Source organism: Pseudomonas sp. S8, from assembly GCF_050473925.1.
GTDB lineage: Bacteria > Pseudomonadota > Gammaproteobacteria > Pseudomonadales > Pseudomonadaceae > Aquipseudomonas > Aquipseudomonas parakoreensis.
The window spans coordinates 2,531,402-2,762,087 of record NZ_JBFDVZ010000016.1 but is presented as its reverse complement, the minus strand read 5'-3'; the positions used below and the strand labels follow the sequence as shown (position 1 = coordinate 2,762,087).

Sequence of the window (230,686 nt, the reverse complement as noted above, 5' to 3'; positions counted from 1 at the left end):
TGACGCTTTGGCCGAACGCCTGGCCGAGCAACGCCGCAAAGATAATCTCCTGTAGGAGCTGCCGCAGGCTGCGATCTTTTGATCTTGTTTTCAAGGATCAAAAGATCGCAGCCTTCGGCAGCTCCTACATGTTTTTTGCATCCTGCAAAAAATAGCCCGACGCGGATGAAACGAACGGATGATGGGGATCGTCCCGCCCGCGTCAGGCTACAGGTGACGCTTTTTAGAACTTCGCTTCCGCGTCCAGCTGCAGGGTATTGGTGTCTGCGTCACGCTGGGTACGGCTGGAGAAGTCGGCCTTGGTCAGGAAGTAGGTGGCGCCGATGGCGAAGTTCTTGTCGATGTCGTAACCGACCTTGAACTTGTGGCCGCGCGAACCGGTGGTGCCGTTGGCGAAGTCGGAGTCGGTGAACGCGCCGACCACGGCGTCACGCTGTACGTCACGATAGTTGTAGTCCAGGTTCAGGCCGAAGACTTTCGACTTGGCGCCGACCAGCCACGCAGTGTCGGCATCGGTCACCGCATCGTTGTTCTTCACGTACTGGCCGTAGAACGACAGCGGCATTGGCAAACCACCGATATCGATCTGGCTGAAACCCTCGTACAGACGGAATTCGTTGTTGGCCGAGTTGCCGTTGACCGACAGTGCGCACGGTGTGGACGTCCCGGTGCAACGGCTGTCCTCGTCGTTCTGGTAGGCGTAGACGCTGCCGCCCAGGGTCAGTTTCAGGTTGTCGGTGATCGCGAAGCGGCTGCCCAACTGGCCAGCGGTCAGGCGCAGGTCGTGGCGAAATTGCACGCCTTCGCCGTCGACGTTGTCCTTGAGGGTGTAGTTACCCAGGCTGCCGAACAGTTCGGCGCTGCTGCCCAGCGGGTATTTGTAGGTCACGGCCAGACCTTCCGGGTTGATGTCGCTGTCCCAGATCACATCGCCCATGCTGACCCACGGTTGCAGCATCTTGCCGCCGATCACGTGCAGGTTCTTGATGGCATCGGGGTGGTAGTCGATGTAACCCAGATCGAGCCAGATCTGCTTCTTGTCGAAGTAGTTGTCCATGTCCTGGTTGGTCGAACGGGCATCGTCACCGCCGCCGGTGGCAATACGGATACCGGTGTCGACTTGCGGGTTGATCTCGGTGTAGGCGCCGAGGCGGGCACGGATACGCTGGCGATCCTTGTCGCGACCACCGTTGTTGGATTCACCGTCGATCTTGACGGTCTCCTGACGGATACGCACATCACCCTTGAACTGGGTCTTGGCGGCCCAGGCAAGTTTCTGGTCGAAGGAGCTCAGCTCATTGGTTTTCTTCGCGGTTGCCGCGATTTGCTCGTTGGTCTCTTGCTGCGCCTGCTGCGCGATTTGCTGAGCCTTCTGATCCTTGGCCAGTTCAGTTTGCAGTTCAATGTACTGCGCCTGGGAAATGGAACCGTTAGCCTTGAGCATGTCGAGCAGTTTGGCGTCGACTGCAGCACTGGCCGGAACGCTCATGGCCAGCAACAGGCCACCGCACAGGGCCGCCGCAGTTTTCGTGGAAGCAAGACGCATAGCAATCTCCGAAGATGAGAGGGATGGCTGAACCATCCTGGGCACACCGACGCGCACGTCGGAAAACAGTGTCCGGGTAGAACCCGGCGCTCTAAAAACAGGAGCGAGTATCGCGATGGTTTATGACAGAGCAGTGGCTAAGTGATGTCATGTCGATGACGATGCAAAGTCTTCGTGAACTCTTGAGCCAGAGCACTGTCGCCCGAATGAGCGTGTGCAATGGAAGCTGATCAGCGATACTCGCGGGGCTTTGACGCCAAGATGTGGAGAGCCAGTTGATGCCGTTGCAACGTGTGCAAAACCTGTCAGAAATCGCCCCCGCGACCTGGGATGCGCTGGTGCCCGAGAACCAGCCGTTTCTGCGCCATGCGTTCCTCGGCACACTCGAAGACAGTGGCAGCGTCGGCCCGCACACCGGCTGGCAACCCGAGCATCTGCTGCATGTTGAAAGCGATCGGTTGATCGCCGCGCTGCCCAGTTATCGCAAATGGCATTCCTACGGCGAGTACGTCTTTGATCACGGTTGGGCCGATGCCTGCGCCCGTGCCGGGATCGATTACTACCCCAAGCTGCTGACAGCGGTGCCGTTCAGTCCGGTCAGTGGCCCGCGCTTGCTGGCGGCGAATGTCGAGGACGGATTCGAACTGCTCAAGAGCCTGCCGGGTTATCTGGAAATCGAAGAACTTTCCAGCGCACACATCAATTTCACCGACCCGTTCACCGACGCCGCCATAGCCGAGCAACCGGGCTGGCTGCAACGTATCGGCTGTCAGTATCACTGGCAGAATCGCGGTTATCGGGACTTCCAGGATTTTCTCGACGCGCTCAGTTCGCGCAAGCGCAAGCAAATGCGTAAAGAGCGCGAGCAAGTGGCGGGGCAGGGCTTCGAATTCGAATGGCTGGAAGGGCGTGAGCTGGATGAATCGCAATGGGATTTTGTCTACGCCTGCTATGCCAACACCTACGCCGTGCGCCGCCAGGCGCCGTACCTGACGCGCGAGTTTTTCAGTCTGCTGGCTGCGCGGATGCCGGAGGCGATTCGGGTGGTCTTCGCCAGACAGGGTTCACGGCCGGTGGCGATGGCCTTCAGTCTGGTCGGGGGTGACAGCTTCTATGGACGCTATTGGGGATGTCTGGCCGAGTTTGACCGGCTGCATTTCGAGACGTGTTTCTATCAGGGCATGGATTACGCGATCGCCCAGGGGTATCAGCGCTTCGATGCGGGGGCCCAGGGGGAACATAAACTGATTCGCGGTTTTGAACCGGTCATCACCCACTCGTGGCACTACCTGCGCCATCCCGGGTTGAAAGCGGCGGTGAAGGATTTTCTGCAGCAAGAGCGCGCTGGCGTCCTTGCGTACGCCGAGGAAGCCAGATCAGCCTTGCCCTACCGCCAAGCCTAGATCCCTGTAGGAGCTGCCGGAGGCTGCGATCTTTTGCTCTTTAAAAGTCAAAAGATCGCAACCTCCGGCAGCTCCTACAGGGGAGGTGGTGGTTTCAGGATTCCTCTTTACCCAGCCAGCGATAGATTCCGCCGCCCACCACCGCGCCCAGCAGCGGCGCGACCCAGAACATCCACAACTGCGCGATCGCCCAGCCGCCGACCATCAGCGCCGGCCCAGTGCTGCGCGCCGGGTTGACCGAGGTGTTGGTGACCGGGATCGAGATCAGGTGAATCAACGTCAGACCCAGGCCGATGGCGATCGGTGCAAGGCCCGCCGGAGCGCGTTTGTCGGTAGCGCCGAGGATGATGATCACGAACATGGCGGTCATCACCAGTTCGGTGACAAAGCCTGCGGCCATCGAGTATTTGCCCGGTGAGTGCTCGCCATACCCGTTGGAGGCCAGACCTGCGGCAATATCGAAACCCTCCTTGCCGCTGGCAATGTGCGCAATCAGCGCCGCGGCGAGAATCGCGCCGAGCACCTGTGCGATGATATAGGCGGGCAACTCTTTGGCCGGAAACCGGCCGCCAACGAACAGACCGACCGAGACGGCCGGGTTGAGATGACATCCGCTGATGTGGCCAATGGCGAACGCCATGGTCAGCACCGTCAGACCAAACGCCAGGGCCACCCCCAGCACTCCAATGCCCAAGGGCGAAGACGCAGCGAGCACTGCACTGCCGCATCCACCCAGAACCAGCCAGAACGTACCCAACAACTCAGTGACTGAACGTTTGAACAGAGACATGAGAGAGTCCTTGATAGGCGTGCTATCGAGACTGTATCGAGTTGTGCTTCCTTGCAGATTTACGACAGGCTCCCTGCTGGAGCCTTGGCTGAGTACAGCAGGCTTTGGATGGATTGCCAGCAGCCATGAAAAAACCGCCAGAGCCCGTGGTTGGCGGGCTGGGGCGGTTTTTTGGCGGACAAACATTGTGTGGCGAGGGAGCTTGCTCCCGCTGGACAGCGAAGCTGTCCCAAAACTATCTGCACCGGTAGTGTCAGACTCGCACAGTTGGCGGGCTTTGCGCCTGCTGCGCAGTCGAGCGGGAGCAAGCTCCCTCGCCACAAAAGTTCACAAAGTCAGATTTTTTGTGATCAATCGATGCCGACAAATCCTCCGGTCTGGTGCGCCCACAACCGCGCATACAACCCGCGATGCGCCAGCAGTTCGGCGTGGGTGCCGCTCTCGGCGATCTTGCCGTTTTCCAGCACCACCAGCCGATCCATGCGGGCGATGGTCGAGAGGCGGTGAGCGATGGCGATCACGGTTTTGCCTTGCATCAGGGTTTCCAGGCTTTCCTGAATCGCCGCTTCGACCTCCGAGTCGAGTGCCGAGGTCGCTTCGTCCATGATCAGGATCGGCGCGTCCTTGAGCAGCACCCGGGCAATCGCGATGCGCTGGCGCTGGCCGCCGGACAGTTTCACCCCGCGCTCGCCGACGTGCGCATCGAAACCGGTGCGGCCCTCGGCGTCCGACAGCAACGGAATGAACTCGTCGGCGCGAGCCTTGTGCACCGCATCCCAGAGTTCGGCGTCGGTGGCGTCAGGCTTGCCGTACAGCAAGTTGTCGCGGATCGAGCGGTGTAGCAGGGAGGTGTCCTGCGTGATCATGCCGATCCGTGCGCGAAGGCTTTCCTGGCCGACTTCGGCGATGTTCTGCCCATCGATCAGGATCCGTCCGCCCTCGACGTCGTACAGGCGCAGCAGCAGGTTGACCAATGTCGATTTGCCGGCGCCGGACGGCCCGATCAAGCCGATTTTCTCGCCCGGTTTGATGGTCAGGTTGAGGTCGCCAATGATGCCTTTCTTCTTGCCGTAGTGAAAATCCACATGCTCGAAACGCACTTCGCCACGGGCCACCGCCAGTGGTTTGGCCTGTTCGCGATCAGTGACGCTGACCGGTTGCGAAATGGTCTGCAGACCGTCCTGGACCATGCCGATGTTTTCGAAGATGCCGGTGACCACCCACATGATCCAGCCGGACATGTTGACGATGCGAATCACCAGACCCGTAGCCAGCGCGATAGCGCCGACCGTGATCAACGACTGCGTCCACAGCCACAGCGCCAGCGCGGTGGTGCCGACGATCAGCAGGCCGTTCATGGCGGTGATTGCCACGTCCATGCTGGTCACCACGCGGCCGGCCATCTGCGCCTTGACCGTCTGTTCCTCAATGGCTTCCCTGGCGTAATGCTGTTCAAAGTTGGTGTGGGCAAACAGCTTCAGTGTGGCGATGTTGGTGTAGCCGTCGACGATCCGCCCCATCAGTTTCGAGCGCGCATCGGAGGCCTCCACCGAGCGATCCTTGACCCGTGGCACGAAGTAATACAGGGCGCCGATATAGGCGGCGATCCACGTCAGCAGCGGGATCATCAGGCGCCAGTCGGCTTCGGCGAACAGCACCAGCGAACTGATCGCGTAGATCACCACATGCCACAACGCGTCGACCGCTTGCACGGCGGAGTCACGCAGCGAGTTGCCGGTCTGCATGATGCGTTGGGCGATGCGCCCGGCGAAGTCGTTCTGGAAGAAATTCAGGCTCTGTTTGAGCACATAGCTGTGATTCTGCCAGCGGATCATGCTGGTCATCCCCGGGCTCAGGGTCTGGTGCACCAGCAGGTCGTGCAGGCCGAAAAAGATCGGCCGCAGTACCAGCGCAACCACCACCATCCACGTCAGTTCGAGGGCGTGGTCGCTGAAGAAATTCGGGTTGGGCGTGCCTTGGGCCAGGTCGATGATGCGGCTCAGGTAACTGAACAGCGCCACTTCGATCAACGCAGCAAACAGGCCGACCACCAACAGAGCGGCAAAGCTCGGCCAGACTTGTTTCAGGTAATAGGTATAGAAGGGCAGCACGCGATTGGGCGGAGCCGCCGTCGGAGCGTCGCGGAATATGTCGATCAGTTGTTCGAAACGGCGATAGAGCATCAGATAACCGCCCGGAGGCCGGGCTCTCCTTTTATCGGTGTGAGCGGCGTGGTTTCAGGCCAGCGCCGCTCGAAACGCCCTGTACAGCTTAGTCGATGACTTTGGCCGACTTGATGATCACAGGGTCGGAAGGCACGTTTTGCATGCCCTGTTTGGTGGTGGTTGGCGAGTTGACGATGATGTCGACCACGTCCATGCCTTTGACCACTTTGCCGAATACGGCGTAGCCATCACCCTGGTCGAGGAAGTCGTTGTCCTTGACGTTGATGAAGAACTGGCTGGTCGCCGAATCAGGTACGGAGGTGCGCGCCATGGACAAGGTGCCGCGAACGTTGGCCAGACCGTTTTTGTGTTCGTTCTTGATCGGCGCCTTGGTTTCTTTCTGCTGCATCTGTGGCGTGAAACCGCCGCCCTGAGCCATGAAGCCCGGGATCACGCGGTGGAAAATGGTGTTGGTGTAAAAGCCGCTGTTGACGTAATCCAGAAAGTTTTTGGTACTGATCGGCGCCTTGACCGGGTCCAGTTCGATTTCGATCTGGCCGTTGGTGGTGTCCAGCAGCACGTGCGGCGCTTTGGCCGGGGTGGCAGCCATCAGGTTGGCAGCGAACAGCACGGTGCCGGCGGCGAGGGCGAGTTTTTTCAGCATGGGTCAGTGATCCTGAGATTGAATGTCGGCTGCGGCGAGAAACTCCAGCAGCGTTTGATTGAAGCGGTCGGGTTGATCGAGCGGGGTGGCGTGGCGCGAATCGGCGATGACCACCAGCCGCGCATCGGGCAGCAGTTTTACATAGGTTTCTTTCAGCGCCACCGGTGTGTAGTCACGGTCGGCAGTGACGATGAGGGTTGGACAGGTCACCCGGGAAAGTCGTTCCTGAACGCCCCAGCCAACAATCGCATCGAAGCTGGCGAGATAAGCACGTTTGTCGTTTTTTGCCCAGCGTTCGGACATTTTCTGCCGCAAATCAGCCTGTTCCGGTTTCGGAAAAAGTTTGCCGCCCAGCGCCTTGCCGATGGTTCCCAGGCTTAGCACACGCATCAGGCTCCAGCGTTTGAACCACTGCCAGTAATCGTCGCGGCTGCGGAGTTTGACTTCGGGGGCGCTGTTGACGATGGTCAGGCTTTTGAGCCTTTGCGGCTGATCGACGCCGAACTGAAAGCCGATCATCCCGCCCATCGACAGGCCGACGTAATGCACCGGACCGAGGTGCAAGTGGTCGAGCAACGCCAGCAGGTCAGCGCTGAAACCGGCGATGCTGTAGCGCTCGCGGGGTTTGTCCGAGCGACCGTGACCGCGTATGTCCGGGACGATCACCCGGTAATGCGCCGACAGTGCCGGAATCTGCATTTCCCAGTCCAGGGTGCTTGAGCCGAGCCCGTGAACCAGCAGCAACGGCGTACCGTGGCCATATTCCTCGTAGTGCAGGTTGCAACCTTCGTGCTCGAAATACGCCATCGGTGAACTCCGTGTCAGGCTTGTCCGGGGGCGGCGAACGGTGCGTCCAGCGGCAAGGTGTCGAAGGTACGCAGCAGTTCGATGAGGATTTGTGTCGCCGGGCCCAGCGGTTTGTCCTTGTTCGAGTACAGATAGAAACTCGGGTTGCGGCTGCCGCCCTGAACCAACGGTAGCAGCTTGAGCGTGCCTTCCTTCAATTCACGTTCGATCATGTGTCGGGGCAACCAGGCGAAACCCAGGCCGCTGCTGACGAACGTTGCGGCAGTGGCAAGGCTGCCGACCGTCCAGCGCTGTTCGGCACCCAGCCAGCCGACGTCGCGTGGCTGCTGGCGCCCGGAGTCGCGAATCACCACCTGCATCTGGGTTTCCAGATCCTGGAAGCTCAGTTCGCGATTGAGCCGATGCAAGGCGTGGTCCGGGTGGGCGACGGCAACAAACTCGACATCGCTCAATTCCGCACCGAGGTAGCCGGGAATGCTCAGACCGGTGATCGCCAGATCGGCGACGCCTTCCAGCAGCACTTCTTCGACCCCCGACAATACCTCCTCGCGCAGCCGCACGCGGCAGCCACGACTTTGCGGCATGAACGCGGTCAGCGCCCGGACGATACGTGCGCTCGGGTAGGCCGCATCGACCACCAGCCGCACCTCGGCCTCCCAACCTTGCTCCATGTGGTGGGCGAGATCTTCCAGTTGGCTGGCCTGTTTCACCAGTTGCCGCGAGCGGCGCAACAGTACGCCACCGGCTTCGGTGAGCACCGCCTTACGCCCGTCAATGCGCAGCAAGGGCACGCCGAGCTGGTCCTGCATGCGGGCGACGGTGTAACTCACCGATGATTGCGAACGGTGCAGTGCCTCGGCGGCTTGGGCGAAGCCGCCGTGATCGACCACGGCCTGCAATGTTCGCCATTGATCAAGGGTCACGCGGGGCGCTTTCATCAATAGCTCCTCTTGTCCTAAGCTGGCCGTCCCTCATGGAGACTGGCGAATGAAAAAATTCTGTTGTGTGGTGCTCGCGTTGCTGCCGCTGACTGCGTTTGCTTACCCGATCGATGTGCAGAAGAACCTCAATGGCTTGAAGATCGACTACGAAACCTATGACACCGACAAGGACATCGGCTCCATAAAAGTGGTCAACTTCGGTGATGTCGATGCCGTCTGCAAAGCCGTTTTCAACAATGGCCCGGAAGCGCCACGTACGCGCAACATCGAAGTCCCGGCCCGCAAGCATACGAACGCCACGGCCAAGTTCTCTCGCGAGATCATCAGGCTGCGCATTGAACTGAGTTGCAGCCCGAAATAACGGCGTCAATCCCTTGTGGGAGCGAGCTTGCTCGCGAAGTGGCCGTTTCAGTCGACATCATTGTTGAATGACACACCGCTTTCGCGAGCAAGCTCGCTCCCACAGGGGCAAGTGCATCTAAACGAATTATTCGATGCTTTGCAGCAATTATTTGCGCTTTTTCATCGATACAACCCTGTTTAACCTTCACTCCATCGACCTACAACATTCTCGGATGGAGACTACACACCATGTCCCGCGTTCTGATCATCGAAAGCAGCGCCCGCCAGCAAGACTCGGTTTCCCGTCAACTGACCCAGACCTTCATCGGTCAGTGGAAATCCGCGCACCCCAACGATCAGATCACCGTGCGTGACCTCGCCGTGAACCCGGTACCCCACCTGGACGCCAATCTGCTGGGTGGCTGGATGAAGTCTGCCGAACAGCGCAACGCCGACGAACAATCGTCGCTGGATCGCTCCAACGAATTGACCGAAGAGTTGCTGGCCGCCGACGTATTGGTGATGGCAGCGCCGATGTACAACTTCGCGATCCCGAGCACTCTGAAAGCCTGGCTCGACCACGTGCTGCGTGCCGGTGTGACCTTCAAGTACACCGAAACCGGCCCGCAAGGCCTGCTCAGCGGCAAACGTGCCTACGTGCTCACCGCTCGCGGCGGGATCTACGCCGGCGGCCCGGCCGACCACCAGGAACCGTACCTGCGTCAGGTCATGGGTTTCATCGGCATCCACGACGTGACCTTCATTCACGCCGAAGGCATGAACCTGGGCGGCGACTTCCAGGAGAAGGGCTTGAATCAGGCCAACGCCAAACTGTCCCAAGTCGCTTGATAGGTTAATCGCCAGATAATCGCCGCTTGTTTAAGTGACCTGGCGCAACCCCTTCAAGGCTCTACGCGCATCGAACCTCCCTTTGCACTTGTTGCTCCTGAGTGCTGTAGCCCGATTGAACGCTTTAGCGAAATCGGGCTTTTTTTTGCCTGAGATTATCTGAGCAACGTGTAACCCCTGTGGGAGCGGGCTTGCTCGCGAAGGCGGTGTGTCAGTCAAATATTCGTCGACTGACACGATGCCTTCGCGAGCAAGCTCGCTCCCACAGGGTTCAGTGTTGCCTGAGGTTCGCGGTCTGGCGTAAAAACCGCTATCGTCGCCGCCATTCGAAACAGAGGCGACCATGGGCTATCTACTTTTTGTCACGCTGATCCAGGCGTTTTCCTTCAGTCTGATCGGCGAATATCTCGCCGGGCACGTCGACAGCTACTTCGCGGTACTGGTGCGTGTGGTGCTGGCCGGGCTGGTGTTCATCCCGCTGACCCGCTGGCGTTCGGTGGAACCTTCGTTCATGCGCGGCATGCTGCTGATCGGCGCGTTGCAGTTCGGCATCACCTACGTCTGCCTGTACCTGAGCTTTCGCGTATTGACGGTGCCGGAGGTGCTGCTGTTCACCATCCTCACACCGTTGCATGTGACGTTGATCGAAGATGCGTTGAACCGACGCTTCAATCCATGGGCGCTGGTCGCTGCATTGGTAGCGGTGGGCGGTGCGGCAGTGATTCGTTTTGATCGGATCAACCCGGATTTCTTCATGGGTTTCCTGTTGCTGCAACTGGCGAACTTCACCTACGCCGCCGGCCAGGTGCTGTACAAGCATCTGGTGGCGAAACACCCGAGCGACCTGCCGCATTACCGGCGTTTCGGCTTCTTCTACCTCGGCGCACTGGCGGTGGTGTTGCCGGCGTTTCTGCTGTTCGGCAAAGCCAACTTCCTGCCCGAAGCACCGCTGCAGTGGGGTGTGTTGCTGTTTCTCGGCCTGGTCTCCACCGCGCTGGGCATGTACTGGTGGAACAAGGGCGCGTGCATGGTCAACGGTGGCACGCTGGCGGTGATGAACAACCTGCATGTGCCGGTGGGGCTGCTGCTGAATCTGCTGATCTGGAATCAGCATGAGGAACTGGGAAGGCTGTTGCTTGGCGGGAGTGTCATCCTGGCGGCCGTATGGATCAGCCGGTTGGGTATCCGCCGCACCGCATGACCCGGTGTAGGAGCTGCCGAAGGCTGCGATCTTTTAATCTTTAAAATCAAAAGATCGCAGCCTTCGGCAGCTCCTACATGAATTGTGGGTTACATGAGGTGTTTTTGCGGTTCCGCAATGTGCGCCGAACCCAGCACCGCCGGCAACAACCCCGAACGCAAATCTCCGCCACTCGGCTGCTGATACAGGCTCAAGCCAAACTCCGGCAGCACCGCCAGCAGATAATCGAAAATATCCCCCTGAATCCGCTCGTAATCGGCCCACACCGTGGTTGTCGTGAAGCAGTAGATTTCCAGCGGAATGCCCTGCGCCGTGGTCTGCATCTGGCGCACCATGCAGGTCATGTTCGGCTGGATCTCGGGATGGCTTTTCAGGTAGGCCAGTGCATAAGCGCGGAAGGTGCCGATGTTGGTCATGCGCCGACGGTTGGCCGCCATTGCCGCTACATTACCCTGCGCCTCGTTCCACGCTTTGAGTTCGGCTTTCTTGCGGCCCATGTAGGCGGTCAGCAGGTGCACCTGGGAGAGCTTTTCTTCTTCATCGTCGCGGATGAAGCGCACGCCGCTGGCGTCGATGAACAGGCTGCGCTTGATCCGTCGTCCACCGGACTGCTGCATGCCGCGCCAGTTGCGGAACGATTCGGACATCAGGCGCCAGGTCGGGATCGAGACGATGGTCTTGTCGAAATTCTGCACCTTGACCGTGTGCAAGGTGATGTCGACCACGTCGCCATCGGCGCCGACTTGCGGCATTTCGATCCAGTCGCCGACCCGCAGCATGTCGTTGCTGGTCAGCTGTACGCTGGCGACGAACGACAGCAGGGTGTCCTTGTAGACCAACAGAATCACCGCCGACATCGCACCCAGACCGGACAGCAGCAGCAACGGCGAACGGTCGATCAGGGTGGCGACGATGATGATCGCACCAAACACGTACAAGACCATTTTCGCCAGTTGCACATAGCCCTTGATCGAGCGGGTGCGCGCGTGTTCGGTGCGCGCATAGATGTCCAGCAACGCATTGAGCAGGGCGCTGACCGATAGCAGCAGGAACAGGATGGTGAAGGACAGCGCCACGTTGCCGAGGAAGGTCATCGCGGTTTTGCTCAGTTCCGGCACCAGGTGCAGACCGAACTGGATTACCAGCGATGGCGTCATCTGCGCCAGACGCTGAAACACCTTGTTGTGGCGAAAGTCGTTGATCCAGTGCAGCGCCGGCTGGCGCCCGAGCATGCGGCTGGCGTGCAGGATCAGATAGCGCGCCACTCGTCCGAGGATCAGCGCGATCACCAATAGCAGCATCAGCGCCAGGCCGGATTGCAGGAACGGGTGCTTTTCGAGGGCACCCCAGAGGTCTTGGGCGTTGAGCCAGAGCTGTTTGAAATCCATGTGAGCAACGATTCTTCTGTAAGACGCGATGGGCGATTAGAGCATTTAAGACGCTGTGTATTACCGTTGGAGACAAATCGAGCAACAAAAAAGCCACTGATTACGCCCGTTTGTATAAAGAAACTCGGCCTGAGCGCTCGAAACCGGTAACCTATGCAGCTGTTTTTTTGCATATCTTCGAGGTAGCACCCGTGTTTTCCCAATTCGCCCTGCACGAACGCCTGCTCAAAGCCGTGGCCGAGCTGAAATTTGTCGAGCCAACGCCTGTGCAAGCAGCGGCCATTCCGCTGGCGCTCCAGGGGCGTGACCTGCGGGTGACGGCGCAAACCGGTAGTGGCAAGACCGCCGCTTTTGTCCTGCCGATCCTCAACCGCCTGATCGGCCCGGCGAAGATCCGCGTCAGCATCAAGACCCTGATCCTGCTGCCGACCCGCGAGCTGGCCCAGCAGACTTTGAAAGAAGTCGAGCGCTTCTCGCAGTTCACTTTCATCAAGTCCGGCCTGATCACCGGCGGCGAAGACTTCAAGGTCCAGGCCGCCATGCTGCGCAAGGTGCCGGACATCCTGATCGGCACCCCGGGCCGGATGATCGAGCAGCTCAACGCCGGCAACCTCGACCTCAAGGAAGTCGAAGTGCTGGTGCTCGACGAGGCCGACCGCATGCTCGACATGGGTTTCGCCGAGGACGTGCAGCGTCTGGTCGACGAATGCCCGAACCGTCAGCAGACCATGCTGTTCTCCGCCACCACCGGCGGTTCCGGCCTGCGCGAGATGATCGCCAAGGTGCTGAACAATCCTGAGCACCTGCAGCTCAACGCGGTCAGCCAGCTGAACTCGACCACCCGTCAGCAGATCATCACCGCCGACCACAACCAGCACAAAGAGCAGATTGTGAACTGGCTGCTGGCCAACGAGACCTACCAGAAGGCCATCGTCTTCACCAACACCCGCGCCATGGCCGACCGCATCTACGGCCGCCTCGTGGCTCAGGAATACAAGGCGTTCGTGCTGCACGGCGAGAAAGACCAGAAGGATCGTAAACTGGCGATCGATCGTCTGAAGCAGGGCGGCGTGAAGATTCTGGTCGCTACCGACGTCGCGGCCCGTGGTCTGGACGTTGATGGCCTGGATCTGGTGATCAACTTCGACATGCCACGCAGCGGCGACGAATACGTGCACCGCATCGGTCGTACCGGCCGCGCAGGCAACGACGGTCTGGCGATCTCGCTGATCTGCCACGGTGACTGGAACCTGATGTCGAGCATCGAGCGCTACCTGAAGCAGAGCTTCGAGCGCCGCACCATCAAGGAAGTCAAAGGCACCTACGGTGGGCCGAAAAAGGTCAAGGCCTCGGGCAAAGCCGTCGGCGTGAAGAAGAAAAAGACCGACGCCAAGGGCGACAAGAAGAAAACCGCCGCCAAGACCCCGACCAAGCGCAAGAGCGCCAATCGGCCGAAGCCGGATTCGCTGGTGAGCAGCGACGGCATGGCCCCGCTCAAGCGCCGCAAGCCGGCCGAGCCTGCGGCTGAATAAGTCGCCACAAATGGCCAATAAAAAACCCGGACAGTGTCCGGGTTTTTTTATGCGCAGGGTCTGTCAGTTCCCCAACTGTCCGCTGGTGTCCGCGTCAAAGCGCTGTCTGGCGCGATCTGCCGCCGGTTTGAGCAGCGCGAGCAGCGCGGCTTCGCTGTACAGCCGCGAGTCGCCCAGCTCTTTTGGCGTCGGCTCAATCGGGATCAGCACATCCTCACCGTCCGCATGCAGCCAGATCGCCACGACGTGCAGCGCCGAGACAAACAGCACGCGCAGTTCAACGCTTTTGCCTTGCAATTGCGGCGCCTGTTCCGCCAGTTTCAACGCGCCCACGGTGTCGGCGGCCCGGGTGCCGTGGTTCAGCGAAGCGAACTCGACATGGCCACGCACCTCGGCCAGTTGCGCATCGGCAATGCTGACGCCGTCGGCAAACACCAGGTAATGCCAGTCACCGATGCGTGCGTCTTTCAAACCCTTGCCCTGGCTCAGATCGTCGAGTGTCAGCGAGTAGCCGCGATAGGCTTCGCTGAGGCTGACTTTGGCCGGTGTCGCGTTGGCGAACTGGCGGTTGATGCCGAAGCCCTGGTTTTGCAGCGCGGCTTGCAGCACCGGACGCAACGTCTGTACGCCGTTGGAAGGCGCCTTTGGATAAGTCAGTTGCATGATGTCGCCCTCCTAGTTTTTTGCGGTGAAGTAAGTGTGAGTCCAGTTGCCGCCGCCGTTGTACGAACCCGGGAATGAGTTCAGCGCGCGGGTCGAATAACCGTAGATCGAGTCGGCAACCAGCACATAGTTGCCGTTGGTGCCGTAGATTGCCAGGAAGTGCGCACCGCCACCGTACCAGGCACAGCGCAGGCCGACCGGGCGGCCCATGTTGATCTGGTTCTGAATGGCCGACATCTGCAGCGAACCCTGATTCATGCCGTTGTAGCTGCGGGTGGTTTGCAGGGCTGAATCCAGATAGCCGTAGACGTTGCACGGGCCTGGCTGGCTGCAGCAATTGCGATCCAGTTGGGTGCTGGCGACGCCGCACTGGGTCCAGTTTCCAGTGCCGTAATAGTTGCCGACCGAAGCGGAAACCGCGGCCCAGCACCAGTTGGTCTGAGTCTGTTTCTGCATGCTGAAGTTGAGGCTGGCAGCGGCCAGTGCGGCGGTTTGTGCAGTGGCTTGAACCTCGACCAGTTGCGGGTCGAGCAGATGGCCGACAAGGCACCTTGGCAGGCTCTCGCCGGTGAATGATGTGGCTTGAGTGGTTAACATTTTTTCAGTCCTCCATGAATGAAAACAAGCGTCCAGCTTGTGGTGGTGTTGCGGTATTGCCGAGCGATCGGTAGTTAACGGTTTTCATCTGCGATGAACGGTGCCGATCTCCTTGCTCGATGTAACCTTAGTCTGCATATGCGTTTGTGCAAGAAAATAAATGCATAAATGCATTTTCAGGAGCAAAAGATCGCAGCCTGCGGCAGCTCCTACAGGGTTCGATGTAGGAGCCGCCGCAGGCTGCGATCTTTTGATCTTGCTTTTAGCTGTCGGCTTTTTTCTCAGCCGAGTCCAGTTCCTTCAAGCGCTGATCAATCAACTGGCACTTGTCCGGCAAATCTGCACTGGCCGTGCCCAAGTCCATCTTCTGCAACTCGGCATTGATTTCCTTGGCCTTGGCCGGATTCTGTTCGGTGAGCTTGGCCACTTCCTTGGCCAGTTGTTCGCGTTTGGCGGTGGCCTCTTCTGGGGTACAGGCCCAGACCGGCAGGGCGCAGGCTAGGGTGGCGGCGAGGGTGAGCTTGAGCAGGGTTTTCATGGGGGCAGGCCTCCGTTCCGGTTAAGGCGGGTTATTGGGTGGAGGCCTGGATGCGACGAAAAGTTCAGAGTTGTCGCAAACAGCATGTCGGTCGCTCGCTGCGGAAAATGCAGCTGAACGGCTGCGGTGTGTCCGGGTCACAACCTATGACAGTGCCCCAAATCACGCGCACCGGAGGTTGAATCAGGATGACGACTTATAACTGGGATTTGATTGAACGCTTGCTGCATGAAGTGCAGAACAGTGCAGGCGAAAGTTTCGCGCCGCGAAAATATGCCGAGGACTACGCAGCAGAGAAAGCCAGTGCGGGCGAGCCGATCGAGAATCTGGATCACCTGAAAACGGTGGCCTGCGAGTACGAGAAGTTACTGCTGGACCGTGGGTTCATCGAACCGCGTCCGGATCATGAGGGCAGCACAGGTAACAATTTCATACTGACCCCGCGGGGTTCCAGCTTGTTGAGCCTGATCGACAGCAGCATTCCCGGCAATGACCATCCACGGCAAGTGCTGGATGAGCAGGTGGATGCGCTGGATGAGGCGACGTTTGATGAGGTGGCTTCTAAAGCGCAAATTGCCTGAAAACAAAAGATCGCAGCCTTCGGCAGCTCCTACACATAACCCTGTAGGAGCTGCCGAAGGCTGCGATCTTTTGATCTTCTATTCCTGCTTTACTGCCTTCAGACACTTCAAATCATTGAAGTCCTTACGCACACCCTCGATTTTCTTGAGCAACCGCTGACGCTGCTGCGGCGTACTCTCGGCCATCAGATCCACCGCCAGCGAACGCGCCTGCGCTTCGGTGTTGGCGTAGGCTTTTTGGTAATCCGCTGTCCATAAACGCTCGCGGTTGACCAGAAGTGTCTCGATTCGTTGTGGGAATTCCGGACTTTTGCGCTGAGCAACGGCATTGCTGAACTGCTGCTGCCAGTGGGCGCGGTTGGCGATCCATTGGGTATTCTGATCGCCCAGGGCGGTCGACCAAGCCATTACCCGTTGTTCCTGAGTCACGCTCAACGGACCCAGCCAGTCGGTCAGGCGTTTGTCCATGCGCGCGCCGCGTTCGGCAATCTGTTGCGCCAGCGGCGGTTTGACGTATTCCTTTTCACGTTTGCGCAGATCCTTGGCGAACGCGTCGTTCATTTCCGCCACTTGTTTGTCGTCCAGCCCTTGCAATAACTCGATGGCCGACGGTGTGATCTGGCGTGCGGTTTCGGCGATGGCCTGTTTGGCCTCTGCGGTTCGCGCTTGCAGCGCAGCGTCGGTCACCTGATTGGTTTCAACCATGTTCTGCAAACGGTCCAGCCAATCGAGGTAGCCCGGCAATTGCGTGGTGCAGTGCCAGTTCAGGTGCTCCTTGAGACGTTCGTTGAACCAGTCTTTTTGCTCGCCGTTCATGTCCAGGTAGTCGCCGAGCGTCCACGGGATGATCACGTCGAGGTTGCGGTAGGCCAGGCCGACACGGCTGCAGGCGCCGAGGGCAAGGGTGAAGATCAGCAGGGTGGCGAGGTGTTTGAACCAGCGAGACATGAGCGAATCCTTGCGAGAGCCTGACGTCTGATTCTCATGTGAACGCAGGAAGCTCCCGGCAGTTCAGCCCATCAATAGAATGCGCGCTCGGCCTTGAGCGTCACCAGTCCGTCGCACTGACTGTTGTGCCCGGAATACGCCGAGCAATCGCTGCCACTGAGGTTGGAATTGCTGTAGATCAGGTCGAGATCGACGCCCATGAACGGTCGGGAAAATTTCACCGACCAATCGGTAAAACTGCTGACATAACCACCGTCCACTGACACCGGCGTGTTCAATTGATGGGTGGTGTATTTCATGCTGATCCCGATGCCGAACGGCTGATTGCCACCCAGATCGGCGAACAGCGTGTTGTTCTGTTTGTCCGGGTCATTGCTGACGGCTATACCGAAACGGCTGCCGAGCAGGGTCAGGCCGCCGAACAGCTCCTGACTGTCGAGGGTCTCGACCTTGGGATAGCTGTAGTGGATCATCCCGACTTCGTAGCCGAGGGTCTGATCGAAAGGTTGTTTGAAGCCGACGTAGGAGTCGATTTCCAGGTTCTTGCCCGGGGTCAGGCCCATGCTCGGCGCGTATTGGCCGACATACAGGCCGCTGTCGTGGCTCAGATCGAGGCCGCCGTGGAACGAGCCGACGGCTGCCGGCTTGACCAGACCTTGGGCCATGCTGCGGCTGGGCGTGGTGCCGAGTTTGAGGTCGAAGTCGCCGAGCTCGCGCTGGAAAATCTGCGCGTGCACCGATGACCAGGCCAGTAGGCCCACAAGCAATAAACAGGAATTTGATTTGAGCATGCGTCACTCCATGAACAGCGAGTGCAGGGCTGAGCCTGCTGAAACGCTTGATCCAGACGCGTGCAAGGATACCGGCGAATGCTCGGCAATGATGGCCGTTCGTCGATTTTCAAAAGATTGATTAAACAGAAGTGAGGGTGTTGCGCGGGTGCCTGTCCAGACGCTTCGAAGCTCAAAGCGTCTCAGGACGGGTGTTTTACCGGGTGTTACTTCTTGCCCAGGCTGATCTGCTTGGACGGGCCGAACGTCTGGCCGCTGACGCCTTTGGCAATTTGCTGGATTTCGCCGCCGGACTTGAGGAACGCTGCGATTTGATCATTGATCGATTCGCTGGTTTCAACGGCTGGAGCTGGCTTTGCTTTGCTGGTGGATGCTTTTACACGCATGGCGGCCATTAACCTGTAGAAAAGTAACTCGGCCAGGCATCGTACAGGAATAACTTGACAATTGCTTGATAAATATCCCCGGGAATAACTGAGTGTGCGGGTGGATTATTCTCGCTTAATTATTCGAAATATCCGCCTAAGCCACTGTTTTAAATAACAACATTTATTGCTCGTTACTGAAAATGTAAGCCGTGAAACGCTGCGTCAGGTGCCGCACTGGCCTGACGAATGGCGAGTCGCTTGCGCCAAACCCAGGAAAATCAAGGTGCCCAGAGGATTTTCTTCGCCCGGCTGCTCGCTCGGCGAACGAGACCGGCAAAACCGGGTAGAATGCCGCCACGCAATGAGGGTTTTGGAAAATGGCTTTAGTCGGGCGTTACAACAGTTTGCAAGTGGTTAAACACACTAACTTCGGTTTATATCTGGACGGCGGTGCTGACGGCGAAATTCTTTTGCCCAACCGTTATATCCCTAAAGATATTCCCAGCGAAGATGAAGACTGGCTCAACGTATTTATTTATCTGGACAGCGAAGACAAACTTCTCGCTACCACTGAAAAACCAAAAGTTCAGGTCGGTGAATTTGCCAGCCTGAAAGTAGTTGAAGTCAACAGCATCGGTGTCTTCCTCGATTGGGGCCTGCCAAAGGATCTGTTGCTGCCGTATTCCGAAGAAAAGCGGCAGATGACCGCTGGCGAGTACTGCGTGGTGCACGTCTATCTCGATAAACACACGCGCCGCATCACCGCGACCGCACGTCTGGATCGCTACCTCGACAAGACACCGGCCAACTACAGCGCCGGTCAGGAAGTTGATCTGCTGGTGGCTGAAGCCACCGACATGGGCTTCAAGGCGATCATCAACAACAAGCATTGGGGCTTGATCCACAAGAATGAAATCTTCAAGTTCATGCGCTCCGGCATGCGCGAGAAGGGTTTCATCAAGGAAGTGCGCGCCGACGGCAAGATCAGCCTCAGCCTGCAACCGGTAGGTCAGGAAGCGGCGAGCAGCCTCAGCTCGAAAATCCTCGCCAAGTTGCGCGAAAACAATGGCACGCTGGCCGTCAGCGACAAGAGCGATCCGGCATTGATCAGCAGTCTGTTCGGCGTCAGCAAGGGTAACTTCAAGAAGGCCATCGGTTCGTTGTACAAGGAAGGCAAGATCGTCATTCATGCTGATCGCATTGAACTAACCTGAGTGACCGTCGGCCCCATGTAGAAGCTGCCGCAGGCTGCGATCTTTCGATCTTCAAAGGCAAAAGATCGCAGCCTGCGGCAGCTCCTACATGAGGGTTTGCAGATGAAGAAAGCGTTGATTGCCTATGGCGCCACACTGCTGGCGTTTCTGTTGCTCGACGGTATCTGGCTCGGCGTATTGATGGCGCCCACCTACCGCGAGCTGCTCGGTTCGCTGATGCTCGAAAAACCGCTGCTGGTTCCGGCAGCGGTTTTTTATTGCCTGTACGTTTTTGGTTGCGTGCAGTTTGTGGTGTTGCCGGCGCTGAGCTGGCAACGGGCGGCAAAGATGGGCGCGCTGCTGGGGCTGGTGGCGTATGGCACGTATGACCTGACCAATTGGGCGACATTGCACGGGTGGTCGGTGCAGGTGAGTTTGCTGGATTGGGCGTGGGGGACGTTTGCCACGGCTGTTGCCTGCTCGGTCGGTTTCCTGGTTGCGAAGCGATTTGTGAGGTCAGCTGCATAATCCTGGTTGTCTGGGCAGACGCCTTCGCGAGCAAGCTCGCTCCCAAAGGGGAAGTGCGGTCGACTGTGGGAGCGAGCTTGCTCGCGAATGGCGGCGCAGCCGACAACCATTCACCTGTGACGTTACTGACGCATCCAAAGTCTTTTTCAGACGGCTTTTTTTGCCCGACTGATTGATAATCCCCAACACAGATTTTCGACCGGTGGACGGCTGCCATGTTGTGTGTTTTCGAGGTGTTGCGGTGAGTGTCGAGCGGCGCAATGCCGATGGGTTTGCCTTGCAGGTGATGATCGGCCTCTGCCTGATCTGGGGCGTGCAGCAAGTGATGATCAAGTGGGCCGCGCCGGACATCGCGCCAGTGATGCAGGCCGCCGGGCGCTCGGGGATTTCTGCGCTGCTGGTGGGCCTGCTGCTGTGCTGGAAGGGCGGTTGGGATCAGGTGAGCAACACCTGGCGCGGCGGACTGCTGGCCGGTGCGTTGTTCGGTCTGGAGTTCTTCTTCATCGCCGAAGGTCTGCAGCTGACCACCGCCGCGCACATGTCGGTGTTCCTCTACACCGCGCCGATTTTCACTGCGCTCGGCGTGCATTTCCTGTTGGCCAGCGAGCGCTTGCGACCGCTGCAGTGGCTGGGGATTCTGCTCGCGTTCGTTGGTATCGCCATTGCCTTCGCCGGCGGCGTGTCGTGGGACAACCTCGACCGGCGCATGCTGCTGGGCGACGCGTTCGGGGTCATTGCCGGCGCCTGCTGGGGCGCGACCACCGTGGTGGTGCGTGCCTCGCGTCTGTCAGAGGCGCCAGTGACGTTGACCCTGTTCTATCAGTTGATCGTCGGCTTCGCTGGCCTGCTGTTGATTGCGTTGTTCAGCGGCCAGATCAGCCACGTCAGCCTGACCCCCGTGGCGGTGGCCAGCGTGTTGTTTCAGGGTCTGGTGGTGTCGTTTTTCAGTTACCTGACCTGGTTCTGGCTGCTGCGCCGCTATCTGGCGGCCAATCTGGCGGTGTTTTCGTTCATGACGCCGCTGTTTGGCGTCACCTTCGGCGTGCTGCTGCTCGGTGAAGCATTGAGCGTGAACTTCGTCATCGGCGCGGTACTGGTGTTGCTGGGCATCACCTTTGTCAGCGCTGAACAGTGGGTGCGTCGGCGTTTGCGCCAAGCCCTCGGTCAGCGCTGACTGACTGCAAGGCCAGCCCGCCGGCAATCAGCAGACCGCTGCCGGCGATCACCAGCGCCGGTTGCAAGCCGCCGCTGAAATGGCTGCTCAGCGCCGCCAGCAACGGGCCGCTGAGCTGGCCGACGGCAAAGCACGCCGTCAGCAGCCCGGCGTTGCGCTGGGTGCTGTGCGGCGCCAGTTCCCGCGAGCGTTGCATCACCAGTTGCATGCAAGCGAGGAACGGCATGCCGCACAACATCACCCCCAGCGCCAGGCCATAACCGCTGCCCAACAGACAGGCAAAGACCCCGAGCGCTTGCAACCACAGGGTGGCGGTCAGCCAGTGCCGTGTGGTGTTCGGGTCGTGGCGTCGCAGGCTCACCAGCAACACGCCGATGGCCGCGCCAAGGCCGAAGCACGGCCAGAACAGATCGGCCTGCCATTGCCCGTGAAACTGCGCGTTGGCCATTTGCGAAAGGAATGTGGCCGGAATGATGTAACCCACGCCATACAGCGCATACACCATTGCCAGTCGCGGGATGCCGCGATTCGAGTGACTGGCATTGAGGGTGGCGACCGGCGTGTGGGTGCCCGGTTGCGGCAGGATTCGCACGATCCCCAGCAGCATCAGCATCGCCACGCCGGCATAGATCAGCCACAACGTGGCAGATGTCTGGTTCAGCAGATGTGAGAACAGTGCCAGCAACCCGGTCAGAAAAATTCCCAGTCCGGGGCCGGCAAATACCAGCGCACCCAGCCGTGGCCGACCTGCCGCCGCTGCCAAGGGCTGACTCAGCGCCGTAATCATCACCAGTACCCAGGCACTCGCCACTCCGGTGCCGAAGCGCAGCAGCAAATGCGCCCAGAAACCGTTGGCCCAGAACGATGCCAGCGTCAGCACCACGCACAGCCACAAACCGCCATGCAAACGCCGCTGCACTTGCGGCGGACGATGGGCGAACATCGCATCCACCGCGCCCAGCAGATAGCCGAGGTAGTTGGCCGCGGCAATCAGACCGGCGGCCGTCAGATCAATCTGGCCTTCGCTGAGCAGGTGCGGCAGTTGCGGGGTGAGGGCGAAACGCCCGATGCCCATGGCCATCATCAGGGCGATGAAACAGGCGGATAAGCGAATCAGTGGCGACATGGTCAGGATTCCTTTGGAGGAGCAATGACCGTCAGGCTAGAACCGATTGACTTTCTTTAAAATTGAATAATAGTGAGAAACTTGTTCTGTTATGGAGAAGGTTTGTGGAGTTCAGCCAATTGCGGATCTTTCAGGCAGTGGCCGAGGAAGGTTCGATCACCCGCGCCGCCGAGCGTCTGCACCGGGTGCCGTCCAACCTGTCGACCCGGCTCAAACAGCTGGAAGAGCAATTGGGCGTCGAACTTTTCGTCCGTGAGCGTCAGCGTTTGCAGTTGTCCCCTGCGGGAAAAGTCCTGCTGGACTACACCGGCAAGCTGTTTGCCCTGCGCGATCAGGCCAGTGCGGCAGTGATGGGCGGGCAACCGGCCGGGGATTTTGTCCTCGGCACGCTGTACAGCACTGCGGCGATCCATTTGCCGGCGTTGCTGGCGCGTTATCACAAGCAATACCCGGCGGTGAACCTGCAAGTGCAATCCGGGCCCAGCGGCGAGTTACTCGAAGGCCTGGTCTCCGGGCGCCTCGACGCGGCGCTGGTGGATGGCCCGCCGCAACTGGCCGGGATCGACGGTGTGCCGGTGTGTGAGGAGCGTCTGGTGCTGATCAGTGAGGCCGATCATCCGCCGATCCGCAGCGCCAAGGACGTCGAGGGCAGGGCGGTGTTTACCTTCCGCCATGGCTGCGCCTACCGCGCCCGGCTGGAGGCCTGGTTCGTCCACTATCAGGCGGCAATGGGCCGGGCGATGGAGATCGAGTCCTATCAAGGCATGCTGGCCTGCGTGATTGCCGGCAGCGGGGTGGCATTGATGTCGGAGTCGATGCTGGCCAGTCTGCCGGGGCGCGAAAGCGTCGCGGTGCATCCTTTGGCCGAGCCGTTCGCCAGTGCGACAACGTGGCTCATGTGGCGCAAGGGCATGGTCGGAGCCAACCTCAATGCCTGGATTGAACAGCAGCAAGCGCTCTATCCCGTGGCATCGAGTGAACCCCGGCGGACGGGGTGAACCAACCCATCGTAATTCTGTTCAATTCAGTAACAGATCATTGCGGATTTGGCCGAGCATTGCGTAGGACTTCGGACTATTATCAGTGCGAAGCGGCCTCAGAATTCCGGCCGCTCAGCACTACCCTGAAGGGGGCATGACGATGAAAGAGAAAATTCAGAACTGGCTGCACGATTTGGGTGTTGCCCTCGGCTTGATCGAACCGCCTCTGCAACCCGTACCGATCCGCACCGATGACGAACAGCGCCGGCGTCAGCCTCGCCGGCGGTAGTGCTCAAATAAAAGATCAAAAGATCGCAGCCTTCGGCAGCTTCCAGGGGAATGTATTTCCTGTAGGAGCTGCCGAAGGCTGCGATCTTTTGCTTTTGTGGTGGAGCTCAAACATCAGGCCTCAAGCGTGCCCGCGCAGCCATTGGTCAATCATCGAACGTAAATGCCCGCCGGAAAAACTGCCGAAATGCCCGCCATGCACGGTGCGGATCGGCAGCGCCTGCAAGCGCCGCAGGCTGGCGGCGTAATCCTGCAGATCGGAGTGGTAGGCGTCCTCGATCAACGGCCCGTCGTAGATGATGTCGCCGCTGAACAGGGTTTCGGTCGCCGCTTCATACAGGCTGATGCCGCCCGGCGAATGCCCCGGCGTGTGCAGCACCTGCAAGGTTCGATCGCCCAGATCCAGCACGTCGCCATCCTCGACAAACCCGGTGGCAGGCGCAGCCTTGACCCGGTATTCGGCGTAGCACAGCGGACAGTCCGGATGCGCCTCGAACATGTCGTCACCGACGAAGGCCCGGCTCAGGTCGTTGTCGCCGTCCGGTGCTGCAAGAATGTCGGCCTCGGCGCGATGCACCAGGCGTTCGGCGAATTCGTGATGCCCGGCGATATGGTCGAAATGGCAATGACTGGCCACCGCCACCAGCGGCCGTTCGGTGAGCCACGGCAGCTGCTCGCGCAGGCTGACCAGTCCCGAGCCACTGTCGAGCAGCAGATCTTTGTCGCGGCCCTGGATGTGCCAGAGGTTGCAGCGATAGAACGGGCGGATGTACGGCTCATGGATCAGCCGAATCCCGTCGCTCAGGTTCTGCACTTCAAACCACTGATCGCGCGAAACGATCTTCATAAACCATTTCTCCAGACGTAAAAAAACGGGTGTGGCAACCGACGCCACACCCGTCGAAGAAAGCATCAAGTCGTTACGTAAAGCTTAGATCGCGCTCGCCACCGTCGCCGGGCGAGGGGAGACCAGGCTGACCACCACAAAACTCACCAGGCCCACAGCCAGGCTGTAGTAGATCGGCGTGTTCGCATCCAGACCGTCCTTGAACATGAACAGCAGCGCGGTGGCGAAACCCAGGCCCATGCTGGCGATGGCGCCGGCGGTGGTCGCACGTTTCCAGAAGATCGCGCCAATCAGCGGAATCAGCATGCCGCCGACCAACAGGTTATAGGCCAGGGTCAGGGCGCTGATCACGTCATTCACCACCAGCGCGATACCCAGTACCACGACACCGGTCAGCAACGTGAACAGGCGGTTGACGCCCAAGCTCGACTGTTTGCCGCCACGAAGTTTCGGCAGCAGGTCTTCGGTCAGGGTGGTGGCCGCGGCGAGCAGGCCGGCGCTGGCGGTGGACATCATCGCCGCCAGTGCCGCAGCGATCACCAGACCACGGATGCCGTCCGGCAGCGACAGTTTGACGATGGCGGCGAAGGCGTTGTTGACGTTGTCCAGATCCGGGATCAGCACATGCGCAGCCATGCCGATCAGCGCGCAGGCCAGCCCGTAAAGGATGCAGTAGATACCGGCGATGCTGCCGGCGTACTGCGCGACTTTGGCGGTCTTGACGGTGAACACCCGTTGCCAGATGTCCTGACCGATCAGGATGCCGAAGAAGTAGATCATGAAGTAGGTGATGATCGTGTCCCAGCCGATGGTGGTGAAGTTGAACGCCGCTGCCGGCAGCTTCAGCACCAGTTCGTCCCAGCCACCGACGCGGTACAGGCAGATCGGCAACAGGATGAACATCAGGCCCACGGTCTTGATGATGAACTGGACGATGTCGGTCAGGGTCAGCGACCACATGCCGCCGATCGCCGAGTAGATCACCACCACGCCACCGCCGAGCAGCACCGAGATCCAGAAGGGCAGGCCGAACAGCACTTGCAGCACGGTGCCGATCGCCAGGATCGAGGTCACGCCGATCATCAGTGCGTAGGCCAGCATGATCGCCGCGCTCGCCGAGCGGGCCATCGGGTTGTAGCGTTTTTCCAGCACTTGGGTAACGGTGTAGATCTTCAGTTTCAACAGCGGTTTGGCGAGGAACAGGTTCAGCGCGACGATGCCGCAACCCAGTGCCGCGCACAGCCAGAAGCCGGAAATGCCATGCACATAGCCCAGACGCACGGTGCCGACGGTGGACGCGCCACCGAGCACGGTCGCGGCCATGGTGCCCATGTACAGGCTCGGGCCCAGGTTACGCCCGGCAACGAGAAAGTCCTCGTTGGTCTTGGCCTTGCGCATGCCGTAGTAGCCGAGCAACAGCATGCCGGCGGCGTAGATGAGGACGACGAATAAATCCAAAGCCATGATGGCGTGTCTCCGATTGTCTTTTTTATGTGAGGCTGAATTCGAATCTCCTTGTGGGAGCGAGCTTGCTCGCGAAGGCGTCGGCACATTCAAAAGTGATGTGACTGATGGATCGCTTTCGCGAGCAAGCTCGCTCCCACAAGGTTTTGTGTTTAATCAGGCAGCCTGGCGCAGTTCAGGTGTTTCTGCGGCTTTGCGGCGTGCATCCATGGGCCCGAACACCTCCCGCGGTTCCGGGAACAGGCTCAGCAGCGTCAGATACACCACCGACGCCAGGCCCAGGGTCACCGGCAGGCTGATGTCGATACCACCGGCCATTTCACCCAGCGGGCCGACGAACTGCCCCGGCAGGTTGACGAAGCACAGGCCGACCGCCGCGCTCGGGATCCATGCACCCAGGCCACGCCAGTTCCAGCCGTGGTTGAACCAGTAGCGTCCGCCTTGCTCGCCGCGAGTGAACACTTGCAGGTCATCCGGGCAGTAGAAGCCGCGACGCACCAGCAGGCCGATAATCATGATCACCATCCACGGGGTAGTGCAGGTGATGATCAGCACGGCGAAGGTCGACACGCTCTGCACCAGGTTCGCCGCGAAGCGTCCGATGAAGATGAAGGCAATCGACAGCACGCCGATCAGCAACGTCGCCTTGACCCGCGACAGCACCCGCGGGAACACGCTGGACATGTCCAGCCCGGTGCCATACAGCGAGGTGGTACCGGTGGACATGCCGCCGATCACCGCAATCAGGCACACCGGCAGGAAGAACCAGCTCGGCGATACCGCCAGCAGACCACCCACATAATTGTTCGCCGCGATGTAGTCCGGCGCCTTGATCGCGACGATGGTCGCGGTGCTCAGGCCGAACAGGAACGGAATGAACGTGGCGATCTGCGACAGCACCACCGCCGCCATGATCCGCTGCTTGGAGGTGTCACGGGGGATGTAGCGCGACCAGTCGCCGAGGAACGCACCGAAGGAAATCGGGTTGCTCATCGCCACCAGCGCCGCGCCGATGAACGCTGCCCAGAAGCCCGGTTGCCCGAGGTTCACCGTGCCTGCGTAGTTGACGTCGAAAGGACCGGCGAAGGCGAAGATGCCCAGCAGGAACAACAGGCTGGCGCTCCACACCGCGATCTTGTTCACCCACAGCAGAAAGCGGAAGCCGTAGATGCACACGGTCAGCACCAGAATCGCGAACAGACCGTAGGCCAGGCCCAGGGTCAGGTCGGTTTCCGGCAGACCGATCAGGCGTTTCGCACCCCCGATCAACGCATCCCCCGAACTCCACACCGAGAGCGAGAAAAACGCGATGGCGGTCAACAGCGACAGGAACGAACCGACGATCCGCCCGTGCACGCCGAAGTGCGCGCCGGAGGAAACGGCATTGTTGGTGCCGTTGATCGGGCCGAACAGGCCCATCGGTGCGAGGATCAGCGAGCCGAGCAGCACGCCCAGCACAATCGCCCAGACACCGGCCTGAAACGACAGGCCGAACAGTACCGGGAAACTGCCGAGCACGGCGGTGGCAAAGGTATTGGAACCACCGAAGATCATCCGGAACAAGTCCGTCGGGCCTGCGGTGCGTTCGTGGTCCGGGATCTGTTCGACCCCGTGGGTTTCAATTTGCGTAAGGCTTTGGTCGTTGTTGTTGTTATTCATGATCTGCTCCGATCATAAAGGCGCGCCTCATCGTGTGTGAGGCGTCACCTGTTTGGCTAAGGGGATGGCAGCCCTTCCGGCATTGCGGACAAATGTTCGTGGCAGGCCAGCCAATGGCCTTGTTGTTCTAGGCTCGACGCTTGTTTCTTGAAAACAATCGTCTCGCGCTCCTGGCTGAAATGTTGCTCCCCTTGCATGCGCAGCTCGGTGGCCACGTCATGGATAAACACCGCCACGTCACCTTGCAGGCTGACGAAGGCGTTGCTCGAAGTGCACGACAACACTTCGAAGCCATCCTCGGCGCGCCAGCTGTCCCACAACGCCTGATAGGCATCGCGCGACAGCAGCGGCTGTTCGAGGGTGTAAAACACGAAGCTTGCGTCGGCGCTGAACGCGCCGAAGTAAGCTTCGCGATCGTTACGCGCGAAGGCGGACACCAGATCGGCAGCCGCTTTCAACACCTGATCACGTTCGTTCATGGCCGAACCCTCAGCGGTGGACCACGCCAGGCAGTACGCAGAGCATTTCGTACAGCAGGTTGGCGGCCAGCAGCGAGGTGTTGCCGGTGGTGTCGTAAGCGGGCGAGACTTCTACCAGATCGCAGCCGATCAGGTCGAGGCCCTGACAGCCGCGAACGATTTCAATCGCCTGAATGGTCGTCAGACCCCCGATTTCCGGGGTGCCGGTGCCGGGCGCCCAGGCCGGGTCGATGCCGTCGATGTCGAAGCTCAGGTACACCGGGCCGCCGCCGACTTTCTCGCGCACTTCGGCCATCAGCGGCGCCAGCGACTTGTGCCAGCACTCTTCGGCCTGCACCACGCGGAAACCCTGATCGCGGCTCCAGTTGAAGTCGTCAGCGGTGTAACCCTGCGCGCGCAGACCAATCTGCACCACGCGGTCGCAGTCCAGAAGACCTTCTTCGACGGCGCGACGGAAGGTCGTGCCGTGGGCGATCTTCTCGCCGAACATGTGATCGTTGACGTCAGCGTGGGCATCGATGTGCACCAGACCGACCTTGCCGTGCTTTTTATGGATGGCACGCAGGATCGGCAGGGTGATGGTGTGGTCACCACCCAGGGTCATCGGGATCACGTTGTGCTCGAGGATGTTGTCGTAGGCTTCTTCGATGATGCGCACGGCGTCGAGCAGGTTGAAGGTGTTGATCGCCACGTCACCGATGTCGGCAACCGACAGCGAGTCGAACGGCGCGGCGCCGGTGGCCATGTTGTACGGGCGGATCATCACCGATTCGGTGCGGATGTCGCGCGGCCCGAAGCGGGTGCCCGGGCGCAGCGAAGTACCGATGTCCAGTGGCACGCCAACGAAGGCAGCGTCCAGGCCGGCAGCGGTCGGTACATGGGGGAGTCGGAGCATGGTGGCGATGCCGCCGAAGCGCGGCATTTCGTTGCCGCCCAGTGGTTGGTGAAGAATCTTGTCCACGGGTAAGGCCTCATCGTCTTTGTTTTATTTATGTCGGCGCACCGTCGAGCACAGGTTCGGACGCCGCTGTGGGGCCGATTCTGCGAAATGTAGTGCGGCGGAAGAATCGCTACGGGCAAAAACTTAGTTCAGATTTTTCTAAACTAATGGCGATGCCCGGGATAGACTTCCCGAACCCGTACCGATACCCCTGTGGCGAGGGGATTTATCCCCGTTCGGCTGCGCAGCAGTCGTAAATTCGTTGCTCGCGACTTCCCGGATGGATCGGTTTGCAGGCTTGGGGCGGCTTCGCCACCCATCGGGGATAAATCCCCTCACCACAAAGTCATCAGCGTTCGACAGATGTTTGGAGAGCCGCATGGCCAACGCTTTACCCGACCTGAAACTATTGCGCATCTTCGTCAGCGTGGTCCGGCATCAGGGTTTTGCCAATGCGCAGCAGGAACTCAACCTGTCGACCTCGGCGATCAGCACCTACATGAGCCAGCTCGAAGCGGCGCTTGGTCTGGTGTTGTGTCATCGCGGACGGGGCGGGTTCAGCCTGACCAGCAAGGGCGAGCTGTTCCATCAGGAAACCCTGCGCCTGCTGGCCGAACTTGAAGGTTTCGAGCAATACGCTGCTGCACTCAAGGGCGAACTGCGCGGTACGCTCAATCTCGGGGTGATCGACTCCACCGTCAGCGACAAGGCCTTGCCGTTCGCCGAAGCCATCGGCGCTTATAGCCAGGAGCACCCGGCGGTGCATTTGCACTTGTCGGTGATGAGCCCCTACGAACTGCAACTCGGTGTGCAGGACAACCGCCTCGATCTGGCCATCGGCGCGTTTTCCACGCGCATGAGCGGCCTGGTGTGCATGCCGCTGTACCGCGAGCAGCACTGGCTGTATTGCAGCAGCCGCCATCCGTTGTTCCACGAGCGGCGGATTCCCGAGCAGGTCATCACCCAGCAACGCATGGTCGGCCGTGGTTATTGGAGTCAGGCGGAACTGGCGCGCCACGGTTTCAAACACAGCGCGGCGACCGTGGAAAGTATGGAGGCACAGCTGATTCTGGTGCTGTCCGGCGCCTACATCGGCTACCTGCCGGAGCACTACGCTCAGGCCTGGGCCGACAAAGGAGACTTGCGCGTGTTGCTGCCGGCGACCTTCGGTTATCAGGCGCCGTTTTCGATGATCATGCGCCGGGGCCGCAGCCGCGAACCGCTGATCCAGACCTTCCGTGATTTGCTTAAAGCTCAGCTCAATCAGGCATAAGAACCATGTCCAGACCCCAATGTCCGCGCTGCCTGCGTCCACAAAGCCACTGCCTGTGCCCGCTGATCCCGAGCCTCGACAGCCGCACCCGCGTTCTGCTGTTGCAGCATCCGAGCGAGGTTAACCATGCGTTGAATACTGCGCGGTTGGCGGCGCTGGGTTTGGCCAATGCCGAGTTGATTGTCGGTGAGATATTCGAGGATCTGCCGGCGCTGCTCAATCGGCCGGGATATCAGGCGCGGTTGCTGTTTCCCGCTGACGATGCGCAGCCGCTGCAGGCTTACCGCGAATCCGATCAACCGTTGTTGCTGGTGGTGCCGGACGGCACCTGGCGCAAGGCACGCAAGATGCTTCATCTCAACCCGCTGCTGGCGGCGTTGCCGCGGGTGACGCTGGCGCAGGGTGGGGTGTCGCGCTACCGGTTGCGCAAGGCACCGGGGCCGGGGGCGTTGTCAACGATTGAGGCGATTGTGCAGGCGCTGGAAACTCTGGAAGCGCCGATGACGTTTGCGCCGTTACTGAAGCCGTTCGAGGCGTTGATCGAGGGGCAGATTGCGGCGATGGGGGCGGAGGTTTTTCAGCGCAATCATGGCGACAGATAGTTGATGTCTGGGCTGGCCCCATCGCTGGCAAGCCAGCTCCCACAGTGTCCGTGTCGAACACAAAATCTGTGAGCACCTCAGAACCTGTGGGAGCTGGCTTGCCAGCGATGAGGCCAGTCAATTCACCACCAGATCCAGAAACTTCTACCGCTCGCGCATCGCCTCGGTCCGCGCTTTCAGCACCGGTTTCAGCAGGTAATCCAGCACACTTTTCTCCCCGGTAATAATGTCCACCGTCGCCACCATGCCCGGGATGATCAGCAGCGGTTTCACATCGCCGCCCAAATGGTTTTTATCGGTGCGCACCTGAATCAGGTAGAAGCTGTTGCCCTTGTCATCGGTAATCGTGTCGGCACCGATCAGTTCCAGTTTTGCGCTCAGCCCGCCGTAGATCGTGTAGTCATAGGCACTGAACTTGACCATGGCTTTCTGGCCCGGATGGAGGAACGCGACGTCTTGCGGACGCACCTTGGCTTCGATCAGCAGGTTGTCCTCCAGTGGCACGATTTCGACCATGTCGCTGCCCGGCTGCACCACGCCGCCGATGGTGTTGACCTTGAGCTGCTTGATGACCCCGTGCACCGGCGAGGTCACGGTGGTGCGGCTGACGCGGTCGTCGATGGCGATGCTCGAAGCGGTGATTTTCGACAGGTCGGTGCGTTTCTGATTGAGGTCTTTGGCCGCGTCGGAGCGGAAGGTCTGTTCCGATTCGTCAATCTTGCTCTTGATCTCATTGATCGCCGATTCCGCCCGAGGAATCGCCAGGGTCGTCGCATTCAGCGAACCGCGAATCTCCACCGCGCTGCGCTTGAGTCGCAGGATTTCCACTGGCGATACGGCGCCGGTTCCGACCAGGGGCGACGACATGTTCATCTCTTGTTGCAACAGCGCCAGGCTGGAACTGTACTGACCTTGCTTGGAACGAAACTCCGCCAGTTCCTGAGTTTTCTGCCGCAGCTGTTCAGTGAGGGTGCGTTGTTCGCTGGCCAGTCGACGCTGGCGCTGGTCGTACAACGCACGTTCGTCTTCGGCCACTTGTGGCGCCTTGCTGACGACTTCGTCCGAGAGTTTCATCGGCCGCCCTTCGGCTTCAGCCGACAAACGTTCGACCTGCGCCATCAACGCATAACGGTCGGCCTCGCTCTCGCCCTTGTTCGACAGAAAACGCGTGTCATCCAGGCGCAGCAACTTGTCGCCCTTGTTCACCATTTGCCCTTCACGCACGAAAATCTCGGTGACGATCCCGCCCTCGAGGTTCTGGATCACCTGGACCTTGCTCGACGGAATCGCCTTGCCTTCGCCCATGGTCACTTCTTCAAGCACCGCGAACTTGGCCCAGACCAGCGCACTGATCAACAGCGCTGCCGCCAGCCACACGGTGATCCGCGACCAGCGCGGCGAATCCTGCAGTGCAGCGCCGGCGGTTTCCGGCATGAACTCGGCTTCGGCGCTTTTGCCGAAACTGTCGAAGTAGCCGCGTGATTTGCTATCTGAAGATGCAGACATGGGGCGATACCCCTCAGTTAAGAAACATCAAACCGCACAACCCATGCGTCGCCCGGAACACTTACTTGTGGTGAGGGGATTTATCCCCGATAGGGTGCGAAGCGCCCTCAGAGTCTTTGGGGCCGCTGCGCAGCCCATCGGGGATAAATCCCCTCGCCACAGGTGTTGTGAGAGCCATAAATTATGTTCACGCATCTAAACCGCCGCCGAGCCGACGCGGCCCTTGCGCAGTGCATCGATGACCGCTTCTTTCGGGCCGTCGGCGACGACCCGGCCGTTGTCCAGGACCAGCAGCCGGTCCACCAGGCTCAGCATCGAGGTGCGGTGGGTGACCAGCAGCAGCGTCTTGCCTTGCACCCAGCCGTGCAGCTTCTGGCGCAGCAGGTCTTCGCTGCTGTTGTCCATGGCGCTGGTGGGTTCGTCGAGCAGCATGATCGGCGGGTCGAGCAGCAGCGCCCGGGCCAGCAACACCGCTTGGCGCTGGCCACCGGAGAGCAGTTGTCCGCGCTCGCCCACCGGCCGGTCGAAACCTTGCGGATGCTGCCGCGCCAGTTCGGTAACGCCGGTCAGTTCAGCGACTTCGAGCATGCGCGAGTCGCTGATGTAGCGGGCGCCGAGGGTCAGGTTGTCGCGCAGGCTGCCGGCCAGCAGCGGCAGGTCGTGGGCGACGTAACCGATCTGCTGGCGCAGGTCGGCGACATCCAGTTGCCGCAGGTCGAGGCCGTCGAGCAGCAACTGGCCTTCCTCGGGTTCATAGAAACCCATCAATAGCCGCGCCAGGGTGCTTTTGCCCGAGCCGCTGCGACCGATGATGCCGATCCGCTCGCCGGGTTTCATGCTGAAGCTGACGTTGCTCAGCGCCGGTGCATTCTGACCGTTGTAGTGAAAGGTCACGCCACTGACGTCCAGCGCACCTTGTAGCTGTGTGCGTTCCAGTGGCCGCTGCTTGCCGTCACGCTCCTGCGGCAGGCCCATCAGCGCGTCGGTGCTTTTCATGGTCAGTTGCGCTTGCTGGTAGCGGGTGATCAGCCCGGCGATCTGCCCCAGCGGCGCGAGCACACGGCTGCCGAGCATGTAGCTGGCGACCAGCGCACCGACGCTGAGGTTGCCGGCGATGATGCTGTAGACCCCGGCAACGATCGTCGCCATCCCCGAGAACTGTTGGATGAACAGTGTGCCGTTGGTCGCGAGCGCGGAGAGGTTGCGCGCATGGCTGTCGAGGCGGGTGAGGGCGCCGTGGGTGCTTTCCCATTTGTGCTGGCGCTCGCTTTCGGCGCTGCAGGCCTTGAGGGTTTCCAGGCCGCCGAGGGTTTCGATCAGCAGCGCCTGCCGCTCGGCGCCGAGGCTCAGGCTTTTCTGCACGGTGTCGCGCAGGCGCACCTGAATCGCCAGAGCAAAAATGATCGTGATCGGAAATGCCAGCAGTGGGATCACCACCAGCCAGCCGCCGAGCAGGCCGATCACCACCAGCATCAACACCACAAAGGGCAGGTCGATCAGGCTGGTCAGGGTCACGGCGGTGAGGAATTCGCGCAGGCCCTGAAAGTCATGAATGCTCTGGGCGAAACCGCCGATGGTCGCCGGCCGGGCCTTCATCGCCATGCCGGTGATGCGTTCAAATAAAGTCGCGGAAAGGATCACGTCGGTTTTCTTGCCGGCGGTGTCCAGCAGGTGCGCGCGCACCACCCGCAACACCAGCTCGAAACCGGTGCCGATCAGCAGGCCGATCGCCAACACCCACAGGGTCGAGGTGGCCTGATTCGGTACCACGCGGTCGTAGGTCTGCATGACGAACAGCGGCACCATCAGGCCCAGCAGGTTGATCAGAAAACTGGCGAGGATCGCATCGCTGTACAGCCATTTCGACAGCTTCAGCGTGTCGCGAAACCAGGCGTGGACCCGCGGCACCAGCGGTGAACGCAAGTCTTCAAGTTCGTGGCGCGGACGCGCGAACAAGGCTTGACCGCTGTAGTGTTCGGCCAGTTCTTCGCGCTCGACCCATTGCTCGCCGCCATCGGCTTCGCTGGGCAGGATCAGCGCTTTGCCGTCATCGCCAAAACGCCGCAGGACGGCGGTGCGCCCATCCTTGAGCAGCAACAGGATCGGCAGATTCAGTGCAGAAATATCCTTCAGTTCACGCCGCAACAGGCGCGCCTGCAAACCGGCCCGGGCGGCTGCACGGGGCAGCAGGTCCAGGCTCAGGCGTTGCTTGTTCAGGGGCAGCCCGGCACTCAGGCTGGCGCGACTGACCGTCGCGCCGTGGAGCTTGCAGAGGATCAACAGACCGTCGAGTAACGGGTCATCGAAGCTCAGCCGCGGATCGATCCCGGTGTGTCCACCTTCGGCCATGCTGGTCATATTGATCGCCCCTGTTGAACGGACTCGACTATCGACACATCTCCCTGTAGGAGCTGCCGAAGGCTGCGATCTGTTGATCTTGATCTGCAAAAACAACATCAAAAGATCGCAGCCTTCGGCAGCTCCTACAGGGGTTACCTCATTTCAGCTCAGGCAGGCGCGCTTCGTTTTTGACTTCGGTCGCCGCAATGGCATCCGCCGGCAGCACCACCCGTTGCTTGCTCAGCAACTGGCCCATGTTCGCCAGCACGCGGTACATCGAGTATTCCTCGGTGTAGCGGATTTCGGTGTAGCGGCGGTTGGCGTTGTAGAGCTCGTTTTCACTGTCGAGCAAGTCGAGCAGGGTGCGTTGGCCGAGGCCGAACTGATCCTGATACGCCGCGCGCACGCGTTTGGTGGTCTCGGCGTATTCACGGGCGGTCGGGGTCTGTTTGTTCGCGTTGACCATCGCGTTCCAGGCCAGGTGAATGTTCTCGTTCAACTGACGCAAGGCGTTGTTGCGGATGTCCATCGCCTGATTGATCTGGTGCGCATCGGAGGCCAGACGGGCCTTGTCGCTGCCGCCACGGAACAGGTTGTAATTCATGATCACGCCGACGCGCCATTCGTTGTCGTGGCCTTCATCACCTTGCACGTTGTTGTTCGCACCCACCGCCGCCTCGGCGTCGAAACGCGGGTAGAACGGCGACTTGGCGACTTCGTACTGGCTCTCGGCCGACTGCACGTCCGCCTGCGCGGATTTCAGGTACGGGTTGTTCTCGACCATGCTCTGCTGGGCTTCCGGCAGGCTGGCAGGAACCTCGCCGCGAGTCGACGGTGGCGCTTCGAGTTCATCGGGCATGCGCCCGACCACGGCGTAGAAGTTCGATTCGGCGTCGGCCAGATCGACTTCGGCGGTGTCGAGGTTGTTTTGCGCCAGCGCCTTACGGGCGACCGACTGATCGGAGTCGGCGGTACTGCCGATGCCGCGCTGGGTGCGCAGGCCGATCTGATCATTCACGCGGAGGTGCGCTTGCAGGTTGTTCTTGGCCAGGGTCACCAATTCGCGCCGCTTGAGCACTTCGAGGTAGACCTCGATTGTGCGCAGCGCCAGATCCTGGGCGGTGCCTTGCGCGTAGTAGGCGCGCGAGTTGGACACGCCCTTGGTGCGCTCGACTTCATTGGCCGTGTTGAAGCCGTCGAAGATCATTTGTCGCAGTCGCAGTTCCGACTGGGTGTAATTGAGAATTTCGGTGTGGTGATTACCGAAAGCCCGGGTATTGGTGTTGTCGCTGTAGCCGCGCCCGTAGGCGGCATTCAAGTCGACGGACGGATAGAAGCCGCCCTTGGCCACTTTCACTTGCTCATCGGCCGACAGTTTGGCGTCCACACGCGAGGCGAGATCCGGGTGGGTGGCAATGGTGCTCTGGATTGCTTCGGTCAGGTTCATGGCCTGGGCTTGAGAAGTGCAAGCCATGGCCAGCAAAACCGCGCTGCAAAGGGGGGTTAAAACGCGCATGGGGTGCATCTCCCTGGTCCTGATGGTGTGTTACTGTCGCCAAATATTTGACGATAATTTAAGGTGTAAGCGTTTCACTCTTGTAACAACAGAGCTAAGAACATCCTGAAGCGTAGCTAAGAAAAAATTTTCATAAGGCTTATGCCGAAAAAAACTTATGCGCTTGGCCAAAATCGGCACATTGTTCAGGACGAAAGCCTTTGTTTATGCGCTTCAGGGAGCACGGAGAGGCTTGAGGAAAGTTCCATTCACTTTGCGACATACGGCGAAGTAATGCTGAAGGGGAGGGACGCGTAGCGGCAGATGGGTGACGGTTTTTTGTCACTCGGGTGATTCACCACCGTTACGTAGCGCTAGTGGGTTTGCGGCATCAATCAGGATTGCGCAGTGCTTGAAAGCACCGACCTTTCCTTGTTTGCGCTACCTGCGAAACGAACTGTCGAGGTGCGAGCGTCACCCCGGCAACCCGCTTGAGCCATGGGCGTGCTTCGCGAACCAGTGCCGACGGTGTTCGGCAGCGGAGGAGTTTCACATGGCAACGCTCATCGGGATCGTCACTAAAGTCATTGGTCAGGTTTTTGCTCAAGGCACCGACGGCACTCGCCGCGCTTTGGTCGAGGGCGACCGCTTGTTTGCCGGCGATCAAGTGATCACCGGCGCAGAAGGCGCTGTCGCCATTCATTTGCAAAATGGCCACGAACTGACCCTGGGTCGCGACAGCAGCATGACCCTTTCCGGGCAACTGCTGGCCAATCAGGCGGTGCATGTCGACTCCCCTGAAGCGCTGACGCCGAGCGAAGCACAGCTGACTGACGTCGAGCAGATTCAGAAAGCCATCGCTGCCGGCGAAGACCCGACCAAAGCCGCTGAAGCCACCGCTGCGGGCCCGAATGCGCCGACTGGCGTGCCGGGCGAGGCGGGCGGTGGTCACAGCTTTGTGTTGCTGACTGAAGTCGGTGGACGAGTGGATCCGGTCATCGGCTTCCCGACCGCCGGTTTCAATGGCATTCCCGAGTTTCCCGAAGAGCGGCATAACGCGGTGATCGACAATGGCAACAACACGCCGATCGTGCCGCCGCCGGTCAACAATCCGGTGACGCTCAGCGGTCTCGCGGTGCCGGGGGGCGAGCTGACCCTCAACGAAGCCAACCTGCCCGACGGCTCCTCGGCCAACCCCGGCGCGCTGACTCAGAGCGGCAGCTTCACGGTGTCGGCGCCGGACGGCTTGAGCAGTCTGAACATTGGCGGCATCAGCGTGATCAGTGGCGGCGTGGCGGCGGGTTTCCCGCAGTCGATCACCACGCAACTGGGCAACACCCTGACCATCACCGGTTACAACGCTGCGACCGGGGTCGTCAGTTACAGCTACACCCTCAACGGCAATGACGCCCATCCGGCCGGTGACGGCGCCAACAGCCTCAGCGAACATTTCACCGTGACTGCCGGTGACAGCAATGGCGACAGCGCCACCGGCTCGCTCGACGTCAACATCATCGACGACGTGACCAGAGCGGTGAGCGACAGCAACGCCAATACCGCGTCGGAAACCCTGCTGACCCTCACCGGCAACGTGCTGACCAACGACGTGCAAGGTGCCGACCGCGTGCCCACCGGGCCTGTGACTGCGGGCACCTTCACCGGCACTTTCGGTACGCTGGTGTTGAATGCCAATGGCACGTACACCTACACCCTGAACACCAGCGACGCGGATTTCAAAGCGCTGCACGGTGGCGGTAACGGCACAGAGACGTTCACTTACACCATCACCGATTCTGACGGTGACACCAGCACCGCGAATCTGGTGCTGCAGATCCACAACAACGACGATCCGGTGCTGATCAATGGCTTGAACGCCGAGGGCGGCGAGCTGACGGTTTACGAAAAAAATCTCAGCACTGGCAGCGAGCCGGATTCCAACGCACTGACCCAAAGCGGCACCTTCACGATTACCGCTTTGGACGGCGTCACCACGCTGACCGTCGGCGGTATCGCCGTGGTCACCAATGGCGTAGCTGCAGGCTTCCCACAATCGGTGACCACGCCGCTCGGCAGCACGCTGACCATCACTGGTTTCAACGCAGCAACCGGTGTCGTCAGCTACAGCTACACCCTCGACCACAACGACGCCCATCCAACCGCCAACGACGCCAACAACCTGCCCGAGCAGTTCGCCGTCACCGTGGTGGACGACAATGGTACGACTGCCAATGCGACCCTCGACGTCAATGTGATCGACGACCTGCCAAAAGCGGTGAACGATTCCAACGCCAACACCGCTTCGGAAACCAACCTCACGCTGACCGGCAACGTCCTCACCAACGACGTACAAGGCGCCGACCGCGTACCGACCGGCCCGGTCACTGCCGGTACCTTCAGCGGCACCTATGGCACCCTGGAGCTGCACACCGACGGCACTTACACCTACACGCTCAACCCGACCGATGCCGACTTCAAGAATCTGCACGGCGGCGGTAACGGCACAGAGACGTTCACTTACACCATCACCGACTCGGACGGTGACACCAGCACCGCGAATCTGGTGCTGCAGATCCACAACAACGACGATCCGGTGCTGATCAATGGCTTGAACGCCGAGGGCGGCGAGCTGACGGTTTACGAAAAAAATCTCAGCACTGGCAGCGAGCCGGATTCCAACGCACTGACCCAAAGCGGCACCTTCACGATTACCGCTTTGGACGGCGTCACCACGCTGACCGTCGGCGGTATCGCCGTGGTCACCAATGGCGTAGCTGCAGGCTTCCCACAATCGGTGACCACGCCGCTCGGCAGCACGCTGACCATCACTGGTTTCAACGCAGCAACCGGTGTCGTCAGCTACAGCTACACCCTCGACCACAACGACGCCCATCCAACCGCCAACGACGCCAACAACCTGCCCGAGCAGTTCGCCGTCACCGTGGTGGACGACAATGGTACGACTGCCAATGCGACCCTCGACGTCAATGTGATCGACGACCTGCCAAAAGCGGTGAACGATTCCAACGCCAACACCGCTTCGGAAACCAACCTCACGCTGACCGGCAACGTCCTCACCAACGACGTACAAGGCGCCGACCGCGTACCGACCGGCCCGGTCACTGCCGGTACCTTCAGCGGCACCTATGGCACCCTGGAGCTGCACACCGACGGCACTTACACCTACACGCTCAACCCGACCGATGCCGACTTCAAGAATCTGCACGGCGGCGGTAACGGCACAGAGACGTTCACTTACACCATCACCGACTCGGACGGTGACACCAGCACCGCGAATCTGGTGCTGCAGATCCACAACAACGACGATCCGGTGCTGATCAATGGCTTGAACGCCGAGGGCGGCGAGCTGACGGTTTACGAAAAAAATCTCAGCACTGGCAGCGAGCCGGATTCCAACGCACTGACCCAAAGCGGCACCTTCACGATTACCGCTTTGGACGGCGTCACCACGCTGACCGTCGGCGGTATCGCCGTGGTCACCAATGGCGTAGCTGCAGGCTTCCCGCAATCGGTCACTACTCCGTTGGGCTGCACGCTGACCATCACCGGTTTCAACGCAGCGACTGGAGTGGTCAGCTACAGCTACACGCTGGATCACAACGACGCCCACCCAACCGCCAACGGTGCCAACAACCTGCCCGAGCAGTTCGCCGTCACCGTGGTGGACGATAACGGCACGACGGCCAATGCAACCCTTGACGTCAATGTGATCGACGACCTGCCAAAAGCGGTGAACGATTCCAACGCCAACACCGCGTCGGAAACCAATCTGACCCTGACCGGCAACGTCCTCACCAACGACGTACAAGGCGCCGACCGCGTACCGACCGGCCCGGTCACTGCCGGTACCTTCACCGGCACCTACGGCACCCTGGAACTGCACACCGACGGCACTTACACCTACACGCTCAACCCGACCGATGCCGACTTCAAAAACCTGCACGGCGGCGGTAACGGCACAGAGACGTTCACTTACACCATCACCGACTCGGACGGTGACACCAGCACTGCGAATCTGGTGCTGCAGATCCACAACAACGACGATCCGGTGGTCATCAGCGGCCTGGACGTGAACGGCGGCGAGCTGACGGTTTACGAGAAAAACCTCAGCACCGGCAGCGCCCCTGACCCAACCGCGCTGACCCAAAGCGGCACCTTCACGATTACCGCTTTGGACGGCGTCACCACGCTGACCGTCGGCGGCATCGCCGTGGTCACCAATGGCGTAGCTGCAGGCTTCCCACAATCGGTGACCACGCCGCTCGGCAGCACGCTGACCATCACCGGTTTCAACGCAGCTACCGGTGTGGTGAGTTACAGCTACACCCTCGACCACAACGACGCCCATCCAACTGCCAACGGCGCCAACAACCTGCCCGAGCAGTTCGCCGTCACCGTGGTCGATGACAACGGCACCACTGCCAACGCAACCCTCGACGTCAATGTGATCGACGACCTGCCCAAAGCGGTGAACGATTCCAACGCCAACACCGCTTCGGAAACCAACCTCACGCTGACCGGCAACGTCCTCACCAACGACGTACAAGGCGCCGACCGCGTGCCCACCGGCCCGGTCACCGCCGGTACCTTCACCGGCACCTATGGCACCCTGGAGCTGCACACCGACGGCACTTACACCTACACGCTCAACCCGACCGATGCCGACTTCAAAAACCTGCACGGCGGCGGTAACGGCACCGAGAATTTCACCTACACCATCACCGATTCTGACGGCGACACCAGCACCGCGAATCTGGTGCTGCAGATTCACAATAATGACGATCCGGTGGTCCTCAACGGTCTCGACGTCAACGGCGGCGAACTCACGGTTTACGAGAAAAACCTCAGCACCGGCAGCGCTCCTGACCCAACCGCGCTGACCCAAAGCGGCACCTTCACCATCACCGCTTTGGACGGCGTCACCACGCTGACTGTCGGCGGTATCGCTGTCGTCACTAACGGTGTGGCCGCCGGCTTCCCACAATCGGTGACCACGCCGCTCGGCAGCACGTTGACCATCACCGGTTTCAACGCAGCAACCGGTGTCGTCAGCTACAGCTACACCCTCGATCACAACGACGCCCACCCAACCGCCAACGGCGCCAACAATCTGCCCGAGCAATTCGCCGTCACCGTGGTCGACGACAACGGCACCACTGCCAATGCGACCCTCGATGTGAACATCATCGATGACCTGCCAAAAGCGGTGAACGACAGCAACGCCAACACCGCTTCGGAAACCAACCTCACGCTGACCGGCAACGTCCTCACCAACGACGTACAAGGCGCCGACCGCGTGCCCACCGGCCCGGTCACCGCCGGCACGTTCAACGGTACTTACGGCACCCTGGAACTGCACACCGACGGCACTTACACCTACACGCTCAACCCGACCGACGCAGACTTCAAAAATCTGCACGGCGGCGGCAATGGGACAGAGACGTTCACTTACACCATCACCGACTCGGACGGTGACACCAGCACTGCGAATCTGGTGCTGCAGATCCACAACAACGACGATCCGGTGGTCCTCAACGGTCTCGACGTCAACGGCGGCGAACTCACGGTCTACGAGAAAAACCTCAGCGACGGCAGCAGCCCGAATCCATCAGCATTGACCCAGAGCGGCACGTTCACCGTGACTGCGCTCGACGGCCTGCAAACCCTCACCGTCGGTGGTATCGCCGTGGTCAGCAATGGCGTGGCCGCAGGCTTCCCGCAATCGGCGGTCACGCCATTGGGCAGCACGCTGACCATTACCGGTTACAACCCGGCCACGGGCGTGGTGAGTTACAGCTACACCTTGGTGGACAACGAGGCTCACCCGACCGCTAACGGCGCCAACAGCCTCACCGAGAATTTCAACGTGGTCGCCACCGACGGCGACGGCAGCACCGCCAGCGGCCAGATCAACGTCAACATCATCGATGACCTGCCGACCGCCAAGGCCGACACCGGCTCGGTGGTGGAGGGCGGTACGGTGAATGTCAGTGTGTTGGGCAATGATGTCACCGGTGCGGACGGCGCAGCGGCGGGTGGTGCTGTGGTTGGCGTGCGCGCCGGCGGCGATACCTCAAGTTCGGCGATCGGCGGCCTCAACAGCAACATCAACGGCACTTACGGCTACCTGACTCTGGACGCGGCGGGCAACGCCATTTACCACAGCAATCCAAACTCGGTGAACCCACCGGGCGCCACCGACACGTTCACCTACACCATCCGCGACGGCGACGGTGATGAAAGCACCACCACCCTCACCATCAATGTCGCCGACAGTAAACTGATTGCGTCGGTCGATCAGGACGTGACGGTCTACGAAAAAGCCCTCGACCTGACCAAGGACGGCCAGGACCTGGCGCCCGGCACGGTCACCGGCAGCGACCCGAGCAACACCGGCGAAACCGCCACCGGTACGCTGGTCGGTGCGGTCACTGGCGGCAGCGGGGCGCTCACCTACACCCTGGTCGGCAGCGCCACCGGCACTTACGGGCAGATCCAGCTCAACGCCGACGGCACCTACACTTACACCCTGACCTCAGCGCCGAAAACCACGCCGAACGCCAACGACGGCGCCAATACCCTGAGCGAAAGTTTTACCTACAAAGCCACCGATGCGCTGGGCAACAGCACCACCAGCACGATTGTGGTCAACATCGTCGACGACGTGCCCAAAGCCGTGGCGTCGGACCGCTCGGTGGCGGCGGTGGAGATCGATTCCAATCTGCTGATCGTCCTCGATATTTCCGGCAGCATGGTCGACCCGTCCGGCGTGCCGGGCCTGTCGCGGCTGGATCTGGCGAAACAGGCGATCAGTGCCTTGCTCGACAAATATGACGACCTCGGCGACGTCAAGGTGCAACTCGTCACCTTCAGCAGCAGCGCCACCGACAGGACCTCGGTATGGGTTGACGTAGCGACCGCCAAATCGATTCTCGCCGGCCTCACGGCGGGCGGCGGCACTAACTACGATGCGGCGGTGGCGATGATGCAAACCGCCTTCAATACCTCGGGCAAACTCACCGGGGCGCAGAACGTCGGCTACTTCTTCTCCGACGGCAAACCGACCACCGGCCAGGAAATCGGCACCGCCGACGAGACCGCGCTGAAAAACTTCCTCGATGCCAACAACATCAAGAACTACGCCATCGGCCTGGGCAGTGGAGTGAGCAACGCCAACCTCGACCCGCTGGCCTATGACGGCATCAGCCACACCAACACCAACGCAGTGGTGGTCACCGACCTCAATCAGCTCAATTCGGTGCTGTCGGGCACTGTGGAAGGTGCGCCAGTCACCGGTTCGCTACTGGGCGAGGGCGGTACCTTCGGCGCCGATGGCGGCTTCATCAAATCCATCGTGGTCGACGGCACCACCTACACCTATGACCCGCGCGCCAACAGCGGCCAGGGTTCATTGACCGCCAGCGGCGGCACCAACCACGGTACGTTCAATACCGTGAACAACACGATCAGCATCGCCACCAACAACAGCGGCACCCTGGTAATCAACCTCGACACCGGCGACTACAGCTACACCTCGCAGAAAACCACGACCACGGTGATCACCGAGAACATCGGTTTCACCCTCAGCGACAATGACGGCGACCTCGCCAGCTCGACGCTGACCGTGAAAGTGATCCCCAATTCGCCACCGGTGGCGATGGACGACCACGTCATCACCAACGTGCTGTCGAGCAGCGTCACGGTGCCGGGCGAACTGTTGCTGGCCAACGACACCGACCCGGATGGCGACACGCTCAACGCCTCACCAACCAGCTTCAACACCGGGTGGGTGGCCAAGGGCGCGGACTTCACCGGTACCGGCGCGATCTCGTTCAACGGTACCAGCAACACGGCGGCCAACCAGAACCTGGCCGACGTGCGTAACGCGTTCGCGGCGAACACCGCCGCGATGACCGCGGTGCTGGTGGTCAGTGGTTACCTCGGTGCGGTGACCAACGCCAATGCCAACGATGAGGACTTGATCACCGTCAAACTGAAGCAGGGCGAAACCCTCAACCTGGATCACAACCTGGCGGCCGGCCACGTCACCATGGAGTACTCGGTCAACGGCGGCGCGTTCGTCAGCATCGCCGACGGCGGCACCATCACCGCCAGCGCCGACGGTACCTACCAGATCCACGTGACCAACATCAGCAACACCAGCGGCAGCAACCCGACGGCAGCGGAAAATTACCAACTGACCATGACGGTCAACTACGCCGGCGCCCACGACGTGACGCCGGACTTCAACGGCACCTACACCGCCAACGATAACCATGGCGGCAGCGACACCGCCAACGTCAGCATCACCTATCAGGATGGCCACACCCTCACCGGTACTGCCGGGGATGACATTCTGGTAGCAGGCAGCGGCAACAACCTCCTCAATGGTGGCGACGGCAACGACGTACTGACTGCCGGTTCCGGCAACAACGAGATGCACGGCGGTGCGGGCAACGACTTGCTCTACAGCGGTCCGGGCAACGACATTCTCGACGGCGGCACCGGCATCGACACGGTCAGCTATGCCCATGCCACCGCCGGGGTTACGGTCAACCTCGGCCTGCTCGGTGCGCAAAACACCATCGGCGCCGGCACTGACACGATCAGCAACGTCGAAAACCTGGTCGGCTCGAACTTCAACGACACCCTGACCGGCGACAACAATAACAACGTGATCAACGGCGGGCTGGGCAACGACATCCTCAACGGTGGTGGTGGCGATGACCTGCTGATCGGCGGCATGGGCAACAACACCCTGACCGGTGGAGCGGGAGCGGACACCTTCCAGTATCTCAAGGGCAACACTGGCCACGACACCATCACCGACTTCACCCCGGGCACCGACAAGCTCGACTTGTCGCAACTGCTGCAAGGTGAAAACGGCACCCCCGCGTCGCTCGACGATTACCTGCACTTCACCGTCACCGGCAGCGGCGCCTCGGTGCTCACCAGCATCGACGTCAGCGCCCTGGCCGGCGCCACGCCGAACCAGACCATCGACCTGGCCGGCGTCAACCTCGCCAGTCATTACGGTGTAACGCCAGGGGCGGGTGGAGTGGTAGCCGGTGGGCACGACACGGCGACGATCATCAGCGGCATGTTGAATGATCATTCGTTGAAGGTGGACACGGTTTGATCAAGGCCTGAAACGACAAAACCCGCCGCTCCGGTAAATCGGAACGGCGGGTTTTTCTGTCTGGAGAACTGTGTTGCCAGTGAGTCAGACTTCGCGAGCAGGCTCGCACACATTGAATTTATGGTGCTCACCATTTTGTGAGCAACAAAGCTCCCCTGTAATAGTGAATCTGCTCGCGAAAGCGGCCTACCAGACAAAATCAAACCCGCACATAAACATAACCCCGCAACCACGTTTAAAGTACTCCAACCGGGCCATGCTGATGCTGCATCAGGTGATCATGCTCAGTGAACTGATGGTCAACCGGTTACTGGACGACCGCCAGGTGCAGAACTAATCACCCGGTCCCCCTGTAGGAGCTGCCGCAGGCTGCGATCTTTTGATTTTGCCTCTAAAAACAAGATCAAAAAATCGCAGCCTGCGGCAGCTCCTACAGAAAGTCATTTTTTCAAAGCACCTTGATCGGAGTTCCATCTGATGCCCGAAACCCCACCCAATCCGCCGATCACAGATTCGGTCGTGGGGGGGGCAAAGACGATGCCGGAAGGTATTCAAGGGCAGGTGGCGAGCGTTGGCTACAAATGCAGCCTCACGCTGAACTGATTGTTCAGTCATTTCCATCGAGTTCCCGACAAACGGTAAGCAAACCTAGTATTTCTGACAGTAGGCAGCTTTTTCCGGCAGGCATCTAATTGGGTCACAAACGTTCCACGCCATCGTCAGTCAACGGCCCGTTTTATCTTCACGACTGGCCTGCGCGGGAACACTGTCCGCTCAATTACCGGGGAGTTTCGCTATGCCCTCAGATGAGTCGTCGATGGATCCGCAACACACGCGCGGCGATGACGAAGCGAGTCTTGTGGTTATTCCAGAACCGATTGTTCCGGATATCCTGAAAGACGAAGAGGGTAACGAGAGCCCGGACGGGCTATTACCTCGCGATGTATTGAATCGCGATTTGAAAATCACGATTCCGGCGTGGGATTTCTCGACAGAGCCGGAATTCGTAAAAGACGTCGTGCGGGTGGGCTTCAGGCGACGGGGGCTTCCCTTTGATGACGATACGGCGGGTGTGTTCCCGTTCGATATTCCCATTGCTCCGGGTGACAAGATTGTTTCGGTGCCTCAAGGGGACCTGGAACCTGGCGTTTACGACCTGTCGTACAAGCTCGTGATTGGTGGCAACGACGCGGAATCACAAAAAAAGACCATCACCGTCGATAGAGTGCCGCCGGATGACAACCAGGAACCGGCGATGCTGGAGCTGCTGGATCTTGTGGGCAACATCACCGATGACTATTTGGACGAGCACGGTCAGGTTCGTTTCAAAGTACGCCTCTATCTGGACGTGAAGGCCCGGGACCGGGCGATTTATTACTGGACGGACACCAACCCGCCACCGGACGACGAACCCGAAATCCGCGAGCAGGCGTTCAGTCAGTTTGATATCGATAACGATCAACTCATCATCACCGTCTACGCAGACGAAATTCGCCTGCGCGGTCATGGACAGCGATACATCTATTATCGCTTGCGCGACTGGGCCGGAAACCGGGGACCGCGCTCGCGGCCGCTGCCTGTGTTCGTCGATCTGACCCCGGGGGCACCCATTCACAAGCCTGCGCGCATCCCCCTGTCGGACAGAGGCTTGATCGATCGTCAGCACGCCCGGGAGGGGGCGGTCGACCAAGGGGCGGTGACGGTCGAAATCGATGCCTATGACAATCCGTTGAGCGGCGATCAGGTACTGCTGGACTGGGATGGCACTGTTCTGCCGCCGCAGGATGTCGACCCGGCCAACTTTCCTTGCGTGATCCCTGTGCCGTGGAGTGCGCTCACAGCCAAGGGGCTGGGTCCGGCGACTGCTCGTGTCACTTACCGCGTGCGTACAAGGGGCGTGGATAGCAAACCATCAATGGAAACCCTGGTATCGGTGAACCTGACGGTGGCAGGCCAGGATCACGCCAATGCGCCGGCGTTGTTGAACCCCCAGCTTGCCTTGCTGGAGATCTACGGCGCCAACTCCAAGGTGCTGAACACATTGCTTACCGAAGATTTCGGCGAGGACGCCGACGGCTTCCTGACCTTGTTCGACGCACCTGAACGAGGACACACGATCAAAGTTTATTGGGGGAGCATCAGTACGCCCGTGGCGCAATACATCGTCCAGAGCGGTGACGTTGCCGGCAAGCGAGTGCCGTTCAATATTCCATGGGCGGTCATTGACCAGGACCGGCTGAACCCGGCGTTGCCGGTCCATTACACCACCAGCAATGGCATCAACCAGCAGTTGGCTCCATTCACGCCCGTCAAGGTGTCGATCATCATTATCGAAGGTCTCCAAGAGCCTTCGTTCCCTGACGCTGGCATCAGAGGGACGCTTGACTGCTGTGCGAAACCGCGTCTCTGGGAGCGGGTGCGCGTGAGGATTGAAGGCAACCCGGCGTTTGACGAGAAGGACATCGTGACTTTGTTCTGGCAGGGATGCGCGGGACCGAATGGCACCAAGCCGATTCCCGGGGCCGCGGAACCGTTCTTGACCATTTTGAGTGCGGATCAGGCAAGAAACGGTTTTGAAGTGCATGTGACCGATTACGAAAGATTGATAGCGCCGATGGAAAACCAGGGTTCGGCGTTATGTCATTACACCTTGAAAAAGTTTACGGGTGGGCAGGGTGTTTCAAAAAAAGATTTCGTGATTATCAATAGAACCATGCCCAGTGGTGCAGTGTGCTCACCCACTAATGAAACCTGTACGGAACCGTAACGGGTATTTGATTAATTAAAGTGCATTAGCCGTTTTTAGTTGGGACAGTCACGAGTATTTATTCGTGGCTGACAGAGAGTGTTGTGCCCGCGTTTTGGGCGTTAGTTGATTGGCAAAATTCCGGGCATATGAAGCCCGTTTCTGAAGGAGCTGAAAAATGGCAAGTCTGAAACCATTGACGCCCGCTGAACAAAGTCGCGTCGATTATCTTAAAGTTCGCCGTGCTGTTACAAAAGTTGATGCGCCCGTCATCAAAGTGCATTCAGACAACCCATTTCTAGGCGATACGTCGGATGATGAAATCAATCAGATTCCGCTGAGCCTGCAGGGAAAGCCTTTCAAGTGTCTGGTTCCGAGGCCTGAGGAGGCTGGCGATACGGAGACAATACCGGGCTTCATTGAACTGACGTTTGACGGAAGTCGGATACCCTCTACTCGATACAATTATGAGACGCCGCTGGACGATACTATTCTTGAAATCGATATGACGTTTCCTGCCGGATACACCAATAGGCCGGGGGCACATGAGTTGGGATACTTTATCAATCAAGGCGGTAATACCAGCAACTCTGTTCCGTTGGAGTGCAACGTTGATAGAACTCCTCCACACCCGTTTTTTTCGGTTATTCTTCCGAAAGAAGTGGTAGATAACGGTCTTACCAAAAAATACCTGGACGACAATGGTTTTGTAGCTATCACGATTCCTGAGTATGGAGATATGAAGATTGGCGATTTTATAGAGGTGTTATATGGGGACTCGATACCGTTGGCAGAGGTTGTCGATTCGTTCACCCGGACTGATACCACCACTGAGATCGTGCTTAAACTTACTGCTGAACAAGTATTCAAGACAGGTGAAGGGACTCACGCGTTTTTTTTCAAAGTCACCGACCGTAAGGGAAACCCAAGTGCCATTTCTCCACCAGTCTCCGTTACTGTCGTTTTGACAGACCCACCCGAGGGGCTGTTGCCCCTTAGTATTCCGCAGTATGACGGTGTCGGTGACGGTCTGGTCGATCTGGCGGATGCGCAAACGCCTTTGGGCGTGGGAATCCTTGTCGAATACACCCACTACATGCCGGGAGATGAGTTGGTGGTGACCTACGACGGCATTCTGCAGATGGCGAAGACCATCAGCGGGTTCCCGTTTTACGTCGATATTTCGTTTAAAGACGTGTTCAACGACAACCCTGGTGTAAAAACTGTAAAGGCCAGCTACCAAATCAAACGCAGCAGCACCTATTACCCGCCAACTCCGATTTCCAAAGATGTTGACGTTGATTTGCGAAAGCCCGGTCTGCCGATTGATCCGGATAAGCCAGGCCCGATCAATCCAGATCTGGCGTTGGTGACGGTTCAGGGAGGTTCCGGGGGCCCTGTCGATACGTTGCGAGCAGCCGACAAAGATCAGGATGTTACTGTCACGGTCAATACCTATACCGACGCCAAGGAAGATGACACCGTTCAACTTGAATATGCCGGCCAGCTTGTTTCTGAGGCGGATGGTGGCCTCATTACGATTCCAGACCCTGTTCCCACATCTCTGCAGTGGGACGTCGACTGGAGCGTTTTTGCGGCGGCAGGCAACGGTGATCCAACGCACCCGATGGCTTACGTCATTGGTCATCCCCTGAACGACAACGTAGAAATTTCACAACCCAGGGACGTGGATGTGGAGATTCAAGTGGACACTGTCCCTGATCCAGCATTTTTACACCTTTATCCCGACCTTCCTGAGTGGTTGAACTGCACATCCTTGCGCCTGGATCCCATCCAGGGTGTGGTGGTCGAGGTGCAGGTCCCGGGTGGGGAATTGGCACTGGCGAATCAAGAGTTGAAATTCACCTATCAGGGGTATACCGACGCCGCCGGTGCAAACCCCAAAGAAGGGACATTCGAGGAGGTGCGCTACACACCGACAGATCAGGAAGCCGCGGTTGGCTTCATTGTGAAGATCCCATACGCGCCCCTCCTAGCGACTCGGAACGCATGGGGTGGCGTCCGTTATACAGCTGTCATTAACGGGCGCGACACGCCCTCCAAACAGCATCTGGTCAAGGTGTACCTGGTCGATCCGGGTGATGGCGGAAATTGCCCGTTGCCCACCTGATTCAATGCGTTTCAAAGGAAACACGGGAGGTCGCTACGCCTCCTGTGTCCTCGCTGAAACGGTTGATGAAACAGGTGGATCATTTCTCGAACGGGAAAGGACTTTTCCGTCCGGAACTAGGACTTCTCCTACATTTTTCAATGACCCGGGTAGGTATTGTTCGCGCCTCTTACAGTCTTTTGGCGTTTCTTCTGAAAGATGTGAGGTGATGAATATTCAGGAAGCCACGTCATGAACAAAAACCATGTTTCGCTGCAAAAAAATGCTGCGGCAGGACTCTTTAAAATGCTGGTCGTGCTGCCAGCATTTTTTTTTACCGGCGGGCATTCTTTTGCCGCCGTTATTGTCGATAACGGCAATACGTTGAATATCGATGCAAGCACACCGCAGAGCGATTATCTGGTACGCAACGCAAGTGTGCTGAACATCGCGGGGGCCACCACCCAGAGTCTGTCTGTCACGTCCGGATCAACGTTGAATATCAACGGTGCAACGGTCAATGCCGACGGTGGGCTGGAGGGAATCCGCATAACCGGCAGTACGGGTGATCTCACTCGCGCCATCGTGACCAGCGATTTTATGGGGCTGGCGGTCAATCGGTCTACCGGCTCGACCCTGGGCTCCACGGTCACTGCAACCGACAGTCAATTCAAGGGTGGGGAAATCGGTGCTCAGGTCACTGGCTTGAGCACGCTCACGCTCATCAACAGTCAGGTGACGGGCACAGGGGCTGACAGTACCGGCCTGAACATATTGGGGGGGGATGTACGCGCCTCCGCAAACACGGTTATCAGCGGCGACAAGACCGGGGTGACTATGGGCAGGGATCCCTCGGGCCTGGGCAACAATTCACTCCGGCTCGACAACGCCAGTGTGGAAGGCCGAACCGGTGATGCGATTCTTGTGGACAAGGGCATCAATGCCACCCTTGATGTGTTGAACCAGTCCTCCCTGACGGGGGGCAACGGCAACGTGCTGACGGTGCAGGGCGCTTCCACCGCGAGCATGTCTGTCAGCGACAGCACGCTGCAAGGCAACGTCAACGTCACCGGCAACAGTACCGCCAATCTCACCTTCGATCAGGGCAACATGAAGGGCGATGTGCTGGTCGAAAGCGGTTCGACCGCCAACGTCACCCTGCAGAACAGTTCGCAGTTCACCGGCCGTCTCGACAAGGTCAACGGCGTGACCGTCAACAGCGGTTCGATCTGGACCCTGACGGGCAACGACACCGTAGGAACTCTCGCCATGAGTGGTGGGACCGTTCGCTTTGGTGCGCAGGATGTACCGAATACCTTCTACCAATTGAACATCGGTACGCTCGCCGGCTCGCCGGACGGTTCCAGCACCTTCGCGATGAAGGGCAACTTCGCCACGGGCCAGCATGATTTGCTCAATGTCACTGGTGTGGCGACCGGGTCGTTCGGGTTGCTGGTGGCGGCGTCCGGTCTGGATGCAGTGAACCCGCAGCAACTGACTCTGGTACGCACCGCCGCTGGTGATGCGCAATTTGCTTTGACGGGCGGGCGAGTGGATCTCGGTGCCTGGTCCTATGACCTGGCCCAACGACAAGGTGGAACGGGCGGTACGGAATGGTTCCTCGACCCGACCACCCAGGTGATCAGCCCCGGCGCCAGTGCGGTACTGGCCTTGTTCAATTCTCCGATTACCCTGTTGTACGGCGAAGCCAGCTCATTGCGCAGCCGCATGGGCGAGTTGCGGTTCAACGGTGGCCAGTCGGGCGCCTGGGCACGCACCTATGGCAACCAGTACAACGTGTCCGAAAGTTCCGGTGTGGCGTACAAGCAGAACCAGCAAGGGCTTTCCCTCGGGGCCGACGCCCGACTCAATGACAGCGATGTGCTGGTGGGCGTGATGGGGGGCTTCAGTGAATCCGATCTGAGTCTTGAACATGGCACCTCGGGCACGGTCAAGAGTTACTACTTCGGGCCCTATGTGACGTGGATGGATCGCGACACCGGTTACTACGTTGACGGTGTGCTGAAATTCAACCGTTTGCGCAACGAGGCCAAGGTCGGTTTGAGCGACGGCACGCGTGCCAAGGGCGATTACGATAACTGGGGTGTCAGCGCATCGGTTGAAGGCGGTCGTCACATCAAGTTGAGCAACGATTACTTCATTGAACCCTTCGTTCAGTTTTCGGCAGCGCAGATCCAGGGTAAACGCTTCAGCCTGGACAACGACATGCAGGCCGAGGGTGATCGTACCCGCTCTTTCCTGGGCAAGGCAGGCGCCACGGCCGGGCGCAACTTCGACATTGGCAATGGTGCCGTTGCGCAACCTTATGTACGTGCAGCGATAGCTCACGAATTTGCCAAAAACAACGAAGTGCAGGTCAACAACAACGTGTTCAACAATGACCTGTCGGGTTCACGGGCGGAGTTCGGCGCTGGTGTGGCGGTCGCCATGTCGGACAAATGGCAGGTGCATGTCGATCTGGATTACGCCAATGGCGAGCATATCGAACAGCCTTGGGGAGGGAATGTAGGGGTGCGGTATAGCTGGTAAGTCACGGCCTCCGAATACAGGAAAGCCGCTACTCCTTCAGAGAGTAGCGGCTTTTTTGTGCCTGGCCTTTATGCGCGTCGAATGCCTACGCCACCGGCGGTTGCGCCGGCGCCACCGAAATCGGGTCGGGTCTCAGTCTGGCCTGTGGCCGGGTAGATCACCATCCGTTTGGCGAAGCCGCCCGAGTCAGACGCCCAGCACCAGCCCTCGATGGTGCGTTGACCGGCGTAGTTATTGATATAGGCTCGCCATTCGGCCAGAGAAGGAATTCTTCCTCCCATACCGGCCGCCGCGTTTGCACATTGGGTGTAGGTATTGAAGACGCCTGTGCCAAACAAATGGTCCACGTTTGAAGTGGTGACGGTGTAACTGGCGGTTTGATTGGCACCGTCCGTAACCGTGATGGTTGCCGAACCGTTGCCCTTGGAAATGACGCGCCCGCTGCTGATGTTGACTTCCGCAACGTTGGGGTTGCTGGAAGCATATCTGTAGGGAGGCACGCCGCCACTTGCCGATCTGTCGCCAAAGGCGCCGGAAGGAGGGTTGGTTGGTGTGTTGCCATCCCTGAAGTGCCAGGCATTCAGACTCATGGGGGCCGGGTTGATGGTCAGTGGCGGAATCGGTGAGATGACGGTGAAGCTTCGTGCGTTTGACGCCTGTCCGGTCGTTACAGCCCGTGCGGTGATGGTATGTCCACCCAATCCTACTGCGAGTGTGGTGCTCCAGATGCCTGTATTCAGAGCCGTCGCTAAGTGTTTTGGCGTGCTTCCATCGTAGATCTGAACCTGATGCAGAGGCGTTACCCGGCCTTGCAACGAGACTGAAGTGTCTGTGGTCGTAGCGTTGTTCAACAGTTCACCACGGGAGTCGCGTACTGAATCGAGCGACGGAGCGGTGTGAACTGCGACGGTGAAGGTCCGAACTGCCGACTCCGGTTGCGCCCCATACAGTGCCTTGGCCTTGATGTTGTGCGGTGCGACGCTGAGGCCGGTGAAGGTTTTGCTCCAGTCGCCATTGGCATCGACGTTGGTGACGGGCGCGACGGCGGTGGTGCCGTCGTAGAGCTGCACGGTCTGTCCGGGGCTGGCCTTGCCGGTGACGATGACGCTGGTGTCAAAGGTGGTGCCGTTGTGCGGCACGCTGCCCTTGGAATCGGTGACATTGGTGATGGTGGGGGTCACGGTTTGTGCGACGGTGAAGGTCCGAACTGCAGACTCCGGTTGCGACCCATACAGTGCCTTGGCCTTGATGTTGTGCGGTGCGACGCTGAGGCCGGTGAAGGTTTTGCTCCAGTCGCCATTGGCATCGACGTTGGTGACGGGTGCGACGGCGGTGGTGCCGTCGTAGAGTTGCACGGTCTGTCCGGGGCTGGCCTTGCCGGTGACGGTGACACTGGTGTCGAAGGTGGTGCCATTGTGCGGCACGCTACCCTTGGAGTCGGTGACATTGGTGATGGACGGAGCCGAAGAGACCGCGACAGTAAAGCTGCGAACAGCGGACTCCGGTTGCGCTCCATACAATGCCTTGGCCTTGATGTTGTGCGGTGCGACGCTGAGGCCGGTGAAGGTTTTGTTCCAGTCGCCATTGGCATCGACGTTGGTGACGGGTGCGATGGCGGTGGTGCCGTCGTAGAGCTGCACGGTCTGTCCGGGGCTGGCCTTGCCGGTGACGATGACGCTGGTGTCGAAGGTGGTGCCGTTGTGCGGCACGTTGCCCTTGGAATCGGTGACATTGGTGATGGTGGGGGTCACGGTTTGTGCGACGGTGAAGGTCCGAACTGCAGACTCCGGTTGCGACCCATACAGTGCCTTGGCCTTGATGTTGTGCGGTGCGACGCTGAGGCCGGTGAAGGTTTTGCTCCAGTCGCCATTGGCATCGACGTTGGTGACGGGTGCGACGGCGGTGGTGCCGTCGTAGAGTTGCACGGTCTGTCCGGGGCTGGCCTTGCCGGTGACGGTGACACTGGTGTCGAAGGTGGTGCCATTGTGCGGCACGCTACCCTTGGAGTCGGTGACATTGGTGATGGACGGAGCCAAAGAGACCGCGACAGTAAAGCTGCGAACAGCGGACTCCGGTTGCGCTCCATACAATGCCTTGGCCTTGATGTTGTGCGGTGCGACGCTGAGGCCGGTGAAGGTTTTGTTCCAGTCGCCATTGGCATCGACGTTGGTGACGGGTGCGATGGCGGTGGTGCCGTCGTAGAGCTGCACGGTCTGTCCGGGGCTGGCCTTGCCGGTGACGATGACGCTGGTGTCGAAGGTGGTGCCGTTGTGCGGCACGCTGCCCTTGGAATCGGTGACATTGGTGATAGTGGGGGTCACGGTTTGTGCGACGGTGAAGGTCCGAACTGCGGACTCCGGTTGCACCCCATACAGTGCCTTGGCCTTGATGTTGTGCGGTGCGACGCTGAGGCCGGTGAAGGTTTTGCTCCAGTCGCCATTGGCATCGACGTTGGTGACGGGCGCGACGGCGGTGGTGCCGTCGCAGAGCTGCACGGTCTGTCCGGGGCTGGCCTTGCCGGTGACGATGACGCTGGTGTCGAAGGTGGTGCCGTTGTGCGGCACGCTGCCCTTGGAATCGGTGACATTGGTGATGGTGGGGGGCACGGTTTGTGCGACGGTGAAGGTCCGAACTGCGGACTCCGGTTGCACCCCATACAGTGCCTTGGCCTTGATGTTGTGCGGTGCGACGCTGAGGCCGGTGAAGGTTTTGCTCCAGTCGCCATTGGCATCGACGTTGGTGACGGGCGCGACGGCGGTGGTGCCGTCGTAGAGCTGCACGGTTTGTCCGGGGCAGGCCTTGCCAGTGACGGTGACGCTGGTGTCGAAGGTGGTGCCGTTGTGCGGCACGCTGCCCTTGGAGTCTCTGATATCGGTGATATTGGGTGGAACAGCCGCCTTCACCGTAAAGGCACGGATCAAACTGGAAACCGGGTCAGCTGCATATAGAGCGTGGGCTGTAATGTGATAATCCTTGATCTGGAGGTTGAGCAGGCGCTTGCGCCAGACGCCATCGGCACCAACATCAGCATTGCCGTGCGAGGTCGAACCATCGAAAATCTCGACCGTCTCATCTCGGGTCGCAGAGCCTTCGATAGTTACCTGCTCAAAGAAAGTCTCGCCACCCTCTACAACCTCTCCATTGACGTCAGTCACATGGGTGATCTTCGGCGTCACCCAGTCGTATCGGGTTCTGATCGTCAGCGGCAATCTCGGAAACTCAATCGCATCGGCTTCTTGAGCACTGCCATCGAACGAGACTTTGCAAATCACGTTTGCCGGTGAGGAATGCCCCAGTTTCATCAACTCGCTTCTGAGCAGGATTTCATTCAGCCCGCTGCCGACCTGCGCCGGAGTGATCTCGTCGCCCTCGAGCATCCGGATGACGTAGTCGCCGCCCGCCGTTGTCTTGCCTTCCACCTTGAGCCAGAGGCGTTGTTTGAGGGCAATGTAATGCCACTTGGCAACGAGCGTTGTGGCGTTCCCGTTGAACGTCATCAGATCCAGGATCCGGTTGCTGTCTGACTCAGATACGTCGGGGCGAGGCAGATCCTTCTCAGGGTCGTCGAATCCCGTGACTCTCAGGCCCAGCGACTCTGATTCAGTCTCGTGGCCATAGCGGCGCACGAAGTACTTCACGTCCACGGTTTTGTTGATGTTGGGGCCAATGAGCGTTGGGGGAAGATGAACGTCCACGCTGCCACTGCTGTGCCCGGGGAACTCAAGATCTGTCGATGTACCGGCGCCTGGCGTTCCGATCCAGTGCAGGGGGATGATATCGAGGGCGGGATCCATACTGTCGTAGCTGACGTTGACGTCCACCCCGTTCAACCCATCCATTGCTTTGAGTACGGCGTTCGGTGCCTGTTTGACTTGCGGCGGTGGCAATTCACCTACCAGCGACCCGATCAGCAGATTGAGTACGGCGGAGTGACTGTATAAACCTGTGGACGCGTGCTTTAACGAGTAACGCACCTTGACGTACTGCCCGTTACTGATCGTCACGAAGTTCGCGGGCACTCGAAATCGCAGCGTTTTACCGGCGCTCAGCGAGGTGATGGGCAGCCAGTCGCTGGTGTTGCCGAACGGGTGGGTCGCTTGCCAGTACCAGGTCACGATGTCGTCTTTTTGCGTCGGCGGATTTTCAATGAGAATGTGGACGACATCGAAGACTTTGGAAGGGTCGAGCACATCGGGGTTTTTGTCGGCTTCCTCCACCTCGGGCCTGGGCAGTGTCGCGGTGACGGCTTGCACCTTGACCAACAGATGCTCTGAATCACTGACGCCGAAGAGCTCCGACTTGTCATTGGACACGGTGTACCAAAGATCGAGACTGCCGTTGTCGAGCACGCCGATGTGCTCTGCGTCGACGTAAGCAGTGAAAAAGCCTTCCTTCGCCTCGTTGGCACTGACGGTGTGCGTGAGTTCATGGACATAGGGCTGATCGTTGGACTTTTTTCCTATCCAGTGAATGGCGACCAGATCGCCATTGGCAATGCTCAGGTACTTGATCAGTACCGTGGCGTAGGGCCTGTCCGACTCGAGTAGGTCACCCAGCAACTCGAGAATCGTCGGTGCGTCCGGCATCGAAACGTCACCCACCACGTCGGCGAATTCGCGTTTGGAGGATAATGGCGGACTCCCGTCTGCCTTCGTCAGCACGTAGGAGGCATCAGCCCGGCCCATGGCGATGGCGCGGACTTGCGCGTACGGCACCTTGAATTCCATGACACTCGGAATGTTCACCACCAGTCTGGTTTCGGTGTGAATCAACTGATTTCCGGTGAAGGGGGTGCCGATCCAGGTCATTTTCACAGAGTCGTTCAGTGCGAAATCCGAGCCCTGGATGTGGACCTGGACCGTGACGTCCTCCTTGTTCAAGTTGATGATCGTGATGATCTGATTGACCGACTCCTTGATAATCGGGGCAGCCAGACGCCAGGCGCCGGCGTCGACGGCGATCCGCGTGCGTTTGGAGTGCCGGGAAGACCAGTTCCATACTTCATCGTGAGCGTCGTACTTGATTTCCTGTGCCGCGCTGTCGCCACCGGCCAGAATGTCTTCCTGTGTGGCGACGATCACGATGGGATCCTTGCCTTCCGCCTGCGTGAGTGTGACGAGATGCGGCGCCAGGGTATGGCTGCCCCAGCGCATCAGAATCGTGTCTCGCACCCTGATTTCCGGATAAGCAGGAACCGTGAGGGGAACGCCTTTTTTTGCCCACTCTGCGTCGATCAAGCCCTGATCGATGATTTCCTGTGGCAATTGCGCGATGTGCAGTTCGGAGTGCCCGTCGGGCAGATGAGGCTCCCTGTCTCGGCCACCGGGGCTGGTGAGCTTGACGAAAAACAGCGACACCACAGAGGGATCGTCCGGCGCGGTTTCGCCGAACCGGGTCAACTCATAAAAACACTCATGCAGACCGGGAGTGAACAGCACTTTGTCCAGGTAAAAGAACAGGTGTGTGTCTTTTTCCCCCGCCTCAACCTTTCGGGTAAGCACTGGAACGTCGTCCCAGTAAACGACATTTTCATCACCCTCCAGCATGTCGAGGTACGCCACGATTACGCACAGCACACCGTTGGCGCTTTCCTCGACCACTGCAATATTGATCCCGCCATCGGCCTCCTCGACTGGCGTGACTGCGCCGCTGATCTGCATGGGCCGAAGCGCCAGGGTGACGGGCTGGTCGAGATGGGGAAACAGAAGCGGACTGTGGTTGAGCATGACGAAACTCCTGAACGAGCACGCAATGGGATCGCAGACGGTTTTTTATTGAACCTGAGGGGCGGGGAGAGGGGTACTGTCAGATCTGACAGGTGCGCAGGATCTTTCGACCAACGGTTTCAGGATCATCGTCTGCGTGCGTAGCCGTTCTGGATTGCGGGGCCATCACCGCTGATCGTCCCGCATCGCCCTTGGCTGGAACGGGGTTGCTGTCGATAAAGCCTGCGTGCTCGAATCTCCCAGAGCGTGATCCTCGACGTCATAAGTGAACGTCGAACCAGCTGCTGCCGTTAACAGCACACGCACGACCGGAAGGAAGCGCCCCGTGACCTGGAAATAATCGCGTTGAATGTATCGAGCCCCTACCAGCCCGTCTCCAGTTTGTAGAGAGGGGGTGAAAGCGGCGAAGTCCACCGTGGGTTCGACAGATATCGGCCGAGCCGCAGGTGCCGGCGTCAAATGACGGCGCAGGCCCGGCCGCAGCCCATTTCCGGTCTGGTGGCGGGCATCGGAAATTCAAACGGATAGGCGCGCAGGAGATTCAGGGATTTGCCCAGACAGCGCCAATCCGAGGAACAGACATCTGATTTGCAATGTGCTGCGCATGGCGATCTCCACAAGTCTTTGGTCGCAGTCGCTCAAGTCTGGGAGATACCCAAAACCTGCCAGAACGAGGCCATGTCCTGGCTGGTGGCGTTGTCATTGACCGAAGAACCGTTGAGGTCGTAAGTCCAGGCGGTATTGGCGCCAAGGATGTCGGCGGTCCATACCGGGTAGTTCAGCCACTCGAGGAAGTCCGCGACGGGGCCGCTGTCGGGAAAATAAAGCGTCCATAGCCGTTTCGTCTGGGCGAGGGTGATCGGTTGCAGTTTTGCAGCGGTACAAATTCTGGTCATGCCCTCCCAATCCGCGCCGGCACTCAGGAAGTGCACCTCCTGAATACCCTTGACGGTGAGTGGGTACTCGCGGCTCTGGCTCGGGCTCTGGCTGTCGGTCGCGCGGATCCTGCAGGCGCCGTTGCGCAGGGCGGTGATCTCGCCCGATTCTGCATCGGCACTGGCGATCGACGGATCGCTGCTGTCGTAGGTGTAGGGCGCCTGACCCCACGTGGCTACACGGGTCATGCGCGCTGCCGACGGAGGCGCAAGCGGGGGCTTGTCGACGCAGGCGACGTAGTTTTCAGTGCTCAGATCCAGTGTGGCGGCAGCGACGAAACCCGTCTGCAATTTCAGATCCAGGGTGTCCGAAGTTTCGCGAGTGCTCTGATACAGCTGCACTTCGTAGCGAATCGGTACGATGTCATTTTCGTCGGCAACAAATTCCGAAGCGTCGACCTTGAACACGACATCCTTGCCGACAGCGCCGTCGCTGATCGGCATGTCATCGGTGTAGGTATCGCCGACGAACAAGTAAACGTGATCGAGGTACCTCATGGGCGTCCAGTGTTCTATCGTGACGGTCGCCCCGTCGGGTGGAAGCGTCTGCGGGTCCAGAATGCCGAGGGGGGCTTCCTTTACAATCGGCGCCCGCAGGTTGTTGGTCTGGCTCATATCTCCCTCTCCTCAGATCAGATAGGCGGCGCTCGGGTGAGCGCCGCACAGCAAGGCATCGTTGAGAATGTCAGGGGGTGTTGAGCCTGGCCAAACGACTGGCCTTGAGGGCCAGACCGCGGGTGGCCGCATTGGCGTAGTACGACACCTGGCCTTTGAGCCGGTCTTGAGCGGCGCTGCTGTCGCCGCCGGCGAGAGCATTGCCCCAGGTCACTACTTCGCCGTCGGAAGTGAGCGCCGTAAAAGCATGACGGTTGGCGTAGATGGCGGTGACGTTGAGCAGTTTGTCCGCGACGGGCGTGGTATCTCCGCCGAGCAACGGGTCTCCCCAGGCCACGACGGTTCCATCTTTGCACACAGCGGCGAACGCTCCAGCGGTAGCGGCCAATTGAACAAGATCGTCCCTGCCGGCGATCGTGTCAGGTATCAGGCCACCCGAATTGGCCGCGGGCCATCCAACGACGTGACCGCTGTGTCGAAGCGCTGCAAACGCATTCGAACTGGAGACCACTGAGATGACATCCGTCAGGGAGCGGATATCGGCGGGCAGTTCCCCGCCATACGTTGAGGGCCCCCAGCCTGCGATTTGTCCGCTCATGAGCATGACGATAAAGGCTTGAGCATTTGCACAGGCAAGCGCCTTGATGTTGGTCAGGCCGGCGACATCGTCGGATACGGCGCCGCCTTTCACGGGATCACCCCAGGCGACCACACTGCCGTTGTTCCGAAGTGCAGCGAACGCGAAGCCATTGCCGATCACGTGTTTGATATCGGTCAGGCTGGCGATCTCTGGAGGTACAACACCGCCGAACCCCACTCCACCTCCCCAGGCCATCACCTGGCCGGTCGCTCTGAGGACGGCGAAAGCATTTCCGGCTGGCGTCAGTTCGACTGCATCTCTCAAGGCCAGGATTTCGGCGGACGGGGTTCCGCCTTTGTCAGCGGTGCCCCAGGCATGGACTGTTCCATCGGTTTTGATGCCCGCAATTGCAACGCTGTTGCCCGCAAGCAGTTTGAAGTTCGTAGGGTCCACCGTGCCCATTTCTCCACCCTGACCTGCAGTCCCGGGCCATGCCACGGTGAAATTGTTGGTGCGAATCACCGCGTAAGAACTGCCTGAACAAGCCGCTCTGGCAATGTCGGTGAACGTCTGAAAGGTTGGCGGGATTTTCTGGCCATTCAATGGGTTACCCCAGGCTGCCAGATTGTTCCTGTCCCGCAGCGCCACGAATGCCCCGTCATTGGCGGGAGTGCCAGGGCCGCCGGTGCCAAATATATTGACTCTGTTCAGGGTGACCTGGTCGTCGCTGGTGCGAACTTGCAAGGGAGCATACGGGTCGGTATCAGCCCAGATCTGCGCTTTCGTCCAGGTGCTGTCGTCAGCATATTTCCACTCTGCCTCTACGCGTTGCAAGGTGTCTGCGTTGAAGGCAGATATGAGCCAGCTGGAACTGCTCTCCCGATAAATCCCCTTGTTGTTACGCGCCCCGATGACCCGTAACTTGCCGCTGCCGATCACCTTGCGCACATCGTAGACCGTCGGATTGGAAGGACCATCGGTTCCGCCGGCCTTGCGTTTGATTTCGTAGCTCAAGGCGATGCTTCGCCCGTCGTTGGCGTTGATCACGCTATGCGGCACCTTGATCACGGCCAGCTCTTTGTCGGCTTGCGCGGACGTCACGGTATGCGGATACGTGGTAGTGGTTTGACCCTCGACCGTTACCGTGATTTCGTCGTCTGCCTTCAGAAGGGCGGTTGCCGGTATCACCACCGTTGCGCCGTCTGGATAAACATCGGCGGGGTTCAACTGATCATTTTGAAGACCGGTTGCCTCCCTGAACGTGGCGTCTGGCAGCTTGAACTCCGTTGCCTCGACTCTCAGCGGATAATCCGCACCGGGGGCCTGGCCACCCTCCAACAATGCTACGTAATAACTGATCACCACATCTTTGTTCAGGCAGGCGAGCAGGATGGATTGCGCAACCGTGAACTCGACGGGTTTGCCCTGGTTGTTTGAGCTGACGGATCTGTCATCCGTGTGCACGGTCACTCCGTCCGTTGTGGCCCACGTCATGTAAAAATGATCGCCGGCGTTTTCTGGCCGGTTGGCGGGAATTTTGACGGTTGCACCGTCCGGGGCATCGGCGGGGTCGAGGATTCCACCGGGGGCTTGCACCACTTCCGCTGGATCCAGCAGTGGTTGCTCTGCCTTGCCGACGACAAAGGTCAACGGATTAGAGTAGCTGGTGGTATCGGTTTCCTTGCGCCAGATCCGGTAAGTGACAGTTATCTTCTTTCCGCGGTTGGGTTCAATGTGTGCCGCTACGAAGGCGGCATTCAGCGTGAAGGGCACATCCTTGTCGGCCGAGAGGGCGTTGAGAGTGATGGAGTCTTCTTTCTTGCCTGTGACCTCGCCATCCCAATTATAGGTGACTATGTCGCCAGACTTGCTTGGCGTACCGGTGGGTCTTGGCGCAGTGAGTTTACTGGCGCCTGCGGGAAGGTCGCCGGGTTCCAGTCCACCATTCTGCTCTCCCAGAACGATGGGCTGCACCAGCTCGAACTGCGGTTCGCCGATCTTGACGGGGGCCGCGGTTCGAGAGCGGCGCCTGATGATTTCGCCGTCTTCGTCCGCAAGCAGTGTATAGGACCCGTCGACAGTTCCGCCGTTGAGGGTGGAAATGTGTATGCCGTCGATAGGAATGACAAAACCATCTTCGTTGCTCACTTCGTCCTTGTCCGGAAAATACCAGTCGAAGCTTGGGTTATGGATGGTGCCATTGGGGCGCTTGCCGAACCATCCAATTTCGATTGCCATGCCTACTTCAATAATCGGATTGTGTGGAATCCGAAAAGCGGTTTGAGTGAGTTCGGGGTCAATAGCGCCATTTTCCTCATCATCGAAAGTTGGTGCGGCCAGTTGATCCGGTTCGCCCACAATCTGCACGAACTGGCCCTTGGATCGAAGCGGGTCTGCGCTTCCATCGCGTATCAGGCGGTAAGAGAAAGTGGCTTGGGTTTTTGCCAGCTTTCGCGCATCCGAGTTCTGGATTACCAACTCGTAGGTGTGTGGCAAGTTGTCAATGGTCACCAAGGGAGCAACGGCCTCGATCGGATCGCCCTCTACCGTGGTGCCGCGCATCTTCAGTTCGATTTTGTCGTCAAGCTTGAAGTCCGGGGCTCTGGCTACCACTTGAACGACGACGTTGTCGTCACCTAATTTCTCAAGATCAAGCACGTTGTTGATGGCCGGCGCGACAATAGGGGCGAGCAGAAGATTTGTACCCACCGAGACTACGATCCGGGTTTCCGTGCACCAGTCTTCTGCGACGTTTCCCGTGATGTCGAAAGCAATGAAGCTCACAGCAAGGCCTGAATCATCGGTATCGCCGGCCTTCTCGATCATGGCTTTGTCGACCACGATTTCGATCGGATTGTTGACGGGATCACTGATCTGCTCGGCGGTGACCGGTTCGGATTCTTTGAACACTCCACCCCACGTCAACTTCATCCTGTCACCGACCGCCATGTCAGGATAAGGCACGCCGGAACCGGATTGAGCGCGGACGATAATCGGCACGCCTTCTTCAGCGATGTCCTTATCCACGCCGCCATTGACAATTTCCGGATCGATATACATATACAGCCCGGAGTGGCCGGGGCCTGGCAACGTATCTTGCCCGCCCGGAATTTCGAGTTTTTCGTATATTGGGGTCGGCGGATTCTGGGATTCCCACGCTTGATTGATTCGTTTAACTCGGTAATTCAGGGTATGCGAGCCGGTCCGGGCGTGCCGGGGGGCGACGAATAGTGTCACGCGCTGATTCACCTCGGCAGTTTCCCTGATGGTGGTCTGAGCAACGACGTTACCATCCTTCAACAGTTCGACGTCGTCACCGATGCCCATCTCGCTCCATGGCAAAATGTAAGTCTGCAATCCTTTTTCGGGGTGTACCCCCATCGCTGCGGCCCAATTGATCCCCCACTCACCGGAAGACAGTTTTTCGAGCTGCTTGTCGGGGATTTCCAGCTCGGCGAGTGCCAACGCGGGAATTCTTTTCGCAGGTTTTTTCAACATGGCAGACACTCCTGTCGAGGGATGGGCGACGGAGTGATTTAAGGATTGAAGTCGATCGCCTGGCTACTGTCAGATCTGACAGGTGAGCAGGGTTTTTCGACAAACGGTTGCTGAGCGCTCAGCGTTTGTGCAGGGTTTTCTGGCGCAGAAGGTAGACCGTCACCAGCACCGCACTGGTCAACATGAACCCGCGCGCCCACGGCAGCGGCACCAGGTAACATGAGAACAGAATGCTCACCCACATCAGCCCGATCGCGTAGACCTTGCCCTTGAGCGGTATGCCGTTGCCATCGAGGTAGTCGCGGATCCATGGCCCGAGCCGGGGATGCTCGACCAGCCATTGATAGAAACGCGGAGAGCTGCGCGCGAAGCAGGCCGCAGCAAGCAGAAGGAAAGGGGTGGTGGGCAGAACCGGCAGGAAAATCCCGATCACCCCCAATGCCACGCTGAGCCAGCCGATGGCCAGCAGGAAGTAGCGCAACATCAGGGGGCGGTTGCCTATGGGGTTGTCCATAGGCCGGATCTTAGTGGTGACGTGGCTTGAGGATCGCCGGTTTTTCGTCCGGGGCCTGGCACAGCAGATACAGCGCGGTCAGGGCTTCGGGGATCTGCACGATCATGTCGTCCATCAGGTTGGCGTCCTTGGCGATGTCTTCGAACTCTGGCTGTTCGTCGAACAGGCCGGAACCGACCATGATCGGCAGGAGCATTTCGCTGACTTCTTCTTCGGCGGTCTCGAACCAGGCCGCTTCGCGCAGGAACACGCCTTCCATGAAACCGATGCACCAGCCGCGCAGTTCGGAGTCGTCCGGCTCATCACCGAGGTCCAGATCGCACGGCAGTTCGAATTCTTCGTCGGAGGCCAGTTGGCGGGCGATGTGCGCCTTGAGGCCAATCAGCGTGGCTTCGATCTCTTCACGCTGGGCTTCGCTGCTGTAATGCGGCTCTTCGGCGAACAGGGCGTCGATCCACTCACGCTCCGGGACGTCTTCTGCACAGATCGACAGGGCGGTCAGGTAACCGTGAGCGGCCACGTAATCCAGCGCCTCTTCGTGCAGCTCGTCGGCGTCGAGAAAGACTTGCAGGCGGGTCAGTTGCTCAGCGAAGGACATTACGGGGCTACCTTGGGGGAATAAACAATGCGGGAATTCTAGGCCTTCTTGCGCGCTCAAGCCAGCCGTATGGCAGATTTGCCCCGCCACGGCCCGCAGATGCACCGCCCATCCCTGTAGGAGCTGCCGAAGGCTCGGGCCGCGTTCGGACGATCTTTTGATTTTGTTTTTCAAGATCAAGATCAAAAGATCGCAGCCTTCGGCAGCTCCTACAGCAGAGGTGCAGGAATGAGTCTTCTCAGCGGCACCCCCTGCCGGGAAGGCCTCGGGTATACTGCCGCGTTTTGCGCTTCCTGCCCGTATTGCGGCTGACATTGCAATGCGCTCTTACGTTTTGTTTAAGCAGCCCTGGCTGTCCTGAACCAGCCTGTGCAGGGATGTTTCGGTAGATTTTTGGAGTTTTTATGCTCGAACAGGCTCAACGCGTCCTCAAGGACATCTTCGGCTACGACAGTTTCCGTGGCCGTCAGGGTGCAATCATTGAGCGCGTGGCCAGCGGCGGTGATGCGCTGGTACTGATGCCTACCGGTGGCGGCAAGTCCTTGTGCTTCCAGGTCCCGGCGTTGCTGCGCGAAGGCCTGGCGGTGGTGGTGTCGCCGTTGATCGCGCTGATGGACGATCAGGTCGCCACCCTCGAAGAGCTCGGCGTGGCTGCGGCGGCGCTGAACTCCACGCTGAGCGCTGAGCAGCAGCGCGATCTGGCGGCACGGATCAAGCGTGGTGAAGTGAAAATGCTCTATCTGGCGCCCGAGCGTCTGGTGCAGCCGCGCATGCTGTCGTTCCTGCAAGGCTTGAACATCGCCCTGTTCGCCATCGACGAAGCGCACTGCGTGTCGCAATGGGGCCACGACTTCCGCCCGGAATACCTGCAACTGGGCCAGTTGGCGGAAATGTTCCCGGACGTGCCGCGCATCGCCCTGACCGCCACCGCCGACAAGCGTACCCGCGAAGAAATCGTCACCCGCCTGCACTTGCAGAACGCCGAGCGCTTCCTGTCGAGCTTCGACCGCCCGAACATCTTCTATCGCATCGTGCCCAAGGAGCAGCCGCGCAAGCAGTTGCTCGCATTCCTTGCCGAACGGCGCAGCGATGCCGGCATCGTCTATTGCCTGTCGCGCAAGAAGGTTGAAGAAGTTGCCGCGTTCCTCAGCGAGCAGGGCTTCCCGGCGCTGCCGTATCACGCCGGTCTGCCCAATGATTTGCGCGCCTATCACCAGAAGCGCTTCCTCAACGAGGAAGGCCTGATCATGGTCGCCACCGTGGCGTTCGGCATGGGCATCGACAAGCCCAACGTGCGTTTCGTCGCGCACCTCGATCTGCCCAAATCCCTTGAAGCCTACTATCAGGAAACCGGGCGCGGCGGTCGTGATGGCCTGCCGGCGGATGCGTGGATGGCCTACGGTCTGCAAGACGTGGTGATGCTCAAGCAGATGCTGCAGAACTCCGAAGGCGACGAGCGCCACAAACGCCTGGAGCAGCACAAGCTCGACGCCATGCTTTCGCTCTGTGAAGAGACCCGCTGCCGCCGGCAGACGCTGCTGGCCTATTTCGATGAAGACATGCCCGAGCCGTGCGGCCACTGCGACAACTGCGTCGACGGCGTGCAGACTTGGGACGCCACCGAGCCGGCGCGCCAGGCGCTGTCGGCGATCTATCGCACCGGCCAGCGCTATGGCGTCGGCCATCTGGTGGACGTGTTGCTGGGCAAGGACAACGAGAAGGTTCGCAGTTTCGGTCATCAGCATCTGTCGGTGTATGGCGTCGGCAAGGCGTTGAGCGAAAGCGAATGGCGCTCGCTGTTCCGGCAACTGGTGGCGCGTGGTCTGGCCGACGTCGATCACGAGGGCTATGGCGGCCTGCGCCTCAGCGACACCTGCCGGCCTTTGCTCAAGGGCGAGGTGACGCTGGAACTGCGCCGCGACCTCAAGCCGCAGGTCACCGCCAAGACCGCGAGCAAGAGCCCGGCCAGTCAACTGGTGCGTGGCGAAGAGCGCGAGCAGTGGGAAGCCTTGCGCGCGCTGCGACGCAAACTTGCCGAAGAGCATGGCGTACCGCCGTACGTCATCTTCCCCGACTCGACGCTGCTGGAAATGCTCCGCAGCCAGCCAACCTCGCTGGCCGACATGGCGCGGGTCAGCGGCGTTGGTGCGCGCAAGCTGGAACGCTACGGCGAAGCCTTCCTCGAGATCCTCGGCGGCGAGGCCGAGGCGCCGAAAGTGGTGGCCGACGTGCGTCACGAACTGATCACTCTGGCTCGCGCCGGCATGACCCCGATGCAGATCGCCGGGCAGTTGCAGTGCTCGGAAAAGAACGTCTACACCATGCTCGCCGAGGCCATTGGCAAGCAGCAATTGTCGCTGGAGCAGGCGCTCGACCTGCCTGAAGAACTGATGGGCGAAGTGCAGGATGCGTTCCTCGACGGCGAAGGCGAGTTGCCGTCGGTCGCCGAAGTCGCCGAGCTGTTCGCCGGTCGGGTTCCGGAAGGCGTTCTTTATTGCGTCAGGGCTGCGTTGCAATCTGAGTTTGAAATGTAAGAGGGCGTTTGCGCCAACCGTCAGGCAGTTGTAACGATTCAGTACAGGTCGGCTCTTGCCTATAGCCAAATGTCATGCTTAGCTGACTAATAATTAGTTTTTCTCTATTTGTCAGTCTACTCATGAGTGTTTTATGCCGTTAACCGATCAACACCGCTTTGGCATGCAACTGGCCCAGATGTCCCGTGGCTGGCGCGCCGAACTGGATCGCCGACTGGCGGGCCTGGGATTGTCCCAGGCGCGCTGGCTGGTGCTGCTGCATCTGGCGCGATTTGAAGATGCGCCGACCCAACGCGAGCTGGCGCAAAGCGTCGGCGTCGAGGGGCCGACCCTCGCGCGTTTGCTCGACAGTCTGGAAAGCCAGGGCCTGGTACAACGCCAATCGGTGATGGAAGATCGCCGGGCGAAAAAAATCGTGCTCTGCGCACCTGCGCTGCCGCTGATCGAACAAATCGAAACCATTGCCACGCAACTGCGCCACGAATTGTTCGAAGGCGTCGACGAGGCGGATTTGAAGGTGTGCATGCGGGTTCACGGGCACATTCTGGGCAACCTGGAAAAATCTTGAGGCATAACCGCGTGCCGGTTTTTTGAGAGATCGCGCTGAGCAGACTATAAGAACTACTGGGCAATATCGTGTTCGTACCGGATGTGCGAACGCATAGAAACCGGTTTTGCTTATCTAAGGGATGCTCATGCACGCAAGTCGGCACGTGGTACTGCGCAGTGGCGCCAAATGGCTGCTGGTCGCTGGCGTATTCAGCTATTCGACCTGGTCGATGGCACTGGGCCTGGGAGACATCACGGTTCACTCGGGTCTCAATCAGCCATTCAAGGCCGACATTGCGCTGGTGGATGCCGCTGGCCTGAGTGCCAGCGATCTCTCGGCCAGCCTGGCCACGGCAGATGAATTCGGCCGGGCCGGGGTGGAACGGGTGTTCTTCCTCAATGACCTCAAGTTCACCCCGATCCTGCATGGCAATCGGCAGATGATCCGGGTGACCTCGCGCAAGCCGGTCAAGGAACCCTTTCTGAATTTTCTGCTGCAGCTTGATCAGCCCAATGGCCGCCTGCTGCGCGAGTACACGGTGCTGATCGATCCGCCTGGATCGCCCAGTATCGTACCGGCCACGGATGAACCCGATCCCCATCCGCAATCCTCTGAATTTCCCGCCGTCGAGCCTGCCACCGCGGCACCTCAGGCAGCCCAGGGCAAACGCGAGGCGCCGTCCTCAGCGCCAGCATCTCCAGCGGCGGCTTCACCCGCCAGCGATGCCCTCGCGGAGCAATTGGCGGCCAGCGTGCTGCTCAATCAGCAACTGCAAAAGACGGTGGACGAACTCAACGTCAAACTGCAGGCGCAGGATGTGCAGATTGCCGACGGTAAAAAACAGGTCAGTGATCTGCAAACGCGGTTGACCGAAGTGCAAAAGCCTCCGGCACCGGTGGTTACGCCGCCAACCCCAGCGCCAGCACCCGCAGCGCCGCCAGTCGAGGACAATGATCTCAACTGGCCGCTGTTCGGCGGCTTGCTGCTGTTGTTGGGCTTGCTGGTGGGTGGGCTATTCGTGCGCCGTCGCCGTCAACTGGCCGAAAATGCAGCGCCGCTGGCGCTTGCCCCGACCGGTCACGAGCCGGATCTGGACGACAGACCCGCTGCGCCCTCGATCAGCCTCAGTGCAACACCCGAGCATCGTGAAGAGCCGGCGGCGGGGGATGTGCTGGAGGCGGTGGGGATTTATCTGGCCTATGGACGCCTGAACGAGGCCGTCGGACTGTTGCGCGATGCCTTGGACAAAGAGCCGGAGCGAACCGATCTGGGCGTGCAATTGCTTGAAGTGTTGGGGCGCCAGGGCGACAGTGCCGCTTATGATCAGCAGGAAAGCCAATTGCGCGGGGCAGGAGTCGATCCTCTGCAACTGGAGGCGATCCGGGCGCGTCATCCAAAGCTCACCCGTGTTGCCGCGATCACACCGGTGTTGCCTGTCATCGCTGCAGCACCGATTGCGCCAGCAGTACCACCAGCGCCTGAGGATGACTTCGAATTGAACCTGGGCGAGCTGTCGATGGCTTCAAGTTGGGATCTTGAGGACAGTCGTAAGGCCGCAGATCAGCCATCCGCGGGCGCCCCCGCGTCGGACTCAAGCCTTGAAGTGCTGCCTGTGGACTTTGAGTTGCCCGAAGCCACCGTGAATGACGAGGCGGAGCTGGAGTGGATTCCCGAACCCGACGCGCAGCCGCTGGATGATGACTTTCTCAATGAATTTGGTGACCCGCCGCCATCACTGGCGCTGGAGCCACTGACGCTGCAGGAGCCGGAACCTGCTGTCGGTTCGGTGAAGCTTGAACAGGCGCAAACCTGTATTGATGACGGGGATATCGACAGCGCCATTGCCTTGCTCAATGAGTTGCTCAAGGAAGGAGACGAGCCCCTCAAGCAAACGGCGCGGACGTTACTCGCGGGTATTCGCTGATGGTTGAGTCACCGCAATTGCGCGGTGACTGGGCTATCGCCTTCGCGAGCAAGCTCGCTCCCACAGTTGGAATGCGTTCTATTGTGGGAGCGAGCTTGCTCGCGAAGGCGTCAGGGCCGACAACATCAATCCACCTGAATGATCAGAACGTCTGCCCCAGATTCAGATAAACCGCCTGCTCATTCGCATCATTCAAGCCATAGGTGAAATTCAACGGTCCCAACGGCGTATCGAAACCGATGAACACACTGGCGGCATTGATGTAGCCGCTGTCGAATTCGTTGTCGTTGTTCCACGCCCGGCCGCGTTCCAGCGAGGCGCCGGCATACAACGGGAAGTCCAGTGGCAGATACGAGCGCGGGGTCAACCGGCGGTAATACACCGCGCGCATCAGGCTGACGTTTTGCCCGGAGATCGAATCCTCGCGAAAGCCCGACAATTGTCGTGCGCCGCCGAGCAGGAAGCTTGAGGTCACCACGTTGGTGTCATCCAGCGTACGTCCATAGCGGCCACCGAGAATCAGCGTATCCGGACCGCGACTCATGGCTTTGTCCAGCTTGAACTCCCACTGGCGGTAACGGGTGTCCGAACCCAGGCTTGGTTCGAATTGCAGCAAGGTCAGGCTGATGTCTTTGCCGTCGTGGGGGTAGTAAACGTTGTCCAGCGAGTCGAACGAATATTTCAGCGAATAGAAGCCCTCGTTGAAGTGTTCGCTCGGCAGGTCCTGATCTCCAATGCGCACGTCGGCCTTGCCCCAGGCTTCGCCGACGCCGAAACGCACTTCGCCGTTGTTGCCGATCTGCCGTCCGACATTCAGAGCCATACCGTAGCGTTCGACCCGGTATTGGGCGATCGGATCGTTGTCGAGCACCGCGTCGACGTTCTGCGCCTGGAACACCAGAGAGGGCGCGATGAAGTAGCGCGAGCCGACATCCAGCGGTTGATAGAACTCGGTGTACAACTCCTGTTTGTCGCCGATCTGCGCCCGGGTCAGCCATTCCGCGCCGAGACGGTTGATGCCGTTGATGCGATAGCTGGCGCCGAGGTTGAAAGCGCTGTCGCCGCGCATGTCGTCCGACAGGTTCAGGCCGACCCGCAGGTAATCGGTACCGCTGCGTTTGCCTCGGGCGCTGATCACCAGCGTGTGATCCTGGCCCTTGTGCACCACGCGGTACTGCACCTGTTCGAAGTAATCGAGGCCGTACAGCGTGCCCATGTCCGAATGCAGTCGACCGAGATCCAGTGGCTCACCGATGGGCTGGCGGATGTAGTAGCGGATCACGTCGTCACCGACTTTCGAATTGTTCTCGACCTTGATCGCGGTGATGATCGGCGTGCGCTGGCCCGGGGCGCGGGCAGCGTTCAGTTCGGCGTCCTGGGATTGTTGAGGTTTGAGCTGAGCGAGGCGGGTGTCGAGAATCCGCGTGGCGCGGTAACCGGCGTCGATCATTTCCTGGGCTTTGCCGAAATCAGTGACCCCGAATGCTGCCAATGCCGGCTGGATCAGCACGTCGCCGGGTTTGAGGGCGGCCAGTTGCTCTTCGGAGTTGCGCCGGGTCATCAGGGTGATCGACTGGTTCAGCACATCGACCACAGTGGTCAGTTGCTTGCGGTTGCGCAGCGGGGTACCGATGTCGACCACGATCGCCACATCGACCCCCATTTCCCGCGCGACGTCGAGCGGGATGTTATCGGTCATGCCGCCGTCCACCAGCAGCCGGCCGTCCAGTTCGACCGGGGCGAACACCGCCGGGATCGACATGCTGGCGCGGATCACCTGCGGCAAGTGACCTTTGCGGAACACCACTTTTTCGCCGTTGGCGATGTCGGTGGCGACCGCGCGGAACGGGATTGGCAGCTTGTCGAAGTCGCGGGTGTCGCTGGTATGCGCCAGCAGGCTTTCCAGCATCAGCGCCAGGTTCTGGCCCTGAATCACCCCCAGCGGCAGGCCGAGGCTGCCGTCATCGCGGAAACTCAGTTGCTGTTTCACCAGAAAGTCGCGGTCGTCCTGTTTGCGGCGAAACGGCACGTCTTCCCGGGGCGGCGCGTCGGACAGTGCCTGTTGCCAGTCGATGTTCAACGCGAGTTTTTCCAGCTCATCGATCTTGTAGCCCGAGGCATACAGGCCACCGACCACCGCGCCCATGCTGGTGCCGGCAATCGCATCGATCTTGATGCCTTGCTCCTCAAGGGCCTTGAGCACGCCAATGTGCGCCAGACCACGGGCAGCACCGCCGGACAGCACCAGGCCGACTTTCGGGCGGGTGGCTTCGGTGGCATTCACAAATAACGGCAGCAAGCCAAGCAGCAGGCAGAACAGCAAACGGCGCATGGTGAGTCTCGGGGCAAGCGATAAAGCCGGCTATTATAGCGGCGCCCTCTGTCTCAGGAGTTTCAGCGAACATGTCTGCTGCAAAACCGGAAATCGTCATCACGTATTGCACCCAATGCCAGTGGCTGCTGCGCGCCGCGTGGCTGGCGCAGGAACTGCTCAGCACTTTCGGCGATGACCTCGGCAAGGTCTCGCTGGTGCCCGGCACCGGCGGGGTATTTCACATCAGCTGCGACGATGTGCAGATCTGGGAGCGCAAGGCCGACGGCGGCTTTCCCGAGGCCAAGGTGCTCAAGCAGCGAGTCCGCGATCAGATCGACCCTGCGCGCGACCTCGGCCACAACGACCGCACTCAGTGAGACGCAGCTTCGGCCGCGACGGTTTTCTTGTCGGCACTGCCTGACATCCGCGCCGAGACCACGATGGCAACGATGATCAGCGCACCACCGATCAGCATGCGCACGGTCGGGTTTTCATCGAACAGCAACCAGGCGACGGTGATGCCGTAAACCGGCTCCATGGCGAACACCACGGCGGCGGTGCGCGCCTTGATCACCGCGAGGCTGGCGACAAACAGGCTGTGGGCGACGCCGGTGCAGAACACCCCGAGCAGGCTGATCCACAGCCAGTCCATCGCGCGTACTTCGCTCAGTTGCGGGGCCGCGACCGGCAGCAGACACAGCGCCACCACCACGTTTTGACACAGCGCCGCCTGCACCGCCGGGATACGTCCGGAGCTGGCACGGTTGGTTAGCGACAGCAAGGCGAACAGCAGGCCTGAGAGTACCGCCCAGAGCAGGCCGGTCGTGGCGCCGCTGGCCAGATCGAACGCCGGGGTGACCAGCACCAGACCGACGCTGACCAGCACCACCAGCACGATTTCATTGGCGCGGATGCGTTCGCGGAAAATCAGCCCTTCAAGAATCACCGTGAACGCCGGGAAACTCGCGAAGCCCAAGGTCGCAATCGCCACCCCGGCGACTTTCACCGCGATGAAAAAACTCACCCAGTGCCCGGCCAGCAACACGCCGCTGAGTGCCAGACGGCGCCAATCGACCGCCTGCAGTTTCTGCCAGCCGTGCTGGCTGGCGAAGCGGGCGAAAAAGGCCAGGGCGAGCACGGCAAATGCAGCGCGTCCGAAGACGATCACCGCCGGCGAGGCGGCCGCGAGTTTGCCGAACACACCGGTCAGGCCGAACATCAGAGCGCCGATATGCAGGGCGCCGAGGGCAGTACGCGGAGTCATTGCAATCCTTCTTGAGTCGGTCGATACAACGCGATCACTGTAGGAGCTGCCGAAGGCTGCGATCTTTTGATCTTAATCCTTCAAAGCAAGATCAAAAGATCGCAGCCTGCGGCAGCTCCTACACGTGAATGCACATTGAAACGTGTTGCGGCGCAGAAGTCTGTCGGCGAACTAGCGTTTTTTGTCGCTGGAATCGCGGCGCAACTGGCCGGGTGCGGCACCGAACTCTCGCAGCACGGCGGCCGAGAACGCACTTTGCGAACTGTAGCCGACCCGGCAGGCGATTTCGCCGATGGGCAGCGCCGTGTCACGCAGCAGGCAAACCGCCTTGTGCAGCCGCCGGCTGCGAATGTAGTCCATCGGCGTCTGCCCGCATTCCGCCATGAATCGTGCGTGCAGCCGGGCGCTGGACAATCCGGCGATCTGCGCCAGATCGGCCACTTGCAGCGGGTAGGCGGCGTATTGTTCGATGTGCGCATCCAGCGCCGCGTAGGGCAGACGCCGCGCCGAGTGTTCGGCAGGTCTGGCGTGATTCAGGCTGGCGAGCAGCAACACCGCGCCTTGCTGGGCGATCAGCGGATCCGTGACCGGGCTGTGCGCCAGCCAGTTGACCAACTGGCTTTGCCCGGCATCAAGGGACAACCGCGCAGGCTGGTCAAGCAAGCGCTGACTGGCGTCGGCGTGCTCGCCCAGCGAGTCGTTCAGCCATGGCCCGTCCGGTACGTCCAGCACCAGACAACGGCTGCCATCCGGGCTGCCGCAGGCGTGATGCGCGCCGCCGGGGACGACCACGAAACTCTGCTGGCGCACCTGGCTGCCCTGACCCTCGACTTCGAAATCCAGCGCACCGGACAGACCGAACACCAGTTGCGCGTGGTCGTGGCTGTGGACGATCAGGTCGTGGGTGTATTGGCGCAGAGTGAGGATCGGGCGCATGGCAGAGGTCTCCGAAGTGAGCGCCAGTCTACACCGGGGCAACGGGCTTGCGCGCTGTCACACGACTGACGCCTGCCTGTCATGGTCGATTCACCCGGCACGTGCACAGTGGCGAAAACATCGCAGAGGGTTGCCCATGACCAGCGCCGAGCTCGCCAGACCCAGCCGTAAACAACGGGTGCGCACCTTGTGGATTTCCGATGTACACCTGGGCACACGGGACTGCCAGGCCGAGCACTTGTCGCAGTTTCTCAAGGGCTACCACGCCGACAAGATCTACCTGGTCGGTGACATCATCGACGGCTGGAAGCTGCGCGGCGGCATGTACTGGCCACAGGCGCACACCAACGTGATCCGCCGCCTGCTGACCATGAGCAAGCGCGGCACCGAGGTGATCTACGTCACCGGCAACCACGACGAATTCCTGCGCCGTTATTCGAAGCTGATCCTCGGCAACATCCAGTTGGTCGACGAGGCGGTGCATGTCACGGCGGATGGCCGGCACCTGCTGGTGATCCATGGCGACCAGTTCGACGTGATCACCCGTTATCACCGCTGGCTGGCCTTCCTCGGCGACTCGGCCTACGAATTCACCCTGACCCTCAACCGCTGGCTCAATCACTGGCGTGCCCGCTATGGCTACGGCTACTGGTCGTTGTCGGCGTACCTGAAACACAAGGTGAAAACGGCGGTGAGCTTTATCAGCGACTTCGAAGAAGCCATCGCCCACGAATGTGTGAAACGCGAATTGCATGGCGTGGTCTGCGGGCACATTCACCATGCCGAGATCCGCAAGGTCGGCGAGGTGGACTACCTCAATTGCGGCGACTGGGTGGAGTCGTGCACGGCGTTGATCGAGCATTGGGATGGCACGATCGAGTTGTATCGCCTGGCGGATGCGCAGGCGCGGGAGGCTCAGCTCAAGGCGGCCAAGGTTGCCGAGATCGCATAAAGGCAAAAGATCGCAGCCTGCGGCAGCTCCTACACAGGTCTCATGTAGGAGCTGCCGAAGGCTGCGATCTTTTGATCTTACGCCGGGGCGTGTTCTTCCATCGCCGCCTTGTAGATCGAATGCTTGGGCTGCGCAAACAGCCGTTCCATCATCGGCTCGAAGAAACTCAGCGGCAGGCTGTCATACGCCGGGTCGAACGCCGCCGCATCGTATTTGGCGCAGAATTCCGCCGTCGCCTGATACTGCGGATGCTCGGCGAATTGCTCGCGCAGGTGCCGATCCATGCCCAGATGATGGAAGAAGTAGTAACCCTGAAAGATCCCGTGCTTCTCGACCATCCACAGGTTTTCGGCGCTGACGAACGGTTTGAGAATCGCCGCCGCGATGTCCGGGTGGTTGTAAGAGCCCAGGGTGTCGCCGATGTCATGCAGCAGCGCACAGACCACGTATTCTTCGTCACGACCATCGCGATAGGCGCGGGTCGCGGTTTGCAGCGAGTGGGTCAGGCGATCTACCGGGAAGCCGCCGAAATCACCTTCCAGCAACTTCAGATGCGCGACGATCCGCGACGGCAATTGCCGGGCGTAGGCGCTGAAGTCTGCGGCGATGATCGCCCAGTCTTCCTGCGTGCCATCCTGCATGTGGGTGAAGCGGGCATTGGCGTTCATCGGCAAGCCTCCTGGTGTGTCGGGTTTCAGAACGCCACGCGGCCGAGGATCATGTCGCGGTACATGACGAAATCGCCGAGCAGGCTGTACAGCGGATGCTGGAAAGTCGCCGGACGGTTCTTCTCAAAGAAGAAGTGCCCGACCCAGGCAAAGCTGTAACCGGCCAGCGGCAGGGCCAGCAACAGCAGCCAGGCGCCCTTGGCGAGGGTCATGGCCAGAATGAAAATCACCAGCGTGGTGCCGATGAAATGCAATCGGCGGCAGGTACTGTTGGCGTGTTCGCTGAGGTAATACGGATAGAACTCGGCGAAGCTGTTGAATGGCTTGATGTTTTCCACGACTGCGATCTCTGTGGTTATTGTTCTGACGGCAAGTTGTTCGGCGGGTAGCTTATTTGAGTCTAGAGTGAACACTGGTATCAGCCAGTGACAATGGGCGCCACTTTAGTATCCTTCGCTAATCGGGTCGCAACATGTGATCCATCATGTAAAAGAATGACGCCATGAGCGAACGAACGACTTCTGCAAGCTGGGCGATGGGGATTGTCAAAGCATTGGAGATGGACGGCCTGGATTGCCGGGTACTGTTCAAGCAACTGGGGCTTGATTACGCGGCCCTGGATGATCCGGATGCGCGCTTCCCGCAAGATTCCATGACCCGCCTCTGGCAACGGGCGGTCGAGCTGTCCGGCAACCCGGCGATCGGCTTGAACATGGGCAAAGTGGTACGCCCGGCCTCGTTCCACGTTGCCGGCTATGCCTTGATGTCGAGCAACACCTTGGCCGAAGGCTTTCAACGGCTGGTGCGTTATCAGCGGATCATCGCCGAGAGCGCCGACCTGAGTTTTCGCCTGCTCGAAGAAGGCTACGCGCTGATTCTGACCGTGCATGGCGACCACCTGCCGCCGACCCGGCAGAGCGCCGAAGCCTCGCTGGCCTGTGCGTTGGGCCTGTGCAGCTGGTTGACCGGGCGCACCCTGCATCCGGTCAAAGTGCTGTTTCAGGGCGACGAGCCCGCCGACCTGCAACCTTACCGACAAGCCTTCCATGCGCCGCTGATGTTCAACGCACCGTACGATGCGTTGATTTTCGAAAGGGCCGACATGGAGGCGCCACTGCCCACCGCCAACGAAGCCATGGCGCTGTTGCACGACCGGTTTGCCGGGGAGTATCTGGCGCGATTCTCTGAAAGCCGCGTCACCCACAAGGCTCGGCAGGTGCTGTGTCGCTTGTTGCCGCAGGGCGAACCCAAGCGCGATACCGTGGCGCAGACCCTGCATCTGTCGCAGCGTACCTTGCAGCGGCGGTTGCAGGAGGAGGGCACGAGTTTTCAGCAGTTGCTCGACGACACCCGCCGTGAACTGGCCGAGCAGTATCTGGCGCAGCCGAGCATGACCTTGCTGGAGATTGCGTATCTGCTGGGGTTTGCCGATCCGAGCAACTTCTTCCGCGCGTTCCGTCGCTGGTTCGATACCACGCCCGGCGATTACCGGGCGCGGCTGTTGCAGGCGCCGGTCAGTGACGCCAAAAGGCCGGAATACACAGCACAAACACCGTAATGATCTCCAGTCGGCCGAGCAGCATGCCGAACGACAGGATCCACTTCGCTGCATCCGGCAGGGTGGCGAAGTTGCCCGCCGGGCCAATGGTCTCACCCAGGCCCGGGCCGACGCCGGACACGGTGCTGGCAGCGCCGGTCAGCGCAGTCATCCAGTCCACGCCGAGCAGCGACAGCAGCAGGGCGATCACGCAGATGGTGATGGCGAAGAAGAATGAAAAGGTCAGGATCGAACGCACGATCTCTTCGTCGAGACGGTGACCGTTATACTTCTGCTTGATCACCGCGCGCGGGTGAATCAGCTGGTTAAGGTTGGCCTTGAGCAGGATATAGGCGACCTGGAAACGGAAGATCTTGATCCCGCCCGCGGTCGAACCGGAGCAGCCGCCGACAAAGCCCAGATAGAAAAACAGCATCAGCGAGAAATTGCCCCACAGGCTGTAGTCTCCGAGGGCAAAACCGGTGGTGGTGACCACCGACGTTACGTTCAGCGCCACGTGCCGCAGCGCTTCCAGCCAGTGCAGCTTGGTGGTCCACCAATACCAGGTGCCGAGCACCAGCCAGGTCACCAGCAACATGCCGAGCAAACCCTGCACCTGCTGATCCTTGATCAACGCCTTACGGTTGCCGCGCATGGTCGCCACATACAGGGTGAACGGCAGGCTGCCGAGAATCATGATCACCACCGCGACCCAGTGCACCGCTGGTTGTGTCCACTTCGCCAATGACTGGTCGGAGGTCGAGAAACCGCCGGTGGAAATCGCCGACATCGCGTGATTGATCGCATCGAACGGGCTCATCCCGGCCCACCAGAACGCCAGGCTGCCGAGGATGGTGATACCGACGTACGCCGCGACAATCAGGCGCGCCACCATGTGCGAACGCGGCATGACCTTTTCCGAACGGTCGGACGATTCGGTCTGGAACAGGCGCATGCCACCGATGCGCAGCAACGGCAGAATCGCCACCGCCATGCCGATGAAGCCGATGCCGCCGAGCCAGTGCAGCAGCGAGCGCCACATCAGAATCCCCGGTGACATGTTGTCGAGCCCGCTAAGCACGGTCGAGCCGGTGGCGGTGATGCCGGACATGCTTTCAAAGAACGAGTCGGTATAGCTGATGTGCTGAGTGAGCAGGAATGGCAGCGCGGCGAAAATACACACCACCAGCCAGCTGCTGACCGTCAACAGGTACATGTCACGCGGGCGCAGATGGATGTGTTCCGGGCGTCCGGGCATCACCAGCACAAGGCCGGCGAGGAAGGTGATCATGCTCGCCCAGAGGAACGACGGCAGGTCACTGGTGCGCTCGAAAATCACCAGGGTGGCCATGGGCACGACCATGGCGACGGCCAGGGTGATCAGGAAGATGCCGATGATGAAACCAATGATCCGTAAGGTCGGCAACGCCATGAAGTCCGCTCGGGCTGAAGTGGGAAGGGCGCCATTCTACCCGTGAGGCAGGGCATGTAAACCGGCATCCCGTTGGCAGATGAAGCTAGAATAGCCGCACATTTTTCTCAGGAGGTGGCCGATGCAGGCTCTCGACGCGTTGCTCAACCGTGTTTCCGTTCCACGCCTGGTCGAACCAGCCCCCACTGCCGAGCAGCGCGAAGCCCTGTTTGGCGCAGCCCTGCGCGCACCGGATCACGGCCACTTGCAGCCGTATCGTTTCCTTACAGTCGAAGGGGCGGCGCGCGAGCAAATGGGCGAGTTGCTGGCCGAAGCGGCGCAGATGCAGGAAGGTGAAGTCACTGAAGCGATGATCGACAAGGCGCGCAACGGCCCGCTGCGGGCGCCGCTGGTGGTCGTGGTGATCGCGAAACTGCAGGAACACGTCAAGTATCCGAAGGCCGAGCAGTTGCTGGCGGCGGGGTGTGCGGCGCACGGGATTCTGCTGGCGGCGTATGCGCAGGGGATTGGTGCGGTGTGGCGTACCGGTGATCTGGCCTATTCGGCGCACGTGGCCAAGGGGCTGGGCCTGGCTGAAGGCGAGCAGGTGATTGCCTTCCTGTATCTCGGCACGCCGCAGAAAGAGCCGCGCGTTGCCGAGAAAGTCGATCTGGCCGAGTTCGTCAGCGCTTGGCCGGGCAAGGTTTAAAGTCAAAAGATCGCGAATTTAAAGCTGGACAACCGCGCCCGGCACCAGCGGCAATTCCAGGCTGGCAATAAACCCGCCCTCGGGATGATTGGCCAGGGTCAGACTCCCGCCATGCCGCTCCGCCGCCCGCCTGGCAATTGCCAGGCCCAGGCCATGTCCCGCCGCCGTTTGCCCCGGCGCCCGGTAAAACGGTTCGCCCAACTGGCTCAGGTGCTCGGCCTGCACGCCCGGCCCGTGGTCGCGCACGCTCACCACAATCCGCTCGCCCTGACGTGTGGCCTGCATTTCGATTGCCAGGCCCACCGGGTTGAAGCGTTGGGCGTTGCGCAACAGGTTGTCGACGGCGCGCTCGATCATGGTCGGCCATCCGGTCATGCTCAGTTGCGGTTCCGCATCCAGGCGCACTGTCTGCTCCGGAGAGCCAAGTTGCGCGTCTTTCTGCAGGGTGCCGAGCAGCGCATTCAGGTCTACTTCTTCAGCACTGGCGTTGTCGGCATCGACCCGCGCCAGCACCAGAATTTCGCTGATCAACGCTTCCAGCCGATCGCACTCGCGGGTCAGGCGTGGCCAGAGTTTTTCCCGTTCTTCAGGATTGGCCCGTTCCGCCAGCGCCAGCGCGATGCGCAGTCGCGCCAGAGGTGAACGCAGTTCGTGGGACACATCGCGCAGCAACTGGCGCTGACTGCCGATCAAGCTTTGCAGGCGCGCACCCATGCGGTTGAAGTCGTTGGCCAGCACGCCGAATTCGTCGCGACGGTTGGCCAGTTTCGCCAGGCTGTTCTGTTGATAGGTGGTCTGCCCCAGATCATGCACCGCACCGCGCAAACGGCTGAGCGGGCGGGTGATGGAGAAGGTCACCAGCAGGCTGAACAGGGTCAGTACCACCAGCGCGATACCCAGCGCACTCAGCGGCCAGAGCAGGCTTTCACGGTGCCACGCATCGAGCTCCGGGTGCGGAATGCGGAAGATGAACAGGTAGGTGTCGCCGGTTTTTTCGCTGGTGAATTCGTCGGTCAGGCGGCGCCAGGGCAGACGTCGGTCATCGTTGTTCTGTCTGGCTTCGAAGGCGGCGGCGCGACGCGGGAAGGTGCCACGCACCACCGGGTCGCCGCTTTCGTTCAGCACCTGGACGTCAATGTGGTACTGGCGTTTGCGCTGTTGAAGGATGTCCTGCGCGGCGTCTTCGCCCTGGGCTTCGTAGGTTTGCGTCCATTCGGCGGCCAGCGTGTTGAGGCCGGGATGGCGGCTGAGGATCCACGCGTCCTGGTTGAGCATGTGCCCGAGCAGAATCGACAGCCCTGCCACCAGGGCGATGGCCAGCCAGAAGCTCGCGAGAATACGCCAGAACAGTGAACGCACAGAAATTCCTCAATCAAACGCTTAACCCCTGTAGGAGCTGCGGCACGCTGCGATCTTTTGATCTTATTTTTCAGAAGCAAAATCAAAAGATCGCAGCGTGCCGCAGCTCCTACAGAGGGCGGATGTAAACAGGCCCGACCGGGTAAGCCGTCGGGCCTGTGATTAGAACATTATTGCGCCTTTTGCGGCTGTTGCGCTTTCCACGCCTTGAACTCGGCCCATTCGGCGCGGCGTTCAGCCTGTTTCTTCTGGATCTCGTCGAATTTCTTCTGTTGATCCGGTTTGAGCAGGTTGCGTACGTCAGCTTCGGCTTTCTTGTGGTTGGCCGCCATCTCGTCTTTCATGGCTTTCTGGTCAGCCGGCGAGAGTTTTTCCAGGTACTTCTCGACCACCTGGCGACGTTCGTGCATCTGCTCGCCCATGATCTTGCGGATCTGATCGCGCTGTTCGCGGGTCAGGTCGAGTTGGCTGTACGGGCCTTTGCCGTGTTCACCGTGCATCTGACCGCCGTGGCGTGGGCCGTCGAGCGGGCCACCCATCGGGCCACCATCCTGTGGCATGGCCATGGCGACGGTTGGCAGAGCGGCAGCGAACATCAGAGCGATAAGAGTCTTGCGCATGGTGTATCTCCTTGTCTCGTTCCCGGTACGTTCCGGATGAGTTCAGATTACGGAGATCAAGGTCAGCGGCGGTCAGCGCTGCGTAAAGCTTGGGTAAAGACGCTTTGTTTCCAGCCTTACACATATCCCCTGTAGGAGCTGCCGAAGGCTGCGATCTTTGTTTTTGAAGATCAAAAGATCGCAGCGTGCCGCAGCTCCTACAGGGAGTGAGGTGTCTTCAGAGGCTGTAATAGTAACCACGGCTGCGCAGGGCGACGATGCGTGGGCGGCCGTCGGGGTGCGGGCCGATCTTCTTGCGCAGGTTGCTGACGTGCATGTCGAGGCTGCGGTCGTACAGGGTCAGCTTGCGCCCGAGGGCGAGTTGCGCCAGTTCCTGCTTGTCCAGCGGTTCGCCGGGCTGCTTGAGCAGGGCTTCGAGCAAACGACTTTCGGAAACGGTGAGGGTCAGTTCTTTCTCGTCGATGCTGACCACGCCGCGCACCGGGCTGAAGCTCAGGTCGCCGAGTTCGAGTTGGGTCGATACGGCGGCCGGGTGACTACGGCGCAGTACGGCGCGCAGACGCGCGGTGAGTTCACGCGGATCGCAGGGCTTGGCCAGGTAATCGTCGGCACCCAGTTCCAGACCAAGAATGCGATCCAGCGGTTCGCCACGGGCCGAAAGCATCAGCACTGGCAAATCGGCGTGTTCGCTGCGCAATTGCTTGAGCAGTTCCAGACCGCTGCCGTCGGGCAGCATCACGTCCAGCACCACCGCCGCCGGGGCGGATTCGGCCAACGCTTTGCGCGCACTCTGGCCATCGTGGCAGGCGCGTACCTGGAAGCCTTCCTGGCTCAGCCAGCTACTCAGGAGTTCGCACAACTCCTGGTCATCATCAATCAGTAACAGCTCGCTCATGACTCACTCAATTTAGCCATTGCCGACGTTTTCGGCTTGCTCCACTGGCAAAGATACCGCACAGCAGCGCCAATAGCGCTACCCCGGCGCCGGTGACGAACCATTGCTGCTGTTCGGTCAACAGACGCGGCAATGGACTTGCCTGGGCTTCCTTGAGTTGCAGCTTCAGGCGCTGGTTCTCCTGACGCAACCGGGCAAGCTGGGCGCTTTCGCGGGTGTTATCGGCATTTTGCAGTTGTTTGCTCAGTTCTTCCCGCTGCTGCTCGCTGGCCTTCAGGCGCTGCTGCAGTTCGGTAATCTGACTGCCGGCACTTAACGACAATGGCGTGGAGCTGCCGCTTTCGGTGGTTTCCTCACCATGGGCGGGCGCCATGATCGACAACGTGACCCACATCAGACACAACGGACCTTTGCGCATTGCGATTCCTGCTAGCAAATGGATATTGGGCAGGTTGTCGGCAGGCAAACGAGAATAATGAGCGATTGAGAGCGGTGAGAAGCGGGAAGGTTCAGTGCCGGGTAGAGGAGATATTGCGGTTGATGATTTTTGTGGTGAGGGGATTTATCCCCGATGGGCTGCGAAGCAGACCTGAAATGGGAGCATGCGGTGTGTCAGGCACACCGCATTGGATGGCTTTGGGTTGCTGCGCAACCATCGGGGATAAATCCCCTCGCCACAGAGCCCCTCCACATTCCTTGGTTACGGCAGGACTTGCTTGAACGGCTTGACGATCACGTTGGCGTACACGCCGGCGGCGATGTACGGATCGGCGTCGGCCCAGGCCTGGGCGGCGCTCAGGGAGTCGAATTCGGCGACGATCAGGCTGCCGGTGAAACCCGCCGCGCCCGGATCATTGCTGTCGACCGCCGGGTGCGGGCCGGCCAGCACGATGCGGCCTTCGCCCTTGAGCACTTGCAGGCGTTCGAGGTGGGCCGGGCGCGCGGCGAGGCGGGCTTCGAGCGAGTTGGCGACGTCGGTGGCAATGATAGCGTAGAGCATGTCAGTCCTCGGTTTTTGGCGTTGTGGTATCGGCGTCGTGCAGATGGCGGGACAGGTAGATACCCTGACCGACCAGGAACAGCACGGTCATGCCCAGGCTGCCGAACACCTTGAAGTCGACCCAGATGCTCTGGAAGGTGAATGCCACGAACAGGTTGGCAGCGCCGCAGAACAGGAAAAAGGCGATCCAGGCGATGTTCAGGCGGGTCCAGACCGGATCCGGCAAGGTCAGCGCGTGGCCCATGATGCGTTTGATCAGCAGGCGGTCACCGATGAAGTGGCTGCCGATGAAGGCCAGGGCGAACAGCCAGTTGACCACCGGGGCTTTCCATTTGAGGAAAGTCTCGCTGTGGAAGGCCAGGGTCAGGCTGCCGAACACCAGGCAGGCGATCAGGGTCAGCCATTGGCTTTTTTCCAGCTTGCGCTGCTTGATGAACAGCGCGCCGTAGACTACCAGTGAGCTGATGATCAGCATCGCCGTGGCGCTGTAAATACCGCCTACAGTCACCTCATGGCCGGCGATGTCGACGACCCGTGGATCCAGTTTGTAAACGATGAAAAACAGCAGAAGCGGGATGAAATCGATGAATTGTTTCACAGTGAGAGCCAGAAGCTGGATGTGGCGGCATAATAACAAACATATGGGCGCGCGATAGCGCCAGCTGATTTGAGGTTACAACTCCCCGTGAATGTTGATTTGCACTGCCACAGCACGGCCTCCGATGGCGCCCTGGCGCCGGCGGTTCTGGTTGCGCGTGCGTTTGAAAACGGCGTGCGAGTCCTGGCGTTGACCGATCATGACACCCTCGAAGGCCTCGCCGAAGCGCGCAGCGCCGCCGAAGAACTGGGCATGCAACTGGTCAATGGCGTCGAACTGTCCTGCACCTGGGGCGGCGCGACCATCCACGTGCTGGGTTACGGTTTCGACGTCAACGCCGCGCCACTGGTCGAGGCCATCGCCAAATTGCACGATGGTCGCTGGCTGCGGTCGGAAGAGATAAGCCGCAAGCTCGGCCTCAAAGGTATGCCCGGCGCCCTCGACGGTGCCCGGCAGATCCAGCAGGCGCTGGGCGACAGCGGCAACGCGCCGGCCCGCCCGCATTTTGCCGACTGGATGGTGCGTGAAGGTTTTGTCAAGGATCGCGCCGAGGCGTTCCGCAAATGGCTTGGCGCCGGCAAGCTGGGTGACGTCAAGCAGCATTGGCCGACGCTGGAAGACACCGTCGGTACCCTGCGTGCCGCCGGGGCGTGGGTCAGTCTGGCGCATCCGTGGCACTACGATTTCACCCGCAGCAAGCGCCGAAAGCTGATTGCCGACTATATTCAAGCGGGCGGGCATGCAATCGAAGTGGTCAATGGCCATCAGCCCGCAGAACAGGTCGGCAGCCTGGCGATCCTTGCCCGTGAGTTCGGTCTGCTGGTCAGCGCCGGCAGTGATTTCCATGGCCCTGGAGGCTGGTCGGAGATTGGCCAGTACCGGCCGGTTCCCGAGGACCTTCCACCCCTGTGGTGTCGGTTCAAACATGACACAGTTATTGCCGCCGTCTGAACAGGTAGAAAACGTGAGTCAATTTTTCCAGATCCATCCGGAAAACCCGCAAGCGCGCCTGATCAAACAGGCGGTCGAGATCATTCGCAAGGGCGGGGTGGTGATTTATCCCACGGACTCTTCCTACGCCATTGGTTGCCAGATCGGCGACAAGACCGCGATTGAGCGCGTGCGTCGTCTGCGTCAGCTCGACGAGAAACACAACTTTGCGCTGATCTGCAGCGACCTGTCGCAACTGGGCAACTACGCCAAGATCGACACCGGCACCTTCCGCATTCTCAAGGCGCATCTGCCGGGGCCTTACACGTTTATCCTCAACGCCACCCGCGAAGTGCCGCGCCTGTTGCTGCATCCGAAGAAACGCACCATCGGCCTGCGGGTGCCGAGCCATCCGATTGCTTTGGCGTTGCTGGCCGAACTCGGCGAGCCGTTGATGAGCGTGACCCTGATCATGCCCGGCGATGAAGATCCGCTGAGCGATCCGTACGAAATGCGTCAATTGCTTGAACATCAGGTGGACCTGATCATCGACGGCGGTTTCGGCGGGATCAAGGCGTCCACCGTGATTGACCTGACCGGCGACGACCCGGAAGTGATCCGCGTCGGTTGCGGCGACCCCGCGCCGTTCATGGTCGAGGCCTGAATGTCCGCAGTGGAAACCGTTGTCGATCCCCAGGCCGGCGCCCAGCAGGAACTGCCGTTTGCCATGGTCTATGGCCAGGCGGTCACGGAAATGCCGCTGGACCTGTACATCCCGCCGGATGCGCTGGAAGTGTTTCTCGAAGCCTTCGAAGGCCCGCTTGACCTGCTGCTGTACCTGATCCGCAAACAGAACATCAACATTCTCGACATCCCGGTGGCGGAAATCACCCGTCAGTACATGGGCTATGTCGAATTGATGCAGTCGGTGCGTCTGGAGCTGGCCGCCGAGTATCTGGTGATGGCGGCGATGCTGGCCGAGATCAAGTCGCGGATGCTCCTGCCGCGCGCCGAAACCGTCGAAGACGAAGAGGACGACCCGCGCGCCGAACTGATCCGCCGCCTGCAGGAATACGAGCGCTTCAAGGCTGCCGCCGAAGGCATCGACGGCCTGAGCCGGGTCGGTCGCGACGTGGTGGTGCCCAAGCTCGACGCCCCGGAAGCCCGCGCGCGCAAGCTGTTGCCGGATGTCGCGCTGGAAGAAATTCTGATGTCCATGGCCGAAGTGCTGCGCCGGGGCGACATGTTCGAGAGCCATCAGGTCAGCCGCGAGGCACTGTCGACCCGCGAGCGCATGAGCGATGTGCTGGAACGGCTCAAGGGCGGCGGGTTTGTGCCGTTCGTCGAGCTGTTCACCGCCGAAGAAGGTCGCCTCGGTGTGGTGGTGACCTTTATGGCGATCCTTGAACTGGTCAAGGAATCCTTGGTCGAGCTGGTGCAGAATGAGCCGTTCGCCGCGATCCACGTGCGAGCCCGAGCCGAATAACGAGTCGAGACATGAACCTGACTGAACCCCGCGAGCTGGCGCCCCTGCTTGAAGCCTTTCTGTTGGCCTCGGGAAAACCGCAATCGCTTGAACGCCTCTACGAACTGTTCGAAGAAGGTGAGCGCCCGGAACCGCCGGTCTTCAAGAAAGCCCTGAGCCTGCTGGCCAAGTCCTGCGAGGGCCGCGCGTTCGAGCTCAAGGAAGTCGCCTCCGGCTACCGCTTGCAGATCCGCGAGAAGTTTTCGCCGTGGGTCGGGCGTTTGTGGGAAGAGCGGCCACAGCGCTATTCCCGTGCGCTGCTGGAAACCATGGCGCTGATCGCCTATCGCCAGCCGATTACCCGGGGCGAGATCGAAGACGTGCGGGGCGTGGCGGTCAACACCAACATCGTCAAAACGTTGATCGAGCGCGAGTGGATTCGCATCGTCGGGTACCGCGACGTGCCAGGCAAACCGGCGATGTTCGCCACCACCAAGGCGTTTCTCGATCACTTCAATCTGAAGAACCTCGAAGACCTGCCGCCGCTGGCCGAACTGCGCGAGATGGAAACCGAGCCCGTCCTCGATTTCGACGACGCACCGGTGCCGCAGGGCTTGCAGGAACAGGCCGACGCCAGCGCCGAGCCGGAAGAGCCGAAGGAAGAAACCAGCTTCCACAGCTTGCTGCTGGAACTGGACAGCATGGAGGAGGGGATCAAGACCGACTTCGATGATTTGTTGCGCGATGCAGCGGACGGGGAGGCGTCGACGACTGAGCCGGAAGTCGAGACCGTCGAGTCGGCGATTGAAGTTGAACTTGAGGCCGAGCCTGAAGCCGAACCGGAAGAGGATGTGCTGGGCGTTGCCGAAGCCCGGGAAAAGCTTCTGGCCGCCGTCGCCGCCCTCGAACAACCGGTGCCCGAGCCCGAGCTGAGTGAGGAAGAAGCTGAAGCCCGTGCGCTGGCGGAAGCTATCGAAGCCGAACGCCGCGAGTTCGAAGACTGAGGCGCGCCGAAAAGATCGCAGCCTGCGGCAGCTCCTACAGGGACCGCATTCCCATGTAGGAGCTGCCGAAGGCTGCGATCTTTTGATCTTCAAGGGAGACCCCATGAGCTCGACAAAAGACCCCTGCATCAGCCTCTGCAAATTCACCGACGACATCTGCCTCGGCTGTGGCCGCAGCAAGCGCGAAATCCGCGCCTGGAAGAAACTCGACAAGGACGACAAGCGCACAGTGCTGGCGGAAGCCGCGCTGCGCCTGATCAAACTCGGTGGCGCCGGTCGGCGGAAAAAGAAATAACTGTCGATCGATCAGCTAGTCTCTGATGCGCGATGGCGCACATCCGCGTATGATTCGCGACCCTTCGGCGATCCCTTCGCCCGAAAACCAGATTTCAATGCTTCAGGCGCCGCCTGAACAGACCACACCGGGAGGTGCCCAGATGAGTGACATCAATCAGAAAGACGACCAGGAAATCGGCCCAGCAGGCGAAAAACTGCAGAAAGTCCTCGCCCGTATCGGCGTCGGCTCGCGCCGTGACGTTGAAGCCTGGATCAGCCAGGGCCGGATCAAGGTCAATGGCAAAGACGCCACCCTCGGCCTGCGCGTCGACATGCACGATGCCATCACCATTGATGGCAAAGTGATCAAGCGCGAAGAGGCGGCCGAGTCGGTCCGCCGCGTGATCATGTACAACAAGCCCGATGGCGAGATCTGCACCCGTGACGACCCGGAAGGCCGTCCGACCGTGTTCGATAAACTGCCGCGTCCGAAAGAAGGCCGCTGGATCAACATCGGTCGTCTCGACATCAATACCACCGGTCTGCTGATGTTCACCACCGATGGTGAGCTGGCTAACCGTCTGATGCACCCGTCCTACGAGATGGACCGTGAGTACGCCGTGCGTGTCCGCGGTGAAGTTGACGACGAGATGATCGAGCGCCTGAAGGCCGGCGTAGTACTGGAAGACGGGCCGGCGCGTTTCACCGACATTCAGCAGGCGCCGGGCGGCGAAGGCTTCAACCACTGGTATCACTGCGTAGTGATGGAAGGCCGTAACCGTGAGGTTCGTCGTCTGTGGGAATCCCAAGGGCTGGTGGTCAGCCGTCTGAAGCGCGTGCGCTTCGGTCCGGTATTCCTCAACTCCGACCTGCCGATGGGCCGCTGGCGCGAAATGAGCCAGTACGAAGTCGACGTGCTCAGCGCCGAAGTCGGCCTGACGCCGGTGGCGATGCCGCAACTCAACGCCAAGAGCAAGGACAAGCTGGAGCGTATGCAGCGTAAATCGTCGCGGCCGATGGCCAAGACCGAGCGCGTGCGCACCCTGCGTCCCGCCGCTGGCGCGCCGACCGGTCCGCGTCCGAGCCGTGAGCCGCAGATCGAAGGCGAGCGTCCGGGTCGCAAGCCAGTGGCCCGTGACGGCGAGCGCACACCGCGTCCGGCCAACGGTCGCACCGAGCGTGGCGAAGGTCGTGCGCCGGCCGGTCGCGGTACGCCAGTGGCGGATCGTCCTGCGGACACCACCAACAAGCGTCCGGCCAAGCCAGCACCGAAGCGTCCGGGGATCAAACTGGTCGACGGCGACAAGCCATCGGGCAAGCGCCGTGGCGCACCGGCCGGTTCTGGTCAGCGTCCAGGCTTCGGTCGCAAGAAGCCTGAGTGATCAGCTTTAGTGCCTGAATGAAAAACGCCAACCGCAGGGTTGGCGTTTTTTTTTGTCTGGATTATTGGCGCGCTATTCCTGTAGGAGCTGCGGCACGCTGCGATCTTTTGCTCTTCAAAAGCAAGATCAAAAGATCGCAGCCTCGTTTTACTCGACAGCTCCTACAGGGAACAGTGGTTTCAAAACAGAAATTTCTGCTTAAAAGACGAAGCGTCCGTCAAACACCGGCTTGTCATCCAGCGCCAACACCCCGCCGGAGAAAATCAGGTCCAAATGATGACTGCCCTTGGCGCCACCGCCGAGGCCCAGGTGCAGGCCGCAATGGCGTTCTTCGAAACCGGCATTGCGCGCATACAGATCCTTCACCCCTTCATTGGTACCAATCCCCAATTCCTCAATGCGCCGGTTCGACGGATTGGCGTCCAGGTACTTGTTGAAATCATGCTCCAGCCCCGGCACATCGGTGGCGATGCGGCTGATGGTCGAGTTTTCGATCCACAACTCCAGTGGCGACTCCAGCACGCCGTACTTGCGCGCAAACGGGATGGTGCTGAGGAACGTGCCCTTGAATTTCACATGGCCGTTGATGGCTTCGCTGTGGGTGGCGATTTCGCCGGGGGCCAGGTCGAAGTTGCCGACGCCGTTGATGTCGGTCCACTTCTTGATGCTGCTCAGCGGCGTTTCAAACCATGAGCCGTGGTCGTCCTTGAAACTCAGCGTGGTCGCTTGGGACATGCGCTGGATCAAGTGACTGTTGAGCCCGGCGATACGCTGCGGCGTCACGCTGAAGGTGTCGTAGAAATAGTCGCCGTAATCCTTGAACAACAGCGACTTCTTCCAGTTTTCCGCCATCACGCCTTGCAGGGCGCGCACGAACTCCGGGCCGTCGGGGCGCGGGTTGGGCAGCGTGGAAGAGTCGTAGAAGAAAATGTACAGATCGCTGTCGGCAATCGCCGCCGTCAGCGTTGCGGTGCTTTCCAGGTCCAGGCGTCTGGCGCTGAAGGTGAAGCGAGGATGATCGCCGGCCTGTTCGGCGATGGCGCCGGTCAGGGCTTCGTAATCGGCGGTGTGGCCGAGCAGTACCTTCGCCGAGTCGAGACCGGCAAGGGCAGGGTGATGTTCGAGGTAGTAAAGGAAATGCGAGATCGCGCGGGGCTTATCCATGAGTCCTCCCTGACTGACCGTGAGAAAGCGGCAGGCACGACCGGCCGGATCGTGCCTGCCCGGGGATGTCTTACAGAGGCCACATCGCCGTGCCGAACGGAACCACCGCGTCGGCTTGCATCATTTCCACGGCGGCCTCATGGGTTGGCGCTTCAAACCATTCGTCCAGTTGCAGTTCGGTGTCCAGGTCTTTTTCCAGTGCTTGCATGGTCGATCTCCTAGATGACTTTCACGGTTATGACTGGCCGGTCGAGGTGGCCGGCAAGACGTGAAGAACCTAGTTCAGGGTGTTTTGTAATGCAAAAAATTATTTATTTAAAATTTAAATAAACTTTTTATTCTGTTTTTAAGCGGCGGTTTTCTTATTTGAAAACAAAAAACTAAGCGGCCACTTTCATTAGCAAGCTAGCTACCGTCAATTTGCAGACGTCCTACAGAATTTTCCGAAATGGAAAATCTGCGTTACGCGTTGTAAAGAAAAATTTACGAAAACCCCGGTAAATCCCAATGAATTCACTTCCTTGCCGACGCTGTAAGGAAAACCTGCCGAGGCCCGACTGCAAAGGCCCCGCGCAGGGCTCTGGCACGCTTGTTTCAGCCTCGTTTGCAGGGTGAGATGCGCCTCATGCCTGTCGTGCAGGTGCATAACAAGAAGGAGGCGCAATGAACGCCGAGATTGATCTTCACTTCTCTCCGTGGGGCGGTTTTTCGCTCGTCCCCGTCGATGGCCTGCAAAGGCCTGACTCATTTTTTGCAGTCGCCCGAGTGTCTCGAGGCGGACCCACGCAATCCCGGCAGGCGCCACGCTGATCCAGCGGGGTCTGGCAGCAGGGGGTTAGCGGTGTACAATGCGCCGCGTTTTAACTGTGACCCTCTGCGTAATCGCGCAAACCTCAAGGCTATCCGCCTTGTTCACTCCGCCACGTCACAAGCGTGTCGGGTTCGATTTCGTCACAGATAAAAACAAACAGGTGACGCATGACCGTTGTAAAAACGCTGAATTCCTGGTGCTTGCGCTGGGGTTTGATCGGGGTTGTCTGAAATCGCAACCTTGCAGCAACGTCTACTGAACATCATCAAACCTTGCGTGGGACCTTTTTCATGAGTGGACAAAACTCGCAATCAGGCGAGCTGAAACGCGGCCTGAAAAATCGCCATATTCAACTGATCGCCCTCGGTGGTGCGATTGGTACCGGATTGTTCCTCGGCTCGGCCGGGGTCCTGAAATCCGCCGGCCCGTCGATGATCCTCGGCTACGCCATCTGCGGCTTCATCGCCTTCATGATCATGCGCCAGCTCGGCGAGATGATCGTCGAAGAGCCGGTGGCCGGTTCCTTCAGCCATTTCGCACACAAGTACTGGGGCGGTTTTGCCGGTTTCCTGTCGGGCTGGAACTGCTGGATTCTGTACATTCTGGTGGGCATGTCGGAGCTGACCGCGGTCGGCAAGTACATCCACTACTGGGCGCCGGACATCCCGACCTGGGTCACCGCCGCTGCATTCTTCGTGCTGATCAACGCGATCAACCTGGCCAACGTCAAGGTCTTCGGTGAAGCCGAATTCTGGTTCGCGATCATCAAGGTCGTGGCGATCGTCGGCATGATCGCGCTGGGCAGCTACCTGCTGGTCAGCGGCCATGGCGGCCCGCAGGCCTCGGTCAGTAACCTGTGGTCGCACGGCGGGTTCTTCCCCAACGGCGTCAGCGGTCTGGTGATGGCGATGGCGATCATCATGTTCTCCTTCGGCGGTCTGGAAATGCTCGGTTTCACTGCAGCCGAGGCCGACAAGCCGAAAACCGTGATCCCGAAAGCGATCAACCAGGTGATCTACCGGATCCTGATTTTCTACATCGGCGCGCTGGTGATCCTGCTGTCGCTGACCCCGTGGGACAGTCTGCTGGAAACGCTCAATGCGTCCGGCGATTCGTACAGCGGCAGCCCGTTCGTGCAGGTGTTCTCGATGCTCGGCAGCAACACCGCCGCGCACATCCTCAACTTCGTGGTACTGACCGCGGCGCTGTCGGTGTACAACAGCGGTACTTACTGCAACAGCCGCATGCTGCTGGGTATGGCCGAGCAAGGCGATGCGCCTAAGGCCTTGTCGAAGATCGATAAACGCGGCGTGCCGGTGCGTTCGATCCTCGCGTCCGCGGCGGTCACGCTGGTGGCGGTGTTGCTTAACTACCTGATGCCGCAACAGGCGCTGGAACTGCTGATGTCGCTGGTGGTGGCCACCCTGGTGATCAACTGGGCGATGATCAGCTTCTCGCACTTCAAGTTCCGCCAGCACATGAACAAGACGCAGCAGACGCCGCTGTTCAAGGCGCTGTGGTACCCGTACGGTAACTACGTCTGCCTGGCGTTCGTCGCGTTCATCCTCGGCGTGATGTTGCTGATCCCGGGCATCCAGATCTCGGTGTACGCGATTCCGGTGTGGGTCGTGTTCATGTGGGTCTGCTACGTGATCAAGAACAAACGCGGTGCGCAGCAGGCGCTGCACGCGGCAAGTGCTTCGAAGTAGGCGCTGAGGCAACAAACAACAAACCCGGCCAATGTGCCGGGTTTTTTATTGCGCCTGTTGATGGCGTATCCTGCTGCTTCTGAATACGGACGCTTTTCCATGCTGGTGATTTCCAACAATGTGCATCTGCCGGATGCCGAGATCGAACTGACGGCCATTCGCGCGCAGGGCGCCGGTGGGCAGAATGTCAACAAGGTCTCCAGCGCCGTGCACCTGCGCTTCGACATTCCGGCCTCGTCCTTGCCCGAGTTCTACAAGGAGCGGCTGCTGGCGCTGCGCGACAGTCGCATCACCAGCGACGGCGTGCTGATCATCAAGGCCCAGCAATACCGCACGCAGGAAGCCAACCGTGCCGATGCACTGGAGCGTCTGGTCGAGCTGATCCTCAGCGCCACCAAGGTTGAAAAGAAGCGCCGTCCGACCAAACCGACCCTCGGCTCGAAGAAGCGCCGGCTCGAATCCAAGACCAAGCGTGGCAGCATCAAGGCCGGGCGGGGCAAGGTGGATTTCTAATCTTCTCGGTACTTCGCCGTGTGCTTGTAAAGGTAAACGCTCAACGCCAGACCGCTCAGGGAGGCGAGGGCGGCGAACAGGAAGATCGAGGCAAAACCGAAGCCCGACGCAATGGCCCCGGCCAATGGCCCGGTAATCCCCAGCGACAAGTCGATGAACAGCGAATAGGCGCCCACGGCCGCGCCTCGGCTGGAGGCCGGCACCAGGTTCACCGCTTCCACGCCCAGCGCCGGGAACACCAGCGAGAAGCCGAAACCGCTCAGCGCCGCACCGGCCAGTGCCCAATGTGCATCCGGTGCCAGCCACAGCAGCAACAGGCCGAGGGTTTCCACCGACAGGCAGGCGATCGCCACGCGAAAGCCGCCGAGGCGGTTGATCAGGTTGCCGAACAGCAGCCGCGCGCCGATGAAGCTGGCGCCGAACAGGCTCAGGCACAACACCGCGTTATCCCAGTGCCGAGTGGCGTAATACAGGGTGATGAAGGTGGCGATGGTGCCGAAACCGATCGAGCCCAGTGCTAGACCGCAGCCGTGCGGGAACACGCGACCGAGCACATGCATGAACGGCAGACGCTCGCCGGCGACAATTGGCGCGGCGGTTTTCGGCCACGCCAGCAGCAAACCCAGCGCCGCCAGCAGAATGATGCTGACGCCCATGCTCCACAATCCCAACTGGCCGACCAGCCACACCCCGGACGGCGCACCCACCGCCAGCGCGCCGTAACTGGCGATGCCGTTCCACGAAATCACTTTCGCGGTGTTCGCCGCGCCAACGCGGCCGATGCCCCAGCCGATCGAGCCGGAGCCGACCAGGCTTTCCGCGCTGCCCAGCACTAGACGCCCGATCAACAGGCTGATCAGGCTGAGCATCGGCAAGTTGGGTGTCCAAGCCGAAATCAGCATGAACACACCGCTCAAGCCGCAACCGGCCAGCCCGATCATCACTGCGCGCTTGCTGCCCTGGTTGTCGATGATCTTGCCGGCGTACGGACGGCTGAGCAGAGTGGCAAGGTATTGCACGCTGATCACCAGCCCGGCGATCACCGCGCCAAAGCCCAGGTCGCTGTGGACGTAACCTGGCAACACCGCGAGCGGAATGCCGATGTTCAGGTAGCCGATAAAGGTGAAGAGGACGATGGACACGACTTGCAGCGTGACCGCCAGGGGACGCTGGGGTTGTGGCATAGAGGACGACATGGGGAACGATCCACGGCAAAGCAGGATTAGATAGGCTGCTTATGATACCGGCGCGAACGAGTCAGGGGCGGGGAAAAGTAAAACTATTTGCCGGACGGGGATGTCAGGGTTTGGCCGGGGCGACCAGTTGCGTGGTGACGAGGGCGGCGAGGGCGTTTTCTTCGCTGCCAAAACGGGCGAGCAAAGCAGCCTGTTTTTCCGGAGAGAGGCGCTGCCAGATCTCGATCATTTTCTCGGTGGCGCCGATCAGGACGGCGGCTTGGCTTTCGGAGAGTTCGTCGGTCATGGCGGGCTCGGTTTCAGGCAGTGTGGAAAGCGCATCTTAGCGCTTTCCACACGGTCTGTACGGCGGGGTTTTACTCTTCGTGGTCGGCCTGGCGGCTGTCAACGGCTTCTTTCGGCTCGGGCTGTTGGGCACCGGCTTGTTGCGTGGTCGTCTGCTCAGGTACGTGCAGGCTTGGGAAGGGGAGATTAGGAATCTCGTGCATGGTTGCGCTCCTCGCTAAGTCTGTTGATAGATCTGGTAGATCCGCGCTTCTTGAAAGCCTGCGCAGGATACAGCAGGAAAAATGACAATCAGACTTTTAATTCAAAATAATGCGACAGATGGCCGCAGGGGAGGGCGTATTCCAAGTGTGGGTGTGAATAAACCTGTGGCGAGGGGATTTATCCCCGATCGGCTGCGAAGCGGTCGTAAAACAATTGCACGCGCCATGTCAGACATTTCGCGATTGCAGTGTTGGGGCCGCTTCGCTGCCCATCGGGGATAAATCCCCTCACCACAGGACTCACTCCTAAGAGGGGGGATTGCGGGGTTATTTGCAGACGTCAGCGATGGCGTCGGCCAGCAGTGCCAGACGCGTGGCATCGATCCCGGCGACGTTCGCCCGGCCCGAGCTGACCATGTACACGCTGTGCTGCTCACGCAGTTGTTTGACCTGCTCCGGCGACAGGCCGGTGTAGGAGAACATGCCGCGTTGCACGCCAATGTGCGCAAAGCGCTCACGCAAACCGTGCGGCTCCAGTGCTTCGACCAGACCGCTGCGTAACTGCGCGATGCGCAAGCGCATGGCTTCCACTTCGTCGGCCCAGCGCGCTTTCAGCTCCGGATCGGCGAGGATGGTCGCGACCACGGCCGCGCCGTGATCCGGTGGCGTCGACCACAGGTTGCGGGCGATGTGGGCCAGTTGGCTGCGAATGTCGATCAGTTTGTCGGCGGTTTTCGCGCAAACAATCAGCGCCCCGGTGCGGTCGCGGTACAGGCCGAAGTTTTTCGAGCAGGAGCTGGTGACCAGCAACTCGGGCACTTCGGCAGCGAACAGCCGGGTCGACCATGCGTCCTGCTCCAGCCCGTCGCCAAAGCCCTGGTAGGCGAAGTCGATCAGTGGCAGCAGGTCACGCCGGCGCACGACGTCGAGCACACGCTGCCAGTCGTCGTGACTCAGGTCGAAACCGGTCGGGTTGTGGCAGCAGGCATGCAGCAGCACCACGTCGCCTTGCGGCACTTCGTTGAGCACGGCAAGCATCGCGTCGACGTCGAGGCGGTTGTCGCTGCCCACGTAGGGGTAGTGACTGACCTTGACCCCGGCGGCGGCGAAAATCGTTTCGTGGATCGGCCAGGTCGGGTTGCTCAGCCAGACGCCCTTGCCCGGCAGGCACTGGGCGATGAAGTCGGCTGCCAGACGCAGGGCACCGGTGCCGCCCGGAGTCTGGGTGGCGCCGGCGTGCTGTTCGGCGATCAGCTTCGAGTCGGCGCCAAGCACCAGCTCATTGATGACCTTGCCGAACAATGGGTTGCCGTGCCCGCCGATGTAGGTCTTGGTGTCCTGGCGTTCGACCAGTCGCGCTTCGGCGATTTTCACCGCTTCGGGGATCGGCGTCAGGCCCTGGGCATCCTTGTAGACGCCAACGCCGAGGTCGAACTTGCGCGGGTTACTGTCCTGCGCATAGGCCTCCATCAAACCGAGGATCGGGTCGCCGGGTACCCGGCCGATGGCGTCAAAGTGCATTACTTGCGTCCTTCTGCGGTCTTGGCCACTTCATCAGTGCGCGCGGCCATGATGAAGTCGTTGCGGTGCAGGCCCTTGATCGAGTGGCTCCACCAGGTCACGGTGACTTTGCCCCACTCGGTCAGCAGACCCGGGTGGTGACCTTCGGCCTCGGAGATCTCGCCGACGGCGTTGGTGAAGGCCAGTGCGTGCTTGAAGTTCTTGAACAGGAAGACTTTCTCCAACTGCATGATGCTGTCGCGCACTTCGATGTTCCAGTCAGGGATCTGCTTGATCAGGATCGGCAGTTCTTCGTCGCTGACTTGTGGCGCATCGGCACGGCAGGCTTCGCAGTGGGCTTGGTTCAAAGTGGACATGGTGTGATTCCTGAAATCGAGTGTGTTTTTTTTATAGAAACTATCGGTCCGTCAATGCCGTCACGCTAAACCAAAGTGGCGGCGACTGACAGACTCAATTGTCAGCAAAAGTCGCGGATCACGCGGCTTTCGGTTTTGGCGGAAACTTCGGTGCGTGCAACCCCAACTGCATGCCTTGCTTGACCATGCCCATGATGTCTTCGTGGGCCAGGTCGAACAGGCGCTTGAGGTTCGGCAGGACAAAATAAAGTGGCTGCAGGATGTCGATGCGATACGGCGTGCGCATGGCTTCCAGTGGGTCGAAGGCCTGATGCTCGGGCTCGTCCGACAGCGAATAAACGGTTTCCTTCGGCGAGGACAGGATGCCGCCGCCATAGATGCGTTTGCCTTGCGGGGTGTCGACCAGGCCGAACTCGATGGTCATCCAGTACAGGCGCGCCAGGTACACGCGCTCTTCCTTGGTGGCCTGCAGGCCGAGCTTGCCGTAGGTATGGGTGAATTCAGCGAACCATGGGTTGGTCAGCAGCGGGCAGTGACCGAAGATCTCGTGGAAGATGTCCGGCTCTTGCAGGTAGTCCAGTTCTTCGCGGGTACGAATGAATGTAGCCACCGGAAACTGCTTGCTGGCGAGCAATTCGAAGAAGGTCTGGAAGGGGATCAGTGCCGGGACGCGGGCAACCTGCCAACCGGTGGTCTCACCGAGCACCTTGTTGATCTCGCCCAGTTGCGGAATGCGGTCATGGGGCAGACCGAGTTTTTCGATACCGTCCAGGTATTCCTGGCACGCGCGACCCTCGATCACTTTCAACTGGCGGGTGATCAGCGTGTTCCACACCGCATGTTCTTCGGCGGGGTAGTCGATAAAACCTTGCGCATCGGGCTCGCGGGCCACGTATTGCGTCTGCTTCATACTGCTCTCCTGCTAGGGGAATTCGTTCTTGTTATGTCCAGCGATGGGGTCAGGATTACCCGAGAGTGGGGCGGGATGCAGCAGGTTGAACGCGATCGTTGTAGGAACAATCGCCGTATTTTGTAAATAAATCGTTACGCTTTGGCCGGTATCTCGCATTTACGGTGATTTGCAGGTTTGAAAAGGGCCGTGTCTGTCACATAATCTTGACAACTATCTGCGCGCCTCGACAGAAAAATGGGTTCCGGGCGCACCGCAATACCCTGTGGGAGCGAGCTTGCTCGCGAAAGCGGCAGGTCTGACATATCAATGTCGGGTGTGCTGACGCATTCGCGAGCAAGCTCGCTCCCACAGGAATTGTGTTCAATCCCAATTTGTCGGGTCATTCATATGCGTATCAAAGTCCACTGCCAGAACCGCATCGGCATCCTGCGTGACATTCTCAATCTCTTGGTCGAGTACGGGATTAACGTTGCGCGCGGTGAGGTCGGCGGCGAGCATGGCAATGCGATCTACCTGCACTGCCCGAACCTGATCAACATTCAGTTCCAGGCGCTGCGGCCGAAGTTCGAAGCGATTGCCGGGGTGTTTGGGGTCAAGCGCGTCGGGTTGATGCCCAGTGAGCGTCGGCACATGGAGTTGAACGCGTTGCTTGGCGCGCTGGAATTTCCGGTGCTGTCGATCGACATGGGCGGCTCGATCGTTGCCGCCAACCGCGCGGCCGCGCAGTTGCTCGGGGTGCGCGTGGACGAGGTGCCGGGGATTCCGCTGTCGCGCTACGCCGAGGATTTCGACCTGCCGGAACTGGTACGCGCCAACAAATCGCGAATCAACGGCATGCGCGTCAAGGTCAAGGGCGACATCTTTCTCGCCGACATCGCGCCACTGCAATCGGAGCAGGACGACAGCGAAGCCATGGCCGGTGCGGTGCTGACCCTGCACCGCGCCGACCGCGTCGGCGAGCGCATCTATAACGTGCGCAAACAGGAGCTGCGTGGCTTTGACAGTATCTTCCAGAGTTCGAAGGTGATGGCGGCGGTGGTGCGTGAGGCCCGGCGCATGGCGCCACTGGATGCGCCGCTGTTGATCGAAGGCGAAACCGGCACCGGCAAAGAATTGTTGGCGCGGGCCTGTCACCTCGCCAGTCCACGTGGGCAGTCGCCATTGATGGCGCTCAACTGCGCGGGGCTGCCGGAGTCGATGGCCGAGACCGAACTGTTCGGCTACGGCCCTGGCGCGTTCGAAGGCGCGCGCGCCGAAGGCAAACTCGGTCTGCTGGAACTGACGGCGGGCGGTACGCTGTTTCTTGATGGCGTCGGCGAAATGAGCCCGCGCTTGCAGGTGAAGCTGCTGCGCTTTCTGCAGGACGGCTGCTTCCGCCGGGTCGGCAGTGATGAAGAGGTGTATCTGGATGTGCGGGTGATCTGCGCCACTCAGGTCGACTTGTCCGAGCTGTGCGCGCGCGGCGAGTTTCGTCAGGATCTGTATCACCGCTTGAATGTGCTGTCGCTGCACATCCCGCCGCTGCGCGAATGCCTCGACGGTTTGACACCGCTGGTGGAACACTTCCTCGATCAGGCCAGTCGGCAGATCGGTTGCTCGCTGCCGAAGCTGGCGCCGGCGGCGATGGAGCGTCTCAGTCACTACCACTGGCCGGGCAACGTGCGGCAGCTGGAGAACGTGCTGTTCCAGGCGGTTTCACTGTGCGAGGGCGGCACGGTCAAGGTCGAACACATTCGCCTGCCGGATTACGGCGTGCGTCAGCCGCTTGGCGATTTCTCGCTGGAGGGCGGGCTGGACGAGATCGTCGGGCGTTTTGAGAAAGCCGTACTGGAGCGGCTGTACTCCGAACACCCGAGCAGTCGGCAACTGGGTAAGCGGTTGGGGGTTTCGCATACCACCATCGCTAATAAGTTGCGTGAGTATGAGGTCGGTAAAGATCCTGAAGCTTGAGATCAAAAGATCGCAGCGTGCCGCAGCTCCTACAGGGGGAAGCATTTCAATGTAGGAGCTGCCGAAGGCTGCGATCTTTTGATCCTTTGCCGCCCAGCGGCATAACACCGCCGGTTTTTCGACTTCGATACATTTCCAATTTCCCCGCAAAACCCCGCAAGTCCTTTGTTTACCGGGCCGCAAGCCGCCAGAAAAAAGTTGGTCTGCAAATTGCTTATGGCTCAGCAGTACAGCGGTGGGCGGCAAACGTCCGGCATGCAGAGGAAAGAGTGTGGACAAGTACCTTTATGTGGCAATGACCGGCGCCAGTCAGAACGCACTGGCGCAAAAGGCCCATGCCAACAACCTGGCGAACATCTCCACCAATGGTTTTCAGCGCGACCTGGAGCAGGCGCGTTCGATGCCGGTGTTCGGTGACAGCTTTCCGGCGCGTGCGTTTGCCATGAGTGAGCGGCCCGCCACCGACTTCACCGCCGGTTCGCTGGTGCAGACCGGGCGTGATCTCGACGTCGCCGTGACCGGCAACGGTTTTATTGCCGTGCAGAACCCCAACGGCGGCGAAAGCTACGTGCGCACCGGCAGCCTGAACATCGACGCCCTCGGCGTACTGCGCGCCGGCAACGGCATGCCGGTATTGGGCAACGGCGGTCCGATCGCCGTGCCGCCGGAGCAGCAGGTCGAAGTCGGTGAAGACGGCACCATCAGTATTCGTGCGATGGGCGAAGGCCCGCGCGTCATGGCGGAAGTCGACCGGATCAAACTGGTCAACCCGGACATCAAGAACCTCAACAAAGGCCTCGACGGCTCGATCTACACCAAGGACGGCCAGCCGGCGCCGGCCGACGCCAACGTCAAACTGGTGTCGGGTTTCCTCGAGTCGAGCAACGTCAATGCCGTGGAAGAAATGACCTCGGTGCTGGCCCTGGCCAAGCAGTTCGAGTTGCACGTCAAGATGATGAACACCGCCAAAGACGACGACCAGGCCATGGCTCGGGTCTTGCAGATCAGCTAATTATCAGAACGTCGCGCCGTAAAACAGGCGCACGAGGAGAATCGAATGCTTCCGGCTCTATGGGTTGCCAAAACCGGTCTGTCCGCCCAGGACACCAACCTGACCACCATTTCCAACAACCTGGCGAACGTCTCGACCACGGGTTTCAAACGTGACCGTGCCGAGTTCCAGGACCTGCTGTATCAGATCAAGCGTCAGCCAGGCGCCCAGTCGACCCAGGACAGCGAACTGCCGTCGGGTCTGCAACTGGGTACCGGTGTGCGCATCGTCGGTACCCAGAAAAACTTCACCGCCGGCAGCCTGCAAACCACCGAGCAGCCGCTGGACATGGCCATCGACGGTCGCGGTTTCTTCCAGATCCTGCAGCCGGACGGCACCACGTCCTACACCCGTGACGGTACCTTCCACCTCGACTCCAACGGCCAGATCGTCAACGCCAGCGGTTTCGCCCTGGAACCGGCCATCGTCATCCCGAACAACGCGCAGAGCTTCACTGTCGGTACCGACGGCACCGTCTCGATCACCGTGCCAGGCAACCCGGCCGCTCAAGTGATCGGCAACCTGCAAACCGCCGACTTCATCAACCCGGCCGGTCTGCAGGCGGTGGGTAACAACCTGTTCCTGGAAACCGCTGCTTCCGGCGCGCCGCAAATCGGCACCCCGGGCCTGAACGGTTTCGGTACCACGCTGCAGAACACTCTGGAAGGTTCCAACGTCAGCACCGTTGAAGAGATGGTCAACATGATCACCACTCAGCGCGCCTACGAGATGAACTCCAAGGTGATCTCCACCGCCGACCAGATGCTCTCGTTCGTAACGCAGAATCTGTAATCAAGTCTATGGGGCGGCCTGAGGCCGCCAGCAACACCGTGAGGTAGGGTCATGAAACGCTTCGTATCTGTTCTGGCATTGGGTGGGGTCGTCTCGCTCGCGGGCTGCGTCGCACCGACGCCCAAGCCCAATGACCCTTACTACGCTCCGGTGTTGCCACGCACGCCATTGCCGGCGGCGGCCAACAACGGCTCGATCTATCAGGCCGGCTTCGAGCAGAACCTGTACAGCGACCGCAAGGCGTTCCGGGTCGGTGACATCATCACCATCACCCTGAACGAGAAGACTCAGGCGAGCAAGAACGCCAACTCCCAGGTGGCCAAGAACAGCAAGACCGGCATCGGCCTGACCTCGCTGTTCGGCGGCAGTGGCACCACCAACAACCCGTTGGGTGGCAATGACCTGAGCCTCGACGTCGGCTACAGCGGCGACCGTGCAACCAAGGGCGACAGCAAGGCCGCGCAGGGCAACACCCTGACCGGCTCGATCACCGTGACCGTGGCCGACGTGCTGCCCAACGGCATCATCGCCGTGCGCGGCGAGAAGTGGATGACCCTCAACACCGGCGACGAGCTGGTGCGGATCGCAGGTCTGGTGCGTGCCGATGACATCGCCACCGACAACACCGTGTCGTCGACCCGTGTCGCCGATGCGCGCATCACCTACTCGGGCACCGGTTCGTTTGCCGATGCGAGTCAGCCAGGCTGGTTCGACCGTTTCTTCCTCAGCCCGCTGTTCCCTTTCTAGGTGGCGACTTTGAATTTCAAGAGCCTCATGCTGGCGGCGGCCCTGTTGTCCGCTGCCTTTGGTGCCCACGCCGAGCGGCTGAAAGATATCGCCAGCATCTCCGGCGTGCGTTCCAACCAGTTGATCGGTTACGGCCTGGTGGTCGGGCTTAACGGCACCGGTGACCAGACGACGCAGACCCCGTTCACCCTGCAGACCTTCAACAACATGCTGTCGCAGTTCGGCATCAAGGTGCCGCCGGGATCGGGCAACGTGCAGTTGAAAAACGTCGCAGCGGTGTCGGTGAGTGCCGATCTGCCGGCGTTCGCCAAACCGGGGCAGCAGGTCGACATCACCGTGTCTTCGATCGGTAACTCCAAGAGCCTGCGCGGCGGCACCCTGTTGCTGACCCCGCTCAAGGGTATCGACGGCAACGTCTACGCCATCGCTCAGGGCAACCTGGTGGTCGGTGGTTTCGATGCCGAAGGTCGCGACGGTTCGAAGATCACCGTCAACGTTCCGTCGGCCGGTCGTATCCCCGGTGGTGCGTCGGTGGAGCGTTCGGTACCGAGCGGTTTCAACCAGGGCAACAGCCTGACGCTGAACCTCAACCGTTCCGACTTCACCACGGCCAAGCGCATCGTCGACAAGATCAACGACATGCTCGGCCCTGGCGTGGCGCAAGCCATCGACGGCGGTTCGATCCGTGTAACGGCGCCGCTCGATCCGAGCCAGCGCGTCGACTATCTGTCGATTCTGGAAAACCTTGAAGTGGACCCGGGGCAGGCGGTGGCGAAAGTCATCATCAACTCGCGCACCGGCACCATCGTCATCGGCCAGAACGTGAAAGTCTCGCCGGCCGCCGTGACCCACGGCAGTCTGACCGTGACCATCACCGAAGACCCGATCGTCAGCCAGCCGGGCCCGTTGTCCAATGGGCAGACGGCCGTGGTGCCACGCTCGCGGGTCAATGCCCAGCAGGAAGCCAAACCGATGTTCAAGTTCGGCCCGGGCACCACCCTCGACGAGATCGTGCGGGCGGTGAACCAGGTGGGCGCGGCACCGGGTGACCTGATGGCCATTCTCGAAGCTCTGAAGCAGGCCGGCGCGTTGCAAGCCGACCTGATCGTGATCTGAGGACGGCGACCATGGATATGCGCAAAGGCAGTCTGGTGGGCACGGGCGATTCGGGTTCGTACTCCGACCTCAATCGTCTGAACCAGCTCAAGGTCGGCGACAAGAACAGCGATGCGAACATGCGCAAGGTGGCGCAGGAATTCGAATCGCTGTTCCTTGGCGAAATGCTCAAGTCGATGCGTTCGGCCACCGAGGCGTTGGGTAAAGACAACCCGATGAACACCCCGGCGGCCAAGCAATATCAGGAAATGTACGACCAGCAACTGGCGGTCTCGCTGTCCCGTGAGGGCGGGGGGATCGGTCTGGCCGACGTGCTGATGAAGCAGATGTCGAGGAACAAACCGCTGGCGCCAGGCGAGGCGGCGGCCGCGTCCGCCGCCAAGCAAGAGGCGGCGAAAGCGGCTGCGGTGCAGACGCCGATTGCCGCCGGCACGACCGCCACCCACGGGCCGTTATCGCGGCTCAATGGCGAGCGTCCGCTGTGGGCGTCGCGTTCCGGGCGTGTCGCCACGACCGAAGCCTCGCACAGCAATGACATGGCCATGATCAACAAGCGTCGTCTGGCCTTGCCGCCGAAACTGGCCGATCGTTTGCTCGCCGGTCTGGTGCCTTCCGCCACGCCGACAGCCACCAATGCCTTGCCGCAACGTGCCGCAACGACGGCCACCACCGGCGCCGGTCCGCTGTACAACGGCGACTGGCTGACCCGTGCCGAAGACGCCAAGGCGTCCGGCGGGCAGATGCAGATTTACGGCCGGGCGATGGCGCAGATTCCGCTGGCGCCGGCCAAGCGCGCCTTCAGCTCCGCCGATGAATTCGTCAACACCATGCTGCCGATGGCCAAAGAAGCCGCCGCGCGTATTGGCGTCGATCCGCGTTATCTGGTGGCGCAGGCCGCACTGGAAACCGGCTGGGGCAAATCGGTCATGCGTGCCCAGGATGGCAGCAGCAGCCACAACCTGTTCGGCATCAAGGCCAGCAGCAACTGGACCGGCGATTCGGCCCGGGCAATCACCAGCGAGTTCCGCAACGGGCAGATGGTCAAGGAGACGGCGCAGTTCCGTTCCTATGCCTCGTACAAGGACAGTTTCCACGATCTGGTGACTTTGCTGCAGACCAACAATCGCTATCAAGATGTCGTGAAGTCGGCCGATAACCCAGAACAGTTTGTACGCGAGTTGCAAAAGGCCGGTTACGCGACCGACCCGAACTACGCGACGAAGATTTCGCAGATTGCCAAGCAGATGAACAGTTTCGAAAACTACGCTGCGGCCGGCGTTTCAACGACGCCTCTATAAACACACGGTAAGGTTTGAATCATGAGTTTGCTCAATATCGGGATGTCGGGGTTGTCCGCGAGTTCTTCCTCTCTCGCGACCACAGGTAACAACATTGCCAACGTCGACACCGCCGGTTATTCACGCCAGCAAACCGTGCAGAGCACCAAGTCCTCGCAGCAGTTCGGCAACGTCTTCATCGGGACGGGGACGACCCTGGCCGACGTGCGCCGGGTCTACAACTCTTACCTCGAAAACCAGCTGCATACCGCCACCTCGCTCAATAGCGAAGCGGCTGCGTACGGTGCCCAGGCCACTGCACTGGATGCCTCGATGTCCGACACCAACACCGGCCTGACCGGTGTGCTGCAGAAATTCTTCACCTCGATGCAGGGCGTGGCGACCTCTGCCACGGACGACACTTCCCGTCAGTCGGTGCTGACCGGTGCGCAGGCGCTGACCAGCCGTTTCAATGCCCTGGCCAAACAGCTGAACGATCAGAACACCACGATCAACGGCAACCTTGCGGACATGACGTCGCAAGTGAACAAACTGGCCACCTCGATTGCTAATCTCAACCAGAAGATCGGCGAGATTTCCACCAGCGGCGGTCAGCCGAACGATCTGCTCGACAGCCGTAACGAAGCGGTGCGCCAGCTCTCCGAGCTGACCGGTGCGCAGGTCGTCGAGCGTGGCACCAGTTTTGATGTGTACATCGGCACCGGCCAGCCGCTGGTGATCGGCAACACCACCAACACCCTGAGCACCGTGCCGAGCAAGGATGATCCGACGCGCATGGCCATTCAGATGGACCGTGGCTCAAGCGTCATCGACATCACGTCGGCCATGAGCGGTGGCGAAATCGGTGGTCTGCTGACCTACCGCAAAGAAGTGCTCGATCCGTCGCTCAACGAGTTGGGCCGTGTCGCGCTGGTGGTGGCCGACCAAGTTAACAGCCAGCAGGCCCAGGGCATCGACAAGAACGGTGACTTCGGTGCAGCGATTTTCAATAACATCAACAGTGCCGCGCTGATCAGCCAGCGCAGCATCGCGCAGGCGGGCAATAGCGCCGGCTCGGGCAACCTCGATGTCACCATCAAGGACACCGGCAAGCTGACCACCAGCGATTACCAGGTGACCTTCACCAGCGCCACCAATTATTCGGTCAAGCGCTCCGATGGCACTGACATGGGCTCGTTCAGCACCACGACTACGCCGCCACCTGTGATCGACGGTTTCACCCTGGCCCTCAATGGCGGGGCACTGAGCGCGGGCGACACGTTCAAGGTGACGCCGACCCGTAACGCGGCGAGCTCGATTCAGACCGTATTGACCGATCCGAAGAAAGTCGCGGCGGCAGCACCGTTGACCGGCGTGGCCAGTGCCAACAATTCCGGTACCTACACCCAGCCGACGCTGACCGACTCGATTGACATCTACAACCCGGCGTCGCAGACCGAGTTGCAAAATGCGCTCAAATATTCGACGCCGGTCAAGCTGGTGTTCGGTGCGGTCGCCAGTGGCAGCCAGTCGTACAACATGGTCGACGCCAAGGGCAACACCATCGGCTCGGGCACCATCGTGCCGGGGCAGGCCAACACCTTGAACCTCAAGGTCGGCATGGTCGACTCCACCGGCGCGCCGGTGATGGACACCACGGTCACGCCGAACGTGCAGAAGACTTTCACCGTGCAGACCACCGTGGGCGCGACGCCGAAGTCCGGCGAAACCTTCACCATCAACCTGACCGGCGCGGCCTCTTCGGACAACCGCAACGCCCAGGCACTGGTTGGCCTGCAGACCAAACAGACCGTGGACACCGGCAGCGGCAGCAAAGGCATCAGCCTGACCGACGCTTACAACAAACTGGTGACCAACGTCGGTACCAAGGCTGCACAGAGCAAGTCCGACAATGACGCCACCTCGGTGATCCTCGATCAGGCCAAGGGCGCGCGTGATTCGCTGTCCCAGGTCAACCTCGATGAAGAGACCGGCAACCTGGTCAAGTATCAGCAGTACTACACAGCGTCTTCGCAGATCATCAAAGCTGCGCAGGAAACTTTCGCCACGCTGATCAACAGTCTTTAAGGAGTCGTAATTCATGCGCATTTCCACCGCCCAGTATTACGCGACGCAAGCTGCTCAATATCAGCGCAACTACAGCAAGACGGTCGCGACCGCCAACGAAGCGAGCAGCCTGCAGCGCATCAACACCGCTGCCGACGATCCGATCGGCGCCGGTCGTCTGCTCAAGCTGGGTCAGCAAAGTGCGATGCTCGACCAGTATCAGGGCAACATCGACACCACCAAGAGTGCGCTGACCGTGCAGGAGTCCACTCTGAACTCCATTACCACGGCTTTGCAGCGCGCCAAGGAAATCGGCCTGGCGGCCAACAACGGCATCGCCACCGACGACAACCGCAAGGCCTATGCGGCAGAGCTGAGCCAGATCCAGCAACAAGTGCTGGGCCTGATGAACTCCAAGGATGCCAACGGCAACTATCTGTTCTCCGGTTCCAAGACCGATACCGCGCCGTACTCGCAAAACGTCGACGGCACCTACACCTACAACGGCGACCAGACCCAGATCAACCTGGGCATTGGCGACGGCATGTCGGTCGCGACCAACACCACCGGTTGGGATGCGTTCCAGCAGACCATCAACACCAGCCGTACGCAGACCAACATGACCGCTCCGGCGGTGGATGACGGTCGTGTGGTGCTGTCCAACGGTACGGTTGGCACCGCAGCGACCTACAACGCCAAGTTCACGGCGGGCCAGCCATACACCGTGGATTTCATCAGCAGCACGCAGTTGAAAATCACCGATGCCCTGGGCAACGACGTGACGTCCGAGGCCAGTCAGAACGGTCTGATCAGCAACAGCAATGGTGCCAACCAGACGGTCAGCTTCCGTGGCGTCGACATGAAGTTGAACATCAACCTCAAGGCTGGTGACACCAACCCGGACGCGGTCATCGCCGGTCACAGCTTCCAGCTGTCGGCCACGCCTGACTCGTTTACCACCGCGCGCAGCCCGGGCAACCCGTCGACGGCGGTCATCACCGGCTCCAGCGTGACCAACCAGGCGGCGTACAGCGCGGCCTTCCCGTCGGGCGGCGGGGCAGTGCTGAAGTTCACCAGCGCCACCGATTTCGACCTGTACGCGGCACCTGTTACCGCCGACAGCAAGCCGGTGTCGTCGGGCACCATGGTCGGCGGCAACGCCACGGCCGCCGGTGTGACCTTCGCCATTGGCGGTACGCCGGGCGCGGGCGATCAGTTCTCGATCCAGTCCAACAACCACCAGACCCAGAACGTGCTCGACACCTTGGGCCAGATGGTCACGGCGCTGAACCTGCCGGTCGACGGTGATCCGGTGGTCAAGCAGCAGTTCCAGGGGGCCATGGAATCGGCGCTGGGTAACCTCGACAGCGCCTCCAACCAAATCGGCGCAGCGGTGACCTCGATCGGTGCTCGCGGCCAGTCGCTGGAGGATCAGAACACGACCAACCAGAGCCTGATCCAGGCCAACACTACGACTCAGGGTTCGATCCGTGATTCGGATCCGGCCGAGGTGATGACCCGCCTGACGTTGCAGCAGACCATGCTGCAAGCCTCGCAACTGGCGTTCAGCAAGATCAGTCAGTTGGGTCTGTTCAACAAGATCTGACGTTGGACGGGCGCCTCGGTGCCCGTTTGTCTCGTCCCTCAGTTAATGTTTTTTTGCGGTTTCATGGGCTCGCTTTACCGAGCGGGCTCGTACCGCCTGTGAGCCCGCCGTGAATCCACTTCCTCTCGTCAGTCTGGTCATTCCCGCCTTCAATCCGCGCTTCTTCGAGCGGACCTTGAACAGTGCGGTGAGCCAGACTTATGGCCAACTCGAAATCATTGTGTGCGACGACAGTCGCGGCGACGAGATCGAAGCCATCACCGCGTCTGTGACCGAACAGACAGGTGTGGCCGTACGCTACGTGCGCAATCCGCGGACGCTGGGGCTGGTCGATAACCTCAAGGCTTGTCTCGAGCAGGCGGAGGGCGAGTACATCAAGTTTCTGTGCGATGACGATCTGCTCTATTCCGCGTGCATCGAGCAGCAGGCCCATGAAATGCAGCGTGAAGAAGTCAGCCTGGTGGTGGCGCAACGGCTGCTCTGGGACGCAAACGACATCATTCTGCCGGCGCGCATCGAAAACACGCCGTTGTCGCCAGTCAGTGGCTTGCTCAAGGGCGACGACGTACTGGGCATCTTTGAAAAATTCCCGGTCAACGTGCTCGGTGGATTCAGCAATGCGCTGATGCGTCGTGCCGACGTCGTCGAGCTGTTGCCAGCATTGACCGAGGATGGCGCCTGCTTCGTCGCGACGCTGGATTTTGCCCTGTATGTCTGCCTGCTGCGGCGCGGCAATCTGGCGGTGTCCAACAGCGTACTCAGTGCCGAACGCCTTTACCCGGAGCGTCTGAGTGCACAGCAACCGATGAAGGATGCTGCGCAAGTCGAGCGCGAGTGGATTTCGCAAATGCTCAAGGCGCGCAGCGGTGAATCGGCGCCTGCTCCGGGATGGGTGCGTTATGTTCCGCTGTCCCGGGCCGATGAGTTGCCCCGGGTCTGGCAAGAGTTGCCCCTGAGTCGAACGCTGGGTTCCAAGCAGAGCCGTCAGGAGTGGGGAGTCGGCGTCAACAGCTTCAGCTTCGGCGAACTGTACGCACAGTGGCTGGCATGTCGGGTGCTCACCGAGCAGCAACGCCACTGGTTGCCGGAAACGCTCGCCAGTTGGCCCTGCCAGCCGCGCATCGTACCGATCATCATTGACGGGCAGGGCAGTCGCGATGGCCTGGAGCGCACATTGGAGGCGCTCGCCGCGCAGGATTATCCGCCAGAGCTGATCCTGGTGCTGTCCGCTTCGTGTACCGAGGCGCGCCTTGACGGGCGAGTGTTCCACATGCCGTTGCAGGATGATGGGCTGGAGCAGATCAACACACTGCTGTCGCAGCTCGAAGGGGCTGACTGGTTCTATCTGTTGCAGCCAGGCGATCGCCTGGTGGCGCCGGCGTTGCTGGTCATGGCCGACCGAATCGCGCACACCCCAACCCTGACATGTCTGTACAGCGACGAAGGTAGCCTGCGCAACGGCGAGTCGGCAGAACCTGCGTTCAAACCGGATTTCAACCTCGACCTGATGCGCAGTTATCCCTACGTCGGGCGCGCCCTGGCGTTCAAGCGTGAGCGATTTCTGGCGCTCGGCGGCTTTACGCCGACGTTTGCCGAACTGGCGCCGCATGATGCGCTGTGGCGGATGGTCGAGAACGACGGCTTGCACGTCGTGGGACACATCGCCGAAGTGTTGCTGGAGTCCAAATTCGACCTCTCCCAGTGGCTGACCGAGCCCGGTGTCGTGGCGCAAAGCCCGCGGATTCTCGAAGCGCATCTGCAACGCCTGGGGATTGCCCATGACATCCGCCGTGGCGGCAGCGAACTGCTCAACCGCGTGGATTATCAGCATGCTCGACGCCCGCTGGTGTCGGTGGTGATTGTCACTCAAGACCAGACGGCTGCATTGCAGCGCTGTGTTGAAACGCTGCTGGAAAAGACCGCTTACACCGAGTACGAATTACTGTTGGTCGACAACGGCAGCGAAAGCGCCGAGGCGCGGGTGTGGCTGGACGGCATGGCGCAACTGGGCAGCGAGCGAATTCGTGTGCTGAGCTATCCGCAAAAGGGTAATGCGGCGGCCGCGCACAACTTTGCGGTCAGCCATGCGCGTGGCGAGTATGTGGTGCTGCTCAATGCTTTTGCGGTGATCACTCAGGCCGACTGGCTCGACGAATTGCTCAATCATGCGCAACGCCCGGAAGTCGGCGTGGTCGGTGCAAAGCTGTTCAATCCGGACGGTGGTGTGTTGCACGCCGGGCTGATTCTCGGGTTGAACGGCCCGGTCGGTCTGCCGTTCTATGGCCAGCCCGTGCAGTCGGACGGGTACATGTTCCGCCTGCAAGCGGTGCATGACCTGAGCGCGGTTGGCGGCGATTGCCTGATGATTCGCAAGTCGGTCTTCGAGGTTGCCGGTGGGCTCGACGAACAGGATCTGAAGCAGACGTTGAACGTCGTGGATCTGTGTTTGCGGGTCGGCCGCGAAGGCTACCTGGTGGTATTGAATCCCCACGCCATGCTCGCAGTGGGCGCACGCCCGAGCGCCGCGGCGACGACTGAAGACGAAGCGCTGTTCGCCGAGGAAAGGGAAACCTTCTACCAGCGCTGGTTGCCAACCATCGCCCGCGATCCGGCCTACAACATTAACCTGACTCTGCAGGGTGTCGGTGCCACCAACTTCAGTCTTGAGCCTGGCCTGCGAACCGGTTGGAGTGCCTTTTCCCGAGCGCAGTTGCCGAATGTGCTGGTGGTGCCGATCAACGCCTCGGCCATCGGCCATTACCGCATGAGTCAGCCGATGATCGAGCTGCAGGCGGCTAACAGAGTCGAGGGGCGCATTTGCTATGGTTTGCCGTCGATCATTGATATCGAGCGCCAGTCGCCTGATGTGATCGTGCTGCAAGGGCGCTATTCGGAACACGCCATCGATGAAATCCCGCCTCTGAAAAAATACTTCAATGCGCGGCGCATCTTCGAGCTCGATGACTACGTCATCGACGTTCCCCATCGCAATGCGCACATCCGCAATATGCCGAGCAAGCAGGACATGGAGCGTATGGTGCGACGTGCCATCGGTCTGTGTGATCGTGTGGTCGTATCGACCCAGCCCCTGGCTAACGTGCTGTCCGACATGCACCACGACATTCGTGTCGTACCGAACATGCTGTCCAAGGACTTGTGGAGCCACTTGCGCAGTCAACGCCGCACCTCGAAGAAACCACGGGTCGGTTGGGGCGGCGGGACCAGTCACCACGGTGATCTGGCGGTGATCGCCGATGTGGTGCGCGAACTGGCCAACGAAGTCGACTGGGTTTTCTTCGGCATGTGCCCGGACGATCTGCTGCCGTACATGCATGAGTTCCACGGCGTGATCGATCTGGAGGTCTACCCGGCGAAGTTGGCCAGCCTGAACCTGGACCTGGCCCTCGCGCCGCTGGAATTCCACGTCTTCAATGACTGCAAAAGCAACTTGCGGCTGCTGGAGTACGGTGCCTGCGGCTATCCGGTGATCTGCACCGACACCGAGGCCTACCGTGGTTATCTGCCGTGTACCCGGATCAAGACCAACAGCACGGACGAGTGGCTGCAAGCGATCCGCATGCACCTGGCCGATCCGGATGCCAGTTACCGCATGGGTGATGAGTTGCGTGAGGTAGTGCTGCGTGACTACGTGTTGCGTGGCGATAACTTGCGGTATTGGGAGTATGGCTGGCTGGCGGATTGATCAATTCACGCACGGCCCACTGAAAAACAGGCGACTTTCGAGTCGCCTGTTTTTTTTGCATGGCAAAAAGTTTTTGTATCAAGCCGGATACTTTTTTTGGCGGCGGGCTCAAGCATCGGGATTTTTCTGTCGATACCTTTCCATGCGCTCAATTGGCACGGTCAGCGAAGACCTGTCCGGCCAGCGTCTGAGGTGACCGATTTCCGGATTCGACAACAACGCAAGGAAGAAGCAAATGGCAGTAGTAAATGGAACGAGTGAAGCGGATGTCCTGTCGGGCACCGATGGCAATGACGAACTCCATGGACTGGAGTCCGACGATCAACTGCTGGCCAGTGCGGGATCCGACCTGCTCGACGGTGGTGAAGGTTTTGACACGGCGAACTATTACGCAATGGGGTCGGGAGTCAACGTCGAGTTTGGCATCGGTGCGGCAACGGTCGCAGGGCCTGACGGCAAGGTCGATACGCTGGTGTCGGTGGAGAAGGTGGCCGGCAGTTACCACAACGACACGTTCACCGTTTCCGTGGGCGGGGTGACGCTGGAGGGCAGCGGCGGTGATGATCTATACATCGTCGACGCCGGAGGCGTGACCCTCGTTGAAGAAAACTACGGTGGCTACGACGAACTGCGCACCAGCCTCAACACGATCAAGTTGGACCCGTTCATCGAGAAGCTGACCTTTACCGGTACCGGCGATTTCAAGGGTTACGGCAACGCCAGTGACAACGAAATCATCGGCGGTGCGGGCAATGACTGGCTGTGGGGCGGCGCCGGTGCCGACCACTTTGTCGGTGGCGATGGTTACGATACTGTCAGCTACACCGACAGCCTTGAAGGTGTTCGGGTTCTGGACTTTGCCAACTACGATGGCTTGACCATTGCCTACGGCGATACGTTCACCGGCATCGAGGCAATCCAGGGATCGAATTTCGATGACGAGGTGTACCTGCTCGATAACGCCATGACCGTGGATGGCGCCGATGGCTACGACACCGTGAGCTATCGCCAATCCTGGGATGGCGTCAGCGTCGACATCGGCCAGCGCGCCGGTGCCGCGGGTGTCACGTTGCTGAACGTGGAGAAGGTCATCGGCACATCGTCCGCTGACCAATTCACGGCCAACATCGCGGGCGTGACGCTGGAAGGTGGAATGGGCGACGATGCGTACACCATCAACAGCACCGGTGTCAGCATCGTCGAGACAGACCTCTTTGGTGGCATCGACCATGTGTACACCAGCCTGTCGTCGCTGCACATGGACCCCTTCATTGAAAAAATGACGTATACCGGCACCGCAGACTTCACGGGCTACGGCAATGACGGGGACAACGTCATCGTTTCGGGCGCCGGCAACGACGTCCTGTTCGGCGGCGCGGGTGGCGATCGCTTCGAAGGCGGAGCCGGTGTCGATACCGTCAGCTATGAAGACAGCACTGAGGGTTTGAGCGTTTCTCTCGGCTGGGGCCCGCAGAGCGGGATCGCTCTCTACGACACGTACATCGACATCGAAAACCTGCGTGGCAGCCATTTCAATGATGTGCTGCAAGGTGATTGGGGCGACAACATTCTGGAAGGCGGTGCGGGCGACGATTTCATTCAGGGTGGCGCAGGTGCGGACATTCTTTATGGAGGCCTGGCATCCGGTCTGGATGGCGAGGCGCCGCAGAACGATACGCTGATAGGTGGCGATGGCGATGACACCTATGTGGTGAATGCCCCAGGCCTGGTATCCATTCAGGATATGGCGAGCAGCTACAACGACACCCTGATCATGAACACCATTGCCAACCTCAGTCAGTTGAGCGTCACGCGCGTCGGCGACGATGCCTACCTGCACGGCGCCAATGACGGCAGCAGCGGTGTGCCGGCCAATGGCGTGAAACTGGTGGACTGGTATGTGGGTGGGTACAACAACATCGAACATCTGCAGACCGCTGACGGCCAGTCCTACGACCTGCCGGCCACGATCGATGGATTCGCGATGTTTGGCTGATCCGTCCGATTCATTGAAGTCGCTTGATGAAGGGGATGATTCCGGCAACGGACTCATCCCTTTTTCATGCCTTGAACTCCCGCCGACGCAGGGCTCGCGGAGCTGGCGCGTTTCCTGCAAGTCCCCCTCAAATCGCCATAAAACGAGCGCTCGCGGTCATCGCAGCGGCGCCGCAGGCGGCAAAAGGGTTAGCCAGACGGCCCGCATCGCTCAACCAAGCCATGCGCAGCCCGGTGACGAACGAGAGGGGAGACGATGAAGGCAGTTATTTTGGCGGGTGGCCTCGGCACGCGCATCAGTGAAGAGTCGCACCTCAAGCCCAAGCCGATGATCGAGATCGGCGGCAAGCCAATTCTCTGGCACATCATGAAGCAGTATTCCGCTCACGGAATTCACGACTTCGTGATCTGCCTGGGCTACAAGGGCTATGCGATCAAGGACTTCTTCGCCAATTACTTCCTGCACACCTCCGACGTCACGTTCGACATGCGCAACAACCGCATGGACGTGCACCAGAACTACAGCGAGCCGTGGAGCGTCACCCTGATCGACACCGGCGAGGAAACCATGACCGGTGGCCGTCTGCTGCGTGCCGGCCGTTACCTCAAGGATGAAGAGGCGTTCTGCTTCACCTACGGCGACGGCGTTTCCGACATCAACATTGCTCAACTCGTCGATTACCACAAAGCCCACGGCCGTCTCGCTACCGTCACGGCTGTGCAGCCGCCGGGACGTTACGGCGCCCTCGAGCGGCAAGGCGATCAGGTGCTGGGTTTCACCGAGAAACCGCGCGGCGACGGTGGCTGGATCAACGGCGGCTTCTTCGTGCTGTCACCCAAAGTCCTGTCCTATATCGCTGGCGATGAAACCACTTGGGAAGCCGAGCCGCTGGCGCGTCTGGCTCAGGACGAACAGCTCAACGCCTTCGAACATGAAGGCTTCTGGCATCCGATGGACACCCTGCGCGACAAGAATCACCTCGAAGCGCTGTGGCAGAGCGGGGAGGCCCCATGGAAGCAATGGGCCTGAGTGCGGATTTCTGGCGCGGCAAGCGTGTACTGGTTACCGGTCACACCGGCTTCAAGGGCAGCTGGCTGACCCTGTGGCTGCAAAGCCTCGGCGCGCAAGTCAGCGGTTTCTCGCTGGATCCTTCGACTGAACCGAGCCTGTATGAACTGGCGCGGGTTCACGAAGGGATCAACGATCAACGTGGCGATCTGCGCGATCTCGGCGCGCTGCTGGAGATCATCGCCGACACCGAGCCGGAAATCGTCCTGCACCTGGCTGCGCAGCCACTGGTGCGTGAAGGCTATCGCGACCCGCTGGGCACTTACTCCAGCAACGTCATGGGCACGCTGAACCTGCTCGAAGCGATCCGTCAGGTCGGTTGCGTGCGCGCCTGCGTGCTGGTGACCACCGACAAGGTCTACGCCAACAAGGAATGGCTGTGGCCCTACCGCGAAGACGAAGCGCTTGGCGGCCACGATCCCTACAGCAGCAGCAAGGCTTGCTGCGAACTGTTGGCGCAGTCTTACGCCGCGTCGTTTTTCCCGGCTGACAAGTACGCTGAACACGGTCTGGCCCTGGCCACCGCGCGCGCCGGCAACGTCTTGGGTGGAGGCGATTTTGCCCCTGAGCGGCTGATTCCCGACGTGCTCAAGGCCTGGACTGCAGACGAGCCGGTGACCCTGCGTTACCCGCAAGCCGTGCGCCCGTGGCAGCACGCGCTGGAACCGCTGGCCGGTTACCTGCAACTGGCTGCCGGCCTCTACGAGCAAGGCCCGGAATACGCCGGGGCGTGGAATTTCGGCCCGGGTGAGGCCGACATGTGCAGCGTCGGCGAAGTGGTCGAACTGCTTGCCAACCGCTGGCCTCAGGCACGTGGTTTGCGCATCGAAAAAAGCGAACTGCACGAGGCCGGTCTGTTGCGTCTGGACAGCAGTCGCGCCCGTCAGGTGCTGGGCTGGCAACCACGCTGGACCTTGCAGCAATGCCTGACCCAGACCCTCGACTGGCATCTGGCGTGGCAGAACGGCGATGACATGCGTGCCGTGACCCTCGGCCAATTGAACCTGTACCGAGGCGCGCTGTGAGCGAATTCTCCCTGAAGGCGTTGCCGCTGGCCGGGCTGTTCAGCGTCCAGCACAAACGCTTCGAAGATCAGCGCGGGCATTTCGCCCGGCTGTTCTGCGAAGGCAGCCTGAGCGCGTTCGGCCGCGAATTTCATATCCGCCAGATCAACCATTCCTGCACCCGTGAAAAGGGCAGCGTGCGCGGTCTGCATTACCAGAATGCCAATGCGCCGGAAGCCAAGCTGATCACCTGTCTGCGCGGTGAAGTGTGGGACGTGGCGGTGGATCTGCGTCCGGATTCCGAGACCTTTCTGCACTGGCACGCCGAGCATCTCAAGGCTGGCGATGGTCGCAGCCTGTTGATCCCGGCCGGCTTCGCCCACGGTTTCCAGACCCTGACCGACGACGCCGAACTGCTTTACCTGCACAGTGCCGATTACGCGCCGGAGCACGAAGGCGGCTTGTCGGTGAACGATCCACGGCTGGCGATTGCCTGGCCGTTGCCTGTCAATAATTTGTCAGCGCGTGATGCCAGCCATCCCGCGCTTGATCAACACTTTGCCGGAGTGCGTCTATGAACTGCCGTGGGTGCGCCGCACCGCTGAGCCTGCCGCTGATCGACCTCGGCACCTCGCCACCGTCCAACGCCTACGTGCACGCCGAGCGCCTGGAACAGGCCGAGCAATGGGTGCCGCTCAAGGTCGCCGTGTGCCAGCAGTGCTGGCTGGTGCAGACCGAGGATTACACCCGCGCCGACAGCCTGTTCGATGCCGAGTACGCCTACTTCAGCTCGTTCTCCAGCACCTGGCTGGCCCATGCCGAGCGCTATGTCGCCGAGATGGTCGAGCGCTTTGCTCTGAACGCTGACAGCCGTGTGGTCGAAATCGCCGCCAACGACGGCTATCTGCTGCAGTACGTCGCTGCTCGCGGCATTCCGTGTCTGGGTGTCGAGCCGACCCGCAGCACCGCGCAAGCGGCGCGGGAAAAGGGTCTGCAGATTCGTGAAGTGTTCTTCGGTCGCGACAGCGCTGCGCAGCTGCACAGCGAAGGCTGGGGCGCCGACCTGATGGCCGCCAACAACGTGCTCGCGCATGTGCCGGACATCAATGATTTCCTTGGTGGTTTCGCCACGCTGCTCAAGCCGACCGGCGTCGCTACTTTCGAATTTCCGCAACTGCTGACGCTGATGGCTGGCGCGCAGTTCGACACGCTGTACCACGAGCACTATTCCTACCTGTCGCTGACCGCCGTGCAGACTCTGTGCGAGCGCAATGGTCTGGAAGTGTTCGACGTCAGTCAGTTGAGCACTCACGGCGGCTCGCTGCGGGTGTTCGTGCAACGCCAGGACGGTGAGCGTCGTGCGGTGCAGCCGGCGGTGCAGCAACAGTTGCAGGCCGAGCTCGCTGCCGGGGTGAAAACCCCTGAGTACTACGCGACCCTCGCGCCGGCTGCCGAACGCATCAAGCATGAACTGCTGCGCTTCCTGTTGCAGGCCAAGGCCGAGGGCAAGCGTGTGGTCGGTTACGGCGCGGCGGCCAAGGGCAACACCTTGCTCAACTACGCCGGGGTCAAGCCGGATCTGCTGGCGTGGGTGGCCGATGCCAACCCGCACAAGCAGGGTAAGTTTTTGCCGGGCAGTCGGATCCCGATTGTCGCGCCGGCGCAGATCGACATCGAAAAACCGGACTACGTGCTGGTGTTGCCGTGGAACCTGCTGCACGAAGTCAGCGAGCAACTGGCGCAGGTGCGTCAGTGGGACGGGCGCTTCGTGATCGCCGTGCCTGAGATGAAAATCCTGTGAACGTTCTGGTCACCGGGGCCACGGGCTTCGTCGGCCGGCATCTGGTCGCGGCGTTGCTCGCGCGTGGCTGCGCCGTGCGCGCGGTGGCGCGCAATTCAGATACGGCTGCGAGCATGCCATGGATCAACGACGTCGAATTCGTCGCGGCGGATATTCACGCGTCGGATCTCGACATCGCGGCGCTCACCGACGGCATCGACGTCCTCGCGCACCTGGCCTGGCCGGGGTTGCCGAACTATCGGGCGCTGTTCCATTTCGAGCACAACCTGATGGCCGACTACCGCTTTATCAAAGGCGCGGTCGAGGCGGGTGTGAAGCAAGTGCTGGTGACTGGCACCTGCTTCGAGTACGGCATGCAAAGCGGCCCGCTCAGCGAAAATGTCGAGCCGCAGCCGAGCAATCCTTACGGTCTGGCCAAACACACGCTGCACCTGTTTTTGCACAATCTGCAGCAGGAAAAACCGTTCACCTTGCAGTGGGCGCGCCTGTTCTACCTGCATGGCCAAGGGCAGAACCCCAACAGTCTGCTGGCGGCGCTGGACCGGGCGATCGATGCCGGCGAGACGTCGTTCAACATGTCCGGCGGCGAGCAGCTGCGGGACTTTTTGCCGATTGCCAGCGCTGCTGATTACCTCGCCGCGATCCTGCACCAACGTGATTTCAATGGCGTGATCAATTGCGCCAGCGGCCAGCCGGTATCGGTGCGCGCACTGGTCGAACAACGTCTGCGCGAGCGCGGTGCGGCACTGAATCTGAACCTCGGCCATTACCCCTATCCGACCCATGAACCGATGGCGTTCTGGGCCGTGACCGAGCGTTTGCAACAGCTACTGGGAGAGCCGCAATGAGGCACGAGTTGTATCGGGTCACCGACCTGCCGGTGTTGCAGAACCGCACCTTCGCCGACCCTGAATCGGCAAAGGCGTCGGCCAGCGCCGACATGCTGCTGGTGCAGGATGAGCGCAGCGGTCTGATCTTCAACGCCGCGTTCGATGCCGACAAGCTCAGCTATGACGCCGACTATCAGAACGAACAGGCCCATTCGGGCCAGTTCCAGAAGCACCTGAGCGACGTCGAAGGCATCATCGCCAAACACTTCAAGGGCCAGGAGCTGATCGAGGTCGGCTGCGGCAAGGGTTACTTCCTTGAGTTGCTCAAGGGCCTCGGTTATTCGATCACCGGGATTGATCCGGCCTACGAAGGCGAAAACGCCGACGTAATCAAGGCGCCGTTCACCCGAGGTCTCGGCCTGGCGGCGGACGCCATCGTGCTGCGTCATGTGCTGGAACACATCGAAGACCCGGTCAGCTTCCTGTCGGTGATCGCCGAAGCCAACCAGGGCGGGCAGATCTACATCGAAGTGCCGTGCTTCGACTGGATCCTCGAGCACAAAGCGTGGTTCGACCTATTCTACGAGCACGTCAATTATTTCCGCCTCGATGACCTGCGCCGGATGTTCGGCACCGTGCACGAGGCCGGCCACCTGTTTGGCGGCCAGTACCTGTACATCGTCGCCGACCTGTCGACGTTGCGCCTGACCCCGGATCAACCGGTGCCACGCCTGACGCTGCCGGACGGTTTCACGGCGAGCCTTGAGCGTGCAGTGCAGATCATCCAGTCCGCACCTGAACAGGGTTCGGCGATCTGGGGCGCGTCGTCCAAAGGTGTGATCTATTCGCTGTTCCTGCAGCGCGCGGGTGTCGCGGTGGATCGCGTGGTGGATATCAACCCCGCCAAGCAGGGACGTTATCTGCCACTGAGCGGCGCGCGGGTGTCCTCGCCGCAAGAGGCCATGGATGCCTTGCCCGAAGGCGCCAACCTGTTTGTGATGAACTCCAATTACCTCGAAGAAATCAAGCGGATGACCGGTGGACGTTACGTCTATCACGCCGTTGACAGCGCTTCGTTCCAGTGACCCTTGAGATTTTGAAAATGACCGACAACAGCATCAACAAAGCCTTCGAAGCCGAGTGCCGGGAACAGATCGCCCAGCAGGGTGACGACCAGAAACTGACTGGCCTGGCCCGTGATTTCTTCAACGAATCGGCCAAACACAAGTACAGCTATCACTTCTCGTGGATGGGCCGCCCGATCATCCAGCTGCCGCAGGACATGATGGCAATGCAGGAGATCATCTGGCAGGTCAAGCCGGATCTGGTCATCGAGTGCGGCATCGCCCACGGCGGTTCGATCATCTATTACGCCTCTCTGCTGGAACTGCAAGGTCACGGCGAAGTGCTGGGCATCGACCTCGACATCCGCCCGCACAACCGTGAAGCGATCGAAAGCCACCCGATGGCCAAGCGCATCAAGATGATCGAAGGTTCGAGCATCGACCCGGCCATCGCCGCTCAGGTGCAGGCTGCGGCCAAGGGCAAGAAGGTCATTCTGGTCCTCGACTCCAACCACACCCACGACCACGTGCTCGAAGAGCTGCGCCTGTATGCGCCGCTGGTCTCGGTCGACAGCTACTGCGTGGTGATGGACACCGTGGTTGAAGACATGCCGGCCGATTTCTTCCCGGATCGCCCGTGGGGCCCGGGCGACAACCCGAAAACCGCGGTGTGGAAATACCTGGAAGAGAACAAGGATTTCGAGATCGACCAGCAGTTGCAGAACAAGCTGCTGATCACCGTGGCGCCGGACGGCTATCTGCGTCGCGTTCGTTAATTCGCACCATCACCAAAGCGTTATCTCGGCGAGTCGCCGGTTGTGGAGAGAAGTTATGCAAGGCAAGTACAGTTCTGAACTGGCGCTACCGCTCAACGAGCTGTTGACCGTGGTGCTGATTACTCACAATCGGCCGGCGTTCCTGCGCCGGGCGGTGAAGTATTACAGCAGCTTGCCCTGCCGGATCATGGTGCTCGACTCGACGGTCGAGCGGCCTGAAGGGGATTTTTCCGCCGTCGATTATCACCATGTGCCGCAGTTCGCCTACTGGGGCATGCAGGCCAAACTGGCTTATGGTGTGGAGCAGCTGACCACGCCGTATATGGTGCTGGCGGCCGACGATGACTTCATCCTGCACGATTCGCTGGCCGAGTCCGTGAACTTCCTGCAGGCGAATCAGGACTACGGCATGTGCCACGGCTATTGCCTGATGTACCTGTCTCTGGCCCACGGCGTGAACTACTACCGGCGTGACAAGAAAGTCCAGGAAGACTATTCGTCCGAGCGGGCTCAGGATCGGGTCATCGATTACATGAGTCAGTACATCCCGCCGTTCTACGCGGTGACCCGTACTGACCTGATGAAAAACTGGCATTCGGCGTTGCCACCGGGTACCAATTTCCAGTGGCAGGAAATCGGTCACGTCTATTACCTGCTGGCCAGTGCCAAGGCACGCATCCTGCCGATGCCTTATGTGGTACGCGAGATCAACTACGGTGTCTCCGAGCACAATACCGATGTGTATCACTCGCTGACGTACGCCGACGGCAAATCGGTTGCCGAGCGAGAAGCCTTTGCCGAGTTTCTTGCCTCCCTGCCTACCGCCATTCAAGGGCTCGATGCCGAGCAGCGCAAGGCGTTTGCCCTGCAGAGTTTCGAGGCCATGGCCGACAGCTTGAAGACTGGGCGCGCGCTGACTGCAGAACTGATTTTCGAATCCACCTGGAATCAGAACCTCAGGCATCCGGATCGTCGTTTTGGTCCGTTGCAGTACGTCGAGATGCCGTTTTACAACCAGCCGTTCTTCGATCGTCTGGAACAGTTCGAATTCATGCTGCACGCCATGCCCGCCGGCCGTATGCAACTGGAAGGGCTTGAGGGGATATGGACGCGTCAGGCGCACCTGCTGCAGGCGCGTAACAACGATACGCCGGAAAGTGTGGTCGACCGTTTGTGGCAGGCGCACGACCTCAATGCTTTCAACCAGACAGTCGTCAAACGCCTTGCCGCGCATCTGAATGACATGGGTGAAGACGAAGCCGCCGGGTCGGTGAACGAGTGGATTGCTCGGCTTGAAACCCTGGTGATTGAAGACCATCAGGCAGTCTTCGACAACATGAAATCCGGTCGCCTGCTGCAGTGGCTGGCCGCGCGTGAGCCGTCGGCGCAACAGGTCGAGTCGATCACTCGACATCTGTCAGCCCATGACGTTGGTCCGCAGTTCGGCATCTTCCTGCTGGATCTGGATGACCAGATCGACAAGGTGCAGGTCTCGCTCGACAGTCTGCTCGAGGGGCACTGCAAAGCGTTCAGGATTGTGGTGTTCACCACGGGCGAGCCGCCGGTGGCGACCACCGCGCAAAATACCCTGCACTTCGTGCGCGTTACCCAGAGCAACTACGTCGACAAGTTGAATCAGAGTGCTCAGCAGTCAGCGTGCGACTGGTTGTTGCTGGCGCAGGCGGGCGACGAGTTCACCGCCGGCGGCCTGTTGCGGGCGAGTCTGGAACTGATGTCTGCCGCGGGTGTGCGCGCCGTCGCCACCGATGAAATCCAGCGCAAGGAAAACGGTGCACTGGTCGACGTCTTCCGCCCGGGCTTCAATCTGGACCTGCTGCAAAGCGTTCCAGCGCTGATGGCGCGTCATTGGTTGATTCGCCGCGAAGTGTTGCTCGAAGCCGGTGGCTATCAGGCCGACTTCAGCAAGGCACTGGAGCTGGATCTGCTGCTGCGCATCATCGAACAGGGCGGCATTGGCGGCCTGGCGCATCTCGACGAGCCACTGCTGATCACCCAGGCCTCGGTACTGGAAGAGAATGCCCACGAACGTCAGGCGCTGCTGCGTCACCTGGGCAATCGTGGTTACAAGGCCAGGGTCACCTCGGCGACGCCCGGTACCTATCAGATTGATTACCGTCACGCCGAACAGCCGCTGGTGTCGATCATTGTGCCGGCCATCGACGACCTGGCGGCACTGCGTCGCTGCCTGGAAGGCGTGTTGCTCAGAACCCGTTACAGCCGTTATGAAGTGCTGATTGCGGCGAATCCGAATCAGTCGGCCGAGGTCAATGACTGGCTGGGCACGCTGCGTAACCCTAAAGTCAATGTGCTGCGTGCCGATCAGCCGCTCGGCGAGACGGCGTTGTACAACGCCGCCAGCGAGCAGGCGCAGGGTGAGTATCTGGTGCTGTTGGCCGCTGACAGCGAAATCGTCAATCCGAACTGGATCGACTCGTTGCTCAATCACGCGCAGCGTCCGGAAGTGGCTATCGTCGGTGCCAAACTCGTCGATCGTGACGGCAAGATCGCTCATGCTGGCTTGATTGTTGGTCTGAACGATGGCGTGGGCTCGCCTTTCATCGGTGAAAAACATTCCGCTGAAGGCTACATGCAACGCCTGGCGGTCGAGCAGAATTATTCCGCGGTGTCGAAAGTGTGCCTGATGATCCGCAAAGAACTGTTCAACGCACTGGGCGGTCTGGACGAAGTGACGTTCGCCGATGGCTTCAGCGATGTCGATCTGTGCCTCAAGGCCGGTGAGGCGGGTTACCTCATTGTGTGGACGCCGCTGGTGCAGGTTGTGCATCCGGGCCTCTTGCCGCAAGCGCCATCAGCCCTGGCTGCTTTGCGTGAGAAGTGGGGCGGCGCCTTTGCGCAGGACAGTGCCTACAACGCCAACCTGTCCCTCATCGGCAAAGGTTTTACCTTGGGTGAAAGCACGCCGGTCAACTGGTCGCAGTTACTCGCTTGAGTCCGTCGGACAAGGAACAGGAATCAGCACATGTTCAACGGTAAATCGATCTTCATCTCTGGCGGCACCGGCTCGTTCGGGCGCAAATTCATCGCCCGTCTGCTTGAGCAATACCAGCCCAAGCGCGTGGTGGTGTTCTCCCGCGATGAACTCAAACAATACGAAATGCAGCAGACGTTCAACGCGCCGTGCATGCGCTACTTTCTCGGTGACGTGCGCGACGCCGACCGGCTGCGGCAGGCCATGCGCGGCATCGACTACGTGGTGCACGCGGCGGCGCTCAAGCAGGTGCCGGCGGCGGAGTACAACCCGACCGAGTGCATCCGCACCAACGTCAATGGCGCGGAGAACATCATTGCCGCCGCCATCGACAACGGCGTGAAGAAAGTCGTCGCGCTGTCCACCGACAAAGCGGCCAGCCCGATCAATCTGTACGGCGCGACCAAGCTGCTGTCGGACAAGCTGTTCGTCGCCGCCAACAACATTGCCGGTGAGCAACAAACGCGTTTTGCCGTGGTGCGCTACGGCAACGTGGCGGGCTCGCGGGGTTCGGTGGTGCCGTTCTTCAGCAAGCTGATTGCCGACGGTGCGCAGGAGCTGCCGATCACCGACGAGCGCATGACCCGCTTCTGGATCACCCTCGATCACGGCGTGCAGTTTGTCCTCGACAGCTTTGCGCGGATGCACGGCGGCGAAGTGTTCGTGCCGAAGATCCCGTCGATCCGCATCGTCGATCTGGCGCGGGGCATGGCCGAGCATCTGCCGCACAAGAACGTCGGTATTCGTCCCGGGGAAAAACTGCATGAGCTGATGGTGCCGCTGGACGATGCGCGGATGACCCTGGAATTCGAAGACCACTACACCATCCAGCCTTCCATCCGCTTTACCAGCGTCGATGTCGATTTCTCCATCGACAAGCTTGGCGAACATGGGCGGCCGGTGAGTGAGGATTTCGAATACCGCTCCGACACCAATCCGCACTACCTCTCGGTCGGGCAGATCGCCGAGCTGCACGCGAAGTTGTCGGCATGATTCCCTACGGTCGGCAGAGCGTTGATCAGGCGGACATCAATGCCGTGGTCGAGGTTTTGCAATCGGACTGGCTGACTCAAGGCCCGACCATCGAGCGTTTCGAGCAGGCGATGGCTGCACGCTGCCAGGCGGACTTCGCGGTGGCGGTGTGCAACGCCACCGCGGCGCTGCACATCGCCTGTCTCGCTGCCGGCCTGGGCCCGGGCGACCGTTTGTGGACCACGCCGAACACTTTTCTGGCCTCAGCCAACTGCGGGCGCTATTGCGGCGCCGAGGTGGATTTCGTCGACATCGATCCGCTGACCTGGAACCTCGATGCTTATGCTCTCGCCGCGAAGCTCGATCAGGCCGAGCAGGACGGCACACTGCCGAAAGTGTTGGTGGCGGTGGCGTTCTCCGGGCAGAGCTGCGACCTGCGCAAGATTGCCGAACTGGCCGAGCGCTACAACTTCACGGTGATCGAAGACGCCTCGCACGCGGTGGGCGCCAGCTACGCCGGGCGCCCGGTGGGGTGCGGGGAATTTGCGGCGATGACCGTGTTCAGTTTCCACCCGGTGAAAATCATCACCAGCGCTGAAGGTGGCATGGTCCTGACCAATCGCCCGCAACTGGCCGAGCGTCTGCAACGCCTGCGCAGCCACGGCATGACCCGCGATCCGCAGCAGATGAGCGAACCCAGCCACGGCCCGTGGTATTACCAGCAGATCGAGCTGGGCTTCAATTACCGGATCACCGATTTGCAAGCGGCGCTGGGTCTGTCGCAACTGGCCAAACTGGACGGGTTCATCGCCCGTCGCCGCGAACTGGCGGCGCGTTACGACCGGTTGCTGGCCTACCTGCCACTGACCTTGCCCAGCGCGCAGCCGGAGGCGGAATCGGCGTGGCACCTGTACGTGGTGCGCTTGCAGACCGAACGCATCGGCCTGACCCATCGTCAGGTGTTCGAAGGCTTGCGTGCCGCCGGCATCGGCGTGAACCTGCACTATATTCCTGTGCATTTGCAGCCGTACTATCGCGACCTGGGTTTTGCCGAAGGTGACTTCCCCGAAGCCGAGCGTTATTACGCCGAGGCGATCAGCCTGCCGCTGTATCCGTTGCTCACTGACGAGCAGCAGGATCATGTGGTCGAGCAATTGCGCCGGCTGACCGAATAAACCCCGCTGCGGCGGCGAATGAGACTGTGCAATGCGTGATCTGAGTGAGCAGGAAAAATTCTGGCAGGGCGATTTCGGCAACCAGTACGTCGATCGCAATGTCGGTCAGCCACTGGTCGCGGCCAACCTGGCGTTGTTCGCCAAGGCCCTGAGCCGCGCCGGGCGCATCGACAGTGTGGTTGAGCTGGGCACCAATGCCGGCAACAACCTGCAGGCGCTGCGTCAACTGCTGCCGCACAGTGAATTGTTCGGCGTCGAGATCAATGAAAGCGCCTGTGCGCAGGCGCGGGCACTGGGCATCGCGCAGATCTGGCACGGCTCGCTGTTCGACTTTCCCCGCGAGCGCAGTTACGACCTGACCCTGAGCAAAGGCGTGCTGATCCATCTGGCGCCGGAGCTGCTGCCGACCGCCTATGCGCAGTTGTATGCGTTGAGTCAGCGCTACATCCTGATCGCCGAGTACTACAACCCGGCGCCGGTGGAAGTGTCCTATCGCGGCAACAGCGGCAAGTTGTTCAAGCGCGATTTCGCCGGGGAAATGCTTGATCGTTATGCCGATCTGCAATTGCTCGATTACGGCTTTGGTTATCACCGTGACCCGCAGTTCCCGGTGGACGACATCACCTGGTTCCTGCTGGAAAAACGTCCTTGAACAGCGTCGCAATCATCCCGGCCCGTGGTGGCAGCAAGCGCATCCCGCGCAAGAATCTGCTGGCGTTCGACGGCGTGCCGATGATTGTCCGCTCGATCCGTACGGCGCTCGACAGTGGCTTGTTCGAACAGGTCGTGGTCAGTACCGATGACGCGGAAATTGCCGAGCTGGCGCTGGCCCACGGTGCGCAAGTGCCGTTCCTGCGCCCTGCTGAACTGGCGGATGATTTCACCGGCACCGCTGCGGTGATCGTGCATGCCTTGCAGCAACTGCCCGCGTTCGATTACGCCTGCTGCGTGTACGCCACGGCGCCGTTGTTGCAGGCGCGTTTTTTGCGCGAGGGATTCGAGTTGCTGCAGCAGCACCCGGACAAAGCCTTTGCGTTCTCCGTGTGCAGCTTTGGTTTCCCGGTGCAGCGTGCGCTGACGCTGGACGGGCAGGGCGCATTGACCGCGTTGTACCCGGAATTTCGCAACACCCGCTCGCAGGATCTGCCTGAAGCTTTTCAGGACGCCGGCCAGTTTTACTGGGGCCGTCGCGAGGCGTGGCTGCGCGGTGACGTGTTGTATTCACCCGCGAGCCTGCCGGTGCTTCTGCCGCGGCATCTGGTGCAGGACATCGACACGCTGCAAGACTGGAAACGCGCCGAATACCTCTACGCCGCGCTCAAGGCCGGCGGAGAACTGCAATGAGAGTGCTGATCCGCGCTGACGCTTCGCCGACCATCGGCAGTGGCCACATCGCCCGTTGCCTGACGCTGGCGCGGGTGCTGCGCCAGCAAGGCAGTCATGTCGCGTTTGCCTGTCGGCGGTTGCCCGGGCATCGGCTCGATGTCTTGGCTGCCGAAGGTTTCGAGACCTTCGCCTTGCCGGACTTCTACCCCGACGAAGACCCGCAGCAAGCCATCGAATCGATGCTGCCGTGGCAGGCAGACATCGAGGCGCTGGACGCCTTGCTGGCAGGTCACGCCGCATTCGACTGGATCATCGCCGACCACTACGGCCTCGATCATCACTGGCAAGCCGCTGCCCGTCGTTGGGCGCCACGGATTGCGGCGGTGGACGATCTCGCCACCCGCCGTTACAGCGTTGATCTGCTGCTCAATCAGAACCTGTCCGGTCTCAGCGCAAACTATGCGCCGCTGCTGCCCGAAGACTGCCGCACCTTGCTCGGTCCGCGCTACGCCATGCTGCGCGAGGAGTTCGTCTGCCCGGCCATTGCGATCAAGCCCAAGGCGCGCCGGGTGCTGGTGAATTTCGGTGGTTTCGATGCGGCGATGCAGACCCATCACGCGATGTTGGCGCTGAAGGACTTCACCGAACTGGAAGTGGATTTCGTCGCCGGTGCAGACAACCCGGCGTGGGCGCAAATGCAGGCACTGGCCGCAACACGGCCGCATTGGCGCCTGCACAGTTTCGTCAGCGATTTCCAGCAGCGCATGACCGCGGCCGATCTGTTTATCGGCGCGGGTGGCGGCACCAGTTGGGAGCGTGCAGCCCTCGGCCTGCCGACGATCTGCATCGCGGTATCGAACAACCAGAAAGCCAACGGCGAAGTCATGGCAGCGGCGGGGGCGCATGTGTTCATGGGCGCCCGCGAGCAGGTCAGCGTCGAACAACTGCGCGACGCCATCGGTTTTGTCGTCGACAATTTCTATCTGCGCCTGAGTCTGGCCGAGCGTTCACGGCAACTGGTCGATGGGCGCGGTGCGTTGCGCGTGGCGGCGGCGCTGGCCGGTGCAGTGCTCAAGCTGCGCCTGGCGACTCTGGATGACGCGCAATTGCTGTTCGACGGGCGCAATGCCGAGGCTGTGCGGCGGTGGTCATTGGACACGGCTGCAATCGAATGGCCGCAGCACCTGAACTGGCTGACGGCGAGCCTGCGCAACCCGCAGCGTCTGCTGTTGATTGCCGAGGCCGATGACGGCCCGGTCGGCGTCTTGCGTTATGACTTGCGTGGATTCGAGGTTGAAGTGTCGCTGTATCTGCTGCGCGGGCGTTTTGGTCTGGGCTGGGGCAGGGCGCTGCTGGCGCGAGGTGAGGCGTTCGTCCGCGAGCACTGGCCGCAGATGACCGCCATTACCGCTCAGGTGCTGCCGGGCAATCGTCCGTCTTTGAATGTGTTTCGTGACGCCGGATTCACCCAGAGTGCCTGCGCGTTCACCAAGGTTTTGAAGGATCACCGCGATGAGTAGTTTCAAGATTGGCGAGCGTCTGATCGGTGCCGATGCGCCGCCGTTCATCATTGCCGAGATGAGCGGCAACCATAACCAGTCGCTGGAGCTGGCGCTGCAGATTGTCGAAGCCGCCGCCAAGGCTGGGGCGCATGCCTTGAAGCTGCAGACTTACACCGCGCAGACCATGACCCTGGATCTGGCCGAGGGCGAGTTTTTCATCAAGGACCCGAATAGCCTGTGGGCGGGTACTTCGCTGTACGACCTGTATGAGAAGGCCCACACCCCGTGGGAGTGGCATGCGCCGATTTTCGCTCGGGCCAAAGAACTGGGCATGCTCGCGTTCTCGACGCCGTTCGATGACACGGCGGTGGACTTTCTCGAAAGCCTCGACGTGCCGGCGTACAAGATCGCCAGTTTCGAAAACACCGATCTGCCGTTGATCCGCCGTGTGGCCGCGACCGGCAAACCGCTGATCATCTCCACCGGCATGGCCAGCATCGCCGAACTCGACGAAACCGTGCGCGCTGCCCGCGAGGCGGGGTGCAAGGATCTGGTGCTGCTCAAGTGCACCAGCACTTACCCGGCGACCCCGCTCAACAGCAACGTGCGCACGATCCCGCATCTGCGTGAACTGTTCGGTTGCGAGGTGGGTCTGTCCGATCACTCCATGGGCGTGGGTGTGTCCGTGGCCGCCGTGGCACTCGGGGCAACGGTGGTGGAAAAACACTTTACCCTCGACCGTTCGGCAGGTGGCGTCGACGCCAGTTTCTCGCTGGAACCTGCGGAGCTGGCCAGTCTGGTGGTGGAAACCGAACGCGCCTGGCAAGCCATGGGCCAGGTGCATTACGGCGTCACCGAGGCCGAGCGCAAGTCGCTGGTCTATCGCCGCTCGCTGTACGTCACTGCCGACATGGCCGCCGGTGAAGCCTTTTCCGGGGACAATCTGCGCGCCATTCGCCCTGGTCTCGGTCTGCCGCCCAAGCACACCGATGCCGTCCTCGGTCGCCGCGCTCGTCAGGCGATCAAACGCGGCACGCCGCTGGACTGGTCGTTGGTCGAATAACCCGATCTGCCACCGATTCGGCAAAATAGCGTGACCTGCGAGTCATAACGCGCATCTTCACTGTATTGTATTGACCGGGGAGATGGCGCCTGGCCGTGTAATCGGTTCCAGTGATAGCCCTTTGCGCTCCCCGTGGCTGCCCTTTGTGGCGGCCGTTTTCTGTTTGTCGGCGCCCCTCGAATCCTTGCGAGCGGTGGTTTTGGGCTGTTTTTTATTGGGAAGCCGTAATGATTGGCATAAAAAGCATTGCGAGCTACGTTCCTGTAGCCGGCGTGGACAATTACGCACAAGGTGCAAAATTCGAGAAGGATGAAGAATTCATCCTCGGTAAAATCGGTTCGGCCTTCCTGCCGCGCAAAGGCGCTGAACAGGAAACCTCCGATCTGTGCGTGGAAGCGGCCAATGCGCTGTTTGCCAGCAACCCTGAATTGAAACGTGAATCGATCGACGCGCTGATCGTCGTCACCCAGAACGGTGACGAAGAAGGTCTGCCGCACACCGCTGCGATCGTCCAGGACAAGCTCGGTCTGCCGACAAATGTTGCGGCGTTCGACATTTCCCTGGGCTGCTCCGGTTACGTCTACGGCATTTACGCGATCAAGGGCTTCATGGAAGCCGCCGGCCTGAAGAACGGCCTGCTGATCACCGCTGACCCGTATTCGAAAATCGTCGACCCGGAAGACCGCAACACCACCATGCTCTTCGGCGATGCCGCCACGGCGACCTGGATGGGCGAAGACCCGGCCTGGGCGCTGGGCAAGGCCAAGTTCGGTACCGACGGTTCCGGCGCGCCACACCTGAAAGTCACTGATGGCGTGTTCTTCATGAACGGCCGTCAGGTGTTCAACTTCGCACTGCTCAAAGTCCCGGCGCACTTGCACGAATTGCTCGACGACTCCGGCCTCAAGGCTGATGACATCGACGCCTTCTGCATTCACCAGGGCAGTGCGGCGATTGTCGATGCGGTGGCGCGGCGTTTCGAAGGTGAACCGGAGAAGTTCATCAAGGATATGGTCGAGACCGGCAATACCGTGTCGTCGAGCATCCCGCTGCTGCTGGAAAAACACGTACTCGATTCCGACTGGCAGCGCATTGCCCTGAGCGGTTTCGGTGTCGGTCTGTCGTGGGGCTCGGCGATCATCTATCGTCCTTGAGTCGGTCAAAAACGGCGGATACAAAAATAGCGTTCAAGGTTACCCTTGAACGCTATTTTTTTGCCTGAAGGGAGCGCGAGCCGGCATGAGCGAGTTTTTCCAAGCCAACGCCGAGATTATCCAGCAGCGCTGGCCGGCGTTGTTCGAGCGGCTGATGGCTGAAGACGGTTCAGCGGTTCAAGCCGAGCTGGTGCAGGGTTTGGGCTCGACGCTCAGTGTCAATGGCATTCAACTGACCAGTCGCCACGACCGCGTCCACGAAGCCCGCATCCAGGCTGCCAGTCTGGCGGATAAGCCGCAGTTGCATGTTTATGGCACCGGTCTCGGTGATCTGCCATCGGTGCTGCTGGAGCGCGCCGGGCTTGAGCGGTTGTACGTGCATATTCTCAATGGCGCGTTGTTCGCCCTGGTGCTGCAACTGCTCGATCAGCGCCAATGGCTGGAAGATCCGCGCGTGCAGCTGTTCTATGCCGGTGATCTGTCAGACATCTGCACACCGTTTTTCGCCTTGCCGGCGGAGATGCTGCTGGCTGATGACTTCAACGCGAAGATCCGCGATCGGCTGGTCAGCGAAGTGCACTTGAGCTTCAACAATCGTGAATTCGATCCACATTTGCCGTTCATTCAGCAGCGTCTGCAAGACTGTTTGCCGGTGTTGCTGGGCGATGATGATGTGGCGCAGTTGTTCGGGACGGCCAGTGGCCGGGAAATCTATGTGATTGGCACCGGGCCGACGCTCGAAGGACATTTTCAGCGTCTGGCGGCGGTGCGCGCGCAGGCTGAACGTCCGGTGTTGATGTGTGTGGATACCGCTTACCGGCCATTGCGTGAGCACGGGATCGTCCCGGATCTGGTGGTCACCATTGATCAGCGCATCAGCTTCCGGCATCTGCCGTTCGAGGACTCCGCTGGCATCCCGCTGGTGTATCTGCCCATGAGCGATCCTGCGGTGCTGACCGCGTGGAAGGGCAAACGCTACGGCGGTTACTCGGCCAGTCCGGTGTACGCCGCGTTGCGCGAGCAATATCCGCGCGGGCAACTGCATGTCGGTGGCAGCGTGATTCATCCGGCGGTGGATCTGGCGGTGAAGATGGGTGCATCGCGCATTACCCTGTTCGGCGCCGACTTCGCCTTCCCGATGAACAAGACCCATGCCGGCTGGAATGACGGTGATCTGGGGCCGGGGGTCGATCAGGCGCGGCACTGGGTACAGGACGGCCATGGCCAGCGGGTCAGCACCCAGCTGAACTTTCGCGGCTATCTGTGTGTGCTGGAGCGCTATATCGCCGCGCATCCGCAGGTGCAGTTCTTCAACAGCAGTCGGGCAGGCGCGCTGATCGCCGGGACACAGTTCAATCAGGAGTTTGTGCAATGACGACGATTGAGCAGTGCGTCGACGAGTGCCGTCAGTGCGCCGGGTTGTTTCGTCTGGGGCGTGACGTTGAGGCGGCGCTGGATATGGTCGAGGTGTTCGAGGGGGCGCAGCAGTTGCTGATGTCCGCGCCGGCGACGGTACAACAGGACTGGGCCTTGGTACTCACGCAGATGCTCGACCGTCAGGAGCGTCAGGACTGGTTGGGCCTGGCTGACTGGATGGAGTACGAGTTGATCGAAGTGTTGCAAAAAGCACGATCGTCAAACTGACCGACCGCACTGGCCCGCGGCTTTGCGTGCGGGTCGGTTTTATGGCGTCATTTTTTCGCAGGTGGGGGGCGCTAAGCCCTTGTTTTCTCGGGGGTGGCAGGGTGATGGCAAATTTTTTTCAAAAAGCCCTCAAGCAACCTGCCAACCCGACGATAACTATTACGAAGGTTCTCTAGGCCATTCCAGGCGGTTGCCAGGGCCGGAAGCCGCAGTACCCAACCAACGAGGAATTCGTCATGGCTTTAACAGTAAACACCAACACCACGTCGCTGAACGTTCAAAAGAACCTGAACCGCGCTTCCGACGCTCTGTCGACTTCGATGCAGCGCCTGTCTTCCGGCCTGAAAATCAACAGCGCTAAAGACGACGCTGCTGGCCTGCAGATCTCGAACCGTATGTCTTCGCAGATCCGTGGTAACACCCAAGCCATCCAGAACGCCAACGACGGTATCTCCGTTGCTCAGACCGCTGAAGGCGCTCTGCAAGCGACTACCGACATTCTGCAGCGTATGCGTGAACTGGCTGTTAAAGCACGTAACGGCACCAACGGCACTGCTGACCAGACCGCTACCAACGCTGAATTCGCTCAGATGTCTGACGAAATCACCCGTATCTCGGCATCGACCAACCTGAACGGCAAAAACCTGCTGGACGGTTCGGCTGGTACTGTGACCCTGCAAGTTGGCGCAAACACTGGTTCGGCTAACCACATCGACCTGGTACTGAGCTCCAAGTTCGACGCCGTCAGCCTGTCGGTTGGTAGCGGTACTCTGTCCCTGACTGGTGCTACCGTAACTGGCGCTTCGCAGAACATCGACAACGCGATCACCGCAATCGACGCCGCTATCGCTGCAATCGGTGCAACTCGTGCCAGCCTGGGTGCTTCGCAAAACCGTCTGACCAGCACCATCCAGAACTTGCAGAACATCACCGAGAACACCACTGCTGCACAAGGTCGCGTACAAGATACCGACTTCGCCGCAGAGACTGCTAACCTGACCAAGCAGCAAACCCTGCAACAGGCTTCGACCTCTGTTCTGGCTCAAGCCAACCAACTGCCTTCCGCTGTACTGAAGCTGCTTCAGTAATTCGGAATGAGTTTGGGCGGGAGGGTGCGCTGGTCGCGCTCTCTCGCTTTTTTACGTTAGGAGGTGATGAGCATGGACATGAGCGTAAAGCTTAACGTGTCTTATCCGGCTCCCAAGCCAGCGACGCCTGTTGCTGATAAGCCGTCCGAGACGCCAAAAGTTGCACCGGCCGACGCTCCGGTCGCTGACAAGAAAAGTCAGCAAACGGATGACGCCAAGTTGAAACTGGCCGTGCAAGAGATCGAGAAGTTCGTTCAATCGATCAAGCGTAACCTGGAGTTCTCGATCGACGAGCACTCTGGCAAGGTCATCGTCAAGGTGATCGCAAGCGAGACGGGTGAGGTCGTACGCCAGATCCCCTCCGCAGAAGCACTCAAGCTCGCAGACAGCCTCGCCAACGCAAGCCATGTGTTGTTCGACGCCAAAGTCTGATAGCTGGCATGAATAGTGTTTGTCTTTCTTGAATGACGCCTGGATGGGTCAAAAGTCTGGCAACAATCTGAAGGGAGATGCACATGGCAAGTCCAATTCTACCGGGTTCCGGACTGGGTTCCGGCCTGGACATCGGCGCGATCGTGACCGCGCTGGTCAACGCCGACAAGTCGCCGAAGCAGACGCAGATCGATTCCGCGACCAAGACCAATACCCTGAAGATTTCCGGTGTCGGCACGTTGAAGAGTGCGCTGACCGCGTACCAGACGGCGATGACCAACCTGGGCAGCAAGACCAACCCGGCATTTGCCGGCTTCACGGCGACCTCGAGCAACACAGCGATTCTCGGCGCCACCTCCGATAACACCGCGGTGTCGGGGACTTACAACGTTGTTGTCAACCAATTGGCCACTGGCTCGAAAGTTGCCAGCGCTTCTTTCGCCGGCGGTGCTGCCAGTGCCATTCCGAGTGGTACCCTGAAAATCAGTCAGAATGGCACTGATTACAATGTCACGATTCCGGCCAATGCGACCTTGCAGAGCACCCGTGACGCGATTAACACGGCTCAGGGCGCCAATGGCATTTCTGCCAACATCGTGACCGATAGCAGCGGCGCTTCGCGTCTGGTGATCAGCTCGAACAAGACGGGCGCAGGTTCCGACCTGTCTGTCAGCGGGATTGCCGGTCTGGAGATCGACGGTACTCAGCCGATGGGTACCAATCCGGCGGCAGGCGCCTCTGGCAACGTCAACGGTCCTGCACAAGATGCCATGGTGACCATCGACGGCCTGCAGGTTTCCAGCAAGAGCAACACGGTCAGTGGTGCAATCAGCGGCTTGACTCTGAATCTGACCGCAGTCAGCCCAGTCGTTGGTAGCGTTGCCACGCCGACCGTTGTCAGCGTCGATACCAACACCAAAGGGCTGCAGGCTTCGGTTCAGGCGTTTGTTGACGCCTACAACACCCTGAAGACCACCATCGACACCCTGTCCAAGGCAACACCGGACGCCGATGGCAAACTGACGGTGCAGGCCGCTTTCACCGGTGACTCGTTGCCGCGCTCGCTGATCTCCGACATCCGTGGCCAGTTGACTGCTCCTGGTGCTGGTGCAGATGGTGCTTTGTCCTACCTGTCGGAGATCGGTGTGATGACCGATCGTCTCACCGGTAACCTGACGTTCGATACTGCTGCGTTCACCAAAACCATGAGTCAGCCTGGCAAGGCTGGTCAGGTTCAGCAGATGTTCACCGGGACCAATGACACCAACGGTCTGCTGGCGCGCATGAGCAAGGCGGTGGACCCGTATCTGAAAGCTTCTCCGGATGGTAAAACCACCACGGGTTTGCTTGATCAGCGTATGACCATTTTGAACAACAACACGCGCAACCTTACTTCCCAGCAATTGGCGCTGGATCTGCGTGTGGCCAACCTGACCAAGACGTTGACTGCGAAATACAACGCCATGGACCTGCTGGTTGGGCAAATGAAGGCGACGGCCAGTAACATCACGTCGTTCTTCAGCTCGCTGAACGCTCAGCAATCCGCGAAGTAACCCGCAAGAACGACAAAAACCCGGCTACGCTTTATCGGCGTGCGCCGGGTTTTTGTCTTTTGATCTAAAGTTCTGTGATTCGTTGGCGATACACTGGTTATACGAGTCATTGTGGCAATGAGGTAGAACATGAACCCAATGTTAGCCCTTCGGCAATATCAGAAAGTCGGCGCGCACGCCCAGACCTCCGAGGCGAGCCCGCACCGTCTGGTACAAATGTTGATGGAAGGCGGGCTGGCCCGCATCGCTCAGGCCAAGGGTGCCATCGAGCGCAAGGACATTCCTGGCAAGTGCACCTCGATCAGCAAGGCCATTGGCATTGTCAGCGGTCTGCGCGAAGGTCTGGACCTGGAAAAGTGTGCCGATGAACTGGCCGATCTGGACGGGCTGTACATCTACATGATGAAGCGCCTCGCCGAGGCCAACATCAACAGCGATCCGCGCATTCTCGATGAGGTCGCCGGCTTGCTGAGCACGGTCAAAGAAGGCTGGGATGCCATCGCCCCCGAGCCTGCTCCGCAGTTTTGAAGGAGAGCACCATGAGTCTTGTATTGCAGCGAATCGCCGACACCCGTGAAGCGCTGGTCAGTGCGCTGGCCGAACGCAACTGGGAAGCCATTGGCGAGCTGGATCTGGCTTGCCGATCCTGCATGGAAGACGTCATGGTCGAGGCCTCGCTGGATGAGGAGGCCTTGCGCAATAACCTTGAGGAGCTGCTCCACGTCTACAAGGAGCTTCTGGAGGCGGCGATGGGTGAGCGGCAGGCGATAGCCAACGAGATGTCGCAGATCACCCAAGCGCAAAAGGCGGCAAAGGTTTACCATCTGTTTGGTTAATTAACCCCCAGTTAATCCAGACATGTGCGCCATAAATTTGACTGTGCACGGTTTTTTGACTTAACTAGTGGCTGTTTTCAGATTTCAGGCGTCTACAGGCACAAGGTGTCCTGCAAGCGTCTCGCTTGCCCCATTTTTCGGGCATTGAGTTGACTAGGGAAGTTGCTATTGCATGTGGCGTGAAACCAAAATTCTGCTGATCGATGACGATAGCGTCCGCCGCCGCGACCTGGCGGTGATTTTAAATTTTCTCGGCGAAGAAAATTTACCCTGCGGCAGCCATGACTGGCAGCAGGCTGTCGGCTCTTTGTCATCAAGTCGTGAAGTCATCTGTGTGCTGATCGGGACGGTAAATGCTCCGGGTGCGCTGTTGGGCTTGTTAAAGACACTCTCGACATGGGATGAGTTCCTTCCGGTTTTGCTGATGGGCGATAATTCTTCCGTCGACCTGCCGGAAGACCAGCGCCGCCGGGTGCTTTCGACGCTGGAAATGCCACCCAGCTACAGCAAGCTGCTCGACTCCCTGCACCGTGCCCAGGTCTATCGCGAGATGTACGACCAGGCCCGCGAGCGCGGCCGTCATCGCGAACCCAACTTGTTCCGCAGCCTCGTCGGCACCAGCCGCGCGATCCAGCACGTGCGTCAGATGATGCAGCAAGTGGCCGATACCGACGCCAGTGTGCTGATCCTCGGCGAGTCCGGCACCGGCAAGGAAGTGGTTGCGCGCAACCTGCATTACCACTCCAAGCGTCGCGACGCGCCATTCGTGCCAGTCAACTGCGGGGCGATCCCGGCCGAGCTGCTGGAAAGCGAACTGTTCGGCCACGAGAAGGGCGCCTTCACCGGCGCGATCACCAGCCGTGCCGGACGTTTCGAGCTGGCCAACGGCGGTACGCTGTTCCTCGATGAAATCGGCGACATGCCGCTGCCGATGCAGGTCAAACTGTTGCGCGTCCTGCAGGAGCGTACCTTCGAGCGTGTGGGCAGCAACAAGACCCAGAGCGTCGATGTGCGCATCATTGCCGCGACTCACAAGAACCTCGAAAGCATGATCGAGGTCGGCACCTTCCGCGAAGACCTCTACTATCGCCTGAATGTGTTCCCGATCGAGATGGCGCCGTTGCGTGAGCGCGTTGAAGACATCCCGCTGCTGATGAACGAACTGATCTCGCGCATGGAGCACGAAAAGCGCGGTTCGATCCGCTTCAACTCGGCAGCGATCATGTCGCTGTGCCGTCACGGCTGGCCGGGCAACGTCCGCGAGCTGGCCAACCTGGTGGAGCGCATGGCGATCATGCACCCGTACGGGGTCATCGGTGTGGTCGAGTTGCCGAAGAAATTCCGCTACGTCGATGATGAAGACGAGCAGATGGTCGACAGCCTGCGCAGCGATCTCGAAGAGCGCGTGGCGATCAACGGTCATACCCCGGACTTCACCGCCAACGCTTTGTTGCCGCCGGAAGGTCTGGACCTCAAAGACTACCTCGGTGGTCTGGAGCAGGGCCTGATCCAGCAGGCATTGGACGATGCCAATGGCATTGTGGCGCGTGCCGCCGAACGCCTGCGCATTCGTCGTACCACGCTGGTGGAGAAGATGCGCAAGTACGGCATGAGCCGGCGCGAAGGTGATGAACAGGCGGATGATTGACGCCTGTTTTTCAACGCCTTCATTTATAAGCAGTTTTTTTTAGGCACGGGTATTGCTACATCCCTCGCAACGTTCCGTTTAACTGACGGTCAGCCAAGCGAGAGAACACAATGCCCCACGCCCAGATGTCATCTGCCTCCAATGCCGAGGGGCAATCGTCGTCCGTAGAGCAGGCGAGCCGTCAGGGGCTTGAGCAGGCGTTCGCGCTGTTCAATCAGATGTCCAGTCAATTGACCGACTCCTACAGCATGCTTGAGGCCCGGGTCACCGAGCTCAAGGGCGAGTTGGCCGTGGTCAGTGCCCAACGCATGCAGGAGCTGGCCGAAAAAGAACGTTTGGCCAACCGCCTGCAAAACCTCCTGGATCTGTTGCCCGGTGGTGTCATCGTCATTGACGGCCACGGCATGGTTCGCGAAGCCAATCCGGCGGCTATCGAGTTGTTGGGGTTGCCTTTGGACGGCGAGTTGTGGCGCCACGTGATCGCCCGATGCTTCGCCCCGCGCGAGGATGATGGTCATGAAATCTCGCTGAAAAACGGTCGGCGACTGTCGATTGCCACCCGCTCGCTGGATGCCGAGCCGGGGCAGTTGGTGCTGCTCAACGACCTGACAGAAACCCGCCACCTTCAAGATCAACTGGCGCGTCATGAGCGTCTGTCATCGCTGGGGCGCATGGTCGCCTCGCTGGCCCATCAGATCCGCACGCCGTTGTCTGCCGCTTTGCTCTACGCCAGTCATCTGACTGAGCAGGAATTGCCGGTCGCGACCCAGCAGCGCTTTGCCGGACGCCTCAAAGAGCGCCTGCATGAGCTGGAGCATCAGGTGCGTGACATGCTGGTGTTCGCCCGCGGCGAGTTGCCGTTGACTGACCGCATCACCCCCAATGCGTTGATGCAGACATTGCAGGCGGCAGCGTTGACCCATGTGCAGGACTTGCCTATTCGCTGGCAGTGCGACAGTCATGCCGGCGAATTGCTGTGCAACCGCGACACGCTGGTCGGGTCCCTTCTCAATCTGATCGAAAACGCGATTCAGGCCAGTGACGGCAACGTGCGCCTGAAAGTGCATTGCTACACCCGCGACAACAGCCTGCGCCTGTGCGTCAGCGACAGCGGCAGCGGTATAGATCCGGTGGTGCTCGAGCGTCTCGGCGAGCCATTTTTTACCACCAAAGTCACCGGCACCGGGCTCGGCCTGACCGTGGTCAAGGCTGTGGCCCGGGCACATCAGGGAGAATTGCGGCTGCGTTCGCGGGTCGGGCGCGGCACGTGCGCGCAGGTGATCCTGCCGCTGTTTTCCGCTGTACAGGGAGCTGAGTAAACGTCATGGGCATCAAGGTTTTGCTGGTCGAGGATGACCGCTCGTTGCGCGAAGCGCTGGCCGATACGCTGTTGCTGGCGGGCCACGACTACCAAGCCGTCGGCAGCGCCGAAGAGGCGTTGCAAGCGGTCGAGCGCGAAGCGTTCAGTCTGGTGGTCAGTGACGTCAACATGCCTGGCATGGACGGCCATCAACTGCTTGGACTGTTGCGCGCCCGGCGGCCGCAACTACCGGTGCTGCTGATGACCGCACACGGCGCGGTGGAGCGAGCGGTCGATGCGATGCGCCAGGGGGCGGCGGATTATCTGGTCAAGCCGTTCGAGCCCAAGGCTCTGCTGGACTTGGTTTCGCGGCATGCGCTGGGCTGTATCAGCGTGGCTGATAGCGACGGGCCGGTGGCGGTCGAGGCGGCCAGTGCGCAACTGCTCGACCTGGCGGCGCGGGTGGCGCGCAGCGATTCCACGGTATTGATCTCCGGCGAATCCGGCACCGGCAAGGAAGTGCTGGCGCGCTACATCCATCAGCAATCCCATCGTGCCAGTCAGCCGTTCATCGCGATCAACTGCGCGGCGATTCCCGACAACATGCTCGAGGCCACGCTGTTCGGTCACGAGAAGGGCTCATTCACCGGCGCCATCGCGGCGCAGCCTGGCAAGTTTGAACAAGCCGATGGCGGCACCCTTCTGCTCGACGAGATTTCCGAAATGCCCCTGGGCCTGCAAGCCAAGTTGCTGCGGGTACTGCAGGAGCGTGAAGTCGAGCGTGTCGGTGCGCGCAAGCCGATCGCGCTGGATATTCGCGTGGTCGCGACCACCAACCGCGATCTGGCCGGCGAAGTGGCGGCTGGACGCTTCCGTGAAGACCTTTTTTACCGTCTGTCGGTTTTCCCTCTGGCGTGGCGTCCACTTCGCGAGCGCACTGCCGATATCTTGCCGCTGGCCGAGCGGTTGCTGAACAAACACGTCAATAAAATGAAGCACGCGCCGGCGAAACTGTCGCCAGAAGCCCGGGCTTGCCTCACCGGTTATCCGTGGCCGGGCAATGTGCGTGAACTGGATAACGCCATTCAACGGGCGCTGATTCTGCAGCAGGGCGGTTTGATCCAGCCGCAGGATTTCTGCCTGACGGGCGCGGTGACGTTTGGTGCTGCGCCGTCCGTTGCGCCGGTGCAGCCGTTGGTGCGCGAGATCGAAGTCGAGACTGAATCCGCCGGTGCGCTGGGCGATGACCTGCGGCGCCGGGAGTTTCAGATGATCATCGATACCCTGCGCACCGAACGCGGCCGGCGCAAGGAAGCGGCGGAAAAGCTCGGTATCAGCCCGCGAACCCTGCGCTACAAGTTGGCGCAAATGCGCGATGCCGGGATGGACGTCGAAGGCTATCTGTTCGCCACGTGAGCGGTGGCGCAAAAGATTGAAAGTGCTTTTCTGAAAGGCTGCCCGATAGCTGGCACCCTTGTTGCTAATACCTGTGTACCCGCCGAGTGAGTGTCAAAAAATTGCGGGCCGCCCAAGAGAGTAGACCATGAGCCAAGGTATTGAATTTAATCGGTTGATGATGGACATGAAGGCCATGAAAATGGACGCCATGGCCACGCCGAAATCGACTGCCGCCGTCCCTGAACTGGCAGGCAGCAGCTTTTCCGACATGCTCGGTCAGGCCATCAACAAAGTCAGCGATACCCAGCAGGCTTCGACTCAGTTGGCCAACGCATTTGAAATCGGCAAGAGCGGCGTTGACCTGACCGACGTGATGATCGCCTCGCAGAAAGCCAGCGTGTCGTTCCAGGCTCTGACCCAGGTGCGCAACAAACTGGTTCAGGCTTATCAAGACATCATGCAGATGCCGGTTTAAGGACGAGATTGAGTCATGGCAGAAGCAGTCGCCGATAACGTTCCGGCCAAGGCCACCCCGATAGACGGCAAACCGCCGCTGTTCGGCCTGTCCTTCCTGGAAAACCTCTCCGAGATGACCATGCTGCGTCAGGTGGGCCTGTTGGTCGGCCTGGCTGCGAGCGTGGCGATTGGCTTTGCCGTGGTGCTGTGGTCGCAGCAGCCGGATTACCGTCCGTTGTACGGCAGCCTTGCCGGCATGGACGCCAAGCAGGTCATGGACACCCTGGCCTCCGCCGACATCCCTTACACCGTCGAGCCGAACTCCGGCGCCTTGCTGGTCAAGGCTGACGACCTGTCCCGTGCGCGGATGAAACTCGCGGCCGCTGGTGTCACTCCCAGCGACGGCAACATCGGTTTCGAAATCCTCGACAAGGAACAGGGTCTGGGCACCAGCCAGTTCATGGAAGCGACCCGTTACCGTCGCGGCCTCGAAGGCGAACTGGCGCGCACCATCTCCAGCCTGAACAACGTCAAGGGCGCCCGCGTGCACCTGGCGATTCCGAAGAGCTCGGTGTTCGTGCGTGATGAGCGCAAGCCAAGCGCTTCGGTTCTGGTCGAGTTGTACTCCGGACGTTCGCTGGAGCCGGGTCAGGTGGTGGCGATCATCAACCTGGTGGCGACTTCCGTGCCTGAACTGAGCAAATCGCAGATCACCGTCGTCGATCAGAAGGGCAATCTGCTCTCCGATCAGGCGGAGAACTCCGAAATGACCATGGCCGGCAAGCAGTTCGATTACAGCCGCCGCATGGAAAGCATGCTCACTCAGCGCGTGCACAACATTCTGCAGCCGGTACTGGGTAACGATCGCTACAAGGCTGAAGTCTCGGCCGACATCGATTTCAGTGCCGTCGAATCGACCGCCGAGCAGTTCAACCCGGACCAACCGGCGTTGCGCAGCGAGCAGTCGGTCAATGAACAGCGTACCGCCAGCAATGGCCCGCAAGGTGTCCCGGGGGCCCTGAGCAACCAGCCGCCGGCGCCGGCCTCGGCACCGCAAACCACCGGTGGCGCGCAGGGCTCTACCGGCATGATTCAGCCCGGTCAGCCACTGGTGGATGCCAACGGTCAGCAGATCATGGACCCGGCCACCGGCCAGCCAATGCTCGCACCATACCCGGCGGACAAGCGTCAACAATCCACCAAGAACTTCGAACTTGACCGTTCCATCAGCCACACCAAGCAGCAGCAGGGTCGCCTGAATCGTCTGTCGGTGTCGGTAGTGGTCGACGATCAGGTCAAGGTCAATGCGGCCAACGGGGAAACCACCCGCGCGCCATGGAGCGCCGATGAACTGGCGCGCTTCACCCGTCTGGTGCAGGACGCCGTTGGCTTCGATGCCAGCCGTGGCGACAGCGTCAGCGTGATCAACATGCCGTTTTCCGCCGAACGCGGTGAAGTGGTTGCCGATATTCCGTTCTACTCCCAGCCATGGTTCTGGGACATCGTCAAACAAGTGCTGGGTGTGTTGTTCATCCTGGTGCTGGTGTTTGGTGTGCTGCGTCCGGTGTTGAACAACATCACCGGTGGCGGCAAAGGCAAGGAGCTGGCCGGTCTGGGCAGCGACGTGGAACTCGGTGGCATGGGCGGCCTGGACGGCGACCTGGCCAACGACCGCGTGAGCCTCGGTGGTCCGCAGAGCATTCTGTTGCCGAGCCCGAGTGAGGGTTACGACGCACAACTGAATGCAATCAAGAGCTTGGTGGCCGAGGATCCGGGTCGCGTGGCTCAGGTCGTGAAAGAGTGGATTAACGCAGATGAGTGATAACCGAGCCGCAACTGTCAAACTGAACAAGGTCGACAAAGCTGCAATTCTGCTGCTGTCCCTGGGTTCGACCGATGCCGCGCAAGTGCTGCGCCACATGGGCCCGAAAGAGGTTCAGCGGGTGGGTGTGGCCATGGCTCAGATGGGCAACGTCCATCGCGAGCAGGTCGAGCAGGTCATGAGTGAGTTCGTCGACATCGTCGGCGACCAGACCAGCCTCGGCGTCGGTTCCGACGACTACGTGCGCAAAATGCTTACCCAGGCCTTGGGCGAAGACAAGGCCAACGGCCTGATCGACCGCATTCTGCTCGGTGGCAACACCAGCGGCCTCGACAGCCTGAAATGGATGGAGCCGCGCGCGGTTGCCGACGTGATCCGTTACGAACACCCGCAGATCCAGGCCATCGTCGTCGCGTACCTCGACCCGGATCAGGCCGGTGAAGTGCTCGGCAACTTTGACCACAAGGTGCGCCTGGACATCATCCTGCGCGTTTCGTCGCTGAACACCGTGCAACCGGCTGCGCTGAAAGAGCTGAACCAGATTCTCGAGAAGCAGTTCTCCGGCAACTCGAACGCCTCGCGCACCACCCTGGGTGGCATCAAGCGTGCGGCGGACATCATGAACTTCCTCGACAGCTCGATCGAAGGTCAGCTCATGGACTCGATCCGCGAAGTCGACGAAGACCTGTCCGGTCAGATCGAAGACCTCATGTTCGTGTTCAACAACCTCGCCGACGTCGACGACCGCGGCATCCAGGCGCTGTTGCGCGAAGTCTCCTCCGACGTGCTGGTGCTGGCCCTCAAGGGTTCGGACGAAGGCGTCAAGGAGAAGATCTTCAAGAACATGTCCAAACGTGCGGCCGAACTGTTGCGCGACGACCTCGAAGCCAAAGGCCCGGTGCGCGTCAGCGACGTGGAAACCGCGCAGAAAGAAATCCTCACCATTGCCCGTCGCATGGCCGAAGCCGGCGAAATCGTGCTCGGTGGCAAGGGCGGCGAGGAAATGATCTAAGCCCATGGACAAGCATGACGAGTCAGTGACGGATCTGATCCGCGCCCGCGATGTCCGTGGTTTCGAATCCTGGGCGCTGCCCAGCTTCGATCCGCCGAAACCGGAACCCGAGCCGGAGCCGGAGCCCGAACCGCCGGAAATGGAAGAAGTGCCGCTGGAGGAAGTCCAGCCACTGACCCTGGAAGAACTCGAAAGCATCCGTCAGGAGGCCTACAACGAGGGCTTTGGCATCGGTGAGAAGGAAGGTTTTCACAGCGCCACGCTCAAGGTGCGTCAGGAAGCCGAAGTGGCGTTGGCGGCAAAACTGGCCAGCCTCGAACAACTGATGACCCACCTGTTCGAGCCGATTGCCGAGCAAGACACGCAGATCGAAAAGTCGCTGGTCGACCTTGTGCAACACATCACCAGACAGGTGATCAAGCGCGAACTGGCGATCGATTCCAGCCAGATCGAACACGTCATGCGCGACGCGCTCAAGCTGCTGCCGTTGGGCGTGGACAACGTGCGTCTGTACGTCAATCCGCAGGACTTCGAACAGGCCAAGGCCTTGCGCGAACGCCATGAAGAAACCTGGCGTATCGTCGAGGACGAGTCGCTGATGCCCGGTGGTTGCCGGGTTGAAACCGCGCACAGCCGCATCGACGCGAGCATTGAAACCCGCATCACCCAGGTCATGGGCAAGCTGTTTGACCAGTTGCACGAACAGTCTCTGCACCCGGCTGCGCCGGATCTGACTCTGGACATTCCTGAAGAAAGCCCATCGGCGAATGCGCCGCAAGAGCCGCTCGCGGACATCCCCGATGCGCCTTGAACGCACCAGTTTCGCCAAGCGCCTCAGCACCTATGCCGACGCCACTGACATCGCTGGCGCGCCGATTCTTGAAGGCCGCCTGCTGCGCATGGTCGGCCTCACCCTCGAAGCCGAAGGCCTGCGCGCCGCCATGGGCACACGCTGCCTGGTGATCAATGACGACAGCTATCACCCGTCCCAGGTGGAAGCGGAAGTCATGGGGTTTTCCGGCAGCAAAGTCTTCCTGATGCCGGTCGGCAGCGTCGCCGGCATCGCCCCGGGCGCCCGTGTGGTGCCGCTGGCCGAAACCGGTCGCCTGCCGATGGGCATGAGCATGCTCGGTCGCGTACTCGACGGTGCCGGACGGGCGCTGGACGGCAAGGGCGGGATGAAGGCTGAAGACTGGGTGCCGATGGACGGCCCGACAATCAACCCGCTCAACCGCGACCCGATCCACGAACCTCTGGACGTCGGCATCCGTTGCATCAACGGTTTGCTGACGGTCGGGCGTGGTCAGCGTCTGGGTCTGTTCGCCGGTACCGGTGTCGGTAAATCGGTGCTGCTGGGCATGATGACCCGCTTCACCGAAGCCGACATTATCGTCGTCGGCCTGATCGGTGAGCGGGGCCGCGAAGTTAAAGAGTTCATCGAGCACATCCTCGGTGAAGAAGGCCTCAAGCGTTCGGTGGTCGTCGCCTCACCGGCGGACGATGCGCCGCTGATGCGTTTGCGCGCGGCCATGTACTGCACACGGATCGCCGAGTATTTCCGCGATAAGGGCAAGAACGTTTTGTTGCTGATGGATTCGCTGACCCGTTTCGCTCAGGCTCAGCGGGAAATCGCTCTGGCCATCGGCGAGCCGCCAGCGACCAAGGGTTATCCGCCCTCGGTGTTCGCCAAACTGCCGAAACTGGTGGAGCGCGCCGGTAATGCGGAGAAGGGCGGGGGTTCGATTACTGCGTTCTACACCGTGTTGTCCGAAGGCGATGACCAGCAGGACCCGATAGCCGACTCGGCGCGGGGCGTGCTCGACGGCCACATCGTGTTATCCCGGCGGCTGGCCGAGGAAGGGCACTATCCGGCCATCGACATCGAAGCGTCGATCAGCCGGGTGATGCCGGCGGTGGTTTCGGCGGAACACATGCAGCGTGCGCAGTACTTCAAACAGCTGTGGTCGCGCTATCAGCAGAGCCGCGATCTGATCAGCGTCGGCGCTTACGTCGCCGGTGGTGACCGCGAGACCGATCTGGCGATCAATCTGCAGCCGCAACTGACCCGCTACCAGCGGCAGGGGCTGAACGACAAGATCAACATGGGCGAGAGCCAGGCCTATCTGGAAACCCTGTTCGCACCTGCGGCGGGCGGGTAACCGGTCATGGCCGTGAGTCGCGCCGCACGTCTGGCACCGGTGGTGGAAATGGCCGAACAGGCCGAAAAAACGGCCGTCCAGCGTCTGGGATACTTTCAGGGCCAGGTCAAGGTGGCTGAAAGCAAACTCGCCGACCTCGATGCCTTTCGTCTGGATTATCAAGAACAGTGGATCGTACGCGGCAGCGACGGGGTTTCCGGGCAATGGTTGCTGGGTTATCACGGCTTTCTGGCGCAACTGGACACCGCGATCGACCAGCAGCGGCAAAGCCTGGTCTGGCACCAGAACAACCTGATCAAGGCGCGAGACGCCTGGCAGCAGGCGTTCGCCAAGGTCGAGGGCCTGCGCAAACTGGTGCAGCGCTACCGCGAAGAGGCGCAACGCCTCGAAGACAAGCGCGAGCAGAGGTTGCTGGACGAGTTGTCGCAGCGTTTGCCGCGGCACGATCCTCTTGAATAATGTCAAAAGATCGCAGCCTTCGGCAGCTCCTACAGGTGATTGATGTAGGCGCTGCCGAAGGCTGCGATCTTTTGATCTGGCTTCCAGCCTTGCCCCAACCCTGTCCAAGTGCTAAACCTTGTACACGTTCGTCAATGACAAGGAAGCCAGTCAATGTCTGTCGTTACAGAAGTCTCTCCGGATGGTCAAAAACTGACGATTTCGGTCAGGGGGCGGTTCGATTTCGGGCGCCATCAGGAATTTCGCGAGGCCTATGAGCGGCTTAACCGCAAGCCTGACTCCATCGTGGTCGATCTGAAGGACGCCACCTACCTCGACAGCTCCGCGCTGGGCATGCTGCTCCTGCTGCGCGATCACGCCGGCGGCGACGACTCGGACGTGCGGGTGGTCAACAGCAACTCCGACGTGCGCAAGATTCTCGCCATCTCCAACTTCGACAAACTGTTCGACATCAGTTGACGGCCATGCAGGCGCAAGAGCCGCTGACGATCCTGATCGCCGAAGACAGCGCCGCCGACCGGTTACTGTTGTCGACCATCGTCCGGCGTCAGGGGCATGAAGTACTGACCGCCGCCAATGGCGCCGAAGCGCTGGAAGTGTTTCGGCGCCAGCCGCTGCATCTGGTGCTGATGGACGCGATGATGCCGGTGATGGACGGCTTCGAAGCGGCGCGACAGATCAAGGCGCTGGCGGGCGAAACCCTGGTGCCGATCATCTTTCTGACCTCGTTGACCGAAAGCGAAGCGCTGGCGCGATGTCTGGAGGCGGGCGGCGACGACTTTCTGGCGAAGCCGTACAACCAGGTGATCCTTGCCGCCAAAATCAAGGCAATGGATCGCTTGCGTCGTTTGCAGGCCACGGTGCTGCAGCAGCGCGACCTGATTGCCAAGCATCACGATTACCTGCTCAACGAACAGCGCGTGGCCAAAGCGGTGTTCGACAAGGTCGCGCATTCGGGTTGCCTGAGCGCGCCGAATATTCGCTACCTGCAATCGCCCTATGCATTGTTCAACGGCGACCTGCTGCTGGCGGCCTACACACCGGCCGGCGACATGCATGTGCTGCTCGGTGATTTCACCGGCCACGGTCTGCCGGCGGCGGTGGGGGCGATGCCGTTGGCCGAAGTGTTTTACGGCATGACGGCCAAAGGTTACGGCCTGGCCGAAACCCTGCGCGAGATGAACGCCAAGCTCAAGCGCATCCTGCCGGTGGACATGTTCTGCTGCGCGACCATGCTTTGCCTGAGCTTTCAGCGCCGTACTGTGGAGGTGTGGAACGGCGGCATGCCCGATGGCTATCTGCACCGGATCGCCACGGGCGAGCGGCTGCCGCTGCCGGCGCGGCATTTACCGCTGGGGGTGCTCAGCCCGCAGGCATTCGACGATCGCACCGAAGTGCAGGCCATGGCGGTGGGGGACCGAGTGTTCCTGCTGTCAGACGGCGTGATCGATACCACTGACGCCGATGACCGCTTGTTTGGTGTCAAGCGTTTGCAGCAACTGTTTGCCGCCAATCGTGAACCGGACAACCTGTTCGCCGAGATCGAGCAGGCCTTGCACGCCTTTCGTGGCGAGCCCCGCGACGATGTGAGCATGGTCGAGATCAGTCTGCTGGAAGCGGCGCAGGTGGTGCCGTCGGCGCCGGTGTACTCCGACAGCGGCCAATCCTGTCCGCTGGACTGGTCGGTTAGCTTCGAGTTTCGCGGTGCGACGCTCAAACGCTTCAATCCGTTGCCATATTTGCTGCAATTGTTACTGGAAGTACATGGCTTGCGCACCCAGGGTGGCGCAATCTACAGCGTGCTTGCCGAGCTCTATTCCAATGCACTGGAGCATGGCGTGCTGGGACTCGATTCCAGCCTCAAGCGCGATGCCGCTGGATTCGCTCGCTACTACGAGCAGCGCAATGCACGACTCGAAGCGTTGCAGGACGGTTACGTGCGCGTGCATCTGCAAGTGAAACCGCAAGGTGCCGGTGGTTGCCTGGTCATCCGCGTCGAGGACAGCGGCAAGGGGTTTGACGTGGCGCGCGTGATGGAGCGACCGCTGGACGGCGTCCGTCTGTCGGGGCGCGGCGTCAGCTTGATTCGGCAATTGGGGCATAACGCCAGTTGGTCGGACGAAGGTCGCAGTGCTTGCGTAGAGTTTTTCTGGGAGGTTAGGGCATAATTCGCCGATTCTTGATCAAGGAGTGAACAAGTGACTGACCAACATGTGGATCGCGAAGTACTCGATGCGTTGCGCGAAGTGATGGAAGACAGCTATCCGGATTTGCTGGATACCTTCCTGACCGATTCTGAAAGTCGCTTGCATCAATTGCAAAAGACCGCCGACGCCAAGGTGTTGGCCGAGGTCGCCCATAGTTTCAAGGGCAGCGCCAGCAACATGGGTGCCGTGCGACTGGCGACGCTCTGTCAGGCGCTCGAGGCGGACGCCAGAAACAAAAGTCCCGCGGAAATCGTCGATCTGGTGGCGGACATCAGCAGTGAATTTGCCGATGTGCGACCTGTCTACGAAGACGAACGCCAGCACGCCCTCACGCATTGAATCCTGCCGTCCGGCGCTTTTCGCCAGCGCCGGACGAAACTGGCCCGACACTTGCAATAATCCCCGTCAACTGTACCTACGATCCCAGTGCAGCGGAGACCGTGTCATGCCTGCGACCCCCAATGTTCTTCTTCAATCTGCCGCCCAGGCCAAGGCGCAAGCCGCTGCTGCCAAAGCACCGGTCGTGGCTGCAGACACCGGGGACAAGGCCTCAAGCTTCGCTCAGGTGTTCGCCGATCAAGGCCCGAAAAAAAATCTGCCAGGCACTGACAGTTCGTTGAAACCGGCACGTGACAAGGTTGCCGACAACAGCGACAAGAAAGATCTCGGCAAGGATAAGTCTGCCGCCTCGCAACAGACCGTTGCCGATAGCGGCAATGCCTTGCCTGCCGACAAGACGGCTTCGACTGCATCCAATGATCAGGCCGCCGCTGACAAGGCCGCCACCGATGCGGCCGCTGACAGCACGCAGACGCCAGTGGCGGACACCCCCCCGGTAGATCCGGCGCTGGATCCGGCGCTGGTGCAAACCGTGCAACCGCTGGTGACTGCACCGGCGGTGCCCGCGCCAGTCGCTGCAACACCGGAGCCGGTCAAGGCCGAGACACCGGTCGTGGCTGCAACCGTTGCGCCAGCCGTGGTCAAAGACCCGACGGCATCGACCGATAGCGCTTTCGACCCGGCGGCCGATCCACTCGATTCGCTGCCGGCGGTGCGCATGGCGATGGAGCAGGGCGGACACATTTCTGCCAGCAGTCAGGCGCAACCCAAAGCTACGCCGGCCCAGACTCAGGCCGACGGTGAATTGACTGCGGCGCAGAACTTCGCTGCCGGCATGGCCAGCATGCTCGACGTACAGGCCGACAAGGACAGCACCAGTCAAAGCGGCGAGAAAGCCTTCAGCGGTCTGATCGACGATGGCCTGAAAGATCTCAAGTCTGCCACCAGCGACACTCGAGTCGATGATTTCGCCAACCGTCTGGCGGCGCTGACTCAGGCGGCTACGCCGAAAACCGCGAACGCGGTGCCGGTGAATCAACCGATCGCCATGCACCAGAGCGGCTGGACCGAAGAAATCGTCAACCGCGTCATGTACCTGTCCAGCGCCAACCTGAAGGCGGCGGATATTCAATTGCAGCCGGCAGAGCTGGGGCGTCTGGATATTCGGGTGAACATGGTTCCGGACCAGCAGACCCAAGTGACCTTCATGAGCGCGCATCCAAGCGTGCGTGAAGCGCTCGATGGTCAGATGCATCGCCTGCGTGACATGTTCACCCAGCAGGGCATGGGCCAGGTTGACGTCAATGTCTCCGACCAGAGCCGTGGCTGGCAGGGTCAGCAGGGTCAGGAACAGGCGCAGCAGGGTCAGAGCGGCCGTACCAGCGCTGCTGGCGGACGTCTGGATTCGGCGGACGAAGAACTGGCGCCTGTGAGCGTGGCCGAAGCCGCTGCGCAAACCACCAGCGTGATCGGCTCCAGCGCCGTCGACTATTACGCCTGATTCAAGGTGTTCACAAAAACCTGTGGGAGCTGGCTTGCCAGCGATGGCGGCGGCACATTCAGAACCAATGTGTCAGACCAATCGCTATCGCTGGCAAGCCAGCTCCCACAGGGCTTGTATCGATTCATGCATCCCGCTCCTCCAACGCTCCGACACTTCTGGCATAACACTTGCTCTTGCCTTGCCGTGCGACTGTGAAAACCCGATTAGTGACGGATTATTGGCATGGCGAAGAGCGAAGCAGCAGCTGTAAAAGACCCCGCGACCAAAGGCAAACTCAAGATGATCATCCTGATCGTAGTGGCTCTGCTGCTGGCGATCGGTGTGTCCGTGGGCGCGACCTGGTACTTCATGCACAGCGCTCAGAGCAAGCCTGCCGCCGCGGCCGAGACCGCGCCGGTCGGCAAGCAGCCGGCGATTTTCGAGCCGATGGCGCCGGCGTTTGTCGCCAACTACAACCAGAACGGCCGTCAGCGCTACATGCAGGTGAGCATCACCATGCTGGCGCGTAACCAGGCCGATCTGGACGCGCTCAAAGTGCACATGCCGGTGATCCGCAACAACCTGGTGATGCTCTTCTCCGGTCAGGATTTCGCCACACTGGCGACCCCGGTCGGCCAGGAGATGCTGCGCCAGAAGGCCACAGCCAGCGTCCAGGAAGTGGCGCAGAAAGAGCTGGGCAAAGTGGTGATCGAACAGTTGCTTTTCACTAATTTCGTACTGCAGTAGGAACACGACATGGCCGTGCAGGATCTGCTGTCCCAGGATGAAATCGACGCGCTGTTGCATGGCGTCGACGATGGTCTGGTACAGACCGATAACGCTGCCGAACCCGGCAGTGTCAAAAGCTACGACCTGACCAGCCAGGATCGCATCGTCCGTGGACGCATGCCGACCCTGGAAATGATCAACGAGCGTTTTGCCCGTTACACCCGCATCAGCATGTTCAACATGCTGCGCCGCTCGGCCGACGTTGCCGTCGGTGGCGTACAGGTGATGAAGTTCGGCGAATACGTGCACTCGCTGTACGTGCCGACCAGCCTCAACCTGGTCAAGATCAAACCGTTGCGTGGTACCGCACTGTTCATCCTCGACGCCAAACTGGTGTTCAAGCTGGTGGACAATTTCTTTGGCGGCGACGGCCGTCACGCCAAGATCGAAGGGCGGGAATTCACCCCGACCGAACTGCGCGTGGTGCGCATGGTGCTGGAGCAAGCGTTCGTCGATCTGAAGGAAGCCTGGCAGGCGATCATGGAAGTCAATTTCGAGTACATCAACTCGGAAGTGAACCCGGCCATGGCCAACATCGTCGGCCCGAGCGAAGCGATTGTGGTCTCCACCTTCCACATCGAACTCGACGGCGGTGGCGGTGACCTGCACGTGACCATGCCGTACTCGATGATCGAACCGGTGCGCGAAATGCTCGACGCCGGTTTCCAGTCGGACCTCGACGATCAGGACGAGCGCTGGGTCAACGCCCTGCGTCAGGACGTGCTCGATGTCGACGTGCCGATCGGCGCCACCGTGGCCCGCCGTCAGTTGAAGCTGCGCGACATCCTGCACATGCAGCCGGGGGATGTGATCCCGGTCGAAATGCCGGAAGACATGATCATGCGCGCCAACGGCGTACCGGCCTTCAAGGTCAAGATGGGCTCGCACAAAGGCAACCTCGCGTTGCAGGTGATCGAGCCGATCGAGCGGCGCTGAAGCGCCGCTCTCACCCCCACGCATTTAACTGAATTGTTGCCCGCCGAGGACAAATGATGAACGACGAAATGAACGCCCAGGACGATCAGGCACTGGCCGATGAATGGGCTGCGGCCCTGGAAGAGACCGGTGATGGCAGCCAGGCTGACATCGATGCGCTGCTGGCGGCCGACGCTGGCGCGGCAAGCTCCAACCGTCTGCCGATGGAAGAGTTCGGCAGCGTGCCGAAGAACAACGATCCAGTGACGCTGGATGGCCCGAACCTCGACGTGATCCTCGACATCCCGGTGTCGATCTCGATGGAGGTGGGCAGCACCGATATCAACATCCGCAACCTGCTGCAACTGAACCAGGGTTCGGTGATCGAGCTCGATCGTCTGGCCGGCGAGCCGCTGGACGTGCTGGTCAACGGTACCCTGATCGCGCACGGCGAAGTGGTGGTGGTCAACGAGAAGTTCGGCATCCGCCTGACCGACGTGATCAGCCCAAGCGAACGCATCAAGAAGCTGCGCTGAGTGAAACGGTTTCTCTGGGCTTTGCTGGCACTGCCATTGAGCGTGCTGGCCGCCGAGCCGTCGACGGCGACCACCGTGCCCGCTGCCACCGCGCCGATGGTCAACAGCGGCGTGGCCGGGCAACTGACGCAACTGGTGTTCGGTCTGTTGCTGGTGCTGGGGTTGATCTTCTTCCTCGCCTGGCTACTGCGCCGGGTGCAGCAGGCCGGGCCGGCGGGCAAGGGCCAGGTGATCGAACTGATCGGCGCGCGCGCGCTCGGTCCGCGTGACCGGTTGATGCTGGTGCAGGTTGGCAACGAGCAAATTCTGTTGGGCCTCAGCCCTGGCACCATCACCGCGCTGCACGTGCTCAAAGAGCCGGTGCAAGTGCCGAGCAGTAGCGAAAAAGCGACCCCGGAATTTGCCCAGCATCTGCTGAAGATTCTCGGCAAGGATCAGAAGGAAAAGAAGTAATGGCTGCGCTCCGCATCGTCTTGACGCTGGCCCTGATGCTGGCCGCGCCACTGGCATTCGCCGCCGATCCGTTGTCGATCCCGGCGATCACGCTGGGCACCAACGCCGACGGCGCGCAGGAATACTCGGTCAGCCTGCAGATCCTGCTGATCATGACGGCGCTGAGCTTCATTCCGGCGGCCGTGATTCTGATGACCAGTTTTACCCGGATCATTATCGTCTTCTCGATCTTGCGTCAGGCCCTCGGTCTGCAGCAGACGCCGTCGAACCAGATCCTCACCGGCATGGCGCTGTTCCTGACCCTGTTTATCATGGCCCCGGTGTTCGACCGGGTGAACAACGATGCGCTGCAGCCGTACCTGGCGGAAAAGCTCACCGCGCAGCAAGCGGTGGAAAAGGCCCAGGTACCGATCAAGGACTTCATGCTCGCCCAGACCCGCACCAGCGATCTGGAGCTGTTCATGCGTCTGTCCAAGCGCACCGACATCGCCATCCCGGATCAGGCGCCGCTGACCATTCTGGTGCCGGCGTTCGTCACCTCCGAGCTGAAAACCGCGTTCCAGATTGGCTTCATGATCTTCATCCCGTTCCTGATCATCGACCTGGTGGTCGCGAGCGTGCTGATGGCGATGGGTATGATGATGCTCTCGCCGCTGATCATTTCGCTGCCGTTCAAGATCATGCTGTTCGTGCTGGTGGATGGCTGGGCGCTGATCATCGGCACTCTGGCCAGTAGCTTCGGAGGTGTCTCGCCATGACGCCGGAAGTTGCGGTCGATATCTTTCGTGAAGCGCTGTGGCTGACCACTTTGATGGTCGCGATTCTGGTGGTGCCGAGTCTGTTGGTCGGCCTCTTGGTGGCGATGTTCCAGGCCGCGACGCAGATCAACGAACAGACCCTGAGCTTCCTGCCGCGTCTGTTGGTGATGCTGGTGACGCTGATTGTGGGCGGTCCATGGATCGTGCAGACGTTCATGGAATACATCATCCAGCTCTACAAAAACATCCCGATGGTCATCGGCTGAGCCATGCAATCGTTGCTTCAGCTGACCGACACCCAGATCAGTACCTGGGTGGCGTCGTTCATGTTGCCACTGTTTCGTGTCGCCTCGATGCTGATGGTCATGCCGGTGTTCGGCACCACCCTGGTGTCACGCCGCGTGCGGTTGTATTTCGCCGTGGCCATTACCGTGTGCATTGCCCCGGGGCTGCCGCCGATGCCGGAGGTCAGTCCGCTGGCGCTCAGTGGCTGGTTGCTGATTGGCGAGCAGATTCTGGTCGGCGCGGTGCTGGGGTTTTCCCTGCAACTGTTTTTCCAGGCGTTTGCCGTGGCCGGGCAGATTGTCGCGATCCAGATGGGCATGGGCTTCGCCTCGATGGTCGACCCGGCCAACGGCGTCTCGGTGGCGGTCATCGGCCAGTTCTTCACCATGCTGGTGACGTTGTTGTTCCTGTCGATGAACGGCCATCTGGTGGTCTTCGAAGTGCTCACCGAGAGCTTCACCACGCTGCCGGTCGGCGGCGGCTTGATGACGGCGCAGTACTGGGAGTTGGCCGGCAAACTCGGCTGGGTGCTCGGGGCGGCGTTGTTGCTGGTGTTGCCGGCGGTCACGGCGCTGCTGGTGGTCAACATCGCGTTCGGCGTGATGACCCGCGCCGCGCCGCAACTGAACATTTTCTCCATCGGCTTTCCGCTGACCCTGGTGCTGGGTCTGTTCATTGTCTGGGTCGGTCTGGCGGACATCCTCAATCAGTATCAACCGCTGGCCTCAGAAGCCCTGCAGTTGCTACGCGAACTGGCACGGGCGCGCTGAGACATGGCTGAGAGCGAAAGCGGTCAGGACAAAACAGAAGACCCCACGGAGAAACGCAAAAAGGACTCCCGTGAGAAGGGTGAGATTGCCCGCTCCAAAGAGCTCAACACCCTGGCGGTGATGCTCGCCGGCGCTGGTGGCCTGCTGATCTTTGGCGGCATGCTGGCGCAGGAATTGATGGACCTGATGCGCCTCAATTTCAACCTTTCGCGGGAAGTGATCATGGACGAGAAATCCATGGGCACCTTCCTGCTGGTCTCGGGCAAGATCGCCCTGATAGCGATCCAGCCGGTCATGATCACGCTGTTGCTGGCCGCATTGATCGGGCCGATCTCCCTCGGCGGCTGGCTGTTCGCCGCTGGCTCCATGGCGCCGAAATTCAGCCGGATGAATCCGGGTGCGGGCCTCAAGCGCATGTTCTCGATGAAGGCCGTGATCGAACTGGTCAAGGCGCTGGCCAAGTTCATCATCACGCTGTTTGTGGCACTGATGGTGTTGTCGGCCGACATCGATGACTTCCTGCGGATCGCCCATGAACCGCTTGAGCAGGCAATCATTCACAGCGTGACGCTGGTGGGCTGGAGTTCGCTGTGGCTGGCCTGCGGGCTGATCATCATCGCGGCGGTCGACGTGCCGGTGCAGCTCTGGGAAAGTCACAAGAAACTGCTGATGACCAAGCAGGAAGTGCGCGACGAGCACAAGGATCAGGAAGGCCGGCCAGAGGTCAAACAGCGCATCCGCCAGACCCAGCGCGAAATGTCGCAGCGGCGCATGATGGCGGCGATTCCCGACGCCGACGTGGTCATCACCAACCCGACCCACTACGCCGTGGCGCTCAAGTACGATTCGGAGAAGGGCGGCGCGCCGGTCCTGCTGGCCAAGGGCAGCGATTTCCTCGCGCTGAAGATCCGCGAAATCGCCGTCGCCAACAACGTCATGCTCCTCGAATCGCCGGGGCTGGCGCGCTCGATCTACTACTCCACCGAGCTGGAACAGGAAATCCCCGGCGGCCTGTACCTGGCCGTCGCCCAGGTGCTGGCCTACGTCTACCAGATCCGCCAGTACCGCGCCGGCAAGGGCAAGCGCCCGGATCCACTCAAGGACGATTTGCCGATCCCGCCGGATTTGCGCCGCGATTCCTGACGTTTGCCGTGATCAAAAAAACCGCTGCCCCGGTTTGACGAGGCGGCGGTTTTTTTATGTCTGACCCAATGGTATTTCGGCGCCTGTCGCGGTCATTGTGGTGAGGGGATTCATCCCCGATGGGCTGCGCAGCGGCCCTAAAACCTGAGATTTTGATCTTTCAGGAATACCGCGTGCTCTGGTTTCGCGACTGCTGCGCAGCCGATCGGGGATGAATCCCCTCGCCACAGGTTCTTGCCTGTCTTCTTAGCCTGCCAATTCCAGATTATCCAGCGCCCGATTCACCGCCAGTTCCCCAAGCATGATCAGTTGCGCAATGCCCAATAGCGTCCTGCGCTGCGACGCCGGTATCAGGTGGGCGAAGTCATTGGCGATGGTTCTGGCTGAGGCGAGTGTTTCGCAGGCATCGGCCAGCAGTTCTTCGTTTTTGAAGTCGGCGGTCACGGCGTACATCCTGCGGGTTCTGCGTGGCGGTGGGGTGGCTCCGGGCGCACAAAGGTAGTGGTCGAGCGCGCGGTCGGCGGCATCGTGGAGCTTTTTCGAATCGAGGGATTCGTAGGGGGAGGTGGGGTCGGTTTCGGGCGGGTTGGGTGTTGGTTTGATCATGGTGAAGCTCCTTGAGAAATGGAGCCGTCAGCCATCGCTGCTAAACGAAGAGGTGGCGGCTTTACGCGGGTTAGCAGACCAGGCTCAAGGATCCCGGCGCACCGAAGTGCCCCACGCAAAGCCACCATAACGTCATGGCGGAACCTGCGTGCCTTGAAAATTGGCGAGCTGCTAAACCCGGTCACTGAACATTCAGCGACCGATCCACAATAGAACCCGACCCCAAGGCGCACAAGCCGGCGGATTCTGGCGTAGCTGTAGGCAATGGCGCAAGGATGTGTAGCCGCAAGGCGTGTCTGAAGGTGTCTTTTAAACACCGAAGTTTAAAAGGCGGCTGAGCGAGCAAATGTCACTGAGTGCCTGGTTTGTCGCTGAAAGGACCTCGCGGACGATTTGCTGACTGCGCCGGGTTAACGGTGTAATTCCAATATTTACCTTTCGTCTGGAAACATGTCGTGCCTGTCAGGTTTTACAGGTGTGGAACAAGTGCATTTGCGGTTTGCTTGCTGGGTGGCGCTGCACAGTCGGTGCGCGCACTTCTGTGACAACAGGGAGAAAGACAATGAAAGGCAAATTCGACAGCTATGACCAAACTACGGGTAAGATCACCATTGTGGCGGACGAAGAAACCAATGCGGCGGGCAGTCCAGTTGACTCTCTTCTCGAAAGTTCCACTCTTTACCAGCGGGAAACCGCGCGCGTGTTTGTGGATAAGTATGCCGAACTACATAGTCCGGTCTATGAAGCTATAAATAAAACTAAAAATGAGAAAAAGAAATACGAGCTCATCGTTCCTGAGGCGCAAAGGGGCATTATTAACATCGCACCGGGTGCGAGCGTTGAGTTTGAACTTGTGAGCGAGGGGTCAATGGAAGTGAAAAGTATCAGTTACTAAGTAGTCTGGTATTTTAAAAATCTTTCCGATTTCATCGGATCTGCGCCGCGATTCCTGAACCTACCGATAAAAAACGCCGCCCCGGTTTGACGAGGCGGCGGTTTTTTTATGTCTGACCCAATGATATTTCGGCGCCTGTCGCCGTCATTGTGGTGAGGGGATTCATCCCCGATGGGCTGCGCAGCGGCACTAAAACCTGAGACTTCGATCTTTCAGGAATACCGCGTGCTCTGGTTTCGCGACTGCTGCGCAGCCGATCGGGGATGAATCCCCTCGCCACAGTTCTTGCCTGCCTTCTTAGGTTGGCAACTCCAGATTATCCAGCGCCCGATTCACCGCCAGTTCGCCGAGCATGATCAATTGCGCGATGCCCAGCAGCGTCCTGCGCTGCGACGCCGGTATCAGGTGGGCGAAGTCATTGGCGATGGTTCTGGCTGAGGCGAGTGTCTCGCAGGCATCGGCCAGCAGTTCTTCGTTTTTGAAGTCGGCGGTTACCGCGTACATCCTGCGGGTTCTGCGCGGCGGTGGGGTGGAACCGGGTGCACAGAGGTAGTGGTCGAGCGCGCGGTCGGCCGCGTCGTGGAGCTTTTTCGAGTCGAGGGATTCGTAGGGGGAGGTGGGGTCGGTTGCGGGCGGGTTGGGTGTAGGTTTGATCATGGTGAAGCCTCTAGAGTCGAAGGGGCTGCCACGTTTCGCTGCGATACGAAGGGAGGTGGCAGCTGTACGCGGGTCGCAGACCGGGACTCTAGAACCGGCAGACCCAAAGGTCTCCCACGTACAGCCGCCATAAAAAAGCGGGTGTTGTGCGTCCAGAGATCGACGGGCTGCGAGACCCGATCGCTGATTCGTCAGCGACCGATCCACAATAGAACCCGCCCCCAAGGCGCACAAGCCGGCGGATTCTGGCGTAGCTGTAGGCCATGGCGCAAGGAGGTGTAGCCCACAAGGCGTGTCCGGTGGTGACTTTTAAACGCCAGCGTTTAAAAGTGCTGTTCATGATTCTGTGGTGTCGCAGATGGCCTCTTCGCGAGCAGGCCCGCACAGGGGATCTGTGTGATACCCCCAATCTGTGTTCATTGCGACGCGATTCCTGATAAATCAAAAGACCGCGACTTTCCGCCTGTCTGAAAAAGACCTCTACCTGTTAGTTCTGACAGTGGACACAAAGGGCATTCAGCTATCCCATGTTCCTTGTAAGGTTTCCCGGGCAAGTCGCCTTCTGACCTGTCTTAACATTCGCCAAGGAGAAGGTCATGCCAGAGAATTACAGAAAGCTTGAAGGAATGAGGTTCGAGTTCGTTTCCGGGGCGGTGGCGAAAGAGTCTGATCATATCGCTTGCACGTTCACTTTTAAGGCGATGTTGGACTTCACGCATTTCGTGCACATGAGCAATGCGTATGTGCCGGGCTATCTCGATTCGTATATCAATGCGATCAAGCCAAGGTTGGACGGGGTAGCCCACCATAGTCTCTACAACCGATTCAATAGTGCCGCTGGCAACATTGGCACCGTTGAAGAGTTGGTCAGGGTTTTCTCTTCGCCCAATAACTACTCCGATACATGGGGGAGCAATGGCACTGCCCTGCAGATGCGTTATCACAAACCACAATTTCATATGGTTGGTGATCAGTTACAGGTCACGGGTGGGCAGGACTTTCGATGGGAGGTCGAGGGGGAGATCGAGCCGCAGGATGTGCCGGACATTTACTTTGTCTGGGCACTGATTGTGTTGAAGGCGTACCCCGAAGATCCTTTTCATCAGCCTGAGGAAATCGTGACATTAGGCTATTCTGAGGAGGCGTTTGTCGACGTGGGAGGGAGTCCGATCCGTAAGGGTACGCGCTACCTGGTGGGCCGCGATTTGCGTCTTGGTGCGATTAATCCAGAGCAAATTTTGACTGCCGGATATCCGTGAGTGCGCGGGTTTTTCTGATTTTTGTTCACCTGCGCTAAGGGTGATAGCCGTCCTGCGTCTGTTTTGCGGTCGGCTCCATGGCGCCCGGCTTCTGGCAAGACACTTCCCCTGAAGCAAACCTCAATTTCAATCCCCGGCAAAAGTTGGAAGGCTTCTTGCAGTAGCCGCCGTGCGCCTGCTTCGGGCGTCAAAAGTTTGCTTTAAAGGAACGGGGAAAACCGGTGGATCGCTCTCAGTTATTCAACACTGCTCGCTCGAATGTTGCCGACCTCAGTCGAGGCAATCTGGGCGTGCCGTTGTTGCTGCTGGTCATGCTGGCCATGATGATGCTGCCGGTGCCGCCGTTCCTGCTGGACGTGTTCTTCACCTTCAACATCGCCTTGTCGATTGTCGTCCTGCTGGTCTGCGTGTACGCGTTGCGGCCGCTGGATTTTGCGGTGTTCCCGACGATTCTGCTGGTGGCGACGCTGCTGCGGCTGGCGTTGAACGTGGCCTCGACGCGGGTGGTGATGCTCCACGGTCAGGACGGCCACGCCGCCGCCGGCAAGGTGATCCAGGCCTTCGGTGAAGTGGTGATCGGCGGTAACTACGTGGTCGGTATCGTGGTGTTCGCGATCCTGATGATCATCAACTTCGTCGTGGTGACCAAGGGTGCCGGGCGGATTTCCGAGGTGAGCGCGCGCTTCACCCTCGACGCAATGCCCGGCAAGCAAATGGCGATCGACGCCGACCTCAACGCCGGTCTGATCGACCAGAACCAGGCCAAGGCGCGCCGTCAGGAAGTCGCGCAAGAGGCTGAGTTCTACGGTTCGATGGACGGTGCCAGCAAGTTCGTGCGGGGTGACGCCATTGCCGGCTTGCTGATCCTGTTCATCAACCTCATAGGCGGCATGGCGGTCGGTATCTTCCAGCACAACATGAACTTCGCCGACGCCGGCAAGGTGTACGCCTTGCTGACCATTGGTGACGGTTTGGTGGCGCAATTGCCATCACTGTTGTTATCGACAGCGGCAGCGATCATGGTGACCCGTGCTTCCGGTTCGGAAGACATGGGCAAGCAGATCAACCGGCAGATGTTCGCTTCGCCCAAAGCACTGGCAGTGGCGGCAGGTCTGATGGCGGTCATGGGACTTGTTCCGGGCATGCCGCATTTCTCGTTTCTGAGCATGGCCGCGCTGGCCGCCGGTGGCGCCTACTTGTTCTGGAAAAAACAGAACGTCGCCAAGGTGCAGGCGCTGCAGGAAGTTCAGCGTCAGCAGGAACTGCTGCCGTCGCCGGCCCGCGCCATGGAGACCAAGGAGCTGGGCTGGGATGACGTGACGCCGATCGACATGATCGGCCTGGAAGTCGGCTATCGCCTGATCCCGCTGGTGGATCGCAATCAGGGCGGGCAGCTGCTGGCGCGGATCAAGGGCGTGCGCAAGAAACTCTCGCAGGACCTGGGCTTCCTGATGCCGACCGTGCACATCCGTGACAACCTCGATCTGGCGCCGAGTGCCTACCGCCTGACACTGATGGGCGTGATCCTGGCCGAAGCCGAGATCTACCCGGATCGCGAACTGGCGATCAACCCGGGGCAGGTCTACGGCACGCTTAACGGCATTACCGCCAAAGATCCGGCTTTTGGCCTGGAGGCGGTGTGGATCGAAGTCAGCCAGCGCGCGCAGGCGCAATCGCTCGGGTACACCGTGGTCGACGCCAGTACCGTGGTCGCGACGCACTTGAACCAGATTCTGTACAAACACTCCAGTGAGCTGATCGGCCACGAAGAAGTGCAGCAACTCATGCAATTGCTGGCCAAAAGCTCGCCGAAACTGGCTGAAGAGCTGGTGCCGGGCGTGGTGTCGCTGTCGCAATTGCTCAAGGTGTTGCAGGCATTGCTGGCCGAGCACGTGCCGGTACGCGACATCCGCAGCATTGCCGAAGCCATCGCCAACAACGCCGCCAAGAGTCAAGATACCGCCGCTTTGGTGGCCGCCGTACGCGTCGGCGTATCCCGCGCCATCGTCCAAAGCATTGTAGGCACTGACTCCGAGCTGCCTGTGATCACCTTGGAACCAAGGTTGGAACAAATATTGCTCAATAGTCTGCAGAAGGCAGGACAAGGCTCGGAAGAGGGCGTTCTGCTGGAGCCAAGCATGGCCGAGAAGCTGCAGCGTTCGCTCATCGAAGCGGCGCAGCGCCAGGAAATGCAAGGTCAACCGGTGATCCTGTTGGTAGCAGGCCCGATCCGCGCGATGCTCTCGCGTTTCGGTCGCCTCGCCGTCCCGGGGCTGCACGTGCTGGCCTACCAGGAAATTCCGGACAACAAGCAAGTGACCATCGTTGCGACAGTAGGGCCCAACGGCTGAGGTAGTGGTTTATGCAAGTTAAGCGTTTTTTCGCCGCCGATATGCGTCAGGCCATGAAGCTGGTTCGTGATGAGCTGGGCGCTGATGCCGCCATCATTGGCAACCGCCGCATTGCCGGCGGCGTCGAGCTGACGGCGGCGCTGGATTACAAATTGTCGGCGCTGGCGCCACGGGTTCCGAACATGGAACTCGAGGACGAACTGCGCAAGACCCAGTCGCGCATCGTCACCGCTCAGGCCGAACTGAGCCTGCGTGGCGAAGCCGATGGCAATAGCAATCGCCAGATCTTTGCCGGGCTGCCGTTGACGGCCGGCCTGCCACTGACCGCTGCCGAACCGTTGAGCGAACCGACCTACGCCGCCCCGGCGCGTCCGGCGCCGGCACCTGCAGCGGCATCGGCGGGTGTCGATCCGCGTGCGCTGGATTCGATGCGTTTCGAATTGAACAGTCTGCGCGAGCTGATGGAAGTCCAGCTCGGCACCCTGGCCTGGAACCAGCTGCAAGGCAGCCGTCCGGCGCAAGCCAATCTGTATCGCCGCCTGCAGCGCATCGGCCTGTCCGGGCCGTTGTCGCGCGATCTGCTGGCGATGATCACCGACATCGAAGAACCGCGTCAGGCCTGGCGCATGCTGCTCGCGCACTTGGCGCGGATGATTGCCGTACCGGAAGTCGAGCCGCTGGAAGAGGGCGGGGTGATTGCCATGGTCGGCCCGGCCGGCATGGGCAAGACCACCACCCTGGCCAAACTCGCTGCGCGCTACGTGCTCAAGTACGGCGCGCAGAATGTCGCGCTGGTCAGCATGGACAGCTTCCGCATCGGTGCGCAGGAACAACTCAAGACCCTGGGGCGGATTCTCAACGTGCCGGTGACCCACGTCGATCCGGGCCAATCGCTGGTTCAGGCGCTGGACCCGCTGCTGCGCAAACGCGTGGTGCTGATCGATACCGCCGGCCTGCAGGCCAGCGATCCGGCGCTGCGCATGCAGCTGGAAAGTCTGGCCGGGCGTGGCATCCGTTCAAAAAATTATCTGGTGCTGGCAACCACCAGCCAGAAACAGGTTCTAACCGCCGCTTATCACAGTTACAAGCGTTGCGGGCTTGCCGGCTGCATCCTGACTAAACTGGATGAGACGGCCAGCCTTGGCGAAGTGTTGAGCCTGGCGATCAGTCATGAACTGCCGGTCGCGTACCTGACCGATGGCCCACGGATTCCGGATGATCTGCATCTGCCGCGCCGTCATCAGTTGGTCAGCCGCGCCGTCAGCGTGCAAATGCAGGAAGAACCCAGCGAAGAAGCCATGGCTGACATGTTCGCTGATATCTACCACAGCCCGACCAAGCAGGTTGGCTGAGGTAATGAACAGTTTTTGTACCTACATCGATGGTCTGCCATGCATTGTTCCGGTTGTGAACGCGCAGCCAGTAATGTGGCCTCCGTCTATGCAAGACAAGGTAAAGAAATAACATGGGCAGCATGCATCCCGTACAGGTGATCGCGGTGACCGGCGGCAAAGGTGGCGTCGGCAAGACTAACGTGTCAGTGAACTTGTCTCTGGCGCTGGCAGAGCTTGGCCGTCGGGTCATGCTGCTGGACGCTGACCTGGGGCTGGCGAACGTCGACGTTCTGCTGGGACTGACCCCCAAACGCACGCTGGCCGATGTGATCGAAGGCCGCTGCGAGCTGCGCGACGTGCTGTTGCAGGGCCCCGGCGGGATCCGCATCGTACCGGCCGCTTCCGGCACCCAAAGCATGGTGCACCTGAGCCCGGCGCAACATGCCGGTCTGATTCAGGCCTTCAGCGACATCGGCGACAATCTCGATGTACTGGTGATCGATACCGCTGCGGGCATTGGTGACTCGGTAGTCAGTTTCGTGCGCGCGGCGCAGGAAGTGTTGCTGGTGGTCTGCGACGAGCCGACCTCGATCACCGACGCCTACGCGCTGATCAAACTGCTCAACCGCGACTACGGCATGAACCGCTTTCGCGTCCTCGCCAACATGGCGCAGAGTCCGCAGGAAGGGCGCAATCTGTTCGCCAAGTTGACCAAGGTCACGGATCGCTTTCTCGACGTCGCCTTACAATACGTCGGCGCGGTGCCGTACGACGAAAGCGTGCGCAAGGCAGTGCAGAAGCAGCGAGCGGTCTATGAAGCCTTTCCGCGTTCCAAGTGCGCGCTGGCGTTCAAGGCGATCGCACAGAAGGTCGATACCTGGCCGCTGCCTGCCAACCCGCGTGGGCACCTTGAGTTTTTCGTCGAGCGCCTCGTGCAGCAAACGGCAGGGCCTGTGTTATGACCGCCAGCGGTATGAACTACTACAAGAAATCGGCACGTGACGCGCAGTACGAGTTGATCGAGCGTTACGCGCCACTGGTCAAGCGCATTGCCTATCACTTGCTGGCGCGCTTGCCGGCGAGTGTGCAGGTTGAAGACCTGATTCAGGCCGGGATGATCGGCCTGCTCGAAGTCTCGACCAAATATGACGCCAGCAAAGGCGCCAGTTTCGAAACGTACGCGGGCATCCGGATCCGCGGCGCGATGCTCGATGAAGTGCGCAAGGGGGATTGGGCACCACGCTCGGTTCACCGCAATACCCGTATGGTCAGCGACGCAATTCGCTCAATTGAAGCTAAAACCGGCCGTGATGCTAAAGATCACGAGGTTGCGGCCGAACTCCAATTGAGTCTCGATGATTACTACGGGATTTTGAATGACACGCTGGGCAGCCGGCTGTTCAGTTTCGACGACCTGCTGCAGGACGGCGAACACGAAGGGCTGCACGAGGATGGCGCCAGTGCTCATCTTGAGCCGTCACGCGATCTGGAAGATGAACGCTTCCAGGCTGCGCTGGCGGACGCGATTGCCAATTTGCCGGAGCGTGAGCGACTGGTGTTGGCGCTGTACTACGACGAAGAACTGAACCTCAAGGAAATCGGTGAAGTCCTTGGCGTCAGTGAATCGCGGGTCAGCCAGTTACACAGCCAGTGCGCGGCCCGTTTGCGGGGGCGTTTGGGGGAGTGGCGAGCGCGCTGAAGGCAGTGTGGGGACACTGCGAACGAGGCTGGTGCGGTGATGAACGGCACCGGTCTTGCTCTGTTGTGCTCCAGACAGTCATCGAGTGCTTTGCCGGATTGATTGAAATGGCGCGCCCAGGTGCTGGGCGCGTTTAAGACTGCTTGGAGGTCGAATTGGACAAGAACATGAAAATCCTCATCGTTGATGACTTCTCAACGATGCGGCGGATCATCAAGAACCTGCTGCGTGATCTGGGGTTCACCAACACCGTCGAGGCCGACGATGGCACCACTGCCATTCCGGTGCTCAACAGCGGAAGCATCGACTTTCTGGTAACGGACTGGAACATGCCGGGCATGACCGGTATCGACCTGCTGCGCCACGTGCGTGCCGATGAAAAACTCAAGCACCTGCCCGTGCTGATGGTGACTGCCGAAGCCAAGCGCGAGCAGATCATCGAAGCGGCCCAGGCCGGCGTGAACGGCTACGTGGTCAAACCTTTCACGGCTCAGGCGCTGAAAGAAAAAATCGAGAAGATTTTCGAACGCATCGGCTGATGAACGCGCGGGGGAGCTATGGAGCATAACGAATCTTCACAGGGCGATTTCGAATCGACCCTGAAAAAACACGCGGTCGAACTGGTCGAGAGCCTTGAAAAAGGCAGGTTCGGCGACGCTGTGCAACTGATCCATGAGCTCAATCAGACCCGTGACCGTGGCCTGTATCAGGAAGTGGGCAAGCTCACACGCGAACTGCACAGTGCGATCGTCAACTTCCAGATCGATCCGCACATGCCGCAGGCCGAGGAAGTGTCGCAAATCACCGACGCCACCGAACGCCTGGGCTATGTGGTCAAGCTGACCGAAGCCGCGGCCAACCGCACCATGGATCTGGTGGAAAGCGCCACCCCGGTGGTCAATGGCCTGGCTGAAGAAGCCCAGGCGCTGAGCACCGATTGGGGCCGCTTCATGCGTCGTGAAGTCGGGGCTGAAGAGTTCCGCGAACTGGCGCGCCGGGTCGACGGTTTTCTGTCACGCAGCAGCACGGACAACCGTGCGGTGTCGAGCAACCTGAACGACATCCTGCTGGCTCAGGATTACCAGGACCTCACCGGTCAGGTGATCAAGCGTGTGACCCAACTGGTCACCGAAGTCGAAAGCAATTTGCTCAAACTCGTCCTCATGGCCAGTCAGGTTGACCGCTTTGCGGGCATCGAACACGACCGTGCCGCGATGCTTGCAGAAAAAGATCCACAAAAACATCTCTCGCAGGGTGAAGGTCCGCAGATTCATGCCGATAAACGAGAAGACGTTGTGTCCGGTCAGGACGATGTGGACGATTTGTTATCCAGCCTCGGATTCTAGAGTTTTGGAATTTTAGGTTTTTTGGGTTTTTAGACCTGTAGGAGCACCCCATTAATGAGCTTCGGCGCCGATGAAGAGATCCTTCAGGATTTCCTGGTTGAGGCCGGCGAGATTCTTGAGCAACTGTCCGAGCAACTGGTCGAGCTGGAAAGCCGCCCGGATGACGCAGATCTGCTCAATGCAATTTTTCGCGGTTTCCACACTGTAAAAGGGGGCGCCGGCTTCCTTCAGCTCAACGAGCTGGTGGAGTGCTGTCACATCGCCGAAAACGTGTTCGACATCCTGCGCAAGGGTGAGCGTCGCGTTGATGCAGAACTGATGGACGTGGTGCTCGAAGCACTGGACGCGGTGAACAGCATGTTCAGCGAAGTCCGTGAACGTGCGCCGATCACGGCGGCCACCCCGGAACTGCTGGCCGCGCTGGCGCGTCTGGCTGAACCGCAATCGGCCGACGAAGCCCCGGCTTCTCCGGTTGCCGAGATGATCGAAGAACTGGTCGTCGAAGGCGATTCGAGCGATTCGGGCGACATCACCGATAACGAATTTGAACAGCTGCTGGATTCGCTGAACGCCGTCAAGGCCGAAGCCGAAGCCCCGGCCGCTGCTGCACCTGCGCCGGCTGCCGATACGGCCGCCAGCGATGAAATCACCGACGCCGAATTCGAGTCGTTGCTCGATCAACTGCACGGCAAAGGCCAGTTCGCGCCAGACGCCGTGGCACCGACCGCGGCCGCTCCAGCGGCACCGGCGGCGGGTGACAGCTCGGACATCACCGACGACGAATTCGAAGCACTGCTCGATCAATTGCACGGCAAGGGCAACTTCGCCGTCGAAGCACTGGAATCGGCAATTGCCTCGGCACCGGCTGCACCTGCCGCACCGGCGGCCGCGGCTGCCGGCAGCGACCTGATCAGCGATCACGAATTCGAATCGCTGCTCGACGAATTGCACGGCAAAGGCAAGTTCACCGACGTTGGCGCCGCTGCTGCGGGCACCGCATCGACCGTGGCTGCGCCTGCCGCCAAGGCCGTTGCCGCTCCGGCTGCTGCGCCGAAGGCTGCGCCCAAGCCTGAGCCGAAAGCCGAAGCGCCAAAACCGGCTGCCGCTGCTGCACCGGCGCCGGCTCGTGCTGCCGCTGCTCCGCCGCCGGAAAAACCGGCGAGCGAAGCCGAAACCACCGTGCGTGTCGACACTGCGCGTCTCGACGAAATCATGAACATGGTCGGCGAACTGGTGCTGGTGCGTAACCGTCTGGTGCGCCTGGGCCTCAACAGCGGCGACGAAGCCATGTCCAAGGCCGTGTCGAACCTCGACGTGGTCACGGCGGACTTGCAGACCGCGGTGATGAAGACCCGGATGCAGCCGATCAAGAAGGTCTTCGGGCGCTTCCCGCGTCTGGTTCGTGACCTCGCGCGTCAGCTCAAGAAAGAGATCAACCTGGAACTGGTGGGTGAAGAAACCGACCTCGACAAAAACCTTGTCGAGGCCTTGGCCGACCCGCTGGTCCACTTGGTGCGCAACGCGGTCGACCATGGCATCGAGTCGCCGGAAGAACGCGAAGCTTCGGGCAAGGCCCGTGGCGGTCGCGTGGTACTGGCGGCCGAGCAGGAAGGCGACCACATCCTGTTGTCGATCTCCGACGACGGCAAGGGCATGGACCCGAACGTCCTGCGTTCGATCGCGGTAAAACGCGGAGTGATGGACAAGGACGCGGCCGATCGCCTGAGCGATACCGAGTGCTACAACCTGATCTTCGCCCCGGGTTTCTCGACCAAAACCGAGATCTCCGACGTGTCCGGCCGTGGTGTCGGCATGGACGTGGTGAAGACCAAGATTTCCCAGCTCAACGGTTCGATCAACATCTACTCGACCAAGGGCCAGGGCTCGAAGATCGTCATCAAGGTGCCGCTGACGCTGGCGATCATGCCGACCCTGATGGTCATGCTCGGCAATCAGGCGTTTGCGTTCCCGCTGGTCAACGTCAACGAAATTTTCCACCTCGACCTGTCGACCACCAACGTGGTGGATGGCCAGGAAGTGGTGATCGTGCGGGACAAGGCGCTGCCATTGTTCTACCTCAAGCGCTGGCTGGTCAGCTCCGCCGCTCACGAAGAGCAGCGTGAAGGCCATGTGGTGATCCTGTCGGTGGGCACCCAGCGGATCGGCTTCGTCGTCGATCAACTGGTCGGCCAGGAAGAAGTGGTCATCAAGCCATTGGGCAAAATGCTGCAGGGCACTCCGGGCATGTCCGGCGCCACCATCACCGGTGACGGCCGCATCGCGTTGATCCTCGATGTTCCAAGCATGCTCAAGCGTTACGCGACGAAGCGTATTTGAATCCGGGGCGGCGGGGCGACGACGTCCCGCTGCACCTAATGGAGTGTTTATGGCAGTCAAAGTCCTGGTGGTGGACGATTCGGGTTTTTTCCGCCGCCGCGTCTCGGAAATTCTTTCAGCGGATCCGAGCATCCAGGTGGTCGGCACGGCCACCAACGGTAAAGAGGCGATCGATCAGGCCCTGGCCCTCAAGCCGGACGTGATCACCATGGACTACGAGATGCCGATGATGGATGGCATCACGGCAGTGCGGCACATCATGCAGCGTTGCCCGACCCCGGTGTTGATGTTTTCCTCGCTGACCCACGAAGGCGCCCGGGTGACCCTGGATGCGCTGGACGCTGGGGCGGTGGATTTCCTGCCGAAGAATTTCGAAGACATTTCCCGTAACCCGGAGAAGGTCAAGCAGCTGCTGTGCGAGAAGGTCCATAGCATCTCGCGCAGCAATCGTCGTTTCAGTGCCTACAGTGCGCCGGCTCCGGCCGCTGCACCGACGCCTGCACCCGCCCCGGCGGCTTCGAGTTTCAGCAGCCACAGCGCTGCTGCTCCGACGCGTCCGGCGCCGGCTCCAGCACCTGCTCGTGCGCCAGCCGCCAGCGCGTCGTCGCCGGCACCGAAACGCAAAGCCTACAAACTGGTTGCCATCGGGACTTCGACCGGCGGCCCGGTTGCCCTGCAGCGGGTGCTGACCCAGTTGCCGGCGAACTTCCCGGCGCCGATCGTGCTGATCCAGCACATGCCCGCGGCGTTCACCAAGGCGTTTGCCGAGCGTCTGGACAAGCTGTGCCGCATCAGCGTCAAGGAAGCCGAGGATGGCGACATCCTGCGTCCGGGCCTGGCGCTGCTGGCTCCGGGTGGCAAGCAGATGATGATCGACGGCCGTGGCGCGGTGAAAATCCTGCCGGGCGACGAGCGTCTGAATTACAAGCCGTGCGTGGACATCACCTTCGGTTCGGCGGCCAAGTCCTACGGCGACAAAGTTCTGGCGGTGGTCCTTACCGGCATGGGCGCCGACGGCCGTGAAGGCGCACGTCTGCTCAAGCAGGGCGGCAGCTCGGTATGGGCCCAAGACGAAGCAAGCTGCGTGATCTACGGCATGCCGATGGCCATCGTCAAAGCCGATCTGGCTGACGCGGTCTACGGCCTGGACGACATCGGCAAGCACATCGTCGAGGCGTGTATCTGATGGATGTTTTAAGCCTTATCGGGATTATCCTGGCGTTCGTCGCCATCATCGGCGGCAACTTCCTTGAAGGCGGTCACCTCGGCGCGCTGGCCAACGGCCCGGCGGCGTTGATCGTCCTCGGTGGCACCATCGGTGCAGCGCTGTTGCAATCGCCGATGAGCGCCTTCAAGCGCGCCATGCAGATCCTCGCCTGGATCCTGTTTCCGCCACGGGTGGACCTGGCTGGCGGCATCGACCGCGTGGTCAACTGGAGCCTCACCGCGCGCAAGGAAGGCCTGCTCGGCCTGGAAGGCGTCGCCGATGCCGAGCCGGACAACTACTCGCGCAAAGGCCTGCAACTGCTGGTCGACGGCGCCGAGCCGGAAGCGATCCGCAGCATCCTCGAAGTGGACTTCTACACCCAGGAAGCCCGCGACATCGAAGCGGCCAAAGTCTTCGAAAGCATGGGCGGCTACGCGCCGACCATCGGCATCATCGGTGCGGTGATGGGCCTGATCCATGTGATGGGCAACCTCGCTGATCCGACGCAATTGGGCAGCGGCATTGCCGTGGCATTCGTCGCGACCATCTACGGCGTGGCCAGTGCCAACCTGGTGTTGCTGCCGGTGGCGGCCAAGCTCAAGTCAATCGCGTTGCGGCAGTCGCGTTATCGCGAAATGTTGTTGGAAGGTATTTTGTCGATCGCCGAAGGTGAAAACCCTCGCTCTATCGAGCTGAAGCTTCAGGGCTTCATGGATTGATGGGGGTAATGGACTATGGCTCGCCGCAGGCATCAGGAAGAACACGTTAATCACGAGCGCTGGCTCGTGTCCTACGCGGATTTCATCACGCTGCTGTTCGCGTTCTTTGTGGTGATGTACTCGATCTCGTCGATCAACGAAGGCAAGTACAAAGTCATTTCCGAAGCGTTGATCGGGGTTTTCACCGACTCCGATCGTTCGCTCAAGCCGATTCCGATTGGTGAGGAGCGACCGAAAACCGTGACCCCGGCCAAGCCGCTGGTCAAGGACAGCGAGCAGGTCGATGCGGGTATCGCCGGGGCCAGCGATCCGCTGAAAAGCATCGCCGATGACATCAGTGCCGCGTTCGGCGACCTGATTGCTTCCAACCAGATGACCGTGCGCGGCAATGAGTTGTGGGTCGAGATCGAACTCAACTCCAGCCTGTTGTTCGGCAGTGGCGACGCGATGCCGAGCGACATCGCCTTCAACATCATCGACAAGGTCGCGGCGATCCTCAAACCGTTCGACAACCCGATCCACGTCGAAGGCTTCACCGACGATCAGCCGATCCGCACTGCGCAGTACCCGACCAACTGGGAGCTGTCCTCGGCGCGTTCGGCGAGCATCGTACGGATGCTGGCGATGCAGGGCGTGAACCCCGGGCGTCTTGCCTCGGTGGGTTACGGTGAGTTTCAGCCGGTGGCCAACAACGCCACCGCCGAAGGCCGGGCGAAAAACCGTCGTGTGGTGCTGGTGGTGTCGCGCAATCTCGATGTGCGCCGCAGTCTGACCGGTACCGGAACCGCCAATGCGCAACCGGACGCAGCATTGAAGCGTGCTGGCACACAAACTGCACCGACCCCGGTCAAGACGCCGGGACGCGAGAGTGCCGTCAATTCTCCGTCGCCCGCATTAATACGCTGAGCTATGTCTCGGTCGAGGATCTCGGCCGGGAGGAACGAACCGAATGAGAGTCTGGGCAGTCGCCAATCAAAAGGGTGGTGTCGGTAAAACCACATCTTCCATCGCTTTAGCCGGGTTGCTGGCGGAGGCGGGCAAGCGCGTGGTTGTGGTCGATCTCGACCCGCACGGCTCAATGACCAGCTATTTCGGCTACGACCCCGACAGCCTGGAACACAGCAACTACGACCTGTTTCTGCACAAGGGCAGCGTGCCGCAAGGCTTGCCCGGGCAGTTGCTGTTGTCGACCAGCGACGAACGCATTTCCCTGTTGCCGTCGAGTACCGCACTCGCCACCCTTGAGCGCCAGTCGCCGGGGCAGAGTGGTTTGGGCCTGGTGATCGCCAAGAGTCTGGCGCAGCTGTGGCAGGACTTCGATTACGCGATCATCGACAGCCCGCCGTTGCTCGGCGTGTTGATGGTCAACGCCCTGGCCGCGAGCCAGCAACTGGTGATCCCGGTGCAGACCGAGCACCTGGCCGTCAAAGGTCTGGAGCGCATGGTCAACACCTTGGCGATGATCAACCGCTCGCGCAAACAGGCGCTGCCGTTCAGCATCGTGCCGACCCTGTTCGACCGCCGCACCCAGGCGTCGCTGGGCACCTTGCGCGTGCTGCGCGACAAGTTTCCGGAAGAGATCTGGCAGGGTTACATCCCGGTCGATACCCGTCTGCGTGATGCCAGCCGGGCCGGGGTCACGCCTTCGCAGTTCGACGGCAAGAGTCGTGGCGTGCTGGCGTACCGCGCGTTGCTCAAGCATCTGCTGGCGCAGCAACTTGTTCCGCAGGTGGCTTGAGCATGAATCGGCCGATCAAACTGACGTCGCGTCCGCAACTGGCGTTGCAGTCCTATCTGGACAGCTTGCTGCAGGAAATCCCTGACGAGTTGCCGCCAGTGGAAATGCCGGTCGAGGCGCCGGTCGAGGTGGCCGAAAGTGCTGCGGCGCTGGATGAATTCCAGGCCGCGGTACTGGAAGAGCAGGCGCGTGATGCGCAGAAAGCCGCCAAACCTGCCGCCCCGGTTGCCGCGCCTGCCGCCGCACCGATCGCCAAGGCGCCAGTGGCGTTGATCGAAGAAGCCGAGCCGCCACGCGCGCCGGTTTCGACACTCGCCCCGCTGCTGCAAACCCAATTGTTGAAAACCGCGCCGGAACCGGTCGTGGCCGAACCTGCGCCAGTTGCGCCGGCACCCGTCGAGCAGACGCTGGTGCCGCCGGTGGTGGAAGTTCACCTGCCGCCAAGCAACACGCCACCTCCGGTGGACACCGATGGCCGTCCGGCCTGGGCTGCCGAAGCGTTCGAGTGCCTGTTGTTCGATGTTGCCGGGCTGACGCTGGCGGTGCCGCTGGTGTGCCTGGGCTCAATCTATTCGCTGGCCGGCCACGAGTTGACGCCGCTGTTCGGGCAGCCGGAATGGTTCCTCGGGATTCTGCCGAGCCAGGCCGGCAATCTGAAAGTCTTGGACACGGCGCGTTGGGTCATGCCGGATCGCTATCGCGATGACTTCCGTCAGGGCCTGCAGTACGTGATTTCGGTACAAGGTTACGAATGGGGCCTGGCGGTGCATCAGGTCAGCCGTTCGTTGCGTCTGGATCCGAATGAAATCAAATGGAGAAGTCACCGGGGTCAGCGGCCATGGCTCGCCGGCACGGTGATAGAGCACATGTGTGCATTACTTGATGTAGCCGCGCTGGCCGAGTTGATCGCCAGCGGCGGGGCAAAGCACATGGGCGGCCACAAGCCGCTACATAAATCGACATAGCAGCCGACATAACAATCAGGCGATGGCATTTTTCAATGCCTCCACACAGAACACACACCGCCCAGTGCGGTTTTTTCGAGGGGTCAGGGTATGAGTAGTCAGGCGACGAATGCAAAAGGTTCTGAAGATCCGATCCTGCAATGGGTGACCTTCAAGCTGGACAACGAAACCTACGGCATCAACGTGATGCGCGTTCAGGAAGTCCTGCGGTACACCGAAATCGCTCCGGTACCGGGTGCGCCAAGCTACGTGCTGGGCATCATCAACCTGCGCGGTAATGTGGTCACCGTGATCGACACCCGTCAGCGCTTCGGCCTGAACAGCGGCGAGATCAGCGACAACACCCGTATCGTCATCATCGAAGCCGACAAGCAAGTGGTCGGGATCATGGTCGACAGCGTGGCCGAAGTGGTTTACCTGCGTCAGTCGGAAATCGAGACCGCGCCGAACGTCGGCAACGAAGAATCGGCCAAGTTCATCCAGGGCGTGTGCAACAAGAACAACGAGTTGCTGATCCTGGTCGAGCTGGACAAGATGATGAGCGAAGAAGAATGGTCGGAACTGGAGAGCATCTGATTGATTCTCGAGGTGGCGGTCATTGTCCTGTTCCTCTTCTGGGCAGGCACGCTGGCAATGTTTCTGGCGTACATCAAGGCGCAGCGCGTAATCGCGGCGCAACAGGCCCAAGGCGACGCGCTGCGTGATCAGCGCATCAAAGACCTGGCCAAGCGTGTCGACGACTATCAGAACGGCAACGTGCGCATGGGCGAAGCCCTGCACGAGCTGCGCTCGGTCGTCGGCCCGTTGCCGGACAAGATAGTTGCGCTGGAGCAGCGCGACCCATCTAGCCTGTCGTTCGCCCAGGCGGCGAAACTGGTGGGCATGGGCGCGAGCGTCGATGAGCTGACTCAGTCCTGCGGTTTGACCCAGGCTGAGGCGGAGTTGATGCGCAAGTTGCACAGAAGCTGAAGATCAAAAGATCGCAGCCTGCGGCAGCTCCTACATTGGAACGCGCTTCCCTGTAGGAGCTGCCGAAGGCTGCGATCTTTTGCTTTCAAGGCTTAATAATCATCCCCGCGCGCGGTAACGTCCTTCTCGACCATCGGCGCATCTGGATCCTGCCCCTCGGGGAATTTTCCCTTCAGATTCCACGCAAACGCGATGATCTCGGCAATCGTGCGGTACAGCTCTTCGGGGATGCTGTCGCCCAGCTCCATCCGCGCCAACAGCCGCACCAGCTCGGCGTTTTCATAGATCGGCACTTCACAGTCGCGGGCAATGCGCAGGATTTCTTCGGCCAGTTCCTCGTCGCCCTTGGCGGTGAGGGTCGGGGCGTGGTTGCCGTCGTATTTGAGGGCGATGGCCTGGCGTGGAGCAGTGGAATCGTTCATGCGGTTTCGTCGACCCAGCGGTGTTCGAGACGGGTTTGATTGCCTAGCGGCGGGGTGCCGAGGTGGCAGTCGAGATCACCGACGTTCAGCCCGCGATCAAGCAGACGCTGGCGCAGCGCGAACAGGTTGGTTTCGATCAGGTCGGCGGTGTACGGGCGCTCGGCCCAGAGCTGACTCGACAGGCTGCCGGCAATCAGCTGCGCCTGAATTTGCATCGGCCCCAACGGCTCCATATCGAACGCCAGATCGACGCGCCACAGTTGCTGTTTGGGCTCGCGCTCGTCGCGGCGTTCGTTGGGTTGCGGTTCTCTTTCCGGCGCTTCTTCGCGCTGGAACTTGACCTGCAACGGCACGATGTCCTGCAGGTTACGCATGGGGATTTCCAACTGCCAGGTGCTGAGCAGGCGGCCGTCATCGGTGACCCCGGTCTGTTCCAGACTCGACAACTGATGGCTTTGCAGGCGCGACACGGCGGCTGCAGCGAGGCGCAGCAGATGTTCCAGATCGCCTTCGCCGTCCTGGCTTTGCAGCAGGCGGTCGGGCAGCGGGAAACTGCTCGGCACGGGTTTGGCGCTGACCTGGCCGAGGGTGCCGAGGGCGTTGCGCACGAAACTCGGCAGCGCTTGCGCCAGGGTGTTGGCGGCAATGATCGCGTTGAAAGTGGCATTGCCCGGCACACCCGGGGACAGTTGCGCGATCAGTTTGAGCAGATCGGCTTTCATGTCCGGGGCCAGCGCCGGATTCTGTCCGGTCAGCAATTTGGCTTCGAGGAAGGCGCCACTGTTGGCCAGGGCCAGGGCCACGCCTTTGGCGCTGCTCATCTGCTGCACATCGGGCAAATTGGCAAGCAGACGCACGACGGCAGCGCGCAGATCCTGCGAAGTCTGATCATCGTCGCTCGGCAGGTTTTGCAAAGCATTGAGCAAACCGTCCAGCGAGCCTTGGCGACTTTGTTGGCCGAGCAGTTGCTGGCTCACCGCCAATTGCTCCTGACGGCTGCTCAGTGGCACGAATTTGAGGGTTTGCGAGTCTTCGACCAGTGCCGAAAGCAGGGTTCCGATGCGCAGCGGCGTCGGGCTGTCGATGTCCAGCGTGGCGCCACTTTGCGCGGTGTTGAGCAGACTGACCAGCGAGCGGTACACCGTCGGCTGCCCCGGCACTTGCGGCAGTGTCTGCGAGGTCAGCACCTTGCCTTGCAGCAGTGTGCCGACCGGCAACTGCGCGGTATCGATGCGGGTGAGGGTGGCGACGCTGCTGGCGATGGCCTGCTGCACGGTGATTGCCAGATTGCCCGCCGATGGCTGAGTAACCGCCAGGTTGGTGCCGGTCGGCAACGGCAGGTTGCTGCTGGCTTGCACGGTGGTCTGGCGGCCGCCGTCGACGGTGACCTTGAGCAACAGTTGAAAGGTCTGATCCGCCTGCTTGAGTGACAACACCTCGGCCTGAGCACTTTGCCCGGCACCGATCAAGCCTTCGACCGGGGTCAGCAGCTTGAGCAACTCACCGCTCATCACCAGCGGACGCGTGTTCGCCGGGGTGGTGGGCGGAAGCGGGAGGATGTTCATTTCGCCTGTCATACGCGGACACAACCTGAGGAAATTGCGCTCTTGGGAGTAAGGCACGCCATGTATAATGCCGCGCGTCTTGCGCTTCGTTCAGAAAACATAGCAATTGTTTGATCCAGCTCTCTGGTTCGCACCGTCATTGCATTTATCCTGCATCTCTTTAACGGCCGCGCCAGAGCCGACTTGAACCGTATAAGGCCCGTGATCCCTTGACCAGTCCTGTCCTGCAAACCGTTGCCCTTGCCTGCGAGCGAGACCTGCGGCTGCTCTTCGAAAATCTCGAATTAAGACTGGCCAGTGGCGATATGGTGCAGATCAGCGGCCCCAACGGCAGCGGCAAGACCAGCCTGCTGCGCCTGTTGTCCGGGTTGATGCAGCCGACCAGCGGTCAGGTGCTGCTTAACGGCCAGCCCTTGACCGCCCAGCCGAGTGAACTGGCGCGCAACCTGCTGTGGATCGGCCACGCTGCCGGGATCAAGGACCTGCTGACCCCGGAAGAGAACCTGTCCTGGCTCTGCGCCTTGCATCGGCCGGCCGAACGCGAGGCGATCTGGCAGGCACTGGCAGCCGTAGGATTGCGCGGATTCGAAGATGTTCCCTGCCACACCCTGTCCGCCGGTCAGCAACGCCGCGTGGCGCTGGCGCGGCTGTATCTGGACAGCCCGCCGCTGTGGATTCTCGACGAGCCGTTCACCGCGCTCGACAAACAGGGCGTGGCGCAGCTTGAAGAACACCTGGCCGGACACTGCGAGCGCGGCGGTCTGGTGGTGCTGACCACGCACCACACGCTGAGCCGGATGCCGGCCGGTTATCGCGATATCGATCTGGGGAACTGGGCAGTATGAGTGTGTTCGGCCTGCTGGTTGCCCGTGAGTCCCGTTTGCTGTTTCGTCGCCCGGCGGAACTGGCCAATCCGCTGATTTTCTTCGCCATCGTCATCGCCTTGTTCCCGCTGGCCGTCGGCCCGGAAACTCAAGTCTTGCAAAACCTGTCCCCGGGGTTAGTCTGGGTGGCCGCGCTGTTGTCGGTCCTGCTTTCGCTGGACGGACTGTTTCGCAGTGATTTCGAAGATGGCTCCCTGGAACAGTGGGTCCTTTCGCCGCACCCGCTGCCCCTACTGGTGCTGGCCAAGGTGCTGGCACACTGGCTGTTCTCGGGACTGGCACTGGTTCTGCTCTCGCCGTTGCTGGCGTTGATGCTCGGTTTGCCGGTCGCCTGCCTGCCAGTGTTGCTGTTGTCTTTGCTGCTGGGTACCCCGGTGCTGAGCTTGCTCGGCGCGGTGGGCGCGGCGCTGACGGTCGGTCTGAAACGCGGCGGCCTGTTGCTGGCGTTGCTGATTCTGCCGTTGTACATCCCGGTGTTGATCCTTGGCAGTGGTGCCTTGCAGGCCGCCTTGCAAGGCATGCCGGCGACCGGGTATCTGCTGTGGCTGGGTAGCCTGACCGCCCTGGCGATCACCCTGACACCTTTTGCAATAGCGGCTGGCCTGAAGATCAGCGTCGGCGAATAATGAGGTCTGGTTAAAATTTAACCAGCAAAGACCCTGAGACCGCTCACATCGATGAGCGGCACCGTGATGGAAACAGTATGAACTGGACCTGGTTTCACAAGCTCGGCTCGCCCAAGTGGTTCTACGGCATCAGCAGCAAGTTCCTGCCGTGGTTGAGCATCGCAGCGTTGCTGCTGATCAGCATTGGCGTCGTCTGGGGCCTGGCCTTCGCGCCGCCGGATTATCAGCAGGGCAACAGCTTCCGCATCATCTATATTCACGTGCCGGCGGCGATGCTCGCGCAGTCGATCTACGTGATGCTGGCGGTGTGTGGCGTGGTCGGCCTGGTGTGGAAAATGAAACTGGCCGACGTCGCCCTGCAATGCGCGGCGCCGATCGGCGCGTGGATGACCGCCGTGGCGCTGGTGACCGGCGCGATCTGGGGCAAGCCGACCTGGGGCTCGTGGTGGGTCTGGGATGCGCGGCTGACGTCGATGCTGATTTTGCTGTTCCTGTATTTCGGGGTGATTGCACTGGGCAACGCCATCAGCAACCGCGACAGCGCCGCCAAGGCCTGCGCCGTGCTGGCGATTGTCGGGGTGATTAACATTCCGATCATCAAGTACTCGGTGGAGTGGTGGAACACCCTGCACCAGGGCGCGACCTTCACCCTCACGGAAAAACCGGCGATGCCCGCTGAAATGTGGCTGCCGCTGTTGCTGACGGTGCTGGGGTTCTACTGCTTCTTCGGTGCCGTGCTGTTGCTGCGCATGCGCCTTGAAGTACTCAAGCGCGAAGCGCGCGCCAGCTGGGTCAAGGAAGAAGTGCAGAACAGCCTGGAGGCCGCGCGATGAGTTTCGCTTCATTTGGCGACTTTCTCGCCATGGGCCACCACGGCCTGTACGTCTGGTCGGCCTACGGTATCTGTCTGGCGGTGCTGATCCTCAACGTGGTCGCACCGATTGCGGCCCGCAAGCGCTATCTGCAACAAGAGGCGCGTCGTCTGCGCCGGGAGAACGGCAAGTGAATCCGCTGCGCAAAAAACGTCTGACCCTCATTCTGGCGATCCTGGTCGGGGTCGGCGCTGCCGTCGGCCTGGCCCTCAGCGCCCTGCAGGAAAACATCAACCTGTTTTACACGCCGACCCAGATCGCCAACGGCGAAGCGCCGCACGACACGCGCATCCGCGCCGGCGGCATGGTCGAGAAGGGCTCGCTGCAGCGTTCGCCGGACTCGCTGGACGTCAAATTCGTCGTCACCGACTTCAACAAAGCCGTGACCATCACCTACCGCGGGATCCTTCCGGATCTGTTCCGCGAAGGGCAGGGCATCGTCGCCCTGGGCAAACTCAATGCCGACGGCGTGGTGGTGGCCGATGAAGTGCTGGCCAAGCACGACGAGAAGTACATGCCGCCGGAAGTGACCAAAGCGCTGAAAGACAGTGGTCAGTCGGCACCGACCCCAGCGAAGGAGGGTTGATTGATGACGTCTGCACTGTTTATTCCCGAACTCGGCCATCTGGCGATGATTCTGGCGCTGTGTTTCGCGCTGGTGCAGGCCGTGGTGCCGCTGCTCGGTGCATGGCGCGGCGACCGTCTGTGGATGGGCCTGGCCCAGCCGGCGGCGTGGGGCCAGTTTGCGTTCCTGCTGTTTGCCTTCGGTTGCCTGACCTACGCGTTCATGACCGACGATTTTTCGGTCGGTTACGTGGCGATGAACTCCAACAGCGCCTTGCCGTGGTACTACAAGTTCAGCGCGGTATGGGGCGCCCACGAAGGGTCGCTGCTGCTGTGGGCGTTGATCCTCGGTGGCTGGACCTTCGCCGTATCGGTGTTCTCCCGGCAGTTGCCACAAGTCATGCTCGCCCGCGTGCTGGCGGTGATGGGCATGATCAGCACCGGTTTCCTGCTGTTTCTGATCCTCACCTCCAACCCGTTTTCGCGGATCCTGCCGCAGATTCCGGCGGATGGTCGTGACCTCAATCCGCTGCTGCAAGACATCGGCCTGATCGTGCATCCGCCGATGCTCTATATGGGTTATGTGGGGTTCTCGGTGGCGTTCGCCTTCGCCATCGCTGCACTGCTCGGTGGTCGTCTTGATGCTGCGTGGGCACGCTGGTCGCGGCCTTGGACGATTGTCGCCTGGGCCTTTCTCGGCATCGGTATCACCCTCGGTTCGTGGTGGGCCTACTACGAACTCGGCTGGGGCGGCTGGTGGTTCTGGGACCCGGTGGAAAACGCCTCGTTCATGCCATGGCTGGTCGGCACCGCGTTGATCCACTCGCTGGCCGTCACGGAAAAACGTGGGGTGTTCAAGAGCTGGACGGTGTTGCTGGCGATTGCTGCATTTTCGTTGAGCCTGCTCGGTACCTTCCTCGTGCGCTCCGGCGTGCTGACCTCGGTGCACGCGTTTGCCTCCGACCCTGAGCGTGGCGTGTTCATTCTGATCTTCCTGCTGTTCGTGGTCGGTGGTTCGCTGACGCTGTTTGCGTTGCGCGCGCCGGTGGTCAAGAGCCAGGTCGGCTTCAACCTGTGGTCGCGTGAAACCCTGTTGCTGGGCAACAACCTGGTGCTGGTGGTAGCGGCGTCGATGATTCTGCTCGGCACCCTGTATCCGCTGATTCTCGATGCGATCAGCGGCGCCAAGCTCTCGGTCGGCCCGCCTTACTTCAATGCGCTGTTCATCCCGCTGATGGCGTTGCTGATGCTGGTGATGGCGGTCGGCGTGATCGTCCGCTGGAAGGACACCCCGGTGAAGTGGCTGGCGAACATGCTGACCCCGGTGCTGCTCGGCAGCGTCGCATTGGCCGTGGTGGCCGGTGTCGCTTACGGCGATTTCAACTGGGCGGTGATCGCGACGTTCCTGCTCGCTGCGTGGGTGCTGCTCGCCGGCGTGCGCGACATCTTCGACAAGACTCGCCACAAGGGCCTGATCAAAGGTCTGCCAACTCTGACCCGCAGCTACTGGGGCATGCAGATCGCTCACCTGGGCATCGCCGTGTGCGCACTCGGTGTGGTGCTGTCGAGTCAGAACAGTGCCGAACGCGACCTGCGTCTGGCGCCGGGCGAGTCGATGGATCTGGCCGGTTATCACTTCATCTTCGAAGGTGCCAAGCACTTTGAAGGGCCGAACTTCACCTCCGACAAGGGCACCATCCGGGTGATCCGCGACGGCAAGGAAGTCAGCGTGCTGCACCCGGAAAAACGCCTGTACACCGTGCAGAGTTCGATGATGACCGAGGCCGGGATCGACGCCGGTTTCACCCGCGATCTTTACGTCGCACTGGGCGAACCGCTGGAAAACGGCGCGTGGGCGGTGCGGGTTCACGTCAAGCCGTTCGTGCGCTGGATCTGGTTCGGCGGTCTGCTGACCGGTCTGGGCGGATTGCTGGCGGCGCTGGATCGGCGTTATCGAGTCAAGGTCAAAGCCCGGGTGCGTGAAGCCCTCGGCCTGCAAGGAGCGGCTGCATGAGACGTTGGTTGATGCTGGTACCCCTGGCGATTTTCCTGCTGGTGGCGGTGTTTCTTTATCGCGGTCTGTACCTCGATCCGGCGGAGCTGCCGTCGGCGATGATCAACAAGCCCTTCCCGGAATTCAGCCTGCCGAATGTGCAGGGCGACAAGACCCTGACCAAGGCCGACATCCTCGGCAAACCGGCACTGGTCAACGTCTGGGGCACCTGGTGCATTTCCTGCCGGGTCGAGCACCCGGTGCTGAACAAACTGGCCGAGCGCGGCGTGGTGATCTACGGCATCAACTACAAGGACACCAACGCCGATGCGTTGAAGTGGCTGGCCGAATTCCACAACCCGTACCTGCTGGACATCCGTGACGATGAAGGTTCGCTGGGTCTGAACCTCGGCGTGTACGGCGCGCCGGAAACCTTCTTCATCGACGCCAAGGGCATCATCCGCGACAAGTACGTCGGGGTGATCGACGAACAGGTCTGGCGCGAAAAACTCGCAGCCAAATATCAGGCACTGGTCGATGAGGCCAAGCCATGAAGCGTTTTATGGCTGCCGTGGTCTTGGGTTTGAGTCTGGCCGGTGTGGCCCACGCCGCGATTGACACCTACGAGTTCGCCAAGGAAGGCGATCGCGAGCGTTTCCGCGAGTTGACCAAGGAACTGCGCTGCCCCAAGTGCCAGAACCAGGACATCGCCGACTCCAACGCACCGATTGCCGCAGACCTGCGCAAAGAGATTTTCCGCATGCTCGGCGAGGGCAAGGACAATCAGCAGATCATCGATTTCATGGTTGATCGCTACGGTGATTTCGTCCGCTACAAACCGGCGCTCAACGCCAAGACTGCACTGCTGTGGTTCGGCCCGGCCGGGCTGCTGCTTGGCGGTCTGGTGGTGATTGTGCTGATCGTGCGCCGTCGTCGCGGTCAGCGCGCCGAAACCCCGTCATCGCTGTCCACCGAAGAACGTCAGCGCCTCGACCAACTGTTGGATAAAAACCAAGAATGATTGATTTCTGGCTTGCCGCAGGGCTGTTGCTTCTGGTCGCCCTGAGTTTTCTGCTGATTCCGGTTTTGCGTGGCCGTCGCGCCCAGCGTGAAGAGGATCGGACTGCCCTGAACGTCGCGCTGTATCAGGAACGCGTCGCCGAGCTGCAAGCGCAGCAGGCCGAAGGCGTGCTCAATGCGGCGCAAATGGACAGCGGTCGTGCGGAAGCAGCGCGTGAACTGCTCGCCGATACCGAAGGCGTTGCCGCGCCGCGTGTGTCGAAACTGGGCAAGCCGTTGCCGTTGTTGGCCGCGGTGCTGGTGCCGGTGTTGGGCCTGGGTCTGTACCTGCATTTCGGTGCTGCCGATAAAGTCGAGCTGACCCGCGAGTTCGCCCAGGCGCCGCAGTCGATGGAAGAGATGACCCGGCGTCTGGAACGAGCCGTCGCCGCGCAACCGGATTCGGCGGAAGGTCTGTACTTCCTCGGTCGCACCTACATGGCCCAGGATCGTCCGGCGGACGCGGCGAAGATGTTCGAACGCGCCGCCAACCTTGCCGGTCGCCAGCCGGAGCTGCTCGGCCAGTGGGCACAGGCGCAGTATTTTGCCGACGGTAAAAAGTGGTCGGACAAGATCCAGGCCCTGACCGACGAAGCGCTGAAATCCGACCCGAAAGAAGTCACCAGCCTCGGTCTGCTCGGCATCGCCGCGTTCGAAGGCGAGCGTTATCAGCAAGCCATCGACTATTGGAATCGCCTGCTGACGCAATTGCCAGAGGACGACAAGTCCCGCGAAGCCCTGCAGGGCGGCATCAACCGCGCCACTGAACGGCTTGAAGCCAGCGGCGGCAAGGTCGCCGCTGCACCGGCTGCCAAGGTTGCCGCACTGCTCAAGGTGCGTGTCGATCTGGCCAGCGAACTCAAAGGCAAGGTGCAACCGGGCGACAGCGTGTTCATCTTCGCCCGCGCCGTTTCTGGCCCACCGGCACCGTTGGCGGCCAAGCGCCTGACCGTGGCTGATCTGCCGGTGACCGTCGAACTGGGCGACGCCGATGCGATGATGCCGCAGTTGAAACTGTCGAACTTTCCTGAAGTCCAACTGGTTGCGCGCGTTTCCCGTGCCGGTCAACCGACCGCCGGGGAATGGGTAGGTCGCAGCGGCCCGCTGGCCAGCAGCACCACCGCGCCGCAAACACTGACCATCGACAGCCCGGACCAATAACCCCGGAACCCACAGGAAAGCACCGTCATGCACAGCCTCGCCCGCATCTCCGTCATCACATTGGCCTTGAGCATGAGCGCATGTGCGGTGCACCGACCGGAACCGACCACCAACCTGCCGCCGATCCCGCCGTCACAACCGAGCCCGACCCCGTCGACCTCGCCGACACCGGGCAAGAGCATCCCGGCCAAACCGTCCAAGCCAGTCCCACGCACCTCAGCCAGCTTCGCTCCGCCACCGGGCGGCAACAGTCACTGGGACCAGAAGCTCGGCGTCTACGTCCTCGACGACCAGCCCAACACCTTCTACCGCCAGCGCACCTACTTCCGCTGGAACAACGGCTGGACCCGCTCAATCAGCCCCAACGGCCCGTGGGAAGACACCGACATCCACGGCGTGCCGCCGGGGTTGGGCAAACAGTTCGGGCAGTGATAAGCACGCGGCGATCTTTGGATCGCCGTTTGTTTGTCTGGTGTTCCAAAACGAGTATTCAGAGTCTCGCACGGTAGGCGCTTAGCGCCCGAACTGACTCGACCAATCTCTGGCGCCGCAAAAGGTCAAGGAACGGCTCGATCTCCATTGGCGGAAATTTCAGTTGTTGGCGCTGTCGTTGCGCCGCAGCGATAACAGCTGCCGGATCAAGGTGAAACAGGTTCTCGACAAACTCATCTGGGTGTTGGGCCTCGACGCCATAGGGGGCGAGGCAGGTATCGGGAAAATCTTTCAGGTTGAATGTCACGATCACCCCAGCGCCGCAGCGTATGGCTGCAGCCAATACATGGCGGTCTTTGGGATCGGGCAGGGAAAGTCCGGTGATCAGCGCTTCATAGTCACAGACACAGGCATCGGGTATCGCACGATCCATAAGCTCGGACGTGCGATCCAGTTGCTCCATCGTCAGATCGGTTCGGTTCTTCAATAAGTTGCGTTTCCATTCGCCGTGAATCTCCTTGGTCCATCGGGCTCGAAATCGCCCCGAAAGCGCGAGCCACATCAGCAAGTCTCTAAGCGGGGCGGGGTACAAAACACATGCATCGTATACAGCGGTGAAAGGGAATGCCTCACTCGTATCCTGTCCTTAAAGCCTGTGCCTGCTCCGCGAGAAGCGCCATTGCCTGCTCGCTGGCGGTATCGCGCCGGGTTTTATAGTCCATCAAATCGGCGAAACGCACACGTCGGTGCTTGCCGGTTTTGTGGTAGGACAACTCGCCGCTTTCCAGCAGTTTTATCAGGTGCGGGCGTGAGACATTGAGCAGGTCGGCGGCCTCCTGAGTGGTCAGTTCGGCATGCACCGGTACGACTTTGACGGCGTTTCCTTCAGCCAGCTCCGCCAGAATATCCATCAGTAGCCGCAGTGCCGACGTCGGAAGCTCGACCTGATGCGCCTGGTTCTGTTCGTCGAAAATCTGGATGTGCTGTGTTTCGAATTGGGTCGCCAGATAGGCGGCGAGCGCGCGTTTGCCTTCGATGGCGGCTTGGACTTCGCGCTCCACCGGGAGGTTGAGAGAGGGGTGGAGGACAATCGACATAATGGATTCCAGCATTCTGAAGAGAAGATGCTGGAACGTTATTCGAATTAAACGAAAATCGCAATAAACGAAACGGAAGCCGGTTCAGTTCAGGTGTGTCAGCAAGTTTTCCATGTACTCCACAAACGCCCGCGCCTTCGCACTGACCATCCGCCCCGTGGGAAATACTGCCCACAAGTCCTGATGCGGCAATGCCCAATCACTCATCACCGCCCTGACCGCGCCGCTTGCCAGCTCCGGGGCGAACATCCATTGCGAGGCAATCGCCAGGCCCTGATCGGCCAGCACGGCTGCGCGCAAACCTTCGGCGGCGCTGACCCGCAGGCGGCCGGTCAAGGTTTGTGTCTGCTGTTCGCGGCCTTTGGTGAAGGTCCAGGTGGCGCCGCCGCTGAGGTTGTAGACAATGCCTTGATGCTGATCCAGATCGGTCGGGCAGCACGGCTCACCGTGGCGGGCGAAGTAGGCCGGGCTGCCGAGCACCACGCGGCGGCAGTCGGCGATTTTGCGCGCGGTGAGGCTGGAGTCACTGAGTGGGCCCATGCGCAGGGCGACGTCGATGCCTTCTTCGACCAGATTGATGTTGCGGTCATCGAGCATCAGGTCGATGTTCAGGTGCGGATGCTGAGCGAGAAACGCCCCCAGTTGCGGCACGACGTGCAGGCGACCGAACGTCACCGCCGTGCTGATCCGCAGGTTGCCGCGCAAACCGCCGGCACTGCCACGGGCAGCGTTATCGGCCTCATTGGCTTCGTCGATGGCGCGTCTGGCTCGCTCGAAAAACGCCAGGCCGGCTTCGGTTGGCGTCAGGCCACGGGTCGAGCGCAGCAACAGGCTGACCGCCAGGCGTTTCTCCAGTTGAGCGATGGTTTTCGACACGGCGGGTTGGCCGATATTCAGCCGTCGGGCGGCGGCGGAGAACGAGCCGGTTTCGACCACGTAGACGAAGGTTTCCATGGCGGCGAGGCGGTCCATCTCAGGTCCTTGTGCAATCTTCAAGCATTCAGAGGAGCCCTGTGGGAGCGAGCTTGCTCGCGAAAGCATCGGATCAGCCAGCACATTTTTTGAATATCAGACCGCTTTCGCGAGCAGGCTCGCTCCCACAGGGGAACAGGGTGTTGGCCAGGATGTAGCTTTGCGAGTCGCTGAGTTTAATCCGTGGACAAGACTGTGGCATCGATCACATGCGGTAAAACAACCGAACGTCGTTCTGCAGATTCATGTGCTTGAGTAAAGATAACTCTAGGGTTACTTTTATTCGGCCGGAGCAAGGAGGCGGTAGGTGCAAAGCAGGCTATTGATCAAGGAGCTGGAGGAGGCAGGCTGGACACTGGATCGAGTCACCGGCAGTCATCACATCTTCAGGCATCGTTACAACCCGTACACCATTCCCGTTCCCCACCCGAAAAAGGATTTGCCGCTGGGGACGGTCAAAAGCATCAGGAGGCGTGCCGGGTTGTACCACCCGCCAGCCAGCTACAAGGGAGATCCATAATGCAATATCCGATCTGCATCGAATGGGGTGACGACAACACCGCCATCGGTATTCAGATACCTGACATTCCCGGCGCCGTCACGGCCGGGGACACTTTCGAGGACGCCTATAACGCAGCCGTTGAAGTCGCCCATCTCATGTTGCAGGAGATGGCGGCGGACGGGGAATCGATTCCGATGCCGACGTCGGCAGCGGCGCATCGCAATAATCCGGAGTTTGCCGACATGGGCTGGGGGATGCTCGAGCTGGATATCTCGCCGTACATGGGCAAGACCGAGAAGGTCAACGTGACGTTGCCAGGCTATGTGATCCAGCGCATCGATCGCTATGTGCGTGAACACAATGTCAAAAGCCGGTCTTCGTTTCTGGCGGATGCGGCGATGGAGAAGCTGGTTCGGTATTAAGCGTCATCGCTCCCACAGGCCCAGTGAGCAACCTGTGCGAGCGAACCTGGATGCCTACGCCGTTGCCAAAGAACCACGCTGCGAAGCACTCAAAAACCGCGCCAGCGCCAGCAGCGGGAAGGCGCTGCCGACAATCACGATCCACAACCAGCCGCCATGTTCATACACGGCACTGGCGACCGACGAGCCGAAGGCGCCGCCGATGAAGATGCTGGTCATGTACAGCGCATTCAGGCGACCACGGCTTTTGGCGTCCAGCGAGTAGACCGCGCGCTGGCCGAGAACCATGTTCATCTGCACGCAGAAGTCCAGTACCACGCCGGTCACCGCGAGGCCGATGACGCTGTAGGCCGGGTGAATGAAGGCCGGCAGGAAGCTCAGGCTGGCGAACAGCATGGCCAGCAGCGAAGCGATGCGGGTGTGGCCGGCGTCCGCCAGGCGTCCGCTGATCGGCGCGGCGATGGCACCGATGGCACCGACCAGCGCGAAGATCGCAATCTCGCTTTGCGACAGACCGTGGTTGCGCGCCAGTTCCAGTGGCACCGCTGTCCAGAACAGGCTGAAGGTGGCGAACATGCAGCCCTGATAAAACGCCCGCTGACGCAGCACCGGTTGCTGGCGCAGCAGCGTCCACAGCGAGCCGAGCAACTGGCCGTAGGAAGCGTTGTGATCCGGTTGACGCTTGGGCACGGTCAACGCCAGCACCACGCTGATCGCTGCCATCAACGCCGCAGCAATCATGAACATCGCGCGCCAGCCGAAATGGTCAGCCACCACGCTCGACACCGGTCGCGCCAGCAGGATGCCCAGCAGCAGGCCGCCCATGATCCCGCCGACCACCCGGCCACGGGATTCTTCCGGCGCCAGATGCGCGGCCAGCGGAATCAGGATCTGCACCGACACCGAACTGAAACCCACCAGCAGAGAGATCAGCAAGAACACATTCGGCTGACTGGTGAACGCCGCGCCGAGCAGGCTGGCAATGGCCACTACGGTGGTGATGATCATCAGTCGGCGGTTTTCCAGCAGGTCGCCCAGCGGCACCAGGAAAAACAGACCCAGCGCATAACCGATCTGTGTCAGCGAGACGATGAAGCTGGCCATGGTGTCGGAGAGGCCGATGTCCGGTGCGATCAGACCAATGATCGGTTGCGCGTAGTAGATGTTGGCGACGATGGCACCGCAGCAGAAGGCGAACAGCAGCACCATGCCTCGGGTCATTGCGTGAGTTGTAGCGTTCATAAGGTTTCTCGATCCAGCGAAAGGGAATGCGGTGAGGCTAAGGGACGCACCGACGTGGCGGTAGAAGCCTTGTATCGATATCAGTTATTCCGTTGCGGAATGATTGGCTTCAAGCGCGGTGTCGTCCATCGGCGAACCTTGCGTCCGGCCGGAGAGCGTCGATGATACATTCACTTACATCTTCTTCGATAGCGTGCTTATGTTTACCGCTGCTGTTCAACTGTTTACCAACGGAGGATTGCCATGTTGCGTCGGCTGCTGCGTCACACCACCACGATTGTCCTGATCGGTCTGCTTGGCGCCAGCGCAGTACAGGCTGCGGATGCCCCGGGAATGCGGATCGGCGTACGCGGCGAGATCACCGGCGTCAGCGCTGACTCGTTGAAAGTCCACGTCAACAGCGGCGAGAACGTGGTGATTCAATTGACCGCTGACACCAAAGTGCGCGCCGTCACCCTGGCCAATATCGAGGACATCAAGCCCGGCAGCTACATCGGCTCGGCGGCCATGCCGCAGGAGGACGGCACGCTCAAGGCGCTGGAAGTGCACGTATTCCCGCCGGAACTGGCCGGCAGCGGCGACGGCCATCGGCCGTTCGACCTGGCCAAGGGCAGCAGCATGACCAATGGCAGCGTCGGTGATCTGGTGGTGAGCAATGGCCGGGTGCTGACCGTCAACTACAAGGGCGGGCAGCAGAAGATTCTGGTGCCGGAGGATGTGCCGATCGTCAACCTGATGCCAGGGGATCGCAGCCTGCTCAAGGTCGGGGTGAAGATTGTCACCTTCGTGACCCAGGGCGCGGATGGCACGCTGACTGCGCAATCGATCTCGGCGGGCAAGGATGGCGTCACTCCCCCGATGTAACTGTAGGAGCTGCCGAAGGCTGCGATCTTTTGATCTTGGTTTTTAAAATCAAAGTCAAAAGATCGCAGCCTTCGGCAGCTCCTACATGGGTTCGCCACAAAAAAGGCGACCTGTTGAGGTCGCCTTTTTCATTTCAGTTCACGCCTTACTGACCGGTATAAATCTGATCAAAGATCCCGCCATCATTGAAGTGGGTCTTCTGCACCGAACGCCAGTCGCCGAAGGTCTTCTCAACCGACAGGAAGTCGACTTTCGGGAAACGATCGGTGTACTTCGCCAGCACCGCCGGGTCCCGTGGACGCAGGTAGTTGGCAGCAGCAATTTCCTGGCCTTGCGGCGACCACAGGTACTTCAGGTATTCGTCGGCAGCGGCGCGGGTGCCTTTCTTGTCGACCACTTTGTCGACCACCGACACTGGTGGCTCGGCTTCGGCGGAGACGCTCGGGTAGATCACTTCAAACTGATCGCGACCGAATTCGCGTGCGATCATTTCGGCTTCGTTCTCGAAGGTCACCAGCACGTCGCCGATCTGGTTGGTCATGAACGTGGTGGTCGCGGCGCGGCCACCGGTGTCGAGCACTGGCGCTTGCTTGAACAGTTTGCCGACGAAGTCTTTGGCCTTGTTCTCGTCACCACCATTCTTCAGCACGTAGCCCCAGGCCGAGAGGTAGGTGTAGCGACCGTTGCCCGAAGTTTTCGGGTTCGGCACGATCACCTGCACGCCGTCCTTGAGCAGGTCCGGCCAGTCTTTCAGGGCTTTCGGGTTACCTTTACGGACGATGAACACGGTGGCCGAGGTGAACGGCGCGCTGTTGTTCGGCAGGCGAGTGACCCAGTTGTCTGGCACCAGTTTGCCGTTGTCGGCGAGGGCGTTGATGTCGGTTGCCATGTTCATGGTGATGACGTCAGCCGGCAGGCCATCGATCACCGAGCGCGCCTGCTTGCTCGAACCGCCGAAGGACATCTGCACGGTGATGTTTTCGTTGTGCTCGGCCTGCCAGTGTTTCTGGAACGCAGTGTTGTAGTCCTTGTAGAAATCGCGCATCACGTCATAGGAGACGTTGAGCAGGGTCGGTGCGGCTTGAGCCACGCTGCCAAAGGCAAGACCGGCGGCGAGAAGTGAGGCGCCAAAGAGTTTTTTCACTGCGCATTCCTTGTTTTGTTTTGTGTAGGAGCTGCCGCAGGCTGCGATCCTTTGATTTTGTTTTTAGAGAATCAAGATCAAAAGATCGCAGCCTGCGGCAGCTCCTACAGGGGGTGATGTTTAATTGCCACTGACTATAACGGGGCACGCATAGTCGTTTAAAGATTAAAAAGCTCTGTGCTTATTCCACTTTCTTAAACAGCTGACTGCCACACCGCGAGCAAAACGCCGCGCTGTGTTCATGGCTGCTTTTCTTGCACACCGGGCAGTCGTGTTGCAGCTGTTCGCCGCGCATGGCGTTGGCCAGTTCTGCGGTGAAGATCCCGGTGGGCACGGCGATGATCGAGTAACCGGTGATCATCACCAGCGAGGAAATCACCTGGCCCAGCGGAGTCTTGGGCACGATGTCGCCGAAGCCTACCGTGGTCAACGTCACGATAGCCCAATAGATGCCTTTGGGGATGCTGGTGAAGCCGTGTTCCGGGCCTTCTATCACGTACATCAGGGTGCCGAACACCGTCACCAGCGTGCAGACGCTGACCAGGAACACCACGATCTTCTGCTTGCTGCCGCGCAGCGCCGACATCAAATAGTTGGCTTGCTTGAGGTACGGGCTGAGCTTGAGTACGCGGAAGATCCGCAGCATCCGAATGATCCGGATGATCAGCAGGTACTGCGCATCGCTGTAATACAGCGCGAGGATCCCCGGCACGATCGCCAGCAGGTCCACCAGTCCGTAGAAACTGAAGGCGTAGCGCAACGGTTTCGGTGAGCAATACAGGCGCAGGATGTACTCGCCGAGAAAAATGATTGTGAAGCCCCACTCGATGTAGGCCAGCACATCGGCGTAGTTCTGGTGAATGCTGTCGATGCTGTCGAGCATCACCACCACCAGGCTGGCAAGGATGATCAACAGCAAGGTGCCGTCGAAGCGCCGCCCGGCGAGGGTGTCGCTCTGGAAAATCATCACGTAAAGCCGTTCACGCCAACTGTTGCTGCTGTCCATGGATAACGCCTGAATTGAAGATCAGCGCAGCCTAGGTTGATTGTCCCCCTGTGCGCAAGGCGTGGCGTCGACGGCCGCTTTACCGAGCATCTGGATCCCGGCACGGATCAGCCAGCCGGCGAGGATGAACGGCGCGGTCAGCGTCGCCAGACCAAGGGCGGCGAACAGCGGCGTGACCAGCAGCGCAAGGACGATGCCCAGCAGCGGCAGCCACGGTTGTTGACGCTGTGAACTGAAGGCGAGGGCGGCGAGCACCGCGTTGTAACTGCCCAGTCCCAGCAACGCTGCAGCGGTTTCGTGGTGTAGCAGGCTGGAGGCGAGACCGATGGCCGACGCCAGCACTGCCCAGCAGAACGCCCGGCGATCAGCGATCAACAGACCGATGCCGATCAACGCGCCGGCCAGCGGATGACCGAGGAACATCACCTGACCCAGTCCACGCAGTTCAGCGGCGAGCAGGTTCAGCGAGGTCATCTCGATGTGAGTCATCGGCGCAGACGGTTCGGCGAACAACAGTAACACCCAGCTCATTGCTACAAACGGTGAGGTGTAGGCCGGTATCGATCGGCTGCGGTACACGTGTTTGAGCCATTGCTGAGTGACCATCGCACTGAGGCCACCGGCCGCCAGAATCAGCGGCGGCAGCATCGGCGACCACGGGAAATACAGGCTGAGCACCAAGCCAAGCAGCACGCCGTTGTAACTGAACAATCCGGCCTGACGATCCGCCTTGGCATAGTTGCGTCGCTGTGCGGTGAGCAATCCAGCAACGGCACCGAGCAGCGCGCCGGCAAACAGCACCGGCGCAGTGAGCAGGATCGCCAGCAGGCACAACAGGCCGCACAGCGGATGGCGCTGGAGGAATATCTGACTGAAACCGTTGAGCAAAGCCTCGGCCCAGTCGGGGCAGTGGGTGTTGAAATGATTGGCAGGCATGTTGAAAAAATCTGGGCAGTTGGAAAATCAAAAGGTCTTGCTTACCTGTGGTGAGAGGGATTTATCCCCGATGGCTGCGAAGCAGCCCCAAATCGGTGAATGCGGTTTTTCTGTGAAAACCGTCACTCTCTTGAAAGCGGTGACTGCTGCGCAGTCAATCGGGGATGAATCCCCTCACCACAGGTTTTGTATTCACATCAAAAATATGGGTCAGATCAGCGTTTCGATCCGCAGCGAATTAGTCGATCCCGGCTGCCCGAACGGCACACCGGCGGTGATCAGCAACGTATCGCCACGCTCGGCCATGCCTTGAGCCTGAGCGATTTCCAGGGCGGTCGAACACACCTCATCGACCTGACGCAGACGATCGTTGACCACCGAATGAATCCCCCACGCCACGCTCAAGCGCCGCGCGGTCTGCAGGTTCGGCGTCAGGTTGAGGATCGGCGCTTTCGGTCGTTCCCGTGCTGCGCGCAACGTCGAAGCGCCCGATTCGCTGTAGTTGACCAGCACCGCCACCGGCAGCACGTTGCTGATGCGGCGGATCGCGCAACTGATCGCATCGGACACCGTTGCCTCGGCTTTCGGTCGGCTGACGTCGAGTTGAGTCTGATAGTCCGGACCGTTTTCCACCTGGCGAATGATCTTGCTCATCATCTGCACGGCTTCCAGCGGGTATTCACCGGAGGCGGTTTCGGCCGACAGCATCACCGCATCCGCGCCTTCAGCCACAGCATTCGCCACATCAGTGACTTCGGCGCGGGTCGGGGCCGGGGAGAAACGCATCGATTCGAGCATCTGCGTCGCCACCACCACCGGTTTACCCAGTTCGCGGCAGGTGCTGATGATGTTTTTCTGGATCTGCGGCACGCTTTCGGCAGGGACTTCCACGCCGAGGTCGCCGCGAGCGACCATGATCGCGTCGCTCAACTGGGCGATTTCGCGCAGTTGCTCAACCGCTGACGGCTTCTCGATTTTCGCCATCAGAAAGGCCTTGTCACCGATCAGCTCGCGGGCTTCGAGAATGTCTTGCGGGCGTTGCACAAACGACAGCGCCACCCAGTCCACCCCCAGCTCCAGGCCGAAGCTCAGGTCGCGGCGATCCTTGGCCGTCAGTGGGCTGAGGTCGAGCACCGCTTGCGGCACGTTCACGCCTTTGCGGTCCGACAGTTCGCCGCCATTGAGCACGGTAGTGTCGATCGCGTCGGAGTATTTGCTGACCACGCGCAGGCGCAGTTTGCCGTCATCCAGCAGCAGATCCATGCCCGCTTCGAGCGCGGCGATGATCTCCGGGTGCGGCAGGTTCACGCGGCGTTCATCGCCCGGGGTCGCGTCCAGATCGAGGCGGAAGGCCTGACCGCGATGCAGCTGCACCTTGCCGTCGGCGAACTTGCCGACGCGCAGTTTCGGCCCCTGCAAGTCCATCAGGATCCCCAGCGGATAGTTGAGCTGGCGCTCGACCTCGCGGATCCACTGATAGCGCTTGGCGTGGTCGGCGTGATCGCCGTGGCTGAAGTTCAGGCGGAAGATGTTGACCCCGGCCTCGACCAGCTCACGGATGTCTTCGATGCCATCGACGGCAGGTCCGAGGGTGGCGAGGATTTTGACCTTTTTATCAGGCGTCATGATTTGCAGTTCTCAAGGATCAGGATGGCGCGGAAGTCGTTGACGTTGGTGCGGGTCGGCTCGGTGACGATCAGCGCATCGAGCGCCTCGAAGTAGCCGTAACCGTTGTTGTTATCCAGCTCGTCGCTGGCGCTCAAACCGAGGGCGGCGGCGCGGGCGTAGCTGTCCGGGGTCATGATCGCGCCGGCGTTGTCTTCCGAACCGTCGATGCCGTCGGTGTCACCGGCCAGCGCGTAGACGCCGGGCTGGCCCTTGAGGCTGTCGGTGAGGCTCAAGAGGAATTCGGCGTTGCGTCCGCCGCGACCATTGCCGCGCACGGTCACCGTGGTTTCACCGCCGGAGAGAATCACGCAAGGCGCAGCCAGTGGCTGCCCATGGTTGATGATCTGCCGAGCGATGCCAGCATGGACTTTCGCCACTTCGCGGGACTCACCTTCGAGGTCGCCAAGGATCAGCGTGCTGAAACCGGCCTGGCGGCATTTCACCGCCGCCGCATCCAGCGATTGCTGCGGGCGCGCGATCAGCTGGAAATGACTGCGGGCCAGGCTCGGGTCTCCGGGTTTGACGGTTTCCGATTCCGCGCTTTGCAGCCAAGTACGCACGGACGCCGGGACTTCGATGCCGTAGCGCTTAAGGATCGCCAGTGCTTCGGCGGAAGTGCTCGGGTCGGCCACGGTCGGGCCCGAGGCGATGACCGTGGCGAGGTCGCCCGGTACATCGGAAATCGCGTAGGTATACACAGTGGCGGGCCAACAAGCCTTGCCGAGGCGACCGCCCTTGATCGCCGAGAGGTGCTTGCGCACGCAGTTCATTTCGCCGATGGTCGCGCCGGATTTGAGCAGGGCTTTGTTGATCGACTGCTTGTCGGCCAGGGTGATGCCTTCAGCCGGCAGGGCGAGCAGGGCAGAGCCGCCACCAGAGAGCAGGAAGATCACGCGATCGTCTTCGCTCAGGTTGCTGACCAGTTCCAGCACGCGTTTGGCCACGGCCAGGCCGGCAGCGTCCGGTACCGGGTGCGCGGCTTCGACCACTTCGATTTTTTCGCACGGGGCGCCGTGACCGTAACGGGTCACTACCAGACCGGATACTTCACCCTGCCAGCAGCGCTCGACCACCTGGGCCATGGCGGCTGCGGCCTTGCCGGCGCCGATGACGATCACCCGACCCGTGCGATCGGCAGGCAGATGGGCTTCGAGGACCTGGTTCGGATGGGCCGCGTCGATGGCTGTGGCAAACAGCTCACGCAGCAGTTGTTGCGGATCGACCGACATGGCGGGCTCCCGGAATTCTTGTTATTGGGATGGAACGACAACGGTGCGGCGACGCGATCCTTGTGGGAGCTGGCTTGCCAGCGATTCAGGCGCCGCGGTCATTCAGGCAGACCGAGTCGATGCCATCGCGGGCAAGCCCGCTCCCACAGGGAGCGAGCCAGAAGCGCAGATTACTTCTTGTCGCGAATCGAGAAGTTGGCCATGTGTTCCAGACCCTTGATCAGCGCCGAGTGGTCCCAGTTGCTGCCACCGATGGCCGCGCAGGTGCTGAACACTTGCTGGGCGTTGGCGGTGTTCGGCAGGTTGATGTTCAGCTCCTTGGCGCCTTGCAGGGCCAGGTTCAGGTCCTTCTGGTGCAGGCTGATGCGGAAGCCCGGATCGAAGGTGCCCTTGATCATGCGCTCACCGTGCACTTCGAGGATCTTCGACGAAGCGAAACCGCCCATCAGTGCTTCGCGCACCTTGGCCGGATCGGCGCCGTTTTTCGAAGCGAACAGCAGGGCTTCAGCCACGGCCTGAATGTTCAGCGCGACGATGATCTGGTTCGCCACTTTGGCAGTCTGACCGTCGCCATTGCCACCGACCAGAGTGATGTTCTTGCCCATGGCCTGGAACAGCGGCAGCGCGCGTTCAAAGGCATCGGCATCGCCACCGACCATGATGCTCAGGGTCGCGGCCTTGGCGCCGACTTCACCACCGGATACCGGGGCGTCGAGGTACTGCGCACCTTTCTCGTTGATCTTCTTGGCGAAAGCTTTGGTGGCGGTCGGCGAGATCGAGCTCATGTCGATCACCACTTTGCCTTTGCCGATGCCGGCAGCCACGCCGTCAGCGCGGAACAGCACGTCGTCGACCTGCGGGGTATCCGGGACCATGACGATGATGAATTCAGCTTCCTGCGCGACTTCGCGCGGGTTGGCCAGGGCGACGGCGCCAGCAGCCACCAGGTCGGCCGGAGCGGCGTCGTGGTGCGCCGACAGGAACAGGCTGTGACCGGCTTTCTGCAGGTTCGAAGCCATTGGGTGGCCCATGATGCCGGTGCCGATAAATCCGATTTTAGCCATGAGAAAATCCTCTTGTTTTTGTGTGGCTCCCAACACCGGGTTGGTGAGCTTTTGTGGCGAGGGGATTCATCCCCGATGGGCAGCGAAGCTGCCCCAGCTTTTAGCGCGAATCAGTTCCAATCCCGGGTGCAGGTTTTACGACTGCTGCGCAGCCGGTCGGGGATAAATCCCCTCACCACAGGGGATCTGGTTTCAAATACAGATCCATGTTGAAAACTCGGACTCAGATCGCGTTGTGCGATTTCAGCCAGCCCAGACCGGCCTCAGTGGTAGTCAGCGGCTTGTACTCGCAGCCGACCCAGCCCTGATAACCGATGCGATCCAAGTGTTCGAACAGGAAGCGGTAGTTGATCTCGCCAGTGCCCGGCTCGTTGCGCCCCGGGTTGTCCGCGAGCTGCACATGGTTGATCTCGCCCAGGTGCGATTGCAGGGTACGGGCCAGATCGCCTTCCATGATTTGCATGTGATAGATGTCGTACTGCAGGAACAGGTTGGCGCTGCCAACTTGCTCGCGAATCGACAGGGCTTGCGCCGTGTTGTTCAGGTAAAAGCCCGGGATGTCGCGGGTGTTGATCGCTTCCATCACCAGTTTGATACCCGCCGCCTGCAGCTTGTCGGCGGCGTACTTGAGGTTGGCGACGAAGGTCTTTTCCACAGTGGCATCGTCGACGCCTTGCGGGCGGATACCGGCCAGGCAGTTGACCTGGGTGTTGCCCAGCACTTGCGCGTAGGCAATCGCCAGATCGACCCCGGCGCGGAACTCTTCAACGCGATCCGGCAGGCAGGCGATACCGCGCTCGCCCTTGGCCCAGTCACCGGCCGGCAGGTTGAACAGCACTTGGGTCAGCCCGTTGGCCTCGAGCTTTGCCTTGATTTCGGCAGAGCTGAAGTCGTACGGGAACAGGTATTCCACACCACTGAAACCGGCCTTGGCGGCGGCGTCGAAACGGGCAAGGAAATCCTGTTCGGTGAACAGCATGGACAGGTTGGCTGCGAAACGCGGCATGGTGGTCTCCTGTTGCGAATTAATGATGATGGCTTTGTGTAGGAGCTGCCGCAGGCTGCGATCTTTTGATCTTGATCCTGAAAAACAAGATCAAAAGATCGCAGCCTGCGGCAGCTCCTACAGGGGAGTAACCGCGGCCATCAAATCCCGGCAGATCAGTCGAGCAGCGAAATCGCCGTTGGCGCGTCGTTGCCGACCAGCGCCAGGTCTTCGAATTCGTTGACGGCGTTGATCTCGGTCCCCATGGAGATGTTGGTCACACGCTCCAGGATGATTTCGACGATCACCGGCACTTTGAACTCTTCGATCAGCTCTTCGGCCTTGCGCAGGGCAGGGGCGATGTCCGCCGGTTCGAACACACGCAGCGCTTTACAGCCCAGGCCTTCGGCGACGGCGACGTGGTCGACACCGTAACCGTTGAGTTCCGGCGCGTTCAGGTTATCGAAGGACAGCTGCACGCAGTAGTCCATTTCGAACCCGCGCTGGGCCTGACGGATCAGGCCCAGGTACGAGTTGTTCACCACGACGTGGATGTAAGGCAGTTTGAACTGAGCGCCGACCGCCAGCTCCTCGATCATGAACTGGAAGTCATAGTCCCCCGACAGGGCCACGACTTTACGGTTCGGATCGGCCTTGACCACGCCCAGCGCTGCCGGAATGGTCCAGCCCAACGGCCCGGCCTGGCCGCAGTTGATCCAGTGACGCGGCTTGTAGACGTGCAGGAACTGCGCGCCGGCAATCTGCGACAGACCAATGGTGCTGACGTAGCAGGTGTCTTTGCCGAACACCTGGTTCATTTCTTCGTAAACGCGTTGCGGCTTGACCGGCACGTTGTCGAAGTGGGTCTTGCGCTGCAGGCTGGCCTTGCGCTGCTGGCAATCCTGCAGCCAGGCACTGCGGTTTTTCAGCTTGCCGGCGGCTTGCCATTCGCGGGCGACTTCGATGAACACGGTCAGCGCCGCAGCGGCGTCGGAAACGATGCCCAGGTCCGGGGTGAACACGCGGCCGATCTGCGTGCCTTCGATGTCGACGTGAATGAACTTGCGACCTTCGGTGTAGACGTCGACCGAACCGGTGTGACGGTTGGCCCAACGGTTACCGATGCCCAGCACCACATCGGATTTGAGCATCGTGGCGTTGCCGTAACGGTGCGACGTCTGCAGACCAACCATGCCGACCATCAGCGGGTGATCGTCAGGAATGGTGCCCCAGCCCATCAGGGTCGGGATCACCGGAATACCGGTCAGCTCGGCGAACTCCACCAGCAAATCGCTGGCGTCGGCGTTGATGATGCCGCCACCGGCTACCAGCAATGGACGCTCGGCCTGATCCAGCAGCGCCAGCGCCTTTTCGACCTGAACGCGGCTCGCGGTCGGTTTGGCCAGCGGCAGTGGCTGGTAGGCGTCGATGTCGAATTCGATTTCAGCCATCTGCACGTCGAACGGCAGGTCGATCAGCACCGGGCCTGGACGGCCGGAGCGCATTTCGTAGAAGGCTTTCTGGAACGCGTAAGGCACCTGGCCCGGCTCCAGAACGGTGGTCGCCCACTTGGTGACGGGCTTGACGATGCTGGTGATATCGACCGCCTGGAAGTCTTCCTTGTGCATACGGGCGCGGGGTGCCTGGCCGGTGATGCAGAGGATCGGAATCGAGTCGGCCGAGGCGCTGTAGAGCCCGGTGACCATGTCGGTACCGGCCGGGCCGGACGTACCGATGCACACGCCGATGTTGCCGGCCTTGGTGCGGGTGTACCCCTCGGCCATGTGCGACGCGCCTTCGACGTGGCGAGCGAGGACGTGATCGATGCCACCGACTTTTTTCAGTGCGGAGTACAGCGGGTTGATCGCTGCACCCGGAATGCCAAAAGCGGTATCAACCCCTTCACGGCGCATCACCAGAACGGCGGCTTCGATTGCTCTCATTTTGCTCATGGTTTTGTGCCTCTTTACGTTTTGTAATTGTATACAAGTGGCTTTGCGCAGAGTGTATTCACGGCGGACGGCGCAGGTCAATCCATTTTCTCAAGCGCCTGTTTCATTCGTCGCAAGCCCGGTTCTGCTGTGGCTTTTCGTCGCATGTGGCGCTTTTCGAGAATTATTGTATACAAAAAAATAATTCATTGTGTTCTATTTGTGGCATCGGGCTGCGGCACAACCGCGCAGCTCCACGACTTTCCCAATAACAAAATGAGGACGGCACCATGAGCGCTTTAACCTTGAAAGTCGCAGTCAACCTGGTCGAACAGGCCATCACTACCGGGCGCGGGATCAACGCCGCGCCGCTGACCATCGCGGTACTCGACACCGGCGGCCACCTGATCGCCCTGCAACGCGAAGACGGCGCCAGCCTGCTGCGCCCGAACATCGCCATCGGCAAAGCCTGGGGCGCCATCGCCCTGGGCAAGGGCTCACGCCTGCTGGCGCTGGACGCGCAACAACGCCCGGCGTTCATCGCCGCGCTCAACAGCATGGGCCAGGGCAGCGTCGTCCCGGCTCCGGGCGGGGTGTTGATTCGTGATCAGGCGGGGAATGTACTGGGCGCGATCGGGATCAGCGGCGATCTGTCGGATATTGATGAGCAGGTGGCGATCAAAGCGGTGGAGGCACTGGATTTGCGGGCGGATGCGGGGGTGGCGGCTTGATCTTAAGCGGCTGATCGAAAGTCATCGCTGGCAAGCCCGCTCCCACAAGGTTTTGTATTGGGCAACGATTTGTGATCGACACAAAGCTCTGTGGGAGCTGGCTTGCCAGCGATGGCGGCCTGTCTGACACATCAAGAAAAAAGACCACACCAATCAAACAGATCATTGAGGTCTAGCCTTCTGATGAGCTCATCATGAAGGGGCAATGGATTGCCTGATCTTCCCGCTTCACATCGTCTGCGAACCGGCCGCTATGCCGAGCCCAATCGCATCTATCTACTGACAACCAATACACTTGATCGCGAGCCGATCTTTGCTGACTTCGCTTTGGGCAGATTGGTCGTTCGTCGATTTCGGCGGGCACAAGAGCTTGGATTGGCAAAGTCACTGGCGTGGGTGGTCATGCCGGATCATTTTCATTGGCTCGTTGTGCTGGAAAACTGTTCGCTCAGAAGGCTGATGGGTGAAACCAAGTCGCTGATAACCAGAGAAGTGAATTTATCCATCGGCCGTAGCGGGCCGCTTTGGCAGCAGGGTTTTCATGACCGTGCATTGAGGCGGGAAGATGATCTGGTGAAGATGGCGCGCTATGTGGTGGCCAATCCATTGCGGGCAGGATTGGTGGAAAGGCTAGGTGATTATCCGCTGTGGGATGCTATCTGGGTTTGAATTGGTACCGAGCTGCCGCCATCGCTGGCAAGCCAGCTCCCACAGGTTCTTGTGTTGAACACAAACGTTGCGAACGAAACAGATCCTTGTGGGAGCTGGCTTGCCAGCGATAGGGGCACCGCGGTCTATCAGTCCGGCTCGCACCCCTTCAACACCAACCGGATAATTGTCTGCGCCGCCGCCTCGTAATCCGCCTCGTCCAGCTTGTCCTTGCCGGTAACTGCAGAGATCTGCCAGTCGAAGTCGGCGTAGGTCTGGGTCGCGGCCCAGATGCTGAACATCAGGTGGTTGGGGTCGAGCGGGGCGATCTGGCCGCGGTCGATCCAGCTCTGGATGCAGTCGATGTTGTGCTTGGCCTGGCTGTTGAGCTGCTCGACCAGGTCGGCGCTCAGGTGCGGGGCGCCGTGCATGATTTCGCTGGCGAACACCTTGGAGGCGAAGGGCAGGTCGCGGGAGATGCGGATCTTCGAGCGGATGTAGCCGCTGAGCACTTCGCTCGGCACGCCGTCCGGGTTGAACGGGGTCGAGGCCTGCAGGATCGGCACGATGATGCTTTCCAGGACCTCGCGGTAGAGGTTTTCCTTGGACTTGAAGTAGTAGTAGACGTTGGGCTTGGGCAATCCTGCCTTGGCGGCGATGTCGCTGGTTTTGGTCGCAGCGAAGCCCTTGTCGGCAAATTCCTCACTGGCGGCACGCAGGATCAGTTCTTTGTTGCGCTCGCGGATTGTGCTCATAAACCCGGTGGTTCCTTGCCTGTTCTGGCGGTTGCGCATGGTAGCACCGGCCTCGCGCATGGCTCAAGAATGCCCCGTGTGGCCCGCAGTCGCGGTATGCTGCGCGGCATTATTCACATAAGGAAACACGATTCATGGCAGGAAGCAGTTTGCTGGTGCTGATCGACGATATTGCCACCGTTCTGGATGACGTGGCGTTGATGAGCAAAATGGCCGCGAAGAAGACCGCCGGGGTACTCGGCGATGATCTGGCGCTCAATGCCCAGCAAGTCTCCGGGGTTCGCGCCGAGCGGGAAATTCCCGTGGTCTGGGCAGTGGCCAAGGGCTCGTTCGTCAACAAACTGATTCTGGTGCCGTCGGCGCTGGCGATCAGCGCATTTGTGCCGTGGCTGGTGACGCCGCTGTTGATGGTCGGCGGCGCGTACCTGTGTTTTGAAGGTTTCGAGAAACTCGCGCACAAGTTCCTGCACAGCAAGGCCGAAGATGATGCCAACCACGCGCAACTGAGCGCGGCGGTGGCCGAGCCGACCACCGATCTGGTGGCCTACGAGAAGGACAAGATCAAAGGCGCAATCCGCACCGACTTTATCCTCTCGGCGGAAATCATCGCCATCACCCTCGGCACCGTGGCCGACGCTTCACTGACTCAGCAAGTGATCGTGATGTCGGGCATCGCCATCGTCATGACTGTGGGCGTTTATGGTCTGGTGGCCGGCATCGTCAAGCTCGACGACCTGGGCCTGTGGCTGACCCGGAAATCGGGTGCAGCAGCAAAAAACATTGGCAACGCGATCCTGCGCGCCGCGCCGTACATGATGAAAGGCCTGTCGGTGATCGGCACGGCGGCGATGTTCCTGGTCGGTGGCGGCATCCTCACCCACGGTATTCCGGTGGTGCATCACTGGATTGAAAGTGTCGGTGCAGCGGCTGGCAGTGCCGGGTTTGCCGTGCCTGTGTTGCTCAATGGCGTAGCGGGGATTATCGCGGGCGCGGCAGTGCTGGCGGTGGTTTCGATCGTCGGCAAAATCTGGCGCGCGATCAAAGGCTGAACACAACAACCCTGTGGGAGCGGGCTTGCCCGCGAATGCGGTGTGCCAGTCGAAGTATATGCTGACTGATTCACCGCATTCGCGAGCAAGCTCGCTCCCACAGTTTGATCCTGGTTGTGCCATGAAAAAGGGCCATTCGACTCGCATCGAATGGCCCTTTTTCGTTGCCGCTGAAGTTACTCGGCAATCTGCAGCTTGCGCGACTCGGTGTAGACGTAGCGCACTTTCTCGTACTCGAACGGCGAGTTCATCTGGCCGTAGCGGAAGTTGGTCTGGTAGCGCTTGTCGACTGCACGCAGGGCCCAGATTTCCGGGTGGTTTTCGCTGACTTTCGACACGTTCAGGTAGTTGATCGCCGATTCGGCGGTGTAGTCCACGGCCAGGCCGGCGGTGTCGCGGATGTTCGACGGGCCGAGAATCGGCAACACGAAGTAGGCGCCGCCCGGTACGCCGTAGAAACCCAGGGTCTGACCGAAGTCTTCGCTCTGGCGCGGCAGGCCCATGGCGGTCGCCGGGTCCCACAGGCCGGCAATGCCGATGGTGGTGTTGAGCAACAGGCGCGCGGTGGTTTCCATCGAACGCTTGCCCTTGAACTGCAGCAGGCTGTTGACCAGGTTTGGCACGTCGCCGAGGTTGTTGAAGAAGTTGCTCACTCCGGTGCGCAGGAAGCTTGGCGTCACGTAGCGATAACCGTCGACCACCGGCAGGAACACCCATTGGTCGAAGCGGTAATTGAAGTGGTAGACGCGGCGGTTCCATGACTCAAGCGGGTCATAGACGTTGAGCGCGTTGAGTGTCGAGCGTTCGAACTCACGCTGGTCCAGCCCCGGGTTGAACTTGAGTTTGGACAGCGGCTCCTTGAAGCCGTCACTGTCGACCACCACTGGCGCGTTGGCTTTGCTGTTGTCGGCCTGGGCCACGCCTGCACTGAGGAGCGCTGCAATCAGCAGGAGATATTTAGCCACGGAAGAACTCCAGCATGGCGTCGCTGTTGACGCGGTAGTTAAGGTTGCCGCAATGGCCGCCCAGTGGGTAAACAGTCAGGCGATCGCCGAAGGTCTTGCGCAGGAAACCCAGGTCGCCAGGGCCGAGGATCACGTCGTCAGCGTTGTGCATGACGGCGATTTTCGGGCTGTCGTGCAGGTAATCCTTGAGCGCGTACAGGCTGACCTGGTCGATCAATTGCAGCAGGCTGCCGCCGTCGGTACGGGCGCGCCACATCGGGATCACCTGTTCGGTCAGGTAGCAGTCGAAGTCGCATTGCAGCGCACGCTTGAGAAACGGCGTGAGGCTGGTGCCTTCGGTGATCGGGAATTTCGGCGGGGTGATCAGGCCACGACGGTTGATCAGGTCGGAGGTGAAGGCAATGTCGGCGGCCGAGAAACGGAACGAGGTGCCGATCAGCATCGCCATCTGTTCGTTGGTCAGGTGCTGTTTGGACTGCTGGAAGTCGTAGAGCAGGGCGTCGTTGAGGTCGATATAGCCTTTCTGCTGGAAGTAGCGGGTCAGCTTGTTCAGCACCAGTTCATAGAAAGTGGTGCTGTTGTTGATGCCCTTCACCTCGGTCTGCACCAGCTTGTCGAGGTTGCTGATGGACGTGTAGAGGTTGACCGGCGGGTTGAGCAGCAGGACTTTCTTGAAGTTGAAACTGCGTCGGGTCTCGTCCAGGTGGGCGACGAACGCGGCATCCAGCGCGCCAAGGCTGTAGCCGCTGAGGTAGTACTCGGTGACCGGCAGTTTCGGATGTTGCGCGCGCACGGCCTGCATCACCCGGTACATGTCTTCGGCGTCTTCCTTGGTGATGCCTGGGGTGGCGAAGCGTGAAGCGGCGCTGATGAAGTCAAAGCTGGTGGGCGACGACAACTGCACGACGTTGTAGCCGGCCTTGTAATAAAGCTTTTTCAGGTATTCATTGAGCGAACTGTCATAACGCGCACCGGTGCCGGCGATCAGGAAGATCAGCGGCGCCGGTTTGTCCTGCTCGGCGATACGGTAGGTGAGTTTTTTCACCGGCCAGAAGTTGTCCGGGAGGATGAAGGCCCGTTCCGGGCGCAGGGTGATGCTGTGGTCGGACTGATTGATCTCGTCGTTCGACGGCAATTCCGGACGCAGGTCCGGTGGCGTGGTGGCGATGGTCGCCTCGAACGGGTTGGTCAGGGGATAGCCATAACTGGCGGCATCAATATCCACCGCCAGTGCGGACGCACTCAGAATAAGGCCGCTGAAGAGCGCGGCGAAGCGCAAGGAACGGAGCATGACTGGATCCCTTAAAGGAAGGTGCCGAATGAAGTTCGCAGGCTATGACCACCGGGCTTGCGCCAAAGTGCCATGCCTCGGCACCAAACAGGCAGAATTCGGAGTAATAGTAGCTGGACGATACACTCTGCAAGGCGCGGATGACCAGTTAACAGTTGTTAGTGCTTGCCAATGCGTGCGGGCAGATTAAGCTGGCCGCCGATTTCGTTGATTGGAGAGATTCATGTCCCGCCGCTTGCCCGTGATTCTGCTGCTCGTGCTGTTGCCGCTGTGGCTGGCCGCCAGTTATGGCGCGCGTTATGGCTTCATGGAGGATGGGCAGTGGGTCGGCATCTGCGTCGATGAGGCGAGCCGCTGGGAATGCACGGTGCGCTCGAACCTGGGGCTGATGATTCACTTCAAGGTGTTGGGCTGGACCGCGCTGGGTGCGGCGCTGCTGGGTTTTGTGCTGCCGGGGCGGGCAGGGTGGTGGCTGGCGGTGCTGGCGCTGGTGTTCGGGTTGCCGGCGCTGGCGTTGTACAACACGACGCTGGCGGTGTTTGCGGTGGTGATTGCCGGATTGCGGTTGGTCCGGGCATCCCGCAGCGCCTGACAGAAAAAGATCGCAGCCTTCGGCAGCTCCTACAAGGGGCAGTGAACCCTGTAGGAGCTGCCGAAGGCTGCGATCTTTTGATCTTGCTGCTAATCAGCGACTGCGAACCCGCAGACAGCGCCACAACGCTGCCACCATTAACCCGCTGACTAGCGCCCAGCCCCACGCCTGCTGATTCAACAAGCCTTCCTCATACAATTGCGGCGCAATGCCGGCGCCGATGATAAAGGTCAGCAGGGCGATTTCCCGGCGTGGAACTTTGACCGGGCGGCACACATACACCAGCGCCGGCAGAATGAACGCCATGCTGGCAAAGCTGCGATAACGCGCATCGAAGACCATCTCCAGCATCATTACCGCTGCCGCAAAACCGGCCACGGCAACCAGCCATCCGGCGCGGCGTTCCAGCAGACTGAACGCGCGTTCACGCCAACCCTGGCGGGCGCTCAGGCTCAGCGCGGCATGTGCCAGCACCAACAGATTCAACGCCGTCAGCAAGCCGACCCACAGCCATTCGCTGGCAAACCGCGTGGTTACTCGCGCCAGATCGCCCCAGGCGCCGATCGAGCAGGCGGCCAGCGCACCGAGCAGCGGCAGGATCAATGCCGATCGGGTAGTGCGCACCCGGCCGCCGAGCAGCAGTGTGCCGAGGAAAATCAGGCCGCCGACGCCCAGCCATGCCTTCCAGTAGGGCACATTGGTCACCGGCCCGGCGAGCACGCCCTTGTCCTGACGATCGGCGTCGAACAGGCCCCAGTAACCGCCGACCGCACCTTCGCTGCCACGCTTCCATGGCTGGTCGAAGGCTTCGATCAGGTTGTAATGCCAGCCTTCCTTCTCGGCCATCGCGACAAAACCACGAATGAACTTGGCCTCGTTGACCCGGCTTGGCAGAGCGGTTTCGCGCTGGCGACCTTCGCTGGGCCAGCCAGTCTCGCCGATCATCACGTCTTTGGGCGCGAATTTGTTGCCGAACACCTGGCGTACATCCGCCACATGTTGCAGGGCGACGTCGATGTTCGACGGATCATCTTCCCAGTACGGCAGCAAGTGAATGGTCAGAAAATCCACCGCCGGCGCGACTTCCGGGTGCTTGAGCCAGAACTCCCAGACATCGGCATAGGTCACCGGTTGCTTGACCTGGCTTTTGACCTTGTTGATCAGCTTCGCCAGTTGCGCGCCGGTGACTTCCTTGCGCAGCAACGCTTCGTTGCCGACGATCACCGCGCTGACCACATCCGGGTTGGCGTTGGCCGAGGCAATCAGCAGGTCGACTTCCTTTTCAGTGTCCACCGGGTTGCTGTTGACCCAGGCGCCGATCAACAGCTTCAAACCGTGCTTGCGCGCCAGTTCCGGCAGGGCTTCGAGGCCGGTCATTGAGTAGGTGCGGATGCATTCGAAACGCGTCGCCAGCAGGGCGAGGTCGGCGTCCATACGCTCCGGACGCAGTTTGAACGGCACGTCGAACGGCGACTGATCCTTGTCGAACGGCGTGTAGGAGGCGCATTGCAATTTGTGCGTTGGGGTTGCGGCATCCGGCAGAATCACCGGTTTGCCGAGGCCGTACCAGAAGCCACCGAGGGCCAACAGGCCGAGCAGGCAAGCAAAGAGATAAGGAACGAGCGGGAAGCGGGAGGTCGCGGACATGGTCAGGCCGAGTGGCTGCAAAGCGACGCATGTTACCTGCATTTATCCGCGGGTTGGTGGCCTGCATGATTTGCACATGCAAAGTTCGGGCGGATTGTCTGGCGCCAATTATTCAGAGGTGATTAATGGCCTTCTGATGTCGTTTCTCGGTGTATTGAGGTCGCTGACAGAGCAGGTCGCTCTGGGCGTCAGGCCGATGATCGAAAGCGTCAGTACTCCACTGATGGTCGGTCGAGTTTGCAGTCAGGCGTGATGGGGGCGCTGTGCACCATAACAATACGTTGACGATGCCCGGCATCCGTCGGGCGCAGCATTTCGGGGAAGTAAACGATGAAGATGCGACGACTTTTAGGCGCAGGTGCCGCTCTGGTGCTTGCGATGAGTTCCACATTCGCCAGCGCTGAAAAACAGACCCTGAACATCGGTTACGTTGACGGCTGGTCCGACAGCGTCGCGACCACCCACGTGGCGGCCGAGGTGATCAAGCAGAAACTCGGCTACGACGTGAAGCTGCAAGCCGTCGCCACCGGGATCATGTGGCAGGGCGTGGCCACCGGCAAACTCGATGCGATGCTCTCGGCCTGGCTGCCGGTGACCCATGGCGAATACTGGGCGAAGAACAAGGATCTGGTCGTCGATTACGGCCCGAACTTCAAGGATGCGAAAATCGGCCTGATCGTGCCGGAGTACGTCAAGGCGAAATCGATCGAAGACCTCAAGACCGATGACAGCTTCAAGAACCGCATCGTCGGCATCGACGCCGGCTCGGGCGTGATGCTCAAGACCGATCAGGCGATCAAGGATTACGGTCTGGACAAATACACCCTCAAGGCCAGTTCCGGCGCCGGCATGATTGCCGAGCTGACCCGTGCCGAGAAGAAGAACGAATCGATTGCCGTCACCGGTTGGGTGCCGCACTGGATGTTCGCCAAGTGGAAACTGCGCTTCCTTGACGACCCGAAAGGCGTGTATGGCGCGGCTGAAACCGTAAACAGCATCGGTAGCAAAGAACTGGCTACCAAGGCACCGGAAGTGGCCAAGTTCCTGAAAAACTTCCAGTGGGCGTCGAAAGACGAGATCGGCGAAGTCATGCTGGCCATCCAGGACGGCGCCAAGCCTGACGCGGCGGCCAAGGATTGGGTCGCCAAGCACCCGGACCGCGTGGCTGACTGGACCAAATAAAAGTACCAACAACGCCTGACCCCTGTGGGAGCGAGCTTGCTCGCGAAAGCGGTGTAACAGTTGACAGAAATGTTGGCTGACACGACGCCTTCGCGAGCAAGCTCGCTCCCACATTTGTTTCCAGCGACAAGTCCCGTCTTACAGGGTTTACGGCTGTTTCAAAGCCTCTTTCCAATTCTTTCGGCTAATTAGCGTCCGAAAATTGGCGAAAACGTCATGTCGTTCTAATACTAAGGTCGTCTGGAAGCCGTTCCGCAGCCGCATACAGTGGATACGTTCCAACAATAATCTGTGCTGCGAGGATAAAAACAATGAACGACAGCATTTACCTCTCGATTCAAAACAGCCCGCGCTTCAAGGAGCTGGTGAGAAAAAGAGAAAAATTCGCCTGGATACTCTCGGCGATCATGCTCGGGCTGTATTCCGGATTCATCCTGTTGATTGCTTACGGGCCGCAAGTGCTCGGAGCGAAACTCAGTCCCGGGTCTTCGATTACCTGGGGCATTCCGATCGGTGTCGGGCTGATTGTCTCGGCCTTCGTCCTGACCGGTATCTACGTGCGACGCGCCAATGGCGAGTTTGACGACCTGAACAATGCGATTCTCAAGGAGGCTCAGCAATGATCCGGCGTCTACTGGCTCTTTTGAGCATCGCAGCATTCGCTCCGGCTGTCTGGGCCGCTGACGCCTTGACCGGCGAAGTCCACAAACAACCGCTCAACGTTTCCGCGATCGCCATGTTCGTGGTGTTCGTCGGTGCGACCTTGTGCATCACCTACTGGGCGTCCAAGCGCAACAAGTCGGCCGCTGACTACTATGCGGCGGGCGGCAAGATCACCGGTTTCCAGAATGGTCTGGCGATTGCCGGCGACTATATGTCGGCGGCGTCCTTCCTGGGGATTTCCGCGCTGGTGTTCACCTCTGGCTACGATGGCCTGATCTACTCGATCGGCTTCCTGGTGGGCTGGCCGATCATTCTGTTCCTGATCGCCGAGCGTCTGCGTAACCTGGGTAAATACACCTTTGCCGACGTGGCGTCCTACCGCCTCGGGCAAACCCAGATCCGCACGCTGTCTGCCTGCGGTTCGCTGGTGGTGGTGGCGTTCTACCTGATCGCGCAAATGGTCGGTGCCGGCAAGCTGATCCAGCTGCTGTTCGGCCTCGACTACTACGTGGCGGTGATTCTGGTCGGTATCCTGATGTGCCTCTACGTGCTGTTCGGCGGCATGCTGGCGACCACGTGGGTGCAGATCATCAAGGCGGTGCTGTTGCTGTCCGGTGCTTCGTTCATGGCGCTGATGGTGATGAAACACGTCAACTTCGACTTCAACATGCTGTTCTCCGAGTCGATCAAGGTTCACCCCAAAGGTGAGGCGATCATGAGCCCCGGCGGTCTGGTGAAAGACCCGATTTCGGCGTTCTCCCTGGGCCTGGCACTGATGTTTGGTACTGCTGGTCTGCCACACATCCTGATGCGCTTCTTCACCGTGAGTGACGCGAAAGAAGCGCGCAAGAGCGTGCTGTATGCCACCGGCTTCATTGGCTACTTCTACATCCTGACCTTCATCATCGGCTTCGGCGCGATCCTGCTGGTCAGCACCAACCCGGCCTTCAAGGATGCAGCGGGCGCTCTGCTCGGCGGCAACAACATGGCGGCGGTGCACCTGGCTGACGCAGTGGGTGGCAGTATCTTCCTCGGCTTCATCTCGGCGGTGGCGTTCGCGACCATTCTGGCGGTGGTGGCCGGTCTGACTCTGGCCGGTGCTTCGGCGGTGTCGCACGACCTGTATGCCAGTGTGATCAAGAAGGGCAAGGCCAACGACAAGGATGAGATTCGCGTGTCGAAGATCACCACCATCGCCCTGGGTGTGCTGGCGATTGGTCTGGGCATCCTGTTCGAAAGCCAGAACATCGCGTTCATGGTCGGCCTGGCGTTCTCGATTGCAGCGAGCTGCAACTTCCCGGTGCTGTTGCTTTCGATGTACTGGAAGAAGCTGACGACCCGCGGCGCGATGGTCGGTGGCTGGTTGGGGCTGGTGAGTGCGGTGGGTCTGATGATCCTCGGCCCGACCATCTGGGTGCAGATTCTGCATCACGAGAAGGCGATCTTCCCTTACGAGTACCCGGCGTTGTTTTCGATGATCATTGCGTTCATCGGTATCTGGTTCTTCTCGATCACCGACAAGTCGGCGGCGGCCGAGAACGAGCGGGCGCTGTTCTTCCCGCAGTTTGTGCGTTCGCAGACGGGGTTGGGGGCGAGTGGGGCGGTTTCGCACTAAGATCTGGTTACATGGTTTGAGTGGAATGCCCTGGTTGAGAGATCGGGGCATTTTCTTTTTGTGGGCGGTTATCGGACTTGGGCCTTCGTGGTTGGTGTTTATGAGTACATATCCGTTGCTGCGGTAACGGCTGCTTAGGGTTCTGCCCTTACGGCGGGTCACTTTGGCAAAAGCCCCAAAGTAACCAAAGGGCTTTACCCTGACGTTCGGCCCTCGCTCAGGCTCGGGTTCCTTCGCTGCGGGATTCATCCGGGGGGGGCAGCGCCTACGGTTTGCTTCGCTGCACCTCCTCTCGCTGTGTTTGGCTGCGCCAAACGGTCGCTGCGCTCCCACCCCCAGATAAATCCCTCCACTCAGCCTGCCGACGGGCCCTCAGATCAAAAGCTTTACTCGAGCTAACGCTCATCGTGTTGAGTGGGGCGGCTTCGCCGCATGAGGTGTGCACGAATTAAATTGTGGGAGCTGGCTTGCCAGCGAGGCGGCCTGACAGCCGACCAAATTTTTAACTGAATACACCCAATCCCCTGTAGGAACTGCCGAAGGCTGTGATCTTTTGTTTGGCTGTGGCTGTGGCTGTGGCTTTTGATGTGGCTTTTGATCTTCAGCCCCTTCGGCAGGCCGAGCGTAGGTGTCCATAAGGGGGGTTAGGCGCGCAGCGCCGTGCGGCGAAGCCGCATACATCGAAAGGAGGTGCAGCGAAGCAAACCGTAGGTGATGCCCCCGGATGGGCACCGTAGCGAGGGAACGCTGAGCCTAAGCGAAGTGCCGTACGCCGGGGCAAAGCCTTTTGGGTTACCTTTTCGGCGTCTGGAAAAGGTGACTCGCTGTAAGAGCGAAACCGCCAGCGGCAACACCCGCAGCAACGGATATGCCCACAAATGCCCAAAAGCCAGTCGGCCCCCAGGCCGCTGCGACCCCACAAACAAAAAACGGCCTCTATATAAATAGAGGCCGTTCCCGATACAACTTCAAGACGTTATCGCAAGACAAGCCTTATTTGCGGTCTTCCAGCTTGGTGATATCACGCGACTCATAGCCAGTGTACAACTGGCGCGGACGGCCAATCTTGTACGGGCTGGAGAGCATTTCTTTCCAGTGCGAAATCCAGCCCACAGTACGCGCCAGAGCGAAGATCACGGTGAACATGCTGGTTGGAATGCCGATCGCCTTGAGGATGATCCCCGAGTAGAAGTCGACGTTCGGGTACAGCGAGCGCTCGATGAAGTACGGGTCGGTCAGTGCGATCTCTTCCAGGCGCATGGCCAGTTCGAGTTGCGGATCGTTGTTGATGCCCAGTTCTTTCAGCACTTCGTCGCAGGTCTGCTTCATCACAGTCGCGCGAGGGTCGCGGTTCTTGTAGACGCGGTGACCGAAGCCCATCAGCTTGAACGGATCGTTCTTGTCCTTGGCCTTGGCGATGAACTTGTCGATGTTGGACACATCGCCAATCTCGTCAAGCATGGTCAGAACGGCTTCGTTCGCACCGCCGTGGGCAGGGCCCCACAGTGCGGCGATGCCGGCGGCGATACAAGCGAACGGGTTGGCACCCGAAGAGCCAGCCAGGCGCACGGTGGAGGTCGATGCGTTCTGCTCGTGGTCGGCGTGGAGGATGAAGATCCGGTCCATGGCCTTGGCGAGTACCGGGCTGATCGGTTTGATCTCGCACGGGGTGTTGAACATCATGTGCAGGAAGTTTTCCGCGTACGTCAGGTCGTTGCGCGGGTACATCATGGGTTGGCCCATGGAGTACTTGTAAACCATCGCTGCCAGGGTCGGCATCTTGGCAACCAGACGGATCGCGGAGATTTCGCGATGCTGCGGGTTATTGATGTCCAGGGAGTCGTGGTAGAAGGCCGAAAGGGCGCCGACTACGCCGCACATGACGGCCATCGGGTGGGCGTCGCGACGGAAGCCGTTGAAGAAGGTTTTCAGCTGCTCGTGAACCATGGTGTGGTTTTTCACGGTGCTGACGAACTGGGCCTTCTGTTCTGCGGTCGGCAGTTCGCCGTTGAGCAGCAGGTAGCAGGTTTCCAGGTAGTCCGACTTTTCAGCCAGCTGTTCGATCGGGTAGCCGCGGTGCAACAGAATGCCGTTGTCGCCGTCGATATAGGTGATCTTCGATTCGCACGAGGCGGTCGACATGAAACCCGGGTCGAAAGTGAAGCGGCCCGTGGCCGTCAGGCCCCGAACATCGATTACATCGGGACCAACGGTGCCGGTTAAAATGGGCAGCTCGACGGGGGCTGCGCCCTCGATGATCAACTGCGCTTTTTTGTCAGCCATGTGGCCTCCTATTTATGCTTGAACCATCAGACAGACCCCCCACGCAGGGCCCGCACCACTATAGTGAGATAAATTCGAATGTCAATTTGCCTAAAGTCTTGCTCCAGAAGGCTTTAAGCGCACTTTTTCCTCGAAATTGACTGCCATTTACGCCTTTTATACGACTTGTGCAATCAGCTATTTGGGGTAGGTGATTGCGTTGTCATTAGTAGCCTAACTGTCTATACTCGGCCACCGACCGCCAAGGGCTTTTGGGCTTGCTTTCATTGGGGGTCGCATCCCTGGGTGGTGGTTACCTGACCAGTGCACTCCCCAACAACTTTGCCCTGATTGTTAGGGGCTCTTCAGTGTGAAAAAAAAGCCGTGAAAAGCCAACGACCTGTAAACCTAGACCTAAGGACCATCAAACTCCCAGTCACTGCTTACACGTCCATTCTTCACCGTATCTCCGGTGTCATCCTCTTCGTGTGCCTTGCCATCATGCTTTACGCATTGGACAAGTCGCTGAGCTCCGAGGAAGGCTTCGGTCAGGTGAAAGCGTGTCTGACCAGTCCGCTAGCCAAGCTAGTGATTTGGGGCATCCTGTCCGCTCTGCTGTATCACTTGGTAGCCGGTGTGCGCCATTTGATCATGGACATGGGCATCGGTGAGACGCTGGAAGGCGGCAAGCTGGGCTCGAAAATCGTTATCGCCGTTTCCGTGGTGGTAATCGTTCTGGCAGGAGTCTGGATATGGTAACTAACGTCACGAACCTCTCGCGTTCGGGCCTCTATGACTGGATGGCGCAACGTGTGTCGGCGGTCGTTCTCGCGGCTTACTTCATCTTTCTGATCGGATACGTCGTGGCCCACCCAGGCCTCGAGTACGCCCAGTGGCATGAACTGTTCGCCCACAACGGGATGCGTATTTTCAGCCTCCTGGCCCTTGTTGCTCTCGGCGCTCACGCCTGGGTCGGCATGTGGACCATCGCGACTGACTACCTGACGCCAATGGCGTTCGGCAAGTCCGCGACGGCTATACGTTTCCTTTTCCAGGCAGTATGCGGCGTCGCGATGTTCGCTTACTTCGTCTGGGGTGTGCAGATTCTCTGGGGTATCTGAGTCATGGCTAACATTCCAACGATTTCTTTCGACGCCATCATTATTGGTGGTGGCGGTGCTGGCATGCGCGCTGCGCTGCAGCTGGCACAGGGCGGTCACAAGACTGCGGTGATCACCAAGGTTTTCCCGACCCGTTCGCACACTGTATCCGCCCAGGGCGGCATCACCTGCGCGATCGCGTCCGCTGACCCGAACGATGACTGGCGCTGGCACATGTACGATACCGTCAAGGGTTCCGACTACATCGGTGACCAAGACGCTATCGAATACATGTGTCAGGAAGGCCCGGCTGCCGTTTTCGAACTGGACCACATGGGTCTGCCGTTCTCGCGTACCGAGCAAGGTCGTATCTACCAGCGTCCGTTCGGTGGTCAGTCCAAGGACTACGGTAAAGGTGGTCAGGCTGCCCGTACCTGCGCAGCGTCCGACCGTACCGGTCACGCACTGCTGCACACCCTTTATCAGGGCAACCTGAAAGCCGGCACCACGTTCCTGAACGAGTACTACGCTGTCGACCTGGTGAAAAACCAGGAAGGCGAGTTCGTCGGTGTGATCGCGATCTGCATCGAAACCGGCGAAACTTCGTACATCCGTGCCAAGGCCACCGTACTGGCCACTGGCGGTGCCGGTCGTATCTACGCCTCCACCACCAATGCCCTGATCAACACCGGTGACGGCGTTGGCATGGCGCTGCGTGCTGGCGTACCGGTACAAGACATCGAAATGTGGCAGTTCCACCCGACCGGCATCGCCGGCGCCGGTGTACTGGTTACAGAAGGCTGCCGTGGTGAAGGTGGTTACCTGATCAACAAGCACGGCGAGCGTTTCATGGAGCGTTATGCTCCGAACGCGAAAGACCTGGCTGGTCGTGACGTGGTTGCCCGTTCGATGGTTAAAGAAATCATCGCCGGCAACGGTTGCGGTCCGAATGGCGACCACGTAATGCTCAAACTCGACCACCTGGGCGAGGAAGTGCTGCACAGCCGTCTGCCAGGCATCTGCGAACTGTCGAAGACTTTCGCACACGTTGACCCGGTGGTTGCGCCGGTTCCGGTTGTTCCGACCTGCCACTACATGATGGGCGGCGTTGCCACCAACATTCATGGTCAGGCGATCACCCAGAACGCCGAAGGCGTGGACCAGATCATTCCTGGCCTGTTCGCCGTAGGTGAAGTGGCTTGCGTATCGGTACACGGTGCCAACCGTCTGGGCGGCAACTCGCTGCTCGACCTGGTGGTATTCGGCCGCGCTGCCGGCCTGCACCTGGAGAAGGCGCTGACCGACGGCATCGAATACGACGACGCTACCGAAGCCGACATCGAAGCAGCCCTGTCGCGTCTGAACGCGCTGAACGGCCGTACCGATGGCGAAGACGTGGCAACCCTGCGTCGCGAGCTGCAAAGCTGCATGCAGAACTACTTCGGCGTATTCCGTACTGGCGAATACATGCAGAAGGGTATCGCTCAGCTGGCCGATCTGCGCAAGCGCATCGCCAATGTGAAGATCAACGATAAGTCGCAAGCGTTCAACACTGCGCGTATCGAAGCTCTGGAACTGCAAAACCTGCTGGAAGTGGCTGAAGCTACCGCCATCGCGGCCGAAGTACGTAAAGAGTCCCGCGGCGCTCACGCCCGTGAAGACTTCGAAGACCGTGACGACGAAAACTGGCTGTGCCACACCCTGTACTTCCCGGGTGAGAAACGCGTCGCCAAGCGTGCCGTAAACTTCTCGCCGAAGACTGTTCCGACTTTCGAACCTAAAGTCCGGACTTATTAAGGGTGATCGCCATGTTGCAAGTCAGTGTTTATCGCTACAACCCTGATCAGGACGCTGCGCCGTTCATGCAGGAATTCCAGGTTGATACCGGTGGTAAAGACCTGATGGTGCTGGATGTGCTGGCCCTGATCAAAGAGCAGGACGAGGGTTTCTCCTATCGTCGCTCTTGCCGTGAAGGTGTCTGCGGCTCCGACGGCATGAACATCAACGGCAAGAACGGTCTGGCGTGCATCACGCCGCTGTCCGCTGTCGTAAAAGGCAACAAGTTGATCGTTCGTCCGCTGCCAGGTTTGCCGGTTATCCGTGACCTGGTTGTCGATATGAGCATCTTCTACAAGCAATACGAGAAGGTTAAGCCTTACCTGCAGAACGACACGCCGGCTCCAGCCATCGAGCGTCTGCAGTCCCCTGAAGAGCGTGAAAAGCTCGACGGTCTGTACGAGTGCATCCTGTGCGCCTGCTGCTCGACCTCGTGCCCGTCCTTCTGGTGGAACCCGGACAAGTTCCTGGGTCCAGCTGCCCTGCTGCAAGCGTACCGCTTCCTGGCAGACAGCCGTGACACCAAGACGTCCGAGCGTCTGGCTTCGCTCGATGACCCGTTCAGCGTTTTCCGCTGCCGGGGCATCATGAACTGCGTCAACGTATGTCCGAAAGGCCTGAACCCGACTAAGGCCATCGGTCACATCCGTAACATGCTGCTTTCGAGCGGCGTGTGATTCAGCTGCTGTAACCGTAGAACCGCTGTAACGAAGAGGCTGTGGCGCGGGCTTCAACCCGCGTCATGGCTATAACCAGAGCAGTAGCCACAAGCTGCCGCTCTTATTTTGAAGAAATGAGACAAGCAGGGGCATCCGGGCTGGTACCCGGACTATCAGCGTGATCCTAAGTGGCTTGTTTTGGTCGCTGCATTCGGACTTCTGCAAGTTTGCTCGGTATTGACGCCGATGGTGTTCCCCTAACCGAGGGTGACCAAGCATGCAAGAAAGCGTGATGCAGCGCATGTGGAACAGCGCCTACCTTTCAGGTGGAAACGCTGCCTATGTGGAAGAGCTTTATGAGCTCTACCTGCACGACCCTAACGCTGTGCCAGAAGAGTGGCGCACCTACTTTCAGAAGCTGCCTGCCGACGGCAGCTCTGCCACTGATGTTTCGCACTCCACAATTCGCGATCATTTCGTGCTGCTGGCAAAGAACCAGCGCCGCGCTCAACCGGTTTCCGCCGGGAGCGTGAGCAGTGAGCACGAGAAGAAGCAAGTTGAAGTGCTGCGATTGATCCAGGCCTACCGTATGCGTGGCCACCAGGCAGCCCAGCTTGACCCGCTGGGGCTGTGGCAGCGTCCTGCACCTGCAGACCTGTCGATCAATCATTACGGCTTGACCAATGCCGATCTTGATACGACCTTCCGTGCCGGCGACCTGTTCATCGGCAAAGAGGAAGCGAGCCTACGCGAAATTCACGAAGCGTTGCAGCAGACATATTGCCGCACCATCGGCGCTGAATTTACGCACATCACCGATTCCGAGCAGCGCCAGTGGTTCCAGCAGCGTCTGGAAAGCGTGCGCGGTCGTCCGACGTACTCCGCCGACATCAAGAGCCACCTGCTTGAGCGCGTGACGGCCGGTGAAGGCCTGGAAAAATACCTGGGCACCAAATACCCGGGCACCAAGCGTTTCGGTCTGGAAGGCGGCGAAAGCCTGATTCCGATGCTCGACGAACTGATCCAGCGTTCCGGTTCCTACGGCACCAAGGAAGTCGTCATCGGCATGGCCCACCGTGGCCGTCTGAACGTGCTGGTCAACACCTTCGGCAAGAACCCGCGCGAGCTGTTCGACGAGTTCGAAGGCAAGAAGAAGGTCGAGCTGGGTTCCGGTGACGTTAAATACCACCAGGGCTTCTCGTCCAACGTGATGACCGCCGGCGGTGAAGTTCACCTGGCCATGGCGTTCAACCCGTCCCACTTGGAAATCGTTTCCCCGGTGGTAGAAGGTTCGGTTCGCGCCCGTCAGGATCGTCGTAACGACCCGACCGGTGAGAAGGTTCTGCCGATCTCCATCCACGGTGACGCTGCGTTCGCAGGTCAGGGCGTGGTCATGGAAACCTTCCAGATGTCGCAGACCCGCGGTTTCAAGACCGGCGGTACCGTGCACATCGTGATCAACAACCAGGTCGGTTTCACCATCAGCAACCCGCTGGACTCGCGTTCCACCGAGTACGCCACCGACGTTGCGAAGATGATCCAGGCGCCGATCCTCCATGTGAATGGTGATGATCCGGAAGCCGTGCTGTTCGTGACTCAGCTGGCCATCGACTATCGCATGCAGTTCAAGCGCGACGTGGTGATCGACCTGGTCTGCTACCGTCGTCGCGGCCACAACGAGGCCGACGAGCCAAGCGGCACCCAGCCGCTGATGTATCAGCAGATCACCAAGCAGCGCACCACCCGTGAGCTGTACGCTGATCGTCTGACTCAGGCCGGTGTGCTCGACGCAGAGCGTGTACAGGCGAAAGTCGACGAGTATCGCAACGCGCTGGACAACGGTCTGCACGTGGTGAAATCGCTGGTCAAAGAGCCGAACAAAGAGCTGTTCGTGGACTGGCGTCCGTACCTGGGCCACGCCTGGACTGCGCGTCACGACACGCGTTTCGACCTGAAGACCCTGCAGGAACTGTCCGCCAAGCTGCTGGAAATTCCGGAAGGCTTCGTGGTTCAGCGTCAGGTTGCGAAGATCTACGAAGACCGTCAGAAGATGCAAGCCGGCGGCCTGCCGATCAACTGGGGTTACGCCGAAACCATGGCGTACGCGACCCTGGCGTTCGAAGGTCACCCGATCCGCATGACCGGTCAGGACATCGGCCGCGGTACGTTCTCGCACCGTCACGCTGTGCTGCACAACCAGAAAGACGCCGGCACCTACATTCCGCTGAAGCACCTGTACGAAGGTCAGCCACGCTTTGACCTGTACGACTCGTTCCTGTCGGAAGAAGCGGTACTGGCCTTCGAATACGGCTACTCGACCACCACGCCAAACGCGCTGGTGATCTGGGAAGCCCAGTTCGGCGACTTCGCCAACGGTGCACAGGTTGTTATCGACCAGTTCATCACCAGCGGCGAACACAAGTGGGGCCGTCTCTGCGGTCTGACCATGCTGTTGCCGCACGGCTACGAAGGTCAGGGTCCTGAGCACAGCTCGGCACGTCTTGAGCGTTACCTGCAACTGTGCGCCGAGCACAACATTCAGGTGTGCATGCCGACCACCCCGGCGCAGATCTACCACTTGCTGCGCCGTCAGGTGATTCGCCCGCTGCGCAAGCCATTGGTCGTTCTGACTCCAAAGTCGTTGCTGCGCCACAAACTGGCCATCTCGACCCTGGAAGATCTGGCCGAAGGTTCGTTCCAGACCGTGATCCCGGAAATCGACACCCTGGACCCGAAAAAGGTCGAGCGTGTTGTTCTGTGTAGCGGCAAGGTCTACTACGACCTGCTGGAAAAACGTCGTGCCGAAGGCCGTGACGATATCGCCATCGTGCGTATCGAGCAGCTGTATCCATTCCCTGAGGACGACTTGAAAGAAGTCCTGGCGCCTTACACCAACGCCAAAGCGGCGGTCTGGTGTCAGGAAGAGCCAATGAACCAGGGCGCCTGGTACTGCAGCCAGCACCACCTGCGTCGCAGCATCGCTAACCTCAACAAATCTCTCGTACTCGAGTACGCGGGCCGTGAGGCTTCTGCTGCACCTGCATGTGGTTACGCATCGATGCACGCCGAGCAGCAGGAAAAACTGCTGCAAGACGCGTTTACCGTTTAACGCCTTCGCGCACCTGAAACCGAATTTAAGGAACCACAGATAATGGCTATCGAGATCAAAGCCCCCACTTTCCCGGAATCGGTTGCCGATGGCACCGTTGCCACCTGGCACAAACAACCGGGCGATGCCGTCAAACGTGACGAACTGATCGTCGACATCGAAACCGACAAAGTCGTACTGGAAGTGCTGGCTACCGCCGACGGCGTGCTGGGCGCAATCGTCAAGAACGAAGGCGACACCGTTCTGTCCGACGAAGTCCTGGGCTCCATCGTTGAAGGCGGTGCTGCTGCCGCTGCCCCAGCCGCCGCTGCTGCTCCGGCCGCTGCTGCCGCTGCCCCGGCTGCTGCCGAAGGCGAAGACGATCCTGTTGCTGCTCCGGCTGCGCGCAAGCTGGCTGAAGAAAACGGCATCAACATCGCTTCCGTTGCCGGCACCGGCAAAGGCGGTCGTGTGACCAAGGAAGACGTGGTGGCTGCTGTTGCCGCGAAGAAAGCCGCTCCGGCTGCCGCTCCTGCGAAAGCTGCTGCTCCGGCCGCTGCTGCCCCGGTATTCGCTGCCGGTGACCGCGTTGAAAAACGTGTGCCGATGACCCGTCTGCGTGCCAAGGTTGCCGAGCGTCTGGTTGAAGCCCAGTCGAACATGGCGATGCTGACCACGTTCAACGAAGTCGACATGACCGAAGTCATGGCCCTGCGTTCGAAGTACAAGGACCTGTTCGAGAAGTCCCACAACGGCGTACGCCTGGGCTTCATGTCGTTCTTCGTCAAGGCGGCCACCGAAGCGCTGAAACGCTTCCCGGCGGTCAACGCTTCGATCGACGGCGCGGACATCGTCTACCACGGCTACGCCGACATCGGTGTTGCCGTTTCCAGCGACCGTGGTCTGGTTGTTCCGGTTCTGCGTAACGCCGAGCTGATGAGCCTGGCTGAAATCGAAGGCGGCATCGCCACGTTCGGCAAAAAAGCCCGTGACGGCAAACTGTCGATGGAAGAGATGACCGGTGGTACCTTCACCATCACCAACGGTGGTACCTTCGGCTCGATGATGTCGACTCCGATCGTCAACCCGCCGCAGGCAGCGATTCTGGGCATGCACAACATCATCCAGCGTCCTATGGCCATCAACGGTCAGGTCGTGATCCGTCCGATGATGTACCTGGCACTGTCCTACGATCACCGTCTGATCGATGGCAAAGAAGCTGTAACCTTCCTGGTGACCATCAAGAACCTGCTGGAAGATCCGGCTCGTCTGTTGCTGGATATCTGATAGAAGCAGCCATGCGCTGTGGGTGGCGTACCGTCGGCAACGGCGGTACGGCCCGCAGCGCGCGGCTTGAAGCTTTTCGCTAAAGAGGATTTTTTGAATGTCGCAGAAATTTGACGTAGTAGTGATCGGTGCCGGCCCTGGCGGCTATGTTGCTGCCATCAAGGCCGCGCAGCTGGGTCTCACCACTGCCTGCATCGAGAAGTACACCGACGCTGAAGGCAAACAGGCCCTCGGCGGCACTTGCCTGAACGTCGGCTGCATTCCGTCCAAGGCGCTGCTGGACAGCTCCTGGAAGTACAAGGAAGCCAAAGAGAGCTTCAACGTTCACGGTATCTCGACCGGCGAAGTCAAAATGGACGTCGCTGCGATGGTTGGCCGCAAGGCTGGCATCGTCAAGAACCTGACTGGCGGCGTTGCCACCCTGTTCAAGGCCAACGGCGTGACTTCGATCCAGGGCCACGGCAAGCTGCTGGCTGGCAAGAAGGTCGAAGTCACCAAGCCGGACGGTTCGGTTGAAGTCATCGAAGCCGAAAACGTCATCCTGGCTCCAGGTTCGCGTCCGATCGACATTCCGCCGGCTCCGGTCGATCAGAAAGTCATCGTCGATTCGACGGGCGCTCTGGAATTCCAATCCGTACCTAAACGTCTGGGCGTGATCGGCGCTGGCGTGATCGGTCTGGAACTGGGTTCGGTGTGGTCGCGTCTGGGTGCAGAAGTGACTGTCCTCGAAGCACTGGACACCTTCCTGATGGCAGCGGACACCGCTGTTTCCAAGGAAGCGCTGAAAACCCTGACCAAGCAAGGTCTGGACATCAAGCTGGGCGCTCGCGTGACCGGTTCGAAAGTGAACGGCGACGAAGTCGTTGTTAACTACACCGATGCCAACGGCGAACAGACCATCACTTTCGACAAGCTGATCGTAGCCGTTGGTCGCCGTCCGGTGACCACTGATCTGCTGGCTGCCGACAGCGGCGTGACCCTGGACGAGCGCGGTTTCGTGCACGTTGACGATCACTGCGCCACCACCGTACCGGGCGTCTACGCCATCGGTGACGTGGTGCGCGGCATGATGCTGGCGCACAAGGCCTCGGAAGAGGGCATCATGGTTGTCGAGCGCATCAAGGGCCACAAAGCCCAGATGAACTATGACCTGATCCCATCGGTTATTTATACTCACCCGGAAATCGCGTGGGTTGGCAAAACCGAGCAGGCCTTGAAAGCCGAAGGCGTTGAAGTTAACGTCGGCACCTTCCCGTTCGCCGCTTCCGGCCGTGCCATGGCCGCCAACGATACCGGTGGTTTCGTCAAGGTCATCGCTGATGCCAAGACTGACCGCGTATTGGGCGTGCACGTGATTGGCCCGAGCGCTGCAGAACTGGTTCAGCAGGGCGCGATCGGTATGGAATTCGGCACCAGCGCTGAAGACCTGGGCATGATGGTTTTCTCCCATCCGACCCTGTCTGAAGCCTTGCACGAAGCTGCTCTGGCAGTGAATGGCGGCGCCATCCACATTGCCAACCGCAAGAAGCGTTAAGACACACAATAAGAAACCACGGCGGTAACGGCCCGTCGTGAGCCTTGCGAGCAAGTCTCACCGCGGAATGTCCGCTGGACGCAGTCTTGCGTAGCTGAATCGGGTAACCGGAAGGCTACGCAAGCAGCAGTCACAGGTGGCGCGGCACTCATCAAGAGCGCAGCGCCGAATGCGCAGTACCTAACGAAGACGGTAAAAAGCATGAATCTTCACGAGTATCAGGGTAAGCAGCTGTTCGCTGAATACGGCCTGCCAGTTTCCACTGGTTACGCAGTAGACACCCCGGAAGCAGCAGCAGAAGCTTGCGACAAAATCGGCGGCAGCGAGTGGGTTGTCAAAGCCCAGGTCCACGCCGGTGGTCGCGGTAAAGCGGGCGGCGTCAAGCTGGTTCGCAACAAAGAAGACGCCAAGGCCTTCGCACAGCAGTGGCTGGGCAAGCGTCTGGTGACTTACCAGACTGACGCCAATGGTCAGCCAGTCACCAAGATCCTGGTTGAATCGTGCACTGATATCGCTAAAGAGCTGTACCTGGGCGCTGTCGTTGACCGTTCGAGCCGTCGCATCGTGTTCATGGCTTCCACCGAAGGTGGCGTGGACATCGAGAAAATCGCTCACGACACTCCAGAAAAAATTCTGAAAGCCACTATCGATCCACTGGTTGGCGCTCAGCCATTCCAGGGTCGCGAGCTGGCGTTCCAACTGGGTCTGGAAGGCAAGCAAGTTGCCCAGTTCGCCAAGATCTTCGTCGGTCTGGCCAAACTGTTCCAGGATCACGATCTGGCCCTGCTGGAAGTGAACCCGCTGGTGATCAAGGCTGACGGCGATCTGCACTGCCTGGACGCCAAGATCAACATCGACGCCAACGCCATGTACCGTCAGCCTAAGCTGAAGACTTTCCACGATCCGTCGCAAGACGATCCGCGCGAAGCGCACGCTGCCAAGTTCGAACTGAACTACGTAGCCCTGGAAGGCAACATCGGCTGCATGGTCAACGGTGCCGGCCTGGCCATGGGTACCATGGACATCGTCAACCTGCACGGCGGCAAGCCAGCCAACTTCCTCGACGTAGGTGGTGGTGCTACCAAAGAGCGCGTGACCGAAGCCTTCAAGATCATCCTGTCCGACACCAACGTCGCTGCAGTACTGGTCAACATCTTCGGTGGCATCGTTCGCTGCGACATGATTGCCGAAGGCATCATCGGCGCCGTGAAAGAAGTCGGCGTGAAAATCCCGGTTGTTGTTCGCCTTGAAGGCAACAACGCTGAGCTGGGCGCTAAAGTACTGGCAGAAAGCGGTTTGAACATCATCGCTGCTACCAGCCTGACCGACGCTGCTCAACAAGTTGTCAAAGCTGCGGAGGGCAAATAATGAGCGTCCTGATCAATAAAGACACCAAAGTTATCTGCCAGGGTATTACCGGTTCGCAAGGTAGTTTCCACACCCAGCAAGCCATCGAATACGGCACCAAGATGGTTGGTGGTGTAACTCCGGGCAAAGGCGGCACCGAGCACCTGGGTCTGCCAGTGTTCAACACCGTTAAAGACGCAGTCGCAGCCACTGGCGCTACCGCCAGCGTGATCTACGTTCCGGCTCCTTTCTGCAAGGACTCGATCCTGGAAGCAGCGTTCGGCGGCATCAAGCTGATCGTTTGCATCACCGAAGGCATTCCTACCCTGGACATGCTGGACGCTAAAGTTAAGTGCGACGAGCTGGGTGTTACCCTGATCGGCCCTAACTGCCCAGGCGTGATCACTCCAGGCGAATGCAAGATCGGCATCATGCCAGGTCACATTCACTTGCCAGGCAAGGTCGGTATCGTTTCGCGTTCCGGCACCCTGACCTACGAAGCTGTGAAGCAGACCACTGACGCCGGTTTCGGTCAGTCGACTTGCGTCGGCATCGGTGGTGACCCGATCCCGGGTTCGAACTTCATCGACATCCTGAAGCTGTTCCAGGAAGACCCGAAGACCGAAGCGATCGTGATGATCGGCGAGATCGGTGGTTCGGCTGAAGAAGAAGCGGCTGCCTACATCAAGGCACACGTGACCAAGCCGGTTGTTTCCTACATCGCGGGTGTGACTGCTCCTCCGGGCAAGCGCATGGGCCATGCTGGCGCAATCATCTCTGGCGGCAAAGGCACTGCAGACGAGAAATTCGCTGCGCTGCAAGACGCAGGCGTAAAAACCGTGCGTTCGCTGGCAGACATCGGCAAGGCCTTGGCCGAGCTGACCGGTTGGGCTGTCAAGTAAGCCTCGTGCTTGACTGACGCTTCACCAGACAAAGGCCACCTTCGGGTGGCCTTTGTTGTTTCTGAAGATCAAAAGATCGCAGCCTTCGGCAGCTCCTACAGATGATCCTGTGTAGGAGCTGCCGAAGGCTGCGATCTTTTGATCTTTGCGTTCTTTATGAAATTTAGATGCGTAAACGCGACACCGACACGTCGTGTATCGGATAGTTCGCCCTCAAACAGTGCGTTTGTCAGACAAATTCGTTAGGCTAGCAGCCATTTTTGCGTCTGCCGCCCACAAGGCATGCAACGCGCTAAACGGGTCAGCCCCATACGGACTGACAGCATTTCCCTGACCCAAAAGGGAAATCCCCCTCTAAATTCCGATTCAGTAGTGTGGTATTTCCTTAATGAAAGTTTTGAAAGGTCAGGACATCCTGGCACTGGGCTTTATGACATTTGCCCTGTTTGTCGGGGCCGGCAACATCATTTTCCCGCCTATCGTCGGCCTGCAGTCCGGATCTAACGTCTGGATGGCGGCGCTGGGCTTTTTGATCACGGCAGTCGGCCTGCCGGTGGTCACGGTTGTCGCTCTGGCCAAGGTCGGGGGTGCGATGGATGCGCTGAGCAGCCCGATTGGCAAGATCGCCGGTGGTGTCCTCGCCGCGGCGTGCTACCTGGCGGTCGGCCCGTTGTTCGCCACCCCGCGGACTGCGACCGTCTCCTTTGAAGTGGGTCTGGCGCCACTGACCGGCGAAAGTCCGCTGGCGCTGTTCCTCTACAGCTCGGTGTACTTCCTGTTGGTGTTCTTCATCTCGCTGTATCCGGGCCGTCTGCTCGATACCGTGGGGCGTTTCCTCGCGCCGCTGAAAATCATCGCCCTGGCGGTACTCGGCATCGCCGCGTTCGCCTTGCCGGCCGGTGATATTGGCCAGGCTACGCCTGAATACGTCGCGGCACCGTTCTCCCAGGGCTTCATCAATGGTTACCTGACCATGGATACCCTCGGCGCGCTGGTCTTCGGCATCGTCATCGTCAACGCGATCCGCTCCCGTGGCGTCGAGTCGCCTGCGCTGATCACCCGTTACGCGATCATTGCCGGCCTGATCGCCGGTGTCGGTCTGGCGCTGGTGTACATCAGCCTGTTCCGCCTTGGCTCCGGCAGCCATGAAGTCGCGGTCGGTGCCACTAACGGCGCGGCAGTGCTGCATGCTTACGTGCAACACACCTTCGGTTCGCTGGGCAGCGGTTTCCTCGCGGTGCTGATCTCCCTGGCCTGTCTGGTCACGGCGGTCGGTCTGACCTGCGCCTGCGCCGAATACTTCAGTCGCGTACTGCCACTGTCCTACAAGACCCTGGTGATCATCCTGGCCGCGTTCTCGCTGCTGGTGTCGAACCTGGGCCTGACCAAGCTGATCGCGTTCTCGATCCCGGTACTGACCGCAATCTACCCGCCGTGCATCGTTCTGGTGGCCCTGAGCTTCTGCAAGGACTTCTGGCATGAACACGGGCGGATCCTCGGCCCGGTCATGCTGGTGTCGTTCCTGTTCGGCACCATCGACGCGCTCAAGGGCGCCGGTCTGGCTGACTGGATGCCTTCGCAGCTGGCGCACCTGCCGCTGAGTGAGCAGGGTTTGGCCTGGCTGGTGCCATGCGTGATGACACTGGTGGTCGCCGTGGTCTGCGATCGCCTGCTGGGCAAGCGCAGCGAAGCCGTTGCCTGACGTTGTCTGACCCGCCACAAGCGGGTCTTCAGCGCTTAAACAGAAATGCCCCGTATCAATCGATACGGGGCATTTTTTATGGGCGTCTGGCAGTGTCTTTTTTCGCGAGCTAACGTCGAAAGGTTGCCGAAGTCTTAATGTGGGAGCGAGCCTGCTCGCGAAAGCGTTGTGTCAGCCGCCATCAATGTTGTGCGATACGCCGCTTTCGCGAGCAGGCTCGCTCCCACAGGTAGCATCCATACTCCACAGGGAATTGCATGTCGTTTATCCAAGCCAACCTGATCCACCTGCTGGCCGCGCTCTGGTTTGTCATCTGCTGGGGCGGCTACACCCGTTATGCGTCGTGGAAGGCCCGCGACACTGCGTGTCTGGCCAGTGTGTTGCACCTGTATCGCGAAGACTGGATGCGCCGCATGCTCCTGCGTGACAACCGCATCGCCGACGCCAGCGTTATCGGCAATCTGGAGCGTAACGCCTCGTTCTTCGCCTCCAGCACCCTGATTATTCTTGCCGGTATTCTGACCGTGCTCGGTGCGTCCGAACGCGCCGTGTCGTTGCTGGCGGATATCCCGATGGTGCAGCAGGCATCGCAGGGCATGTCGGAGATCAAGTTGCTGTGCCTGGCGCTGGTGTTCGTCTATGCGTTTTTCACGTTCAGTTGGTGCATGCGTCAGTACAACTTTGCCGCGGTACTGGTCGGCTCAGCGCCAATGATTGGCGAGCGCCAAGTGTCCGAGCAGGAGCGCAAGGCGTTCGCACTGCGGGCGGCACGGGTGATTTCGATGGCGGCCAACCAGTTCAACTTCGGTCTGCGTTCCTACTACTTCGGCATGAGCATGCTGGCGTGGTTTGTCAGCCCGTGGTTGTTCATGTTGATGAGTGCCGGTGTGGTTCTAGTGTTGTACCGCCGCGAGTTTCACTCCGACGTGCTCGATGTGATGGTCTATACCCCTACAGAGGCGCCATTACCCGAAACCAATAAAGAGGCCGCTTGATGAGTATTCCGTTCTGGTGTGTGTTTATCAGTGCATTGTTGATCTACATCGCGCGTATGCCGGTGGGTAAAGCCATGAAAGAGCAGGGCGGTTACAACAACCACCTGCCGCGCCAACAACAGGCGCAACTCACTGGTTATGGCGCGCGGGCGCTGGCGGCGCATCAGAACTGCATCGAAGCGTTCATCCTGTTCGCCGTGGGTGTGCTGATGGCGCACACCACGCAAACCCAAGGCTGGTTGATTGATGCTCTGGCAATCATCTTTGTGATCGCGCGGATTCTTTACGTGTGGTTGTATCTGGCGGATAAACCAGCCCTGCGCAGTCTGGTGTGGCTGGTCGGCCTGCTCTGCAGTTTGTTGCTGATGATTAGTCCGACTTTTAGAACCGTATTGCTCTAAGAAAGCCTCTAAGCCAAGACTGACCAAAAATCACAGGCAAAAGAAAACCCGCACTTGGCGGGTTTTCTTTTTCTGCATCAAGTCGCAATTATTGCTTCTTGGCAGCTTCTTCTTGAGCAGCTTGATTCGATTCAGCCTGAGCTTTGGCAGCTTCGGCGTTTTCTTTTGCTGCGTCGTTCACTTTATCCTGAGCTTTGTTCATGTCTTGCTGAGCTTGCTCAGCATGTTGGTTGGCATCTTGAGCTTTGTCCTCGGATTTTTTATCGCAGGCAGCGAGACCGAGGGAAGCGGTCAACATCAAGGCAATAGCTAAAGTCTTACGCATGGGGTGTTTCTCCTTATGGAAAATAACTACTGGCCTTAAGAGCGCAGCGCCAAAGGTTAAGTTCCTCATTTTGTTCAGATATATAAGTTTGTTTTTCAGTGGAACTTTTGCCGTATTGCTTACTACTGGCAAAAGGCTCTAACGAGAGTAATTATCAAATGGCTGAAAACCCCGTTTTTGAGCGCGCGACACGCTTTCTCTCGGCCCTGCGCCATTGTCAGGTGCTCGGTTTGACGGTGCACAGCGCCAGCAGCGAAGGGCTGACGGTGAAGCTGCCGTACAGCGCGCAAATCGTTGGCAATCCGCAAACCGGGGTCATCCACGGCGGCGCGATTACTTCGCTGATGGACACTGCATGCGGTATGTCCACATTGTGCGTGCTCCCGGAATTCGAAGTCTGCCCGACCTTGGACCTGCGCATCGACTACATGCACGCCGCCGAGCCGAACAAGGACGTCTACGGTTTCGCCGAGTGTTATCGGGTCACCACCGATGTGATCTTCGCTCGCGGTTTTGCCTATCAGGACGATCCGCAGCAACCCATAGCCCATGTTGTTGGCACGTTCATGCGCATGGGCAAGGGGCTGAAAGGCTCCCAGGGATTTGGTGGCAGGATCAAAGGAGAACTTCGATGAGCGATGACTGGAAGCAACAACTGCTGCTGGCTCACGCCCAGGGCGATTACGCGCCTTTGCTGCAGATGATTCCCTACGCCGGGCTGATCGGCGTCGAATGCTCGCGAGTCGGTGATGACCTGCTGTTCAAGCTGCCGGCGAACAAGGACAACATTGGTAACCCTTTATTGCCTGCGATCCATGGCGGGGTGATCGCCGGATTCATGGAGCTGGCAGCCGCGTTGCATTTGTTGATCTTCACCGGAGCGCCCGGGGTACCGAAGATCATCGATTTTTCCCTGGATTACCTGCGCGCCGGGCAGTTTCGCGACACTTGGGCCAAATGTCAGGTCTGCCGTCAGGGCCGGCGCGTGGCCAACGTCGCCATTGCGGCCTGGCAAAGTACCGAGAGCGAACCGATCGCCACCGCCCGTGCACACTTCAAAATCGATGAGCCCTTGAAATCCTGAACGCTGCCCCCAACTCAGTGAACAACCCGCCGCCGACCCTCCGGGTCGCGGCCACTGCCATCTGATTGGAGTTTGATGACCATGAGTGTGGAAACTCAAAAGGAAACCCTGGGCTTCCAGACCGAGGTAAAGCAGCTGCTGCACCTCATGATCCATTCGCTGTATTCCAACAAGGAAATCTTCCTTCGCGAATTGATCTCGAACGCCTCTGACGCTGTCGACAAGCTGCGCTTCGAAGCTCTGGCCAAGCCGGAATTGCTCGAAGGTGGCGCTGAACTGAAAATCCGTGTGAGCTTCGACAAGGACGCCAAGACCGTCACCCTCGAAGACAACGGTATCGGCATGAACCGTGACGATGTGATCACCCACCTGGGGACCATCGCCAAGTCGGGCACCGCCGATTTCATGAAGAATCTCTCGGGCGATCAGAAGAAAGATTCGCACCTGATCGGCCAATTCGGTGTCGGCTTCTACTCGGCGTTCATCGTTGCCGACCAGGTTGATGTGTATTCCCGTCGCGCCGGCACTCCTGCCAGCGAAGGCGTGCACTGGTCGTCGAAAGGCGAGGGCGAATTCGAAGTCGCCACCATCGACAAGCCAGAACGCGGCACCCGCATCGTCCTGCACCTGAAATCCGGTGAAGACGAGTTCGCCGACGGCTGGCGTCTGCGCAACATCATCAAGAAATACTCCGACCACATCGCGCTGCCGATCGAGCTGCCGAAAGAAGTCACTGCCGCTGAAGGCGAAGAGAAGCCTGCCGTTGAATGGGAAACCGTCAACCGCGCCAGCGCCCTGTGGACCCGTCCGCGCACTGAAGTGAAGGACGAGGAATACCAGGAGTTCTACAAGCACATCGCTCACGACTTCGAAAACCCGCTGGCCTGGAGCCACAACAAGGTCGAAGGCAAGCTCGAGTACAGCTCGCTGCTGTACGTGCCGGCCCGTGCGCCGTTCGACCTGTACCAGCGTGAAGCGCCGAAAGGCCTGAAGCTCTACGTGCAGCGCGTGTTCGTGATGGATCAGGCCGAGTCGTTCCTGCCGCTGTACCTGCGCTTCATCAAGGGTGTGGTCGATTCCAACGACCTGTCGCTGAACGTGTCGCGGGAAATCCTGCAGAAAGACCCGATCATCGACTCGATGAAGTCGGCGCTGACCAAGCGCGTGCTGGACATGCTGGAAAAGCTGGCGAAGAACGAGCCTGAGCAATACAAGGGCTTCTGGAAAAACTTCGGTCAGGTCATGAAAGAAGGCCCGGCAGAAGATTTCGCCAACAAGGAAAAAATTGCCGGTCTGCTGCGCTTCGCATCGACCACCGAAGGTGACGGCGAGCAGATCGTCGGTCTGGCTGACTACCTGGCGCGCGCCAAGGAAGGTCAGGACAAGATCTACTACCTCACCGGTGAAACCTACGCGCAGGTCAAGAACAGCCCGCACCTGGAAGTCTTCCGCAAGAAAGGCATCGAAGTGCTGCTGCTGACCGACCGTATCGACGAGTGGCTGATGAGCTACCTCAGCGAATTCGACGGCAAGACCTTTGTCGACGTGGCACGCGGTGACCTCGATCTGGGCAACCTGGACTCGGAAGAGGACAAGAAAGCCGCAGAAGAAGTCGCGAAATCCAAGGAAGGTCTGGTCGAGCGTCTGAAAACCGCGCTGGGCGATTCCGTTGCTGAGGTTCGCGTCTCTCATCGTCTGACCGACTCGCCAGCCATTCTGGCCATCGGCGAACA

Annotated in this window: 205 protein-coding genes and 1 pseudogene (2 of these 206 cut by a window edge); 137 read left to right on the top strand and 69 right to left on the bottom strand. The window is 60.2% G+C overall.

Annotation, left to right across the window (positions count from 1 at the left end):
- Window positions 1–55, top strand: the 3' end of a protein-coding gene (locus tag AB1J88_RS13525; RefSeq protein ID WP_222015977.1) for an anti-sigma factor family protein. The gene continues 185 nt to the left of window position 1, outside the view; 55 of the gene's 240 nt are visible here — the last part of the coding sequence; the start codon falls outside the window, past its left edge; it ends in the stop codon at window positions 53–55.
- 168 nt (window positions 56–223) lie between these two features.
- Here AB1J88_RS13525 and AB1J88_RS13520 read toward each other — a convergent pair whose 3' ends face one another.
- A complete protein-coding gene (locus AB1J88_RS13520) occupies window positions 224–1,546 on the bottom strand; it encodes a putative porin (protein ID WP_007966005.1) in 1,323 nt (440 codons plus the stop codon).
- A 278-nt stretch (window positions 1,547–1,824) separates the two neighbouring features.
- Here AB1J88_RS13520 and AB1J88_RS13515 point away from each other — a divergent pair, with 278 nt between their 5' ends.
- Window positions 1,825–2,949, top strand: a complete 1,125-nt coding sequence (locus AB1J88_RS13515; protein ID WP_430291253.1) for a GNAT family N-acetyltransferase — start codon at window positions 1,825–1,827, stop codon at window positions 2,947–2,949.
- A gap of 94 nt (window positions 2,950–3,043) precedes the next feature.
- Here the strand turns inward: AB1J88_RS13515 and aqpZ are convergent, their stop codons facing one another.
- The 5 genes from aqpZ to AB1J88_RS13490 all read right to left on the bottom strand — a co-directional run bounded on the left by aqpZ (window position 3,044) and on the right by AB1J88_RS13490 (window position 8,313).
- Entirely contained in the window at window positions 3,044–3,739 is a 696-nt protein-coding gene (gene aqpZ, locus AB1J88_RS13510) for an aquaporin Z (protein ID WP_041070268.1), read from the bottom strand.
- Between the two features lie 350 nt (window positions 3,740–4,089).
- Window positions 4,090–5,922, bottom strand: coding sequence for an ABC transporter ATP-binding protein (locus AB1J88_RS13505; protein WP_047292369.1), 1,833 nt, complete (start codon window positions 5,920–5,922; stop codon window positions 4,090–4,092).
- Window positions 5,923–6,010: 88 nt separating this feature from the next.
- Entirely contained in the window at window positions 6,011–6,568 is a 558-nt protein-coding gene (locus AB1J88_RS13500; protein WP_041070262.1) for a peptidylprolyl isomerase, read from the bottom strand.
- A gap of 3 nt (window positions 6,569–6,571) precedes the next feature.
- Window positions 6,572–7,375 (bottom strand): alpha/beta fold hydrolase, encoded by an 804-nt coding sequence (locus AB1J88_RS13495; protein WP_086791970.1) that lies wholly within the window; start codon window positions 7,373–7,375, stop codon window positions 6,572–6,574.
- Window positions 7,376–7,389: 14 nt separating this feature from the next.
- Window positions 7,390–8,313, bottom strand: a complete 924-nt coding sequence (locus tag AB1J88_RS13490) for a LysR family transcriptional regulator (RefSeq protein ID WP_430291252.1) — start codon at window positions 8,311–8,313, stop codon at window positions 7,390–7,392.
- Between the two features lie 49 nt (window positions 8,314–8,362).
- Between AB1J88_RS13490 and AB1J88_RS13485 the strand changes: the two genes are divergently transcribed.
- The 3 genes from AB1J88_RS13485 to AB1J88_RS13475 all read left to right on the top strand — a co-directional run bounded on the left by AB1J88_RS13485 (window position 8,363) and on the right by AB1J88_RS13475 (window position 10,708).
- Window positions 8,363–8,677 (top strand): 3-phosphoglycerate kinase, encoded by a 315-nt coding sequence (locus AB1J88_RS13485; protein WP_086791968.1) that lies wholly within the window; start codon window positions 8,363–8,365, stop codon window positions 8,675–8,677.
- Window positions 8,678–8,907: 230 nt separating this feature from the next.
- Window positions 8,908–9,507, top strand: a complete 600-nt coding sequence (locus tag AB1J88_RS13480) for an FMN-dependent NADH-azoreductase (protein WP_182404064.1) — start codon at window positions 8,908–8,910, stop codon at window positions 9,505–9,507.
- Between the two features lie 343 nt (window positions 9,508–9,850).
- Window positions 9,851–10,708 (top strand): carboxylate/amino acid/amine transporter, encoded by an 858-nt coding sequence (locus AB1J88_RS13475; protein ID WP_086791966.1) that lies wholly within the window; start codon window positions 9,851–9,853, stop codon window positions 10,706–10,708.
- Between the two features lie 89 nt (window positions 10,709–10,797).
- Here AB1J88_RS13475 and AB1J88_RS13470 read toward each other — a convergent pair whose 3' ends face one another.
- Complete coding sequence (locus AB1J88_RS13470) at window positions 10,798–12,096, bottom strand: mechanosensitive ion channel family protein (RefSeq protein WP_095667225.1); 1,299 nt, start codon at window positions 12,094–12,096, stop codon at window positions 10,798–10,800.
- A 191-nt stretch (window positions 12,097–12,287) separates the two neighbouring features.
- On the opposite strand from AB1J88_RS13470, the gene AB1J88_RS13465 reads away from it, so the two are divergent.
- Complete coding sequence (locus AB1J88_RS13465; protein WP_041070247.1) at window positions 12,288–13,628, top strand: DEAD/DEAH box helicase; 1,341 nt, start codon at window positions 12,288–12,290, stop codon at window positions 13,626–13,628.
- A 63-nt stretch (window positions 13,629–13,691) separates the two neighbouring features.
- Here AB1J88_RS13465 and AB1J88_RS13460 read toward each other — a convergent pair whose 3' ends face one another.
- The 3 genes from AB1J88_RS13460 to AB1J88_RS13450 all read right to left on the bottom strand — a co-directional run bounded on the left by AB1J88_RS13460 (window position 13,692) and on the right by AB1J88_RS13450 (window position 15,426).
- Entirely contained in the window at window positions 13,692–14,291 is a 600-nt protein-coding gene (locus tag AB1J88_RS13460; protein ID WP_262948083.1) for a hypothetical protein, read from the bottom strand.
- 12 nt (window positions 14,292–14,303) lie between these two features.
- Entirely contained in the window at window positions 14,304–14,888 is a 585-nt protein-coding gene (locus AB1J88_RS13455) for a papain-like cysteine protease family protein (protein ID WP_041070244.1), read from the bottom strand.
- A 262-nt stretch (window positions 14,889–15,150) separates the two neighbouring features.
- Window positions 15,151–15,426, bottom strand: a complete 276-nt coding sequence (locus AB1J88_RS13450) for a hypothetical protein (protein ID WP_097086740.1) — start codon at window positions 15,424–15,426, stop codon at window positions 15,151–15,153.
- A gap of 188 nt (window positions 15,427–15,614) precedes the next feature.
- Between AB1J88_RS13450 and AB1J88_RS13445 the strand changes: the two genes are divergently transcribed.
- A complete protein-coding gene (locus AB1J88_RS13445) occupies window positions 15,615–16,007 on the top strand; it encodes a transcriptional regulator (RefSeq protein ID WP_145593304.1) in 393 nt (130 codons plus the stop codon).
- Between the two features lie 78 nt (window positions 16,008–16,085).
- Here the strand turns inward: AB1J88_RS13445 and AB1J88_RS13440 are convergent, their stop codons facing one another.
- The 3 genes from AB1J88_RS13440 to AB1J88_RS13430 all read right to left on the bottom strand — a co-directional run bounded on the left by AB1J88_RS13440 (window position 16,086) and on the right by AB1J88_RS13430 (window position 18,141).
- Window positions 16,086–16,955, bottom strand: a complete 870-nt coding sequence (locus tag AB1J88_RS13440) for a DUF6279 family lipoprotein (protein WP_430291251.1) — start codon at window positions 16,953–16,955, stop codon at window positions 16,086–16,088.
- Between the two features lie 71 nt (window positions 16,956–17,026).
- Complete coding sequence (locus AB1J88_RS13435; RefSeq protein WP_041070236.1) at window positions 17,027–17,746, bottom strand: TorF family putative porin; 720 nt, start codon at window positions 17,744–17,746, stop codon at window positions 17,027–17,029.
- A gap of 206 nt (window positions 17,747–17,952) precedes the next feature.
- Complete coding sequence (locus AB1J88_RS13430) at window positions 17,953–18,141, bottom strand: hypothetical protein (RefSeq protein ID WP_016985943.1); 189 nt, start codon at window positions 18,139–18,141, stop codon at window positions 17,953–17,955.
- 350 nt (window positions 18,142–18,491) lie between these two features.
- Between AB1J88_RS13430 and AB1J88_RS13425 the strand changes: the two genes are divergently transcribed.
- The 3 genes from AB1J88_RS13425 to AB1J88_RS13415 all read left to right on the top strand — a co-directional run bounded on the left by AB1J88_RS13425 (window position 18,492) and on the right by AB1J88_RS13415 (window position 21,009).
- A complete protein-coding gene (locus AB1J88_RS13425) occupies window positions 18,492–19,328 on the top strand; it encodes a CvfB family protein (protein ID WP_041070234.1) in 837 nt (278 codons plus the stop codon).
- A 102-nt stretch (window positions 19,329–19,430) separates the two neighbouring features.
- Window positions 19,431–19,835: a DUF2177 family protein gene (locus AB1J88_RS13420; protein ID WP_430291250.1), complete on the top strand. Its 405-nt coding sequence runs from the start codon at window positions 19,431–19,433 to the stop codon at window positions 19,833–19,835.
- A gap of 241 nt (window positions 19,836–20,076) precedes the next feature.
- Window positions 20,077–21,009 (top strand): DMT family transporter, encoded by a 933-nt coding sequence (locus AB1J88_RS13415; RefSeq protein WP_086791948.1) that lies wholly within the window; start codon window positions 20,077–20,079, stop codon window positions 21,007–21,009.
- Here AB1J88_RS13415 and AB1J88_RS13410 read toward each other — a convergent pair.
- A complete protein-coding gene (locus AB1J88_RS13410; protein ID WP_430291249.1) occupies window positions 20,954–22,135 on the bottom strand; it encodes an MFS transporter in 1,182 nt (393 codons plus the stop codon). The two genes, AB1J88_RS13415 and AB1J88_RS13410, sit on opposite strands and share 56 nt — an antisense overlap.
- A 104-nt stretch (window positions 22,136–22,239) precedes the next feature.
- On the opposite strand from AB1J88_RS13410, the gene ptrR reads away from it, so the two are divergent.
- Both ptrR and AB1J88_RS13400 read left to right on the top strand, forming a co-directional pair.
- Window positions 22,240–23,133 (top strand): putrescine utilization regulator PtrR, encoded by an 894-nt coding sequence (ptrR, locus tag AB1J88_RS13405; RefSeq protein WP_430291248.1) that lies wholly within the window; start codon window positions 22,240–22,242, stop codon window positions 23,131–23,133.
- Between the two features lie 142 nt (window positions 23,134–23,275).
- Complete coding sequence (locus tag AB1J88_RS13400; protein ID WP_003184145.1) at window positions 23,276–23,404, top strand: PA1414 family protein; 129 nt, start codon at window positions 23,276–23,278, stop codon at window positions 23,402–23,404.
- 120 nt (window positions 23,405–23,524) lie between these two features.
- Here AB1J88_RS13400 and AB1J88_RS13395 read toward each other — a convergent pair whose 3' ends face one another.
- The 5 genes from AB1J88_RS13395 to speB all read right to left on the bottom strand — a co-directional run bounded on the left by AB1J88_RS13395 (window position 23,525) and on the right by speB (window position 28,813).
- Entirely contained in the window at window positions 23,525–24,250 is a 726-nt protein-coding gene (locus tag AB1J88_RS13395; RefSeq protein ID WP_430291247.1) for an MBL fold metallo-hydrolase, read from the bottom strand.
- An 84-nt stretch (window positions 24,251–24,334) separates the two neighbouring features.
- A complete protein-coding gene (locus AB1J88_RS13390) occupies window positions 24,335–25,714 on the bottom strand; it encodes a sodium:solute symporter (protein WP_041070225.1) in 1,380 nt (459 codons plus the stop codon).
- 156 nt (window positions 25,715–25,870) lie between these two features.
- Complete coding sequence (locus tag AB1J88_RS13385) at window positions 25,871–27,373, bottom strand: purine-cytosine permease family protein (RefSeq protein WP_430291246.1); 1,503 nt, start codon at window positions 27,371–27,373, stop codon at window positions 25,871–25,873.
- A gap of 56 nt (window positions 27,374–27,429) precedes the next feature.
- Window positions 27,430–27,852 carry a YybH family protein gene (locus AB1J88_RS13380; RefSeq protein ID WP_027614575.1) on the bottom strand — a complete coding sequence of 141 codons (423 nt, stop codon included), beginning with the start codon at window positions 27,850–27,852 and terminating at the stop codon, window positions 27,430–27,432.
- 10 nt (window positions 27,853–27,862) lie between these two features.
- Window positions 27,863–28,813, bottom strand: a complete 951-nt coding sequence (gene speB / locus AB1J88_RS13375) for an agmatinase (RefSeq protein ID WP_003222717.1) — start codon at window positions 28,811–28,813, stop codon at window positions 27,863–27,865.
- A gap of 358 nt (window positions 28,814–29,171) precedes the next feature.
- Here speB and AB1J88_RS13370 point away from each other — a divergent pair, with 358 nt between their 5' ends.
- Together AB1J88_RS13370 and AB1J88_RS13365 are read left to right on the top strand one after the other, a co-directional pair.
- Window positions 29,172–30,065, top strand: a complete 894-nt coding sequence (locus AB1J88_RS13370; RefSeq protein WP_430291245.1) for a LysR family transcriptional regulator — start codon at window positions 29,172–29,174, stop codon at window positions 30,063–30,065.
- 5 nt (window positions 30,066–30,070) lie between these two features.
- The gene (locus AB1J88_RS13365) at window positions 30,071–30,667 is read left to right on the top strand and encodes a tRNA-uridine aminocarboxypropyltransferase (RefSeq protein ID WP_086791944.1); all 597 of its coding nucleotides are present in this window, start codon (window positions 30,071–30,073) and stop codon (window positions 30,665–30,667) included.
- 144 nt (window positions 30,668–30,811) lie between these two features.
- Here the strand turns inward: AB1J88_RS13365 and AB1J88_RS13360 are convergent, their stop codons facing one another.
- From AB1J88_RS13360 to AB1J88_RS13350, 3 genes are all read right to left on the bottom strand, one after another.
- Entirely contained in the window at window positions 30,812–32,173 is a 1,362-nt protein-coding gene (locus AB1J88_RS13360; protein WP_145593293.1) for an HlyD family type I secretion periplasmic adaptor subunit, read from the bottom strand.
- A gap of 195 nt (window positions 32,174–32,368) precedes the next feature.
- Complete coding sequence (locus tag AB1J88_RS13355; RefSeq protein WP_262948075.1) at window positions 32,369–34,531, bottom strand: type I secretion system permease/ATPase; 2,163 nt, start codon at window positions 34,529–34,531, stop codon at window positions 32,369–32,371.
- Between the two features lie 139 nt (window positions 34,532–34,670).
- Window positions 34,671–36,029, bottom strand: a complete 1,359-nt coding sequence (locus AB1J88_RS13350) for a TolC family outer membrane protein (protein WP_145593291.1) — start codon at window positions 36,027–36,029, stop codon at window positions 34,671–34,673.
- 532 nt (window positions 36,030–36,561) lie between these two features.
- Between AB1J88_RS13350 and AB1J88_RS13345 the strand changes: the two genes are divergently transcribed.
- The 4 genes from AB1J88_RS13345 to AB1J88_RS13330 all read left to right on the top strand — a co-directional run bounded on the left by AB1J88_RS13345 (window position 36,562) and on the right by AB1J88_RS13330 (window position 52,571).
- Window positions 36,562–45,165 carry a retention module-containing protein gene (locus AB1J88_RS13345; RefSeq protein WP_430291244.1) on the top strand — a complete coding sequence of 2,868 codons (8,604 nt, stop codon included), beginning with the start codon at window positions 36,562–36,564 and terminating at the stop codon, window positions 45,163–45,165.
- A gap of 817 nt (window positions 45,166–45,982) precedes the next feature.
- Complete coding sequence (locus AB1J88_RS13340; protein WP_430291243.1) at window positions 45,983–47,932, top strand: hypothetical protein; 1,950 nt, start codon at window positions 45,983–45,985, stop codon at window positions 47,930–47,932.
- Window positions 47,933–48,089: 157 nt separating this feature from the next.
- A complete protein-coding gene (locus tag AB1J88_RS13335; RefSeq protein WP_430291242.1) occupies window positions 48,090–50,042 on the top strand; it encodes a hypothetical protein in 1,953 nt (650 codons plus the stop codon).
- Between the two features lie 231 nt (window positions 50,043–50,273).
- Window positions 50,274–52,571 carry an autotransporter outer membrane beta-barrel domain-containing protein gene (locus AB1J88_RS13330; protein ID WP_430291241.1) on the top strand — a complete coding sequence of 766 codons (2,298 nt, stop codon included), beginning with the start codon at window positions 50,274–50,276 and terminating at the stop codon, window positions 52,569–52,571.
- A 68-nt stretch (window positions 52,572–52,639) separates the two neighbouring features.
- Here the strand turns inward: AB1J88_RS13330 and AB1J88_RS13325 are convergent, their stop codons facing one another.
- The 5 genes from AB1J88_RS13325 to AB1J88_RS13305 form a co-directional block, all read right to left on the bottom strand.
- Window positions 52,640–58,297, bottom strand: coding sequence for a hypothetical protein (locus AB1J88_RS13325; RefSeq protein WP_430291240.1), 5,658 nt, complete (start codon window positions 58,295–58,297; stop codon window positions 52,640–52,642).
- A 638-nt stretch (window positions 58,298–58,935) separates the two neighbouring features.
- The gene (locus AB1J88_RS13320; RefSeq protein ID WP_430291239.1) at window positions 58,936–59,847 is read right to left on the bottom strand and encodes an Ig-like domain-containing protein; all 912 of its coding nucleotides are present in this window, start codon (window positions 59,845–59,847) and stop codon (window positions 58,936–58,938) included.
- A 70-nt stretch (window positions 59,848–59,917) separates the two neighbouring features.
- Window positions 59,918–63,925, bottom strand: coding sequence for an RCC1 domain-containing protein (locus AB1J88_RS13315; protein ID WP_430291238.1), 4,008 nt, complete (start codon window positions 63,923–63,925; stop codon window positions 59,918–59,920).
- A 118-nt stretch (window positions 63,926–64,043) separates the two neighbouring features.
- Window positions 64,044–64,439, bottom strand: a complete 396-nt coding sequence (locus tag AB1J88_RS13310; protein ID WP_430291237.1) for a YbaN family protein — start codon at window positions 64,437–64,439, stop codon at window positions 64,044–64,046.
- Window positions 64,440–64,449: 10 nt separating this feature from the next.
- Window positions 64,450–65,037 (bottom strand): YecA family protein, encoded by a 588-nt coding sequence (locus AB1J88_RS13305; RefSeq protein WP_007962155.1) that lies wholly within the window; start codon window positions 65,035–65,037, stop codon window positions 64,450–64,452.
- A 404-nt stretch (window positions 65,038–65,441) separates the two neighbouring features.
- On the opposite strand from AB1J88_RS13305, the gene recQ reads away from it, so the two are divergent.
- The 3 genes from recQ to AB1J88_RS13290 all read left to right on the top strand — a co-directional run bounded on the left by recQ (window position 65,442) and on the right by AB1J88_RS13290 (window position 70,045).
- The gene (gene recQ / locus AB1J88_RS13300) at window positions 65,442–67,571 is read left to right on the top strand and encodes a DNA helicase RecQ (protein ID WP_145593115.1); all 2,130 of its coding nucleotides are present in this window, start codon (window positions 65,442–65,444) and stop codon (window positions 67,569–67,571) included.
- Window positions 67,572–67,704: 133 nt separating this feature from the next.
- Window positions 67,705–68,139, top strand: coding sequence for a MarR family transcriptional regulator (locus AB1J88_RS13295; RefSeq protein WP_027613988.1), 435 nt, complete (start codon window positions 67,705–67,707; stop codon window positions 68,137–68,139).
- 127 nt (window positions 68,140–68,266) lie between these two features.
- On the top strand, window positions 68,267–70,045 hold the full coding sequence (locus AB1J88_RS13290; protein WP_430291236.1) for a FimV/HubP family polar landmark protein: 1,779 nt from the start codon (window positions 68,267–68,269) through the stop codon (window positions 70,043–70,045).
- A 142-nt stretch (window positions 70,046–70,187) separates the two neighbouring features.
- Here the strand turns inward: AB1J88_RS13290 and AB1J88_RS13285 are convergent, their stop codons facing one another.
- Window positions 70,188–72,377, bottom strand: coding sequence for a patatin-like phospholipase family protein (locus tag AB1J88_RS13285; protein WP_041073095.1), 2,190 nt, complete (start codon window positions 72,375–72,377; stop codon window positions 70,188–70,190).
- 71 nt (window positions 72,378–72,448) lie between these two features.
- Here AB1J88_RS13285 and AB1J88_RS13280 point away from each other — a divergent pair, with 71 nt between their 5' ends.
- Window positions 72,449–72,736 (top strand): SelT/SelW/SelH family protein, encoded by a 288-nt coding sequence (locus tag AB1J88_RS13280; RefSeq protein ID WP_430291235.1) that lies wholly within the window; start codon window positions 72,449–72,451, stop codon window positions 72,734–72,736.
- Here AB1J88_RS13280 and AB1J88_RS13275 read toward each other — a convergent pair.
- Both AB1J88_RS13275 and AB1J88_RS13270 read right to left on the bottom strand, forming a co-directional pair.
- A complete protein-coding gene (locus AB1J88_RS13275) occupies window positions 72,730–73,623 on the bottom strand; it encodes a DMT family transporter (protein ID WP_430291234.1) in 894 nt (297 codons plus the stop codon). The two genes, AB1J88_RS13280 and AB1J88_RS13275, sit on opposite strands and share 7 nt — an antisense overlap.
- Window positions 73,624–73,794: 171 nt before the next feature.
- Window positions 73,795–74,559 carry a helix-turn-helix transcriptional regulator gene (locus AB1J88_RS13270; RefSeq protein WP_222015901.1) on the bottom strand — a complete coding sequence of 255 codons (765 nt, stop codon included), beginning with the start codon at window positions 74,557–74,559 and terminating at the stop codon, window positions 73,795–73,797.
- A 136-nt stretch (window positions 74,560–74,695) separates the two neighbouring features.
- Between AB1J88_RS13270 and AB1J88_RS13265 the strand changes: the two genes are divergently transcribed.
- A complete protein-coding gene (locus AB1J88_RS13265) occupies window positions 74,696–75,511 on the top strand; it encodes a UDP-2,3-diacylglucosamine diphosphatase (RefSeq protein WP_041073087.1) in 816 nt (271 codons plus the stop codon).
- 77 nt (window positions 75,512–75,588) lie between these two features.
- On the opposite strand, the gene AB1J88_RS13260 is transcribed toward AB1J88_RS13265, so the two are convergent.
- Window positions 75,589–76,179, bottom strand: coding sequence for an HD domain-containing protein (locus tag AB1J88_RS13260; RefSeq protein ID WP_041073085.1), 591 nt, complete (start codon window positions 76,177–76,179; stop codon window positions 75,589–75,591).
- 26 nt (window positions 76,180–76,205) lie between these two features.
- Window positions 76,206–76,517: a DUF962 domain-containing protein gene (locus tag AB1J88_RS13255; protein ID WP_047292440.1), complete on the bottom strand. Its 312-nt coding sequence runs from the start codon at window positions 76,515–76,517 to the stop codon at window positions 76,206–76,208.
- 164 nt (window positions 76,518–76,681) lie between these two features.
- On the opposite strand from AB1J88_RS13255, the gene AB1J88_RS13250 reads away from it, so the two are divergent.
- The gene (locus AB1J88_RS13250; RefSeq protein ID WP_217325479.1) at window positions 76,682–77,737 is read left to right on the top strand and encodes an AraC family transcriptional regulator; all 1,056 of its coding nucleotides are present in this window, start codon (window positions 76,682–76,684) and stop codon (window positions 77,735–77,737) included.
- Here the strand turns inward: AB1J88_RS13250 and AB1J88_RS13245 are convergent.
- Complete coding sequence (locus AB1J88_RS13245; RefSeq protein WP_430291233.1) at window positions 77,694–79,148, bottom strand: TrkH family potassium uptake protein; 1,455 nt, start codon at window positions 79,146–79,148, stop codon at window positions 77,694–77,696. The genes AB1J88_RS13250 and AB1J88_RS13245 overlap by 44 nt on opposite strands.
- A 121-nt stretch (window positions 79,149–79,269) precedes the next feature.
- Between AB1J88_RS13245 and AB1J88_RS13240 the strand changes: the two genes are divergently transcribed.
- On the top strand, window positions 79,270–79,836 hold the full coding sequence (locus AB1J88_RS13240; RefSeq protein ID WP_222015897.1) for a nitroreductase family protein: 567 nt from the start codon (window positions 79,270–79,272) through the stop codon (window positions 79,834–79,836).
- A gap of 18 nt (window positions 79,837–79,854) precedes the next feature.
- Here the strand turns inward: AB1J88_RS13240 and AB1J88_RS13235 are convergent, their stop codons facing one another.
- The 6 genes from AB1J88_RS13235 to AB1J88_RS13210 form a co-directional block, all read right to left on the bottom strand.
- On the bottom strand, window positions 79,855–81,195 hold the full coding sequence (locus AB1J88_RS13235; protein WP_430291232.1) for an ATP-binding protein: 1,341 nt from the start codon (window positions 81,193–81,195) through the stop codon (window positions 79,855–79,857).
- Between the two features lie 170 nt (window positions 81,196–81,365).
- Window positions 81,366–81,815 (bottom strand): Spy/CpxP family protein refolding chaperone, encoded by a 450-nt coding sequence (locus tag AB1J88_RS13230; protein ID WP_041073072.1) that lies wholly within the window; start codon window positions 81,813–81,815, stop codon window positions 81,366–81,368.
- A gap of 217 nt (window positions 81,816–82,032) precedes the next feature.
- A complete protein-coding gene (locus tag AB1J88_RS13225) occupies window positions 82,033–82,710 on the bottom strand; it encodes a response regulator transcription factor (protein ID WP_007966021.1) in 678 nt (225 codons plus the stop codon).
- Between the two features lie 7 nt (window positions 82,711–82,717).
- Window positions 82,718–83,128 carry a translation initiation factor 2 gene (locus AB1J88_RS13220; protein ID WP_027613976.1) on the bottom strand — a complete coding sequence of 137 codons (411 nt, stop codon included), beginning with the start codon at window positions 83,126–83,128 and terminating at the stop codon, window positions 82,718–82,720.
- Between the two features lie 282 nt (window positions 83,129–83,410).
- Window positions 83,411–83,710, bottom strand: coding sequence for a YciI family protein (locus AB1J88_RS13215; RefSeq protein ID WP_007966019.1), 300 nt, complete (start codon window positions 83,708–83,710; stop codon window positions 83,411–83,413).
- Between the two features lies 1 nt (window position 83,711).
- The gene (locus AB1J88_RS13210) at window positions 83,712–84,308 is read right to left on the bottom strand and encodes a septation protein A (protein WP_027613975.1); all 597 of its coding nucleotides are present in this window, start codon (window positions 84,306–84,308) and stop codon (window positions 83,712–83,714) included.
- A gap of 87 nt (window positions 84,309–84,395) precedes the next feature.
- Between AB1J88_RS13210 and AB1J88_RS13205 the strand changes: the two genes are divergently transcribed.
- The 6 genes from AB1J88_RS13205 to rluB all read left to right on the top strand — a co-directional run bounded on the left by AB1J88_RS13205 (window position 84,396) and on the right by rluB (window position 89,365).
- Entirely contained in the window at window positions 84,396–85,259 is an 864-nt protein-coding gene (locus tag AB1J88_RS13205) for a PHP domain-containing protein (RefSeq protein ID WP_222015894.1), read from the top strand.
- A 13-nt stretch (window positions 85,260–85,272) separates the two neighbouring features.
- Window positions 85,273–85,902 (top strand): L-threonylcarbamoyladenylate synthase, encoded by a 630-nt coding sequence (locus AB1J88_RS13200; protein ID WP_007966016.1) that lies wholly within the window; start codon window positions 85,273–85,275, stop codon window positions 85,900–85,902.
- Window positions 85,903–86,025: 123 nt separating this feature from the next.
- On the top strand, window positions 86,026–86,724 hold the full coding sequence (locus AB1J88_RS13195) for a segregation and condensation protein A (protein ID WP_171061841.1): 699 nt from the start codon (window positions 86,026–86,028) through the stop codon (window positions 86,722–86,724).
- 11 nt (window positions 86,725–86,735) lie between these two features.
- Entirely contained in the window at window positions 86,736–87,707 is a 972-nt protein-coding gene (scpB, locus tag AB1J88_RS13190) for an SMC-Scp complex subunit ScpB (protein ID WP_430291231.1), read from the top strand.
- Window positions 87,708–87,810: 103 nt separating this feature from the next.
- Window positions 87,811–88,002, top strand: coding sequence for a DUF1289 domain-containing protein (locus AB1J88_RS13185; protein ID WP_003222773.1), 192 nt, complete (start codon window positions 87,811–87,813; stop codon window positions 88,000–88,002).
- Between the two features lie 142 nt (window positions 88,003–88,144).
- Window positions 88,145–89,365, top strand: coding sequence for a 23S rRNA pseudouridine(2605) synthase RluB (gene rluB, locus AB1J88_RS13180; RefSeq protein WP_222015883.1), 1,221 nt, complete (start codon window positions 88,145–88,147; stop codon window positions 89,363–89,365).
- A 198-nt stretch (window positions 89,366–89,563) separates the two neighbouring features.
- On the opposite strand, the gene AB1J88_RS13175 is transcribed toward rluB, so the two are convergent.
- Window positions 89,564–90,529: a hypothetical protein gene (locus AB1J88_RS13175; RefSeq protein ID WP_041073062.1), complete on the bottom strand. Its 966-nt coding sequence runs from the start codon at window positions 90,527–90,529 to the stop codon at window positions 89,564–89,566.
- 70 nt (window positions 90,530–90,599) lie between these two features.
- Window positions 90,600–90,737, bottom strand: a complete 138-nt coding sequence (locus AB1J88_RS13170; RefSeq protein ID WP_003222780.1) for a hypothetical protein — start codon at window positions 90,735–90,737, stop codon at window positions 90,600–90,602.
- Window positions 90,738–91,630: 893 nt separating this feature from the next.
- Between AB1J88_RS13170 and AB1J88_RS13165 the strand changes: the two genes are divergently transcribed.
- Together AB1J88_RS13165 and arfB are read left to right on the top strand one after the other, a co-directional pair.
- Window positions 91,631–93,049 (top strand): amino acid permease, encoded by a 1,419-nt coding sequence (locus tag AB1J88_RS13165; protein WP_041073059.1) that lies wholly within the window; start codon window positions 91,631–91,633, stop codon window positions 93,047–93,049.
- A gap of 99 nt (window positions 93,050–93,148) precedes the next feature.
- Window positions 93,149–93,562 carry an alternative ribosome rescue aminoacyl-tRNA hydrolase ArfB gene (gene arfB, locus AB1J88_RS13160; protein WP_095050152.1) on the top strand — a complete coding sequence of 138 codons (414 nt, stop codon included), beginning with the start codon at window positions 93,149–93,151 and terminating at the stop codon, window positions 93,560–93,562.
- Here arfB and AB1J88_RS13155 read toward each other — a convergent pair.
- The 6 genes from AB1J88_RS13155 to phhA all read right to left on the bottom strand — a co-directional run bounded on the left by AB1J88_RS13155 (window position 93,559) and on the right by phhA (window position 98,033).
- The gene (locus AB1J88_RS13155; protein ID WP_430291230.1) at window positions 93,559–94,758 is read right to left on the bottom strand and encodes an MFS transporter; all 1,200 of its coding nucleotides are present in this window, start codon (window positions 94,756–94,758) and stop codon (window positions 93,559–93,561) included. The genes arfB and AB1J88_RS13155 overlap by 4 nt on opposite strands.
- 103 nt (window positions 94,759–94,861) lie before the next feature.
- Window positions 94,862–95,044, bottom strand: a complete 183-nt coding sequence (locus AB1J88_RS13150) for a hypothetical protein (protein ID WP_430291229.1) — start codon at window positions 95,042–95,044, stop codon at window positions 94,862–94,864.
- Window positions 95,045–95,114: 70 nt separating this feature from the next.
- Complete coding sequence (locus tag AB1J88_RS13145; protein ID WP_260687720.1) at window positions 95,115–95,246, bottom strand: hypothetical protein; 132 nt, start codon at window positions 95,244–95,246, stop codon at window positions 95,115–95,117.
- A 327-nt stretch (window positions 95,247–95,573) separates the two neighbouring features.
- A complete protein-coding gene (locus AB1J88_RS13140) occupies window positions 95,574–96,767 on the bottom strand; it encodes an amino acid aminotransferase (RefSeq protein WP_430291228.1) in 1,194 nt (397 codons plus the stop codon).
- Window positions 96,767–97,123 carry a 4a-hydroxytetrahydrobiopterin dehydratase gene (locus AB1J88_RS13135; protein ID WP_003222798.1) on the bottom strand — a complete coding sequence of 119 codons (357 nt, stop codon included), beginning with the start codon at window positions 97,121–97,123 and terminating at the stop codon, window positions 96,767–96,769. Before AB1J88_RS13135 ends, AB1J88_RS13140 begins: the two co-directional genes overlap by 1 nt.
- 118 nt (window positions 97,124–97,241) lie before the next feature.
- Window positions 97,242–98,033, bottom strand: a complete 792-nt coding sequence (phhA, locus tag AB1J88_RS13130) for a phenylalanine 4-monooxygenase (RefSeq protein ID WP_041073052.1) — start codon at window positions 98,031–98,033, stop codon at window positions 97,242–97,244.
- A 390-nt stretch (window positions 98,034–98,423) separates the two neighbouring features.
- Between phhA and AB1J88_RS13125 the strand changes: the two genes are divergently transcribed.
- The 53 genes from AB1J88_RS13125 to flhB all read left to right on the top strand — a co-directional run bounded on the left by AB1J88_RS13125 (window position 98,424) and on the right by flhB (window position 156,571).
- Window positions 98,424–99,986, top strand: a complete 1,563-nt coding sequence (locus tag AB1J88_RS13125; protein WP_430291227.1) for a sigma-54-dependent transcriptional regulator — start codon at window positions 98,424–98,426, stop codon at window positions 99,984–99,986.
- A 271-nt stretch (window positions 99,987–100,257) separates the two neighbouring features.
- Window positions 100,258–100,998: a flagellar basal body rod protein FlgF gene (locus tag AB1J88_RS13120; RefSeq protein ID WP_007965507.1), complete on the top strand. Its 741-nt coding sequence runs from the start codon at window positions 100,258–100,260 to the stop codon at window positions 100,996–100,998.
- Window positions 100,999–101,043: 45 nt separating this feature from the next.
- Window positions 101,044–101,829, top strand: coding sequence for a flagellar basal-body rod protein FlgG (gene flgG, locus AB1J88_RS13115; protein ID WP_003222804.1), 786 nt, complete (start codon window positions 101,044–101,046; stop codon window positions 101,827–101,829).
- Between the two features lie 51 nt (window positions 101,830–101,880).
- Window positions 101,881–102,576, top strand: coding sequence for a flagellar basal body L-ring protein FlgH (flgH, locus tag AB1J88_RS13110; RefSeq protein WP_007965503.1), 696 nt, complete (start codon window positions 101,881–101,883; stop codon window positions 102,574–102,576).
- A 27-nt stretch (window positions 102,577–102,603) separates the two neighbouring features.
- Complete coding sequence (locus AB1J88_RS13105; RefSeq protein ID WP_161794916.1) at window positions 102,604–103,692, top strand: flagellar basal body P-ring protein FlgI; 1,089 nt, start codon at window positions 102,604–102,606, stop codon at window positions 103,690–103,692.
- 11 nt (window positions 103,693–103,703) lie between these two features.
- The gene (flgJ, locus tag AB1J88_RS13100; protein WP_222015874.1) at window positions 103,704–104,990 is read left to right on the top strand and encodes a flagellar assembly peptidoglycan hydrolase FlgJ; all 1,287 of its coding nucleotides are present in this window, start codon (window positions 103,704–103,706) and stop codon (window positions 104,988–104,990) included.
- 21 nt (window positions 104,991–105,011) lie between these two features.
- Complete coding sequence (gene flgK / locus AB1J88_RS13095) at window positions 105,012–107,057, top strand: flagellar hook-associated protein FlgK (RefSeq protein WP_041073045.1); 2,046 nt, start codon at window positions 105,012–105,014, stop codon at window positions 107,055–107,057.
- Between the two features lie 13 nt (window positions 107,058–107,070).
- Window positions 107,071–108,642, top strand: coding sequence for a flagellar hook-associated protein 3 (locus AB1J88_RS13090; RefSeq protein ID WP_041073043.1), 1,572 nt, complete (start codon window positions 107,071–107,073; stop codon window positions 108,640–108,642).
- Window positions 108,643–108,751: 109 nt separating this feature from the next.
- Window positions 108,752–112,345, top strand: a complete 3,594-nt coding sequence (locus tag AB1J88_RS13085; protein WP_430291226.1) for a glycosyltransferase — start codon at window positions 108,752–108,754, stop codon at window positions 112,343–112,345.
- Window positions 112,346–112,580: 235 nt separating this feature from the next.
- On the top strand, window positions 112,581–114,341 hold the full coding sequence (locus AB1J88_RS13080; RefSeq protein ID WP_430291225.1) for a calcium-binding protein: 1,761 nt from the start codon (window positions 112,581–112,583) through the stop codon (window positions 114,339–114,341).
- A gap of 255 nt (window positions 114,342–114,596) precedes the next feature.
- Window positions 114,597–115,370, top strand: a complete 774-nt coding sequence (gene rfbF / locus AB1J88_RS13075; RefSeq protein WP_047292487.1) for a glucose-1-phosphate cytidylyltransferase — start codon at window positions 114,597–114,599, stop codon at window positions 115,368–115,370.
- Window positions 115,352–116,434, top strand: a complete 1,083-nt coding sequence (gene rfbG, locus AB1J88_RS13070; RefSeq protein WP_430291224.1) for a CDP-glucose 4,6-dehydratase — start codon at window positions 115,352–115,354, stop codon at window positions 116,432–116,434. The genes rfbF and rfbG overlap by 19 nt, the downstream gene beginning before the upstream one ends.
- On the top strand, window positions 116,431–116,991 hold the full coding sequence (locus AB1J88_RS13065) for a dTDP-4-dehydrorhamnose 3,5-epimerase family protein (protein WP_041073033.1): 561 nt from the start codon (window positions 116,431–116,433) through the stop codon (window positions 116,989–116,991). Before rfbG ends, AB1J88_RS13065 begins: the two co-directional genes overlap by 4 nt.
- Window positions 116,988–118,214, top strand: coding sequence for a methyltransferase domain-containing protein (locus tag AB1J88_RS13060; RefSeq protein WP_430291223.1), 1,227 nt, complete (start codon window positions 116,988–116,990; stop codon window positions 118,212–118,214). Before AB1J88_RS13065 ends, AB1J88_RS13060 begins: the two co-directional genes overlap by 4 nt.
- Window positions 118,211–119,062 carry an NAD-dependent epimerase/dehydratase family protein gene (locus AB1J88_RS13055; protein WP_430291222.1) on the top strand — a complete coding sequence of 284 codons (852 nt, stop codon included), beginning with the start codon at window positions 118,211–118,213 and terminating at the stop codon, window positions 119,060–119,062. Before AB1J88_RS13060 ends, AB1J88_RS13055 begins: the two co-directional genes overlap by 4 nt.
- Complete coding sequence (locus tag AB1J88_RS13050) at window positions 119,059–120,129, top strand: class I SAM-dependent methyltransferase (RefSeq protein WP_430291221.1); 1,071 nt, start codon at window positions 119,059–119,061, stop codon at window positions 120,127–120,129. Before AB1J88_RS13055 ends, AB1J88_RS13050 begins: the two co-directional genes overlap by 4 nt.
- 17 nt (window positions 120,130–120,146) lie before the next feature.
- Window positions 120,147–120,884 carry a cephalosporin hydroxylase family protein gene (locus tag AB1J88_RS13045; RefSeq protein WP_430291220.1) on the top strand — a complete coding sequence of 246 codons (738 nt, stop codon included), beginning with the start codon at window positions 120,147–120,149 and terminating at the stop codon, window positions 120,882–120,884.
- 55 nt (window positions 120,885–120,939) lie between these two features.
- Window positions 120,940–123,855 (top strand): glycosyltransferase family 2 protein, encoded by a 2,916-nt coding sequence (locus tag AB1J88_RS13040; protein WP_430291219.1) that lies wholly within the window; start codon window positions 120,940–120,942, stop codon window positions 123,853–123,855.
- A gap of 30 nt (window positions 123,856–123,885) precedes the next feature.
- The gene (gene pseB, locus AB1J88_RS13035) at window positions 123,886–124,887 is read left to right on the top strand and encodes a UDP-N-acetylglucosamine 4,6-dehydratase (inverting) (RefSeq protein WP_027614222.1); all 1,002 of its coding nucleotides are present in this window, start codon (window positions 123,886–123,888) and stop codon (window positions 124,885–124,887) included.
- Window positions 124,884–126,041, top strand: a complete 1,158-nt coding sequence (pseC, locus tag AB1J88_RS13030; RefSeq protein WP_430291218.1) for a UDP-4-amino-4,6-dideoxy-N-acetyl-beta-L-altrosamine transaminase — start codon at window positions 124,884–124,886, stop codon at window positions 126,039–126,041. The genes pseB and pseC overlap by 4 nt, the downstream gene beginning before the upstream one ends.
- 31 nt (window positions 126,042–126,072) lie before the next feature.
- Window positions 126,073–126,693 carry a pseudaminic acid biosynthesis-associated methylase gene (locus AB1J88_RS13025; RefSeq protein WP_041073020.1) on the top strand — a complete coding sequence of 207 codons (621 nt, stop codon included), beginning with the start codon at window positions 126,073–126,075 and terminating at the stop codon, window positions 126,691–126,693.
- Window positions 126,690–127,385: a pseudaminic acid cytidylyltransferase gene (pseF, locus tag AB1J88_RS13020; RefSeq protein WP_430291217.1), complete on the top strand. Its 696-nt coding sequence runs from the start codon at window positions 126,690–126,692 to the stop codon at window positions 127,383–127,385. Before AB1J88_RS13025 ends, pseF begins: the two co-directional genes overlap by 4 nt.
- Entirely contained in the window at window positions 127,382–128,887 is a 1,506-nt protein-coding gene (gene pseG / locus AB1J88_RS13015) for a UDP-2,4-diacetamido-2,4,6-trideoxy-beta-L-altropyranose hydrolase (protein WP_430291216.1), read from the top strand. The genes pseF and pseG overlap by 4 nt, the downstream gene beginning before the upstream one ends.
- Window positions 128,880–129,932 (top strand): pseudaminic acid synthase, encoded by a 1,053-nt coding sequence (pseI, locus tag AB1J88_RS13010; protein WP_047292515.1) that lies wholly within the window; start codon window positions 128,880–128,882, stop codon window positions 129,930–129,932. Before pseG ends, pseI begins: the two co-directional genes overlap by 8 nt.
- Before the next feature lie 227 nt (window positions 129,933–130,159).
- Window positions 130,160–131,086 carry a ketoacyl-ACP synthase III gene (locus tag AB1J88_RS13005; RefSeq protein WP_145593072.1) on the top strand — a complete coding sequence of 309 codons (927 nt, stop codon included), beginning with the start codon at window positions 130,160–130,162 and terminating at the stop codon, window positions 131,084–131,086.
- A gap of 85 nt (window positions 131,087–131,171) precedes the next feature.
- Window positions 131,172–132,461 (top strand): motility associated factor glycosyltransferase family protein, encoded by a 1,290-nt coding sequence (locus AB1J88_RS13000; protein ID WP_430291215.1) that lies wholly within the window; start codon window positions 131,172–131,174, stop codon window positions 132,459–132,461.
- Window positions 132,458–132,730: a hypothetical protein gene (locus AB1J88_RS12995; RefSeq protein ID WP_430291214.1), complete on the top strand. Its 273-nt coding sequence runs from the start codon at window positions 132,458–132,460 to the stop codon at window positions 132,728–132,730. Before AB1J88_RS13000 ends, AB1J88_RS12995 begins: the two co-directional genes overlap by 4 nt.
- A gap of 236 nt (window positions 132,731–132,966) precedes the next feature.
- Window positions 132,967–133,818 carry a flagellin domain-containing protein gene (locus tag AB1J88_RS12990; RefSeq protein WP_007920059.1) on the top strand — a complete coding sequence of 284 codons (852 nt, stop codon included), beginning with the start codon at window positions 132,967–132,969 and terminating at the stop codon, window positions 133,816–133,818.
- Window positions 133,819–133,890: 72 nt separating this feature from the next.
- Window positions 133,891–134,250 carry a flagellar protein FlaG gene (locus AB1J88_RS12985; RefSeq protein ID WP_041073007.1) on the top strand — a complete coding sequence of 120 codons (360 nt, stop codon included), beginning with the start codon at window positions 133,891–133,893 and terminating at the stop codon, window positions 134,248–134,250.
- An 83-nt stretch (window positions 134,251–134,333) separates the two neighbouring features.
- A complete protein-coding gene (gene fliD, locus AB1J88_RS12980) occupies window positions 134,334–135,803 on the top strand; it encodes a flagellar filament capping protein FliD (protein ID WP_222015807.1) in 1,470 nt (489 codons plus the stop codon).
- A 129-nt stretch (window positions 135,804–135,932) separates the two neighbouring features.
- Window positions 135,933–136,331, top strand: coding sequence for a flagellar export chaperone FliS (gene fliS / locus AB1J88_RS12975; protein WP_027614233.1), 399 nt, complete (start codon window positions 135,933–135,935; stop codon window positions 136,329–136,331).
- 11 nt (window positions 136,332–136,342) lie between these two features.
- Complete coding sequence (locus AB1J88_RS12970; protein ID WP_041073003.1) at window positions 136,343–136,639, top strand: hypothetical protein; 297 nt, start codon at window positions 136,343–136,345, stop codon at window positions 136,637–136,639.
- A gap of 172 nt (window positions 136,640–136,811) precedes the next feature.
- A complete protein-coding gene (locus AB1J88_RS12965; protein WP_041073001.1) occupies window positions 136,812–138,287 on the top strand; it encodes a sigma-54 dependent transcriptional regulator in 1,476 nt (491 codons plus the stop codon).
- 125 nt (window positions 138,288–138,412) lie between these two features.
- Complete coding sequence (locus tag AB1J88_RS12960; RefSeq protein WP_430292691.1) at window positions 138,413–139,606, top strand: sensor histidine kinase; 1,194 nt, start codon at window positions 138,413–138,415, stop codon at window positions 139,604–139,606.
- A 5-nt stretch (window positions 139,607–139,611) separates the two neighbouring features.
- Window positions 139,612–141,003, top strand: a complete 1,392-nt coding sequence (locus AB1J88_RS12955; RefSeq protein WP_430291213.1) for a sigma-54-dependent transcriptional regulator — start codon at window positions 139,612–139,614, stop codon at window positions 141,001–141,003.
- A 127-nt stretch (window positions 141,004–141,130) separates the two neighbouring features.
- A complete protein-coding gene (gene fliE / locus AB1J88_RS12950) occupies window positions 141,131–141,460 on the top strand; it encodes a flagellar hook-basal body complex protein FliE (protein WP_003222869.1) in 330 nt (109 codons plus the stop codon).
- Between the two features lie 15 nt (window positions 141,461–141,475).
- Window positions 141,476–143,263 (top strand): flagellar basal-body MS-ring/collar protein FliF, encoded by a 1,788-nt coding sequence (fliF, locus tag AB1J88_RS12945; protein WP_027614236.1) that lies wholly within the window; start codon window positions 141,476–141,478, stop codon window positions 143,261–143,263.
- Window positions 143,256–144,275 (top strand): flagellar motor switch protein FliG, encoded by a 1,020-nt coding sequence (fliG, locus tag AB1J88_RS12940; protein WP_007920042.1) that lies wholly within the window; start codon window positions 143,256–143,258, stop codon window positions 144,273–144,275. Before fliF ends, fliG begins: the two co-directional genes overlap by 8 nt.
- Before the next feature lie 4 nt (window positions 144,276–144,279).
- The gene (gene fliH, locus AB1J88_RS12935) at window positions 144,280–145,086 is read left to right on the top strand and encodes a flagellar assembly protein FliH (RefSeq protein ID WP_430291212.1); all 807 of its coding nucleotides are present in this window, start codon (window positions 144,280–144,282) and stop codon (window positions 145,084–145,086) included.
- Window positions 145,076–146,434: a flagellar protein export ATPase FliI gene (gene fliI / locus AB1J88_RS12930; RefSeq protein WP_047292537.1), complete on the top strand. Its 1,359-nt coding sequence runs from the start codon at window positions 145,076–145,078 to the stop codon at window positions 146,432–146,434. Before fliH ends, fliI begins: the two co-directional genes overlap by 11 nt.
- Before the next feature lie 6 nt (window positions 146,435–146,440).
- Window positions 146,441–146,893, top strand: coding sequence for a flagellar export protein FliJ (gene fliJ / locus AB1J88_RS12925; RefSeq protein WP_047292539.1), 453 nt, complete (start codon window positions 146,441–146,443; stop codon window positions 146,891–146,893).
- Window positions 146,894–147,046: 153 nt separating this feature from the next.
- On the top strand, window positions 147,047–147,352 hold the full coding sequence (locus tag AB1J88_RS12920; protein WP_108182045.1) for an STAS domain-containing protein: 306 nt from the start codon (window positions 147,047–147,049) through the stop codon (window positions 147,350–147,352).
- Between the two features lie 5 nt (window positions 147,353–147,357).
- Window positions 147,358–149,061 carry an ATP-binding SpoIIE family protein phosphatase gene (locus AB1J88_RS12915; protein WP_430291211.1) on the top strand — a complete coding sequence of 568 codons (1,704 nt, stop codon included), beginning with the start codon at window positions 147,358–147,360 and terminating at the stop codon, window positions 149,059–149,061.
- A gap of 30 nt (window positions 149,062–149,091) precedes the next feature.
- Window positions 149,092–149,439 carry an Hpt domain-containing protein gene (locus AB1J88_RS12910; protein ID WP_041072985.1) on the top strand — a complete coding sequence of 116 codons (348 nt, stop codon included), beginning with the start codon at window positions 149,092–149,094 and terminating at the stop codon, window positions 149,437–149,439.
- Window positions 149,440–149,545: 106 nt separating this feature from the next.
- Window positions 149,546–150,940, top strand: a complete 1,395-nt coding sequence (locus AB1J88_RS12905; protein WP_430291210.1) for a flagellar hook-length control protein FliK — start codon at window positions 149,546–149,548, stop codon at window positions 150,938–150,940.
- Window positions 150,941–151,165: 225 nt separating this feature from the next.
- Entirely contained in the window at window positions 151,166–151,669 is a 504-nt protein-coding gene (gene fliL / locus AB1J88_RS12900) for a flagellar basal body-associated protein FliL (RefSeq protein ID WP_041072981.1), read from the top strand.
- 9 nt (window positions 151,670–151,678) lie between these two features.
- Entirely contained in the window at window positions 151,679–152,647 is a 969-nt protein-coding gene (fliM, locus tag AB1J88_RS12895) for a flagellar motor switch protein FliM (RefSeq protein WP_003222890.1), read from the top strand.
- A gap of 56 nt (window positions 152,648–152,703) precedes the next feature.
- Complete coding sequence (gene fliN / locus AB1J88_RS12890; RefSeq protein WP_003222891.1) at window positions 152,704–153,162, top strand: flagellar motor switch protein FliN; 459 nt, start codon at window positions 152,704–152,706, stop codon at window positions 153,160–153,162.
- A complete protein-coding gene (gene fliO, locus AB1J88_RS12885; RefSeq protein WP_430291209.1) occupies window positions 153,163–153,615 on the top strand; it encodes a flagellar biosynthetic protein FliO in 453 nt (150 codons plus the stop codon).
- A complete protein-coding gene (fliP, locus tag AB1J88_RS12880; protein ID WP_430291208.1) occupies window positions 153,615–154,373 on the top strand; it encodes a flagellar type III secretion system pore protein FliP in 759 nt (252 codons plus the stop codon). Before fliO ends, fliP begins: the two co-directional genes overlap by 1 nt.
- Window positions 154,370–154,639 (top strand): flagellar biosynthesis protein FliQ, encoded by a 270-nt coding sequence (fliQ, locus tag AB1J88_RS12875; RefSeq protein WP_041072975.1) that lies wholly within the window; start codon window positions 154,370–154,372, stop codon window positions 154,637–154,639. Before fliP ends, fliQ begins: the two co-directional genes overlap by 4 nt.
- 3 nt (window positions 154,640–154,642) lie before the next feature.
- Entirely contained in the window at window positions 154,643–155,428 is a 786-nt protein-coding gene (fliR, locus tag AB1J88_RS12870; protein ID WP_095667177.1) for a flagellar biosynthetic protein FliR, read from the top strand.
- Between the two features lie 3 nt (window positions 155,429–155,431).
- Window positions 155,432–156,571 carry a flagellar biosynthesis protein FlhB gene (flhB, locus tag AB1J88_RS12865; protein WP_041072971.1) on the top strand — a complete coding sequence of 380 codons (1,140 nt, stop codon included), beginning with the start codon at window positions 155,432–155,434 and terminating at the stop codon, window positions 156,569–156,571.
- Window positions 156,572–156,817: 246 nt separating this feature from the next.
- On the opposite strand, the gene AB1J88_RS12860 is transcribed toward flhB, so the two are convergent.
- Complete coding sequence (locus AB1J88_RS12860; RefSeq protein WP_430291207.1) at window positions 156,818–157,177, bottom strand: DUF6124 family protein; 360 nt, start codon at window positions 157,175–157,177, stop codon at window positions 156,818–156,820.
- A 562-nt stretch (window positions 157,178–157,739) separates the two neighbouring features.
- Between AB1J88_RS12860 and AB1J88_RS12855 the strand changes: the two genes are divergently transcribed.
- Window positions 157,740–158,072: a hypothetical protein gene (locus AB1J88_RS12855; protein ID WP_430291206.1), complete on the top strand. Its 333-nt coding sequence runs from the start codon at window positions 157,740–157,742 to the stop codon at window positions 158,070–158,072.
- Window positions 158,073–158,369: 297 nt separating this feature from the next.
- On the opposite strand, the gene AB1J88_RS12850 is transcribed toward AB1J88_RS12855, so the two are convergent.
- Window positions 158,370–158,729 (bottom strand): DUF6124 family protein, encoded by a 360-nt coding sequence (locus AB1J88_RS12850; RefSeq protein ID WP_430291205.1) that lies wholly within the window; start codon window positions 158,727–158,729, stop codon window positions 158,370–158,372.
- A 596-nt stretch (window positions 158,730–159,325) separates the two neighbouring features.
- Here AB1J88_RS12850 and AB1J88_RS12845 point away from each other — a divergent pair.
- The 15 genes from AB1J88_RS12845 (at window position 159,326) to AB1J88_RS12775 (ending at window position 174,653) form a co-directional block, all read left to right on the top strand.
- Window positions 159,326–159,988 carry a hypothetical protein gene (locus AB1J88_RS12845; protein ID WP_145593035.1) on the top strand — a complete coding sequence of 221 codons (663 nt, stop codon included), beginning with the start codon at window positions 159,326–159,328 and terminating at the stop codon, window positions 159,986–159,988.
- A gap of 221 nt (window positions 159,989–160,209) precedes the next feature.
- Window positions 160,210–162,339 (top strand): flagellar biosynthesis protein FlhA, encoded by a 2,130-nt coding sequence (gene flhA, locus AB1J88_RS12840; protein WP_041072957.1) that lies wholly within the window; start codon window positions 160,210–160,212, stop codon window positions 162,337–162,339.
- 11 nt (window positions 162,340–162,350) lie between these two features.
- The gene (flhF, locus tag AB1J88_RS12835; RefSeq protein ID WP_198759602.1) at window positions 162,351–163,691 is read left to right on the top strand and encodes a flagellar biosynthesis protein FlhF; all 1,341 of its coding nucleotides are present in this window, start codon (window positions 162,351–162,353) and stop codon (window positions 163,689–163,691) included.
- 113 nt (window positions 163,692–163,804) lie between these two features.
- Window positions 163,805–164,635: a flagellar synthesis regulator FleN gene (gene fleN / locus AB1J88_RS12830; RefSeq protein ID WP_003222917.1), complete on the top strand. Its 831-nt coding sequence runs from the start codon at window positions 163,805–163,807 to the stop codon at window positions 164,633–164,635.
- Window positions 164,632–165,372, top strand: coding sequence for an RNA polymerase sigma factor FliA (gene fliA, locus AB1J88_RS12825; protein ID WP_007920004.1), 741 nt, complete (start codon window positions 164,632–164,634; stop codon window positions 165,370–165,372). Before fleN ends, fliA begins: the two co-directional genes overlap by 4 nt.
- A 167-nt stretch (window positions 165,373–165,539) precedes the next feature.
- Window positions 165,540–165,911 carry a chemotaxis response regulator CheY gene (locus AB1J88_RS12820; RefSeq protein ID WP_003183998.1) on the top strand — a complete coding sequence of 124 codons (372 nt, stop codon included), beginning with the start codon at window positions 165,540–165,542 and terminating at the stop codon, window positions 165,909–165,911.
- 18 nt (window positions 165,912–165,929) lie between these two features.
- A complete protein-coding gene (locus AB1J88_RS12815; protein WP_027613919.1) occupies window positions 165,930–166,718 on the top strand; it encodes a protein phosphatase CheZ in 789 nt (262 codons plus the stop codon).
- A 54-nt stretch (window positions 166,719–166,772) separates the two neighbouring features.
- On the top strand, window positions 166,773–169,055 hold the full coding sequence (locus AB1J88_RS12810) for a chemotaxis protein CheA (RefSeq protein ID WP_430291204.1): 2,283 nt from the start codon (window positions 166,773–166,775) through the stop codon (window positions 169,053–169,055).
- Window positions 169,056–169,104: 49 nt separating this feature from the next.
- Window positions 169,105–170,241 carry a protein-glutamate methylesterase/protein-glutamine glutaminase gene (locus AB1J88_RS12805; protein ID WP_095139385.1) on the top strand — a complete coding sequence of 379 codons (1,137 nt, stop codon included), beginning with the start codon at window positions 169,105–169,107 and terminating at the stop codon, window positions 170,239–170,241.
- On the top strand, window positions 170,241–170,981 hold the full coding sequence (locus tag AB1J88_RS12800; protein WP_007967839.1) for a flagellar motor protein: 741 nt from the start codon (window positions 170,241–170,243) through the stop codon (window positions 170,979–170,981). The genes AB1J88_RS12805 and AB1J88_RS12800 overlap by 1 nt, the downstream gene beginning before the upstream one ends.
- Before the next feature lie 15 nt (window positions 170,982–170,996).
- Window positions 170,997–171,887: a flagellar motor protein MotD gene (gene motD, locus AB1J88_RS12795; protein ID WP_003222931.1), complete on the top strand. Its 891-nt coding sequence runs from the start codon at window positions 170,997–170,999 to the stop codon at window positions 171,885–171,887.
- A 43-nt stretch (window positions 171,888–171,930) separates the two neighbouring features.
- On the top strand, window positions 171,931–172,719 hold the full coding sequence (locus AB1J88_RS12790) for a ParA family protein (protein ID WP_003222933.1): 789 nt from the start codon (window positions 171,931–171,933) through the stop codon (window positions 172,717–172,719).
- Window positions 172,720–172,721: 2 nt separating this feature from the next.
- A complete protein-coding gene (locus AB1J88_RS12785; RefSeq protein ID WP_222015778.1) occupies window positions 172,722–173,684 on the top strand; it encodes a CheW domain-containing protein in 963 nt (320 codons plus the stop codon).
- Window positions 173,685–173,774: 90 nt separating this feature from the next.
- Entirely contained in the window at window positions 173,775–174,260 is a 486-nt protein-coding gene (locus AB1J88_RS12780; protein WP_003222936.1) for a chemotaxis protein CheW, read from the top strand.
- Complete coding sequence (locus AB1J88_RS12775) at window positions 174,261–174,653, top strand: DUF2802 domain-containing protein (RefSeq protein ID WP_007961680.1); 393 nt, start codon at window positions 174,261–174,263, stop codon at window positions 174,651–174,653.
- A gap of 92 nt (window positions 174,654–174,745) precedes the next feature.
- Here the strand turns inward: AB1J88_RS12775 and AB1J88_RS12770 are convergent, their stop codons facing one another.
- The gene (locus tag AB1J88_RS12770) at window positions 174,746–175,075 is read right to left on the bottom strand and encodes an EscU/YscU/HrcU family type III secretion system export apparatus switch protein (RefSeq protein WP_047599966.1); all 330 of its coding nucleotides are present in this window, start codon (window positions 175,073–175,075) and stop codon (window positions 174,746–174,748) included.
- On the bottom strand, window positions 175,072–176,652 hold the full coding sequence (locus AB1J88_RS12765; protein ID WP_430291203.1) for a flagellar hook-length control protein FliK: 1,581 nt from the start codon (window positions 176,650–176,652) through the stop codon (window positions 175,072–175,074). The genes AB1J88_RS12770 and AB1J88_RS12765 overlap by 4 nt, the downstream gene beginning before the upstream one ends.
- Before the next feature lie 197 nt (window positions 176,653–176,849).
- Here AB1J88_RS12765 and ccmA point away from each other — a divergent pair, with 197 nt between their 5' ends.
- The 10 genes from ccmA to AB1J88_RS12715 all read left to right on the top strand — a co-directional run bounded on the left by ccmA (window position 176,850) and on the right by AB1J88_RS12715 (window position 184,231).
- Entirely contained in the window at window positions 176,850–177,485 is a 636-nt protein-coding gene (gene ccmA, locus AB1J88_RS12760) for a cytochrome c biogenesis heme-transporting ATPase CcmA (protein WP_045122041.1), read from the top strand.
- Window positions 177,482–178,150, top strand: coding sequence for a heme exporter protein CcmB (gene ccmB, locus AB1J88_RS12755; protein WP_003222942.1), 669 nt, complete (start codon window positions 177,482–177,484; stop codon window positions 178,148–178,150). Before ccmA ends, ccmB begins: the two co-directional genes overlap by 4 nt.
- Before the next feature lie 77 nt (window positions 178,151–178,227).
- Complete coding sequence (locus tag AB1J88_RS12750; RefSeq protein ID WP_041072937.1) at window positions 178,228–178,983, top strand: heme ABC transporter permease; 756 nt, start codon at window positions 178,228–178,230, stop codon at window positions 178,981–178,983.
- The gene (gene ccmD / locus AB1J88_RS12745) at window positions 178,980–179,156 is read left to right on the top strand and encodes a heme exporter protein CcmD (RefSeq protein WP_003222944.1); all 177 of its coding nucleotides are present in this window, start codon (window positions 178,980–178,982) and stop codon (window positions 179,154–179,156) included. Before AB1J88_RS12750 ends, ccmD begins: the two co-directional genes overlap by 4 nt.
- Window positions 179,153–179,608 (top strand): cytochrome c maturation protein CcmE, encoded by a 456-nt coding sequence (ccmE, locus tag AB1J88_RS12740; protein ID WP_041072935.1) that lies wholly within the window; start codon window positions 179,153–179,155, stop codon window positions 179,606–179,608. Before ccmD ends, ccmE begins: the two co-directional genes overlap by 4 nt.
- Window positions 179,609–179,611: 3 nt before the next feature.
- Window positions 179,612–181,600 carry a heme lyase CcmF/NrfE family subunit gene (locus tag AB1J88_RS12735; RefSeq protein WP_414903139.1) on the top strand — a complete coding sequence of 663 codons (1,989 nt, stop codon included), beginning with the start codon at window positions 179,612–179,614 and terminating at the stop codon, window positions 181,598–181,600.
- A complete protein-coding gene (locus AB1J88_RS12730; protein ID WP_041072930.1) occupies window positions 181,597–182,133 on the top strand; it encodes a DsbE family thiol:disulfide interchange protein in 537 nt (178 codons plus the stop codon). Before AB1J88_RS12735 ends, AB1J88_RS12730 begins: the two co-directional genes overlap by 4 nt.
- Window positions 182,130–182,600: a cytochrome c-type biogenesis protein gene (locus AB1J88_RS12725; RefSeq protein WP_041072928.1), complete on the top strand. Its 471-nt coding sequence runs from the start codon at window positions 182,130–182,132 to the stop codon at window positions 182,598–182,600. The genes AB1J88_RS12730 and AB1J88_RS12725 overlap by 4 nt, the downstream gene beginning before the upstream one ends.
- Complete coding sequence (ccmI, locus tag AB1J88_RS12720) at window positions 182,597–183,799, top strand: c-type cytochrome biogenesis protein CcmI (RefSeq protein ID WP_430291202.1); 1,203 nt, start codon at window positions 182,597–182,599, stop codon at window positions 183,797–183,799. The genes AB1J88_RS12725 and ccmI overlap by 4 nt, the downstream gene beginning before the upstream one ends.
- A gap of 27 nt (window positions 183,800–183,826) precedes the next feature.
- Complete coding sequence (locus AB1J88_RS12715) at window positions 183,827–184,231, top strand: hypothetical protein (RefSeq protein ID WP_430291201.1); 405 nt, start codon at window positions 183,827–183,829, stop codon at window positions 184,229–184,231.
- A 58-nt stretch (window positions 184,232–184,289) separates the two neighbouring features.
- On the opposite strand, the pseudogene AB1J88_RS12710 reads toward AB1J88_RS12715, so the two are convergent.
- The 3 genes and pseudogenes from AB1J88_RS12710 to AB1J88_RS12700 form a co-directional block, all read right to left on the bottom strand.
- Window positions 184,290–184,853 (bottom strand): annotated as a pseudogene (locus tag AB1J88_RS12710) (PIN domain-containing protein); the annotation flags it as partial.
- A gap of 7 nt (window positions 184,854–184,860) precedes the next feature.
- Window positions 184,861–185,328 (bottom strand): helix-turn-helix domain-containing protein, encoded by a 468-nt coding sequence (locus AB1J88_RS12705; RefSeq protein ID WP_095667166.1) that lies wholly within the window; start codon window positions 185,326–185,328, stop codon window positions 184,861–184,863.
- Between the two features lie 84 nt (window positions 185,329–185,412).
- On the bottom strand, window positions 185,413–186,300 hold the full coding sequence (locus tag AB1J88_RS12700) for a LysR family transcriptional regulator (RefSeq protein ID WP_430291200.1): 888 nt from the start codon (window positions 186,298–186,300) through the stop codon (window positions 185,413–185,415).
- A 307-nt stretch (window positions 186,301–186,607) separates the two neighbouring features.
- Between AB1J88_RS12700 and AB1J88_RS12695 the strand changes: the two genes are divergently transcribed.
- Window positions 186,608–186,820: a type II toxin-antitoxin system HicA family toxin gene (locus AB1J88_RS12695; protein ID WP_430291199.1), complete on the top strand. Its 213-nt coding sequence runs from the start codon at window positions 186,608–186,610 to the stop codon at window positions 186,818–186,820.
- A complete protein-coding gene (locus tag AB1J88_RS12690; protein ID WP_007961664.1) occupies window positions 186,820–187,224 on the top strand; it encodes a type II toxin-antitoxin system HicB family antitoxin in 405 nt (134 codons plus the stop codon). The genes AB1J88_RS12695 and AB1J88_RS12690 overlap by 1 nt, the downstream gene beginning before the upstream one ends.
- Window positions 187,225–187,278: 54 nt before the next feature.
- On the opposite strand, the gene AB1J88_RS12685 is transcribed toward AB1J88_RS12690, so the two are convergent.
- Window positions 187,279–188,466: an MFS transporter gene (locus AB1J88_RS12685; protein WP_430291198.1), complete on the bottom strand. Its 1,188-nt coding sequence runs from the start codon at window positions 188,464–188,466 to the stop codon at window positions 187,279–187,281.
- A gap of 243 nt (window positions 188,467–188,709) precedes the next feature.
- Here AB1J88_RS12685 and AB1J88_RS12680 point away from each other — a divergent pair, with 243 nt between their 5' ends.
- Complete coding sequence (locus AB1J88_RS12680) at window positions 188,710–189,330, top strand: DUF5666 domain-containing protein (protein ID WP_041072915.1); 621 nt, start codon at window positions 188,710–188,712, stop codon at window positions 189,328–189,330.
- A 145-nt stretch (window positions 189,331–189,475) separates the two neighbouring features.
- On the opposite strand, the gene AB1J88_RS12675 is transcribed toward AB1J88_RS12680, so the two are convergent.
- From AB1J88_RS12675 to gcl, 8 genes are all read right to left on the bottom strand, one after another.
- The gene (locus AB1J88_RS12675; protein ID WP_047292603.1) at window positions 189,476–190,474 is read right to left on the bottom strand and encodes a sulfate ABC transporter substrate-binding protein; all 999 of its coding nucleotides are present in this window, start codon (window positions 190,472–190,474) and stop codon (window positions 189,476–189,478) included.
- A gap of 181 nt (window positions 190,475–190,655) precedes the next feature.
- Window positions 190,656–191,480 carry an ion transporter gene (locus AB1J88_RS12670; RefSeq protein ID WP_041072911.1) on the bottom strand — a complete coding sequence of 275 codons (825 nt, stop codon included), beginning with the start codon at window positions 191,478–191,480 and terminating at the stop codon, window positions 190,656–190,658.
- A 21-nt stretch (window positions 191,481–191,501) separates the two neighbouring features.
- Window positions 191,502–192,416 (bottom strand): urea transporter, encoded by a 915-nt coding sequence (locus tag AB1J88_RS12665; RefSeq protein ID WP_198760332.1) that lies wholly within the window; start codon window positions 192,414–192,416, stop codon window positions 191,502–191,504.
- 210 nt (window positions 192,417–192,626) lie between these two features.
- Window positions 192,627–194,042: a pyruvate kinase gene (pyk, locus tag AB1J88_RS12660; protein WP_108182066.1), complete on the bottom strand. Its 1,416-nt coding sequence runs from the start codon at window positions 194,040–194,042 to the stop codon at window positions 192,627–192,629.
- Window positions 194,039–195,313 carry a glycerate kinase type-2 family protein gene (locus AB1J88_RS12655; RefSeq protein WP_222015764.1) on the bottom strand — a complete coding sequence of 425 codons (1,275 nt, stop codon included), beginning with the start codon at window positions 195,311–195,313 and terminating at the stop codon, window positions 194,039–194,041. The genes pyk and AB1J88_RS12655 overlap by 4 nt, the downstream gene beginning before the upstream one ends.
- Before the next feature lie 170 nt (window positions 195,314–195,483).
- The gene (locus tag AB1J88_RS12650) at window positions 195,484–196,377 is read right to left on the bottom strand and encodes a 2-hydroxy-3-oxopropionate reductase (protein ID WP_003222962.1); all 894 of its coding nucleotides are present in this window, start codon (window positions 196,375–196,377) and stop codon (window positions 195,484–195,486) included.
- A 223-nt stretch (window positions 196,378–196,600) separates the two neighbouring features.
- Complete coding sequence (gene hyi / locus AB1J88_RS12645) at window positions 196,601–197,383, bottom strand: hydroxypyruvate isomerase (RefSeq protein WP_095180741.1); 783 nt, start codon at window positions 197,381–197,383, stop codon at window positions 196,601–196,603.
- 155 nt (window positions 197,384–197,538) lie between these two features.
- On the bottom strand, window positions 197,539–199,314 hold the full coding sequence (gene gcl, locus AB1J88_RS12640) for a glyoxylate carboligase (RefSeq protein WP_041072901.1): 1,776 nt from the start codon (window positions 199,312–199,314) through the stop codon (window positions 197,539–197,541).
- A 269-nt stretch (window positions 199,315–199,583) separates the two neighbouring features.
- Here gcl and AB1J88_RS12635 point away from each other — a divergent pair, with 269 nt between their 5' ends.
- Together AB1J88_RS12635 and AB1J88_RS12630 are read left to right on the top strand one after the other, a co-directional pair.
- Window positions 199,584–200,024, top strand: a complete 441-nt coding sequence (locus AB1J88_RS12635) for a GlcG/HbpS family heme-binding protein (protein ID WP_430291197.1) — start codon at window positions 199,584–199,586, stop codon at window positions 200,022–200,024.
- Between the two features lie 210 nt (window positions 200,025–200,234).
- Complete coding sequence (locus AB1J88_RS12630) at window positions 200,235–200,693, top strand: REP-associated tyrosine transposase (RefSeq protein WP_041072899.1); 459 nt, start codon at window positions 200,235–200,237, stop codon at window positions 200,691–200,693.
- 128 nt (window positions 200,694–200,821) lie between these two features.
- Here AB1J88_RS12630 and AB1J88_RS12625 read toward each other — a convergent pair whose 3' ends face one another.
- The gene (locus tag AB1J88_RS12625) at window positions 200,822–201,427 is read right to left on the bottom strand and encodes a TetR/AcrR family transcriptional regulator (RefSeq protein ID WP_047292618.1); all 606 of its coding nucleotides are present in this window, start codon (window positions 201,425–201,427) and stop codon (window positions 200,822–200,824) included.
- A gap of 134 nt (window positions 201,428–201,561) precedes the next feature.
- On the opposite strand from AB1J88_RS12625, the gene AB1J88_RS12620 reads away from it, so the two are divergent.
- A complete protein-coding gene (locus tag AB1J88_RS12620) occupies window positions 201,562–202,476 on the top strand; it encodes a DUF808 domain-containing protein (RefSeq protein ID WP_430291196.1) in 915 nt (304 codons plus the stop codon).
- 176 nt (window positions 202,477–202,652) lie between these two features.
- Here the strand turns inward: AB1J88_RS12620 and AB1J88_RS12615 are convergent, their stop codons facing one another.
- Window positions 202,653–203,441, bottom strand: a complete 789-nt coding sequence (locus tag AB1J88_RS12615) for an MlaA family lipoprotein (RefSeq protein WP_041072896.1) — start codon at window positions 203,439–203,441, stop codon at window positions 202,653–202,655.
- Window positions 203,434–204,732, bottom strand: coding sequence for a serine/threonine protein kinase (locus AB1J88_RS12610; RefSeq protein WP_041072894.1), 1,299 nt, complete (start codon window positions 204,730–204,732; stop codon window positions 203,434–203,436). Before AB1J88_RS12610 ends, AB1J88_RS12615 begins: the two co-directional genes overlap by 8 nt.
- Before the next feature lie 223 nt (window positions 204,733–204,955).
- Between AB1J88_RS12610 and AB1J88_RS12605 the strand changes: the two genes are divergently transcribed.
- A complete protein-coding gene (locus tag AB1J88_RS12605; protein ID WP_041072892.1) occupies window positions 204,956–205,324 on the top strand; it encodes a hypothetical protein in 369 nt (122 codons plus the stop codon).
- Window positions 205,325–205,417: 93 nt separating this feature from the next.
- On the opposite strand, the gene AB1J88_RS12600 is transcribed toward AB1J88_RS12605, so the two are convergent.
- On the bottom strand, window positions 205,418–207,013 hold the full coding sequence (locus tag AB1J88_RS12600; RefSeq protein WP_430291195.1) for a beta (1-6) glucans synthase: 1,596 nt from the start codon (window positions 207,011–207,013) through the stop codon (window positions 205,418–205,420).
- A gap of 288 nt (window positions 207,014–207,301) precedes the next feature.
- Here AB1J88_RS12600 and AB1J88_RS12595 point away from each other — a divergent pair, with 288 nt between their 5' ends.
- The 3 genes from AB1J88_RS12595 (at window position 207,302) to AB1J88_RS12585 (ending at window position 210,431) form a co-directional block, all read left to right on the top strand.
- Window positions 207,302–208,153, top strand: coding sequence for a glycine betaine ABC transporter substrate-binding protein (locus AB1J88_RS12595; RefSeq protein WP_047292628.1), 852 nt, complete (start codon window positions 207,302–207,304; stop codon window positions 208,151–208,153).
- Between the two features lie 311 nt (window positions 208,154–208,464).
- The gene (locus AB1J88_RS12590) at window positions 208,465–208,776 is read left to right on the top strand and encodes a DUF485 domain-containing protein (protein ID WP_041072887.1); all 312 of its coding nucleotides are present in this window, start codon (window positions 208,465–208,467) and stop codon (window positions 208,774–208,776) included.
- Window positions 208,773–210,431 carry a cation acetate symporter gene (locus AB1J88_RS12585; protein ID WP_430291194.1) on the top strand — a complete coding sequence of 553 codons (1,659 nt, stop codon included), beginning with the start codon at window positions 208,773–208,775 and terminating at the stop codon, window positions 210,429–210,431. Before AB1J88_RS12590 ends, AB1J88_RS12585 begins: the two co-directional genes overlap by 4 nt.
- A 993-nt stretch (window positions 210,432–211,424) precedes the next feature.
- On the opposite strand, the gene gltA is transcribed toward AB1J88_RS12585, so the two are convergent.
- Window positions 211,425–212,714 (bottom strand): citrate synthase, encoded by a 1,290-nt coding sequence (gene gltA, locus AB1J88_RS12580; protein WP_003222994.1) that lies wholly within the window; start codon window positions 212,712–212,714, stop codon window positions 211,425–211,427.
- Window positions 212,715–213,077: 363 nt separating this feature from the next.
- On the opposite strand from gltA, the gene sdhC reads away from it, so the two are divergent.
- The 12 genes from sdhC to AB1J88_RS12520 all read left to right on the top strand — a co-directional run bounded on the left by sdhC (window position 213,078) and on the right by AB1J88_RS12520 (window position 227,544).
- A complete protein-coding gene (gene sdhC, locus AB1J88_RS12575; RefSeq protein ID WP_016773673.1) occupies window positions 213,078–213,452 on the top strand; it encodes a succinate dehydrogenase, cytochrome b556 subunit in 375 nt (124 codons plus the stop codon).
- Window positions 213,446–213,814, top strand: coding sequence for a succinate dehydrogenase, hydrophobic membrane anchor protein (gene sdhD, locus AB1J88_RS12570; protein WP_003222999.1), 369 nt, complete (start codon window positions 213,446–213,448; stop codon window positions 213,812–213,814). The genes sdhC and sdhD overlap by 7 nt, the downstream gene beginning before the upstream one ends.
- Window positions 213,815–213,817: 3 nt before the next feature.
- Complete coding sequence (gene sdhA, locus AB1J88_RS12565; RefSeq protein WP_007962857.1) at window positions 213,818–215,590, top strand: succinate dehydrogenase flavoprotein subunit; 1,773 nt, start codon at window positions 213,818–213,820, stop codon at window positions 215,588–215,590.
- 11 nt (window positions 215,591–215,601) lie between these two features.
- Window positions 215,602–216,306 carry a succinate dehydrogenase iron-sulfur subunit gene (locus AB1J88_RS12560; RefSeq protein ID WP_003223007.1) on the top strand — a complete coding sequence of 235 codons (705 nt, stop codon included), beginning with the start codon at window positions 215,602–215,604 and terminating at the stop codon, window positions 216,304–216,306.
- A 259-nt stretch (window positions 216,307–216,565) separates the two neighbouring features.
- Window positions 216,566–219,397 (top strand): 2-oxoglutarate dehydrogenase E1 component, encoded by a 2,832-nt coding sequence (locus tag AB1J88_RS12555; protein ID WP_430291193.1) that lies wholly within the window; start codon window positions 216,566–216,568, stop codon window positions 219,395–219,397.
- 42 nt (window positions 219,398–219,439) lie between these two features.
- Window positions 219,440–220,663 (top strand): 2-oxoglutarate dehydrogenase complex dihydrolipoyllysine-residue succinyltransferase, encoded by a 1,224-nt coding sequence (gene odhB / locus AB1J88_RS12550; RefSeq protein WP_041074387.1) that lies wholly within the window; start codon window positions 219,440–219,442, stop codon window positions 220,661–220,663.
- Window positions 220,664–220,760: 97 nt separating this feature from the next.
- A complete protein-coding gene (gene lpdA, locus AB1J88_RS12545; RefSeq protein ID WP_003223013.1) occupies window positions 220,761–222,197 on the top strand; it encodes a dihydrolipoyl dehydrogenase in 1,437 nt (478 codons plus the stop codon).
- 201 nt (window positions 222,198–222,398) lie between these two features.
- Complete coding sequence (gene sucC, locus AB1J88_RS12540; RefSeq protein WP_003223015.1) at window positions 222,399–223,565, top strand: ADP-forming succinate--CoA ligase subunit beta; 1,167 nt, start codon at window positions 222,399–222,401, stop codon at window positions 223,563–223,565.
- Window positions 223,565–224,446, top strand: a complete 882-nt coding sequence (gene sucD / locus AB1J88_RS12535) for a succinate--CoA ligase subunit alpha (protein ID WP_003223019.1) — start codon at window positions 223,565–223,567, stop codon at window positions 224,444–224,446. Before sucC ends, sucD begins: the two co-directional genes overlap by 1 nt.
- Window positions 224,447–224,834: 388 nt before the next feature.
- A complete protein-coding gene (gene brnQ / locus AB1J88_RS12530) occupies window positions 224,835–226,148 on the top strand; it encodes a branched-chain amino acid transport system II carrier protein (protein WP_430291192.1) in 1,314 nt (437 codons plus the stop codon).
- Window positions 226,149–226,405: 257 nt separating this feature from the next.
- On the top strand, window positions 226,406–227,143 hold the full coding sequence (locus tag AB1J88_RS12525; RefSeq protein WP_003223022.1) for a DUF599 domain-containing protein: 738 nt from the start codon (window positions 226,406–226,408) through the stop codon (window positions 227,141–227,143).
- Window positions 227,143–227,544 (top strand): MAPEG family protein, encoded by a 402-nt coding sequence (locus AB1J88_RS12520; protein WP_041074377.1) that lies wholly within the window; start codon window positions 227,143–227,145, stop codon window positions 227,542–227,544. Before AB1J88_RS12525 ends, AB1J88_RS12520 begins: the two co-directional genes overlap by 1 nt.
- Before the next feature lie 88 nt (window positions 227,545–227,632).
- Here AB1J88_RS12520 and AB1J88_RS12515 read toward each other — a convergent pair whose 3' ends face one another.
- On the bottom strand, window positions 227,633–227,869 hold the full coding sequence (locus tag AB1J88_RS12515) for a hypothetical protein (RefSeq protein WP_007962865.1): 237 nt from the start codon (window positions 227,867–227,869) through the stop codon (window positions 227,633–227,635).
- A gap of 158 nt (window positions 227,870–228,027) precedes the next feature.
- On the opposite strand from AB1J88_RS12515, the gene AB1J88_RS12510 reads away from it, so the two are divergent.
- The 3 genes from AB1J88_RS12510 to htpG form a co-directional block, all read left to right on the top strand.
- The gene (locus tag AB1J88_RS12510; protein WP_222015721.1) at window positions 228,028–228,504 is read left to right on the top strand and encodes a PaaI family thioesterase; all 477 of its coding nucleotides are present in this window, start codon (window positions 228,028–228,030) and stop codon (window positions 228,502–228,504) included.
- Entirely contained in the window at window positions 228,501–228,953 is a 453-nt protein-coding gene (locus AB1J88_RS12505; protein WP_108182076.1) for a PaaI family thioesterase, read from the top strand. Before AB1J88_RS12510 ends, AB1J88_RS12505 begins: the two co-directional genes overlap by 4 nt.
- Window positions 228,954–229,034: 81 nt before the next feature.
- On the top strand, window positions 229,035–230,686 hold the 5' portion of the coding sequence (gene htpG / locus AB1J88_RS12500) for a molecular chaperone HtpG (protein WP_430291191.1). The gene runs 253 nt beyond the window's last position; 1,652 of the gene's 1,905 nt are visible here — the first part of the coding sequence; the start codon lies at window positions 229,035–229,037; the stop codon falls past the right edge of the window.

Bases quoted from the DNA above. Each gene is read 5' to 3' on its own strand.
- AB1J88_RS12920 (WP_108182045.1), top strand. From the start codon at position 147,047: ATGTCTGTCGTTACAGAAGTCTCTCCGGATGGTCAAAAACTGACGATT.
- AB1J88_RS13485 (WP_086791968.1), top strand. From the start codon at position 8,363: ATGAAAAAATTCTGTTGTGTGGTGCTCGCGTTGCTGCCGCTGACTGCG.
- AB1J88_RS13040 (WP_430291219.1), top strand. From the start codon at position 120,940: ATGCAAGGCAAGTACAGTTCTGAACTGGCGCTACCGCTCAACGAGCTG.
- AB1J88_RS13330 (WP_430291241.1), top strand. From the start codon at position 50,274: ATGAACAAAAACCATGTTTCGCTGCAAAAAAATGCTGCGGCAGGACTC.
- AB1J88_RS12850 (WP_430291205.1), bottom strand. From the start codon at position 158,729: ATGATCAAACCTACACCCAACCCGCCCGCAACCGACCCCACCTCCCCC.
- AB1J88_RS13385 (WP_430291246.1), bottom strand. From the start codon at position 27,373: ATGAATAACAACAACAACGACCAAAGCCTTACGCAAATTGAAACCCAC.
- AB1J88_RS12515 (WP_007962865.1), bottom strand. From the start codon at position 227,869: ATGCGTAAGACTTTAGCTATTGCCTTGATGTTGACCGCTTCCCTCGGT.
- AB1J88_RS13105 (WP_161794916.1), top strand. From the start codon at position 102,604: ATGCTGGCGGCGGCCCTGTTGTCCGCTGCCTTTGGTGCCCACGCCGAG.
- AB1J88_RS13005 (WP_145593072.1), top strand. From the start codon at position 130,160: ATGATTGGCATAAAAAGCATTGCGAGCTACGTTCCTGTAGCCGGCGTG.
- fliD (WP_222015807.1), top strand. From the start codon at position 134,334: ATGGCAAGTCCAATTCTACCGGGTTCCGGACTGGGTTCCGGCCTGGAC.
- AB1J88_RS12860 (WP_430291207.1), bottom strand. From the start codon at position 157,177: ATGATCAAACCAACACCCAACCCGCCCGAAACCGACCCCACCTCCCCC.
- phhA (WP_041073052.1), bottom strand. From the start codon at position 98,033: ATGAAGCAGACGCAATACGTGGCCCGCGAGCCCGATGCGCAAGGTTTT.
- AB1J88_RS13060 (WP_430291223.1), top strand. From the start codon at position 116,988: ATGAACTGCCGTGGGTGCGCCGCACCGCTGAGCCTGCCGCTGATCGAC.
- fliA (WP_007920004.1), top strand. From the start codon at position 164,632: ATGACCGCCAGCGGTATGAACTACTACAAGAAATCGGCACGTGACGCG.
- AB1J88_RS12505 (WP_108182076.1), top strand. From the start codon at position 228,501: ATGAGCGATGACTGGAAGCAACAACTGCTGCTGGCTCACGCCCAGGGC.
- AB1J88_RS13340 (WP_430291243.1), top strand. From the start codon at position 45,983: ATGGATCCGCAACACACGCGCGGCGATGACGAAGCGAGTCTTGTGGTT.
- AB1J88_RS13370 (WP_430291245.1), top strand. From the start codon at position 29,172: ATGGCCAACGCTTTACCCGACCTGAAACTATTGCGCATCTTCGTCAGC.
- fliF (WP_027614236.1), top strand. From the start codon at position 141,476: ATGGCAGAAGCAGTCGCCGATAACGTTCCGGCCAAGGCCACCCCGATA.
- AB1J88_RS12605 (WP_041072892.1), top strand. From the start codon at position 204,956: ATGTCCCGCCGCTTGCCCGTGATTCTGCTGCTCGTGCTGTTGCCGCTG.
- ccmB (WP_003222942.1), top strand. From the start codon at position 177,482: ATGAGTGTGTTCGGCCTGCTGGTTGCCCGTGAGTCCCGTTTGCTGTTT.
- AB1J88_RS13455 (WP_041070244.1), bottom strand. From the start codon at position 14,888: ATGTTAACCACTCAAGCCACATCATTCACCGGCGAGAGCCTGCCAAGG.
- arfB (WP_095050152.1), top strand. From the start codon at position 93,149: ATGCTGGTGATTTCCAACAATGTGCATCTGCCGGATGCCGAGATCGAA.
- AB1J88_RS13430 (WP_016985943.1), bottom strand. From the start codon at position 18,141: ATGGCCGCCATGCGTGTAAAAGCATCCACCAGCAAAGCAAAGCCAGCT.
- AB1J88_RS13475 (WP_086791966.1), top strand. From the start codon at position 9,851: ATGGGCTATCTACTTTTTGTCACGCTGATCCAGGCGTTTTCCTTCAGT.
- AB1J88_RS12750 (WP_041072937.1), top strand. From the start codon at position 178,228: ATGAACTGGACCTGGTTTCACAAGCTCGGCTCGCCCAAGTGGTTCTAC.
- AB1J88_RS12560 (WP_003223007.1), top strand. From the start codon at position 215,602: ATGTTGCAAGTCAGTGTTTATCGCTACAACCCTGATCAGGACGCTGCG.
- fliE (WP_003222869.1), top strand. From the start codon at position 141,131: ATGAGCCAAGGTATTGAATTTAATCGGTTGATGATGGACATGAAGGCC.
- AB1J88_RS12705 (WP_095667166.1), bottom strand. From the start codon at position 185,328: ATGTCGATTGTCCTCCACCCCTCTCTCAACCTCCCGGTGGAGCGCGAA.
- brnQ (WP_430291192.1), top strand. From the start codon at position 224,835: ATGAAAGTTTTGAAAGGTCAGGACATCCTGGCACTGGGCTTTATGACA.
- fliP (WP_430291208.1), top strand. From the start codon at position 153,615: ATGGCTGCGCTCCGCATCGTCTTGACGCTGGCCCTGATGCTGGCCGCG.
- AB1J88_RS13140 (WP_430291228.1), bottom strand. From the start codon at position 96,767: ATGCACTTTGACGCCATCGGCCGGGTACCCGGCGACCCGATCCTCGGT.
- AB1J88_RS13380 (WP_027614575.1), bottom strand. From the start codon at position 27,852: ATGAACGAACGTGATCAGGTGTTGAAAGCGGCTGCCGATCTGGTGTCC.
- fliG (WP_007920042.1), top strand. From the start codon at position 143,256: ATGAGTGATAACCGAGCCGCAACTGTCAAACTGAACAAGGTCGACAAA.
- fliQ (WP_041072975.1), top strand. From the start codon at position 154,370: ATGACGCCGGAAGTTGCGGTCGATATCTTTCGTGAAGCGCTGTGGCTG.
- AB1J88_RS12700 (WP_430291200.1), bottom strand. From the start codon at position 186,300: ATGGACCGCCTCGCCGCCATGGAAACCTTCGTCTACGTGGTCGAAACC.
- sdhD (WP_003222999.1), top strand. From the start codon at position 213,446: ATGGTAACTAACGTCACGAACCTCTCGCGTTCGGGCCTCTATGACTGG.
- AB1J88_RS13470 (WP_095667225.1), bottom strand. From the start codon at position 12,096: ATGGATTTCAAACAGCTCTGGCTCAACGCCCAAGACCTCTGGGGTGCC.
- AB1J88_RS13090 (WP_041073043.1), top strand. From the start codon at position 107,071: ATGCGCATTTCCACCGCCCAGTATTACGCGACGCAAGCTGCTCAATAT.
- AB1J88_RS12805 (WP_095139385.1), top strand. From the start codon at position 169,105: ATGGCAGTCAAAGTCCTGGTGGTGGACGATTCGGGTTTTTTCCGCCGC.
- flhF (WP_198759602.1), top strand. From the start codon at position 162,351: ATGCAAGTTAAGCGTTTTTTCGCCGCCGATATGCGTCAGGCCATGAAG.
- pseB (WP_027614222.1), top strand. From the start codon at position 123,886: ATGTTCAACGGTAAATCGATCTTCATCTCTGGCGGCACCGGCTCGTTC.
- AB1J88_RS13225 (WP_007966021.1), bottom strand. From the start codon at position 82,710: ATGAGCGAGCTGTTACTGATTGATGATGACCAGGAGTTGTGCGAACTC.
- AB1J88_RS13520 (WP_007966005.1), bottom strand. From the start codon at position 1,546: ATGCGTCTTGCTTCCACGAAAACTGCGGCGGCCCTGTGCGGTGGCCTG.
- fliH (WP_430291212.1), top strand. From the start codon at position 144,280: ATGGACAAGCATGACGAGTCAGTGACGGATCTGATCCGCGCCCGCGAT.
- fleN (WP_003222917.1), top strand. From the start codon at position 163,805: ATGGGCAGCATGCATCCCGTACAGGTGATCGCGGTGACCGGCGGCAAA.
- rfbG (WP_430291224.1), top strand. From the start codon at position 115,352: ATGGAAGCAATGGGCCTGAGTGCGGATTTCTGGCGCGGCAAGCGTGTA.
- AB1J88_RS12815 (WP_027613919.1), top strand. From the start codon at position 165,930: ATGGAGCATAACGAATCTTCACAGGGCGATTTCGAATCGACCCTGAAA.
- flgJ (WP_222015874.1), top strand. From the start codon at position 103,704: ATGGATATGCGCAAAGGCAGTCTGGTGGGCACGGGCGATTCGGGTTCG.
- fliL (WP_041072981.1), top strand. From the start codon at position 151,166: ATGGCGAAGAGCGAAGCAGCAGCTGTAAAAGACCCCGCGACCAAAGGC.
- AB1J88_RS13355 (WP_262948075.1), bottom strand. From the start codon at position 34,531: ATGACCAGCATGGCCGAAGGTGGACACACCGGGATCGATCCGCGGCTG.
- fliN (WP_003222891.1), top strand. From the start codon at position 152,704: ATGAACGACGAAATGAACGCCCAGGACGATCAGGCACTGGCCGATGAA.
- AB1J88_RS13185 (WP_003222773.1), top strand. From the start codon at position 87,811: ATGAGCTCGACAAAAGACCCCTGCATCAGCCTCTGCAAATTCACCGAC.
- AB1J88_RS13410 (WP_430291249.1), bottom strand. From the start codon at position 22,135: ATGTCGCCACTGATTCGCTTATCCGCCTGTTTCATCGCCCTGATGATG.
- flgG (WP_003222804.1), top strand. From the start codon at position 101,044: ATGCTTCCGGCTCTATGGGTTGCCAAAACCGGTCTGTCCGCCCAGGAC.
- AB1J88_RS13395 (WP_430291247.1), bottom strand. From the start codon at position 24,250: ATGAAGATCGTTTCGCGCGATCAGTGGTTTGAAGTGCAGAACCTGAGC.
- AB1J88_RS13125 (WP_430291227.1), top strand. From the start codon at position 98,424: ATGCGTATCAAAGTCCACTGCCAGAACCGCATCGGCATCCTGCGTGAC.
- AB1J88_RS12685 (WP_430291198.1), bottom strand. From the start codon at position 188,466: ATGAACGCTACAACTCACGCAATGACCCGAGGCATGGTGCTGCTGTTC.
- flhB (WP_041072971.1), top strand. From the start codon at position 155,432: ATGGCTGAGAGCGAAAGCGGTCAGGACAAAACAGAAGACCCCACGGAG.
- AB1J88_RS13240 (WP_222015897.1), top strand. From the start codon at position 79,270: ATGCAGGCTCTCGACGCGTTGCTCAACCGTGTTTCCGTTCCACGCCTG.
- AB1J88_RS13315 (WP_430291238.1), bottom strand. From the start codon at position 63,925: ATGTTGAAAAAACCTGCGAAAAGAATTCCCGCGTTGGCACTCGCCGAG.
- AB1J88_RS13440 (WP_430291251.1), bottom strand. From the start codon at position 16,955: ATGTCTCGCTGGTTCAAACACCTCGCCACCCTGCTGATCTTCACCCTT.
- AB1J88_RS13495 (WP_086791970.1), bottom strand. From the start codon at position 7,375: ATGGCGTATTTCGAGCACGAAGGTTGCAACCTGCACTACGAGGAATAT.
- AB1J88_RS13505 (WP_047292369.1), bottom strand. From the start codon at position 5,922: ATGCTCTATCGCCGTTTCGAACAACTGATCGACATATTCCGCGACGCT.
- AB1J88_RS13155 (WP_430291230.1), bottom strand. From the start codon at position 94,758: ATGTCGTCCTCTATGCCACAACCCCAGCGTCCCCTGGCGGTCACGCTG.
- AB1J88_RS13170 (WP_003222780.1), bottom strand. From the start codon at position 90,737: ATGCAAGCACTGGAAAAAGACCTGGACACCGAACTGCAACTGGACGAA.
- recQ (WP_145593115.1), top strand. From the start codon at position 65,442: ATGCTCGAACAGGCTCAACGCGTCCTCAAGGACATCTTCGGCTACGAC.
- AB1J88_RS13165 (WP_041073059.1), top strand. From the start codon at position 91,631: ATGAGTGGACAAAACTCGCAATCAGGCGAGCTGAAACGCGGCCTGAAA.
- AB1J88_RS13280 (WP_430291235.1), top strand. From the start codon at position 72,449: ATGTCTGCTGCAAAACCGGAAATCGTCATCACGTATTGCACCCAATGC.
- motD (WP_003222931.1), top strand. From the start codon at position 170,997: ATGGCTCGCCGCAGGCATCAGGAAGAACACGTTAATCACGAGCGCTGG.
- AB1J88_RS13135 (WP_003222798.1), bottom strand. From the start codon at position 97,123: ATGTCCACTTTGAACCAAGCCCACTGCGAAGCCTGCCGTGCCGATGCG.
- AB1J88_RS12790 (WP_003222933.1), top strand. From the start codon at position 171,931: ATGAGAGTCTGGGCAGTCGCCAATCAAAAGGGTGGTGTCGGTAAAACC.
- AB1J88_RS12845 (WP_145593035.1), top strand. From the start codon at position 159,326: ATGCCAGAGAATTACAGAAAGCTTGAAGGAATGAGGTTCGAGTTCGTT.
- AB1J88_RS13460 (WP_262948083.1), bottom strand. From the start codon at position 14,291: ATGCAACTGACTTATCCAAAGGCGCCTTCCAACGGCGTACAGACGTTG.
- AB1J88_RS13450 (WP_097086740.1), bottom strand. From the start codon at position 15,426: ATGAAAACCCTGCTCAAGCTCACCCTCGCCGCCACCCTAGCCTGCGCC.
- pseC (WP_430291218.1), top strand. From the start codon at position 124,884: ATGATTCCCTACGGTCGGCAGAGCGTTGATCAGGCGGACATCAATGCC.
- AB1J88_RS12765 (WP_430291203.1), bottom strand. From the start codon at position 176,652: ATGACAGGCGAAATGAACATCCTCCCGCTTCCGCCCACCACCCCGGCG.
- AB1J88_RS13335 (WP_430291242.1), top strand. From the start codon at position 48,090: ATGGCAAGTCTGAAACCATTGACGCCCGCTGAACAAAGTCGCGTCGAT.
- pyk (WP_108182066.1), bottom strand. From the start codon at position 194,042: ATGACGCCTGATAAAAAGGTCAAAATCCTCGCCACCCTCGGACCTGCC.
- AB1J88_RS12585 (WP_430291194.1), top strand. From the start codon at position 208,773: ATGATCCGGCGTCTACTGGCTCTTTTGAGCATCGCAGCATTCGCTCCG.
- gcl (WP_041072901.1), bottom strand. From the start codon at position 199,314: ATGAGCAAAATGAGAGCAATCGAAGCCGCCGTTCTGGTGATGCGCCGT.
- AB1J88_RS13365 (WP_086791944.1), top strand. From the start codon at position 30,071: ATGTCCAGACCCCAATGTCCGCGCTGCCTGCGTCCACAAAGCCACTGC.
- AB1J88_RS13050 (WP_430291221.1), top strand. From the start codon at position 119,059: ATGAGGCACGAGTTGTATCGGGTCACCGACCTGCCGGTGTTGCAGAAC.
- AB1J88_RS13220 (WP_027613976.1), bottom strand. From the start codon at position 83,128: ATGCGCAAAGGTCCGTTGTGTCTGATGTGGGTCACGTTGTCGATCATG.
- AB1J88_RS13490 (WP_430291252.1), bottom strand. From the start codon at position 8,313: ATGAAAGCGCCCCGCGTGACCCTTGATCAATGGCGAACATTGCAGGCC.
- sucD (WP_003223019.1), top strand. From the start codon at position 223,565: ATGAGCGTCCTGATCAATAAAGACACCAAAGTTATCTGCCAGGGTATT.
- AB1J88_RS12690 (WP_007961664.1), top strand. From the start codon at position 186,820: ATGCAATATCCGATCTGCATCGAATGGGGTGACGACAACACCGCCATC.
- aqpZ (WP_041070268.1), bottom strand. From the start codon at position 3,739: ATGTCTCTGTTCAAACGTTCAGTCACTGAGTTGTTGGGTACGTTCTGG.
- AB1J88_RS12725 (WP_041072928.1), top strand. From the start codon at position 182,130: ATGAAGCGTTTTATGGCTGCCGTGGTCTTGGGTTTGAGTCTGGCCGGT.
- AB1J88_RS12600 (WP_430291195.1), bottom strand. From the start codon at position 207,013: ATGCAGGTAACATGCGTCGCTTTGCAGCCACTCGGCCTGACCATGTCC.
- AB1J88_RS12555 (WP_430291193.1), top strand. From the start codon at position 216,566: ATGCAAGAAAGCGTGATGCAGCGCATGTGGAACAGCGCCTACCTTTCA.
- fliI (WP_047292537.1), top strand. From the start codon at position 145,076: ATGCGCCTTGAACGCACCAGTTTCGCCAAGCGCCTCAGCACCTATGCC.
- AB1J88_RS13285 (WP_041073095.1), bottom strand. From the start codon at position 72,377: ATGCGCCGTTTGCTGTTCTGCCTGCTGCTTGGCTTGCTGCCGTTATTT.
- AB1J88_RS13295 (WP_027613988.1), top strand. From the start codon at position 67,705: ATGCCGTTAACCGATCAACACCGCTTTGGCATGCAACTGGCCCAGATG.
- AB1J88_RS12595 (WP_047292628.1), top strand. From the start codon at position 207,302: ATGAAGATGCGACGACTTTTAGGCGCAGGTGCCGCTCTGGTGCTTGCG.
- AB1J88_RS13270 (WP_222015901.1), bottom strand. From the start codon at position 74,559: ATGCGCCCGATCCTCACTCTGCGCCAATACACCCACGACCTGATCGTC.
- AB1J88_RS13175 (WP_041073062.1), bottom strand. From the start codon at position 90,529: ATGGATAAGCCCCGCGCGATCTCGCATTTCCTTTACTACCTCGAACAT.
- AB1J88_RS12525 (WP_003223022.1), top strand. From the start codon at position 226,406: ATGTCGTTTATCCAAGCCAACCTGATCCACCTGCTGGCCGCGCTCTGG.
- AB1J88_RS13480 (WP_182404064.1), top strand. From the start codon at position 8,908: ATGTCCCGCGTTCTGATCATCGAAAGCAGCGCCCGCCAGCAAGACTCG.
- AB1J88_RS13325 (WP_430291240.1), bottom strand. From the start codon at position 58,297: ATGCTCAACCACAGTCCGCTTCTGTTTCCCCATCTCGACCAGCCCGTC.
- AB1J88_RS13435 (WP_041070236.1), bottom strand. From the start codon at position 17,746: ATGCTCAAATCAAATTCCTGTTTATTGCTTGTGGGCCTACTGGCCTGG.
- AB1J88_RS13360 (WP_145593293.1), bottom strand. From the start codon at position 32,173: ATGTCTGCATCTTCAGATAGCAAATCACGCGGCTACTTCGACAGTTTC.
- AB1J88_RS12780 (WP_003222936.1), top strand. From the start codon at position 173,775: ATGAGTAGTCAGGCGACGAATGCAAAAGGTTCTGAAGATCCGATCCTG.
- AB1J88_RS12820 (WP_003183998.1), top strand. From the start codon at position 165,540: ATGAAAATCCTCATCGTTGATGACTTCTCAACGATGCGGCGGATCATC.
- AB1J88_RS13230 (WP_041073072.1), bottom strand. From the start codon at position 81,815: ATGCGCAAGACTCTTATCGCTCTGATGTTCGCTGCCGCTCTGCCAACC.
- AB1J88_RS12970 (WP_041073003.1), top strand. From the start codon at position 136,343: ATGAGTCTTGTATTGCAGCGAATCGCCGACACCCGTGAAGCGCTGGTC.
- AB1J88_RS13350 (WP_145593291.1), bottom strand. From the start codon at position 36,029: ATGCGCGTTTTAACCCCCCTTTGCAGCGCGGTTTTGCTGGCCATGGCT.
- AB1J88_RS12960 (WP_430292691.1), top strand. From the start codon at position 138,413: ATGTCATCTGCCTCCAATGCCGAGGGGCAATCGTCGTCCGTAGAGCAG.
- AB1J88_RS12635 (WP_430291197.1), top strand. From the start codon at position 199,584: ATGAGCGCTTTAACCTTGAAAGTCGCAGTCAACCTGGTCGAACAGGCC.
- AB1J88_RS12655 (WP_222015764.1), bottom strand. From the start codon at position 195,313: ATGTCGGTCGATCCGCAACAACTGCTGCGTGAGCTGTTTGCCACAGCC.
- AB1J88_RS12905 (WP_430291210.1), top strand. From the start codon at position 149,546: ATGCCTGCGACCCCCAATGTTCTTCTTCAATCTGCCGCCCAGGCCAAG.
- AB1J88_RS13390 (WP_041070225.1), bottom strand. From the start codon at position 25,714: ATGGCTTTGGATTTATTCGTCGTCCTCATCTACGCCGCCGGCATGCTG.
- fliJ (WP_047292539.1), top strand. From the start codon at position 146,441: ATGGCCGTGAGTCGCGCCGCACGTCTGGCACCGGTGGTGGAAATGGCC.
- AB1J88_RS12735 (WP_414903139.1), top strand. From the start codon at position 179,612: ATGACGTCTGCACTGTTTATTCCCGAACTCGGCCATCTGGCGATGATT.
- AB1J88_RS13420 (WP_430291250.1), top strand. From the start codon at position 19,431: ATGAAGAAAGCGTTGATTGCCTATGGCGCCACACTGCTGGCGTTTCTG.
- AB1J88_RS12620 (WP_430291196.1), top strand. From the start codon at position 201,562: ATGGCAGGAAGCAGTTTGCTGGTGCTGATCGACGATATTGCCACCGTT.
- AB1J88_RS12990 (WP_007920059.1), top strand. From the start codon at position 132,967: ATGGCTTTAACAGTAAACACCAACACCACGTCGCTGAACGTTCAAAAG.
- fliR (WP_095667177.1), top strand. From the start codon at position 154,643: ATGCAATCGTTGCTTCAGCTGACCGACACCCAGATCAGTACCTGGGTG.
- fliM (WP_003222890.1), top strand. From the start codon at position 151,679: ATGGCCGTGCAGGATCTGCTGTCCCAGGATGAAATCGACGCGCTGTTG.
- AB1J88_RS12770 (WP_047599966.1), bottom strand. From the start codon at position 175,075: ATGAACGATTCCACTGCTCCACGCCAGGCCATCGCCCTCAAATACGAC.
- AB1J88_RS13445 (WP_145593304.1), top strand. From the start codon at position 15,615: ATGACGACTTATAACTGGGATTTGATTGAACGCTTGCTGCATGAAGTG.
- AB1J88_RS12955 (WP_430291213.1), top strand. From the start codon at position 139,612: ATGGGCATCAAGGTTTTGCTGGTCGAGGATGACCGCTCGTTGCGCGAA.
- AB1J88_RS12785 (WP_222015778.1), top strand. From the start codon at position 172,722: ATGAATCGGCCGATCAAACTGACGTCGCGTCCGCAACTGGCGTTGCAG.
- AB1J88_RS12650 (WP_003222962.1), bottom strand. From the start codon at position 196,377: ATGGCTAAAATCGGATTTATCGGCACCGGCATCATGGGCCACCCAATG.
- AB1J88_RS13275 (WP_430291234.1), bottom strand. From the start codon at position 73,623: ATGACTCCGCGTACTGCCCTCGGCGCCCTGCATATCGGCGCTCTGATG.
- AB1J88_RS12715 (WP_430291201.1), top strand. From the start codon at position 183,827: ATGCACAGCCTCGCCCGCATCTCCGTCATCACATTGGCCTTGAGCATG.
- rfbF (WP_047292487.1), top strand. From the start codon at position 114,597: ATGAAGGCAGTTATTTTGGCGGGTGGCCTCGGCACGCGCATCAGTGAA.
- AB1J88_RS13305 (WP_007962155.1), bottom strand. From the start codon at position 65,037: ATGTCCTTCGCTGAGCAACTGACCCGCCTGCAAGTCTTTCTCGACGCC.
- AB1J88_RS13025 (WP_041073020.1), top strand. From the start codon at position 126,073: ATGCGTGATCTGAGTGAGCAGGAAAAATTCTGGCAGGGCGATTTCGGC.
- AB1J88_RS12520 (WP_041074377.1), top strand. From the start codon at position 227,143: ATGAGTATTCCGTTCTGGTGTGTGTTTATCAGTGCATTGTTGATCTAC.
- AB1J88_RS12965 (WP_041073001.1), top strand. From the start codon at position 136,812: ATGTGGCGTGAAACCAAAATTCTGCTGATCGATGACGATAGCGTCCGC.
- flgH (WP_007965503.1), top strand. From the start codon at position 101,881: ATGAAACGCTTCGTATCTGTTCTGGCATTGGGTGGGGTCGTCTCGCTC.
- gltA (WP_003222994.1), bottom strand. From the start codon at position 212,714: ATGGCTGACAAAAAAGCGCAGTTGATCATCGAGGGCGCAGCCCCCGTC.
- AB1J88_RS12985 (WP_041073007.1), top strand. From the start codon at position 133,891: ATGGACATGAGCGTAAAGCTTAACGTGTCTTATCCGGCTCCCAAGCCA.
- AB1J88_RS13045 (WP_430291220.1), top strand. From the start codon at position 120,147: ATGACCGACAACAGCATCAACAAAGCCTTCGAAGCCGAGTGCCGGGAA.
- AB1J88_RS13215 (WP_007966019.1), bottom strand. From the start codon at position 83,710: ATGCTCTACGCTATCATTGCCACCGACGTCGCCAACTCGCTCGAAGCC.
- AB1J88_RS13500 (WP_041070262.1), bottom strand. From the start codon at position 6,568: ATGCTGAAAAAACTCGCCCTCGCCGCCGGCACCGTGCTGTTCGCTGCC.
- AB1J88_RS13320 (WP_430291239.1), bottom strand. From the start codon at position 59,847: ATGAGCCAGACCAACAACCTGCGGGCGCCGATTGTAAAGGAAGCCCCC.
- AB1J88_RS13000 (WP_430291215.1), top strand. From the start codon at position 131,172: ATGAGCGAGTTTTTCCAAGCCAACGCCGAGATTATCCAGCAGCGCTGG.
- pseG (WP_430291216.1), top strand. From the start codon at position 127,382: ATGAGAGTGCTGATCCGCGCTGACGCTTCGCCGACCATCGGCAGTGGC.
- odhB (WP_041074387.1), top strand. From the start codon at position 219,440: ATGGCTATCGAGATCAAAGCCCCCACTTTCCCGGAATCGGTTGCCGAT.
- AB1J88_RS12800 (WP_007967839.1), top strand. From the start codon at position 170,241: ATGGATGTTTTAAGCCTTATCGGGATTATCCTGGCGTTCGTCGCCATC.
- ccmD (WP_003222944.1), top strand. From the start codon at position 178,980: ATGAGTTTCGCTTCATTTGGCGACTTTCTCGCCATGGGCCACCACGGC.
- AB1J88_RS12855 (WP_430291206.1), top strand. From the start codon at position 157,740: ATGAAAGGCAAATTCGACAGCTATGACCAAACTACGGGTAAGATCACC.
- AB1J88_RS12670 (WP_041072911.1), bottom strand. From the start codon at position 191,480: ATGGACAGCAGCAACAGTTGGCGTGAACGGCTTTACGTGATGATTTTC.
- AB1J88_RS13080 (WP_430291225.1), top strand. From the start codon at position 112,581: ATGGCAGTAGTAAATGGAACGAGTGAAGCGGATGTCCTGTCGGGCACC.
- AB1J88_RS12625 (WP_047292618.1), bottom strand. From the start codon at position 201,427: ATGAGCACAATCCGCGAGCGCAACAAAGAACTGATCCTGCGTGCCGCC.
- AB1J88_RS12665 (WP_198760332.1), bottom strand. From the start codon at position 192,416: ATGCCTGCCAATCATTTCAACACCCACTGCCCCGACTGGGCCGAGGCT.
- hyi (WP_095180741.1), bottom strand. From the start codon at position 197,383: ATGCCGCGTTTCGCAGCCAACCTGTCCATGCTGTTCACCGAACAGGAT.
- AB1J88_RS13265 (WP_041073087.1), top strand. From the start codon at position 74,696: ATGACCAGCGCCGAGCTCGCCAGACCCAGCCGTAAACAACGGGTGCGC.
- AB1J88_RS13400 (WP_003184145.1), top strand. From the start codon at position 23,276: ATGAAAGAGAAAATTCAGAACTGGCTGCACGATTTGGGTGTTGCCCTC.
- AB1J88_RS12730 (WP_041072930.1), top strand. From the start codon at position 181,597: ATGAGACGTTGGTTGATGCTGGTACCCCTGGCGATTTTCCTGCTGGTG.
- AB1J88_RS12590 (WP_041072887.1), top strand. From the start codon at position 208,465: ATGAACGACAGCATTTACCTCTCGATTCAAAACAGCCCGCGCTTCAAG.
- AB1J88_RS12510 (WP_222015721.1), top strand. From the start codon at position 228,028: ATGGCTGAAAACCCCGTTTTTGAGCGCGCGACACGCTTTCTCTCGGCC.
- ccmI (WP_430291202.1), top strand. From the start codon at position 182,597: ATGATTGATTTCTGGCTTGCCGCAGGGCTGTTGCTTCTGGTCGCCCTG.
- AB1J88_RS13245 (WP_430291233.1), bottom strand. From the start codon at position 79,148: ATGGCGTTGCCGACCTTACGGATCATTGGTTTCATCATCGGCATCTTC.
- AB1J88_RS13290 (WP_430291236.1), top strand. From the start codon at position 68,267: ATGCACGCAAGTCGGCACGTGGTACTGCGCAGTGGCGCCAAATGGCTG.
- sucC (WP_003223015.1), top strand. From the start codon at position 222,399: ATGAATCTTCACGAGTATCAGGGTAAGCAGCTGTTCGCTGAATACGGC.
- fliS (WP_027614233.1), top strand. From the start codon at position 135,933: ATGAACCCAATGTTAGCCCTTCGGCAATATCAGAAAGTCGGCGCGCAC.
- AB1J88_RS13150 (WP_430291229.1), bottom strand. From the start codon at position 95,044: ATGACCGACGAACTCTCCGAAAGCCAAGCCGCCGTCCTGATCGGCGCC.
- AB1J88_RS13310 (WP_430291237.1), bottom strand. From the start codon at position 64,439: ATGGACAACCCCATAGGCAACCGCCCCCTGATGTTGCGCTACTTCCTG.
- rluB (WP_222015883.1), top strand. From the start codon at position 88,145: ATGAGTGACATCAATCAGAAAGACGACCAGGAAATCGGCCCAGCAGGC.
- AB1J88_RS12995 (WP_430291214.1), top strand. From the start codon at position 132,458: ATGACGACGATTGAGCAGTGCGTCGACGAGTGCCGTCAGTGCGCCGGG.
- AB1J88_RS12915 (WP_430291211.1), top strand. From the start codon at position 147,358: ATGCAGGCGCAAGAGCCGCTGACGATCCTGATCGCCGAAGACAGCGCC.
- AB1J88_RS13260 (WP_041073085.1), bottom strand. From the start codon at position 76,179: ATGAACGCCAATGCCCGCTTCACCCACATGCAGGATGGCACGCAGGAA.
- AB1J88_RS13250 (WP_217325479.1), top strand. From the start codon at position 76,682: ATGAGCGAACGAACGACTTCTGCAAGCTGGGCGATGGGGATTGTCAAA.
- AB1J88_RS12610 (WP_041072894.1), bottom strand. From the start codon at position 204,732: ATGCTCCGTTCCTTGCGCTTCGCCGCGCTCTTCAGCGGCCTTATTCTG.
- lpdA (WP_003223013.1), top strand. From the start codon at position 220,761: ATGTCGCAGAAATTTGACGTAGTAGTGATCGGTGCCGGCCCTGGCGGC.
- AB1J88_RS13515 (WP_430291253.1), top strand. From the start codon at position 1,825: ATGCCGTTGCAACGTGTGCAAAACCTGTCAGAAATCGCCCCCGCGACC.
- AB1J88_RS13345 (WP_430291244.1), top strand. From the start codon at position 36,562: ATGGCAACGCTCATCGGGATCGTCACTAAAGTCATTGGTCAGGTTTTT.
- AB1J88_RS13425 (WP_041070234.1), top strand. From the start codon at position 18,492: ATGGCTTTAGTCGGGCGTTACAACAGTTTGCAAGTGGTTAAACACACT.
- pseI (WP_047292515.1), top strand. From the start codon at position 128,880: ATGAGTAGTTTCAAGATTGGCGAGCGTCTGATCGGTGCCGATGCGCCG.
- AB1J88_RS12810 (WP_430291204.1), top strand. From the start codon at position 166,773: ATGAGCTTCGGCGCCGATGAAGAGATCCTTCAGGATTTCCTGGTTGAG.
- flgK (WP_041073045.1), top strand. From the start codon at position 105,012: ATGAGTTTGCTCAATATCGGGATGTCGGGGTTGTCCGCGAGTTCTTCC.
- scpB (WP_430291231.1), top strand. From the start codon at position 86,736: ATGAACCTGACTGAACCCCGCGAGCTGGCGCCCCTGCTTGAAGCCTTT.
- AB1J88_RS12680 (WP_041072915.1), top strand. From the start codon at position 188,710: ATGTTGCGTCGGCTGCTGCGTCACACCACCACGATTGTCCTGATCGGT.
- sdhA (WP_007962857.1), top strand. From the start codon at position 213,818: ATGGCTAACATTCCAACGATTTCTTTCGACGCCATCATTATTGGTGGT.
- AB1J88_RS13145 (WP_260687720.1), bottom strand. From the start codon at position 95,246: ATGCACGAGATTCCTAATCTCCCCTTCCCAAGCCTGCACGTACCTGAG.